The sequence below is a fragment of the Acidobacteriota bacterium genome (genome assembly GCA_018268895.1).
GTDB lineage: Bacteria > Acidobacteriota > Terriglobia > Terriglobales > Acidobacteriaceae > Edaphobacter.
This window is the reverse complement of record JAFDVP010000007.1, coordinates 403207-633892: the sequence shown is the minus strand read 5'-3', so window position 1 is coordinate 633892 and position 230686 is coordinate 403207. Positions and strand designations below refer to the sequence as shown.

Genomic DNA, 230686 nt, shown 5'->3' with positions numbered 1-230686 from the left:
CCGGCGCTCCCGACCAGAACCAGCAGCAGCCTGATCAGGCGCAGCAGCCCGCAGATCAGCCGGGCTACGCCGACGACCAGGTAAGCCCGCAGGACAACGCCGCCTACGACGAGCTCGAGGCCGACCAGCCTCCCCCGCAGCTTCCCACCTACGACCAGCCCCCCGCCCCCGAGCCGAACTACATGTGGACGCCCGGCTACTGGGCCTACGCGCCCATCGGCTACTATTGGGTTCCCGGCGTCTGGGTCGCAGCCCCCTGGCCCGGTGCCCTCTGGACACCTGGATACTGGGCCTTCTACGGCGGACGCTATCGCTTCCATCGCGGATACTGGGGCCGTTACATCGGCTTCTACGGCGGCATTCCCTACGGCTTCGGCTATACCGGCTTCGGCTTCTACGGCGGATACTGGCGCGGCAACAACTTCTACTACAACCGCTCCGTCACCCGCATCAATAACGTGCGCATCACCAACGTCTACAACCGCACGGTGGTTGTGAACAACTACAACAACACCCGCATCTCCTACAACGGAGGCCCGCGCGGCATCCAGGCGCAGCCGCGTCCTGCCGAGATCGCCGCCCGCCGTGAGCCGCGCCTCCCGGCCATGAACACGCAGCTTCAGGTTCGCCAGCAGGCCCAGCAGAACCGCGCCCAGTTCTACAACACCAACCGCGGACGCCCCGCCATGGTCGCGGCCCCACGCCCGATCCAGGCCGACGCAGGTGTGCAGCGCCCCATCGCCCGCCCGATGCCCCCCAGCCCGGGACAGTACCGCCCCGGGCAGCCTAACTCCGGCCAGCCCAATCCAGGCGTGCGGCCCGGACAAGGCTACGTCCGCCCCAACCAGCCGCAGGTGCAACCCGGCGTCCAGCAGCCCCGGCCAGGAGAAAACCAGGCCCACCCCAACCAGCCGCAGGTCCAGCCGTCACGTCCGGAGATCCGCCCCGGACAGCCCGTGCAACCAGGCCAGCCGCAGCAACCGCAGGTTCGCCCCACGCCACCGCAGCAGGTGCGCCCCGAGGTAAGGCCCGAGCAGCCCAACGTCCGCCCGGATGTGCGGCCTGCCCAGCCCAACCCGCGTCCACAACCGCAGCAGCAGTATCGTCCGTCTCCCGAACAGCAGGTGCGGCCTGCCCCACAGCAACAGGCTCGGCCGGAATCGCAGGCCGTGCCGCAGCCACAGCCGCAGCCACAGTACCGCCCCGCTCCGCAGCAGCAGTACCGTCCGCAACCACAACAGCAACCTAGACCTGTTCCCCAGCAGCAACCCAGGCCGCAGCCGCAGTTCCGCCAGCCGGAACAGCGCATGCAGCCTCCTCCCCGCAGCAGTGGAGGAGAACACCAGGGCGGCGGCGAACACCCCCACGGCCGCTAACCAGCATCGCCCATACAACCGCAACAACCAATCGGGTGCCCCATATCTGGCAGCTTCATCGCCAGATGTGGGAGATTCGAGTGAAGCGAAACGGCTCTCGCTTCTGGGTACCCCAAGGCTTTAGCCTTGGGTCTCTAAAAACCCATTCGGCAGACAAAAGCGCTTCAGCCCCTGGGGTATCCAGAAGCGAAGAACATCGCTGTCAACCCCCTCCAAATCCACAGCCCTACCATAACCACCACTCCCACAATCACTTACATCCAAAAAACAATCTTTACAAAAGCGCCGATTTACCCCTCTCACTTTGTTAATCTGGAAATGGCACCAAAAAGCAAACGGGGGCACTTCTTCAAACCCGAGCTAACCCGTTTCATATCAAGATTTTGACACTTAACCCCTTTGTTTGGAAGATTTTACGATGTCAGTACAGCCGTAAGTCTTTTGCAATGAAGATTTTGCAAAAAATGCCTAGGGGGGAGATGGAGCACGACACATGAAGGTTCTGGTCATCGGCGGAGGCGGCCGCGAGCACGCCCTCATCTGGGCTTTGCGCAAATCCGAACAGGTCACCGAGATCGTCGCCGCACCCGGCAACGGCGGCATCGCCGCCATCGCAAAGTGCGTCCCGGTCGACGTCAACAGCATGGAAGCGATGGCCAACCTCGTAGCGGTGGAGCAGCCCGCGCTCACCGTCGTCGGCCCCGAGGTGCCTCTCGCGCTCGGCCTCGTCGACGAGCTCCAGAAACTCAAGCTCCGCGTCTTCGGCCCCACAAAGGCCGCCGCGCAGCTTGAATCCTCGAAGGCCTTCGCGAAAGCCTTCATGCAGCGTCACAACATCCCGACCGCCGCGCACTCTCTCTGCACCACGCTCGACGAGGTGCGCGAGCAGCTCCTCAGCTTCACCCTGCCCGTCGTGGTCAAAGCTTCAGGTCTCGCCGCCGGAAAAGGCGTCGTCATCTGCAACACCCGCCTCGACGCCGAGCGCACCGCCGCAGAGATGTTCTCGGGCACTCTGCTCGGAACGGCCGAGACCGAGGTCGTCCTCGAAGAGTTCCTCACCGGCGAAGAGGTCAGCTTCTTCGCCCTCTGCGATGGCAAGCGCGCCGTGCCAATCGCCGCCGCGCAGGACCACAAGCGCGTCGGAGAAGGCGACACCGGCCCAAACACCGGCGGCATGGGTGCCTACTCCACCGACGGCCTCGTCACCCCGGCCATGCGTCAGTGGATCATGCACAACATCGCGCAGAAGACCGTCGACAACATGGCCTCAGAGGGTAATCCCTTCAAGGGCATCCTCTTCATCGGCCTCATGATGACGCCGCGCGGCCCCATGGTGCTCGAGTTCAACACCCGCTGGGGCGACCCTGAGACAGAGGCCATCATGCTCCGCCTCGAGACCGACATCCTCGACCTCTTCAACGCCTCCATCGACCAGACCGCCGACTCACTCACCATTCGCATGAAGCCCGGCGCCTCGGCCACAGTCATCGCCGCCAGCGGAGGCTACCCCGGCAAGTACGCCTCCGGCAAGATCATCCATGGGCTCGATACAACAGAAGAGGACAGCGAGAATGACAGGGCACCCCATCCTTCACGAGGTGAAGGGTGGGATGAACAAGTCGTCGTCTTCCACGCCGGAACCGCCATCAAGGACGGCAACCTCGTCACCGCAGGAGGCCGCGTCCTCGCCGTCACCGCTGCCGCGCCCGACCTCAAAGACGCGCTCGACAAGACCTACGCACGCATGAAAGAGATCTCCTTCGAGGGCATGCAGTACCGCCGCGACATCGGCTGGCGTGCACTGGAGCCGTAGGACCGCACACAACAAAGAAGTATGACAAGCGAAAATGCAGCACTCCCGCTATGCTCTGTCATCCTGAGCGAAGCCCGAAGGGCGCAGTCGAAGGACCTGCATTTTTTGCCTTGTAAGATGATGAGTTCACATCACTTCCAGACCATCCCCATAAACAGGTAGTCGCCCGGACCCTCGATCGCATGTCCGTGCTTCCGGACCAACGTTCCGAGCTGCGCATAATGACGCTGGCTGTGCAGCAGCGCATGAAACAGGATCGTCTTCATCGACGCCTTAAAAAGACCCCGGCTGCGCGTCTTGAACTCAATCACCTCGTCCCAGTTGAGCCCTGCGCCAAGCGCCTGGCGAAAGAGCACGACCGCACGGTCATGCGTCGCATAGATCGCGTCGACCGAATCGTAGGGCACCTGCTCGTACTCCGTTTGCGGAAGTCCCGTAAGACGCTCCGCGTACCGCAGCTCGGCGGCAACGATGTGTTGCAAAAGCTGCGCCACCGTCGATGTCTGCGCAATATCGCACGACGCCGCAAGCAGCTCAGAATGCTCTGTAAAAAACTTACGCCACGAGGCGCTGGTCGACTCGTTCCAGCGCAGGACCTCTTCCGCAGTAAGAACTGGTTGGCTCATGCGTCTACAGATGCCTTCTGTGCATAGAAGTTGCGGGTTTATCAATTCCATTGTGCCGGGTACCCCATATCTGGCAGTCTCATCGCCAGATGTGGGTTCATTCGAGCGAGGCTCGAACCGGCCGCGATTGACTCCTGCTCCGGGCGACCATTAAAGTGACGCGCAATGAGAAAACTCCTTGCGCTCATGCTTCTCTCCGGTGCGGTCTCGTTCACATGGGCGCAGCAGCGGCCCGCGATCACCGGCATCGCCTTCGTCCGCGTCTACTCCAGCGACGCCGCGGCGACCGCGAACTTCTACGGCAAGACGCTCGGTTACACCGCAAACAACGACGGCAGCTTCACGCGCTATCCCGTCAATGATCTGCAATGGATCGAGACCACGCCGCTCCCCTCGCCCGCTCCCAGAGCGCGTCAGGCAGCAGTCGGCTTTATGACGCTCGATGCGCGTGCGCTCGAACAATACCTCAAGGCGCACTCGGTCGAGATCGCCGACCCGCTGAAGAACGGCAGCTTCAGCGTGCATGACCCTGAAGGCAACCTTATCGTCTTCGTCGACCAGAAGAGCGCCGCCGCAAAACAGGCAGCACACACAAAGATTCCTGCAAACGCAGCCTCGCGTCGCATAATCCATACCGGCTTCGTCGTCAAGAGTGAAGAGGCCGAGAACCGTTTCTACCGCGAGATCCTCGGCTTCCGTCCTTACTGGCGCGGCGGCCGCACCGACACCAGCATCGACTACGTCAGCCAGCAGGTTCCTGAAGGCTCCGACTGGCTCGAATACATGCTGAACGTCCCTGCCGACGCTTCACCGAAGCAGCTTGGCTCGAGCAATCACTTCTCGCTCGGCGTCGAGCACATGCCCGACGCGATCGCCGCGCTTGCGCGCAACGGCTGCGAGGGACCAACCTGCACCGCTTCAAAAACGGGCCGCGACGGCAAGGTGCAGCTCAATCTCTTCGACCCCGACCTGACCCGCGTCGAGTACATGGAGTTCAAGCCTTCAGGCACGACCTGCTGCTCGAAGTTCACCGCTCCTCACCCCACAGCGACAGAGAGCAGGTAGCATGGTGTGCATGACCACACGCCGCGATTTCCTTCGCCTCTCCGCTGCCGCTGCGGCAGCCGGTTGTTTTCTTCGCGTTCCGAACGCCTTCGCCGCGCGCACCAGCATCGAATATGGCGTTCAGCTCTACATGGTGCGCAAGGAGGCCCCCGCCGACCTGGCCGGTGTGCTCAAGAAGATTCGCGCAACGGGCTTCACGCAGGTAGAGCTTTATCCGATCGCTTACACGCACCCTGCAACCGAACTGCGCAAGATGGTCGAGGACGCGGGCCTCGGCCACGACTCCGCGCACTTCGACTTCGACTCGATCCCGAGCAGGATCGGTTACGCGAAGGAGCTTGGCCTCAAGTACATGGTGTGCAGCATCCTGCCGGAGAAGAACTGGGGCACACCAGGAGGGTTCAAGACCGCTGCCTACAGCCTGAACCAGTGGGGCAGGCTGGTGCGCAACGCCGACATGCAGCTCGTCTTTCACAATCACAACTACGAGTTCAAGCCGCTGCCCGACGGCGGGACGGGCTTCGATGTACTGATGAAAAACACGGACTCCGACCTGGTGAAACTGGAGTTCGACCTCTACTGGCTGACGCAGGCCGGGCAGGACCCCGCCGCCATGATGAAGAAGTACAAGGACCGCCTGGTGATGATCCACCTGAAGGACCGCGTCGCGGGTTCGCCGGTCAACTATGCACCCAGCGACGAGCAGCACATCATCGAGCTCGGCAAAGGAAGCATCGACTGGAAGCCTCTGATCGCGCAGGCAAAATCGCAGGGCGTGAAGCTGGCGCTGCTGGACCAGGACGAGACAAAGCTGCCCGTCTTCGAGGCGATGAAGATCGACTTCGATTACCTGAATGGGCTGAAGCTGAAATAACGCGCGATCAAAAACTCAGGCCCACCCTCGATCGAGAAGGTGGGCCTGTTTCTATTGCGCCGGATGTTCTGTCTTTACTTCGGTGTCACACGGTAGAGTCCGCCGGTTCTGGAGTCCTCGAGCAGCCACAGCGCGCCGTCGGGGCCGACCTCGATATCGCGGATGCGATGGCCGACCTCCCAGCGCTCCGCCGGGGTCGCTCCGCCCTTGCCATCGAAGGTGATGCGGCTGATCGACATGGTGGCAAGGCCGCTGATGAGCGCCGAGCCCTTCCACTGCGGGAACATGTTGCCGTTGTAGAAGACCAGGTTGCCCGGCGCGATGACCGGAGTCCAGTAGATGACGGGCTTCGTAAGATCGGGCCGTGTGTCGGGGCTGGGGATCGGCACGCCGTTGTAGTTGGTGGCGTAGGAGACCAGCGGCCAGCCGTAGTTCTTGCCCGGCTCGATCAGGTTCAGCTCGTCGCCGCCCTTCGGCCCATGCTCCAGCTCCCACAGGCGGCCGTCGGGTGCGAAGGCGAGACCGTAAGGTGTGCGGTGGCCGCTCGACCACGTCTCGGACGGCGTCAGGTTCTTGCTGCCGGGGAAGGTGTAGGTGCGCAGCACAGGCGCGGTCTTGGCGGCCTCGGTGTCAGATGGCGGATCGATGACGGGTACAGTGGGCGTGCCCTTCTTGCCGTACATCGGGTTGCCCTTGGCAGGCTTGCCGTCGAGCGTGAGGCGAAGAATCTTGCCGAGCGGCTGGTTGGGATCCTGCGCGGGCGTCATGCGCTGACGGTCGCCGACGGTGAGGAAGAGATACTTGCCGTCGGGCGAGAACGCGATCTGCGCGCCGAACTGTCCGCCCTGGCCGCGCTCGCCGTCGCGCCAGATGACCTTGAGGTCTTCGAGGCTGGCCGAGCCGGCGGTGAGCGCGAGCTTCGCCTTGGCCAGCGCGAGGCTCGACCCGCCAGGCTCGCCAGGCTCCGAGTAGGTGAGGTAGACGCTATGGTCCTTCGCATAGTGCGGCGAGAGGAAGACGCCGAGCTGCCCGCCCTGTCCGCGATAGAGGACAGGTGGGACATTCTTGACGGGCGTCTGCTCGCCCGTCGGAGTGACGAGCTGCATGCCGCCAACCTTCTCGGTGATCAGCATGCGGCCGTCGGGCAGAAAGGCGATGCGCCAGGGCAGCTTGAGCTCAGTGACCTTGACCATGTTGAAGGGCAGGCTGGCCTCGGGCTTCTGCTCACCTGCGTTGATCTGCGCATTTGCCCCGGTCGCCGCAAGAGCCACGAATAGCCCCGCGATGGCTAACTGTTTCATTTCGTTCCCTCTTCACAATTCGGTTGGTTCGGCGTTAGAACTGCACCTTCACGATGTTCGCTTCAGCTACAAAAATCCTTGCGCTAAACAGCCGTTGTGGCGGGCAGAATGTCGCTGACATCGACCCAGGCTGTCGGATAGTCGCCCGTGTAACACGCAGTACAGAAGTCGCCCGGCGAGAGGCCGTCCACCGGCTCACCCATGGTGCAGGAGTGCGTGAGGCCGACGAGCGAGAGGTACGCCAGCGAGTCGGCTTCGACGAACTGGCGAATCTCTTCGATGGATTTGTTCGCCGCGATCAGGTCCTTCTTCGAGGGCGTATCGACGCCGTAGAAACAGGGCGAGATGGTCGGCGGGCAGGAGATGCGCATGTGCACCTCTTTCGCTCCCGCTGCGCGCACCATGCGGACGATCTTGCGCGACGTGGTGCCGCGGATGATCGAGTCGTCGATCAGGATGACGCGCTTGCCTTCGAGCAGCGCCCGCACAGGATTCAGCTTCATGCGCACGCCGAAGTCGCGCACGCGCTGCTCCGGCTGAATAAATGTGCGGCCTACGTAGTGGTTGCGGATGAGGCCGAAGTTGAACGGGATGCCGGATTCGGCGGCGTAGCCGAGCGCGGCGGTGACGCCAGAGTCGGGCACGGGGACGACGAGGTCGGCGGGAACACCGGACTCGCGCGCGAGCTGGCGGCCCATCTCCTCGCGGCTCTTCTGCACCCAGCGGCCGAAGATGCGCGAGTCGGGACGCGCGAAGTAGACGTGCTCGAAGATGCAGCTTGCCTTGGGCACGGCGGTCTTTGCAAAGTGGCGCGAGGTCACGCCGTCCTCGGAGACCATGACGAGTTCGCCGGGCTCGACATCGCGCTCGTACTTGGCATGCAGCAGGTCGAAGGCGCAGGTCTCCGAGGCGAAGACGAAGGTGTCGGGCGCTCCGTTCTCACCCTTGATGCGGCCCATCGAGAGCGGACGCAGGCCGTGCGGATCGCGCGCGGCGAAGATGCGGTTGCGCGTCATCATCACGATGGAGAAGGCTCCCTCGACCTGCGAGAGCGAGTCGGCGATGCAGTCCACCAGCGTCGATGCCTTCGAGTGCGCGATGAGCTGGATGATGATCTCGGAGTCGGAGGTGGTTTGGAAGACGGCGCCGTCGCGCTCCAGTCGCTCGCGCGAGTTGCCGAGGTTGACCAGGTTTCCGTTGTGCGCGATCGCGATGAGGCCCTTGGTGCTCTCGACCGAGATGGGCTGCGCGTTCAAGAGCGCGGAATCGCCCGTCGTCGAGTAGCGCGTGTGGCCGATGGCGATGTGGCCAGGCAGCCTGGCCAGCACGTCGTCGGTAAAGATCTCCGAGACCAGCCCCATGCCCTTCATGTCGCACACCTGCTCGCCGTCGGCGGTGGCGATGCCGGCGGACTCCTGCCCGCGATGCTGCAGCGAGTAGAGGCCCCAGTAGGTCATACGCGCAGCATCGGGATGGTTGTAGATCGCCATGACGCCGCACTCTTCGCGCAGCTTGTCGAAGGGGGTGGCGTCGTCGTCTTCGTGAGCTTCGATAGCCATAGTGGTGTCATTCCGACCGAAGCGAAGCGAAGTGGAGGAATCTGCTTCTCCAACTGCACCCAACGCCACAAGCTTGTCCTGGGTCATAAGGTCGCTCATGCCGTCACCACCTCTGCCGCGAGTTGTGATTCAAGCGCACCCGAGAATATGCCACGTGCATCGTGAAGCGTTATTTCAATAACTGGTTGTTGATTGATACTCAGGCTGATCCTATCGCCACCCGTCGTGCCTATTACTTCACAGTAAAGAGAATCAGTATTCTCGACCAGCGAATCTATGATTGCTACATCCTCTCCATCACAAGTGAGCACAGCCATACTCGGATATTCCCCGAAATACATACCCAAAACATCATGTTTTGGACTGCGGCGATCTGTTTGGACTCCAATACCTTTGCCAAAGGTGGCTTTAGCAAGAGCCACAGCGAGTCCCCCATCGGAGACATCCGAAGCCGAATGAACCAAACCTCTAGAAGAGAGTTCCTGAAGTAATTTTTGCAATTCCGCTTCGACCTCTAAGTGCAAAACTGGTGGAGTTCCCCAGAATTGCCAATAGGTTGACTTCACCAACTCGGACGAACCGAAAGCCCGCCATTCTTCCGGCCACTCAACTCCTTCAGATTTGATCGATGAATAAAGAATCAATACCTTGTGTCCACCTGCTTGAAAACCACTCGGCACAGCCTTGGTCACATCGTCGATGATGCCTACGATTCCAATCACCGGAGTCGGATAGATCCCCACGCCCTTGGTCTCGTTGTAGAGCGAGACGTTGCCGCCCGTGATGGGCGTTCCCAGAGCGGTGCAGGCCTCGGCGATGCCGTCGATGGCGGCTGAGAGCTGCGCCATGATCTCCGGCTTTTCGGGGTTGCCGAAGTTCAGGCAGTTGGTGGCGGAGACGGGCGTTGCGCCGGTACAGGCGACCTTGCGGGCGGCCTCGGCTACGGCATGCATCGCGCCGAGCTTGGGGTCGAGGTAGGTCCAGCGGCCGTTGCCTGCGAGCGCCATCGCGAGTCCGCGCTCGTGGCCCTTGGTGCCGGTGCCCTTGATGCGCATGACACCGGCTTCACCGCCAGGGCCCTGCACGGTGTTGGTTTGCACCATGGAGTCGTACTGCTCGTAGACCCAGCGCTTGTCGCAGATGTTGGCCGAGGCCAGCAGCTTCTTGAGGTCCGCGGTGTAGTCGCGCGGCTTCTTGAGTTCTTCGAGAACATGCGCAGGTGGGTCGAGCGGCACCGGTGCCTTCCACGTGCCGACGGGGCGGTGATAGACCGGGGCATCGTCGGTGAGGAACTGGTTGGGGATGTCGGCCACCAGGACGCCGCCCTGCGTGATGTGCATGTTCGGCTTCTCGGTGACGTGGCCGACGATGGAGGCGTCGAGGCCCCACTTCGAGAAGACGTCGAGAACTTCGGTGGCGCGCGCCTTGTCTGCAACCAGCAGCATGCGCTCCTGCGATTCGGAGAGCATGATCTCGTAGCTGGTCATGCCGGTCTCGCGCTGTGGCACGAGGTCGAGCTCGACCGTAAGGCCGAGGCCGCCGCGCGCTCCCATCTCGCAGGTGGAGCAGGTGAGGCCAGCCGCGCCCATGTCCTGAATGCCGAGGACGGCGCCAGTGGCCATCGCCTCGATGCAGGCCTCGAGCAGCAACTTCTCCAGGAAGGGGTCGCCCATCTGCACGTTGGGGCGCTTCTGTTCGCTGCCTTCGGTGAACTCTTCTGACGCCATGGTCGCGCCGTGAATACCGTCGCGGCCGGTCTTCGCGCCGACGTAGATGACGGGGTTGCCGACGCCGACTGCCTTGGCATAGAAGATCTCGTCCTTCCTGACGAGGCCGAGCGCGAAGGCGTTCAGCAGCGGGTTGCCGGAGTAGCAGGGCTCGAAGCGGGTCTCGCCGCCGAGGTTGGGCACGCCGAAGCAGTTGCCGTAGCCCGCGACGCCGTGGACAACGCCGGTAGCGACCTGGTGGTTCCTGGCGCGAAGGACCGGGTCGGGCTCGGACTCGTCGAGCGGGCCGAAGCGGAGCGAGTCCATGACGGCCAGCGGGCGGGCGTTCATGGTGAAGATGTCGCGGAGGATGCCCCCCACTCCCGTAGCTGCACCTTGATAGGGCTCGATGTAGCTGGGGTGGTTATGCGACTCGATCTTGAAGGCGCAGGCCCAGCCGTCGCCGACGTCGATGATGCCGGCGTTCTCGCCGGGCCCCTGCACGACGGAGCCGGGTCCGGAGGTGCGGTCACCGCGCGTGGGAAGTCTTTTGAGATGAACGCGGGAGGACTTGTAGGAGCAGTGCTCAGACCACATGACCGAAAAAATCCCCAGCTCGGTCAAGCTGGGGGTGCGGCCCAGGGCCGCTTCGATGCGCTTGTACTCCTCGGGAGTGATGCTGTGGGTCTTCAGCAGCTCCGGAGTGATGGTTACAGGGGCCGGAATCGCAGAAATATGGGTCGCAACGGGCTGTTCGGCTGGCAATTTGGGCATGGCTCGCTTCTTAATTGTCGCATGAAAACTATGGCCTGCCAGCCGGGCCGCCTGCGCGGCGCGCGCCCACTTCGTGGGGTGTATATCCCCTTCGGGTTGCAGCTCCCGCTGGTCGCGGGAAAGAGTTCTCGCGGTCCTATGTTTAGCTGCGCTCCAGCGCGGCGCGGTTCCACTTCGCGGAGTCAGCCGCGGCCTGGTACGCGGTCTGGTAAAACTCCAGCAGCGCCTCCTCGGGGTAAGGCATCTGCCACAGGTCGTCATACTTCAAGATGAACTCTCCCAAGGCCTTATCCCACTTTGCGGCAACGGGCGAGACGGTCTTTTCGGCGAGTCCCTCCGGCACGGGAGCAGCGTAGCAATAGAACGCCGCGGCGCCGTAGCCTCCGTTGCCCGGCCAGAACCCGGCGGAGATGACCTCATGCGAGTACGCCTCGCGTTGGATGCTGTCGGCACCGGGGCGAGGTGGGGCGGGGCGGCCGGAGAACCGCGTCATCGCCAAATCGAAGGAGCCCCAGAAGAAGTTGATCGGGCTCACCTTGCCCAGGAAGTCCGTGGTCCATGCGCGCAATACATTCTGTGTGCCGGAGAGCACCTGCCAGAAGCGATGCGCATACTCCGCATCGTAGGATGTGTGTACCGTGTCCTGATCGAAGCGGATGGGGTTCGCTATCTCCACAGGCATCGGCCATATCTTTACCCTGACACCGAGCGCGTCCAGACGCCGCAGATATTCACGATAGAAGTCGGCTACGGAGCGCGGCTTCAGCTCGATGGATTCATGCTTGCCTGACTCCAGGCGCATGTGCAGCTCGTGGGCGACAAAGTCGAACTCGATGTCGAGCACATCGTCGCCGCAAGCCATGGCCGGCGTGCCGATGCCGTGGGCCGTCACGTAGAGGGCTACGTTCCACCAGTGGTTCTGCAGCGGGGTGAGCGCGAGCCGCGTCTTGCCAACGATCTGCGTCCACATGTGCAGGGTGGCCGCAGTCGACTCCCACGCATTCCACGGCAGCTCAGGCCAGGCATTGTTGCTCATTGCGCCCTCCTATCAATTACGCGAAAGGATACACTGCTGCGCTGAGGCCTGGGTAAACGGTCTGGGTGTCAACGAACCACAGATCCTTCGACTGCGCGGCTACGCCGCTTCGCTCAGGATGACGCTGGATGGTAGCTTATGTTCCTCAGCCGAAGGTCAGCTTCCTGTGCTGCCGAAACCTCCTGCACCGCGTGCGGCCTCGCCCAGTTCGGCGACCTCGACGAACTCGGCCTCGATGCGGCGCACGATGCGCAGTTGAGCGATGCGGTCGCCCTGCTTAACTTCGATGCTGTTGGTACTGAGGTTGGTGACCACGATGCGTAGCTCGCCGCGATAGCCGGGGTCGATGACACCGGCCAGAGTCGTGATTCCCTTCACCGCCAGGCCGGAGCGATCCTCGACCAGAGCGCCGTGGGTTGAGGGGAACTCCATCGCTACGCCGGTGGGCACGGGCACGGTTGCTCCCGGGGCAATCACCATGCCTTCGGAGGCATACAGGTCGGCCGCCAGGTCGCCGTACTCGCCCACATGCGCGTACCGCGGCATCTGCGCCTGCGGGACCAGCTTCTTCACACCAATTCTTACGTCGCTCAAAACGTCTCCAGTGCTTTTTCGGAAAATAGACCGCTTCTTCGATGATGACAGATTGCAGCCTTCCACTCGCCGTTAGAATCGACATCACGATGCTCAAGCGCCTGTCGACGTGGATGAAAGCCGAAGCGGTCCAGGGCCACGATCTGCCGTGGCGCATCTTCTGGGTGGCGCTTGCTGTCCGCGTGCTTTACATGACGCTGGCACACACCTGGCGCATACGGCCTTACGACGATCACTTTTCGTTTGCATGGGAGGCTGGACGCATCGCGCGTTCGCTGGTTGAAGGCCACGGATTCGCTAATCCGTTTCGCGGATTGACCGGCCCTACGGCGTGGCTTCCTCCGGTTTACCCATTTCTGCTTGCGGGAGTCTTCAAGGTCTTCGGCGTCTACACTCCGTTGTCGGCGTGGGTCATCCTGGCTATCAACTGCGTCTTCTCCGCAGCAACCGTTCTGGCTATATGGGAGATCGGGCTTCGCTGCTTCTCGCGCGCGAACGCGGTTTATGCGGCATGGATATGGGCGCTGTATCCCGCGGCGATGCAGTATTCGGTGCGCTGGATGTGGGAGATGTCGATCACCACGTGCCTCTTCGCGTGGATCATCGTTCTTGCGCTGCGCATGCGAGGCATCAATGCTGTCGGCTGTGGAAAGGCTATAAATCCGACCTCGAGCTGGATCGCGTTCGGGATCTTGTGGGGGATCGTCGGGCTCTCGAACTCCAGCCTGCTGATCTTTCTTCCCGCATGCGGAATCTGGATTCTCGCCGGGACGTGGAGGAGGCCGCACGCGATACGCGACGCTGCTCTTTCGGCTCTGCTCTTTATCGCGTGTCTCGCACCGTGGGAGGCGCGCAACTATGCCGTCTTCCATCGCTTCATTCCTATCCGCGGCAATCTTGGCGCTGAGGCAGCGCTGGGTAACGGCCCTGGCGCGCGTGGGCTCCTGATGGAATACAACCACCCGGAGCAGGCGACGGATCAGCTACGGCTCTACACCGAGATGGGCGAGGTCCGTTATGTGGAGATGCGCGGAAGGCTGGCAAGTGACACGATACGCGCCAACCCTGCGCACTATCTGGACAACGTGGTGAAGCGCATCTACTTTTTCTGGGTCAGTGTGCCGTCGGACAACAAACTCTCGCTCGAGCTTCCTCGCACGCTTAACTTCAGCTTCATCAGCCTTGCCGGACTGCTCGGCCTGTGGCTCGCGCTCTATCGCCACATTCCCGGAGCGTGGCTGTTTGCGTGGGCCTTTCTGCTGCTTCCCGTTCCGTACTACCTGGTCACGGTTCATGCACGTTTTCGGCATCCGCTGGAGCCACTGATTGCAGTCCTGGGCGTCTTTCTGTTTCAGTCGGCGGAACAGCGTCGGCGGGTATAGCTTCCCTATTCGATTCGCCGGATTGTTCCTACTTCCATGATCTTTCCCGAGGCGAGGGGTTGATACACCATCCCTTGTGGAACTCTGCTCACGAGGCTCTTATCGAGCAGGATGACCCTCCGCTCAGTTGTCACCATCTGATCGAGCGATACGGGGTCGAAGTAGTACCGGTCACGCGCGACGGTTGCGGGTGACGGATTCAGCTCGACCTGCTGTACCGGTCTCTGCGTGTAGAAGATGACGGTCGCAATCGAGCGTGTATCGGTTTCGCGCCACACCAGCACTGGCCCGGCGGGTTGCGGAGAGCGGAAGAGTTGACGCAGCAATGCGATCGACTCCCTCTCCTCATGGATAATCCGTCCATTCACCTGCTCGGAATGTAGCTGCTTCCGCGGCGCGGTGGTGACCAGCGCGCACAGCCCCCAGGCGGCGACGGCAACAACGCTTAGGCGTAGCCAGAATCCCGTAGAAGACCACTGCTGCCTGTTCCTGAATGCTTGCAGCCAGGCGGACACATAGACGGCGACGAGCACGGCCAGCACCGGATAGATGGGCGCGACGTAGTGCGGCAGGCGCGTCTGCACAGCGGAGAAGAAGATCAGGACAACGAGCGCGAACACGGCCCACGGGCGAAGCTCCGCGCGCTTGAGTGCCTTGTTAATCGCGACCGGAGCGATCAGAACGTAAGGCGCTGCCGACACCAGCAGAACCCACAGGTAAAACCACCAGTGCGTCGTGTGTCCTTCAATCTGCTGCGTGGCTCTCATCAACGTATGGAAACCCAGGTACTCCGCGAGGAAGGCGCTGCCAAAGCGGTGCCACATCATCGCGTGCCAAGGCACAACCGCAAGCAGAAACCCGGCAAGCCCGAGCCAGAACTGTTTACCCAGATAACGGCTCGACCATCGACCCAGCACCGCAACAATGACAACCGTCAGCACCAGCACGACGCTGGCCGCGCCTTTGGTCATCAGCGCGATGGCGAAGCCGCCCCAGAACCAGTACCATCCGCGCGGATTGTCCGCAGCGATCTCCGACAGCCCGCAGACGGCGATCGCGCAGCCCAGTGAGAGCATGACGTCCATCTCTCCCATGCAGCAGACGTGCAGAAAGCCGAAGGTTGTGAGCAGGATGAAGGAACTGAGGCCAGCGGCCATGCAATCGACGCGACGCGACAGCCATGCGTGCAGCACGCCGACGATGGCCACACCTGAGAGCGCCGAACCGACGCGCGCCCAGAACTCATGCACGCCGAAGACTTTAAAGAAGAAGGCTGTCGTCCACAGCATGAGCGGAGGCTTTTCGAACCACGGATGGAAGTTCCAGGTCGGCACCAGCCAGCTTCGTCCAAGCATCTCGCGCGCGGCTTCGGCGTAAATGCCTTCGTCCCAGTCGGCCAGCGGCTTGTGGCCGAGCAGAGGCAACAGCACAGCGCAGGCGAAGAGAATGACGAGGCCGGTGGAGACAAAATTGGCGCGACGGGGCCTTGCCTTGTCGGGTTGCGGAATCGGAGTGCGGCCGCCCATTGCATCTCGATTCTAAAGCGATACCTGTCGCTTCTTAGGGAAGCGCGAACGCGAAGAGGTCGTTGCCCGCTGCGATGGCGAAGTACTGTTTTCCGTTGACGGCGTAGCTCATGGGCGAAGAGTGCATTGCCTGCCCGGTGTTGAAGTGCCAGAGCGGCTTGCCGGTGCGGGCGTCGACGACCTCGAACATCTGCGCGTCGTCACCAAAGGCAACCAGCCCCGAAGCCGTGCTCATCACACCGGCGAAGGAGTGCGAGTCGCCCACCTGGGGCTGTCTCCAGACGAACTCGCCCTCGCGCAGGTCGTAGGCGAGCAGGTACTTCTTCGCGTTCTCCTCGGGCTGGTGCCTTGCTCCCGTGGAGTAGTACGCCTTGCCCTCCTGAAACTCCTGCGTTTTCGTGGAGAAGACGCTGCAATCCTCGAGCGTCATGAAGTAGAACAGGTGCGTCAGTTCGCTGTAGGTTGGCGAGTACCAGTTGGTGGCGCCGGCGTAGCTGGGGCAGATGCGCGTGCCTTCGGCCGTGGGAACGATGCCGGTGCGGATAGGGCGCCCTTTCTCATCGATGCCCTTGGCCCAGTTCAGCTTCTGTGCGAACGGCTTCGCTTCGAGAAACTCGCCCGTCGCGCGGTCGAGCACGTAGAGGAAACCGTTGCGGTTGGCCTGGATGAGCAGCTTGCGCGGCTTCCCCTTGTAGACAGCATCGACCAGAACGGGAGTCTCGGTGGAGTCGTAGTCGCTGAGGTCGTGCGGCGTGAACTGGAAGTGCCACTTCAGTTTGCCGGTGTCGGGGTCGAGCGCGAGCACGCAGTCGGTGTAGAGATCGTCGCCGGGACGGACGCTGCCGTCGAAGTCAGGCGAAGGATTGCTGGTGCCCCAGTAGATTGTGTTCAGCTCGGGGTCGTAGGTTCCGGGCATCCAGGTGGTTCCGCCGCCGTGGAGGTAGGCATCCCCAGGCCAGCTTTCGCTGCCAGGCTCGCCGGGCGCGGGGATGGTCCAGAAGCGCCACGCCTCTTTGCCGGTCTGGGCGTCGAAGGCGGCGACGAAGCCGCGAACGCCGTCGTCTCCACCGGAGGTACCGACGATGACCTTGTCCTTGACGATGAGCGGAGCGCTGGTGGCGCCGTAGTTCTTGTTGTCGAAGGCGTAGGGGACGTCCCAGATCAGATTGCCGGAGCGCGCATCGAGGCAGAGCAGGTGCGCGTTGTCCGTCTCCATATAAATGCGATTGCCGAGGACGGCGACGCCGCGGTTGATGTGACCGGAGGCATCATCGATCAGGCCCTGCGTCACGGGGCGCACGTGGTGCCAGAGGGTCTTGCCGGTGGCGGCGTCGAGCGCGTAGGCGTCGTTGGAGCCAGTGACGAACATCACTCCCGCGACGACGACGGGCGTGGCCTGGAGGATGCCGGCGTTGCGGCTGTGAAAGACCCACTGCGCACGCAACTGGTGCGCGTTCTGGGGCGTTATCTCGGCCAGGCTGGAGTAGCGGCGGCCCGTATAGTCGCCGTTATACGAAGGCCAGTTGTCGCGGACCGGCTTGGACAGCAGATCGCGCTGGGTAACGTTGATCTGGCCCAGCGGCTGGGCAGGCGGGGCAGAGTGCTGCGCGGTCAGGGCCGGAGCGCCTGAGAGCAGCGCTACGGCAAGCGAGAGAGACAAGGCGGAAGAGCGGCAAATCACTGGACAGAGCTCCTGAGATGTATCGGCGAGTCCGTAGCGGCCTTCCTTCCCTTTGTCATTCCGGCCGGAGCGCAGCGAAGTGAAGGAATTTGCCGTTTTGCTTGCGGCGTGACATGAGATTGCGGTAGAGAAGCAGGTTTCTCCACTCCGAATCTCACGATGCAGCCGTGAGATTCTCCGGTCGAAATGACATGGGTTGGAACACCTTTCGCTGCCAACGGAGTTTTCCGGTACACGTTAGTTGTGACCATTGTTTCCTTTTCTTGCACCGGCCTGGGGAGATGCCGAACCGTTCGCAATCAGGAAGCTGACGAGGTCGTCGATCTCCTTGCCCGCGAGCTTCGATCCATAGTCGGCGGGCATGATGGGGCGCGATGTGTGCTTCACACCGGCCAGCTTCGACTTCGAGTACATGTGAAACCGGCCGTCTTCGGTCTGGACGGCGATGTTGAAGTTGTCTTCAGCGCGCAGGTGACCGGAGATGCGCTGGCCTGCGCGCGTCTCGATCTCGACAACCTTCGATGCACGGTCGGGATTGGCCGCGGGGTCGACGATGGCGCTGCGCACAGCGTCGGTCGTCAGATTGCCGCCATACGTCGTGAGGTCCGCGCCGTAGAACCCGCCTTCGCCACGAACCATATGGCACTTCGCGCAGGCGGCCTTGCCGTAGAAGAGCTCGCGGCCATCCGCGGGCGAGCCTGTGAGTTTGACGGACACGCCCTTGCCCTGCAGGACTCGGAGATACGCCACGATGCCGGCGATCTTCTGGTCGCCGAGGAAGCCGAAGGCAGGCATACCGACGCCGGAGAGGCCGTTCTTGACCGTGGCCTCAAGCTCTGCGTCCGACCGCGCGATCACGCTGCGCACGGTGGCGATGCTGGGCGCGCGCTCTCCGCCGCGACCGTCGGAGCCGTGGCAGGCGGCGCAGTTGGCGGCAAAGAGCGCCTGACCGAAGGCCGTGTCCCTTTGCTGCGCACCAAGCGGCGCGCTGAGTAGACCTGCCGCAAGGGCAGCGAGCACTGCGAAGAAGAAGGGCTTCATAGGTGTGAGCGAGCCTTGTCCGGGCAATCGCCTAAAAACAAAGGCTTGCCGAAGACCTGACAAGTTTAGCCGGGTTTCGCATGAAACGGGAATGAGGCATATAGCCTATATTGATGGGTTTAGCGCTAAATCCCCCATTCAGGCCATCCGGAAGGGATTCGGCTGGCTGTACAATAGAGAAGATCGTTCGAATACGATTGGTTCTTGCAAGTTCCCGGCTCTACCGCGCTACTCGCAAACAACACCACATTGCGTTCAGCGGTACACCAAAATTGCAGTAAAAGGAAAAATAGTCATGGAACAGGGAACAGTTAAGTGGTTCAACGATGCAAAGGGTTTTGGCTTTCTGAGCCGTGAGGGTGGCGAGGACGTCTTCGTCCACTTCTCCGCGATCCAGTCGAACGGCTTCCGTTCGCTCCAGGAAGGCCAGGCCGTCCAGTTCAACGTGGTCAAGGGCCCCAAGGGCTGGCAGGCTGAGAACGTTCAGGTTCTCTAAGCTTCAAATCAGTGTTGTAAAAGGGCGGCTGCTATAGCCGCCCTTTTATTTTCAGGGGCTCATTTCATTTCCAGGCGCCATGCGATCCCGCATCTAACCAGCAAAGGAACAAATCATGCCCATCATCCCCTCAGGCAAGTACCAACTCAAATCCCTTCACGAAGAGATTGCTCTGTTTGACCGCAAGCTCGCCCATACGCAGAGCTTTGAAAGTTTCTCGAACGATGAGGAACGCAGCGCAGCCGTGGCCAAGCTGACCTCAAAGCGCAGCCTGCTCGTCCGCAAGGCGCAGCAGATGGTCGATGAAGGCATCGAGTTCAACAAGAGCGAACGCCCGAAGTCCCTGCGTCCTGAGGACAAGATCGTTGCCGCCAAGAAAGCAGCACTTGTCACGACTGTCGCCGATGCCGCCACCGAGGAGCTTCCAGCCGCCGAGCCAGAGGACGTTCCTTCTCCCTTTGACGGAACCTCGCTGGACTACAGGACCGACCTGGATGCCTACAGGCTGCGCTCGAAGAGCAAGGCCAGCCACGCCTAAACTGCGATCCGCCGCAGCGCTTCGATCACATCCCGATGGCTGTGCCTGCTAGCATCCATGCCCATGTGAGCGGCACATGCAACAAGATATTGGTTTATCTCTTCATCGCTGGCCTTCGACGTCAGCAGCTCAAATATGCGTCCGATGTAGGTGTCGTATTCATCTCGAGGCCACGTTGGATCATCCATTACGCGGATAGGGTCCCAAATCTCAACGAAGACTCGGCGTATCTCGCATCGCACGCGGCGCGACTCTTCCTTCGGCATGATGGGGTAGTAAATCTGCTCGCCAGATCTTTCTTACGCCAGCCCGGTCGACTCCGCCTGCTCCTGCGCGTGGTAGCTGGAGCGTACCAGCGGGCCAGACTCCACGTGCTTGAAGCCCATCGCTAATGCTTCATGTTTGAGGAAGGCAAACTCCTCCGGCGTGTAGTAGCGGGCCATCGGCAGGTGGTCGCGCGAGGGGCGCAGGTACTGGCCGATGGTGAGGATGTCGACCTTGCGGTCGGCGAGGTCGCGGAAGACGGCGAGCAGCTCGTGCATCTCCTCGCCCAGACCGACGATGATGCCGGTCTTGGTGACGATCTGGTCGCCCTCGCGGTCGTGGAACATCTCCGCCGCGATCTCCTTCGCGTGCTTCAGGAAGTGCAGTGACTTCTCGTAGCGGCCGCCGGACTTGGCCACGCGGTAGAGGCGCGGCACGGTCTCGATGTTGTGGTTCAGGATCTCGGGCCGCACGGCGACGACCAAGCGCAGCGACTGCTCGTTACCCTGAAAGTCCGGCGTGAGGATCTCGACACGGCAGCCGGGAGCCTGCTGGCGAATCTCTTCGACCACGTTGACGAATGCCTGCGCGGCGCCGATGTTGTCGTCGTCGCGGTTCACGCTGGTGATGACGGCGTGGTTCAAGCCAAGCTGCGCGACGGCGTAGGCCACGCGACGGGGCTCGTCGAGATCGATGGGCTCAGGCTTGCCCTTGGGCACAGCGCAGAAGCCGCAGCGGCGCGTGCACAGGTTGCCGAGCATCATGAAGGTCGCGGCCTTCTGGTTCCAGCACTCGCCGATGTTAGGGCAGTGGGCGGACTCGCAGACGGTGTGCAGGTTCAGGTCCCGCGCCATCTTCTTGAGATTGTGGAAGGTCTCGCCCATGGGAGCCTTCGCCTTCAGCCACGCCGGCTTGGGCGCGGGCTTCTTCGGCGAAAGGTTGATCTGTACCAGCTCGGCGGACGGCATCATCTCGTCTTTTATTGTATCTGGATGGCCTACAGGGCGGTTATCGCGCTCCGCACCGCTTTCTCTGTCACGTCATTTCGACCGGAGCACACAGCGCGGAGTGGAGATCTGCTTCTCTGCCGGGAACCTCCGTGGTTCTACACGCAAAAGCAGATCCCTCCACTACGCTTCGCTCCGGTCGGGATGACACTGAGGTAGGGCCAGGATCTGGTCGACGATTACCAACGCCGACGACTACCCCAGCTCCCGCTCCGCATAGAGCCGCGCCTTGCGCAGAGCCTCCACCGGCTCGCCCTCAGGGTAGAACTCCATCGCTACCATTCCCTTGTAGTTCAGCGCCTTCAGCTTGCGGTAGATGTTGGCGTAGTTCATCTCGCCTGTTCCGGGGTCGCTGCGCCTGGGCACGTCGGCAATGTGTACCAAATCTATCTGGTCAAAAGCTTTCTCGAGCTTCTCGATCACGTTTCCGCGCGTTCGTTGCTCGTGGTAGAAGTCGTAGAGCACGCGGATGTGCGGGCTTCCTACGGCGCGCGTGATCGTTGCTGCTTCTTCTACGCCATCCATCCAGTAAGTCGGGTTCTCCAGCCGGTCGATCGGTTCCAGCAGAGCAGTCATGCCTTCGGCCTCTAGCACCTCGGCCGCGCGCTTGAGCGTTGCGATAGAGGCCGCGCGCTGGCCTTCGTCTCCAACCGCGGGCAGCACCTTGCCCGACATCAGAATCAGCCGGGTGCACTTCACCTGCTTCGCGGCGACGATCAGCTTCTTCAGCTCGGTGATGTACGCGTCGCCCGTCGCCGGGTCGGCGAAGCCCAGCTTCATCCCCGTGGTCGCGTCGATGGTGATGCCGAGGGAGGCCATCTTCGCCATGTAGCGCTCGCGGTCGGCATCCGTCCACTGCCAGAACTCGCCGATCATCTCGATATGGCGGAAGCCGGCCTTCGCCACAGTCTCAAGGTTCTGCTCGAAGTTGCCGCGCTTGCGCAGCACCCAGATCATGACAGAGAGACGGTCGCTCATATCCTGCGCGAACGCCACACGCGGCAAGGTCTGTACCAGTGCCGCTGAGGCCAGCATTCCCCCGAAACTTCTTCGACTTAGCATGCAAACACTTTAGTCCAAAGCCCTAGTCGAAGATGACCGTCTTGTTTCCGTAACGCAGAATTCTTCGGTCCAGGTGCCACGCGACTGCCCGCGACAGCACGACGCGCTCGAGGTCGCGGCCCTTGGCGATCAGGTCCTGCACCTGATCGCGGTGCGAGACGCGCGCCACGTCCTGCTCGATGATCGGGCCGTCGTCGAGCTCCTCCGTCACGTAGTGGCTGGTCGCGCCGATCAGCTTCACGCCGCGCTTGTGCGCCGCGTGGTACGGCCTGGCGCCAATGAACGCAGGCAGAAACGAGTGATGCACATTGATGATGCTGAACGGATAGCGCCGCACGAATTCCGGCGAGAGAATCTGCATGTAACGCGCGAGGACGATAAGCTCGACGCCCGCGGCATCGAGCAGCGCGAACTGCTTTGCCTCGCCTTCCGCCTTGTTCGCCGCCGTCAGCGGCACGTGGTGGAACGGGATACCGTAGAACTGCGCCAGCGCCTTGCCGTCGGTGTGGTTGCTGATCACCAGCGCGATCTCGCACTCGAGCTCGCCCATCTGGTGGCGTTGCAGCAGGTCGGCGTAGCAGTGCAGGTGCTGCGAGACGAAGATGGCCACGCGCGGCCGTATGGCGCTCACGTGCAACTGCGAGTCCATGTTGAAGCGCTTCGCGATGGGCGCGAAGGCCTCGGAGAACGCCTGAATGTCGAACGGGTGTTCGCCTTCGCTGCCCAGCGTCCACTCGACGCGCATAAAGAAGAGGCCGGCGTCGTGGTCCTGGTGCTGGTCGGCGTGGATGATGTTCGCGCCGAAGCGGTAGAGCTCGCCCGAGACGGTCGCAACCAGGCCCTTCTGGTCCGGGCATGTAATCAACAGCACAGCAGAGTCGTTCATTCGCGCTTCACTCCTTACCCGCGATCTCCCTGCCGAAGTACAGGAAGCCGAGGGCCACGACGAGTACCACCCACCCGCGCGCGACAAGCTCCTGCGCGTAGCGGAACTGATCGAAGCACTCCACCTTGCCGAAGTGGCGGAACAGGAAGATGTCCTCAACAAAGAGCCACGCGGGGGGAACCAGCAGCCACACGCCGAGGAGCCAAGCCTTCGCGGTGTGCCGGTCCGGCGGCTGCGCGCCAGCGCGTCGCGCTACGATCGGCTCGCGCATCCAGGCGAACCCCTTCGCCAGCGAGTAGGCTGCACCCGCCAGACCGGCGATGGTGACGAGCAGCGCGATCCATCCGTGGGAATGGAAGGTGCCTGCCATGCACGTCTCTGGAACACCCTGCGTCTCGAAGACCATCATCGTCATCTCACCGCATCCTGTCACGCACAGAGCCGCGGACGAGGTACAGGAAGAAGACCAGCACCAGTAGCGCGCGAATCAGGAAGAAGCCCGCCTTTGTCCTCTCGAAGAAGTAGAAGTCACCGGAGCTGAGCAGCAGCGTTCCCGCCGTGACGATGGCCCATCCCCACTTCTTCAGCCGCAGGAGCCCGAAGACGCCTACGGCCAGCAGCGTACAGATCGCCAGCACGCTGTACTTCGCGCCCGCCAGCCCAAAGGTCCCGCGCAGTGCGGCGAAGGCGTTCAGGATGGTCATGAAGATCATGAACATGGAGATGCCCGCGATGCCGGGCAACATGCCGCCGGCGCGCGCCTCCAGCCGCCTGATCTCTCGCTCTTCCGCGCCGTCGATACGGTTGTCGTCGTTCATAGTGTGTGCAGGTATGCCAGCAGGTCGTCGAGGTCCGCCTGGTCAATCTGACCGGCCATCGGCGGCATCATGTTTCTTCCGCGCAGAACGGTGGCCGAGACGCGCTCGTCGGTGGCCGCCGCCCCGCTGGCAAGATACTCCTTCTTGAAGATGCCGCGCAGCGCGGGGCCGCTCAACGGGGTGTCGGTGCGGTCGCTGTGGCAGCGCGCGCAGTTGGCCTGAAAGACCGCGTGCCCGTGCATCTGTTGCGCGTTCAACTGCGCGAGCGGAGTCGGCGGCGGGAGCGACTTGCAACCAGCAAGCGCCAGGACCAGCATCGATAAAACACAGGCTCGAATCATCTCTCCGTATTCTCTCATCTAGCTGCGTACCGCCTGCACCAGCAGCGTGATCGCGATCCCCATCAGGCCCAGGTACACGTAGCGAAGAAAGCTGTCGCCGTGCATGCGGTGATTGACTAGCCTTCCCAGCCAGATCGCGGGCAACAAGACCGGAAGGCACAGCAGGTAATAGCGCGTCACGGCCGGGACCCACAGGCCCGCGACCCAGTATCCGGCCATGCCGACGATGCTTGCAGGTAGAAAGTACCCCTGCAACGTCGCGCGGAAGTGCTGCGGCGACCAACGGCGCATCGCACCGTAGATGACCAGCGGAGGCCCATTCATGCCATACGCTCCGCCCAACACACCGGCGCAGAAGCCGCAGCCGATAAGCCATCCGCGGCTGTCCGTCGTCAGCTCCGGCGGCCGCCGCCCAATCACCGAGTAGAACGAGAAGGCAAGGATCACCGCCGCGAGCGCAATCTTCACCGCCATCTGATGCGTGCTGGCCAACAACCACAATCCGATGGGAATACCTGCCAGAGTCGAGCCGAAGAGCCAGCCCGTGCTGCGCATGTGGATCCTGCGCCAGTCCTGTACCACAACGACCGCAGCGATGGTAATCGAGACCAGCACCGCCAGCGGAGCCGCTACCTTCAAGGGAAGGTAGAGCGCGAGCAAGGGAACGGCGACAAGCGCCTCGCCGAAGCCGAAGGCGGAGCGGATGAAGGTCGCGAGAAAGATCACTCCCAGAATCCCGGCCGTCGTTGCGCTCATCTTCCAACCTGGCGCGGCGACTCCGGCAGCTCCCGCATTTGTTTCTTCATCGATCTATTTTAAATCCTTCACCAGGCCTAGTTCGCCGCCGCGATCAGCCCGACGATCTTGTCCATCGCCTCGCGGTCGGCGCTGGAGCGCGGCGTGTGCGCCGAGTCCATGATGGAGAAGATCACCGTCTTTCCGCTGGCACAGTCGAGATAACCGCTCAAGGCACGCGCCTCGCCCAGCGTTCCCGTCTTCGCGAAGACGTGGTCTTTGAGCGGGGCCTTGCCGAAGCGCTCGACCAGCGAGCCGTCCTCGCCGCCGATGGGCAGCGTGCGCTTCCAATCGGCGAACCACGGCTGTGTGCTCGCAAACAGCAAGAGCCGCGCCGTCGCTCGCGGCGCGACGAGGTCGTGCCCGCTCAGTCCCGAGCCGTCGAAGAAGACGAAGTCGTCCTTGTCGACACCGGCGTGTTCGAGAAACGCCCTCACGACGCGCGCGCCGTTCACCGTCGAGCCGTCGCCCGTGACCGCGGCGCCCGCGTTGTGCAGGAACATCTCGGCGTGCAGGTTCTGGCTGATCTTGTTGGTCACGGTCATGTCTTCGATCAGCGTGGGCGAGGTGTGACGCGCGAGCACCGTCTCAGGCTGAGCGGCAGAACAGTTGCCCGTGCAGGCCGCGGGAGCGCCGTTTGCCGGGGCGAAGGTCTTCGTAAAGTCGAGGCCGGGCACCGGCTCGTGCGATGCCTGCATGAACCCGCGCGAATCGGTGGCTACGCGGTGCTTCGCGCGCGCGACGCCGGTCACCAGAATCCCGCGCGCCTCCAGCATCGACTTCAACGCTGCTGCGGCAAACTCGGCGGGATCGTGGATCGCCAGCTCCTCTTCATCGGGATGCGCGTTGACAGCGATGGATCCATAGATACGCAACACCTTCGATCCCGGCGCGCGGTCGATCTGTACATGGCTTCCGCTCTTCGCCTCGCCGGTCGTAAGCGCCGTTGCGTCGACGATGTAGTACGGAAAGATCGGGTCGACGGTGACAACGGCTGGTTGTCCCGGCGCTGCTCCGGGCGAGACCTTCACCGCAAGCTGATTGTCGGTAATCGTCAGCGCGGAGATGGGTGCGCCGTAGCCCCAGACGGCGTCGTCGATCGACCAGTCCTCCGGGTAGGGCTCCCACGGATACAGCGTGTCGTCGCCCACCACATCGCCGTTGACGACCTTTAGCCCCGTCTTCGCCACCTGGTCCGCCATCTCTTCGAGATAGCGCAGCGCGGGCGGGCCGGGAGGAGGAGGCTGTCCCGGCGCGAGCTTCGGCCTCTGCGCGGGAGGCACATACGGAATCGCGCGGCCCGAGAGGTTCGCGTCGCCGCCGCCGACCAGCACAACGTCGCCCGCGAGATTCGCCGCTCCGTTGAACGTGCCGCGCGCGACGACCTTCGTCTCGAATGTCGCATTCGCACCGAGCACAGCCAGCGCCGTCGCCGTGGTGAACATCTTGGTGTTGCTGGCGGGCTGAAAGAGCTGGCCCTCGTTCAGCGAGTAGATGGGCGAGCCATCCATCGCCGTCACCTTGATTCCCCAGTGCGCTCGCGCGACTGCCGGATCGGCCAGTACGTCAGCGATCTGCTTTGCCAACTCGCTACAAGCGCCGCTACTGCCGTCCGTCACCGAACGGCCATCGCACGCAATGTTCGCGGACTGCGCCCGCGCCGCTCCCGCACACATCACCGCCGCCAACGCCACTGCCAGCACTTTGTTCATATGGGCGAAAGTCTAGCACCGGTAAAGCGGTTTTCAGATCTCCGTTTTGAGTTCAGCCGAGGAGGCTTGGGAGAACTAGAATCTCCTCATGGCTTTCGCTCCGCGCCCACGCTACGACTGGCGGCTCCGCACGCGCTCGCTCGCGCTGGGGCAGCGAACGCTGATCATGGGCATCCTCAATGTGACGCCGGACTCCTTCTCCGACGGCGGACACTTCTACGACGCGGCCTCGGCACCCGAGCGCGCTGTCGCGCACGCCATCGAGATGCTCGACCACGGCGCGGACCTCATCGACCTGGGCGGCGAATCGACGCGGCCCAACGCCACGCCACTCTCCCCCGAAGAGGAGCAGGAGCGCGTACTGCCGGTTATCGCGGCCATCCTGCGCGAACGCCCGCGGACGGTCATCTCCATCGACACCTTCCACGCAGCGACGGCGCGGCTCGCAGTAGAGGCTGGCGCGGAGATCGTCAACGACGTAAGCGGCCATCTCTGGGATGGGCGAATGTCCGCGACCTGCGCGGAGCTTCGCTGCGGAGCCATCCTGATGCACGCGCGCGGCACTCCAAAGGAGTGGAAGGCGCTGCCTGCTCTCGCACACAAAGACGTTATGCCCATGATCATCGACGAATTGGACAGCCGCATCTCATCTGCAACAGACGCAGGCATCTTACGCGAGCGAATTATCGTCGATCCCGGCATCGGCTTCGGCAAGCGCATGGACGAGAACTACCCGATCCTCGCGTATCTGCCGGAGCTGCACCAGCTCAACCTGCCTGTCCTCATCGGCGCTTCGCGCAAGGGCTTTCTGGCACATACTTTGGCCGAGACGCCATCGCTCGCCGCTGTGCACCGCGGACTGCCTCCGCCGGCAAATGCCCGGCTTCACGCAACCACCACCGCCAACATCGCAGCTCTTCTCGCCGGAACGCACATCCTGCGGGTTCACGATGTACAGGCTGCGGCAGAGGCAGCAGCCATCGCCGACCGCATTCTGAACGAGGAAGACGAGGCGCGGTAGGGCCTGCGTCTGAACTTGCACCATCCCGGCAGATGCAAACCGCAGATCCTTCGACTGCGCCCCGCTCAGGATGACAACCTGATGGCGTGCGTTTCAGAAGCAGGCGCACTGGAACTCCTTCGCCCCGATCGACTAAAGTGGCTGCCATGCCCCTCTCTCGCAGGCGACTGCTCGCTAACTCTGCCCTCGCTGCCGGTTCGGCGCTCCTGCCTCGCACGCTGCACGCCTTTCAGAACGGAGCACCCGCCGGGGCGCCCGATGCCTACGCGACGCCGAAGCCCGACCTCGACGGGCCGGTGAAGCCTACGTGGGAGTCGCTGCGCGAGACTTACAGCGTACCTGCGTGGTTCAACCAGGCGAAGTTCGGCATCTTCATCCACTGGGGTCTGTACTCCATCCCCGCCACCAACAACGAGTGGTACGAGCGCCACATGTACAAGGACGCCGACGGCATCCGGTGGCACCAGAAGAAATTTGGCCCGCAGGACAAGTTCGGCTACAAGGACCTGATCCCGCTCTTCAAGCCCGACAAGTACCACGCCGAGGAGTGGATCGCGCTGTTCAAGCGGGCCGGCGCGAACTACGTTGTGCCCGTGGCGGAGCACCACGACGGCTTTCCGATGTACACCTCCGAGCTGACGCCCTGGTGCGCCGGACGCATGGGCCCGAAGCGTGACCTGACCGGCGAGCTGGCCGCTGCCGCGCGCAAGCAGAACTTCATCTTCGGCCTCTCCTCACACCGAATGGAGCACGCCTACTTCGCCTATCCGGCGAAGGACCTGAAGACCGACGAGTTCGACCCGAAGTACGCCGGTTTCTACGGCCCGCCGATCGACCAGCCGTTCAACTCGGGCAACAACTCGAAGGCGTTTCAGCTCGACTGGCTGGCGCGCATCCAGGAGCTGGTCGACAAGTTCTCGCCGCAACTGCTCTATATGGACAATGGCGTAAACGCACGTGCATACGACGAGGTGAAGCTGCGCGCGGCGGCGTATCTCTACAACCGCGCCCGCGAGCGCGGATACGAGACGACGCTCGCCACCAAGGACGACGCCTATCTCTACGCCACCGTACAGGACTTCGAGGGCTCGCACCACGCGCCGAAGTTGCCCTTCGCCGGAGCATGGCAGTGCGACACGCCGATCGGCAACTCGTGGGGTTACATCGACGGTCTCAGGGTCGCGAGCGGCCTGACGCTGATTCATCAGTTCATGGCCGTTGCAAGCTGCGGCGGCAACCTGCTGCTGAACGTCTCGCCGATGGCCGACGGATCGATTCCCGAGAACCAGCAGGCGTCGCTGCGCACGCTGGGCGACTGGCTCGCGGAGAACGGCGAGGCCATCTACGGCTCGCGCGCGTGGATCAGGCCAGGCGAGGGGCCGGGAGTTCCCACCACTCCCAACGGCGACTGGAAGGGACGCTCGACCGCGATCCTCGACTGGCCCAGCGTGAAGAGCGAGCCACAGCCGGCGTACACCGAGGCCGACTTCCGCTTCACCACGAAGAACGGCAAGCTCTACGCCATCGCCTACGTGTATCCGGCAAAGGGTGAGGCAACGATCCGCTCGCTCTCTGCAGCGAGGGCAACGGTCGAGCGTGTCACGTTCGTCGGCGGCCAATCGCAGACGGTGAACTTCCGGCAGACCGCAGAGGGACTGGTATGCACACTGCCCGCGCGATCTACTCCGGCAGAACAGCCGTACACACTGCGGATCGAAGGCACGATGCCGCTCGGGGTCTAGCTGCGGCCAGGCTCACCGCATGAGGTCGGGTGTCCCATCTTCGCGATGGTCTCATCGTCGCGAAGGTGGGCTTGAGGATCACGGATGAAGGATCCGTAATCAGCCAGTTCGCGCTTTGCGCGAATGCTCACCTTAGCCGCTGCGCGGCGAAGATGGGGCACCCGAGTCGTTTCCACAAAAATGGACTCGTCCGTGGTGCTATTCTTTGGCGAAGGAAAGACGAAATGTTGACCATCCTGATTGCCTGCGAGATCGTGACCCTGATTGTCGTTGTGGTTCTGCTGCTGAGAAAGCAGCAGGCGACAGACCCCCGCCTAGTGCAGCTTCCCGACCACCTCACGCGACTGGACGCGCGCAACCAGGCGTCCGACGAGCACATGCGGCAATCGCTCTCGCAGATGCGCAACGACATCGCCACCGAGGCGCAGCGGTCGCGCGAGGCGGGCGACACAGCGTTTCGCGAGCTGCGCGGCGAGATCACGAAGAACATCGCGGAGCTGAGCAGCCTCCTCCAGACCGGCCTCGGCGGCTTTCGCTCGGACAACAAAAGCTCCGACGAGCTGCTGCGCACGGCCGTGCAGAAGCAGATGGACGCCATCTCCCAGCGAGTTTCGTCGTTCACATCGGAGACCAACCAACAGCATACGAGTCTTCGCGAGGCCATCAACACCAAACTCAACGAGCTGATGGTCAGCAACACGGCGCTGCAAAACCAGCTTCGTCAGGCGGTCGAAGAGCGGCTGACGAAGCTGAACGACGACAACTCGAAAGAGCTTGAGAAGATGCGGCAGACCGTCGACGAGAAACTGAACGATACGCTGCAGACGCGGCTGACGGAGAGCTTCGGCCAAGTGACCGACCAGCTCAACAAGGTGCACACGGGACTGGGAGAGATGACCAAGTTGTCGGACGGCGTCAACGATCTGAGCCGCATCTTCACCAACGTGAAGTCGCGCGGCGGATTCGCCGAGGTGCAGCTCGGCATGTTGCTCGAACAGATGCTGGCGCCGAACCAGTTCCTCCGCAACGCGCGGGTCAAGGACGGCTCGCTCGAAGCGGTTGAGTTCGCCGTGCGCTTCCCCGGACACGCGGGCGAGACGCTGCTGCCGATCGACGCCAAGTTTCCGCGCGAGGACTGGGAGCGGCTTGAGTCGGCCTACGAGAGCGGCAACGCCGAGCAGATCGCCGCCGCCGGCAAGGCGTTCGAGGCAGCCATCCGCACCGAGGGCGACCGCATCTCGTCGAAGTACATCAATCCGCCGAAGACGACGCCGCACGCCATCATGTTTCTTCCCACCGAGGGTCTCTACGCCGAGGTGATGCGCCGCGACGCACTCCAGGCCGAGGTGCAGTCGAAGTGCCGCGTCACCATCGCTGGGCCGAGCACGCTCTCCGCGATTCTGACGAGCTTCCAGATGGGCTTCCACATGCTCGCCATCCAGGAGAAGGGCGACGAGGTGTGGCGCGTACTCGAGGGAACGAAGAAGGAGTTCGGCAACTTCGAGGTGCTGATGACGAAGATGGAGGGGCAGGTGGGCACCGTGCAAAACACGATCCAGAAGCTGGGGGTCCGCACCCGGGCCATCAACCGGACCTTGCGCGAGGTAGGCGAGACGGACAAGGCTATTCCGGGCTCGATCCCCATCGACTTCGACCAGGCCGCCGGGATCACGACCTTCGGCCTCGCGGCCTCGGGCGAGGACGATTGACGCCCCTCGATTCCCCTGCTTTTCATGCCGTCTCGCTTGCTTTACACTCGGCGGAGCCGTGGGTATGCTTTAGATTGGCTCAAACGGTGTATCCGGGTTCAGAAGACAGCGGCTTTGACCCGATTTTTGACTCAAAAGGTATATAGGAGAACGACATGGCAGCAGTTGATGAAAAGGTAAAACAGATTATTGTCGAGCAGCTTCAGGTAGATGAGGCCGAAGTAACTCCCGGCGCGAGCTTTCAGGAAGACCTCGGGGCCGACTCTCTCGACGTAGTCGAGCTCGTCATGCAGTTCGAAGAAGCCTTCGACATCCAGATTCCCGATGAAGATGCCGAGAAGATCAAGACCGTCAAGGACGCCGTCGATTACATCGAGAAGAACCAGAAAGCGGCAAAGTAGCAATGATTGAGCGTCGCGTCGTCGTAACCGGCCTCGGACTGATCTGCGGGGTCGGCAACACCACGTCTGAGGTCTGGGAAGGCCTGATGGCCGGCAAGAGCGGTATGGCCGAGATCACAGCCTTCGATCTCACCGGGCACCCCGTTCGCTTCGCGGCCGAGGTCAAGAACTTCGACGCGCTCAAGTTCGTCGAAAAGAAAGAGTCCCGCAAGATGGGGCGCTTCATCCACTTCGCTCTGGCTGCGGCCGACGAGGCGATGAAGCACTCCGGGCTCGATGTCACGCCCGAGGTCGCCGACCGCTTCGGCGTACACATCGGCTCCGGCATCGGCGGGTTCGACGTGATCGAACGCGAGCACTCGGCCATGCTGGCCGGCGGACCGCGCAAGATCTCGCCGTTCTTTATCCCGGGCTCGATCGTCAACCTCGCCGCCGGGCACGTCAGCATCCGCTACAACGCCAAGGGGCCGAACGAGGCGACGGCGACGGCCTGCACCTCGAGCGCGCACTCCATCGGCGACGCCTTCCGCATCATCCAGCGCGGCGACGCCGACGCCATGATTGCCGGAGGCACCGAGGCCGCCATCACACCGATGGGTGTCGGCGGGTTCGCGGCGATGAAGGCGCTCTCCACGCGCAACGACGACCCCACGCACGCCTGCCGCCCCTTCGACAAGGACCGCGACGGCTTCGTGGTCGGAGAAGGCGCGGGCATCCTGATCCTCGAAGAGCTGGAGTTCGCCAAAGCCCGTGGCGCGAAGATCCTTGGCGAGATCATCGGCTACGGCATGTCGGCGGATGCATTCCACATGACGGGCATGGCCCCCGAGGGCGAGGGCTGCTTCCGCGCGATGAACGCCGCGCTCAAAGTCGCCGGGATCTCGCCCGACAAGATCGATTACGTGAACGCGCACGCCACCTCGACGCCGCTCGGCGACGCGCTGGAGTCGCAGGCGATCGAGAACGTCTTCGGCGAACGCGCGAAGAACGGCACGCTGCTGGTCAGCTCCACCAAGTCGATGACGGGCCACCTTCTGGGCGGCGCGGGTGGACTGGAAGCGGGCATCACGATCATGGCGATGCTCAACCAGACCGCGCCCCCGACGATGAACATCGTCGAGCTCGATCCGCAGTGCCGCCTGAACTACGTGCCGAACAAGCCCCAGGCCGCGAAGATCGACTACGCCCTGTCGAACTCCTTCGGCTTCGGAGGAACGAACGGCTCGCTGATCTTCAAGCGCTGGACGGAATAAGCAACTCTCATCGCAAGAACACTCAAGAGGCACGGGGCTCCGTGCCTCTTGCTCTTTAAGAGCTTTTCACCCATTGCTGCAATCAAAGAACGACGTCATTCTGCGCCGTAAGAATAACGGGATTTGCGATGGCTGGAGTTCAGGGTATAAAGGTTGCGCCGGAGAAACCTTGCCCATGACGCTTCGTTCCACACTCGTCCTTCTCGCCGCGACCTGCTCGTTTACTGCTGTGCGCGCCGAAGTCGCCCTGCCGAAGATCCTTTCGAGCCACATGGTGATCCAGCGCAATATGCCGATCCACATCTGGGGAACGGCCGCGCCGCAGGAGAGTGTCACCGTGAAGTTCCACGCGAGCACCGGTACGGCGACTGCCGGCACAGACGGCCGATGGAGTGTCTACCTTCCCGCCGAGCCCGCGGGCGGGCCGTTCACGTTGACCGTGCAGGGCGCCAATACCGTCACGCTCGACGACATCCTGCTCGGCGACATCTGGGTAGCGTCCGGCCAGTCGAACATGGAGATGCCGCTGGCAGGCTTCAATGCGGCCACCCCAATCAAGGACAGCGAGAAGGTGATCGCGGCAGCGAACCATCCGCAGATCCGCCTGCTCTTCGTGGAGAAGGACTCGGCCGAGTACCCGCAGGACGATGCCAAGGCTGTGCGTGGCTGGTCGCTGTGCACGCCGGAAACGGCACGAAGTTTTTCGGCGGCAGCATACTTCTTCGGCGTCGATATCCAGCAGCACGAGAAGGTGCCGATCGGGCTGATCGACACGTCGTGGGGAGGCACTCCCGCAGAAGCGTGGACAAGCCTTGGCGGACTTGCGGCAGACGCATCGCTGATGCCGGTCTTCGCGGGCCGCGCCTCGCACATGGACCGCGAGGCCACGGAGCGCCGCTACATGCAGCTTGAGAACGAGGCGAAGGCAGCAGGCAAGCCCGCGCCTCCTCCGCGCGCCTGGCATCCTGATCCGGCATCGTGGGAGCCTGCGGGACTCTACAACGCGATGATCGCACCCTTCACGCGCATGCCCATTCGAGGCGCGATCTGGTATCAGGGCGAGGCAAACACCGGCGCCGGCTACGCCGAGCTGTACAGCCGCCTCTTCCCCGCGATGATCCAGGACTGGCGCCGCCAATGGCACCAGGGCAACTTCCCGTTCCTCTTCGTGCAGCTCTCGGCCTATGGCGCGGGCCCTGCGTCGAACTGGGGTCTGCTCCGCGATTCGCAGCGTCGCACGCTGGGGCTGACCGATACAGGCATGGCCGTAACCATTGATGTTGGCAACGAGAAGAACATTCACCCGGCCGACAAGGAGACCGTCGGCCTGCGGCTTGCGCTTCAGGGCCGCAGCATCGCATACGGCGAACAGATCACCGCCAACGGCCCGCTCTTCCGCCTTGCCTATCCCGAGGGCGGCTCGATGCACGTATGGTTCGACTACGCGAAGGGCTTGAACGCCAAAGGCGGCGCGTTGACCGGCTTCGAGATCGCAGGCGGTGACGGCGAGTTCGTTCCGGCAACGGGCAAGATCGAGGGCAACACCGTCATCGTCAGCAGCCCGCAGGTTGCCGAGCCGCGATTCGTGCGCTATGCCTGGGCAAACTTTCCTGCTGCCAATCTGTACAACAGTGCAGGGCTTCCGGCGTCCACCTTCACGTCGTTCCCCGTACCGTAGTTGACGATCAGCTCGTCGCGAGAGCGATTCCCACGCTGACCACCAATCCGAAGACCCACCAGCCGACCACGACGGCAGCAGCCTTGCCGCGCGAAACCTTCGCCACAATCGCCGTACCGATGATCAGCAGGATCAGCGACCAGATGCCAACGACGTCGAAGAAGCTGAGCAGCGCTTTGATCGCCGGGCTCGAGTCCGGCATGAAGTACGCGAGGTTCGTACCCACAGGGTTCTTCATGTCGTAGGCGTCGACGTTCGCGCCAAGCAGCAGCGTGACGATCGTCAGCAGACCGATGAACAGCTTCGGCAGACCCGCATACATCCACACGGCAAACATCTGGCCATAGGTGGTACGCGCGCCCAGGCCAAAGTTGAAGCTGGCCCAGTAAAGCAGCGCAGCAATAGCCACGAAGATCAGGATGAAGATGAACGAGCAGTAGGTGGTATAGCGATAACCGATGCTCATGCCGCGCACGCGCGCCGCACGCTGTTCAGGCGTGAGATTGCTGAGCTGGTCTTCCTGCTTCGGATTCTGGTGAATCTGGTTCTCGACAACGCGATCAAAGCCCACCTGCCTCTCGACCACGAAGGCCGAGGCCGCAGTCACGATCACCATCAGCACAAAGGGCAACCACCATGAGCTGCTGCGCAGGATATCCGTGAATGTCTTCGACGGCGCCACAAAGACGTCGACGACGCGCTCCACTTCACTCAACCCAGCTCCAGCTTCAAGCTCTTCGTTCACTTCGCCTCCTTACAAATCCGCTCAATCACCTGCAAAACATAAAATTTTTCGTTGCAGGATTGTAACTATGAGTGGCGCGATCATCAACAGCCATTGATACAAGCCGCCTGCATAAACTCCTGCGGGTCGATGTGGGTGAGGAGGCGCAGACTGCTCAGAGTGGCGCTCGGTGGGATAGCCCGGGATGACGACCTGGGAGCGGCCCCAATCCCTCACTCTTTCTCGTCCTTGTGCTTCCGCCTCCACCACCAGACGACGAGTCCCGCGATGAAGGTGAAGCCCGCGCCGCCGGGGATCATGTAGCTGAAGAACTTCATCGGGTCGTGCTGGTAGTCGTCGACGACAGTCGACCACAGCGATGCCACATCGACCTCGACAGTCGTGTGGTAGTCCTCCAGCGGAATCTCGCTCTTGTCGGCGTTGGGATACATCAGCGAAACCAGTATCTTCAGCCGCTGCTTTGTTCCGGACTTATTCGGCGTGACCTTCCATATCCACGTCGTCGCGCCATTGCTGAGGACGTCCTTGACCGCATCGCCATTCTCAAGAGCGATGGTGAAGGTGTCAGGGTCGTCCTCCGCAAGTAACTCCACCTTCATACGCGGCGATTGCTTGAGCGATGCTGTGCCCGTCGGCTGCGTTATCGCTGTCTCATTCGCATCCTGGTAGCCGTGGATCACCACCGTGACCGTCGCTGCCTGTAACAGCAGCATCTTCGGCGGGACCTTGTATTCGATCTTGCCCTGCTTCAGTTCCCTGATCCAGGCCTCCATCTCGGTGGATGACTTGTAGACATCGGGGACCGCAGTCTGCGTCGGGGCAGGCGTAACGTCTGTCGGAACAGGTGTTGGAGTCACTCCTGGCGCCGGAGTACCCGGCGTAGGAGTGGCAGGCTTGGGGGTCTCCTGAACCGGAGCTGCTCCCGGCACTCCCTTGTGATCAATTGGCTGTGGTCCAGGATGAGGCGGCGGTGGCGGCGGTGGGGTTGCCGTTTCAATCGGCGCAGGTTTCGACGCCGTTGGCGGAATAATGACGGGCGGCTTCGCGCCGTTACCGGCTCCTGTGCCGGTGGGCACGTGCAGATCCTCGGTGCGCGGCGGACCCATGACGACAACCTCGACGGCCTGCGAGGCGCTTCTGCCTGCGCTGTCTGTGACCGTGCAGGTGACGTGTACCGTTCTCGCGGCGAGGCTGGCGGTGTTCAGCCGCGCCGCCGAGCCGCTGGTCGAAAGCTGCCCGGAGTCTGCCGCGAAGCCAAAGTGCAGCGGCAGGTTCTGCACACTGTGTCCCTGCGCCTGAATGGTGACCACGCCGCCGGTAAAGACCCGCGCCGGAGTCGCCGAACAACCTAGGCTGACCAGCGCGATCTCATGGGCCTGGATAGGGACGCGACCTTCTATCCGCGTCTGCGCCGCAGCACCGGCTTGCGCACGGCAAGCTGGCACAAGAACGCATATATACGCTACACCAAACAAAATCGGCAGACAGGATGGCAGTCGCGAGACCAAAGCAGTCTTCCTTGGAGAACAGGAACTTCGACCGGGGCCCTTGCCCCGCAGCTTACACCTTTTGACAGTCGTTGCGTACAACTTACTCGATAATGACGAGTGCGTCTCCTGAACCAACCGTGCCATCCACCGCGACCGCAATCTTCACCACACGGCCGGCCTTCGGGGACTTGAGCTCGTTCTGCATCTTCATCGCCTCGATCACGATGACGCCCTGGGTCTCGGCGACCTCATCGCCCACGGCGACCAGCACGCGCACCACGCGCCCTGGCATGGGGGCCTTGACGGTACGCGGGCCTGTGGCTCCGTCGCCCGCTCCTCGCCCTCCCCGCAGCGAGCGCGGGTCTTCGATGGAGAACTCATGCCTCTGCCCCGCGATGATGACCGCGTCTCCGTCGAGCACGGCGCGGTACTGTCGCCCTTCAACGATCAGCGAAAGGACGCCGCGTTCGGGAAACCGCGCATCGGCTGTAAGAGCCTTGCCGTCGACGAGGCAGCTAAGCATGCCGCCCGCCGCAGGCTCCGCTGGAAGCTCGACTCGTCGCTGCCTGCCATCGATCTCGAGCCAGACGGTCAAGCGCCTGCTCCTTCTCTGCGTCCTGCTGCGGTCCAGCGGCTCTCGGTTACTGCAATGGCATCCGACGACCGCGTCTTGATCGAGCCCGAAAGAAGAGCAGCCGCAACAGCGACGATCTCCCCGGGAACCTGCTTCACCGGCGTCGCATTCGCTTCCGCCAGCAGTCGCTCCAGATACCCAGTATGAATGTTGGCTGTGCGGAAGTCCTTGTCTGAAAGAATGCGGCGGAAGAGCGAGATGTTGGTCTTGATGCCTCCCACAACATACTCATCGAGTGCACGCAGCATTTTATCGATGGCCAGCTCGCGCGTCTCCGCATAAGCCACCAGCTTCGACAGCATCGGGTCGTACTCCAACGGAACGGTCCATCCGGCGTAGACGCCGCAGTCCTCGCGGATGCCCGGGCCTCCCGGCTGAATCAGCCGCGTGATCAGGCCGGGCGAGGGGAAGAAGTTGTTGTCGGGATCCTCAGCGTAGATGCGGCACTCCAGTGCGTGACCACGCAGATGAATGTCCTGCTGCCGGATGCCCAGAGGCTCGCCCATAGCCACGCGCAGCTGCATATGCACGAGATCGAGTCCGGTGATCATCTCCGTCACCGGATGCTCGACCTGCAAGCGGGTGTTCATCTCGAGGAAGTAAAAATCCTGCTCGCCTGTAACTTGGTCACGGCTGACAAGAAACTCCACCGTGCCCGCGTTCACGTAGCCGCATGAGAGCGCGAGCCGCACCGCCGCCTCGCCCATTCTGCGTCGCAGGCTGTCGCCGACAACGGCGGACGGCGCCTCCTCAATCACCTTCTGGTGCCGCCGCTGCACGCTGCACTCGCGCTCGCCGAGATAGACACAGTTGCCGTGCGTGTCGGCGATCACCTGTATCTCAATGTGGCGCGGCTCGACAATCAGCTTTTCAAGATAGACTTCGCCCGACCCGAAGCTGCGCTCCGCCTCGCTGCTTGCGGCGGTGAACGCTGACGGAAGTTCTGCGGCCAACGCGACCGCCCGCATCCCCTTGCCTCCTCCTCCCGCCGCCGCCTTGAGCATGACGGGATAGCCAATCTCCGAGGCAACGCGCAGAGCCTCCTCCACCGACGAAAGCCCGGTCACCGAGCCGGGAACACGCGGCATCTCGGCGGCATCCGCGGCCTGACGCGCCTTCGTCTTCGAACCAAGCGCGCGCATCGCGCTGGCAGGCGGCCCGACAAACGTGATTCCGGCGGCGGCGCACGCATCGGCGAAGCCGGCGTTCTCCGACAGGAATCCGTAACCCGGATGAATCGCATCGGCTCCGCTGCGCCGCGCAACATCGAGGATGAGATCGCCGCGCAGATAACTCTCCGTCGCAGGCCCGGGGCCAAGGCGATAAGCCTCATCGGCATAGGAGACATGCAGCGCCGCGCGATCGACATCGGAGTAGACCGCAACCGTCGCCAGCCCCATCTCGCGGCACGCGCGAATCACACGCAGCGCAATCTCACCCCGGTTTGCGATCAGAACTTTCTTCATGGCCGGCAAGCCGCAATTCTACCGGAGCTTCACAGGAATCACTTTGCAAAATGAAAGAGCCTCCCAATTGGGAGGCTCTTCTCAGGTACTACAGTCTCAGGTAGAGAACTGCGGCTAGTTCATGGTTACGCCGCCAGAATTCTTCTCTTCCTTCTTCTTCTCGTTCTCCTTGCGGGCGCCCATCGACTTCTGGCTCCAATCGTCGGCCTTGGCAAGGTCGGCCTTGCGGGCGTTGTCGTCGCCGCACTCCATGTCAGCCTTGCGGCGCCAGGTGAGGTTCAGGTACGACATGGCATCGTCATAGCTTGGATTGATCTCGACGGCCTTGTTCAGGTATTCCAGACCCTCAGTCACAAGAGCATTGTTGGCCTCCTGCATCTTCTGGCAGGCGCCCTTGCTCTTCTTCACGTTGCCGTTGCCGTCGTCAGTGAGGCCATCGGCCGCGAGAATCGTACGCGCGTTCTGGTACGACTGCATCCAGTCGACGACACCCACGGTGTAGTAGGCTTCAGCGGCCTTGGGGTCGAGCGCGATGACCTTCTTTTGATACTCTTTCGCCTCGGGCAGCTTCTTGGTATTGAAGTAAATGGAAGCGATCTGCTTCAGAGCACCGACGTCGTTCGGATCTTTGGCAAGAATCTCCTGGAAGCCGTCCATCGCCTTCTTGGCAATCGCCAGGTTCTCGGGAGTATCAAGGTTCGGCACAACCTGGTAGGAGTACGAGGTTGCAAGATACAACTTCGCCGTATCGTAGCTCGGGTCCAGCTCTATCGCGTTCTGGAAGTGGTTGACCGCTTCTTCGTAGCGTGCATTCTTAAAGGCCTGCACACCCTTTGTCAGCTGGTCACGCGCCTTCAGGCGGTTGCACCCGGTTACAGAACCTAGCATCAGCGCCAGTAGTGCGGCCGTAACCGGAATCCGTGCGGTCAATTTCATGGGACGTGATATCTCCTTCAAATAGGGCGCGTATCGTCAGACGGGATGACAAAAAACCACAAATGCAGTTTTGCGCTTGCGGGATGATTGTAATGGTATACCGCCCCCATGACCAGAGGCGACTAACTTATTCAGGTCGATAATTTTCAAATTTCAAAAAAAATCTTTACCTGTTTCGATGCGATGAATAGCTTGGGAGCAGTCCACCCGGGAGCTGCCTTTAGACCGGCAAAGCCATCATGAGTCTAACTAAAATCTTCGGCAAATGAATCGGGCGGCCATGTTCGCGACCGCCCGACGATGAAACCGTCCGAACACCGCCCTACTGGCCAGCCATGACGCGAGGCGTAATCAGACCGATATTGTCGACGCCGGCCTGATGACCATAGTCGATGACCTCGGCAATCTTGCTGAAGTCGAGGTCCTTATCGCCCTTGACAAACATGACCTTCTCCGAGCGGGCAGCAAAGATCTCAGCCAGCTTGGGCTCGAGATCCTGCTTGTTGAAGGCGTCTTCGTTGATCTTGTACGAAGGCGCACCTGCGCCGTTCGACTGCACCTGCACGACGATGGTGCGGTCGTTGACCTGGTCCTTGGTCTTGTCCTTCGGGGGCTGAGGCACGAGCGTATCCAGACCCTTCGGGGTAACCGGCACGATGACCATGAAGATGATCAGCAGTACCAGCAGCACGTCGATCAAAGGTGTCACGTTGATCTCTGAGACCGCTCCACCGTGACTTCCACCACTCATTCCCATAGCAAATTCTCCTGAATACTTCTAGCACCCTTCTCTACACCGGTAGAAAGGGTCTTACTTCTTCGGATTCTCTGGCGCTTCACGCTTCTCGGTCAATAGACCCAGCTGGCTGACGCCTGCTGCGCGGATGCCGTCGACTGCGTCCATCACCTTGCCATAGTTGGCGCGGGCATCGGCGCGCATGAAGACCTGCTTGTCGGTCTTGTTCTCCAGCTTCGATGAGATCTTGGGTCCAAGATCGTCGATCGAGACCTTGTCTCCGCCAAGGAAGATATCGCCGCTGCGTGTGACTGCGACCGTCACCGCGTCTTCCTTATTCGCATTCTCCATCACCGTCGCCGAATCGGTCTTCGGAAGATCGACGTTGACCTTGTTGTTCAGCATGGGAGTGATGACCATGAAGATGATCAGCAGTACCAGCATGACGTCCACCATCGGCGTCACGTTGATATTGGAATTGACCTTCGAGCCTTCATCCCTCTTTGAAATACCCATAACCTACGCTCCGTCCGGTTAGCCGTTCCGCTTCTCCGCGCCTCGCATCGGGCCCTATCCCTTCTGGTGCCAACCGCCTGGTCGACACCAGAAGGATGAATCAAGCCCCTGGATTCTCGCGGAATACCTGCTGCCGTTTTCTATTACCGGTGGCTCTGCTTGATGAAGTAGTCCACCAGCTCGGACGAGCTGTTGTCCATCTCCACGTCGAAGGCCTCAACCTTGTTGGTGAAGTAGTTGAAGGTCATAACGGCCGGGATGGCGACCAGAAGACCGAACGCCGTCGTGACCAGAGCCTCAGAGATACCGCCGGCGACTGCGCCGATACCAGAGGTCTTCTGCGTTGCGATCTGTTGGAAGGCGTTCAAGATACCAACCACGGTGCCGAACAGGCCGATAAACGGCGCCGTCGAACCGATGGTGGCCAGACCGCCCAGGCCGCGCTTCAGCTTGGCGTGAACGATGGCCTCGGAGCGCTCAAGAGCGCGCTTGGAGCTCTCGATCTGAGCGTCGGTGATCGCACCGCCCGAACCGAAGCTGCGGAACTCCTGCAGACCGGCGGTGACAACCTCGGCGAGGTGCGACTTCTTGGAGCGGTCGGCGACCTTGATCGCCTCGTCCAGACGGCCGTCCTTGAGAGCACCGGCGACCTTGGGAGCGAACTCACGCGATTGCTTACGCGCTGCCGAGAAGTACAGTGCGCGATCGATGATCACGGCCAGCGACCAGATCGACATGATGAAGAGAATGATAACGACCGCACGGGCCAAGTTGCCCATGTTGCCCCAGAGCTGGAGAGGGCTGAATCCTACCTGCGCCTCCTGAAAGAAAAGGGCCAGCGAAGTGGGTACATGAACGGTGGATGCGAGATGAGCGAGAATCACAGAATTTCCTCCTGATTGGAACTCTAACCTTCGTATTTCTAAGCCGTAACTCCCCAAAAGGGTGATGCGACGATGGGAAGATTCAGGCGCGAGATCGTTGTTTGTTGCCGGAAGCAGCCGCCCGGAGAAGGCGCGGCAGCCGGGTAGAATTTAGCCGCCGAAGTTGAAGTTGACTGTGACCGTCGTCTCCACCTCGGTGGGTTCGCCGTTCAGAATGTAAGGCTTGTACCTCCAGTTGCGCACAGCCTCCATGGCCGAGTTCCGCAACATCTCCGGGCCGCTGAGAACCTGAAGATCCTTGATCGTGCCTTCCTTGGAGATGATGGCGTGAAGAACCACTGCACCGGAGACGTGGGCCGCGCGGGCGATCGGGGGATAAATCGGCTTCGGCTGCGAGATAAGGTTACCGGCAACTACACCGCTCGATACGCGAACCGGACCCTTTGGCTTCTCAATCTGAACCTTAGGCGCGGGAGCGCTGCCCATGGCACCCATTACACCGCCAGGGACGCCCGAGCCGGAGCCCATGCCGCCCATACCGGCAACGCCAGCCATCTGCGGCGGAGGAGCGGCCTCCTCCTTCAGCATCTTGATGTCCTTGGGGATCTTCGTGGGAGCATGAAGGCCCTGGTCGATCTCGGAAACCATCTTGATCGGCTTGACGATCTGCGCCGGCGGCGGCGGCGGTGGTGGTGGCGGCGGCGGCGGCGGCGCCGTCAACATGGCCGTCATGGCCGTCTTCGGCAGCGCCTCGGGGTACAGCAAGGGGATCAGGATCAAGGTGCCAAGAATTGCAGCGTTGAAAGCGAACGTGCCGATCATCCAGTACTTGGATTTCGTCTTGATCTTGCCGCCAGACTCCATCAATGAATCTTCAAACATATCCAGCCTCGTAAAGATGAGCTATTGGAGTATAGACACCACGACTTTTTTCTTTGTTCCCGTATTAAGCATCTTTCCGAAGAAAAATTTCCACATCCTGTGGATTACGTGCGCGCATTTCTTCCCGCGGGAAGTGTCGCGACCTTTCCGTGCTTCGTCCGCCACTCCTGGTAGGCCACCAGCATGGGCGATGCGACCGCAATCGATGAGTAGGTGCCGATCAGGATGCCTATGACCAGGGCGAAGGAGAAGCCGTGAAGCACTTCGCCACCAAAGAGATACAGCGACAGCACGGTCAGGAAGGTGAGTCCCGAGGTCAGCACGGTCCGGCTCAGCGTCTGGTTGATGGAGCGGTTGACCACATCGCCCAGAGTGTCGCGGCGGCTCGAGGCCAGGTTCTCGCGGATACGGTCGAAGATCACGATCGTATCGTTCATCGAGTAACCGATCAGCGTCAGGATGGCGGCGATCACCGTCAGCGTGATCTCCTTATTTGTCAGCGAGAAGGCTCCGATGGTAATCAGCGTATCGTGGAAGACCGCCACGACAGCCGCCACGCCGTAGATCAGCTCGAACCGGAACCAGAGGTAGATCAGCATCCCGATCAGGGAGTAGAGGGTCGCCAGCATGGCCTGCTTCTGGAGCTGCTTGCCAGCCGTGGGGCCGACGATCTCCACCTGCTCCACCGTCGCCTTGGAGTCCTTGTAGTTGTTCGCCAGCGCCGTCTCCACCGCCATGCGGCCGGCGTCGTGCGCCTGGTCGGTCGCCGACGAGATGGGCAGCGAGATGATGACCTTGTTCGCCGCGTGGCCGCTGGGGTCGCTGACGCGCTGGATCGTGGCATTATGCACGCCGCCCTGGGCCATTGCGGCGCGAATGTGGTTCTCGTCCGGCGCGCTCTCAAAGGACACGCGAATCTGCGTTCCGCCGGTAAAGTCGACGCCCTTGGGGATGCCGTGCCAGAACAACATGCTTAGGACCCCGGCGACGGAGAAGATCAGTGAGAAGCCGAGGAAATACCACTTCTTGCCCAACCAGTCGATATTAGTGCTACGAAAAAGTTCCACGTTTGCAATCCTTTATTCCAAAACTTGTCATTCCGACCGGAGCGCAGCGAAGTGGAGGAATCTGCTTCTCTACCACTGACAGCACCCGGCCCATCAAATCGACAGCGCCGCGCCGCGCTCCTTGCCCTTCAGGTGCGAATCGAAGATCACGCGCGAGACAAAGACGGCGGTAAACAGGTTCGCCAGGAGGCCGAAGGCCAGCGTCACCGCAAATCCTCGTACCGGACCGGTGCCGAAGAGGAACAGGATCAGCGCCGAGACGATGGTCGTCACGTGCGTATCGATGATCGTGATCCACGCGTGGGCGAAGCCCTGCTGTACGGCGATCGCCGACGACTTGCCCGCGCGCAGCTCTTCACGAATGCGCTCGAAGATCAGCACGTTGGAGTCGACGCCCATACCGATGGTCAGGATGACGCCCGCGATTCCAGGCAGCGTCAGCGTTGAGCCGGTGAAGCCCATGAAGCCGAGCAGAATCACCAGGTTCAGGACCAGCGCCAGGTCGGCGTTGATGCCCGCGCCGCGGTAGTAGATCAGCATGAAGATCATGACCGCGGCCATACCCGCAATCGCCGCGAAGACGCCCTGGCGGATCGACGCTGCGCCCAGACTCGGCCCGACGGTGCGCGTCTCGAGGAACGAGATCGACGCCGGAAGCGCGCCGGTGCGGAGCATCAGGCTCAGATCGGCCGCCTGCTGCTTGGTGAAGCCGCCGGTGATCTCGCCGCGGTCGCGGATGGCCGACTGGATTCCGGCAACCTCGCGAACCTTGTTGTCGAGCACGATGGCCATTGAGCCGGGGCTCGCCGAGGTGGCCGAGTGCTCGCTGGTGTACTTGTAGAAGCGGTCGCCCGCCTCGGTGGTCAGCGTAAAGGTGATGTTCGGACGGCCATTCTGGTCGGTCGAAGGCTGAGCGTCACGGAAGTCCGTTCCTTCGACCTCACTGACGCGCTTCAGCAGCCATACCTGATCCGGAGAACCGGCCGTCGCCGCGCCCTTCAGCAGGATCGAGTCCGCCGGAATGATGCCGTTGTTGGCCTGCATCGCGTCCTGGTCGCTGGCATAGGGACCACCGGTCACGGCATGAATTTCGAGCTTGGCCGTGGACTGGATGATGTCCTCGACGCGCGCCGGATCGTCAAGGCCGGGAAGCTCCACCAGAATCTGGTTCTCGCCCAGGCCGTACTTCTGGATCACAGGCTCGGCCACGCCCAGCTTGTCGATACGCTCGCGGATGGTCTCAATGGAGGTGTCGACGGTGCGGGTGGCGAGGTCGGTCGCGGCAGACTGCTTCATCGTCAGCGTCTGCGTACCGTCACCGCCGGATGCCACGTCGTAGGCGCTGTAGTTCACGCCGTTGAAGACGCTGCGCGCATCACTGATTTTGTCAGCCGGGATGCCGGAGACGATGATCGTCTGCTGACGCGAGGCATCGGAGCGGGCCGCCGTGGCGCCGGAGATCCCCGCCGTCTGCAGGTCCGTCGACAACCTGGCCGCGTCGCGGTCCACCGCCGAAGCCACAGCCTCGTTCACGTGAACCTCGAGCACGAGGTGGGTGCCGCCCTTGAGGTCGAGACCGAGGTTGATGCGCCGCGTGATCGACTCCTTCAGCCCGCCCTTCGGTATGCCCACAATGCCATAGCAGAAGATCAGCAACACGCCAACAATGAATGCCGTTTTACCGGTCAGATTCTTTCCCATGCGTCTCTCTTTACAGGGGCATCAAACTCCAGCCATGCCCCGAATCCCATCTTGTTAAGGGCACGGTCAAAGCCGTGCCGCAAACTGCCTTGAACTCCATACGGCTTTAGCCGCTGAGGTAGGTTTTACGAAGCCGTGTCTTCGGTCGTCACCGCGGCAATCGCGCTTTTGACAAACTCCAGCTTGACGCCGTCAGGCTGTACACGCAGAACGACGGCATCGTCCTTGACCGTCAGGACGGTGCCCTTAATGCCGCCATTGGTGGTGACGCGGTCACCCGACTTGATCTGCCCCAGCATCTGCTGCCACTTTTTCTGCTTCCGCTGGTTGGGGACGATCATCAAAAAATACAGCACGACGAAGAACAGTACCGGCAGAGCAAGTCCGCCCAGACTTCCCAGGCCACCAGACGCACTCTGCAACCAGATTGCAAACATCCGTTATCCCATCCCCTCGGGTGACAGCACCGGCCGCCGAAAGAGGCGCAAAAAGGCGCGACTTTGCGAACAGGCCAAAATATGTGCCTAGCCTCTTAGCATCGCGGTTCCGCGCCCCTGTGTCAAGAATGCCGGGTATTTGGCAGGGCCTCGGCTTGACGAATGGGGCACCTGTTCGAAGGTTGCGTCCCGAGCAAAAGAACCTGTCACCCCGAGCGAAGCCCGAGCCCCTACAATGTGTCATTCCGAGCGAGCGAAGCGAGTCGAGGAATCTGCTTTCCTGCCGATGCACCTTACTGCGCTGGGACTACTGAAGTTGTGGCTGGCTGAGCCTTGGCTGTAGAGAAGCGGACCTCTCCACTGCGGCCCTTCTGGCCTCCGGTCGAGATGACACGGATGTGGCTGGTTCCCGTAACAATTTGCACCGATCTGGCCTGCATGACACTCCTATACCCAGAGGAATCAGGCAGATGAATCCAGACGCCTTCGCCGCACGGCGGGCCACCTTTCGCAAGCTGCATGAATCCGGCTTCTTCGTCATCCCGAACCCGTGGGACGCTGGCACGGCGCGGTATCTGCGCTCGCTGGGTTTCAAGGCGCTGGCGACGACCAGCTCCGGGCTGGCTTTTTCGCGGGGGCTTCCCGATGCCGACTGGGCCGTACCGCGCGACGTTGCGCTGGAGCATATTCGCTCCATCGTGGCTGCGGTCGATGGCCCAGGCGAGGCCCTGCCCATCAACGCCGACTTTGAATCCGGCTACGCGCACTCCCCCATTGAGGTCGCCGAGAACGTCCGGCTGTGCGTGGCCACTGGAGTTGCGGGTCTCTCTATAGAAGACGCCACCGGCGACCCGCGCAAGCCGCTCTACGATCTCCCGCTCGCCGTCGAACGCATCCGCGCCGCCCGCGAGGCCATCGGCCACTCAGGCGTCCTGCTCACTGCGCGCGCCGAGTGCTTCCTGGTCAACTGCCCCGATACACTCAACGAATCCATCCGCCGCCTGACCGCCTACGCCGAGGCAGGCGCCGACGTGCTCTATGCTCCCGGTGCGGCCACCCGCGCGGAGGTCGAGGCCATCGTCGCCGCCGTTCGTCCGAAGCCGGTGAACGTGCTGCTCGCCTCAAGCCGCGGTCTTTCGCTTAATGACCTTGCCGGGATCGGCGTTCGCCGCGTCAGCGTAGGCTCCGCCCTCGCGCGCGCGGCATGGGGCGGCTTCATCCGCGCCGCAACGATGATGGCGCGCGACAGCTCCATGGAGGGACTCGACAGCGCAGCGCCCTTCGCCGAGCTGAATAACTTCTTTCGCAAAGACCTTGCGGAACGCGCCATCAGGGAGAGCGATTAAGCGTACCTGGGCCTATCGGCCTGGGCTGTTATGTGACGGGCCTCCGGCGATGAAGACTACACCTGCGAGGAAAAGGCTCTAGCCAAGGGATGTGGAGGAGGGGCGATCCAGCAGCCGCTGCCAAAGCTCTTCCATCGCATCTCCCGGGCCTTGTTCGCACAGACCCGTATGCACGGGCGAAACCTGAATGATCGTGCTGCGCGGCGAGACCAGCCAGTGGAAGCGCTCGCGCAGTGCAAGCCTCGCGATCGGCCCTGCGGAGATATCTCCCGCCGCGATCTTCGGAACCGCCTCAAGATGCCGCCGCACCAGTTCGACATCGACCTCGGGCCACAGCGCCTTCAGACGCCGTTCGTCGACGACGACTCGCGCTTCGAGGAACTTGTGTTCGAGGCAGAAGACGATCACGCCCGCATTGATGTACTCCCCGCGCTCGACGCGAGGCACAACGCGCACCACCGCATAATCAAACGAGCTGGGTACGGGCACGGATCGCCTCCTCGGTAAAGATAGCGGAAGCGGCAAGCCGCCGCGAGAAGAAGTCCAGGTAGACGACACGCTTCTCTGCTGCGTTGATACCGTCGTCGTCACGCATGAGCCATTTGTCGGGCACGGCTTCGAGTATCTCGGCGACGCGATCCGGGCGCAGCGTGGTGCGGGCCTGCTCGTCCGCCTCTTTCAGCTTCGTGGCCCACGGCAGAAGCACGTGATGCTTCACCTCGCGGAACGAAGATTCCGCACGCTCGATCATCGTGGCCCAATCATGATGGACATACATCGCTGCACCATGATCGATGAAGTAAAGCTCCTTGTGCCAGCAGAGCAGGTTCGCATTGCGTGGCGTGCGGTCGACGTTCATCACGAAGGCATCGAACCACACCGCCATCGACGCCGTCTTCGCGTCGGCAGCATCGCCCGCCGCAGGATCGAACATCGTCGATCCCGGCAGATAATCGAGCGCAAGGTTCAGCCCCACGCTCGCCTTGAGCAGGTCGCGGATCTCCTGATCGGGCTCGTTGCGTCCCAGCGCAGCATCGACTTCAACGAAGACAAGCTCAGGAACATTCAGCCCCAGATCGCGGCCGATCTCTCCGGCAACAAGCTCCGCCACAAGCGCAAGCGGCCCCTGCCCCGCGCCTCGAAACTTAAGCACGTACAGGCCGAGGTCGTCTGCCGCGACGATGGCGGGCAGACTCCCTCCCTCGCGGAGAGCAGTGACGTACTGCGTGGCTCTTACTGTCCTGAGCTGCATCCTCTCAAGTGTAGCGGTATGAGAGGAGAAGTTCTGGTCGGGGTCGGGTGCCCCATCTTCGCGACGGCTTTATCGTCGCTAAGGTGGGCAATTTTCGCGGCAGCGAAAATCCCGACACTCTCCACACTCTGAAACGACGGATCGTGCTTCGCACGATACCCACCTTAGCCCGCCTTCGGCGGTCGAAGATGGGGCACCCGGGTTTGTGGCTACACAGAAGACTCTACTTGCCGACGGCCTTCTTCGCGCCTTTCGCCTCGAACTCCTCGTTCATCCACGACTTCAGAGCATCGAGACTCTGTTCTCTCCCGAGGAAGTCCTTGACGAGTTGCGTCGCAGGCTTCGCCGCTCCCGGCTCCAGCACCGACCTGCGATAGCGCATCGCCGCCGGGCCCCCTAGGAGGTTGTTCTTGTCGAACTGCGCGAAGAAGTCGACGGCGATCACCTTGTCGAGCATGTACGTGTAGTAGTTCGACGAGTAGCCGGTCAGGTGCGTGAAGTTCGCATAGAACCGGTTGCCGTCGACAAACGTCAGTGGCGAGAAGCGCTCGAAGTCCTCCTTCCACAGCTTGTCGAAGTCGATCCCGTCTGGCGGCTGGTTGTGCACCTGTAGCGCATACGTGGAGTAGAGCAGTTGCGCCTGCACCCAGCGTCCGCGCCCATAGGCGCCAGCGGCGTTCATCTTTTCCACGAGCGCTGCGGGAATTACCGCGCCGGTTTTATAGTCCTTGGCGAATGCGGAGAGGATGCCGCGGTCGCGGAACATCTCCTCGAGCATCTGCGAGGGAGCTTCGACGAAGTCGCCCTCAACATTGAAGCCGCCGGCGTTCGACCACTGCCCCTGGCTACCGAGGATGTGGTGCATCAGGTGGCCGAACTCGTGGAAGAAGATCACCACCTCGGAGTACTCCATCAGTCCGGGATCGCCTCCCGCAATTCCCCCGGAGAAGTTGCAGATCAGCGCGCCCTCAGGTAGCTGCCTGCCCTTGATACCGGGAACGATCGGCGCGGACGAGAACCACTTGTCCTTGCCCTCGCGCGGGTGCATGTCGAGGTAGATGCGCCCTAGCTTTCTGTGATCGGCAGACGCGGCATCGAAGACGTCATAAGTGGAGACAGACGCGTCCCACGTCTTCGCATCGGGAACGGCCTTGAACTCCACATGGAAGAGATGCGCCGCCGTCGTCAGGATTCCCTCCTGCACCTGCGTATAGGGGAAGTAGGGGCGCACGCTCTGCGCGTCGAAGTCGTACTTCGCGCGGCGATACTGCTCAGCCCAGTAGTTTCCGTCCGCGGCGGAGATGTTCTTCAGACCCGGCTGCTGTGTCTGCGCATAGGCGAGCATCATCTGATACTCCTTGTCGCCGATGCCGCGCGAAGTGTCGTCCACCTGCTTCAGGAATGTCTTCAGGTTGCTCGCCGAGCCCATCATCTGGTCGGCCATCGCGAAGTCGGCGAAGGTCTTGTAGCCGAGCGTCGTCGCCAGCTCCTGCCGCGCTTCAAGAATGCTCTTCAGCACAGCTACGTTCTTCGGATAGGCGCGCTGGTTGTACGCCAGGTACATGCGCTTGCGAAGCTCCGCACTCTTAGCAAAGCTGAAGACCGGCGTCGAGTCGGGCGAGTCAGTATTCAGCGTATAGCTGCCGTCGGCGTTGGGTTTGTGGCGGGCGATATAGTCCGCGGGCAGGCCATCCAGCTCGGCCTTCGTCGCCTTGACCTCGAGCTTGCCATCGGCAACGTTGCGACCGAAAACCAGCGACTGCTCCGTGATCTTGTCCTGCAACTTGCGCAGTTTCGCACGCGTGGCATCGTCCTTGTCGACGCCGGCCAACCTGTACTCCAGCAGCGCGCGCTCGACGTAGTGCTTCGTTGCCGCATCGTTTACAGGCAGCGGGACAGCCAACAGCGCCTTGTACACCTTCTGGTTCAAACTCAGGTCCGTCGATACCGACGAGATCTTCGCCACCAGCGCCTGCCCCTTGTCGCGCAGCGGAGCGGCATCGCCCACGGCGTACATCAGGTACGCTTCGTTGCCAGCCAGCGACAACTGGTTCAACGCTTCGTCATACGGACGCACCGTGTTTGCGACCGTGTGCGCTTCCGTCACCGCCGTCACCTTGTCGATGTCGGCCTGCGCCGCGGCAAGACGCGCGTTGACCCACGTCTCAAGGCCCGCCGGATTTGCTCCCTCGGCCCATGCATGCAAGGGGTCCTGCGCCAGCGCCGAAGCGGAGAGTGCGACCAGGCACCCCGCGATCAAAATCGTTTGAGAGAAGTTGCGATTCATGGCCAAGGGAAAGTCCTCCAGAAGTGTTCGCAGATAATTCTATGAATAGTTGCCGCGCAGACGAAGTTGTTCCGTCACATCGTATAGGCTTTTTTAGGAAGAGAGGAACCATCACCCCATGACCGCAACCGCCCACGACGATCTCTCCCGCGTCATCCACCAGGAGGCCGAGCTGCGCCTGCCGCACTTCGACAACAACGGCGCCTGGAAGCTCGGCAACCTCGTGCGCGAGCTCGCCGTCCAGCGCAATCAGTCCATCGTGATCGACATCCGCCGCTTCGGCCAGCCGAACCAGCAGCTCTTCTACTGCGCGCTGGCCGGCACCACGCCCGACAACGCCCGCTGGGTTGAACGCAAGGCGAACGTCGTCGCGCGCTTCCATCGCAGCTCCTATCAGCTCGGCCTCTTCCTCGCGAAGAACAACATCACCTTCGCCGAAAAGTACTCGCTACACGACGCCGACTACGCCTGCCACGGCGGCAGCTTTCCTATCCACGTTGCGGGCACAGGCATCGTCGGCGCGCTCACCGTCTCCGGCCTGCCGCAACGGCAAGACCACAACCTCGTCGTCGAAGCGCTGTCGATTACGCTGGGGCGCGACCCGGAAGAGTTGAAGCTGCCCTGACGGTCTACCGGCGAATAACTCTTTCCCCTAACTGGTGACACTTTATTCTGGAACGATAGATATCGGTTGGTTGCCCGCGCGAGCAACTCGCTAGCCAACCAACTCCGCCCGCACCCGGTCCATCGTCGCCAGATAAAAGTGCAGGTTGTGGATCGAGTTCAGCGTGAGCCCCAACGGCTCGCCCGCAACAAACAAGTGCCGCAGATAAGCCCGCGTGTACCGCGCACAAACCATGCAGCCGCACGTCGCATCGATGGGACCCTGGTCTTCGGCGTACTCCTTGCGCTTGATGTTCATGCGCACCACGCTGCCGTCTTCCGCGCGCGTGAAGAGAAGACCGTGGCGACCCGCGCGTGTGGGCAGCACGCAGTCCATCATATCGACGCCCATCTTCGCGTACTCCTCGATCTCATCCGGGTAGCCCACACCCATCACGTAGCGCGGCTTGTCCTTCGGCAACCACTCGAGCGTGCGCGCGATCATCTCGCGCGTCACCTCGCGCGGCTCACCCACAGCAAGCCCGCCGATGGCATATCCCGGAAGGTCCATCGCAACCAGATGCTCTGCAGATTCCTTGCGCAGGTCCACATACATGCCTCCCTGCACGATGCCAAAGAGATTCTGCGTCTTCTCTTCAAGCTCTGAGAACCACGGCACCTTATGCTTGTTCGCTTCGAAGTGGTCTTTCGAGCGCTGCGCCCACGCATGAGTCAGTCCCATCGACTCCTTCGTGCGCTCCCAACTCGCAGGCGTCTCCACGCACTCGTCGAAGACCATCGCGACGTCCGCTCCGAGCGCGATCTGCACGTCGATCGAGTGCTCCGGCGAGAAGAAGTGCCTCGATCCATCGAGATGCGAACGGAACTCCACGCCGTCCTCAGTCACCTTGCGCAGACTGCTCAGGCTGAAGACCTGGAAGCCGCCCGAGTCCGTCAGCATGGGCCGCTCCCAGCTCATGAACTTGTGCACACCGCCGAGCCGCGCAATCAGCTCGTGTCCGGGCCGCAGGTACAGGTGATACGTGTTCGCAAGAATGATCTCCGCACCGCGCGGAGTACCGTCAGCCTTTGGCGGCCCTATCTTCTCCAGGACGCCCTGCTCCACCGTCTTCACGCTCGCCGCAGTCCCCACCGGCATGAAGACCGGCGTCTGCACGACACCATGCGGCAACGTCAGAGCTGCTCTGCGGCCACCGCCCCCGGCCGTCGCGTGTATCTCAAATGTCAAAGCCATTCTTTTGATTGTAGTTGTCTTAAAGAGAAGAACGCCGATGGCACGAAGCCACCGGCGCGCTCCCGATGCAATTTGTCTTTAGAAGAGCACCTTCGCGCCGAACTGAACGATGCGCGGATCGAACGTGCTGGTGATCGTACCGCCGGTCAGGTTGGCGCCGGAGATTCCGATGCCGCTGCCGGGCTGCGTAAAGTTGGTGTGGTTCAAGGCGTTATACAACTCGCCGCGGAACTCCACCTTCAGACTCTCGACCGGAGTATCGAAGCGCTTGTTGAACGCCAGGTTCAGCGTCGTGAAGATGGGGCTGCGGCCAGGGTCGCGTGCCATGTTGCCGAACGGGCTTACTGGGACGCCGTTGACAGTACTGATTGGATTTGTCGGCAGCGAGATGGCCGCGAGATTGGTGTACTGCAATGCAGTACCCGTCGATTTCGACTTGTCCAGCGAGTTCATTGGCTGACCGGCCACGCGGTTCGGACGATACAGGTTCTGCCCGCGATAGCTCGCCGAGATGCCCGACACCTGGTTGGCCGTCGGGGGCGTATACGTGACCTGGTACGGGAAGCCGCTCATCGCCTGGTTCACCGCCGAGACCTGCCACTGTCCCAGCACCTGGTTCACGATCCCGCCCGTGTTCAGAAAGTGCCGTCCACGGCCGAACGGAAGCTCGTACACCAGCGACGTCGTATTCACGATCGGCTGGTTGTACTCCGACTGTCCGTAGTCCCCCGCAGGGTTGCGATAGTCCTGCATCGAAGGCGTGTTCGCCTCGAGCGAAGCACCCGCGTTGTCCAGCGCGTGCGACCACGAGAACGAGTTCAGCAGCGTTAGACCCGCAACCATGCGCTGCTCGTAGCGCACCTGCAACGCGTTGTAGTTCGAGTACGCCTCGTGCAACGCGATCGTGATGTCGCCGTAGGTCGAAATCGGCCGCGTGAACTTGTTGTTCGTAATCACCTTCGGGTCGGCCTGGTTGTAGTTGCCGAACTGCAACAGCTTCAAGCCATGATTGCCGACGTAGGCCACGTCGAACAGGATGTTCTTCGCGAAGCTGCGCTGGATGTCGAGGTAATAGTTGTGCACGTAGCTGTCGCGATAGCGGCTGCCGTCGATGTACGCTACGTTCGCCGTGATCGGATTGAACCCGAGCGTGTTGCCGGGAAAGCCATTGTCGATCGGGTTGTAGGTCGCCGCGCTTCCGCCCGCGTTCGGAGCGGCCTGCGTCACCGTCACGAAGAGCGCGCTGGGAGGATTGATCGCAAGCACATTGCCCGAGCCCGCGCGATCATAGTGCGAGAAGCTGATGCCGTAACCGCCGCGGAGCGCCGTCTTATCGTCGACCGCGTAGGCAAATCCGATGCGGGGAGCGAAGTCGTTGCGGTCCGGCTCATAGCCGTACCTGTTGTTCGTCGAGGTCACCGGTACCATCGCGCCCAAAGGATTCGATGCCGCGAGCGCGGGGTTGAAGTTCGACTGCCGGTTCTTCTCCTCCCAGTAAGGCGTCGTGTACTCGTAGCGCACGCCGATGTTCACGGTCAGCTTGGGCGAGACTTTCCAGTCGTCCTGCAGATAGGCAAAGTTCGAACGATTGCGAAGCTGCGCCACAAAGTAGCTCGACAACGAGTACGCGCTTGAAGCCCCCCAAAGAAAGTCCGCAAAGGTGTTGTCGCTCGTCGAGGTCTCAAGCGGCGCAACCTTGTAGTTGCGGCTGTAACCTCCAGCGAAGGTGAAGCTGCCGTACAGGGGGTTTGTGTCCTGCACGTCCATCCACATCTGCTGATACTCGTAGCCCGCCTTCAGCGAGTGGTTCCTGATCACCCACGAGTAGTTCACCTTGGGGTTGAACAGCGACGGGTTCTGGAACTGCGGATTCGTCGTCTGCCGTCCCAGCGCCGAGAAGCCCGTGATGCTGATTCCGGGGATGCCGCCCGCGACCGTCGGGTCGGTCGGCAGTCCCGGATACGTAAAGCCGGGGTTGGTGCCGATCGAGAGCGAATACTTGCCGGCGCGCGTGCGCGAGAAGCTGACACGCGCATCCAGAAGCTGATTGGAGCTGATCACGCGCGTATAACCGCCTGCAAGCTGCTGGTCGAGAATGCGCTGCTTGCCGTTCGAGCTGCCGTCCAGCGGAAGCCCGAAGATCGGGAAGTCCGTCGCGTTCGTCTTCAACTGCGAAGCGCGCACGAAGACCGTGTTCTTCGAGTTGATTGTGTAGTCCAGCCGCAGATCGCCCTTGTCCGTATAGTTGTTCGAGCGCTGGAACGTCGTGAAGTTGCTCGTCGATGCGGTGCCGGGATTAAGCTGCGTAATCAGACCGGCGATGGTCCGCGCCGAAGGCGAGATGTGAGGCGCGTTCAGGATCGATGTTCCCGCCGCGTATGCCGTGCCGTCATACGGATCGTAGACTGTCTTCGAGAACTTGCCCGCGAGCTGGTTCGGCGTCGGCAGCGTCGCCGTCGAGATCTGCTTGCGAACCTGGCGGAAGCCCTCGTAGTCGAGGAAGTAGAAGAGGTGGTCCTTGATGATCGGACCGTTGATGTTGCCGCCAAACTGGTTGCGGTTGTAGCTGGGCTTCTTGCCTCCCGGCGGACGGAAGAAGCCCGTCGCGTTCAGGTCGGTATTGCGGATGAACTCGTACACGCGCCCATGCAACTTGTTGCCGCCCTGCGCGAACGCCACGTTGATCACGGCGCCCGACGCGCGGCCGTACTCCGCGGTCTCGTTGTTCGTCACCACCTGGAACTGCGCGATCGAGTCCGGCGCCGGCTGAATGATCTGGTTCGAGAAGCCCTGGTTCGACTCGCCGTAGGCGTTGTTGTCCATGCCGTCCAGCAGGAAGTTGTTGAAGATCGAGCGCTGGCCGTTCACGTTGAACGATCCCTCGCGCGTCAGGCCCGTGTTCGACGTGCTCGAGTAGGACTGCGTCGTCTGCCGCACGCCCGTCGTCAGGCCGATCAGGTCGGAGTAGTTGCGGCTTACCAGCGGCAGCGCCGCCGTCTGGTACTGCGTCACGATCTGGCCGCGCTGGCTGGTGTCCGTCTCCACCTGCAACGACACGCCCGTCACCTCAACCGTCGTGCTTGTCTCACCGACCTGTAGCGTCAGGTCGATTCTCTGCCGCGCCCCTACCGAAACGGAGATATCGTGCGCTCGCGCCAGTGCAAAGCCTGTCTTGCTGATCTCGATGTTGTACTGGCCCACGCGTAGCGCCGGAACCTCGTAGTCGCCACTGTCGTTCGACTGGCGCGTGCTGACCACGCCCGTCGCGATATTGGTAACCTTGATCGTTGCGCCCGGAACGACCGCGCCCGAGGCGTCGTGCACCGAGCCGACAATGCTGCCGTTCTCGTACTGCCCCAGGGCGCGCCCAGGCAACAGAACGAGGCACGCCAGCGCGAGTGCCAGCAAAGAGAAAGTTTTACGCATGGAAGCAAGGCTAATCCCGCCCTGTGTACATGCGATGACGAAGTTGTGACTTGACGATGAATCGACCCGTTGCATTATACAAACCTCCAGGAGATCAAGGGCAGCGTTCGCCCTTAATGGCTGATGACCCGCAACGACTCGGGAACCATGGGGCTCGAGAGCAGTTTGGGACTGGACGTCAGGTAGTACGTTGGAATCTTCGGGAACTGCTCCTCGACCAGAACCAGCGTCCTGTAGTCGAAACTCTGCACCTCTGCGCGCTGCGTCATTCCGTTCTTCACAATAGCTCCGCATAGCGCATCGACGAACGCCTGCGGCCCAACCGTGTGATTGCGGTGCTCCTCATCGGTCGCGATCCCCTCAGGCATGAGCTTCGTCTCGATGTTGAACCGCGCGCGCGCCGCATTGCCGGCCCGCTCCTTCGCGTGCGCGTCGCCCTTACCCGCGCCCGTGCGGTAGTACTCCACGTAGAAGTTCACGAAGCGAAATAACTGCGCCGCATACGTCGGCACATACGGGCTGATCAGCCCTTCCTTCTTCGCAAACGCCACAGCAACCGGCGACAGCGCAAGGTCGTTCTTCTGAGCATCGCCGAAGTGCACCTTGTCGCAGATCAACGTCTTCTGCGCCTCCGTGCTCGAGATGTCCTTGATAAAGATGCGGTTCTCCAGCGTGTACGGCTTGCCGTCGGCGCGGCGGCAACTCTCCGGGTTCAGAAACTGGTCGTGCCAGATCAGCGAAACACCGTCGGTCGTCACGCCCGTGTCCGTCTCCAGCGTCGTCGTCAACTGATCGAGCCCGCTCTCGAATGAAGGGAGCGTGTTCTCCGGCCGCAGACCGCGTCCGCCGCGATGCGCCGTCACATCGAACCGCGCGAGGTATTTCTTCTGCGCCTCTGTCGTCGCCGCCGCGCGCTCCTCCTTCAGCACCTGTTGCAGCAGATCAGGCCTGTCCGTAATTAATCCGTCGACACCCAGGCGGATCTGCGCGCGCATCTTCTCCCGCTCATTCGTCGTCCACGGAACGATCTTGAAGCCCTTGGCCTGCAACTCTTTCACCGGGACCGCGCCGTTCAGCACCGTCGAATCCACCGGCGACAGCACAGGCTGCACCGCCCCATACGCCTTCGCATGGGCACCTGCCTTCTCCATCAGTTGTATGTAGGGATTCACCGAAGCATCCTGTGCTTTCATCGTCACAGCCGCACACGCGCAGAAGATTACGCCGCCTAAAATTCGCTTGTCCATAAGCAGCAAGCATCCTACATGAAAGTTACGTAAGCGTTACGGTGGGAGGCACCAGACCCGGCAACGGGCACCGGGGATCAGTGGAGATGCGCGGCGAGGTTGCTTTTTTTCGTCACAGCCTTTCCGTGGCTTTTCCTCCACGTCACCAGCGTCTCCCAGTCCGCCTCCGTCTGGTCGGCGTAGGCCGTGGCAAAGGCAGCCACCGCGTCGTCGAACCGAGTCGAGCGCCCAAGATAACCCGCGATCTCCATGCAGCCCCCCGACCGCGCGTGTCCGCGCGCCAGCAGCTCTCCGCACACCTCGGCATACTCCATAAGCCCATCCGGCGTCAGATCGTCCAGATTGATCGAAGCCTTGTGGTCGTTCAACTGCCGCACCAGGTACTCGCGGCCATCAAGCGTCGTCCATCCCAGCATCGGGTCGGACTGCAACTGCATCGCGCGCTCCCCATCCACCACGCGCCTACCTTGATGTTCCCCCTTCGGCACGGCACGCAGGCCCGTTACCTTCCCCGCATACGACGCATACCCCGATTCCGCCTCTTCCTTGATCTGCAGAAACAGAGGGTCCTTCGCTCCATTACCTTCCATGTAAACACAGTAGTCGCGCAGCCCCACCGAGCCCGTCCCCACCACCTTGAATGCCACATCCAGCGGCCTGTACTGCGCCAGAAACACTCTCCTCTCCGGTTGCAGCGTCTTCGCATATTGTTCCAGCGAGGCGATCACCTTCTTCGCCATCGCTCCCGTCACCCGCGTCAACACCGGAGGCAGCGCCTTGAAGACTCTCTGCTCATGCTGCGATCGCTTCGCTTTACCCGGCCCCGCTTTGCCGGACTTCGCTTTGCTGGCCACTCCCTGTCTAACCTCGGTCAACTGTTCCAGCGTATGCGCCGGTGTAGCCCGCTGCGCCAATCGCAGAATTCCGTCGACCGTTGTCACCGAACGCAACCGATGCACCTGGTAGCGCGCCATCTCCAGCACCGGCAGTCTCGACAGCGCCAGCATCGTCACCCGGTACTGCCGAAGAAACACCTGCGATGCCTCGCGACAGTCCATCTCCCGCATATGCGAGCCACGCGCGGCCACGATCAGACTCGCCGCCATCCGCTTCACGTCCCACTCAAACGGCCCCGCGATCGTCTCGTCGAAGTCGTTGATGTCGAAGACCAGCCTGCCGTCCGGCCCAGCGTACGCTCCCAGGTTGCGCACATGCGCGTCGCCGCAGAGCTGTGCCGCGATCCCCGGAGTTTTCATCAGCGACAGGTCGTAGGCCATCACCGGCACCGCGCCGCGAAAAAACCCGAACGGCGAGGCCGCCATCCGCTCATACTTCAGCGCCACCAGCTTCGACACACGCCCACGCATCGACGCCTGCATCAGCCGAATCGGATCTTCGCGCCGCAGCGTCGCGTTCCAGGCCGCATGGTCCACACGCGGCATCACTTTGCGCCGCTGCTGCCCCTGCTCCCGCCGTTCCGCCGGAGTATGCGCCATCGCTCTCTCCCTCGCTCGCGCAACAGGATACTCTACGCCCTCTTCCTTGCGTCCACGCGCTCTACTGACCGCTCGCCGCCTGGCCTTCGATCCAGGCACGGGCCGTCTGCACCTGCGGCAGGTCGGCATCCGCATTGGCCCACACCGCAAGCAGGCGCGCATACTCCGCCGTGGCCAACTGACGATGCTTCGCAGCCGCGTCCGCCTGCGCCATCCCGAACAGCGGATACCCTGAGTTCGGACGCTCCTTCAACGCAGACTCGTACGCCGCCTTCGCCTCGTCGTATCGGCTCGCCCGCAGCAGCGCGTCGCCGCGCGTCTCGCCCACGGGACGTATGTACATCGGCGGCTCGCGATAGCCCAGCGCGCGCTCGGCATCCGCCGCCCTGGTAAACATCGCATCCGCTTCGACGCCGCGCCCCTCGGCCAGCAACACACTCGCCGTCAGCTCCATCGACGCGACATCGAGAAAGCTGTGGAGCGGCTTCGCCATCGCGTCCTTCGCCGTGTACGACATCGGCATCCCGGGCATCGCATCCGCGTCGGCCGCGGGCTGCGCCTTCACGTAAGCCTCCAGCGCGTCGGCCGACTGGCGCGCCGCCTTCACGCCGCCATGCTCCAGCGCCAGCATCCCTCGCGTGTAGCCGAGCATCGCCTGCCGCAGACCGGCCAGGTTCTTCAGCCCGGCGTCAGGCGCACTCTGCTCAAGCGCCGCCGTCGCGGCCTTCCATTCGCCCGCGCGCAACAGCACCGGCAGCTCCACGTTGAGCCGCGTCAGCCCGTCGCGCGGCGTCTGCCGGTACAGCGTCCCTCCCGCCGTTCCTCGCGCATTCGTCAGCTTCGCAGAGATCGCTGTCGCCTCCGCGATCCGTCCCGCCTCCATCAAATTCGCGATCAGGTACATCAGGTTGTGCACGTAGTTCCAGTCGTTGGCCACGGTCACCTGCTGTGCCTTCATGTACGCCTCGTCCACATGCATCGAGTCCTCGAACGACACGCGCGCCGTCTCGTAGTCTCCCGTGCGGTAGAAGATGTGCCCCGGCATATGCACCATGTGCCCCGAGGCCGGCGACAGCGCTCCCAGCTTCTTCGCGCTCTCGAGCGCAAGCTCCGGATGGTTCCCCGGCTCCACCGCATGAATCCAGTAGTGGTTCGCCGCCGAGTCGTCGGGATGCTCCTTCAGTATCTCCACCAGCAGTGCCTGCCCCTGCGCCGTACCCGCCTTCGGCCCGCCCTTTTTGTCGAAGCCGTTCATCATCGACTCGGCCAGGTAGATCTTCGCCTGCACATCGTTCGGGTAGTTCCGCACCAGCTCCCGCAGGACCTTCGTCTCCTCCGAGTCCTTATAGGGCTCGTCGCCGCCACCGCCCGTATTCGGGCCATGCTTCGACCGCGCCGCCTTCTCCTTGCTGTCCGCAACAGTGGCCTTGATGTAGAGCCGCTCCGCTTTGCTTGCGTGCCCCGAAAGCGCCTTCGCCTTCTTCAGCGCATCGTCTCCCCAGGCCACGCCGCCGCCGCGAAAACTCGCGGCCTGGTAAAGCCCCCAATAGCACATCGCGCACTTCGGGTCCGACCGCACCGCCTGCTCAAACGCTCGCGCCGCCTCGTAGTCCCAGAAGTCGTGCAGCAGGTTCAGTCCCTGCGTGAACCACATCTTCGCCTCATCGTTGGCCGCCGTGATCGCAAGCGAGCTGTTGCCCAGCCCCTCCATCTTTACCGGCGCGGGAAGAGTCTCGGCTGATTTGATCTCGCCCGTCATCTCTCCGCCGTGACACATCATCGCCGGCTGTTGAGCGAAGGCCGCTCCGCCAGACAACACACAACAAAACAAAACAGCCAGCTTGCGACGACAATCCATCAGACTCGCTCCTTGCAACAGACATTCAGCATATTTGGCCCATCACCTATCGCGCCAAGTTCACCGGGGAGACCTGTCCAACACCCGACCTCAAGTTCGCTAGCTGCGCCAGTGCAACGTCACCGGGGCCGTCAGGGGATGTTCACCCGTTCCTTTGAGCCGCGCCTGCTTCAGAGCGAAGTACCACTTCGCCGGCTTGTCCGCATCGTCGATCAGCATCAGCCCTGGGTGATACCTCAGCCCCTGGGCCTGCTCGACCATCGTCTGCTGGTCCTGCCCGACGAACCTCCCGCCAAAGTATGTAGCGATTGAAGTTACAAATGGAACATGGTAGAAGACGTTCCACGCGGCAAGCACATCGATCCTGCACGTGGAGGCCGTTACCGGCGTGACAGTAGTCAGGCTGGAGAACCACTTTGCGCCCGCGCGAATCGTCTCATAGCGGCGGTTGGGCAGTACGAAGTCGATCGTCGTCGTAATCAGCTCGCCATAAACTCCCAGCAACTTATAAGGAGCCGAGTTCGCGCTGGGAGCATGCGAAGACATCCTGAAGCCCTGGGCAATCGGCTCGAAGTGCTTCGTCTTCTTGTGAATGCTCGAGCGGCTGCGCCACCACCACGCCTGGTGCACAAACGGACCGTGCGCCGGGTCCATCAGGCCGATGATGCCGTGGTCGACGTTGCAGGGCAGGTCGGCCACAAGATGCGCCGAACGATACTTCGCCGAAAACTTCGGCAGCTCCGGCACCGGAGGCAGTTCGCCGAGTGACCTTCCTGTACCTGCTTCCGGCATATACACCCACGCATAACCGTCGCGCTCCTCGCACGGATACGCGCCGGCATAGATCTTTCCCGGCTCGAGCCCGTCGTGCGACGTCAGCGAAGGGATCTCCTGGCACTGCCCTGAGCACGGCTCGAACTTCCAGCCGTGGTACTTGCACTGCACATTCGCTCCGTCGAACCACCCCGCCGACAACGGAATGCCGCGATGCGGACAGAGATCGCGCATCGCGAACAGCCGCCCGTCGCGCTTCCGCCCCAACACCAGCGGAACGCCGAGCAGAAGCGCTGTCGTCATCTTCCCCGCGCGCAGCTCACGCGAGCGCAGCGCCGGGTACCAGTCGCCGAAGATCAGCTCCGCCGGCGGCCCCGGAGCCTGTGAGTTGAGTTGAACGAGATCGCGCATCGGCAGTAAGCCTGAGTCTACACAAACTGGACCGCGGTTTGGCGCAGAGGCCCGCGGGCAAAGTCCTAAGTCCGCATGGTTACCTCGACTGGGGTCGCTCGAAGGCGACGGAGCTACAGCTTTTTATCCGCGAATCTCCGTACATATCCGCTGCCGCCCATACACTTGTGATGTGCCTCTCGAGTACACGCCAACACGACGCAATCGCCTGATTGTCGTCGCACTGTGGTTCTTCCTGTATTCCACATTCGCCCTGCTGGCGCCGCCGCTGCTCGACGACGCCGACTCCGTCCATGCCGAGGTCTCGCGCGAGATGCTGCTGCGCCACGACTGGGTCACGCTCTACGCTAATGGCATCCGCTACCTCGAAAAGGCGCCTCTGCTCTACTGGTCGATGGCCGCCAGCATGAAGGCCTTTGGCGTGAATACCTCTGCCGCGCGCTTCCCGCTGGCCCTTACCGTGCTCGCACTGGCGCTGGCGCTGGAATGCTTCGCTCGCCGCGCCTTCCAGTCCACACGCGCGGGCTTCTACGCTGCGATCATCCTGCTCTCGAGCTTCGGTATCTTCATCTTCACCCGCATCACCATCCCCGACGCGATGGTCTGCCTCTGGCTCGCGCTGGCGATCCTCTGCTTCTGGATCACCGAGCAACAGCAACAACCCGATCGCCTGCCCTGCTTCGGATTCGCCGCCTGCTGCGCTCTCGGCGTTCTCACCAAGGGCCTCATCGGTGTCGTCTTCCCTGTCGGGATTGTCGCCGTACACCTCGTCGTCACACGCGGATGGCGCGGGGCCTTCGCCCGCATCCTGCGCTGCCACCCATTCACCAGCGCGGCGATCTTCCTGCTGATCGCGGCGCCGTGGCACATCCTGATCGGCCTTGCGAACCCGTCGCAGGGAGACCCCGGCAGCATCACCTTCACGCATGGACACTGGATCGTGCCGCAACCAGGCGATGGCAACGTCCACGGCTGGACGTGGTTCTACTTCGTCAACGAACACCTTCTCCGCTACCTCAACCTGCGAGTGCCGCGCGACTACGACACCGTTCCGCTGGCACTCTTCTGGGGGCTCCTCCTCATCTGGCTGATGCCGTGGAGCGCCTTCCTCTTCCACGCCGTCTCGCAGATTGAAGTACGCGCGGCGGTTGCTGCTTCACCTTTATTCGCGCGATGGAGATGGTTGCAGACAAGGATCAATCCTGAGCGCCACGTGGTGTCACTCACGCCGGAAGAAAACACCGTGTTGCTGCTTGGCATCTGGGCTGCGGTACCGCTGCTCTTCTTTTCGCTCTCCACGCGGCAGGAGTATTACGTGCTCCCCTCGCTGCCTGCGCTGATATTGCTGATTGCCGCGTGGCTGATGCGCGAGGCGAACGAGGCTGAGTCCTTCAGCATTCCCGACACTCTCGTCGTATCCGGCCAGCGCATCGCCACCGTACTGCTGGCCTTTGGATCGCTCGCCGCACTGGCGGCGCTCTTCTTCGTCTTCCACGCGCAACCACCGGGGCCGAACATCGATCTTGCAACGCTGCTACAGCAGAACCCCGGCGAGTACGCTCTCTCCTTCGGCCACTTCCTCGACCTCAACGCGCAGGCGATGGGAGCCTTCCGCAAGCCGCTCATTATTGCAGCAGTCGCTCTCTTCGGCGGAACACTGATCGCATGGCTGCTGCGAAAGAGCTACAGGCCGCACCTTGCGAACTTGTGGCTGGCTGCGGGGGCGTTCGGCTTTCTGATAGCTGCGCATCTCGGTCTGCAGATCTTTTCCCCTGTACTGACATCGAAGCAGTTGGCCGATGCCATCGCAGCCGGCCTCAAGCCGGACGACATCATCGTTATCCACGGCGAGTACGAAGCCGGCAGCTCGCTCGGCTTTTATTTGAACCGAAGCGACATTCACATCTTTGAGGGACGCAGCTCGAACCTCTGGTACGGCAGCTTCTTCTCCGATGCTCCGCCAATCTTCGATGACTCAAACACGCTGCGACTGAAGTGGAGCGACATTCACCGCGTCTTCCTCTGGCAGGATGTGAGCGAGCCGCTGCCTAAGCTCCCCGGGAAGACCTACCTGCTGATGCAAAGCGGCGGCAAGGAGATCCTCAGCAACCAGCCCAACCCTTATTAAGCCAGAGTACGCCCTGCTCGTGCGGCGGCCACTTCGTGACTTCTATACCGGCTTTGCCCTGGGCCTCTCGCTGGCGTGAGAATTCTTCCAGCGACCAACGGGAGCAGCAACCCGAAGAGGATATACACGTCACAAAGCGACCAAAAAAGATGCGGCCCGAGGGCCGCATTATCGTTTGAAACAAAAACTCTCTTACCAGAGTCCCCATGCGCGCGTGATGTAGTCGCTCAGCGTCATGGTGATCAGGATCAGGAAGGTCAGGAAGCCCGATGCGACGGTGAGCTTGATGAGCTTCGACTGATAATAGACGTGCATGAAGAACAGGATGACGATCACTGCCTTGGTGCATGCAATGGCCAGCGCCACGATCGGGTTGAAGATCCCCAGTTCGATCTTGGCTGCAACCACCGTAAGGATGGTCCCCACCAGAAGCGCGACAAACACATAGGTGTACTGGAGCGGCGAGACGATGTGATGGTCCGCGTGCTCCGGGTTGGTGATGTTTGCGGGATCGTGAATATGTTCAGACACTTGTTCTCTTCTCCTCCGCAGCCGTCGAGCGGCTGCGCGCTTCTCTGGCTAAACGGGATGGCGGTTGATGAGATATAGCAGCGGGAACAGGAACAGCCACACAATATCGACAAAGTGCCAGTACAACCCGAAGTTTTCTATCGGCGCCACATACCCCGAGCTGAAGTCTCCTCGCTGCGCCCTGGCCAGAAGCCAGAACAGCAGCCCGATACCGATGATCATGTGCAGCGCGTGCATGCCGGTCATCGCGAAGTAGAGCGAGAAGAAGATCTGCGTCTTCTGCGCCATATCCGGAGGCAGCGGCTTCTCATTCAGACCATACGCATGGGGATTGACGAACTCTTTGATGTCGAAGCTCGCGCCGGGGACGTGATGCTTCTCCCACTTCTCGTGGTACTCGACATATTTAATGCCAAGGAAGACCGCGCCGAAGGCGATCGTGAGAACCAGGAAGAGCACCAGCAGGCCCTTCTTGCGCACCTCGGCCGCCCACACGCCGAGCGCCATGAAGAAGCCCGACGTAATCAGCACCGCGGTATTGGTGCCTCCCAGCGGAATGCTGAGCTGGTTCGAGGCCACGACGAAGGCATCGTAGTACCAGTTGCGGTACAGCAGATAGGCGAAAAACATTCCGCCGAAGAACATGATTTCCGTCAGCAGGAACAGCCACATGCCGAACGTCCCGGCCTCGCGCTGCTGCTCCTCCGTCTCGAAGTGGTGACGGAGTTGCGGCAGAGCGGCGTGGTGATGCTCCTCTGCGTGAGTATCGGATGCTACTGCGATCGCGTTATCCAACGGTCGTCACCTCTTGTTCCGTCTTGTGGGCAAGCCACTCGTAGTCGTAAGCCTCGTAGTCGATCACGGGCGTTTCAACAAAGTTCTCGGTCAGCGGCGGCGACTGAATCTGCCACTCGAGGCCCGTCGCCTGCCAGGGATTGTTGCCCGCGATCGCGCCATACTTCAGCGACCAGGCCAGGTAGATCATCGGGAGCATGTAGCCAATGCCAAGCACCGTCGCTCCTGCGGTCGAGAGTACGTTCAGCACCTGGAACTCCGGCGGATACGAGTGATACCGGCGCGGCATGCCGAGGTAGCCCAGGATGAACTGCGGCAGGAAGGTCAGGTTGAAGCCGATGAAGGTCGTCACCGCAGCCAGCTTCGACAGCGACTCCGGATACATGCGGCCCGTCATCTTCGGCCACCAGAAGTGGACGCCTGCGAGGAACGCCATCAGCATGCCTCCCACCATCACGAAGTGGAAGTGCGCCACGATGAAGTAGGTCTCGGTCAGATGGATGTCCATGCCCAGAGCGCCGAGGAAGACGCCCGTCATGCCGCCGATGGTGAACAGGCCGAGGAAGCCGAAGGCATACATCATCGGGGTCTCGAAGGTGATCGAGCCCTTCTGCATGGTGAACGACCAGTTGAAGACCTTGATCGCAGAAGGAACCGCAACGAGCATGGTCAGCAGCGAGAAGACCAGCGCCGAGTAGTTCGACACGCCCATGATGAACATGTGGTGCGCCCAGACGAAGAAGCCGAAGATCGCAATCGCCACCGAGGAGAACGCAACCGCCGAGTAGCCGAAGACGCGCTTGCGGCTGAAGGTCGAGATGATCTCCGAGATGACGCCCATGCCGGGAAGAATCATGATGTACACGGCAGGGTGCGAGTAGAACCAGAAGAGATGCTGGAAGAGTAGAGGGTCGCCGCCCAGCGTCGGGTCGAAGACGCCGATGTGGATCGTGCGCTCAAGCACCACGAGCACCAGCGTGATCGCCAGAACCGGGGTTCCCAGCACCATCAGGATCGAGGCCGCATAGTTCGACCAGACGAACAGCGGCAAGCGGAACCAGGTCATGCCCGGAGCGCGCATGCGGTGGATCGTGACGATGAAGTTCAGGCCGGTAAAGATCGACGAGAACCCGATGATGAAGACTCCCAGACCCGCCGTGACCACATGCGTGTTCAGGTAGTGGGTCGAGAGCGGCGTGGTGAAGGTCCATCCGGTATCGACTCCGCCAAGCACCAGCGCAGCCATCGTGAACAGGCCGCCGATCATGTACAGGTACCAGCTCAGCAAATTGACCTTCGGGAACGCAAGGTCCTTGGCGCCGATCATGATCGGGATCACGAAGTTTCCGATGGTCGCCGGCACCGAGGGCACCAGGAACAGGAAGACCATGATGATGCCGTGCATGGAGAAGAGCTTGTTGTACGTGTCCGAAGCCACCAGATCGGGCTGCGGCGTCAGCAACTCCAGTCGGATCAGGCCGGCGAACGCGCCGCCGATAAAGAAGAAGAACGTGATCGAGACCAGGTACAGCATCGCGATACGCTTGTGATCGCCCGTGAGCAGCCAGCTCAGCAGACCGTCTTCCGCATTGATATAGTTCTTCTTCGGAAGCGTGGCCGTCTTCTGGTCAGGGAGATTGACGATGGTTGAACTGGTTGCGCTCATGGTTTCACCACCTCTGGTGTTGCGGGAGCCGCCTGGTTATTCGACTCCGACGTGGTCAGCGTCTGCTGGACACGATAGTTGGTTTTCAGGGACTTCAGATACTCCACCAGATCGATCAGACCCTCTTCGCTGATCTGCCCCTGGTAGGTGGGCATGATGGGGGCATAGCCCGCCGTAACGTGCTGCGAAGGATTCAGAATCGCATCGCGGAGATAGGCCTCGTTGACGAGAACCTCAGACCCGTTCGCCAGCTTCAGCTTCGATCCATAGACGCCAGCAAGACTCGGTCCGCGAGCAGCCGCGTTGCCGGAGTGGCAGGCATTGCAGCCCATGCTGGCAAAGAGTCGTTCGCCGTTCTGAGCCAGCGACATGCCGCTGGTCGAGCCCTCCGTCCACTTCTTGTAGTCCTCGGGCGTCAGCACCGTGACCTCGCCGATCATCGCCGAGTGGTTCGTGCCGCAGTACTGCGTGCAGAAGATGTGGTACGTTCCCGGCGTCGTCGCCTCAAACCACACCGTTGAGTAGCGGCCCGGGATGACCTCGCGCTTCACGCGGAAGTCCGGGATCGAGAAGCTGTGGAAGACGTCCTGCGAGATCATCGTCAACTGAACGGGCTGCCCCGTAGGAACGTGCAGCGCGTTGATCTCATGCTGTCCGCCTGGATGCTCGGCCTTCCACATCCACTGCTTGCCGACGACATAGATGTTCATCGCATTGGGCGGCGGGTTGTAGATGCGGAAGTACAGCAGAGCGCCCCACACGAAGACGATGAGGAACAGTGCCAACGGAATGATCGTCCACGTCGCCTCAAGCAGGGTCGAGCCTTCCACCTGCGTTGCAACGGGGTTGCGGTCCTTGCGATACCGCAGTGCAAAGCCGAAGACAAGCGTACCCACCAGCGCGAGGCCGACAACCGTAATCAACAGGAGAAAGAAGTAGAGCGCGTCGGCATACGGCGCGATCGTAGACGCCTCGCGCGGAAACAGCGCGGAGTTCGTCAGCCACTTCATCAGGAATTGCCACAGTACGGGACTGATATGCATCGTTACCCTTTATCCATTCTCTTTCTTCGTCAAATCGTGGTCTCGTCCGAGCTTCGCGTCCTTGCGGAACATCAGGAAGATAAAGCCTCCCAGACCCGCCATCGTGACCATACCGCCCAGTTGCACAACGCGGGCGATCCGCAGCGAGTGTTTATTGGCGTGCGGGTCGTAGTGATAGCAATAGGTCAGGATGTTCGCTACCGGAGATCCAATCTTGTTGTCCGAGGCCTCAATCAGCCCCAGCAGAATGTCCTTCGGCGAGTACTCCACGCCGAGGTAGTACTGCGCCAGCTTGCCGTCGGTCGTCGCAATCTCAATCGAGCTGGCGTGGGCGAACTGCGTCAGCTTGCCGTCCGGCCCCGGAACGCGCACATAGCCAAAGCCAACCGCTTCCGTTACCTGGTCGATCGAAGGACGCTGCCCGGTCAGGTAGTGCCACCCGGCCGCCGTCTCCGGCCGCCCATAGCGCTTCAGGTAGAACTCCTTCTTCTTAGCGGCGGCCTCGGGCGTATCACTCGGGTCGATCGAGACGACGATGACGTCGAAGTCCTTGCCCGGCGTCAGCTTCACCATCTCCAGTGCGCTGGCAAGACCGTCCATCTCCTCCGAGCACAGCATCGGACAGTTGAAGTAGACCAGCGTCACGATCGCGGGACGCTTTCCAAAGTAGTCTCCCAGCCTGACCGTCTTGCCCGTCTCATCCAGAAACTCGGCATCAAGAGGAAGCGGCTGATTCAGCTTCTGCGTTACGCCGACGCGCTGCAGCACCTGCGGTAGCTGGTCGCCGGAGTTCTCGCCCGTCTGCTTGTCACCGTAACCTGCGACCTGCGCAAACAGAGGAGCACACAAGACAGCGCAGGCCAGGGCAGCTTTCGCCGCTCTTCCTGCCATTCTCCGAATTGTGATCGAATCGCTCATCTTCAACCCTTGCCGCATTTATTTCTTACTTCACAGGAACCAATGCAGCGTGTTCCGATTCCTGGGCCTTGCCGAAGTCCATCTTCTGCTTGCGGGCTTCGATCACCTGCTGCTCGTATCCCGTTCTTGCGAATCCGTCGGTCAGAGGGGCCTGCACCACAGGCTCTTCTTCTCCCGCCATCAGCGTGCCGCTGCCGGCAGGCTCGGCGTGAACCGGAAGGCCGCGCTGGGCAATCAGCTCCATCGCGCGGCTGATCGGGATGCGGATCGCGTCCTGGCCCGGTGTCGACGAGTAGTAATCGAGCATCAGGTCTTCGCGGGAGTGGAGGTCGGCCGTCGCCTGATTGCCGTCGTCCATGTCGAGACGGGGCTCCGGGAAGGTCTTCGACACCTGCTGCAGGACCCTCTGCTCCATATCGGGATTGGTGGTCAGATTCTCGCGCTCGCGCGTCGTCTTCACGCCTGCAAGCTGGTGCCACTTGTCCACCGGGCCGTCGGACTTGATCAGCGTTCCGTTGATCAGCTTGCCCAGCACAAAGCAGACGACGAAGAAGACCGCCAGAAAGCCGAATAGACCGGTGACAAAGACGATGACCCCGTTGACGTTGACGTCCGATACCTCGTAGCCAGGTTCTTCCGGCGTATGGGCGTGGGGGTCGTGTTTCAGATCGTGATCGTTAGTGGGCATGTTCGGGCTCCAGCATCTCTTCCAGGTGCGGGTCGTTCACGTTCATCAGCGGACGCTTCATCAACTCGGTCAGGTAGAAAGCACCCCATACCGAAAGGACAGCCACAGGAACGGTAATGTAGGCAAGGATTCCAATGTTGTTCGTAATGTGCAGATTGCCAGCCGCATCCGAGAAGTTCGGCTCGATCAGCCAGAACATGTCCAGGCAGCGGGCGAAGATCATCCAGCAGGTCAGCCAGATCATCTTGGTCTTGTTCCGCTTCAGGTCGCGCGACAGCAGCAGCACAAACGGAATCAGCCAATGGCAGATGAAGTCCAGCGAGCAGATGACCCACCATCCGCCCTGAATGCGCGCCATGTACCAGGGAATCTCGTCCGGCACGTTGCCCGACCAGATGATCAGGAACTCCGCGAAGCAGAGATAGATGTTCAGCATGACGAAGGCAAAGAGGAACTTGCCCAGGTCGTGCTGCTCGGTCACGCGCAAGAGCGTCTTCATCGGCTGGAAGCGCGAGAGCAGGACGACCGACAGGATGCCAAGCGCCAGCACCTGGTAGCCCTGACCGACCAGGAACTGAAGGCCGTAGATGGACGAGTACCAGGTGACGTCCAGCGACTTGATCCAGAGGATCGCGCCGTCGGTCAGCAGAATCACGTAGATCAGAATGCCGATGCCCGAGAGGTTCTCAAACTTGATGCGCCAGCGATCGAAGCTCTCCTGCGTGCCCGCCAGGGGGTCCGCATCGCGTTGCAGCGACCACTTGTTGAGCAGGTACGCCATGAAACCGAGTACGCCGAAGATCACGATCGTCTGCCCGATCGCGGAGGCCGGGCTGAGCATCGCGTGCTTGGCGTTTGCCGTCAGCATCTGCTCCAGGGTCATCAGGCCCTTGGCGTGCGCCTCGGCCGTTGCTGCCGCGTTCGGGAAAGCAGCCCACTGGTAGAGATGCTTCATCAGTACCAGCACAGGAATCACCAGCACCGCGACCAGCTTGAGCGTGCGCGACATCGCCTCCAGCGGGCGACGCAGCAGAAGGCCCCACTTGCCGCCAGAGACGTATTGCAGCATCAGCATTGCCAGACCGCCGCCGGCAAAGCCGAAGGAGATCATGAACCCCAGGAGGTAGCCGCGCAGCAGATGGTTGCGGCCCTCGTGGGTCCACGAGAACGCTAGCAAAGAGACGATGGCGGCGAGCGCACCGACGATCAGCAGGCGCATCCGCCAGGCCTTGATGGCCTCCTCGGGCGCGGCGAGCGATGCAGGAAGAACCTTCGGCCCGTGGCCGTGTTCCTCTCCGTGATGTTCGTGTCCGTGTGACATTCGTTTCAGGCCTTCATTCGGAAGCTTCCGAGACTACTGCTTTGTTGCTCCGGTGGTGGTTGGCTTGGCCGGCGGCTTCGTTGCTGCCGGTGCTGCTTGTGTCGAGGTCGATGATGCGCCGGGCAACGGAAGAACGAACGGCTGGCCGTCCGGTGTTCCCGAATCTACCGTTCCCGGCAGATTCCACGCTTCGGCGAACGAGGCGGGCATGCCCGCGCTCTCGGCGATACTCTTGAGCGGCTCAACGTGCGCGCCTGCGGGAACATCCGCCTGCTGCGCGTTCTGGCTCAGTTGCAGTGCGCGGATGTAGGCGACGATCGCCCAGCGGTCGGCCGGGGTCACCTGGGAGGCGTAGTCCGGCATCGCGCCGTAGCCGTTCGTAATCACATGAAAGAAGTGCCCCAGCGGGGCCGTGCGCAGACGCGCCGTATGAAAGTCTCCGGCCTTGGCGTAGCCGCGCTGCACAATCATGCCCTCGCCGTTGCCTACGCGCGAGTGGCAGGGCGTGCAATAAACATTGAACCGCTCCTGGCCGCGTTCAAGCACCTGCGCGGTCACCGCGAAGGGGAGTCCATCGCCTTCCTTGCCGTCGACCAGACCGGTCGCGAAGTAGGAGTCGGGATGCGCCTGACTGCGCGCAACCGTATTGGCCACCTGCGGACGGACGGAGCGGCCGTCGGTATAGAACGTCGTCCCTCGCTGCGGGAAGAACTTCGGCTGGTCGTGCATGTCCTGCCGGCAGCCGGCCAGAACCAATGTAGCCGCCGTAGCACCGAATGCCGCGATTTGTTTGAACTTCTGCATGCCTGGTCCCTGCATTAGTGGTCCACCTCGACTACGGAGACCGCGTGAAACTGCTCAAGAAACGCCCTCGTGCCGGTAGGCGAAAACTGCGGATCGGCCGCTTCGAGACACAGGAAAAACTTGTCCGTTGTCGCTCCGTTGCGGAAGTTCGGAGCGTTGAACAGCGGATGATAGAGCTGTGGAAGGCCATTCAACGCGATCATGCCGAACCCCGCGGCGAGACCGGAGAACAGAATCGTCCACTCATATGCCGGGATGATGAACGCCGGCCACGAGAACAGGGGACGCCCCGCGATGTTCAGCGGATAGGCCCAGACCGCGATCCAGGTTTGCATCAGGAAGGCGGTCGTCACGCCCATCAGTCCGCCGAGCAGGCAGACCAGCGGGACACGGTTCTTGTGGAAGTGGAGCGCCGTGGCAGCCTCTTCCACCGGGTACGGCGTATAGCACTCCATACGGCGATACCCTGCGGCGCGCGCCTCTTCGGTCGCATACACCAACTCGCTCGGAGTGTTGAACTCCGCCAGCAGGCCGTAGATTCCTTCTTTGCGCGGCATTAGGTGGTCTCCTCAATGACCGTCTCGGCGTCGGGTCCGCGGCGGGTGATCTTGGTCTGCGGCAACATCATCCTGATCTCCGACATCGGGATCATCGGGAGGAAGCGCACAAACAGCAGGAACAGGGTGGTAAACAGGCCCCACGTTCCGATGAAGAGCATGTAGTCCCACTTCGTCGCAACATACGTTCCCCAGCTTGAGGGGAGATAGTCGCGGTAGAGCGAGGTCACGACGATGACGAAGCGCTCAAACCACATACCGATATTGACGATGAAGCTCAGCACGAACAGGTAGCCGACGTTGACGCGCAGCTTGCGGCTCCACAGTGTCGTCAGCGGGATCGCGATGTTCGTCAGGATCAGCATCCAGTAGCCCCACCACATTGGGCCGAACATGCGGTTCCACATCATGAAGAACTCCCAATGGCTGGCCGAGTACCAGCTCATGAAGACCTCCATGCCGTAGCCGTACGCCACGATCGAACCGGTCGCGAGCATGACCTTCGCCATGTTGTCCAGGTGACGCAGCGTCACCAGGTCTTCCATGTGGTAGAACTTCCGGATCGGAATCGCCAGCGTGAGCACCATGGCAAAGCCGGAGTAGACGGCGCCGGCGACGAAGTACGGCGGGAAGATGGTCGTATGCCATCCCGCCAGGGCCGCCACGGCGAAGTCGAAGCTGATGACCGTGTGTACCGAGAGCACCAGCGGCGTCGAGAGACCAGCCAGAAGCAGCGAGGCCGTCTCATAGCGGATCCAGTGCCGCGTCGAACCACGCCAGCCCAGTGAGAGGATGCCGTAAAAGTACTTGGCCAGCGGAAGCTGTGCGCGGTCGCGCAGCGTGCCGAAGTCCGGGATCATGCCGATGTACCAGAAGACCACCGAGATCGTCGCGTAGGTCGAGACCGCGAAGACGTCCCAGGCCAGAGGCGAACGCCACTGCGGCCAGACGTTCATCGTGTTCGGGTACGGGAAGAGCCAGTATCCCAGCCACGGACGGCCGACGTGGATCAGCGGGAACATGCCGGCGCAGACCACGGCGAAGATCGTCATCGCCTCGGCGAAACGGTTGATCGAGTTACGCCACGTCTGCTTGAAGAGCAGCAGAATCGCCGAGATCAGCGTACCGGCGTGGCCGATACCGATCCACCAGACGAAGTTGATAATGGCGAAGCCCCAGGCCCCGGGCATGGTGACGCCCCAGATGCCGACGCCCTTCAGGAAGAGCCAGGTCACCGCGATGACCACCAGCGTCGCTACGCCGCCCGCCACCATGAGGCCGAAGAACCAGCCCAGCGGGGTGTTCGACGTCAGCACCAGTCCCGCGATCTTCTGCGTGACCGACTTGAAGTTGTGGCCCGGCGCGATGACCGCGTACTCGCCGGTCCGCGGGTCGATCATGGGGTCGTTGATGGGTACTTTCGTCGCCATTTATGCCAGCTCCGGATTCGGGTTGATAACGCCAGCCGTATAGGTGGTGCGTGGACGGTAGTTCAGGTCGCCCAGCACCTGGTAGTCGCGCTCCTCGGCCTTGGCCTTCGCAACCTTGCTCGCCTTGTCGTTGATATTGCCGAAGACGATGGCGTCGGTCGGGCAGGCCTGCTGGCAGGCCGTCACGATCTCGCCGTCGCGGATCTCGCGGTTTTCCTTGTCTGCCTTGATCTTGACCGCCTCGATGCGCTGCACGCAGTAGGTGCACTTCTCCATCACGCCGCGCGAACGTACCGAGACGTCCGGGTTGCGCATGAACTTCAGGCTCTCCGTCTCGTAGTCCGAGTACAGAAGGAAGTTGAACCGGCGAACCTTGTACGGGCAGTTGTTCGAGCAGTACCTCGTGCCCACACAACGGTTGTAGACCATCACGTTCAGACCCTCCGGCGTGTGCACCGTCGCTCCCACCGGGCAGACCTGTTCGCAGCCCGCGTTCTCGCAGTGCTGGCAGGCCATCGGCTGGAAGTGCGCCTTCGGTGCGTGCAGGTCGCCCTCGAAGTAGGTATCGATGCGCAGCCACTGCATGTTGCGGCCCACCTTGACCTGCTCGCGGCCCACGACGGGGATGTTGTTCTCCGCGTAGCAGCTTACGATGCAGGCGTTGCAGCCGATGCAGGAGTTCAGGTCGATCGCCATGCCCCAGGCGTTCTGGATCTTCAGCGTCGAGGGGTCGGTCTTCTTGTAGTTCCACTCGCCGGGGAACATACTGAGGTCGACTTCCTTCTGCGACTTCCAGCCGGGATCGCCATGCGCCGGGTTCTCGCCCTGCGGGCCGTAGCCAACCTTGTTGACCACCGTGCCGCTGGCGCCCTCTTCGGCGAACTTCGGGTTCTTCTCCGCCTCTTCCACCGTGGCGTAGCGAATGATCGACCGCTCCATCGCCTCGTGACCGGCCAGCGAGAAGGTTCCCTCGGTGTCGTACTTTGGACGCTCGAGATCGTGCTGCGCGAAGCTGCCGCGGTGCTCGACGTTGTGCACCTTGGTGACGCAGAGATCGTAGAAGCTGCCGTCGATCTTCTTCGCCGTAGCTCCCACGCCGGTCAACGGAGCATCCGACGTGCGCAGCTTATAAGCATTGAAGCCGACACCCGCACCCACGCGGCCCGCCTCGGCGCTACGTCCCAGGCCGAGGTGCACCGTGATCACACCGTCGGGGTGGCCCGGGGTCATCAGGACCGGAGCCGTCACCTTGCGGCCGTTGAGTTCGAGCTCGATCAGCTCGGTCTCCTCGACCTTCAGCGCGTCCATGGTCGCCATACTGATCAGCGCGGCGTTGTCCCAGCTCAGGTTCGTCACCTGCTTGGGCAGCTCCTGCATCCAGCCGACGTTGCCATAGCGGCCGTCATAGAGCGAAGGATCGGGGCGGAACGCAAGCTCGTAGCCCGACGACGATCCCTTCGGCGCCGCAAAGCTCGTCACCCGTGCCGGTACACCAGCCTTGGGAGTGAATGCGGTATCCGCGACCCAGCCGTCGTGCAGCGCCTTGCGCCAGCCCGTGGCGAAGTCGCCCTTGATGTACGTCTTTGCGTTGGCGATAACCGCGTCGTAGGCGGAAGCCTGCGGATCGGCGAGCAATGTCTGGAAGATGTCGTGCGCACTCTTGCCGCCGTACATCGGGTCGATCATCGGCTGGATGATCGAAATCGTGCCATCATACGCGCGCGCATCCGACCAGCTCTCGAGGTAGTGCGCTTTGTTAATGTGCCAGGTCGAGATCGAGCCCGTCTCATCGAGATGCGTCCCCAGATGGACCGTGTTCGGCACCTTGCCGAACGCATCCGCGAAGTCCAGGTCGGCAGGGGCGGAGTAGATGGGGTTGACACCAAGCATCACCAGCCACTGCACCTTGCCTGCGTTCATGTCGGCGACCAGCGCCTTGAAGTCGGCGACCTGTTCACTCGGAAGCGGATTCACCGTCTCGGTGTAGACCACCGTCTTGCCCACAGCGCCGATCAGCGTATTGATCGCATACGCGGCAGCGTGAACCGAGGCCGGGGCCTGTTCGCCGGGGATAACGACCGCCTTGCCGCTCGACTTCTTCAGGTCGGCCAGCAGGACGTTGAAGAACTTCGCCTGCTCGGCGTTCAGTCCCGCAGGCGCAGTGCCGAAGACCAGCGCATCGGCAAAGGCCGCAACCTGGCTGGGCTTGAGGCCCAGGCGATGCTCCGCCTTGAAGCCGGTCACCGTGGGCATCGACTCGACGACGTACAGACGGTTCGTCTTCTTGCCCTCTTCCCAGCGATGGCGCTCGGCATAGGCAGCCGCCAGCGGAAGGAAGCCGGGGTGCGCGATGCCACCGAGAAAGTCGGCGTCGAGCGAGAGGATGGCGTCGGCGTCTTCCAGCTTGTACTGCGCATCGGCATAGCTGCCGAAGGCGGCCTTCGAGGCCGCGCGCGAGGAGTCCTGGTTCACCGGCTCCCACTGCACTAATTTTGCGGAGGGATACGCCGCCTGTACCGACTTCCACTGCGCTGCAAGGGTCGGCGAGGTGATCGTCTCGCTCAGGAAGTAGAAGCCCTGTCCACCGGAGGTCTTCTTCGCTGCGTCGATAAACGCCTTCTGAAAGTCTCCGTAGCCGGCGATCTGACCGCGCAGACGCACATGCTGCGAGCGGTCGGGATCGTACATGTCCAGCAGTGTTCCCTGGGTCATGGCGTCCGACTTGCCCTTCGACATCGGATGCTCAGGGTTGCCGTCTACTTTAATAGGGCGGAACGAGTCCGACTTGATCAGCACCGGGATCGCGCCCGTCGGGAACGGATGCGCCGTCGCGAAGTACATCGGCTTGCCCAGGACGAGGTCCTCGGGTTGCTTCACGTAGGGGAAGATCGGCTCATCGGGCTGCTTGGTGCAACCGGCCAGTCCAGCCAGCGCAAACGATGCCCCCATGACCTTCATAAAGCCGCGCCGCGAAACCGCGTCGACCCACTCGCCTGCTCCAGCCTGACGAGGGAACTCCTCCTGCATCAGCTGCTGGAACGCCGGGCTGTCGGAAAGCTCGTCGAGGTTCTTCCAGAAACGCTTGCCAGTCTTCCCGTCGAGCTTTGCCCGAACCTCGGCCAGCGTCATCTTCGCAGGGGCTATCTGCGTTACGACCCGGGCCTTCTCTTCCGTTAGTGACTTTGTGTCAGCCATCGTCTCTTCTGTTCCTATCCCAATCGTTGTGGTCCGAGCCGTCTTCATCGGTGGCACGTCTCGCAGCTCGAGAGTTCATCCGGGGTACGAATGTGGTACTGCGCCGTGAGGTACTTGCCCAGCTCCATCTGGCTGGTGAACTTCGTGTATCCGGAGGGGACCGCAGCCTCTTCCGTCGTCACCTCGCAGCTCACGTTCTGCGCCGTGGGAACTCCCTCCGCTCCCTTGTTCGTGCTGCCGCAGACAACCGGCTTCGAGGTCGAGGGGCCTTCCCAGGCCATGTTGTAGATCTCCGCCGTCGGGCGCAGGTTCACGGCAGGATTGCGGTGGCAGTTCAGGCACCACTCCATCTGCAGCGTGTTCTGCTGGTACATCAGCGGCATCTCGTCCACGCGGCCATGGCAGCTTGCGCAGCCGATGCCCTTGTTCACGTGAATTTCATGGTTGAAGTAGACGAAGTCCGGAAGGTCATGAACGCGGATCCACTGGATCGACGCGCCCGTCGCCCAGCTCTGGCGGACCGGCTCGAGATACTCGGCGTTGGTCCAGATCTGCGCGTGGCAGTTGATGCAGGTCTTGGTCGGAGGAATCCCCGCATAAGCAGCCTTCTCCACCTGAACGTGACAGTACTGGCATTGCAGGCCCAGGCCTTCGACGTGGTGCTTGTGGCTGAAGGGGATCGGCTGGTCGGGCCGTTGACCCTGCCTGGTGACCCACGGGGATCGCTGCAGTGAATTCAAGGCAACGCCCAGCGCGACAACAATCAAGCCGGTAATAACCAGACTCGCGCGAGCCAGAGCGTTCGAACTGCGGTCAAAAACTTGCGCCATGAGTGCTTTCCTGCTTCCTCTCTGGTTCGCCTGGCGTCTGACTGATCAGGGCGAGAAGGGTTCAAGGTTTGTGGTGGTCCTGCCTGTCCATCACCGGCCACAAATGAACACGACCGGCGCTCAGGCGTCCGGTTTCACTCGTCTGCCTGAAAATGTTTCCTCTGGAACTCCGAGTATAGCAGTGCAAAAAGGCATTATTTAAGCACTGGGCGATACTCGCAACTGATTTTTCACCTGCAACATCCGATTATCGAAGCACTGGGAGACACCCGAAAAAACCGCCTGCACAACATCTCGTGCATCGATGCGCTTCGGGCTAAACGCACCACAACATCTACCCTGCCCGAAAGGTATCGCCCTTGTAAATCCACACCAAAACAGTCCGTATTCCTGCCTGCCATTCTTACCGCCGCTTACAACATCACAAGAACCTAAACGACAAATCGAACCCTCACCTATGACTTCCGTCACAGACTGAGCCCGGCATTTTGTGCTTTCCGCCTTTCATCGTTGCGGTGGTGGCGGCCTTAAGGTGTAGCCCAGGGTATCTCGAAGAGAAGCGGGTCAGGTTCTGTCGTCTGGATACTCGTCAGCTTGTTGTCGCTTCGCATCTGATGGCTCTCATCGAAGCTCGCGGTCTCAGCGTTAAGCGACTCTCCCAAAATGGACCATGTCTCCCAGACCTTTCCTTCAACCCGCTTGAACACAGACAGGGCCAATCGAAACCAGGGACATACCAAGCAAAAACACTTGTGGCTTCATAGCGGCAAAAATTCTAAGCCTCAACTGCCTCCCCTGCATCTTAGGAATGCGATACCGTCAAACTTATGCCTCGTCCCAGTGCCACTACTCGCGCCCCGCGCTACGACTCTGCCGCCGCTATCGCACAGCTCTCCGCAGCCGACCCAAAACTCGGCAAGCTGATCGAGCGCGCCGGGCCGTTTGCGCTGCGCGTGTCGAGCGGCCTCTCGCCCTTTGAGGCGCTGGTCGAGTCGATCATCTATCAGCAGCTCCACGGCAAAGCCGCGGCCACGATCCACAGGCGCATGTTGGAGAGCTTTCACGATGTCTCGGGCATCGGCGTGCATCCCTCGGCGCAGCATCTACTCGACTGCCCCAACGAGCAGCTTCGCGCAGCAGGCCTGTCGCACAACAAGATGCTCGCGCTGCGCGACCTCGCCGCCAAGACCATCGACGGCACCGTTCCCACGCTCGCAGTGATCCGCAAGATGTCCGACGACGAGATCATCGACCACCTGACGCAGGTACGCGGCATCGGCCGCTGGACCGTCGAGATGCTGCTGATCTTCCGTCTCGGCCGCCCCGACGTCTTCCCTGTCTCCGACTACGGCGTGCGCAAAGGCTTCGCGCTCACCTTCCAGGGGCTCAAGCCCACGAAGAAAGTCGAGCCCTCCGACCTGCCGAACGCCGAGACCATGCACAGGCGCAGCAAGAAGTGGGAGCCGTGGCGCTCCATCGCAAGCTGGTATATGTGGCGCGCCTGCGACCTGGCGAACGGCAAGGCGATGGCTCTCCCCGACACGAAGTGAAAACCTTAACCCGTCATTCTGAGGCGTAGTCGAAGAATCCCCGTATTTTTGGGGGATGTCGCACAACTTTATAGAGATTTCATATGGGCGTAGTGAATCTCGAACACAAAGATCGGAGCAGGCGCGAGCAAACTACAGGGATTCTTCGGCTACGCCTCAGAATGACGACGTTTTTACGAATCGCCACAATGGGGGAAGTAGCTTCAGGAAGTACGATCTCGCCGGTTTTCCCTGATCTCCCCCCGAACCGGTGACTCCACCAACCTCTCCGTCCGCGATACCCTCTAAGGGAGAACATGGCCAAGTCAAAACAAGCCACCAAGCCCGTCTCCTCCACTCCCCCCACCGCCGAGCCTGAGCGCTACGTCTGCATTCACGGCCACTTTTATCAGCCGCCGCGTGAGAACCCGTGGCTCGAGACGGTCGAGCTGCAGGACTCCGCCGCGCCCTATCACGACTGGAACGACCGCATCACCGCCGAGTGCTACGCGCCCAACGGCGCCTCGCGCATCACCGACCGCGAGAACAAGATCATCCGCATCATGAACAACTACTCGCGGATGAGCTTCAACTTCGGCCCTACACTGCTGAGCTGGCTTTGCGACTTCGCGCCGCGCTGCTATCGCATGATCCTCGACGCCGACCGCGCCAGCGCCGAGCGCCACGGCGGACACGGCTCAGCCATCGCACAGGTCTACAACCACATCATCATGCCGCTGGCGAACGAGCGCGACGCGCGCACGCAGATCCGCTGGGGCATCGCAGACTTCGCGCGCCGCTTCGGCCGCAGGCCCGAGGGCATGTGGCTGGCCGAGACCGCCGTCAGCCACAAAGTGCTCGACCTGATGGCCCAGGAAGGCATCCGTTTCACGATCCTCGCGCCGCACCAGTGCGCCCGCGTGCGGCGCATCGCCAATGACGGCAACCCAGCCGAGTGGACCGCGACTGCAAATGCGACAGTGGATACACGGCATCCTTATCGTATTCAGCTCGACGAGGGCAGGAGCATCGTCGTCTTCTTCTACGACGGCCCTACCTCGCGCGCCATCGCCTTTGAAGGTCTTTTGAACAGCGGCGAAGACTTCGGCAAGCGTCTGCTGGCATCCTTCGATGCCACGGACTGCGACCACACCGACGAAGCCTCGCTCTCGCACGTCGCCACCGACGGTGAAAGCTACGGCCATCACCACAGGCATGGCGAGATGGCTCTCTCCTACGCCATGCACTGGCTTGAAGACAACGAGCACGCGAAGCTCACCAACTACAGCGAGTTCCTGGCGAAGTTTCCCCCGCACTGGGAGGCAGAAGTAGCCGACGATACCTCCTGGAGCTGCGCGCATGGGGTGGAGCGCTGGCGCTCCAACTGCGGCTGCAACAGCGGAAGAGCAGGCTGGAACCAGAAGTGGCGCGCCCCGCTGCGCCAGGCGCTCGACTTCCTCCGCGATGCCGCCGCTCCGCTCTCGGAGAAGCTCTCCGCGTCGCTCTTCAAGGACCTGTGGGCCGCACGTGACGCCTACATCGAGGTCATCCTCGACCGGCACGGCAAGACCGGCGCCTTCTTCGCCGCGCAACAGTCGCACCCGCTCACACAGGAGGAGCGGGTGATGGCACTGGAACTGATGGAACTCCAGCGCCACACGCAGTTGATGTATACCTCCTGCGGCTGGTTCTTCGATGAGATCTCGGGCATCGAAACCGTTCAGGTGATTGCCTACGCCGGACGAGTTCTGCAACTGGCGGCCAAACTCTTCGGCGAACCGGGAGTTGCGCTGGAGAAGCAGTTCCTCTCCATCCTTGCCGGTGCGGCCAGCAATATCCCCGAGGTTGGCACCGGGGCCGAGGTCTACCGCCGCTACGTCACCAGCATGAAGATCGGTCTCGAGCAGGTGGGCGCCCACTACGCCATCAGCTCCATCTTCAGGCCCTACCCCGAGGACGGCGAGATCTTCTGCTACGACGTGCACCGCTCCAGCCATGAGGTTTACACCTCTGGCCGAGGCCGCGTGGCGCTGGGCGGAGCGCAGATCCACTCGCGCATCACCGAGGACACTGAAGAGATCTGCTTTGCCGTGCTGCACCTCGGCGACCAGAACATCTCCGCCGCCGTGCGCCGCTACGACCCCGACAACCCTGAGCAGGCGCAGGCGTTCAAGGCATTCTCCAAAAATGTCGGGCTGGCGATGCGCCGCGCCAATCTCCCCGAGGTCATCCGGCTGATCGACCAGAACTTTCGCGAGACCAACGGCGCGCACGATTCGGAGTCGGCCCCTGCACCGGCAGCCTACTCGCTGCTCTCGCTCTTTGCCGACGAGCAGCACCGCATCCTGCAGACCATCCTGACGCAGACGCTGAATGAGATGGAGGATTCGCTGCGCAAGATCTACGACGACCACGCCTCGCTGCTCGACTTCCTGACCGACACCGGAATCTCGCCGCCGCCGGCCCTCGAAGTCGCCGCCAACTACGCGATCAACGCCTCGCTCAAGAAGGCCCTCGAAGCCGAGCCGTTCGACCCCGAATACGTCCTCTCGCTGGTGGAGAAGGCCACGGCGGAGCACATTACGCTGAACCACCAGCAACTGACCTTTATCGCGGGCCAGAGGATGAAACGGGCGATGGTGCGGCTTGAGGCCGCGGCCGCCGGTGATCCCACCGCCAACGGTGCGCTGACGCATGCCCTGGCCATGGCGGAGACCTTCCGCAAGGTGCCGTTCGAGGTCAACTTGTGGGGCGCGCAGAACATCTGGAACGACCTGCTGCGACGCAGCGACAAGACCTACTGGACCGAGGAGTGGCGCGAGGACTACCGCAAACTCGGCGAGGCGATGAATATCAAGGTCGATCAATTGGTCACCGAAGAGGGCGTCAGCGCTTTCTGAAGGGATAAGCCGCAATACAATGGCCCCCATGAACAAGGCGCTATGGATCGTCGCTTTCACTGCCGCTGCATTCTGCGGGGCAGGCGCACAAGCACCATTGCAGGTGACAACGGGGTTGGCAGATATGACCGATGCCTACCTCACGACCCTTGCGCAGCAGGACCTGGCAAAGCGGCACGACGAAATCGCTGCCATCCGCGACAAAGCTGCAATCGCTGATCGACAGACCTACATACGAAAGACGTGGCTGCGCGAGCTGGGCGGCGCATGGCCTGAAAAGACCCCGCTCCATGCCCAGATTACCGGCGTCGTGCGGCACGACGACTACATGGTCCAGAAGCTGGTCTATCAGAGCCTCCCGCACTTTTACGTCACCGCCGATGTCTATGTCCCTCTGCATGCACCCAAACCGTATCCCGCGGTTTTAGGGACGGCGGGGCACGACACCGGAGGCAAGTCCTATTCGAACTACCAGACCGTATGGGTGTCGCTGGCAAAGCGCGGGTTCCTCGTCATCGCCATCGATCCCGCCGGTCAGGGCGAGCGGCTGCAGCACCTCGATCCGGTCACGCACAAATCGCTGCTGTCTGCGAGCGGTACCGCCGAACACATGGCGGACGGGTTGCAGACCCTGCTCACCGGCAACGCGATCGCCCGCTACTTCATCTGGGACGGCATTCGCGCGATCGACTACCTCGAATCCCGTGACGACGTCGACAAGTCTCGCATCGGTGTTGCCGGCAACTCCGGCGGAGGCACACAGTCCGCCTATATCGCCAACTTCGATCCCCGCATCGCGGCCGCCGTCATCTCCTGCTACATAACTTCGTGGAACGCCATGTGGCTCAACCCCGGCCCGCAGGATTCAGAGCAGGTGATGGATCATTTTCTTGCGGATCACCTCGATTTTCCCGACTTCCTCATCGGCTTCGCCCCGAAGCCAGTCGAGATGGAAGTGGCCACGCGCGACTTCTTCCCCATCGCCGGTGCCCATGCGACTTTCGCTGAGGCAAAGGGCATCTTTCATCTGCTGGGGGCCGACGACAAGGTTTCCTTGTTCGAAGCAGACGATACACATGGATGGTCGAAACCAAGACGCCTCGCAACCTATAGATGGTTCATGCAATCGCTCCAGAAGCGGACGGACGACGGCGTAGAAGCGGAGTTCAAGCTGGACACGCCCGCCGAGTTGAGCGCCACAGCCTCCGGGCAGGTGGTCACCAGTTATCTTGACGCTGAAACCATACAGTCGTTGAACGCAAAGCTGGCGCGGAGCCTCAGGGAACATCCAGCGTCAAGAAACATCCAGCAGCTCGCACCGTTGCTCAGAAGCCGCCTTGCCATACCCGGTACGCCACTCCATCCCTCTGTCGAAGAGGCAGGTTCCTCTTCGCAGAATGGCATCCGCATCGAAAAGATTAAAATCCAGCCGGAACCCGGCATTACCGTGCCTGGACTTGTCTTTCAGCCCTCCAAAGGCCCGGCCCGCAAACGTGCCGTGCTCTATCTCAACCCTGCTGGAATGGCGGCCGATGCCGGCGCGAATGGCCCCATCGAAAAGCTCGTGGATGAGGGCAATCTCGTTCTTGCCATCGACCCGCGCGGCTGGGGAGAGAGCGCTCCGCCGAAGAAGACGACCGCCGGCTATCGCAGCGACTATCAGATGGCCATGCGCGCCATCCTCGTGGGCAAATCGATGCCCGGGATGCAGACCTATGACGTTCTCAACGCGCTCCACTATCTGGCGTCGCGGCCCGATGTCGATCCGCGTGAGATTTCAGTGCAAACCGTAGGCACAGCCGGAAACATCGGCATATTTGCCGCCACGCTCGAGCCTAAGGTCAAAAGGATTCAATGCGATAGGTCGCCCACCTCGTTCCTGGCCATCACGGAGCTGAAGTTGAACGATGTCTCTCCCAGCGTGATCGTTCCCGGTATTCTGCGAGACCTCGATCTCCCGGATCTGACGCGGGCGCTGGGGCAACGCTTTCAGGTCAAGGGTGAATCCGCGCCGAGATAGTTCTTATGCCCTACCCCGGGCCTTTCGCGTCCGGCATAAAATATAGATATGTCCATTAATCCGAACGCCACGCTCGCCGCCGCAGACCCTGAGGTCTACGCCCAGGTTGAAAACGAGATCCTTCGCCAGCACGAAGGTCTTGAGATGATTGCGTCTGAGAACTTCGTCTCCCGCGCCGTGCTCGAGGCCGCCGGAACCGTCTTCACGAACAAGTACGCCGAGGGCTACCCCGGCAAGCGGTACTACGGCGGCTGCGAGTTCGCCGATGTAGTGGAAAACCTCGCCCGCGACCGCGCCAAAAAGCTCTTCAACGCCGAGCACGTCAACGTGCAACCGTCTTCGGGCTCGCAGGCCAACGCCGCCGCCTACATGGCCATCATCAATCCCGGCGACACCCTCCTCGGCCTCGACCTCGCGCACGGTGGACACCTGACCCACGGCCACAAGCTCAACTTCTCCGGCAAGCTCTACCGCATCGTCGGCTACCAGGTGCGCAAGGACACCGAGACCATCGACTACGACGAACTCGAGGCCAAGGCCATCGCCGAGAAGCCGAAGGTCATCGTGGGCGGAGGCTCCGCCTATCCGCGCTTCTGGGACTTCGCCCGCATGAGGGCCATCGCCGATAAGGTCGGCGCCTACCTCTTTATTGATATGGCGCACTTCGCCGGACTGGTCGCAGGAGGAGCGCACCCCTCGCCGGTGCCGCACGCGCACATCACCTCGACCACCACGCACAAGACGCTGCGCGGCCCCCGCGCCGGACTCCTGCTCTGCACACAGGACCTCGCCGCAGCCGTCGACCGCGCCGTCTTCCCCGGCCACCAGGGAGGCCCGCTGATGCACATCGTCGCGGCCAAGGCCGTCGCCTTCAAGGAAGCGCTCGATCCTGCCTTCTCCACCTACGCGCACCAGGTCGTCGCCAACGCAAAGGTGCTCGCCGAGGCGCTCGCCGCCGAGGGCTTCCGCATCGTCTCCGGCGGAACCGACAACCATCTGATGCTGGTCGACGTCTTCCAGAAGGGCATGTTCGGCTCCGAGGCCGAGAACGCGCTGGGCGAGGCCGGGATCACCGTCAACAAGAACGCTATCCCCTATGACACCAACCCGCCCATGAAGCCTTCGGGAATCCGCGTCGGAACTCCGGCGCTGACCACGCGCGGTATGAAGGAGGGCGAGATGAAGCAGGTCGCCGTCTGGATCGCCCGCGCGCTGGAGAACCGCAACGACCCCGCCGCCCTGCGCAGGATTCGCGGCGAGGTCACGGAGCTGGCAGACCGCTTCCCGCTCTACGACTTCCTCCGTCACCCGGAGCCGGTCGCGTAAGGCCTCCTACCCTTTCCAGAAGAGTTGTCATCCTGAGCGGAGGCGAAGCCGTAGTCGGAGGACCTGCATTTTGCTTCCTGTGGATTGTTGCTGAAGGAAAAGAATGCAGGTCCTTCGACTGCGCTCCCGCAGGCCGCTCCGCCTAAAATGACAACTTCCCTCTGAACATTGCCAACACGCATAGCTCGGCCAACTCAACTATCCCGCGAAAGAAGCGCCCTGTTCCACCCTGCTTTGGGAACAGGGAGAGTGGAACTTCCCCCTGGCCTGCACGTCCATCTCTGTGGAGCCACCTTACCGCTTCGCGCTTGCACGCAGGAGGTGTAAGGTGTTCCACGGAGGGGAGACTCCCCGATGACCCTTGAGGTGCTGACCTGGCTCATTGCGATTCCGCTGCTGGGGTTTATCACCGGCATGAGGACCATGACGCCCATGGCCGCGCTCTGCTGGTTCGCGTACCTCGGCTACCTTCCCGTGCAGGACTCATGGGCGTGGTGGTGCGCGACGCTGCCGGTCGCCATCGTGCTGACGCTGCTCGCTCTCCTCGAGTATGCGGCCGACAAGCTCTCGCTGAGCCCACGGCCGACGCGCCCCGCCGTGCTGATGATCCGCTTCTTTGTCGGTGGACTGGTGGGGGCGATTCTCGCCTCGGGTCTCAATGCCTCGGGAGCTGAGGGGGTCATCCTCAGCGTGCTGGGCGCGCTGGTGGGGGCCTTCGCCGCCTATCAACTGCGGCACCAGCTCACGCACCGCATCGGCTGCAAGATGTGGCAGGTCACGCTTACCGAAGACCTCTTCGCCATCGCCTGCACCATCATCTGCCTGGGGATCGTCACAGGTTGAAGCAGGCACTTGTTTTGTTAAGGGCACGGCTTCAGGACTTCCTCTATTACCAGCACCCCTCCCCACCCCGCTTCTACCCAGCTACAATAGTCGAGGCACTTTGGAAGGGCACACCGGGAATGAGCTGGTTCAAACGCGAAGACAACGAGATCGTCAACGACGCAGAGCGCACGGTGCGGACCGAAGGTCTCTGGGTTCGCTGCCCCGGCTGCAACCAGGTCATCTTCAAGGCCGACCTTGAGGCGAACCTGAACGTCTGCCCCAAGTGTGAACATCACTTCCGCATCGGGGCGCGCGAGCGCATCGAAAGCCTGCTGGAACCCGGCTACGAACTGGTCGACCTCGACCTCCGCTCCACCGATCCGCTGGAGTTCACCGACCTGAAGCCTTATAAGAAGCGGTTGCGCGATGCCCAGAAGAAGACCGGCCTGAACGACGCCATCGTCAACGCCATCGGCCACATTCAGGCACAGCCCATTGTGCTCTCCGTGATGGAGTACAGCTTTATCGGCGGATCGATGGGTTCGGTGGTCGGCGAGACGATCGCCCGCGCCGTGGACCGCTCGCTCGAAACCAGGAACCCGCTCATCATCATCTCGGCCTCGGGCGGAGCGCGCATGATGGAGGGCATCGCCTCGCTGATGCAGTTGGCCAAAGTCTCCACGGGCCTGGCGCGCCTGGACAGCGAGGGCATCCCCTACATCTCGGTGATGACCGACCCCACCACGGGAGGCGTCACCGCCAGCTTCGCCATGCTGGGCGACCTGAACATCGCCGAACCCGGCGCCCTGATCGGCTTCGCCGGCCCGCGCGTGATCGAACAGACCATCCGCCAGAAGCTGCCCGAAGGCTTCCAGCGCTCGGAGTTCCTGCTCGAACACGGCTTCCTCGACGCCATCGTCAGCCGCAAGGACATGAAGCAGTACCTGCACCAGTCGCTGGCCTGGATGACGGGGCTGAAGGAACAGCAGTCGGCTTAGGTCTGTTCCCCTTTATGGCTGTTTCCCTGCCAATGTGACCGGCAAAAAATGTCGTCATTCTGAGCCGAAGAGCCTGCCCTGAGCGAGGTCGAATGGGCGAAGAATCCCTGTATTTTGCTCGTGGTCGCACGGGGCTTGGTTGTCAAGAAGCACTACACCAAATACGAAACCGCTAGGTGCCATCGCCTTCAGGGAGTCGCCGTTTCAGGGCCGAAGGCCCGTTCCATATCAGCCCAGGCCGAAGGCCTGGGTTCCGGCGAGGCACCCTCTAAGGGCTGAAAGCCCGCTCCAACGGAAACAGCTATCCCATGAAGAAAGCCCGCACAACGCTTTCCTGGGAGCCAAGCGCATTTTTTCTCCGGCTTGTCCAAACAAGCACTCTCCGCACGTCATCCCAGTAGCAGGAGATAATTTCCTGACTACGGACTGAGGAGTTCCTTCATGGACTATTTACTGTTGCTCTACTCGAACGAAGACGGCTGGAGAAACATGACCCCGGAACAGCAGCAGCAGGGCTTCGCTGCCTACATGGCCTACACCGAGGCGCTGAAGAAGGCCGGGGCCTACAAGGCGAGCCAGCGGCTGCAACCCGTGGCTGCCACGACCACCGTCCGCGTTACCGACGGCAAGTCACAGGTGCTCGACGGGCCATACATCGAAACCAAAGAGCAGTTGGGAGGCTTCTTCCTGATTGAGGCCCCCGATCTGGACTCCGCCCTGGCGTGGGCGGCCCGCTGCCCCGGCGCGAGCCACGGCACCATCGAGGTCCGCCCCATCTGGTCGATGGATCCGAATACGGACCAGACCTACCGCGCCCTCCAGGCCAAATAGGAGAAGAACCGATGCGACGACTTCTCGCATTCCTCCACGTCTCCGCCGACGGCTACTTTGCCGGTCCCGGCGGAGACCTGAGCTGGGCGAAACATGAACAGGACCCCGAGTACAAAGAGTTCGCCGATGGCAACGCGCGGCGCGAGGGCGTGATGCTCTTCGGCCGTGTGACGTACCAGATGATGGCCGGCTTCTGGCCTTCGCCGATGGCGCTCGAACGTGAACCGGTAATGGCGCCGCGCATGAACGAGAGGCCGAAGATCGTATTCTCGCGCTCACTCAGCGACGCATCGTGGAACAACACGACGCTGCTGAAGGGCGACGTCGTCGTCGAGGTGCGGGCGTTGAAACAGCAGAGCGGCGCCGATCTCGTCATCCTCGGCAGCGGCACCATCGTCAAAACTCTGGCGCAGGCGGGGTTGGTGGACGAGTTCCAGCTCCTGATTACGCCCGTGGTCCTCGGCTCCGGCAGAACGTTGTTTGAGGGCATTCCTCAACAACTCGCCCTGGACCTGGTTGCAACGCGTGCGTTCAAAAACGGAAAGGTGCTGCTTACTTACGCTCCAAAGCCATGACCGAGACACCCACCATCGAGCAGGCACTGCTGACGGCCGAGGAGGTCGCGCGGCGGAGCTACGGCAAGCTCGTGGCCTTTCTCGCCGCGCGTACCCGCGATGTCGCCGCCGCCGAAGACGCGCTCTCGGACGCCTTCGCCGCGGCGCTCGCCGACTGGCCCCGCAACGGCTGTCCGGAGAACCCCGAAGCGTGGCTGATGACCGCCGCGCGCCGCAAGCTGATCGACACCTCACGCCGTCGGCAGACCAGCGATGCGGCTGTCCCTCAACTGCAACTGATCGCCGAAGAGGTGGAAGCTGCATCCACGCAAAGCGAGCTGCCCGACCGCCGCCTCGGGCTGATGTTTGCCTGCGCCCATCCCGCAATCGACGCCGAGGTGCGCGCCCCGCTGATGCTGCAGACGGTCGTAGGACTCGATGCGAAGACGATTGCGTCGGCCTTCCTCGTCTCGCCCGCCGCGATGAGCAAGCGGCTGGTCCGCGCGAAGACGAAGATTCAGCAGGCGGGAATTCCTTTCCGCATTCCAGAGCGCGAGGAGCTTCCCACGCGTCTCGATGCCGTGCTCGACGCCATATACGCCGCGTTCGCCGAAGGATGGACGGACCCCGGCGGTGCCGATGTTGCCCGGCGCAATCTCACCGACGAGGCGTTCTTCCTCTCCCGGCTCATCGTCGAGCTCCTGCCGGATGAGGCTGAGCCTCTCGGCCTGCTTGCATTGATGCTCTACGCCGAGGCAAGGCGCAATGCGCGCCGTAATCGAGGCGGCGAATATATTCCGCTCGCCGAGCAGGACGTCGCGCTCTGGAACGCCGAGATGATCGAAGAGGCGGAATCGCTTCTCGCGCATGCAGGAACTCTTGGAGCGATCGGCCGCTATCAGCTTGAGGCCGCGCTGCAGTCCGCGCACACCACACGTCATCAAACCGGCGTCGATAACTGGACGGCGGTGGTAGCGCTCTACGATGCGCTGGCCACACTGGCTCCATCGCCGGTGATCGACATCAATCGTGCGCTGGCCATCGCAGAGATCGAAGGGCCGCGGGCCGCGCTCGATGTTATGCCGAAGCCCGCGTGCGATGCGCGCCTGAACCAGTACCAGCCTTACTGGGCCGCGCGCGCCGAGCTGCTGGCACGTACCGGCGCAAGAAAACTCGCCGCCGAGGCCTACGAGATGGCTATCGGCCTTGAACGCGATCCGGCAGTGCGCGGCTTTCTGCAACGACGGCAGACGCTGCTCACCGCTTGATTTCTCACGCAAAATCTGGCCTTGTCATTCCGTAGCTTTGTCTTTGTCATTCCGAACGAAGTGCGGAATCTGTTGTTTTCCGCGAAGCCGCAACTCTTTCCTGCGAACGGCAACGCAACGTTAAACTGAATCATGCACGAAGCCCGTCCATCACGCACCGCTTTGCGAGTCGCCATGCGGCGCGCAGCGCACCAGATTTACGACGCAAAGCCCCTCGTCCTCGATGACCCGATAGCTCTACCGCTGCTCGGCCCCACATATCTCCCTGAAGTGGAAAAGACGCAGACTAAGCTTCACAAGCCGTTCTCCATCGCGCTGCGGGCCTTTCTCGTCGCGCGCAGCCGCTACGCCGAAGACCTGCTGGCGCAAGCCGTCGCCCGCGGCGTCACGCAGTACGTCCTGCTTGGCGCGGGACTCGACACCTTTGCCTATCGCAACCCTTACCCTCAGGTCAGGGTCTTTGAAGTCGATCATCCGGCAACGCAGCAGTGGAAGCATGAGTTGATCGACGCCAGCAACATCGCGCGGCCTTCGACGCTCACCTACGTTCCGGTGGACTTCGAGCATCAGCAACTCAGCGCTCAGCTTGCAGAGACAGGACACGATTCTTCGCTGCCCACGTTCTTCGCCTGGCTCGGCGTCGTTCCTTATCTCACCGAAGGAGCGTTTCGTTCCACTCTCTCGCTCATCGCCGCATCTCCCGCAGGCAGCGGCGTGGTGATGGACTACGGGCAGCCGCGCTCGGCCCTGCCGTTTCTTGAAAAACTTGCGCACGACTCACTCGCCTCGCGTGTGCAACTGGCAGGCGAACCCTTCCAGCTCTTCTTCACGCCGCAGGAGATGGCAACCGAGCTGCGCGCATTCCGCATGATCGAAGATGTCGGAACGGCCGAACTGAACGCACGCTACTTCTCAGGACGCGAAGATATCCTGAAGCTGCACGGAAGCGCAGCACGCATCGTCTGCGCGTGGGCATAACAACCACCCGGCATTGCCGTCACTGCTCGGACCTCAACCCTTAATCAGTGAGAGAATCCTGTCCCGCGTCGTGGTGTCGTCGTCGAAGCCGCCATGCGTCGTGCTCTTCGACGCGGGCCCCGGCGATTTGTACACCGTCGCATTCTTCAGGCCCAGCGGCGCAATCTCACTATTGAAGTACCGCTCCATACCGAGGATCGGCGTCACCTCGCCCTTTTCAAACGACTGCGACACCAGGTAGAGCAGCGAGCGGCTGTAGCCGAGAATGGGCTTGCACGTCGGGTCCTTCTGCTCCATCTCGTCGGTCAGCTCAAACTGGTTATACTGCTTCACCTTTCCGCTGTTGATCGCCGGAACCACGTTGGCCTTGAAGACGTCCGCACGCACGGCGGGGGCCATGAAGTTCACCGTCTCGAAGTTCCACTTCAGCCGGTTCACGATGTAGCTGTGCACGATGGCTCCCGCAGAATGTCCAATCAAATGCAGCCTCACCTTCGACTGATCCTTGAAGTAGGGCGACTGTCTGCTGGCCTCGTAAAGTTTGAGGCCGCCGCAGTCGGGCGCGCTTGAGATCGCATCCGCATTCTGCTTCATCTCGCCCCACACGCCTGAGCCAGGAACAGTCAACAGCTTCTCGAGCCTCTCGTTCCACCAGTTCTTGATCGCGTCCAGCGGGCCGCCGGTGGTGCGCGGCTGCTTGCTTTGAATGTCCGCCCATATGTCCTTCAGCGTCGACCACAGGTCCGTCTCCCACATCAGGAAGATGGGAAAGATCTGCTTGTCGTACATCGCTGGAATCCAGTTCGCCGCCGTCGTTGCTGCATCGTTCTCCGACGTCAGGCCGCCGTGCGCGTAGATGGCGACGTCCACGGGTTGCGAATCGCGCAGACCCCACTTCGCCCGCGCCTCGCCAAGCTGGCCGTTCAACAGCGCGGCTACGTCTGAGTCCTGCGTGCGGAAGTCTCCCGTGTTGCTGAGCTTCCCGTTGTTCTCCATGTCGATGATGAACGGCGCGATCTCGCGATTGCGCAGCGTGTTATCGCTGGCCAACTGCACGCGGCCCGCCTTTACGCGCAGACTGGTCGAGCTTGCAATCTCCATGTGCAGGTCGGTGGTGACGCCCAACTGCGCAACCCAGCAGTCCATCGCATTCTGCGTCCAGTCCTGGTAGGTGAGCACAGCGCGGCCGCCTGTTCCCCATCTCGCCCCCCACGAATTGTGAACGATGAAGCCCTCCGGCGTGTAGCCGACAATCGCAAACGCATGCGCGCCATCGCTGGGCGTGGGCTTCTTCTGCGGAATGATCCGGTAGCCGGTCTTCGTGCGAAGATCTTCTCCCGAGACCCACCCGGAGTGGCACACCGCGCTCGCATACAGCACGCCGATCTCGTTCAGCGCCACCTGCATGTCCGTCACGCTGCGCGGGTCCACGCGGTAGTACGCGCCCAGAGGACGACGCACCGCATCGAGCCACCAGTCGTCGGCGGGGTTCGCCGCAGGCGCAGGCATCTTCTCCGACTTCCACAGCTTCGCCGAGCACGCGCCGTACTTGTACCAGCCCTTCATCGCGCCGCGCAGGCTCGAGCCCGTGTCCTTCGAGGCATCGCCGGGAAACTCGTCGTAGCGCCGCGCCATGGAGTACAGCATGTAGGGCGACACCGGGAGCTGCACTTTCTCGCGCTTCGCCTTGTGCTGCAAATGGAAGATCACACTGGCGAGCGCAAAGCCCGTGCAGGCGCTCGTCTGTCCCTGGTCGAGCACAGGAATATCAATTGCCGGCGCCAGCACCTCGGCAGGTATCAGCATCACCGACGGCATGTAGGGACGGTCGCGCAGGTCGATGCCATCGGGGACCACGTTCATCTTCGGAAGAAACGCGCGCGGCTTCGTTGCCTTCGTAGCCTTCTTCGGAGCGGACTTCTTCACCGCCGCCTGCTTCTTTGCAGCCTTCTTCGTAGCCATAAACCACTCCTCGGAAAAAAAGTGAAACAGCGGACCCGTGCTTTCAAAACTTCGCTCTACGATAACCCAGTACGCGGGTCGGCGCCCCGCAAAAAGCAGAGGGGATATGAAAGGATCAAGGACTGAGCACAAGCAACACACATCCAAAACGGCGACAGCGCCAACGCCACCGCAGCACACACGACTGCCGTCAACTGCTCCCTCATCGTCAGGTTCTCCTCGTCGTTTCCAAACGCGCGCCTACATCCGGGCGCAGATAAACAAGCCACCCGAGATCGCCAGCAGGTCTTCGACGACTGCCACCACAAAGTCCGGCAGCTTCGTCTGCGTCACCAGCCCGTGGCGGATGTGGTAGCCCGTGAAAGCGCCTGCCACGCCTCCTGTCGCTCCCAGCACTGCGCCAATGGCCAGGCCCTTGCCTCCGCTTAGAGACAACGCCGCACCTGAGAGCGCGCCTGTAACGATGCGCGCGATCAGTCCCACGGGGGCCGTTCTCGCCGGCGTCTGCGGCAGCTTGTCCGCAACCAGCTCGCCGATGGCAAACAGAGTGAATAGGCAGAGCGCAACCATCGTATTCATCCAGCTGAGCGGCGTGCCGTCGAGATGAATCCAGTGCAGGTACGCCGCCGCGCAGACAATCGCCGGGGCCATCATCGAACGCAAACCCGCCACACAGCCAATCAGGAAACAGAGCAGAAGCACGGTAAAGACCATCTCGCACATCCTTTCCTGCAAACAGCCAACGCAGGCATTGTGCTCTCGCAGCCGATTAAACGCAAAAGGCGATCGCGGATTTACAGGTAATCGCGGATCGAGTGCACCTGGTCTCTGTGTTCTCAACCCGCGGCAATCAGTGCAATCCCGCGGTCGCTCCTACTGATCGAGCCTGCCGGGCCGGGTGCCCCATCCTTCGCGGCAGCGAAGGGTGGGATGAAGGAGTGCTAGGCTGAAGGCAGACGTTCCAATGCCTGCCTCGCTCCAAACTTCTGCACGGTCCCGCATCATCGCAGCCGCAGCCGTGCTCGTGCCCCTGCTTACCTCGTGTGCCAGTCCCGGCCCTCCGCGCCCGCCTTCGCTCCATCTGCCCGGCGTTGTTACCGATCTCACCGCACAGCGCACGGGCAACCAGGTCGTGCTGCATTGGACGACGCCCGCCCGCACCACCGACAACCTCAAAGTTCCTGAGCCGCTCACGGCCGAGATATGCCGCGACCCCGGCCTTGCACCGGCATCGGCCACCGGCAATCCGCCATGCACCGTCGTCCTGCACATCGCCGTGAAACCCGGGCCTTCCGTGGCCGCCGACACACTGCCTGCGACGCTCACCGCCGACCCTGTCTTCCCCCTCGCGTACCGCGTGCGCATCCTCAATCCCGAAGGCCGCTTCGCCGATGCCTCGATGCCTGCCGTAGCTGCTGCCGGATCCGCACCGCCGCCGCTCGCCGCACTTCGTGTCACCGGCACCCGCAACGGCGCGCTGATCGAGTGGACCGCGCTGGCGTCCCCATCCGTGGTCGAGCTTCAGCGCAGCCTCACCATCACGGGCACACCAAAGCCTCGCCCAAAGAAGTCAGATCTTCAGCTCTCGCCTGAAGAACCCGCAAACGTCCTGCTCCGCTCCTCCGACGGCGCCAGCTCCGCCGTGGACGCCGGGGGCTCACTCGACCGCACGGCCAAGCGCGGCCAGCTCTACACCTACCGTGCACAACGCATCCGCACAGCGACCGTCAACGGCAAGACGCTCGAGCTGCGCGGCGAACTCTCGCCACCCGTGGCGCTCAACTTCGTCGACACCTTCCCTCCCGCAACCCCCACCGGACTCGCCAGCGTTCCTTCAGGCAGCAATGGCAAGGCAGCCATTGATCTCTCGTGGCAGCCTGTTGCCGAGAGCGACCTCGCGGGCTACAACGTCTATCGCCGCGCTGCGCCAGGCAACAGCGCGGCATCGGGGGCCTTCGAGCGCCTCAACACCGCGCTCATCCTCGGCCCGGCCTTTTCCGACTCGGCCGTTACCCCGGGCATCGGCTATACCTATCGCGTGACCGCTGTGACCGCCGCGGGCAACGAAAGCTCGCCCTCCGCCGTGGTCACAGAGACCGCGCAGACACCGAACCCCTGAACGCTTCCTTCCTCATAAGGAGACCGTCACGATGAAATACTGCAAGTTTCTCTCATCCTCCGGCACCCCGCGCTACGCCAACCTCGAAGACCGCAACGGCGAGCTCTGGGCCGCGGCCCTGATGGAGCCTCCGGTCGAAGACCTGGCCACGCAGCTCGCCATCCTCGACTCGCCCGAGCCCTTCACCGCCGCGCCGCTCTCCTCGCTCAAACTGCTCCCGCCCGTCACTCCGTCCAAGATCGTCTGCGTCGGCCGCAACTATAAAGAGCACGCCGCCGAGTTAGGCAACGAGGTCCCGAAGGAACCTCTGCTCTTCCTCAAGCCGCCATCGTCGCTGCTCGCGCCGGGCGGCACCGTGAAGATGCCCGCGCTCTCCAAACGCATCGACTACGAGGGAGAGCTGGCCATCGTCATCGGCCAGCGCTGCTCGCGCCTCTCCCCCGCTGAAGACCCGCTTGCCTATATTCGCGGCTACACCATCGTCAACGACGTCACCGCGCGCGACATCCAGAAGTCCGACGGTCAGTGGACGCGCGGCAAGGGCTGGGACACCTTCTGCCCCGTCGGCCCTATCGTCTCCGACGAGATCGACCCGCTCGACGGCGACCCCGTCACTGTCACCACCCGTCTCAACGGCCAGGTGAAGCAGCAGGGCTCGACCGCCGACCTCATCTTCCCGCTCGACTTCCTGCTGCGCTACATCTCCGCCTCCATCACGCTCGAACCCGGCGACCTCATCCCCACGGGAACGCCCGCGGGAGTCGGCCCCGTCAACACAGGCGATGTCGTCGAGGTTGAAGTGGCCGGGCTGGGCATTCTGAGAAACACCTTCGCGACAGAGTAGACCTTTACCGCGCCTCGACGTATCGAACCGTTTAATCGCGCAGACGTGTCATTTCGACCGTAGCGATGGATGGCTTCTTCGTCCATCGCGGAGTGGAGAAATCCGCTTCTCCACCGAGGCGCCGGCTCTATCTGTTGCAGCCGGGTGCCCCGTCTTCGCCGCAAAGCGGCTAAGGTGGGCTCCTCTCTGCCGAAGGCAAATCCATCACCAACCCCGCCGCAAATCCCAACTCGCGCCGCGCCACACACCCCCAAGACCGTCATTCTGTCCCTGAACGAAGTCGAAGAGGAAGAATCCCACAGTTCTCCCGAGCCGCCGCCCAGTGAACATTAGTCGAAATTGGCCGTATGGAACTCCAACACATCCTCACGTACTTCGGAGAGCCCATGCGACAACATCTCCTCAAGGCAGTCCTTCTCCTCCTCGCAGTGACTCCGCTCCACGCCCAAAGCAACAACACCACGACGCATGGCGACAAGGGCGCTCTCTATCAGACCGTGCTCGCCCTCGATCGCCAACTCTTCGACGCAGCTAACCACTGCGACTATGCCAAGCTGACGGAGATGGTCGACGAGAACCTCGAGTTCTACCACGACAAGGCCGGCCTTATGGTCGGCCGCAAGACCTTCCTCGAATCCATCAGGAACAACACCTGCGGCAAGATGGTCCGCGAGCTGGTTCCGGGCTCGATGGAGGTCTACCCCATCAAGGACTACGGCGCCATGCAGTTCGCCACGCATCGCTTCCACCATCCCGGCCACGAGAAGGAGTTCCCCGGTGCACGCGAGCTTGGCATGACCCGCTTCCTCGACCCCGGCGCAGCGGAGTGGCCCGTCGGCGAGGCCCGCTTCCTCCACATCTGGCAGCTCAAAGACGGCTCCTGGAAGCTGACCCGAGTCGTCAGCTACGACCACTAGCCGCGAACGCATTTCCCCACGCTTTATCGAGGCGCTGGCTCTATCTGTTGCAGCACGGCAACCTGCACCCTTCGCAAAAATAGTACTTGCAAAGCGGTGAAATCGGCATAGACTTCCCCCCGGTTCCTTTTCCTCTTTGCATTACGGCGCCACCGATCGAGTGCCTCCCCACGCCTCGCGCGGGCTCGGCCGTGCCGTCGAAGTTCCCTGGATTGAACCCGCTTCACCCAAGGAGGCTCCACTTATGAAGAACCAGAAGACACTCGCGTTCGCAGCCAGTCTCATGCTTGCGGCCGCGTTCACTCCGCTCCTCGCGCAGCAGACCACGCCGCCGCCCAAGGTCCTCGTCATCTCGCGCGAGTTCCTCAAACCCGGCAAGTCCCCCAGCCAGCACCAGCGCACCGAGAGCGCCTACGTCTCCGCAATGACGGCGGCCAAGTGGCCCACCCACTACTTCGCCATGGACGCCATGACCGGCGCTCCGCGGACCCTCTTCTTCACCCCCTACGACTCCTTCGAGGCCTGGGACAAGGACGCCGGCGCCACCGACAGGAACCACACCCTGACCGCCGCCCTCGACCGCGCCTACTCGGCCGACGGAGAACTCCTCAGCGGCTACGATTCCGCTGCCTTCACCTTCCGCGACGACCTCAGCCTCCGCGCCCCCGTCGACATCCCCCACATGCGCTACTTCGAGATCTCCCACTTCGTCGTCCGCCCCGGACACGTCAAGGACTTCATGGACCTCGCGAAGATCTACATCGCCACCTACGAGAAGGTCTCCACCGAGGCCCACTGGGCCGTCTTCGAAAGCCAGTACGGCGCCAACAACGGAGGCGTCTTTCTCGTCATGATCCCCATGAAGTCGCTGGCCGAGACCGACCGCGGCCTCACCCAATCGAAGGATTTCGTCAGCGCGCTCGGCGAGGACGGCATGAAGAAGCTCTCAGAGCTCACCGCCGCCTCCGTCGAATCCGTGCAGACCAACCTCTTCCGCATCAACCCGCACATCAGCTACCCGCCTGAGCCGTGGGTCCAGGCCGACCCATCGTTCTGGAAGCCAAAGCCCTCCGCCGCTCCAAAACCAGCCACCAAACCCGCGGACTAACCAGGACCACCCCAAATCCGGGTGCCGAATGCCCCATACATGACGCAGCTTCATCGCGGCATGTAGGGGGCATTCGAGCGTAGCTCGAACCCGTTTCCTTCGAGTTCAATGTAAGCGGCGTTGGCGCTCCGCATCTCTACGCAGGAAAGCTCTCTGACGACGGAGACACGATATCCACCGCTTCATTCCCCGTTGTCTGGACGAGATTGGGGGACTCCTGCATTGACTCTGCTAAGGCGAGCTCCAGTGCCAGTCACTGAAGTTGGTGCAGCATCTCCCGCACCGTCTTCCCCAGCACGGGATGCACCCACTCCCCCGCGATCTCGGCCAACGGCTCCAGCACGAACCGCCGCTCCTGCATCTCCGGATGCGGCAAGGTCAGCTCTGCCGTATTCATCACCCTGCTCCCAAACAGCAGCAGATCGAGGTCGATCACCCGCGGCCCCTTCGCAATCACACGTTCGCGCCCCATCGCGCGCTCGATCTCCAGCAGCCCGCGCATCAGCCCCAGCGGATCGAGCGCCGTCTCCAGCACCACCGCGCCGTTGAGAAACCTCGGCTGGTCGCGATACCCCACCGGCTCGGTGTCGTGAAACGACGAGACCGCCCTCACCTCTCCCAGCGCACCCAGCCGCGCGACCGCCTCGTGCAGGTTCGCCTCGCGGCCGCCATACTGCGACTCAAGGTTCGATCCCAACGCAATCGCCGCCAGCCCTTTCACCTGTCCCTATCCCTCGTGGAGATGTGCCCTGAAGAAATGCACTTCCGGCAGCCACCACTGTCATCGCGGTAACAAAAGAGGCGCCATCTGCCTCATCCGGCAATTTTATTATTGTCATCCCTGTATCTCTTTGTAGCGACAGCGAGGCAGCGAAATGGAGCTTTTCGCCTCCGCCCGGTTGACACATACTTCGAGACGCGGACGTAAGATGGATGCACCTCACTTTGTATCGATGACGGAGGTGGAGAATGGTGGGAGCTGAAGCGGTGAAACCGGGGTCCCCGGCGAACTCGCCCGCAGGGGTGGTGCGGCGTGGGCTGGGATTGAGCGCGCTGGCTCCACGGGCGGTGCAGTCGGAGATTCGCGCGATGTCGGTCGAGAGCGACCGCGTGGGTGGCGTGAACCTGGCGCAGGGCGTGTGCGACACCGAGGTTCCCGCCGTGGTGGCCGAGGCCGCGATTGCGGCGATCCATGAGGGCCACAACATCTACACGCGGCAGGATGGCATTGCGCGGCTGCGTCGCGCGATCGCCGAGAAGACGGAGCGGATGCAGGGGCTGGTGGTCGATCCCGAGCGCGAGGTGCTGGTGACGAGCGGCGCGACGGGGGCGTTTCACGCGGTGGCGATGGCGCTGTTCGATCCCGGCGATGAGGTACTGTTGTTCGAGCCGTTCTACGGCTATCACGTGGGGACGCTGCGCTCGATGCGCGTGGTTCCCGTGGCGGTGGAGCTGGAGATGGGAACGTGGGCGCTCGACCTCGGGCGCGTGCGTGCGGCGATCACGCCGAAGACGCGGGCGATTGTGGTGAATACGCCGTCGAACCCGGCGGGCAAGGTGTTTACGCGCGCCGAGCTTGAGGGGCTGGCCGCGATTGCGAAGGAGCACGACCTCTTCATCCTGACCGATGAGATCTACGAGCACTTCATCTATGGCGATGCGAAGCACATCTCGCCGGCGGCGCTCGAGGGGATGCGCGAGCGGACGATCATCATGTCCGGCTACTCGAAGACGTTCTCGGTGACGGGGTGGCGCATCGGCTACGTGATCGCCGATGCGAAGTGGACGGGCGCGATCGGCTACTTCAGCGACCTGCTGTATGTATGCGCTCCGGCGCCGTTTCAGCATGGCGTTGCGGCGGGGATCGAGACGCTGGGCAAGACGTTCTATGCTGGCCTCGCGATGGACCACGAGGTGAAGCGCGAGATGCTGGTGAGCGCTCTGCGCGATGCGGGATTCGTTCCGCATGTGCCGGATGGGGCGTACTACATTCTTGCTTCGATGGTCGGGTTGGGCGATGTGCTGCAAGGCGAGAACGCGGCGCAAAAGGCGCGTTCGCTGCTGAAGAAGACAGGCGTGGCGGCCGTGGCGGGATCGGCGTTTTTCCGTGCGGGCAAAGGCGAGGACCTGCTGCGGTTCTGCTTTGCGAAGAAGGACGAAGACCTGGAGGACGCCTGCCGCAGGCTGCGCGGGCTGAGGTAAGCCCCTGCTGGAGATGCAGTCGTCGTCAGCAGCAGAGGCAGCCTCAATGTTGTCAGCCGGCGATAAAGGGTCGCAGATACTTTGAGCACAGCGCCAGGGCCTGCTTGCGGTGTGCCTCGTCTTCTTCATAACGGCGGTCTTCCGCTTCGACGGTGGCATAGCCGTCATAGCCCGTCTCACGGAGGCCATTGAAGAACAGGGTCCAGTCGATCTGGCCCATGCCCGGCAGCACCGGCGTGTGGTACTCGTGAGGATAGGCGAGGATACCGACACGGTTGAGCCTCGCCTTGTCGACGACGACGTCCTTCACATGGATGCGGAATATCTTCTCGGCGTAATCCTTCAGGGGCGACATGTAGTCCATGCCCATCCACACCGGGTGCGAAGGATCGTAGTTGAGTCCGAAGCTGCGGCTGGGGATCGCATCGAACATCCTGTCCCAGATGGCCGGGCAGTAGGCGAGGTTCTTGCCGCCGGGCCACTCATCGGCGCCGAACAGCATCGCGCAGTTCTCAATCGCGATCCTGATTCCGTGGTCCTCGGCAAATTTGATCAGGTCGGGCCAGATGGAGAGGAATACAGGCCAGTTCTCATCGACGGTGAGCTTCCAGTTGCGGCCGATGAAAGTGCTCACGGTGTCGAGGCCGATCATGCTGGCCGCGACGATCACCTTCTTCAGGTGGCCTGCCGAGACCTCGCGCTCTTCCGCCGACGGGGCCAGTATGTTGGGGTAGTAGCCCAGGCCGCTGATGGCGACCTTCTTCTCCCGCATCAGGGACCTGATCTGCTCCGCGCGCTCTTCGGTAAACTCGCGCACGTCGATATGGGTGACTCCGGCGTAGCGGCGCTCCGCCTTGCCCGGAGGCCAGCACATCACCTCCACGCTGTCGTAGCCGTTGTCACGCGCCGTGTCGAAGACCTGCTCCAAGGACAGGTCCGGCAGAATCGCACTCACAAATCCAAGCTGCACAACGATGTCTCCTTTTGTAGAACTGCACCAGATCCAAGATAGATGACTCGCACGCAATGCACGCGACAAATCCTCACGTGGCCCGTCTGGTTATTGGGCCGTCATTCCGAGCTGCGACTGAGATCTGAAAAATTTCCCCCTGATCCGTTACCGGCAAATCTCTTATAGTGAAGATGCCTATCGGATCAGCGAGGACATGCACATGTCGCAGGAAAGCCGCTTCTTCAACATCGCCGCGCTCGCTGCCACGTTGCCCGACGTCAGCGAGACGATGGTCACCGACATCCGCCTTACGGAAGAACCGGCTGCAAGCTGCCGCGTCCTTCGCGTTCATCGTCCCGCGCCGGCGCACTATCACACCAGTTGCGACGAGTATCTCTACGTCCTCACCGGCCGCGCCGAGATCCACATCGACGGCCAGCCGCCGCGCGAGATCGGCCCCGGCGAGCTTGTCTTCTTCAGGAAGAACACCATCCACGCCATGCCGCGCATCCTCGAAGAGCCCTACACCGTGCTTGCGGTCGACACCCCGCGCCGCCCTCCCGAGGACGTCCACTTTGTGAACCCCGCCGACGGCACCCCGGCCAGCTTCATCAAAACGCAGTACTGAAACGCGCACCCTCATGCCAACGGTCAAGTAACGGTAAAGACTCGTCCCGCGCAATCTTTACCCTCTCGCCGAACTCATTCTGCGATGATGGGAGAAGAGGACTCGGACACCGTACATGCAAACTCAGCCGGAGACTTCCCCACTCCAAAGCTGGCTGCGCCGCCTTTGGCCCGCTTACTGCCTGCTCGTTGCGCTGGCAGTCTTCGGTTATGCGCGGTACGACGCTTACCAGATCGACGGCGACGCGGTTGCCTACATGGACATCGGCGACCTCATCCGCTCGCACCAGTGGGCCGGCATTGTCAACGGCTACTGGCATCCTCTTTACCCGGCGGCGCTCGCTTTGGGGCATAGCATCTTTCACTCCACGCGCTTCAACGAACTGCACGCCTATTACATGGTGAACTTCGGCATCTTCCTGCTGGAGATGCTTGCCGTCATCGCCTTCACCGATGCTGTGATACGCCTGCGCGACACGCGCGCCGCCATGACGGAAGGCGGCCGGAAGAGGACGTTCCTGCTCACGCGCTATCCTCTGCGCTATATCGGGCTGGCGCTGCTGGTCATCTCCTCGCAGCGAGAGCTTTCGCTTGGCAAGGTGCGGCCCGATGCTTTGTTGCAGGCACTGCTGCTCTTCGGCTTCAGCGCTCTCATGACCTGCCTGGCGACCGATCGCGTTCGTTACGCCGCGCTGGCGGGAGTCTCGTTTGGCCTGGCCTTTCTCACCAAGTCGTTCGCGTTTCCCGTCACCCTGCTCTCCATCGGCCTGCTGGCTGGCTTCGCGTGGTTGTGGCAACGCCGCAGCCCCGCGCGGATCGCCCTCACAGCGGCAACCGTAGCGGTCTGCTTCGGCGCCGTCGCCGGGCCCTACATCGCTGCGCTCTCCAAACAAAAAGGCCGTCTGGACTTCGGAGACTCCGGCAACCTGAACTACGCCTGGTTCGTCGGCGGCACAGAGAAGATGCACCTGCAGAACGGCACGCCCGCGATCTACGGCACCTCCGAAGTACACCTGCTGCACCCGGAGAAGATCCTGCTTGCCTCTCCGGTCGTCGCCAGCTACAAGGAGTTTCCCTACGGCACCTATCCGCCGTGGTTCGATGCGACGTACTGGAACGAGCGCATCAAAACACACTTCAATCCGCGCGGCGAGGTCCACACGCTCCTGCGCGATACCGTGTTGGTCGTGCGCTACCTGCTCAATCATCCGGAAGGATGGCTGCTGCTGGTTGTTCTCATCCTGGCGGGAGCGCGGCCCGACCTCTGCCGCCGACTGGCGGGCAACGGGTTCTGGATCGTTCCGCTCCTGCTGGGTATCGCGATCTTTGCAATCTACGGCCTGGTGAACATCGAGGAGCGCTACATCACCGTCGGCTGGATGGCCATTGTGCTCACCCTCTTCGCCTCGTTGCGGCCTCCACGCGAGACACGGCACAGCGCAGGTGTCGATGCCATATCTTCGGCACTGATCCTTCTGCTGGCGCTGCTGGCAGCCGGAGAGTCAGTCCGTCGCGTCGCCGAGATGCGACGCAACCTGCTTGTCATGCAGCACTCCGCCGGATGGCAGAACACTGAGGTCTTCAACGCGGCCCGTGCCATCAACCAGCTTGGCGTAGGCCATGGCGACTCCATCGCCTGCATCGGGACCAACGCCTGCCTGTATGACATCTACTGGGCGCGTGTGGCCGACGTGCGCATCCTAACCGAGATCTACGTGCCGAAGCCGTTTCCCTACACCTCGCTTGCCTCGACGCCAAACCTTGCTACCGCGCTCGAAACCGCGCGCAACAATGGAGCGCGGCTGATCGTCGGTTACTTCGACCCTACGGTCATGCGGGGCAACGATCCTACAACCGCTGGCTGGGTCTCGCTCGGGAATACGAACTACTACGCGCTTGCGCTCAATCCTTCTCCCGAAAACGCCCCGGCGGCATTACCCTGAGAGCTATCACCTTCAGCACCCCTCCTGGAGCAGCCTGCGCATGAGCGAGTTGACCGTCACCATCCTGATGCCCTGCCTGAACGAGGCCGAGACGCTGGCCTTCTGCGTCCGGCAGGCCGTCGCCGCACTGCGCGACAACAACGTCGCGGGCGAGGTGCTGATCGCCGATAACGGCAGCACGGATGGCTCGCAAAAGATCGCCGTCGACGAGGGAGCGCGCGTCGTCGACGTTCCCGTTCGCGGCTACGGCGCCGCGCTGATGCACGGCATCGAGTCCGCGCACGGTAAGTATGTGCTGATGGCCGACGCCGACGCCAGCTACGACTTCGGCCACCTGCCGCGCTTTCTCGCCAAGCTGAACGAGGGCTACGACCTGGTGATGGGCAACCGCTTCAAGGGCGAGATCAAACCGGGGGCCATGCCCCCGCTGCACAAGTACCTCGGCAATCCCGTGCTCAGCTTCATCGGGCAGCTCTTCTTCAACATCCCCGTCAGCGACTTCCATTGCGGCATTCGCGCGATGCGCCGCGACGCGGTCCTCGGACTCAACCTGCAGACCACCGGCATGGAATATGCCAGCGAGATGGTCGTGCGCTCCTCGCTCGCAGGTCTCAGGATCGCCGAGGTGCCGACAACGCTCTCGCCCGACGGCCGCACGCGCGCGCCCCATCTGCGCACATGGCGCGATGGCTGGCGCCACCTGCGCTTCCTTCTGCTCTACAGCCCGCGCTGGCTGTTTCTGTATCCCGGCATCGCCGCCTTCGTCGTGGGCCTCGTCCTCTCGCTCTGGCTCATTCGCGGGCCGCAGACGGTTGGCCAGTGGACCTTCGATGTGGATACGCTCACCTACGCGCTCTTCCTCGTCATCATCGGAGCGCACATCTCCGTCTTCGCCGTCAGCGCCAGGGTCTTCGGCAGCATGGAAGGCTTCCTGCCGATCTCGGAGCGCTATGAGCGCGCCTTTCAATACATCACGCTGGAGACGGGGCTGATCTTTGGCTGCTCGCTGTTTGCAGTCGGCGCGGGGCTGCTCGGATATGCCATCCACCTGTGGCACGCAACCGGGTTCGGCGATCTGTCGGCGCAACGGATGCTGCGACTCACGCTGCCCTCGGCGACCTGCCTGATGCTTGGGGTCGAAGCCGTCTTCGGCAGCTTCTTCCTCAGCCTGCTGGGAATGAAGCGACGCTGATGCCGGCTGAGACTATCAACAAACCTGCAAACCTGTCCTTTCGACCGGAGCATCTCACAGCTTTATCGTGAGGTGCGGAGTGGAGAAACCTGCTGCTCTACAGCGATCTTCTCTCCGTCGCAGACAATAAAAGAAAGCACCGCTGTTTAAGCCTGTGCCGCCGGAGTAAATCCGTCGCAGCCGCTGATCGGCGTCACCTTCAGGTGAAGCGCCGCATGTTTCGGATGACCGCACTCATCCAGAACATTCAGCTCGGCCTTTTTCGTCGTCATGATCGAAACCAGCACCTTGTTGTTGTGATGGCTCTCGCCGAAGTGAGTACAGAGTCCGCACTGTCCTGCATGGATCGCCTGCATGGGAAACCTCCTGAACTTCTTCAGAGTCGCCGGCGCGTTCTGCGCGTTGCCTCGAACGCGCGGAGTGGTAGAGGGAACTCTACGCAGAGGGAAGGCAACCTGTAAATGGCGACTGAAACCGTCGCCGTCGCCTGAGGAGCAGCGCGGCGGACGCCTCGTTCTCCGCAATTGGCTAAAGCACAGATGCCAGCGGAGTTGCGACAATGGAACTCTTCTTCGCCCCCTCGCGTATCTGCTTCCGGCTGCTCAAAGATCACTTTGACGGCGCCGGCCAGAGGAGCCAGAAAGTCCATGACCTTTACCGACTCTATCTACACCACAGGCATGACCCCACATCAACGCGACTGGTTCTTCGCCGAGCTCGAGCAGGCCCGGCGCGACGAGGTCGTCGGCGTTCTGCTGGCGCTGTTTCTCGGCACGTTTGGTCTCCACCAGTTTTACCTTCGCCGCAACGGACTGGGGATACTCTATCTCCTTCTGTTCTGGACCGGCATCCCCGCTATCCTCGGCTTCGTCGAAGCCTTCCTGATGCCGGGTCGCGTACGCCGCTACAACGCGCAACAGGCAGCCTATATTGCCACCCAGATACTTGCCGGCCCGACGCCGCTCTACACCGCGGCCATGCCCGGTATTCCCTGCCCGGCCTGCGGAGGCCTCTTTACACCTGGCGCAGTCTTCTGCCCGCACTGCGGCGCCGCGTTGGCCGCCAGGACCTAGGTTGTAGCGACATATTGCCAAATCGTATTGGTGCCGCACCTCCATCTGCGATGGGAAGATGTCAACACGACCTGGCGCGGTCGCGTTTAAACGCTGCTACTGCCACGCCACCGTACTCTCCTTCGCATAGTCGAACTCGATGAACGATTCGCCATCCTCACTCGTCGACAGCTTCGCCGGCGCTCCGTTGACAGTAGCGTTGTGCGGATGCGTGGACCGCCAGCGCACGATCGCGCGCGCTGGTTCGCCGCCTTCGATCTTCAGCGATCCCGCGCCGCGCTCAAGCCTCCTGCCCTCGAAATCCGTCAGCGACGACGCTCCTCCGCCGTCGATCAACTCATACACGCGGCGGTCGTCCATCGACTTCACCGCCGTATTGCCGCTCTCTGACGGTGGAACCAGCGTCATCACATCCTCGGGAATCTTCGGGATCACCGCACCAGCGCGCGCATACACAGGAATCTGCCCGATTGCTGCATCCACTTCGATCGTCCTGCCGCCCGTGATGTGCGTCCCCGTCCAGTAATCGACCCACTCGCCCTGCGGCAGGTACACTACGCGATGCGTGCCCTCATTCACCACAGGCGCGACCAGAAGATCGGGACCGAAGAGATACTCATCCTTCACGCGGCGCGCGCGCTCATCGTTCTGATAGACCAGCGCCAGCGCGCGCATGATCGGCATCCCGGTCTTCGCCGCCTCCTGCACCACGGCGTAGCGATACGGAAAAAGGCTCATGTTCAGCACGGCGTACTTCTTAAATGTCGCCAGCGCCTGATCGCCGTAACTCCACGGGCCGACATTCTTCGACGAGATGACCTCCATCGTCGGCGAGAACGCCGCGTACTCCGTCCAGCGTTGAAACAGCACCGGGTCGGGGGTCGACGGCGTCGCCTCGTAACCGCCAAGGTCGGCGGTCCACAGCGGCATACCGCTCATGCCCGCGCCGAGGCCCGCCGTCACAACAGTCGGCAGGCCATTCTCGGTCGAGAAGCTTGCCTCGTTGTCGCCTCCCCACAACAGACCCAGACCGTTCGCGCCCTGCGTCACGCTGCGGCAGAAGAGCACGCCATTGCCCTTCAGATCCTTCTGCACCAACTCCTCCATCGCGTTGTTGTAGAGCACCGCATACTTGTTGCGCATCGTGCGCGGGTCGCTGCCGTCTGCGAACTTCACCGGGCCTGCCACGAAGCTGCCCTCGGCGTCGTCGTCCTTGAAGCCGTCCGCGCCAGCTGCAATCGCCTGCCGCACCTGGTCCTGCCACCAGCGCTTCGCCGAAGGATTGGTGAAGTCGATCAGCGATCCTTCGCCCTTCCACCAACGCCCGACGTAGGGGCTGCCGTCGAGGTTCTTCACGAAGAAGCCGTTGCCCGCAGCCTCGTCGTAGTTCTCCGACTTCGCGGCGATCTTGCCCTCGAACCCCTTCTCATGCGGAGGATCGGACTTCGAGTTGATCCACGGCGTGTGCCACAGCACCAGTTTGTAGCCGTTCGAGTGGATGTACTTCACCAGCCCCGGGGCATCCGCAAACTGCTTCGGGTTGAATTTGTAACTGTTATAGGCTGTCGCCCACGGCGAGTCGATCATGATGACGCTCGCCGGAATCCCCTCGGCGCGCGTCCTGTCCACGTCTTCCTTCACCTGCGCGTCGTTCTGGTGGTAGTCGCGGCTGATCCACGGAGCGAACGCCCAGTACGGCGGAAGCACCGGCCGCCCCGCAAGCGTGGTAAAACGGTCGAGGATCTTCGGAAACTCCGGCCCGGTGAACAGCACGATGCGCAGCTTCTCCGCCGGCTCGTCGACGATCACCTCACGCTCATCCGACGCATTCATGTCGAAGGTCGCATCCGAAGTCGTATCCACCCACAGCCCGTAGCCTGTCGTGCTCATGTAGAAGGGCATCGCCTTGTACGTCGAGCCGCCCTTCGCGCCTCCGTTGTCGGTGGAGACGTTGCGCACGATCGTGTGCGAGTGGTTCAGCTCGTTGAAGCGCTCGCCCAAGCCGTAGTAGCTTGCGTTATCGCGAACACGAAAACGCCAGTAGCCCACCGTGTAGGCAACACTCGTCACCTCGAAGACGCCGGGCGAGAGCTGCTTGAGGTGCACCTTGCCGGTAGGCACCGAGGCGCCCTCGAACTCGAAGTCGCCAAGCTCCAGCGTCCCGCCGCCGGGCAATGTAAGCGCGAGCGTGTTCACATCCCTGCGAACCAGCCCCTCCACCGCGGCCTCGGACGCTCGGCCTGCCGGCGCCGGAACCGCCGCGCCCGGTGCGACATCCTGCGCCATCGCCATCACCGAAGCTGCCGCCACCAGCAGCGCGCCCATTGCCCTGTGCCACCCAAACGTCATTCCCGCGACTCCCCGATCCTTGCCAGAAGCAAAGAAAAAGGTCCCTTATCAAGGGACCCTCTTCTATCTCATCCTTTGTATCAGAACGGCTCCACCCGATGACTCTTCCAGGCCGAGGCTGAGCGTTGTTCCATTACATATTCGTGTGGCCGGCGCGCATCTCTTCGTTGAACGAGGGCTTAATGAACTTGAGCGCCGCGTCCAGCTCCTGGAGATACCCGTCGCGATGGCCCATCAGCGCCTCCGTCGGCGTAGCAAACTCCGTATCCTGGGCCAGGCGGATGATGCCCTCGTGCGCGACCGTCGCCGCAACCTTCTTCAAATCCTCAACCGTCGTATTCAGGTACTGCGCGTCGCGCGGATCGGCCAGCCATACCGGCTCGCCGCCGCCCAGCACACCCGACAGCCAGAAGGCCTTGGCCGCAAGGAACTGCTGCCGCTGCGCGTCCGTCGTGTCGTTGAAGATGAAGCGCTTCTGCTTGGAGCTGTAGTAGCGCGTCGTCACCGGCACCGGCTGGCGGTTGCCGCTCTTCACCAGCTCCAACTGCCCCTGGTCCGTCGTCTTGCGCACGGCGTTGTAGATGAAGCTCTCGGCAAACGGCTGCTCCAGCGCGGCCACGACCTCGGCGAACGTAACCGTCATCGAAGCCGCGACCTTGGCGTGCAGCACACTCTCGTTGCCGTCCTCAAGACGCGCCTCGCCGTGGACGATGTAGGTGTCCGCGCCCGAGGTGGAGGCGTGGAACGGCCACTCATACTTTCCGAAGCTCAGCGGCAGGCCGTGCAGCGTGATGTAACAGTCCGGACGCGGGTTCTTCAGGCGGGTGGCCGACTCCTTCAGGTAGCTCTCAACCACGCCCTTCAGCGGCCCCTGCGAGAAGTCGAAGGACGCGCTCAGCTCCAGCGTCTGCTTCCGGGCAGGGTTCGAGGCCAGCCCCAGCGTAAACCGCGTCGTCGGCCCGCCCGAAAAGTCCTTGCCCTCCTCCACCGCAACCACTACCAGCCCGGCCGCCTTCGCCGCCGCTTCAACCTGTCCCGCCAATACCGTCTGCGCACCTGTGCTCATCTGCCCTGCCGTCCTGAATCAAATTTTCCGCAACCCTGTTATTTTACCGTCAAACTCAGACTTTCCCTGCCAGGGCCGTCGAATGAAAGGGGACAGAGGGCAGCATCGAAGGCCAAAGACCCGTACATACCAGCCTAGGCAACCCCAGGCTTGAGTCCAACACCACGATTTGAGGGCTGAGGCGGGTGCCGAAAAAGCTCGGCTTTTCTTAAGGGCACGGCTTCAGCCGTGCCGTAACTGCCGCACGATCAGTGGGCTTTAACCCTGAGGTGCAGCTTTCGCTCCTTGAGGCACTTTTTAGCACCCTCTGAAGGCCCGCTCTACGGCTTTTGCGGAACTGCTTAAGTTCGCAGGCACAGTTACTTTTTCACCGGAATCGCCGCCACCAGCGCATCCACCGCCGAACTCTGCGTTCCCGCATCCGGAGCAGTCACTGGCCCGGACCACACCGTCCCAAACGTATTCTGCGGCGTGCGGTTCCTCGTCCAGATCGAATCCGCATTGACCGCAAAGGATTTGCTATAGCGGGCCTCGGGCGAAACCGCATTCAACGCACTGAGATTCCTCATAAAAATGCCTTTGAACTGGATGCCGTCGGCGCCGCACTTCGGCTCGCAGACGTCGTGCAGGACGCCGTCCCCGTCCGTGAGGTGAGTCAGCGCGGCGTCCGCGATCTTCTTCGCGTCGTCCACGACTGCGGCGTGACCCGGCGACTTCGACCACTCCGCCAGCCCTCCCAGCACAACGCCCTGGTTGTACGTCCACACCGTCTTTTTGTTGTTGCTGCAGACACCCGCCGCGGCATCGATGGTGAGCCCATCGTTGATCAGGTGATCGCCGTTGATCATCCCCGAGCCGCGAAACCACTGCCACTCCCTCCCGGCCCATGTGGCATACTTCTCCCGCTCGGCTGGCCGCCCGCGCATGGCAAGGTGTGCGGCCACCGAAAGAAACAGCTCATTGGCGATGGCGTTCTTGTACTTGCGGTCCTTGCTCCACCAGATGCCGCCGCCGCAGGTCTCGTCCCAGCCACCGGCCATATCGTCGAAGATCGACTGCGCCATCGCCAGATACCGCGCGTCGCGGGTCAGGTCGTAGGCATCGATCCACGCCAGCGCCCACCAGCCCTCATCGTCGTAATACTTGTTGAGGAAGCCGGGAAAGCCGGTCATCTCCCTCTTCGCGTCGGTGCGCCGCTCTTTCGGAACATCAACCTGCGCCTGCTTGTACGTATTCGCAAGCATGCTGACGTACCTCTTCGATCCGCTCACCCGCATGGAGTCGGTAATCGCAGTAATCGCGTTCGCCGAGTTCCACCAGCCCGTCGTGTTGTAGAGCCCGGTCGCCTGGTTGTACCACTGCTGCAACGCACTGACGCCAAGCTCCGCCCGATGGCGAGCTTCTTTCGGCGAGGTCTGCGCTATGCAGGCAGCGGTTGTCGCAAACCAGATGACGACAGCTGTTCTCACAAAGGTGTAGACGAGAGCCCTTGAGGGCCGAAGGCCCATCCAATACCGGCCTGGGGCGCGGCCCCAGGTTTCAGTCCAGCATGGTCGAACAGGGCTGAAGGCCCGCTCTATCGTGTTTCGAATACAGCGTAACGAGTTCAGGCGGCGCAGAATCATCCATCCGTTTTACCAATAAGTTCGTGCGGCCGTAACTCGCAGTCCGTCAATCGCTCAAAAACCTGCGGCGTTGCTTATAGCTCTCCGCGCAATCCACACTGCTTCCACAACGGCGCGCGCATAAAATCGCTCTCATCGTGATGCTCACCCGCCGTTCCGCCATCGCCTCTATCGCCGCCGCCGCTGTCAATGCCCGCGCGCTCCTCGCCGAGGAGTCCATCGAACTCGCGGCTCTCGAACAGAAGAGCAGGGGCCGCCTCGGCGTGGCCATTCTGCTGCCGTCAGGCCGCTACATCACGCAGCGCGCCAACGAGCGCTTCCCCATGTGCAGCACCTTCAAGTTTCTCGCGGCCGCCATCGTCCTCCGACGCGTCGACCAGGGCAGGGAGCACCTCGACCGCGCGATCAGCTATGCCAAGAGCGATCTCGTAGCGTACTCGCCCGAGACGGAGAAACACGCCGGCGGCAGCATGACCGTAGCCGAGTTGACCGCCGCCATGCTCACCCTCAGCGACAACACCGCCGCCAACCTGCTGCTCGCCAGCTTCGGAGGCCCGCCCGCCGTCACTGCCTTCGCCCGCTCCATCGGCGACACCATGACGCGGCTCGACCGCAACGAGACCTCGCTCAACGAGAGCACCCCCGGCGACCCGCGCGACACGACCACGCCTCTTGCCATGCTCGGCAACCTCCAGAAGGTCCTCTTCGGCAACGTCCTCAAACCGGCGTCGCGCCAGCAACTCACCGGCTGGATGCTCGCCAACACCACCGGCAAGGCGAAGTTCGTTGCCGGACTCCCCGCGGGCTGGAAGGTCGCCGACAAGACCGGCGCAGGCGACCACGGCTCGAACAACGACATCGGCGTGCTCTATCCGCCGAACAACGCCAGACCCATCCTCATCGCCTCGTACCTCACTGAAACCCCGCTTACCACGGATGAGCGCAACGCCATCCACGCGGGAGTTGCGCGCCTCGCCGCCGTCGCCAATTAGCAGAGCCATGGATTAAGTGATGCTAAAATGAATCACATGAAGACAGCCTCCATTCGCGAGCTTCGTTACGACTTCGGCAAGATTGAGCGACTGCTCCAGCAAGGTCAGGAGATCGAGATCACGAAGCGGCGTCGCGTTATTGCACGCCTGTCGCCTGAGACGACCGGCACGGCTGCGATGCCGGACTTCCTGAAGCGGCTCCGCGCCAACTATGGCGGCAAAAAACTGCCTCTCAGCGGCGCCGAACTCGTTGCTGAAGACCGGGGACGCTATTGAAGCTGAATATCTATGTGGATACCAGTCTCCTGGTTTCGCTCTACAGCCTCGATGGAAACTCCGCGAAAGCTGCGCAGGCAATGTCCACCAAAAACGCCGGGTTTTATCTTTCGACCCTGTGCGAGCTGGAGCTGTTCAATGCGCTTGAGCTCCGCGTTTTTCGCAAAGAGATTACGGCGGCGCAGGCGCGCTCTTCGCGCAATGACTTCGAAGGCGACCTGCGAGACGGTATCTTTCGCCTGTCCCCTCTTGCAGACACTGCGTTTGCACGTGCGCGGCAGCTCTCTCTGCAGACAACCGCCCGCCTTGGGACGAGAACAGCCGACTTGCTCCATATCGCCGCAGCGCTCGAATTTGGAGCCGGCTCTTTCTACAGCTTCGACCGCCAGCAAAGAAAGCTGGCGCAAACCGTCGGCCTGAAGATCAACCCTGACTAAGCATTTGCGTTCACTGCGAATGAGGGAGCACATCGATGAAAGCCGCCGTCCTCCGCGCCTCCGCCATCGCACTCGCCATCGAAGACGTCCCTCGTCCCGCCGTTCTTCCCGGGCACACCCTGCTCCGCGTGCTCGCTTGCGGAGTCTGCCGCACCGACCTGCACATCTTCGAGCACGATCTATCGACGCTGCGCGACCCGCTCATCCCCGGCCACCAGATCGTCGGCGAGGTCGTAGACGGCGCGACGGAAGGACTGCCTATCGGCTCACGCGCCGGAGTCTCCTGGATCGGCGGCGCCGACGGCACCTGCCCCTTCTGCAAACGCGGCGAAGAGAACCTCTGCGACAACATCGCCTTCACCGGCTACTCGGTCGACGGTGGCTATGCCGAATACGCGCTCGTCCGCAGCGACTTCGCCTTCCCGCTGCCAGAAGACGCTGAACCGAAGCATCTCGCCCCGCTGCTCTGCGCCGGAATCATCGGCTTCCGCAGCCTTCGTGTCGCGGGCACACAGCCCGGCGAGCGCGTCGGCCTCTTCGGCTTTGGAGCATCGGCCTCGCTTGCGATCGAAGTTCTTCAACACTGGAGGTGCGAGGTCTACGTCTCCACGCGCGGCGAGCAGCACCGCGCACAGGCCGCTGCGCTCGGCGCAACCTGGGTCGGCGCAGAGAACGACCGCCCGCCCGTCGCGCTCGACCGCGCCATCACCTTCGCGCCGTCCGGCGCCGTCGTCGTCGCCGCGCTGTCGAGCCTGCGCAAGGGGGGCGTCGTCGCCATCAACGCCATCCACCTCGACCAGATGCCCGCCTTCGACTACGACAACTTGCTCTGGGGCGAGCGGCAGATACGCTCCATCGCCAACATGACCCGCGCCGACGCACGAGACTTCCTTGCTCTCGCGCACCAGATCGGCATTCGCCCCCGCGTGCGCACCTTCGCGCTCGACCAGGCAAACGAGGCATTGCAAGCGGTCAAGCACGAGACCGCCGACGGCCCATGCGTCATCCTTCCCTGACCGGGTCATCGAGAGGGCAGGCAGCGTTGCTCAGCCAACTTATTGCTTCGGGTGCAGGACGAGCTTCTGTACGCGCCAGTTCAGCAACTCCGCAACAAAGAGCACGTTCTCCGACGGACATGCCATCTCGTGAATCCAGCCAAACTGCTTGAGCTGCTTGCCCGACTCTCCGAGCACTCCCAGCACCTTGCCATCCAGACTCAGCTTGTAGATACGGCCCGGAAATGCGTCCGCGGCATACAACACCTGATTCGGGCCCGGCGTAATGCACACCGCCCACGGAGAGCCCGCCGCCATCGTACCCTTTGCATCGCGGGGCGGCTTGTTGCCGATCGCCGGTGTCGCGCTGGCATAGTCGAACGGCACGTCGATCGCGATCTGCCGCAGGAACCGGCCATCGCCGTCAAACACCTGGATGCGCCGGTTGCCGCGGTCCGCCACGTAGATATGTCCCTCGGCGTCGGCAGCGATGCTGTGCGGCACACTGAACTGCCCCGGCTGGTCGCCCGGCTCGCCGAACGACTTCAACCACCGGCCATTCTTGTCTACCTTGGCCACCCGCGAGTTGATATAGCCATCGCTGATGTACGCATTGCCCGCCGGGTCCCACGCGATGTCCGTCACCTGGCGAAACTCTCCATCCACGGGCGGCAGCGGAGGCCGCACATGCTTCAGCGGCCCCGTCCCCTCGTCGGAGGCCTCCTGCTTCCGCCCGAAGACCATCGCCACACGGCCCTCGGGGTTGAACTTGATCACCATGTCCGACCCCTTGTCCGCGACCCAGATGTTGTCTTCCTTGTCCACGCGCACCGCATGAGCGTAGGACCACGCATACAGGTTGTGCCCAATCTCGCGCAGATACCGGCCGGCCGCATCAAACTCCAGAAGCTGCGCCGCGCTCGCTCCATAAGCCGGGCCGGTCGAGTTGCCGCGCGTGAACACAAACACATGCCCCTTCGAGTTCACGGCCACGCCCGCCGTCTCGCCCAGGTACATGTCCGGAGGAAGCTTCAGAAAATCGGGGACCGAATCGAAGGGAATCTCCGGCACATCCTGTCCCTGCGCCACAAGGGTAGCCGGCGCCGAGAGCAACAGGGCCGGAAAGAACAATGCTAAGGCAAGCGCAATTTGTCGCAAAACAGCCTCCTTCAAGGGACCAGTGCGATGACAGAATAGTAACTCTCTGTGCCATCTGGACATTTACAATCTGGCTCGGCACGACCCACCCCGGACAAGTTCCTCATATCGTCGAAACTTGCTCCACGGACTGGGGTTTCAACAAAGGCCCGAGGAAACCATGAAACCTGCCAGCATCGCCGCGCTCCTCCTTGCTGTCTTTTCTGTTGCCGTCTATGCGCAACAGCCTGCCTCTGTCACGCCGCCATCGAACGACCAGCCTGCGTCCAACGGCGATGGAACCTATACCATCACGCGCAATGCGCGGCTTGTCATCCTCGACATGGTCGTAACCGATAAGAAAGGCAACGTCGTCACCGACCTCACGAAGGACGACTTTCACGTCACCGAGATGAACGAGCCGCAGCGGGTGCTCAACTTCACGCCCGCCGGCACCCACGTCGCTCCGCCCAATGCCACCATCGGCTCCACGGCAGAGCTTGACGCTGTCGCGCCGCAGGCCCCGGTCGACATCATCCTGCTCGACGAGTTCAACACGCGCTTTGAGGACATGGCCTTTGCCCGCTACTCGCTCAAGAAGTTCCTCAACCGGCAGCCGGGCAAGCTGGAGACGCCGACGATGCTCATCGCCGTCAGCTTGCAGAAGTTCGAGGTCCTGCACGACTATACGCAGAACAAAGCCGAACTGATCTCCTCGCTCAACCACCACTTCGCGGCCTATCCGTGGCAGGCGCACCAGGGCGGTTGGGTCGCCGAGCGCTACGCCACGGCCTTCATCACGCTGCGGCGCGTGGCCCAGGCCGTCATCGGACATCCCGGCCACAAGAACATGATCTGGATCGGCCGCGGCTTTCCCAATCTCAATATGGCGAACATGCCTATCGATGTCGAGGACCAGGTCGACAGCGCCGTGCAGGATTGCGTGAATACGCTTCGCGACGCGCGCATCACCCTTTACACCATCGACCCCGCCGGCCTTCAGATCGACCAGCAGAAGTACGGCGCCGACGCCGAGTTCACCGACCCTTTCGGCGGCAACTACCAGTTCGCCAAGCTGGCCACCGCCACCGGCGGCGGCGCCATGTACGGCCGCAACGACGTCGACGCGCAGATCGGCACCGCCATCCGCGACGGCGCCAGCTTCTACACCCTCACCTATCGCCCCTCCAGCGACTCCGAGGACATGCAGAAGTTTCGCAGGATCAAGGTCACCGTCTCGCGCCCCGGGTTGACCGTCACCACCCGCGAGGGCTACTACCTGCAACGCGCCCCGGTCGAGGTCGATCCGAAAAGGCCCGCGCAGCTGCTGATTGCCGACCTGGTCTCGGCGAGCACCAGCACCATGGTCTACGACGGCGTGCCCCTCACCCTGCTCCGCACGCCAGGCGACCCCAACACCTTCACCATCCACGTGGGTGCGCGCAGCCTCTCGTGGACGAACGCCACCGGCACCGAGGCGCGGCACGCCGAGGTCGTCATTATGTCGGCCACCTTCGACAAGAAGAACAAGGAGCTGAAGCGCGATGCCAAGGCGATCACGGTCAACGCCACCGGCGACAACGTTCCGCCAAGCGGCCATCTCGAGCGCGGCATCGAATTCAAGTACAAGCTGGCTCCCGATCCCAAAGCGGCCCGCGTCCGCTTCGTGATTCGGGTAACGACAACCGGGCGCATCGGCACGGCCGACGTCGACCTCACCAAGCCGCCACCGCCTGTCACAGCCTCGACGGCCGTAAACCCGGCAACAGAGACTGCGCACTGACACAACCGCCGCCGCACGCAGTAAGATGTCACCACGTTTCTTCGGGCTACCATCTCCCATCTGAACGAGGTCATCCGCTTGCGACCGACTACATGGCTGCGCGCCGCGTCCCTCCTTACGCTGCTTCACGCCATCCTGCACACCATCGGCGGAGTCTACGGCAAGACCGATCCCGGCCCAATGCAGATCGCAGTTGACGCCATGCGCTCCAATACCTTTCCCGCCATGGGATACACGCGCAGCATGTGGGACTTCTACCATGGCATGGGACTCTGCGTGACCATCCTGCTCACCGTCGAGGCCATCGCCTTCTGGCTGTTCGGCAATATCATCCGCGACTCTGACGCCGACCTGCGTGACGTCCTTGTCGTCTTTCTCCTCGGCTACCTTGCGCTGGCCGTCAACTCGCTGCGCTACTTCTTCACGCCACCGGTCATCGTCGAGCTTCTGATTGCTGGGTGCCTGGGCATGGCCATCGTCTCCATCAAACGGCGCGTCTGACTATGATGGTGTAGTGATGAACGACCTCAACCTAGCCACCCTCACCACCGAAGCTCGCAATCCGCGCACCACGAACATCGACCAGATCTCCACGCTCGAGATGGTCACTGTGATCAACCAGGAAGACCAGTCCGTCTCCCTCGCCGTTGAAAAAGAGCTACCGCAGATAGCCCACGCCATCGACGAGATCGCCGCGCGCTTCGAGAAGGGTGGCCGCCTCTTCTACATCGGAGCCGGGACCAGCGGCCGCCTGGGCGTGCTCGACGCCTCGGAGTGCCCGCCGACCTTCTCAGTGCCGCCGACGCTGGTGCAGGGACTCATCGCGGGCGGCGACTCCGCGCTGCGCAAGTCCAGCGAAAAGTCCGAGGACTCCCGCGAGCAGGGCGCAGCCGACCTGATGGCCGCGGGCTTCGGGCAGGGCGGAGCCCCCGACACACTGGTCGGCATCGCCGCCTCTGGCCGCACGCCGTACGTCATCGGAGCAATGGAGCAGGCAAAGAAGCTCGGCCTGCTCGTCGTCTCGCTCACCTGCGTCGCAGGCTCCGAGATGGCGCGCGTCGCCGACATCGCCATCGCGCCGGTCACCGGCCCCGAGGTCGTCACCGGCTCCACGCGGCTCAAGGCAGGCACCGCGACCAAGCTGGTGCTGAACATGCTCTCCACCGGGGTGATGATCCGCACCGGGGCCGTCTACGGCAACCTCATGGTCAACGTGCAGGCAAGCAACGAAAAGCTCGTCGACCGCGCCCACCGCATCATCGCCGAGGCGACCGGAGTCGACCGCGCTGCTGCCGCAAAACTTCTCGCCGAAGCTGGCAGCGTGAAGGTGGCGATTGCGATGCAGAAGCTCGGGCTGGATCGCGCATCAGCGAAAGCTAAACTTGACGAAGCCAATGGCAAGCTAAGCGCTGTTATCAGATGAGATTCGCGATTGCGACGGCACTAATTTGCTTTTGCTGCATGACCTCATTCGGTCAGACCAAATCTGCCGAGCAAACTCATTTCAGTATGGAGGACGAGACTGTTGCTTCCCCAGCGCAAATCCCGCCCGATGCTTGGAAGATTCTGCAACAGGATTCTTCGATCAAGAATGTACTCGACTCCGAGGGTATGACCGCTGAACAACTTCCTCGGAATTGGTTTCAGGCATCGACAGTCCATCTCAATAGCCCGTCTGAGAAGGATCTCCTTGTCATAGCCAGTGGAAAGCTCCTGGGAGCTAACGTCACGACCTTCTGGCTATTTATGCAAACACCGCAAGGCACGAGGCTTGTCTTGAATGCACCGGCGCATGATCTTTTTATCCGGTCATCACGAACAAATGGTCATCGCGATGTAGAACTGGTTGCACTAACGGCAATCCGCATCATGACCAGCAAATATCGCTTTGACGGAACTCAATATCGGCTGGTCAAATCGACAGACGAGCCAATCAAGTGAGCTAAAACAAACTCAGCTTGCGCGGCATCTCGATCCCAAGATGCTCATACGCCAGCCGCGTAGCTACGCGCCCGCGCGGGGTCCGGTCGAGGAAGCCGATCTGGATCAGGAACGGCTCGTAGACCTCTTCGAGTGCATCCTGCTCCTCAGCCAGCGCCGCTGCCAGCGTATTCAGGCCCACCGGGCCGCCGTCATACTTCTCGATGATGGTGCGCAGCAGCCGCCGATCGAGCTCGTCGAAGCCGTGCGCGTCCACTTCGAGAAGCTCCAAGGCCTTGCACGCCGTCGGGCGGTCGATCTTTCCCGCCGCACGCACCTGCGCGTAGTCGCGCACGCGCCGCAGCAGGCGGTTCGCGATACGCGGCGTCCCGCGCGAACGCATCGCAATCTCGGCCGCGCCGTCACGGTCGATGGGCACGCCAAGCACATCGGCCGAGCGCTCCACGACGAACCGCAGCTCGTCGTCGGTGTAGAACTCCAGCCGCAGCAGAATCCCGAAGCGCGACCGCAGCGGCGAGCTCAGCAGCCCCGGTCGCGTCGTCGCCGCCACGAACGTGAACGGCTTGATGTCCATCACGTGCGTGCGCGCCGCTGGGCCCTGTCCGATCATGATGTCCAGCTTGTAGTCCTCGAGGGCCGTGTACAGCTTCTCCTCGAGCACGGGCTGCAGGCGGTGAATCTCATCGAGGAACAGCACCTGCCTGTCGCGGATGTTGGTCAGGATCGCCGTCAGGTCGCCCTGGATCTGCAACGCCGGCCCCGACGTCTGCTGAAACCCCACGCTCAGCTCGTTCGCGATGATGGTCGCGAGCGTCGTCTTGCCCAGCCCGGGAGGCCCGAAGAGCAGCACATGGTCCAACGCCTCGCCACGCGACTTCGCCGCTTCGAGCGCAATCGCAAGCTGCTCCTTCGCCTTCGTCTGGCCGATGAACTCGCTGAGCTTCGTAGGCCGCAGCTTCAGCTCAAACGCCGCATCGTCATCCACGCGGCCCGCCGAAACAAGGCGCTCGGCCTCCGCGCCCTTCGGGCCGTTGAGGTTAATCTTCTTCGCTGGCGGCTTGTTCGGTGAGTAGTCCACTAGGGCGATAGTAAGGCGAAGGCGCGGACGAAGCAACCGGCATTGCTTGAATTTAGAGATAGCTCCTCAAAGAAAACTCAACACGGCTAATATCGAGGCGTGAGAACATTTGCCACGATTCGTGAAGCCAAAGAATTCGTTATCAGCAGGATCGTAATGCAATCGCAGATGGAGGGAGCTAGCCTTTCCGATATTGAGAGAAAGATGCTGTACTTCTCCGAAACCGGCTGGACTCTTCCAGACATGAATGAGGTTAGCAACGCCTTTGATCGTGACTACGACGAAGCGTCATACGAGCAGAAAATCGGAACGCTTGCGCACAACTTTCTCGCTAATTCTCACAGGGACAATCGTGATGAATTCGAGGCATGGAAGGAAGCAATCCGTACAATCCGACAAGAGGATCACTACCTTCTTGTACTGATTGATCCTCGACTATCCATACAACCCGACACACAGTCCCCATATCGCTTCCTGAAGCTATTGGCATTAGGGTTCTTGATGGCTTGTGTATTACTTGTGATCGGCTACTTTTACCTCAAAAGATGACTGACGTTCGCTCTTCGTCATTCATCCGCTAATCATGTACCGTATCCAAATGGATCGACGTCAGCTCATCACAGGTGCCGCAGCAATGTCAGCTCTTCTCTCCACCTCGGCCAGCGCCGCCGCAGACTCGCCGCGCAGCTTCCTCGAGATCGCCACTTGGCGCTTGCATAACAGCGATGAGGAGCAGTCTAAACGTGTCGCCGAATTTCTCCGGAGCGGACTCTTCCCGGCGGTCACACGCGCAGGTGCAAAGCCCGGCGCCGCGCTCTCGAACCTGATCGGTCCCGACGGCCCCAGCCTCTTCTCGATCGTCGAGTACCCCTCGCTCACCGCGATGCAGAACACGCTCGCCGCACTCGCCGCCGACCAGGAGTACGACAAGGCCTCGCAGGCGCTGGCCTCCGGCGCGGGCATGCCCTTCGTCACCATGGAGTCGAGCCTGCTCCAGTGCCTCAGCGTCCTTCCGCAGGCGGCCATCCCCACCGACGCCGCCACGCGCAAGCCACGCATCTTCGAGCTGCGAACGTATCAGTCGCAGTCGATGGCAGCGCGCGTGAAGAAGATCGGCATGTTCAACAACGGCGAGATCGCCACCTTCCAACGATTGGGAATGCGCCCTGCCTTCATCGGCGAATCCATCGTCGGCCCGCGCCAGCCCAACATCACCTACATGCTTTCGTTCGACTCGCTCGCCGAGCGCGAGAAGCTGTGGAGCGCCTTCGGCTCCGACCCCGAGTGGAAGAAGCTCAGCGCGCCGCCTGAGCTCAAGGACGCGCAGATCGTCGCCAACATCTCGAACATCATGCTGCGCCCGCTGCCCTTCTCGCCGCTCAAGTAAAAGCGCGCGCTTTTCAGCGGCAGGCAGCGGCGAGAGCACCAGCCCTCGCCGCTTCTTTCACTCGCCCATAAACGCTACTTCTCAGCGTTGGGATAGATCCCCTCGATCGGCGCCGACTTCTGCCTGTCCAGCTCCGGATGCGGGAACGGCTTGCGCGGCATCATCTGCTCGCGCTCACTCGTGTTGTAGAGGAAGATCGCCTCGATCACCGCCGCCTGTTGCAGATCAGCCGCGTGCAGCCGATCGAACGTGTCCATGTCCGAGTGATGCGTCCGCGTCTCGTAGTCCATCGGGTCCTGAATGTACTGGAATCCCGGCAGCCCAACAGCGTCGAACGAAAGATGGTCCGTTCCGCCCGTGTTGCGATAGCTGATCGTCGTCGCACCCAGGTCGGCCAGCGGAGCCAGCCACTGCCGGAAGATCGGAGCGATCGCATAGTTCTCCTGCGTATACACGCCGCGAATCTTGCCCGTGCCGTTGTCGAGGTTGTAGTAGGCGTCCAGCGTCTCCCACTCCTTCGTCGTCGTCAGCTTGCCGCGCTGCCGCATGAAGCCCGGCACACTCGCCGGATCAGCATGCTCCGGCTCCGCAAATGTCCCGAAGTGTTGCTTCACATAACCCTGCGAGCCATACAACCCCTGCTCCTCGCCTGACCACAGCGCGATCCTGATCGTGCGCTTCGGCTTGATGCCCAGCGCCTTCAGAATGCGCACCGCCTCCATCGCAACGACTGAGCCCGCGGCGTTGTCGGTCGCGCCCGTGCCCGAGATCCAGCTATCGAGATGCCCACCGACCATCACCACCTGGTCCTTCAGCTTCGGGTCGGTGCCGGGAATCTCGGCAACCGTATCGAAGCCGTGCTCGTGGTCGCCGGTAAACTTCGTCTCGATGTTTACCTCAAGCGTCACTGGCACCTTGTGGTCCAGCAGTCGCGCGATGCGGTTGTAGTGCTCGATCATCATCACGGCGTTCGGAATCGCGACCGCAGCCTCCTTCACCTGAGCGCCGCGGACCAGGTTCGCCCCGTTGTCGTCGAAGATGATTCCCGTTCCGCCGCCCTTCGAGCCGTCGCGCGTAGGAGTGATGATCGCAGCCACGCCCTCCTCCGTCATCATCTTCAACGCCGCCGTGCGCACAGCAGTCAACCGCGCGCGCTCCGCCAGAAGCTGCTGAATATTCGGAGTGGCAGCGCGTCCTTCACCAGTCGGATAGCTCTCCATCTCCTTCAACTCTTCATCCGTGTAGCGATGAAACAGAGGGTCAGTCAGATCGGGCGTCGAGCGGATCGCGCCAAACAGAACGATCTTGCCCTTCAGCTTGCCCTTGTACTTGTCCAGGTCTTTTACGTCGCTGATCGCGATATGCACCGCCTCGCCCGTCACCGGCCCGCTCGTCGCAGGAGACCACGGCGCCGCCTGCAACCAGACAGGCTCCGCATCCGGCGAGATGATCCTCCCCCACGTATTCACCTGCTGCCATCCCATGCCGAACTCGCCCCAGTCCTCCAGGTGCGCGTTCTCGAGACCAATCTTCGTCAACGTATCGCGCGTCCACTCATTCGCCTTCTTCATGTTGGGCGAACCCGTCAGCCGCGGCCCGATGCCGTTCGTCAGAGCGTCGGCGAACTCCATCACGTGCGAGTGCTTGAACCCCTCATCGCGAATCCGCGCATACATCGTCAGGTCAATGTTCTCTTTCGCAGGCTGAGCGCCGTAGTAGGAAGGCGTCTCCGCGACAGACTCTTTTGCGGACTTTTTGTCAGCGGCGACAGAGGGAATGGCAAGCGTCGCCGCCGCAGCCGTAAAACAGCTCCAGCGCACGACCGTGCGTACAAATGACATAGATGAACCTCCGCAAGCGGTAATGGTGTTTCGGATAACGAAGAATAGCAGAACGGCTGGAAGACGAGCGGAAAGGCCAAAAAATTGAGGGTAGCGCATAAAAGTCACATCGGAATCCATCTCAACCGACTGACTGTGAACGCTATCGAATCTTCATCTCTTCGGCATCGCGAGTAGTTCAGGATGCCGCCGAAGACTTGGCGAGATGAGTTGTCGATCAAGCTCTGCAAAAACGCTTCCGATCGCTAATCGGATCTTATGAAGTTCATCTAGTGCCGGGTGCCCCATCCATGACGCAACTTCATCGCGACATGATTGGGTCATTCGCGCGAAGGCGCGAACCGCTCCTGCCCATTTCTCAAGCCCACACTGAACCCGATTAGCCCTCATCACCGGGTGCCCCATCTTCGACCGCGAAGCGGGCTAAGGTGGGATCATTCGAGCTTTAGCTCGAACCGCCTCGATTAACGGCATGGCTGGCAGCCCAAGGCCTTAACCTTGGGTCTCTCCATGCCTAAGAACTTGCTTCTAGGTAGCCCGAGGCTTCAGCCTCGGGTCTCTCATCCAACCGCCGCACCAGCGGCCTTCCGCTCTGCCGAAGGCATGAGCGTAGCCCGAAGGGGCGAAGCGAACACTGCCCGCTGAGCCATTCAAGCTCAGGCTCTAAACCCGCGTCCGCACCACAATCTCATTGCCCTCAGACAACTGGCTGCTGATGACATCAATCTTCTGGTCAGGCACCCCAAGCCGCTTCAACACCCGCTTCGCCCGGGGCCAGCTCTCGCAGATCACCGGCTCCTTCTCGCCCTCAGACGTCAACTCGAACCCCCGCTCCGTCAGCCTCAGCACAACCGAGCTGTGACGCTGAAGCATCGAATTTGCCGCTACGCTGCGTATCCGTGTCTGTTCCCCGCTCTGCATAAACATGGTCCAAAATTCCCCTTTGCGAGGTTCAACAATAACGCCGAACGCGCCGCCAGCCCATCCCCCAATCGAGCCAGATCGCACACGGCCTCCCAACCAACCAGGTCGAATGTATAAGTCGCCCGTCCAAGGCAAAAAAAGATACCCGGCTGCGTGCCGGGTATCTTGCTGAAGCGCTGTTGCTAAATCGGTTGCTACGCCTTCTTCGCTGAGGAGAAGATCTCCGCCAGACGGTCGGCGATGTACTTGTCCTCGCCGTCCTTAAGCTGCCACATGGCGAACCCGAACACCGTCGGATCCTGCTGGAAGCGGCGCTGCCGCGGTGGGCGCGCCGGTGCATCCGGGTTGCGTCCGCGCATGCCCATCGAGTCGGCGTTCATGCTGCCGATGCCCACGGGCTTCGTCTCCGCGAGCGCCTTCATCACATCCTGCGCCGTGAGGCTCGTCTTCGTCTGGTCGATCTTCCAGCTATAGTGCGGCGTTACGTTGCCCAGCGCGTTCGGGTTGAACTGACGCGGCTGCGCCGTCACGCCGAACTTCTCCACCGCCTTGGAGATCACGGCGGCGCGATCGTCGTAGCTCTTCACCACGGCGTCGTAGTCCTGGTCGACGAACATCTCCAGCGCCTTCAGCAGAGCGAAGATCTGTTCCTTGCCCACCTTGCAGGCGCGGCCGATGCGGTCTTCCTGCGGGCTCATGTTCATCTGTGCCCAGCGGATCAGCTGCTCCTTGCCGATCAGCACGCCCGTCGACTGCGGGCCGCAGATGTCCTTGCCGCCCGAGAACGCGACAAAGTCCCAGCCCTGCGCCGGGTACTCCCACAGCCGCTCCTTCGGCGGAACGTCGGCCGAAGCGTCGTTGAAGGTGTAGATGCCCGCCTTCTTCGCAATCTCGATCATCTCGGGCCCGCTCACCTTGCCCATGTTCGACTGGATGTTGATGTAGTGCATCGCCAGCGTCTTCGGGTTGATGGCGTTGATCATCTGGTCCTTTGTCTCCACCTCGACCAGAGACACGCCCGTCTGGCGGACCTGATGGTCGAAGGGATTCCGGTGCGCCTTCTGGATGATGACCTCGTTTTTGGGGAAGCCCGTCAGGTCGGGGACCTTGCTCAGCCTCGGCTCCAGGTCTTCCGTCAACATTCCGGCGTAGGCCACGACGATGGCGGCAGCTACGCCGCCCGTCACCAGGCCCGTGTAGCCCGCAGGGGTCTTACACAGCTTCTCGATGTAACGCCCCGCAGCGACCTCGAGGTCGTTGATCATCACAAAGTGCTGGTTGCCCTGGCGCATCAGCTCCATCACTTCGGGCTTCATGACCGAGCCGCCGATGACGGTCACGGTGCCAACAATGTTGACCAGCGGTTTGACGCCCAGCTCGGCGTAAACATCGCCCGTCGAGCCAAGGCCCTTGGTGATCGGCACAATCGCGTGGCCGTCCACGCCGTGCTTCTCGTCCTTCTGCTTCTTCTCGGCCTGCGCCCCCTTGGGCGCAAAGATGCTGCCCGTAGCAGCTCCCATGGTGCCCAGAAACGACCGGCGGTTCCAACGTGATTTCAGACTCATACCAATAACCCTTTCCTTCTCTCTTAGACGAAGTTCTAAAAAAATTAGAGGCCAGCGGGCGGCTTAGGCGCAGCCGCAGGAGCAGCAGGCACAGCCGACGGATCGACCAACAGCGCGCTGCCCACCAGCTCGACCAGCGAGTCGCCGGGAATCCACTCCACCGCCATGAAGGCGCGTGAAGGCGCCTTGCCCGGCGAAAAGTACGTCCCGTAAATCTTGTTCAGGGCCTCGTAGTGCTCCTTGTACGACGCAAACTTGGCGCTGCCCGTCGGCATCGGCGCAGAGTCTGCGTGCGGCAGGCAGATAAAGACCTGCATATTAAGGATCGAGTCCATGTTCGACCCTGCACGCTCTAGCGACTTCTTGAGCGCATCCATCGAGCGCGTCACATGCTTCTCAAACGGGTCGGTCACCGTGATGTGGTCTTCCTTGCCGAACCCGTCGTTCGAGCCGGTGCCGGAGAAGTAGTAGACGCCGTTATGAATACGGTTTCCGAACCGCCGCGGCCTCTCACCTGCGGGCGCGCCCGGCTGTGCCGGCGCTGCTGCCGGGGCCTGCTGTGCAAACAGCTTTGTGCCCGCCACTGCCGCCGCCACCATCGAAGCGGCCTTTCCAAAAAATCTACGCCGGGAGTTGCTCTCCATGACTCCTCCAATTCGCAAGATCGAAATTTTGTCCTGCCGAAGCAGGCTCAGGCCGCCCGCAGCCTCGTTCCTCCGCAACCGCAGGCAAACCCGCACAGCTCAAAGCAAGTGTGCGGGAATCATACGAGTCCACACCATCGATTGACTACGGACAATTGACGTAGCCGACATGGCCCTGCCAGCCAATTCCGCCCTGGAGCAGGTTTTCGGCCACCCTATTTTTGTCATCCTGAGCGAAGCGCAGCGGAGTCGAAGGACCTGTATTTCTTGCCTCCGCAGGCATTGCTGCTGAAGGAGCTTCGGCTTCGCCCTTCGGGGCTGCGCTCAGGATGACAAAGCGATGTGCAAGACCCACAAATGTATGCAGGCAAAGCTAAAGCCGCTACCGCCCGCCCCAGACGCGCTTGACCCAAAGCCGTCCCAGGTAGACCCAGGCCGCGATCAGCGTCACCGACCCCGCCACCAGCCCGCCCCGCAGGTAGCTCAGGGCGTAGTTCACGGTGCCGTGAAAGGCGGTGTTGTAGAACATGATGCCGACGATCCCCAGAAACGTCGCCAGAAAGAACGCCGCAAACCCTACCGCCGCGCCCATCAGCAGGCTGGCAAACCAGCCCAGTTCGCCTACCGGCGCGCCAAAAAACGTCGCTCTCGTCTCCACCGGGCGGCCACCCCCATCTTCTGTCCGCGATTCCTGCGTCATACAAGTAGAATACTGCCTTATGGCAGATGGTGTTCAGAGCGAAACAGTCAACAGCCTGGTGAAGGCCGCGCAGGTCGCGCGCGAGACCCCCGTGCGCCGCGCCCCCAACGGCGTCGCCTACGCGGCGTTCGGCGATAACTCGCTTGCCGACAACGACCTGGAGCGCATGGTGCAGGCCGTCCCCGTCACCATCGCCGCCGCGCTCTCGCGCAAGGCCTACTACTTTGTGCCGCTGGCCATCTCTGAGCGCCGGTCGGGCGAATCGGCCGACGCCACGCTCATCGCCCCCGCCTACACCACCGAGCTGGGCGACCAGGCCATCTGCCACCGCAACGTCTCGCTCGACGGCGCCGACGGCGTCTTTATCTCCACCCGCCTGCTCTCGGACCGCTTCGCGCTCGCCTTCGAGTTCTTCATCAATGTCGGCCACGCCTTCGTCGATGTCGCCGGCGTCCCCGACAGCTTCCAGCAGCTCGCCTGGTCGCAGGCCCTCTCCGACGTGCGCGGCGAGACCTCGCACGACGCCTGGGAGAACCGCCATCTCTCCCTCGCCGGCGACCGCAGCGCGGGCAAGGCCGAAGGCAAACCCATCGTCGACGAACGCGCCAAGAACATCTTCATCGAGAGCGCCTTCTCCGACGCCGTCGCCATCTACCTGCTTTCACTCTCCATCGACTTCGATTACACCGAGCTCCGCGAGCGCGAGTACCCCCTGCTCGCCCCGCAACCCCTCGCCGACCGCCTGCGCCTCGCCGCCAAGCTCTTCCCGCCCAACCCGGGCTACGAGTTCGCCATCAAGTACCGGCGCAGGGCGTAGCTTCTCCTCACCTCCAGCAAAAGCCCTTGCAACCTCGGCGGCGCAGGGCCGAGGGCCCGTCACATAACAGCCTGGGCCGACAGGCGTAGGTACTTTAGCCATCTCGCCCAGGGAACTTTTCCGCAAAAACACTCGTAGCTGATCTACGTGACCCAATAAGCGTCACGGACACGCGCAATGACTGCGCGGCCCGGTCGCTGCGCGTTTCCCAATCGTCATTTGAGGTGGCTTATGAAGCTTCCCGCTGCCGCAGCCTTCGCTGCGCTTGCGCTCCCCTATGCTCTGGCGCAGGCCCCCTGCCCGCGAAACGCAACCGCGCTTGCAGGGATCGTTCACGATGCAACGCACGCCATCGTTCCCGGAGCTTCGCTCACGCTCGATGGCGGCACACCCGAGATGAGCAGCGGCGATGGACGCTTCCGCTTCAACTGCGTCGCCGAAGGCCCGCATCAACTCTCTGTCTCCGCCGAGGGCTTCGCCACGCAGACGCTCGCGCTCAAGGCGCCGCACACGGCAACGATCGATCTCACCCTGAAGCTTCAGGAGGTCGAGACCAGCCTCGACGTCGACGGCGACGACAGCACTCCGGCGAACAGCGCCGCAGCCAGCGGCCCCACACAGTCCATCTCCGGCAACCGTCTGCAATCGCTCGCCGACGACCCCGACGACCTGCTGCGTCAGTTGCAGCAGCTTGCCGCAGCCGCGGGAGGCAATCCCTCGAACGCCACCATCGCCGTCGACGGCTTTCAGGACTCCAGCAAGCTGCCGCCCAAGAGCTCCATCGCCTACATCAAGGTCAACCCCGACCAGTTCTCCGCCGAGTACCGCGAGCCTCCCTTCGGCGGCGGCCGCGTCGAGGTCTACACCAAACCCGGCCAGCCCACCTTTCACGGCGCACTGTTCATGACCAACGGCAGCCCATGGATGAACGCGCGTGACCCGTTCTCCACCAGCAAGGCCGCGCTGGGCAAACAGCGCTATGGCTTTGAGCTGACGGGCCCCATCCGCAAGAAGGGTTCAGACTTCACGATGACGCTGGAGCATCGCAGCATCGACAACTTCGCCGTCGTCAACGCCATCACGCTCGACGCCAACGGCAACCAGACCAGGACCGTCGCCAACGTCGCGACGCCGCAGCGTCTCTGGATCGGCACGGCGAAGGTCGACTGGCAGCTCGGCGCGAAGAACACCTTCATCGCCAGCTACAGCCCCAACGTCAACCACCTGCGGAACGTCGGCGTTGGAGGAACGTCGCTGCCCGAAGCAGGTTACGACAGCCAGCAGTACGAACACGTCCTCCGCTTCAGCGACGTCACCACAATCTCCGCGCACCTGATGCACGAGGCCCGCCTGAGCCTGAAGTGGGACGGCGAGACCGACAACCCCACCGCCACAGCTCCGGCATTGCAGGTCGCAGGAGCCTTCACCGGCGGCGGTGCAACGCTCGGCCCGCAGCGCCTGCGCGAGCTCGCCACCGAGTACGACGACGACGCCATCCTCACCACCAAAAACCACACGATCAAGGCCGGCATGCAGCTCTGGATCTACCGCGAGCGCCAGCAGCTCACCAACAACTTCAACGGCACATATAACTTTGGCGGAGGCATCGCGCCCGTGCTCGACGCCAACGGCAATCCCACTGGCCAGACACAAACCATCTCTGGCATCGAACAGTACCGCCGCGCTCTCGCTCACCTTCCCGGCGGAACGCCCACCGCCTACAGCAACGTCGCGGGATCGCCGGAGGTCAACTTCACCATCGTGCAGAACGCCTTCTTCGTTCAGGATGACTGGAACGTCGGCCACGGCGTTCACATCGCCTCAGGCCTGCGCTATTTCTGGCAGACGGACCCCACCGTGCTCGGCTCCATCACTCCGCGCATGGGCATCCTCTGGTCTCCCGACAAGAAAAATCGCTGGACCCTGCACGCGCACGGCGGCACGTTCGCTGGACGCTTCAACAGAAACGCGCAATCTGAAGTGCAGCGCCTGAACGGAGTCGACCGCATTGCGAGCACGGTCTACAGCCCCGTCTTCGGCAGTCCGCTCGCAGGCTCGACAGCGATTCACACTGTCCGGCAGTACTCGCCGCATCTCTCGAACCTCACCTGGGGAGCGTGGAACATCGGCGGTACGCGCGTGCTGCCCTTCGGCTTCAACCTCTCGGCCGACTACTACCAGGGCCGTATCTGGAACTACACGCGCTCCAACAACATCAACTCGCCCCTCAACAACAATCCCTACGGCCCGCGTCCCGGAGCCGCGAACCTCAACATCCTCCAGATGCAGCCCAGCGGCCAGGGTCGTGTGAACGCCACCTTCGTTGGCATCGAACAGCACACCATGAAGCGCGTGCAGTTCTTCTTTGGCGGAGTCCGCGTCAACCTGATCGACGATACTGACGACAACGAGTTCTCCACGCCGCAAAGCTCCACCTCCAACGCAGGGGAGTTCGCCCATCGCACCGGCCAGCCCATGTGGAACCTCTTCGGCAACGGCTCCCTCAAGCTGCCCCAGCAGCTTCAGCTCAGCGCGAATTTCAACGCCGGAGGCGATGCGCACTACAACATCACAACCGGCTTCGACAACAACGGCGACGGCAACTTCAATGACCGCCCACGCTATGCCACACCGGGACAAACCGGTGCAATCCAGACGCCTTACGGCCTACTGATCGCCAGCGGAGGCACCGGCGTCTTCCCACGCAACCAGGGCGTCATGCCCTGGACCTTCTATCTCGACACCAACCTGCAGCGCGCCTTCAAGCTCACGCGCAACACCAAGGCCGAGCACCCGCAGACCCTCACCGTCAACCTCCGCTCCGCGAACGTACTCAACCACATGAATGTGAAGTCCGTCGGCGGCGTTCTCGGCTCGCCTCTCTTCGGCACGCCCTACACCGCCGACAACGGCCGCCGCATCGAGGCGGGCCTGCGCTACAGCTTCTGAGATTCACCTTGCTTCAAGATGCTTTTCCCAGGCTTCCTGCTCGGCCTTGCCCCAGTGGCCAATCTCGATGTGGTAGCCATCTGGATCATTCAGATTGATCGTGCCGCTCGGCATATAAGCTGGCCGCTTGATCTCCGACACCGCAACATCACTTGCAGCAAGATGCTCGCGCAATCCGGCGAGATCGGGCGTGTACAGGTAGAAGAGAAATCCCTGCACTCGCGCGTCGATCGACTTCTCTGCGCGCAAAAACATGATGTCGCCGCTTTCGCAGTGCAGCCGTGCCCAACCAATCGGCTTGCAGCCATCGTCGTCAATCAATCGGAAGCCAAGCTGCTCGTAAAACGCAATCGAGCGCTCGATCTCGGCAACATGGAGCATCGGTGTGGAGTGAGCCACTCGTGCAGACATTCAACCCCCTCGTACCTGCACTCACACTATACGACCACCGGGCACATCCGCATCAGAGATGCACAACAGCCATTGCAAGCATCAATGGCGGGTGGCCCATCCTTCAGGCGAGAAACCGTAAACCGCTCGCGCCGAAAGTTACAAGGACACTCTCCGCGGCCTGACAGTCTGCGTCAGCACAAGAACCAGCAGAGCAATCGCCACCCACGCGAACCAGTCGCCCAGCACCTGATACACCGTCCAGTGATGCTCTGCCGGAGCATCGACCAGAAGCGTCGCAAAGGGGGCCGCGCTGCTGCTGGTCTCTCCGAGGATGCGTCCTCTCCAGTCGCTCACGGTCAGGTAACCGCCCTTGGCAGCCCGCGCCATGCTGAAGCCGTCCTCGACGCCGCGCATGACGGACATGTGCCCGTGCCAGGTGCGATCGACCGTGAAGTCCCACGCTGGAACCAACATCAGGCCCACGCCCTCGCGCGCATAACGCCGCGCCGGGTTGGCGAAGTCCATGTCCTTGCAGATGGCCAGGCCCCACAGCTGCTTGTCGCGCGACAGTGTCAACAGCTTCGTTCCCGGCGTCGTCTTCGACTCAAACGGCGGCAGCAGGTGCTCCTTGTAGTAGCCTTCCACCGCGCTGGAGGGCGTATAGACGCGGGCCTCATTGTGCCGCACCCCTCCGTCCGCGGCGATCACACCCGCAACCACCGTGGCGCGCGATCCGTCCGCCAGCGATTGCAGAATCGTGTCGGTCGCGGCCGACTTTCCCGCCACCGTCACGCCCAGCATCTCTGGAATCACCACCGCCTGTGCTCCCCTGACCGTCAGGTCCTCGGCCGCGCGCACATAGTCCCCCATCAGCCGTTCCGTTGGAGCTCCCGGATCGACGATGGCTTCGTGCTGGTCCGAGGCGACCAGACCTACCCGCGTCGTCGCGCCCTCCGGCAGGGCCAGCCTTATCGCGCCCAATGCCACCACTGCAACCGCAACGCAAACGCCAGTCGCTGCCACCCGTTGCGCTGTGTGTCTGTCGCTTGGCCACAGGTGCCATGCAACCGCAACCGCCGACGAGAACAGCAGCAGCACAAACGTCATTCCCCACGGACCTGTGATGGAGGCGAGTTGGAGAAACGGAAGAAACCCGAGCTGCGTGTAAGCGAGACTGAAGGCCGTTCCGTGCGGCGTGGTGAAGTTACGGCTGTACTCAGCCACCACCCACAACGACGGCAGCGCCAACAGGCCGCTCCACACCGCGCCGCGCAGCACCAGCGAGCGGAACAGCAGCACTCCCACGGCAAAGATGATCGCCGCAAACAGATAGATACCCCACCACGTCGACACAGGCATTCGCAGCGTCCCCGTGAAGTAGCTCCACATGCTCACGCTGCCCAGCAGCACTGCGAGCGCTGTCGCGACCGCCGAAGCCCACCACGGACTGCGCAACGCAAACCAGAGCAGCGGCACAAACGCCACCCACATCAGCGGCCACACCGGCTCAAGCCCGTTGCCGAAGTAAAGCATCGCCGACGACGCTGCAATCGCCAGCGCACCCTCGACCAGAAGACGACTCCTAACTGCGGATGCCATTCATGTACCTCCCAAACGACCTGTGACAAAACGCGCGGAACTGCGAGGGCGTCATCGACACACGACCGCCGAGGTAGAGCATCACCAAACCCTGTACCAGCGCGCCGGTCTCGAAGACAATCTCCCACACGTCGTCCTTGGCGAAGTGCGCCGTCTCCATGCCTCGCGCCAGCACCTCGGCGGAGGCGTTCGCCGTCGGCGATCTGCCCGCCTTGAAGTCCTCCGGAAACCGCCGCGCACCTTCACGCTTGGTCAGAAACATCAGCTCGAACAAGCGCGGCTTCTCGAACGCATGGTCCAGGAAGACGTCGAGGATCCTGATCAACTGCCGCTCCGGCTCACCCGTCAGCCGCAGCCTGTTGAGCTTCTCCGACAAACCGGCGAACCCCTCGTCCGCCAACGCATTCAACAGTCCGTCGCGATTGGGGAAGTGCCGGTAGAGCGCCATCGGCGTGATGCCGACCTCCGCCGCCACGCGCCGCATCGTCACGCCTTCGATGCCATCCACGCTCAACAGTTCGCGGGCGGCCGCGATGATCCGTTCTGCCGTCGTTGCCGCTGCTGTCGTCTCAACCATGGTTGCTGTTGTCGTCATGTTTACACTGTATACCACGAAAGTATACGGTGTAGACAAAAATTTTAACCCCGAAACTCCCCCTGCCTCCCAGCCCCGCTGGACTACACTTGTCTCCGCCTCTCCGTGGTGAGAGCTCTCAAACAGGAGCCCGTTATGCTCGCCAACCGTTCCATGCCCAGCAGCACCGTCATCCCTGAACTGGCCTACCCCGATCTCACCCAGGCCATCGACTGGCTCACGAGCGCATTCGGCTTTACGCTGCGCCTCCGCATCGCCGACCACCGCGCCCAGCTCACCATCGGCGACGGAGCCATCGTCATCGTGCAGCACCCGCGCGCCGGCGAGATCACTCCCATCGCGCACTCGCTGATGGTTCGCGTCCCCGACGTCGACGCGCACTACGCCAACGCCGTCGCCCAAGGCGCGCGCATCATCCGCACACCAGAGACCTACCCCTACGGCGAACGTCAGTACACCGCCGCCGACCACATCGGGCGAAGCTGGACGTTCTCCCAGTCCATCGCCGACGTCGACCCACACGACTGGGGAGGGACCCTCGGCACTCTTTAGCCAGACGTCAAAAGGCTCGCTCCAATCCTTCACGCCGGGTGCCCCTGCATGCGGCTCCATCGCATGTGTGGGATATTCGAGCGAAGCTCGAACCGCCTTCACCCAACCCGCATCCAATCACTGGGAGAGAACATCATGCCTCTGATCCGCAACTGTCCGCACTGTGGACAGAAGAACCGCATCCCGGCAGCACACCTTGCCGATACCGGCCGCTGCGGCAGATGCAAGAACGAGCTCGCCCCTATCAACGAGCCCATCGCCGCCGATGTCGCTCTCTTCGATGAGGTCGTCAAAAACGCGCGCGTGCCCGTCCTCGTCGACTTCTGGGCCGAATGGTGCGGCCCCTGTCGCATGGCCGCGCCCGAGGTCTCCCGCACTGCCGCCAACACCGCGGGACGCGCCATCGTGCTCAAGGTGGACACGGAGAAGAACCACGAGCTCTCGGCCCGCTACAACGTGCGCGGCATCCCCAACTTCGCCGTCTTCAACGCGGGCAAGCTGGTCTCGCAGCAGGCGGGGCTCGTAGGCCACCAGCAGATGGAAGCCTGGCTCAACATCTGAAACGTTATCCCGCGCGGTCGAAGTGGCAAATGCGGCCACGAGGGTCAGCGGCCGCATTCGCCTTTCAGGACTGGCTTAATGTCCAGGACCGGGGTGCTCTCAATAGCCTCGATCGCGTCGACGTACACGAGAGCTCCTTCGAGCTTCACAATCGTCGCGCGGTGCAGGCCGATGGGGTTTGGTCGATCGGGTGAGCGCGTAGCGAAGACGCCCGTAAGCGGATTTCGCGGATCGGAGCGCGGATGGACCTTGAGGGTGTCGCGGTCCGCCTCATGCAGCCAGGTCAATATCCATATCTCGTCGCCTGGCCGGAGTCCTTCGATGGCATGACTGAACGCGGGAAGGACCTCAATCGCGGCAGCAGGCGCCTGCTCCGCAGCCTGGCGCGGAGCATTCTTGCGTTCTTTGAGCGAGGAGCGAATGTGGCCAACAGGGGCTAGGTTCATCGTCGCTCCACCTGACGATCCGCCTACTTCAGCGTCTCGACGTTGATGCCTTCCGGGATCTTCAACTCAAACTGGTCGTCGTCGAGGTGGCCGTTCAATGTCAGCTTGGCGATGTTGATCGTCAGCGAGTAGTGGTCGCGCGGCCGCTCGATCACGATGGTCGAAGGAAACGGGGTTGTCCCGTAGAACTGGTAGTTCGAGTAGTAGGCCTTGGTGATGACCTTGCCGTCGGCGTCGTAGATGTCCTGCTGGTAGGGCAGCAGGTCGATGGAGTTGATGTGGATCACACGAATCGTGTTCACCGTGCGGTCCGACCCGTCGGGCTTGCTCAGGATCTGCACCGCATAGGCAGGCTCTTCGATCAGGTCTTTCTTCTTCTTGCCGCTCTCGATCACGCGAATGTCGGTGGTCATCGAGAGGATCTGGTTCTCCCCGGGCCCCTGGATGAACATGGAGTCGAAGATCACCTCGGGGCGCAGGTTCTCCAGCCCGTTCTTCGAGGTCGTGGTCAGCGTGTTCGAGCCGACGATCGCCCGCTTGCGCGGAGGAATGTAGAGCTTGAAGTTGCTGCCATCGGAGACCATGTCCAGTGCCTGGGTTCGGACGACAGGCAGCAGCAGCAGGACGCGCAGGAACTCCGGCTTGCGCATGAGGATGTAACCGGAGAAGGCGAGGGACTGCGTCTCCTTGCCCTGAAGGCCACCCCCCGTCGTCGCGGAGATCTCAACCGAGGCGTTGAACGTATTGATGGAGTTGTAACGGGTGTTAATCTGACTCGCCATCGAATCGAGCGACGTGCTCATAATCACGTCGGCCACGCGCGTCTTGGGAACGATGCGAGTGTGACTGAGACATCCGGTCAGCGCAGGCAGAACAGCCACGGTCGCCAACGCTAAGGCTTGTCGTATCTTCATTTCCACGAAGTTTTAGTATATCCGTCCCGGGAATTCTGCTATGCCTGCCACGGTATATAGATGAGAGACAGGGGTTTAGGGTTCTTCAAAAAATTTCTTTGATCGCTTGCGCTTCCACATAGGCCCCTCCCCCTCGACAGGTCAGCGTTGCTGCGCCTTGCGGTAAGCGGTCACATTCTGGTTGTGCTCCTTCAGGTTTGCGGCGAAGCGGCTGTGGCCCTGGGCATCCGATACGAAGAACAGGTAGTCGGTCTGCGCCGGATGAATCGCCGCGCGGAAGGCGGCCATCCCGGCGTTGGCAATCGGGCCGGGGGGCAGGCCTGCGTGGACGTAGGTGTTGTACGGCGACGGGTTCTTCAGGTCCGAGGCGTAGATGGTTCCGCGCCAGCGATTGTCGAGCAACGCGGCGTAGATGACGGTGGGGTCGGTGGCGAGGGGGATGTTTTTAGCCAGCCGGTTGACGAAGACCCCGGCCACCAGCGGCCGCTCGGCGTCCTGCGAGACCTCTTTTTCGATCAGCGAGGCCATAATGACGGTGCGGTTGGCCTCTGGTCCGGCGAGGTTCAGCTCATGGGCCGCCTGGCGGAACCTGCGCACCATCGCCGCAAGAATGGTCGCGGCCGGGGTATGCCGCGCGAAGTGATAGGTGTCGGGGAAGAGGTAGCCCTCTAACGAGACGGGAGGGTGGGACGGGTCGGCCCACTCGGCGATCAGCTCCGTGTGTCTGCGTTCGGCGGCCAGAAAGTCGTCGCGCTGTCCGAGGCCAGCGTCCTGAATGGCCTGCGCGATGTCGAAGATGTTGTACCCCTCGGGGATGGTGATGCCAATGGTGTAGATGTCACCCTTGACGATGCGGCGATAGACCTCGGTCATCGGCACAGCATGGTCGAAGCGGTACTCACCGGCCTTCAGAGTGCCCTTCTCATAGAGCCGCAACGCCTGGAAGACGTACTTGTTGCGAATGACCCCTGCCCTCTCAAGCTGCTCGGCCATGGCGGCGGTCGGGGTGTGTGGCGCGATCTCGATAAAGGTCTCGGCGGAGGGGCCGAAGGGCGTGGTCGCGAGATAGTACGCACCGCCAGCAGCAATGAGGAGAAGGAGGAGCAGGACGGCGAGGAACTTCAAAGGGGGAGAGCCTCCGTTGAGGGTTATTGTAGAGCGGCTGTCCCTGCCGTTCTGACTGAAATGAAGGCATGAACAAGTTGAAAGACCTCACCATGAGGCAGACCGGTTGATCGACCCGCGGTCAGAACTCGTAGTCGAGCGAGAACTGGACTCTGCGGGCGGTCGATGTGGCGATGGGGCTGGCAAAGCTCTGTGACGGTTGGACTTCTGAGCCAAAAGCCGTGTTCAGCAGCGACACATTGCGATGGTTGAGGAGGTTGAAGGACTCGGCAACGACGTCAAAGTGACCGCCGGCTATGGGAAACATCTTCAAGACACGCAGGTCGACATCGACTCGGATAGGGCTGGAGAGCGAGTTTCTTGCATATCCGCCGGGTCGCGTGACGAAGGGAAGGATGTGCTCGCGACTACTGTCGAGTCCCGTAAGCGGGCTGGCACGAAATCCGCTTGAGATGCTGATGATGGGAGCGAACTCTAGTCCGGTAAGAGCTTTCATGAGGGGGCCGGGGTTGGCATTTTTTTCTGCGTCCAGAGGATCGCCAAGATCGGGGCCGATGAGCCATAGGCCGCTCAAGGTAAACCGGTGACGCTGGTCCTGGAGGGAGAGGGCTCGCTCATCGCGGAGGACATAAGGATTTTGCGGCTGCTCGGTGTCGGATGAGGCGTCGTCGATGGTCTTTGAGAAGGTGTAACCGGCGAGAACCTGAAGATCGTCCTGAAACTGTCGGTTGAGTGTGATGGTGGCTCCGTTGTAGGAAGAGTGAGCAGAGGTCGCGAACTGATTGATGGCGTCGAAGGCAGGATTGATGCGGGCTGGCGTAAATGCTGGCCGCCCGAGTTGCTGCGGAGTTGGGGAGGAGATGCCGGCTGAAGCGGCGTTCGCGGTGGTCAACAGGACAGGTGGGGCAAGGTTGATGTTGGTGGTGCGGCCCAGCCTGATGCCGTGGACGGACTGATATTCGCCGGTCAGCGTGGTTTGCAGGGGAAGAGCCTGCTCGATGCTGAAGGAGGCGACTTCGCTGTAGGGGGTTCGCAGGCCGGGTTGTGCGCGCCAGATGCTGGGAGCGACGCCGGGCAAGGCGTCGGAGGAGATGGTGCCGCTGCGGAAGATGGACGCGGCAGCCTTGTCCTCGACGATCTGGCTGAAGCTGCGGTTGCCATCGAATTCGAGCAGGCGATTGATGATTGCAAGCTGGAAGCGGTCGTAGAAGATGCCAAAGCCGGTACGCACGACCATCGACTTCCACGGTGTCCAAGCCAGACCGAGGCGAGGACTGAAGTTCAGGGCGTCCTGCGGCAAGGACGATGGCAGACGGTTGTATTCGTAACGGATGCCGTAGTCGAGGGTCAGCGAAGAGGAGTTGGTCCAGTGGTCCTGTGCGAAGCCGGCGAATCGCACCTCGCTTAGATTGGTGTTGAAGTTGCCGAAGCTCTGCGAAAAGAAGTCTGCATTGCCCGCCTGAAGCGCGGCCAGGCCGGCGAAGGCGAAGAAGCCCTGAGATCCGTCGGTGACGCGGGTTCGCAGGGCGACGCGATCGGCGCGTCCTCCAAACTGAAACAGGTGGTTGCGCCGTTGCAGCGAGATGGAGTCTGCGAACTCCAGATGCGTCTCAAAGCGGCGGTCATTGCCGGAGTATGGCGTTCCCAGGAGGGCGACGCCAGGGATGAGGATTCCGGGGCCGGAGGCCTGGTTGGTTTTTTGTACGGCGCGGCGTTGCGCGAGCTCAAAGCTCAGCTTGTTGAGAAGCGTGCTGCTGAGGGTTGAGGTCAATGTTCCGTTGAGGCTGTTGTCGGAGAAGAACGAGGAGCCTCGTGCTGTCCAGTCGGTGAGCTCGTCGGTGTGAAAGGCGTCGTTGACGTTACGGGTATTGGTGAAGGCGTAGCGCAGCATGACGGCTTGGCGTGTTGTCAGAGTCCGGTCGATGCGGCCGGAGAGCTCGGTCTCCTGATCGGTTGTCGGAAAGAAGCCGCTGCGGAGAGTGAGATTCGGCAAAGAGCCGTATTGTTTCAGCGCCGCATTGATGGCGTTGAGCGTGGAGGGTTTGAGATCGTTGGTATCCTCTCCGCGGGAGAGCTCGTGTTCGGCGGCGACGTAATAGAACATCCTGTCGCGCTGGATGGGGCCTCCGAGTGCGGCGCCGGCGCGGACCCGGCTCTCGTCCGGCTTATAAGGATTGAGGCCGAGCGGAGGTGTTCCATTCAGGGCGCCATTCTGTACGAAGGCGAACGCATCTCCGTGAATGCGATTCAGTCCGGAGCGCGTCTGGACGTCGATGGAGCCACCGGCGCCTCCGCCTGACTGCGCCGAGAAACCGTGATTGACGATCTGGAAGTCGCTGATGGCTTCCGGCGAAAGCTGCGTGCGACTTCCGCCACTGTACTCATCGTTGTCATTCACCTCGTCAAGGTAGACAGCGTTGCTACCCGGACGGAGCCCACTGAAACTGAAGCTCCCGGTGCTTTGAACCAGGCCTTGCTGTAGCAGAGCAGGATTGGCAGCAGCGACCTGTGGAGAGAGGAGAACGAAGTTGAGGTAGTTTCGGCTGGGTATGGGAAGTTCTTCGACGCGGTCGCGGTCGATGTTGACGACGGAGGAGGTTTGCGAGGTATCGAAGCTGAGAGGAGCGGCACTGACGGTCACGGTCTGTTGCGTGCCGGCGATGGTGAGCTGAATGGAAAGATGGGTCGTCCGCCCCACCGCAACGATGACCGGAGACTCTTCGTGCGCTGCGAATCCGGCGGAGACTGCGCGGAGGGTATAGCTTCCGCTGGGAAGCTCCTTGATGAGGAACGATCCATCTGCGGAGGACGAGGCCGTATGCGCTGGGCCGTCCATGCTGGCCAGCGTTACGGTCGCTCCAGAGACAGGATTGCCGTCCAGCGCAGACACTGTCCCGTTGACGGTGCCGGTACTGCTTGCCTGTGCCGCGCAAACGATGGAGGAAGCTGCCCATACTATGGGCAGAACCCAATGACGAAGGGCCTTTGAAGCTGACATTCATCAATCTCCGGAAAATGATCGCGGTCTGCGCGTCGATGCGCAGGTACAAGCGATGCGGATGTGCCAGCGGCACATCCGATGAGGGCGCGTTAACCGCAGATCAGATTCGGAGTGGAGTTAGATTGGGGGGAAGAAAGACGCTGACTGCCGACTGTGACCCAGAAAACATCTTCTCATCGTCCAGAGACGGAACGATCGGCCCCAAAACGAGCCTTATGCGTAATGATCGTGCTGCCATGAGCATGCACACCACCAGAATGAGACACAGGACGACTGCGAGCGCAAAGACTCCAAACTCTGTGTCGTTCGCGAGTCCCTGGACGTCCCAACTGTCAAAGAACTCTGCAAGAGGCGCAAGAAACATCACCAGCAGGAAAAGCAACGTTCCGGACTGGAGGAGACGCCTCATGCGGCAATGATACTTGACGCTGGAGCTTGTGTCGCAGCAGCCACTTTCCGTAGTCGCCTTCAATCACCGTACTAGCATCAGCGTGCCGTTGTGGTCTTCCATTCAAGAGAAGTGTCTTCGAAGAACTCGTTGATGGGGTTTTCCTTCGGCACGTAGCGCTTGAAGAGTGCGGGGACCTGGCGGGCGACGAGGTTGTCGCGCATGACGAAGAGGTCGGTGCACTTTTCCTGCACGAAGGAGTGGCTCATCGAGTGCGAGGTGCCTCCCTCGAAATACAGGCGGCGCGTCCCGCATTTCAGCTCGTGCTCGACCAGGAAGCAGCGCATGACGGTGCCCAGCGAGTAGGGCTTCATGTCGTTGCGGTTGATCTGCCAGAACATCTCCATGTTGCGATCGGCGTGCAGACCGCCGACGAGCGAGAGCCAGCGGCCGTCACGATCGCGCAGGCCCGACAGAACCGGCTGCTTCAGCTCTCGGAAGGAGTCGTACTTCCATCCCGCGATCTCGCCGGTTGAAGGGTAGGAGGAGATGCGGTTCAGCGCAAGGAAGTCCTCGCGGGAGATCTCAACCTCGGGTACAAACTCGCAGCCAAGGTCCTTTTCGGCGCGGCGGCGATAGTAGCGGAGATGATTTCTCGTCCGCGAACCCATCGTCGCCAGCGTCTCCTCGAAGGTGCTTTTGAGCTGGAGGTATCCGGCGATCACACGCTCGCGGGTGGCCCATCGCAAACCGTAACCGGAGCCTTTGAGCAGTTCAGTCAGGGCCTGGCCGTCGTGGCGGAAGGTCAGCAGGATCGACTGCGCGCCGTGGTCGAGCAATGAGCGGCAGACGAGCTGGGCGAACTGCGAGCTGTCGATTGCCGCCGGAACCAGCGTGCGACGGCCTGTGTTGTCGAACGAGGTGAAGATGCGCATGCCGAGGCCGGCGATGCGGTGCTCGTAGAGCAGCATTCCGGCCTGCGCCTTGATGACGGACGGCTCGGTACCGAGGCCTCCGGCGAGCATGACCATGCAGGGAGACTTCCGGCGAATGTCCAGCCAGGAAAGAAAATATCCAAGGTCATCCAGCGCGCCAGGCATGCCGCAGTAGCGGCCGAGATCGGTCAAGGCCGGCTGCATACGGAGGATCGAAGCCGAGTCACGCAGGATGTGAGTCGATGCAGGGCTCCCGGAAGACAGAGAGAACCTGTTGGACAGATTGAGTACAGCAGAAGACATGCAGAGAGTCCCTGAACATTTTTTTATTTTTTCGCAAGCGTCAAGGGGTTGCTCTGCTTTTAGCCTTTGGCAACTAGACCTATGTTCGACCCAAACCGCTGCAAACGGTATACATCGTTAGGGTTATGAGGCCGCTTTCGGTACCGCCGGGTACAGGTACAATTTTAGACTTTTTAGCGAGCGCAAGACGAAGTGCTGAGATTCATCGCTACGCTCAGACAAACGGCTCAGCCACCCCACTGACCCACTTTCCCATTACTGCTTGCGCCATCTCCATAGCGGGTAGGGTAGACCGGCGAGGTGGTTCAGCACCCATGCCTGCACAGTGAGCAGCACGACGGCGATCTCGATGACGACGAGGTAGCGCGGCTCCGACAAAATGCCGAGGGCGACGATCAGCGTGGTCGCCCCCGCCGGGGGATGGTTGATGGAGAAGCCCGCCATGAACGCTCCGGTGAGCGAGAGCGCAAGCGCAGCGGCAAAGATTCGCGGCCAGTAGATGCCATGGACCGTCGCCTGCGAGAAGGTGTGCATCCCTGTGATCCAGAAGGCGCCAAAGCCCGCAAGCAGGCCGATGGCGTGGCCGAGTACGGCGTTGCGCGGGCAGGAGGCTTCTGCGAGCGGAGAGAAGAAGAAGAGGAACGCCGTCGGACCCAGCGAGGGAAAGACGAACGGGCTGTGGGTCAGCTCGCCCAGCAGCGCCAGCAGGGCGATGGTGATGAAGCCGTTGATGAAGACGTAGGCCGACCACACCGCCTTCTCCGGAAAGTGCTTCAGCAGGAAGGGCAGCCGCAGCCGTTCCAGTAGAACGGCGACGTGGCCGAAGTCGTTGCTGTTTGTTCCTTTGCCGTTCGCCATGTTCACAGGTTGGGCAGCAGGTCGAAGTACTCGTCGTCTTCATTCTTGCCGCCTTCACCCTTGCCGACAACCTTTTCCGACTCGACGAACTCGATGCGCTCGATCCACTTGACCATCTTGTAACCGAGCTGGTCGTCGACGCGGAGGCGGAGGGGCGCGCCATACTCGTCGGCGAGCCGCGCGCCGTTCATCTCGTAGGCGAGCATGGCTCCCGGCTTCAAAATGCTGGCGATGGCCTGGGTGTCGTAGTAGCCGCCGCCAAAGAGCGCGGGGCCAAAGGAGTAAAAGGCGATGGTCTTCGCCGAGGGCAGCGGCCGCGCCAGCTCGACGATCTTGCTGAGCGGAATGCCTCCCCACCCGGCGATGCCCGACCATCCCTGAATGCAGTGGTGCATGGTAACCGTCTCGCTGCGGCCGATCTCTTCCATCTGTTCGAGCGACAGCTCCAACGGATTTTCCACCAGGCCGCCGACCTTCAGGCGGAAGTCGCGAAAGCCGCCGGCCTTGAGCGCGAGCCAGTCTTCGCGCACCGGCAACATGCCGTTGGGCCACATGTGCGGGGAGACCTGCTCGCGCGTGTAGGTCTGCACCGGGTCGAGGCGGTTGAGCGTCGCCAGCCAGAGCGGCAGCGAGATGGCCTTGTTGAGGTGCTGGACGCGACGCGGATGTCTCCACGCAACCTGATGCGCAGCCACCCACACCAGCACGACGACCGCAATGCCGGTGAGGCCAAGCCACATGCCGAGCGTGGTGGGCTCGTCCTTGCCCAGGACGATGTGGTTCATATTGCGGACGAAGCCGGTGAGCACGATGAGCGTAACGTGGACGACGAGGAAGCACGCGAAGCCCACCATCATGAGGAAGTGGATCGAACGCGCCGACTGGCGTCCGCCGAAGAGCTTTGCGAACCACGGAGCGCGGTTGACCAGCGCCGGCGACATGCACATCCCGGTCATGATGGAGATGGGCGCCATGATGAAGACGGTCGCAAAGTACGCAAGCTGCTGGAGCGCGTTGTAGCCGTAGAAGCCGTTCGGCTCCGGCGGCAGGGTGAAGGTGGCGTAGTGGACGAAGGTCGCCCAAGCCTCGGCGAAGATAGCCGGTGAGGTGGGGACGAGGCGCAGCCACTGGTCAGTCGTCAGCAGCCCGATGACGAAGACGATGCCGGTGAGGATGAAGCCGTAGACGTTGAGGAAGTGCCACGACCGCGCCATGCCGATGGTGTGCTTGTAGCCGGGAAGTCCAAGCAGGGGCGAGATGTAGCGCGCATCGTCCTTGGCGGTCCAGCGCTTGCCGACAGGAACCCTGAGGGGCGTGAAGCGGATCCACTCCGTGTTGGGGGTGCAGTCGTCGTTGAAGTAGAGCCGGGGGTGGTCGGCCAGGATGGAGAGGCCGCTGCGGATGAGCATGGTGAGGAAGAGGAAGTTGAAGAAGTGCGTCCAGCGGATCCAGCCGGGGAAGCCGTGCGGGCCGCTGATCTTGCCCTGGTCGAGCGCCGCGTTGATGGCGATGTGCGGCATCCCGAAGGCCAGCCGCTGGATCCATGCGGCGACGACCAGTGCCACCACGATCGCCACCAGTCCATAGATAAAGCCCGGCTTGATCCACAGGCGGTGGCGGCGATCGTCCGGGTAGTAAACCTTGCGGTGCACCTCATCGGCAAACTGAATCATGCTCGTCCTCCCAGACTGGTGCCGGCATACGGTTGATTTTTCGCAGTAAGAGTAACAAGCCTCCGGAGTTGTGCGGGATGACTTAAGGCATAAACTTGAGAACCATGCAGGAAGAATCGACCCATGAAGACGCTGGAGCGGTGCCGGGTCCGCTGCCGGGGGGAGGGGGACCTCCCCGGGTCCTCGGCTTCGATGTGGGGGACCGCCGGATCGGCATTGCCATCTCAGACCCGCTGGGGTACACGGCCCAGCCTCTGCTGACGCTGCACCGGACGAACCGCCGGGCGGACATGAAGTCCGTGGGCAGGCTGTTGCGGCGGCATGGGGTGGGCGAGGCTGTGGTCGGCAACCCTCTCTATATGTCGGGGGACGTCAGTCCGCAGGCGTTGAAGGCGCAGGCGTTCGCGGACGAGCTGCGGGCGGAGTTCGGGGTGATGGTGCATCTTTGGGACGAGCGGCTGACGACGACCCAGGCCCACCGGCATCTGGACGAGGCCGGGCATGGCGGCCGCCAGGAGCGGAAGGGGATCATCGACCAGGTGGCTGCCGTGTTGATTCTTCAGAGCTTCTTGGATGCCCGGAGAATGGCCGGCCGCTGAACCGGGCCTCATCGTGTGCGAAAAACGCCCGTCAGCATCGTATAATAGTATTTTCACCCCCATGCACGGATGCGAGCACGGGTGTAACAGACCCGGGGCGGAATCCGTGGTCAATTTAAATGGGAAGGCGGTAAAGCTCAATGCCAGAACAGATCATGAAACGGCTCCAGGAGGAGATCAAGCAGCTTGAGTATGAGCTGACGACCGAGCTGCCTGCCGAGATTAAAAAGGCCGTCGCCCTGGGTGACCTGAGCGAGAACGCCGAGTACCACATGGCCAAGCAGCGCCAGGTCTTCGTGAACGCGCGCCTGGGCCAGCTCAAAAAGCGCATGGGCGAGCTGGCGCTGGTGAACCTGACCAACATCCCCCACGATAAAGTCGGCTTCGGCGCGACAGTAACCGTCTTCGATACCTCGAAGGACGAGGAGCTGGTCTACAAGCTGGTGACCAGCGAGGAGTCGGATGTGGCCAAGGGACTGATCTCCACGACGTCGCCGATCGGCCGCGCCATACTGGGCAAGCAGGTGGGGGACACAACCACCGTGGTCACCCCGAACGGCAAGCGCGAGCTGGAGATTCTGAAGCTGGTGACGATTCACGACGCTACGGAGTAGTAACCTCAGGGGCTGAAGCCCCTTCCCCTCTGCCGGGTGCGGCACGGCTAAAGCCGTGCCCTTAACAATACTGAGTTGCGGTGGAGAGCTAAACTGGTAGACAGCAAGAAATGACCTGGACAAGTGCATTCGGAAAGGGCAGCGGCTGGCTGCTGCAGAAGATCGTCAACGGGCTTGCGTTGTCCCGCATCTCGCCGAACACGCTTACCTTCATCGGCCTGATCATCAACATCATCGCGGCGCTGTTCTTCGGCTTTGCGCGTGGGCCGCACTCGAACCGCATGTTCTTCTATGCCGGGCTGATCATCATCGGCGCCGGTATCTTCGACATGGTGGACGGGCGCGTGGCTCGCGCGACCAACCAGGTCTCGGTCTTCGGCGCGTTCTTCGACTCGGTGATCGACCGCTACTCCGATGTGGCGATCTTCTTCGGCCTGCTGGTCTACTACGCTCGCGGCAACCGCCTGTTCTACGTGGGGCTGGTGGCGTTTGTGATGACGGCGTGCCTGATGGTGAGCTATACCCGCGCCCGCGCCGAAGCCCTGATCGGCACCTGCAAGGTCGGGTTTATGGAGCGGCCGGAGCGCATCGTCTGCGTCATTCTTGGAGCCCTAGGCAACAAGTGGGGAGTGATGGCGGCAGCGCTGTGGGTGCTGGCCGTCTTCTCGACCATCACGGTCATCCATCGCATTCGCTACACCTACCTGGAGACGGAGCGCCGGAAGCTGACCGCGGCGCAGTAGGGGTAACCGCAAAATATCTTGAAGTATCGACACAGGGTTCGCGCTCTCCGCGCGAATTGCTGCGAAGATGGTGCATTCCTCTCCAGGAAGATGAATGGAAACAATAACTTCGGAGTGGGCGGCTGAGTTCAGCCGTGCTTGATGGCAATTCGTTATCTCTCGTTCACATTGTCTGCGCACGAATCGCGTGTAGTATGTCTCCAGCGTTCGCTGTACGCACGCGGGCCCCTCTCACGACATTTTGTTCCACGTTGCAGCAAATTTTCTGCCTGAACTAATTCGTCCGAGAGTTGAGTATGCATTCCGCCGTGTTTGAGAGATCACGCGATCTTGTCTACCCAGAGACGAAACCCTATGCCCCGCATATTGTGCGCGGAGCCGATTCCATTCTGCGCATGTCGACGCGACTGATGGAGCTTTGTGCGAAGAGCGGTCAGCCCGGTGCTATGGACGATCTGAATTACTTCCTGTCCCGGCCGCAGATTCGAAAAAAGACTCCGTGTGTGATCGCAATGTCTGCGGGTGCGCAGGAGATGATGGGCGACCTGGATGCCGCAGTTCTTTTGTACGAGCACCAGATGAGCGGCCGCGGCCTTCGTATCTTCGCGACGGATGACACGACGGGGCGCAGAACGCTGGTATCCGCCCCTTTGCTGCGATCGCGCTTTGCACTTGCAGCGTGCCACACGTTGCTGGCGCAGGGAGCGCAGTGCGTTCTGCTCTCATTTCGTCACGATGAGACTTGTATCGACGCGGCGCTGGCGGAGATTCTGGCGGACTCAGGGTATGGATGCCGCTGGGCAAGTCGCGAGCGCGAGATCGCCGGGCATCTTCCATTCGAATCGACCCTGGATGCAACGCTGGCACAGATGGGAGCACGGACTCGCAATCACCTTCGCTACTACCGCAAGAAAGCAGAGCAGCAGATGGGATGCGTCTTCGTGCCTGTGGCGAAGATCTCGCGCGAAGACCTTATTGCGCTTAACCGCATCTGCGCTTACCCGGTGCCGGACGATGTTGCGGCGTGGCGCTACGACTCGCTAAGCATTTTGAAATCGCCGCTGCTGTATGGACTTCGCGACTGCGACGGGCGCTGGCTGAGCCTGATCGGCGGCAGGCACTCGAACGGCAACATGGAGATGTACTGGCAGATGAATCGCGACGATATACCGTCGCAGTCGATCAGTACGGCGATGCGCGCGTTTCTGATCGAACACGAGGCTAAGCAGGGAACACGGCGGCTCTATGTGGAGGGAGGGACAACGCACTCGATGAGTCATGCCTTTGTTCGCGAGAAGGTAACCGACCTTATCGTGCTGCGGCAGTCTCCAATTGCGCGCATCATTCCCGCGCTGGTCAAACGCTTCCTGCCGCCGGAGAATATGCTGCTCCAGGTTCTGGAGGACAATGCGCTGACATGGAACCGGATTTGATGCTTCACCCCTGAGTATTTCCTCATAGGTGTAGTTCCTGCTTTCAGGGCCAAAGGCCCGCCAACATACCAGCCTAGGCCGAAGGCCTAGGCTTACAGGCCGTAGATCATCCAGAGCGCTGAAGGCGCGACTCACATTCTCGGAGAGGAACAACCCTCAAAGGAACATGCGCTGAGCGTGCGTCATGGGACCAGCAGCGGATGCGCCTGCATGCCGCACAGAATCTCGTAGGGGATCGTTCCTGCGAGCTGCGCATGATCTTCGGCACTCGTGCCTGCACCAAGCACAGTGACTTCATCACCCACAGCAACGCCGGGAATCTGCGATACATCGACGACGGTCAGATTCATCGAAACGCGGCCTACAATCGGCGCCCTGCGATCGCCGAACATCACCCACCCTGCAGACTCACTGGACGAAGACAGCTCCCGCCGCAGGCCGTCGGCATAGCCCACCGGCAACAGAGCGAGGCGCATCGGATGCGTCGCGGTAAACGTGCCGCCATAACCAACGTGCGCCCCTGCCGCAATCTCGCGGACACCGATGACGCGGGCCTTCCACGTCATCACCGGCAGCAGTTTTGAACGGACCGACGATTCTGCAACTCCGCTGTATCCGTACTCACGGTCAACTGGCAGGCAGAAACCGTAGAGCGCAAGGCCGGTTCGCGCCATGGCGCGCGCGCCAATGGTCGAAGCAAGCTGCTTCAGCCACGCGAGCGAGGTCTGTGCATCGCCGCTCATGTGAAGGTTGTCGATCGCCGAAGAGTTGGCCGCATGCACCCATCGCGCCTTCACCCCCGCCGCCTGTACCTGCGCGATGGCCTGTTCGAAGGCACGCTGCTGCGCCGCGCTTTGATAGCAACCGGTAATCTCGGCCGAAGCAAAGTGTGTCATCACGCCTTCGAGCGAGAGCGCGCGCTGCGCCTCGAACCACTTGAGCGCCGCATCGAGCTCCGCGCCCACTGCGCAGCCCTGGCGCGACATGCCGGTATCCACCTCGATGTGAACGGAGAGCCTTGTATCGCGCGCGACTGCCGCCATGCTGAGCCCCTCAAGCTCCGCGATCGACCACACGACGGGAGTAAGCGCGTGTTCGACGATCACCGCGGCCTCATCGGCGAGCGAGCCTGACATAACGAGCATGCGAGGCTGCCGCGGGCGTGGGATGCCTGCATTCGCAAGCTCCGTCTGAACCTGAACGCCCTCGCGAGGATCGGTAACACCGAGCCACTGCGCGCCTGCTCGCACCAGCACAGGGGCGCACAGCGCTGCGCTGTGTCCGTAGGCATCGGCCTTGATGACGGCGAGGACTTCAACCTCTGGTCCTGCGCTGCCGGCGAGGGTCTTGTAGTTGGCAGTCAGCCGCGATTCGGAGATCTCAATCCAGTTCTTCACATCTTCCATGGTAGCCGGGCCGTGGACGTCTACCATTTGCATTGTCGTTCTGACGCAAATCCATCCCCATCAACTTGCCTTCCTGAGCGGAGGTGCAATCTCGCGTATTGTCATCCTGAGCGAAGCGCAGCGGAGTCGAAGGACCTGCATTTTTGCTTTCCTTTGGATTGTTGCCGTGGAAAAGAAATAAATGCAGGTCCTTCGACTACGGCGCTTCGCGCCTTTGCTCAGAATGACAAGTTATTTTGGGGAGGGGGTACGCGCCTTCGCTCAACATGTTTGGAAAAGCGTCTTGCTCACGATGACTTAGCAAGTCGCCGCCGGCGCAAGCCACTCGCGGCGGTCTTCGATCGTGGCGACCTTGCGCAGGTGGTCTTCGAGGCGCTGGCCCTTCTTCGGCGTAAAAGTGCGCTCGAGGATGGCGACCTCGTCCATGCGGTCGAGGCGGAAGTCGCGGAAGTCCTTGCGCAGCTCGCACCACGAGGTGAGCGTCCAGACGCCGCTCCAGAAGACCAGCGCCAGCGGCCAGACGTGGCGTTCGCTGCGTTCGCCATCTTCGCGCACATACTTGAAGCTGGCGACGCGCTGCGTCTTGCAGGCCATGTGCAGCGTGTCGAGCCGCGTGCGCAGGTGCGGCTTCATGCGATAGCCCGGCGCGTAGAGCAGGATGGAGTCGAATTCGGTGCGAAGGTCGGGAGGCAGCACGGCCTCGATGCGCTGCAAGGCCTGCGTGGCCCCGTGCACGTTCTCCTCGCCGCCCCAGGCGCGGACGAGCCGCGCGCCCAGCACCAGCGCCGTCAGCTCCCCGCGCGTGAACATCAGCGGAGGAAGATCCATGTCGCGGCGCAGCGTGTAGCCAACGCCCGCCTCGCCCTCGATCGGTGTTCCCGAAAGCTGAAGGTCCTGAATGTCGCGATAGATGGTGCGCTGCGAGACCTCGAGCTTCGAGGCCAATGTCTGCGCCGTCAGCAGACGTCCCTGACGAAGAAACTGCACGATACGAAAGAGCCGGTCTGCACGTCGCATGGAGAGTTCTCAGCCGTCCGTTCTCAGTTGGCGCGTTGCCGGACAACTGACATCATCTTAGAAGGTTCTCCGCTGTCTGCGAGGTCCCCAACTGCCAACGGAGAACTGACATCGGACAACTGTTTCAGTGAGAGTGCAGGCCGATGTGGTTGCCCTCGCTGTCGCGCAGGCAGGCGAAGTGGCCGTGGCCGCCGGGAACGGGAGTCTTCGGCATCAGCACCAGCCCTCCCGCGCGAGGGACGCGGGCGAGGACGGTGTCGAGTTCGCCGTCGCAGTTGAGGTAGACCATTGTGCCTCCGCGGCCGGGCTTCTGGAAGCTGCGTTTGACCAGTGTGCCGCCCGTCCCGGTGATCTCCGAAGAAAAGAAGGACATCGGCGTTTCGTCGTTGATGCGCTGCATCGGCGCGCCCAGCACCGTCTCGTAAAAGGTCGTGGCGCGATCCAAATCCTCGCAGGGAATCTCGAACCAGTTGATCGCGTGCTGCCGCAGGGTCGTCTGTCCGCTCATCACTTGCTCCTGAAATACAACACAAAAAGCGACTACAACAGGGAGCATAACGAACCTCTACTGACAGCATCATGTCAGTAGGGTTGGCGGGGGATGGGGTCCCGGAATTTGTTCGGAACCCCAAGTAATTAAGGGCCATCCTGAGCCGCGATGCACCGCCGATTCACATACGGCCAAAGCGTAGAGATACAACTGCCGCCCAAACGGTTAGAGTGTTCAGCAACGGAAGAGCGCAGGGGGAGGCAGCATTGAAGCGAAGAGACATGATTCGGGGCGCCCTGCTGGGCGCGGCGGTTGCGGGACTGGATGTTTCAGCAAATGCACAGGCTGCGACAGGCGGCACGGCTTCCGCTGCCCCGGTGCAAGACGGCGGCGAGGCGAGGTGGACGCGCATGGGCGAGCTCGTCGTGGAGCGCGCCGCCGAGGGCAAGCCCCACGCGGGCAAGGTGCTCGCCGCCATCCAGCCGCACGCCGACGACGTGCCGCTCTTCGCCGGAGGCACCGTCGCCAAGCTGATCCGCGAGGGGTACACCGGCTACCTGATCCGCGTGACCAACGACGAGATGACCGGCGGCGGCACGCGCGGCGAGGGCGTGCTGCACAACGAGCAGGACAACGACGCCGTGGCCCGCGCCCTCGGCCTCAGGAAAAGCTACAACCTCGCTTACCGCAACCACCGCATGGACGAGATGTCGCCGCAGGACCTGCGCGGCAACCTCATCCTGCTCTTCCGCATGTTGCGGGTCGACACCGTCGTGAGCTACGACCACTGGGGACTGTACGAAGAGAACCCCGACCACTACGTGACCGCCGCCGCCGTGGAGTCGGCCTGCTGGATGGCGGGCATGGCAAAGGACTACCCCGAGCAGTTGGAGGCGGGCCTGAAGCCGCACAGCGTGATGGAGAAGTACTACTACGCGCGCGGGCCGCAGATCGCCAACCGCGTGGTCGACATCAGCGGCGACGTCAAGCAGAAGATTGCATCGATTCAGGCGATAGGAACACAAGGCCCCGGCGGCAGCAATGGCGCGCGGCTGCGGCAGCGGCTGGCCGAGCGCAAGCTGCGTCTGCCCGTGCTCGGCGACGACGACGCCACGGCAAATCTCAACTACGTCGAGCACTTCGTTCTGGACGAGGACTCCATGCACACGCGCGGCGTTCCGTCGGACAAGGAGATCGGCGCGCCCTACGGCTTCGCCTGGGCGGAGCGGTTCCGCTACGTCGGCCCCAATCCGTCGCGGATGGAGGAGTACATCGCGAAGAACGCGGTTACGCTTTAGTAGCCGCCGCCGTAGTCGCCCGTGCTCAGGTTTTCGAAGCGCGTATAGTCCGACAGGTACGCAAGGTGCACCGAGCCGGTGGGGCCGTTGCGCTGTTTGGCGATGATGATCTCGGCCTTGCCCTTGGACTCCGGGTCTTCATCGCCGTTCTCATCCTTGTTGTAGTAGCTGTCGCGGTGGATGAAGCAGACGACGTCGGCGTCCTGCTCGATCGAACCCGACTCGCGCAGGTCGCTCAGCATAGGCTTCTTGTCGCCGCCGCGCTGCTCGCTGGCACGCGAGAGCTGCGACAGCGCGATGACGGGAACCTTCATCTCCTTGGCCAGCGCCTTCAGCCCGCGCGAGACGGCCGCGACCTCCTGATTGCGGTTCTCGAAGCCCTTCTTGCCCGGGCCAGCGGAGCCCGTCATCAGTTGAAGATAGTCGATCATGATCAGGTCGAGACTGCCCTCCTGCTGCTTCAGCCTTCGCGCCTTGGCGCGCATCTCGGCCAGCGTGATGCCGGGTGTGTCGTCGATGAACATCTTCGACTCCACCAGCCGTTCGAGCGCGGCCATCAGCTTGCCCTTGTCTTCCTTAGGCAGAAAGCCTGTCTGAATCTTGCGCGAGTTGACCATCGCCTCCGACGCGAGCATACGGCGCAGGAGCGACTCCTTCGACATTTCGAGCGAGAAGACGGCCACCACCTTGCCGTCGCGCACGGCGGAGTTCTGCGCGATGTTGATCGCCCAAGCCGTCTTGCCCATCGAAGGACGCGCCGCGATGATGATCAGCTCCGAGTCCTGCAGGCCGCTGGTCATGCGGTCGAAGTCGGTGTAGTGCGTGGCCAGACCCGTGACCTCGCGTCCCTGCTCGTACAGCTTGTCGATGGAGCCGAACGACGACTTGACGATCTCGCCGATGTCGGAGAAGCCGCCCGTGATGGCGTGGTCGGAGATCTCCATCAGGCGGTTCGAAACGCTGTTAAGAACGTCGAGCGCCTCCTGACTCTGGTCGGCTGCATCGGCCATGCCAACGTCGCAGGCGGTCATGAGCTGGCGCATCAGGCTCTTGTCGCGCACGATGCGGACGTAGCTTTCGATGCTCAGCTTGCGCGGCAAACCTTCGCTGAGCGACGCAAGGTAAGGCACGCCGCCGATGGAGTCGAGCTCCTTCTGTTTGCGAAGGTCTTCGGCGACGGTGACGATATCGACGGCGTGACCTGCCTCTGAGAGGCGCAGCATTGCGGCGTAGATGCGGCGATGCGAGTCGAGCGCGAAGTCGTCGGCAACCAGAAGCATCGTGGCATCGGTGATCGCCAGCGGCTCGACAAGCATCGCGCCGAGGATGGTCATCTCGGCGTGGACTGAGGCGGGTCGCTCGTCGCCGCCACTGACTAGATGTGGAATGGCTGCCATGAACCTACTACCTTAGTGGAGGGCGGGTTGAGGATACCTCCCGGCACCTGTGGATGGCGTGGAAAAGCCGTCCAACTACAAGTTTATGCGTGGGCTCGTTGTTAGAGAGAAGACGGAATCAAGCTGGGAACACGTACTTCACAGCAATGGTTTTGCTAAGCGTACCCGTTCGACTGCGCTCAGGGCAGGCTCTTTAGCCGTGCCGACCGTCTATGTGAAAGGGGGGCTTTGGCCGGGTGCCCCATCTTCGCCGCAGTTTCATCGCGGCTAAGGTGGGCATTCGAGCGTCAGCTCGAACCGTCTCATCGACAGCGCTCTTTGTTGTCATCCGGCAGTGCAGTACCCTACCTCCGCCGGTACTCCTCAAACAACTCCGGGAACTGCTCCTTCAGCGCGGCGATCTTCGGCACGTCGCACACCTGGATGTACGGGTTATCGGGGTTCTTGTCGGCGTAGTCCTGATGGTAGTCCTCGCCGTCATAGAAGGCTTGCAACGGAACAAGCTGGGTGACAATCTTCTTCGGGAAGACGTGCGCGGCGTCAAGCTGTGCGATGTAGGCGGCGGCCACCTTCTGCTGTTCGGGCGTGGTGAAGAAGATCGCCGAGCGATAGCTGGTTCCTACGTCCGGTCCCTGCCGGTTCAACTGCGTGGGGTCGTGCACGACCGAGAAGAAGATGCGCAGCAGCATTCCGTAGCTGACCTTCGCGGGGTCGAAGACAACCTTAACCGCCTCGGCATGCGTGGTGCGTTCGGATGAGACGTCGCGGTAGTTGGCCGTCTCCTTCGTTCCACCGGAATAGCCTGCCGTGGTTGCAGTAACACCCTTGACGCGCTGGAAGACGCTCTGCACACCCCAAAAGCACCCGCCGGCGAAGACTGCTGTCTCGCTGCGCGGCGCGCTGACATGCTCATCGACTGCCGGGGCCGGGATCGGCGCCTTTCTCGTATCGGCGAGAGTCGTCATCTTCTGTCCTCCTATCCACATAACGCCAGCCAGAACTGCCAGAAACAAAAGGCCCAGACCGATCCAATACGTTCCACTTCGCATATGAATGCTCCTTATCTGCTGGACATTAGATGTTGACAGGTGTTCAGCAGTAACGGGGCAGTCGTGCACGGGCTGCTCAAGAAGACTGGACTCGCTATTTTGCAAGACGATTTAGTGCAAAGATAGACCCATGATCTTGAAAAATAGCTGTAAAGGTATTTTATTGTTCTTGGTGTTTGCCTGTTCTCTGTGGGCTCAATCCAAACCATCCGTCACTGCACGTGTCAACAATCCGACTGGACCCGCGATTGTTAGCCCAACTTATCCGAAGGATTCCCGCGGAGAAGTCGTGTATGAAACGCAGGGGGAAAATCAAAAAGACGTTCCTATCGTCGATGGCATCCTTGCCCCACCTTCCTCGATAAAGCTGCCTCAACCCAAATTCCCGAAGTCGTTTAAACATTGGGCAGATTTCACACTAACAGTCAACGGAGTGATCGCACAAAACGGGGACTTCATAGACGCAACGATCCTTGAAGCCACCGAGCCGGATATCGCGAAGTGCGCTCTCGATGCCGTAACACATTGGAAGTTTCATCCTGGCACTCTCGATGGAAAGCCAGTAGCTCAGCTCGCAAGAATCGTCATACAGTTTAGGATTTGAAGCGTCAATGCATCACTGGAACTTGTTCGATAGCGCTCAGGCCACGCTCTTCTGCCGCGCCTGAATCTCGATGAAGACATGGATGAGGCTGACGGCCGCAGGTGTCACACCGGCGATGCGTGAGGCCTGGCCTAGCGTCTGCGGGCGGACGCGGCCGAGCTTTTCGCGCATTTCGCGGGAGAGTCCCGAGACAGCCTCGTAGTCGAACCCCTCGGGGATGGCTTTCTGTTCGGAGCTGCGCAGCTTCTCCATCGACTTGCGCTGCTGGTTCAGGTAGCCCTCGTACTTGATGCCGGTCTCGACAGTCTTGATCTCGTTGCGCACCCAGACGTGGAGCTTGCCGCCGCCAGCGGATGCGAGCCATGCGGTGAGTTCGGGCTTCGCAGCGACGAGCGGCACAAGCGCGGGCCAGATGGCCTCGATGGTAATCGCCGGGCGCTTCAGCAACTGAGCGAAGGTGATGCCCTCGACGCTGGGGCCGGTGAGGTCGGCCTGAAGCTCTTCGGGAAGCGCCTTGATATCGGCCTTCGTTGTACGCAGCATCTGCGAGAGGACCTGAGCGCGCGCCTGCTTGGCCTCATATTCCGCCCATGCGCCGTCATCGATGAGGCCCAGACGGCGGCCGTGCGGCGTCAGGCGCTTGTCCGCGTTGTCGATGCGCAGGTGCAGGCGGAACTCCGCGCGCGAGGTGAACATGCGGTAGGGCTCGTTCGTCCCCTTCGAGATGAGGTCGTCGATCAGGATGCCGGTGTAGGCCTCGGTGCGATCGAGCGTGAAGGTCGGTGGCTGGCCCACCTTAGCCGCCTGCGGCGGCGAAGATGGGGCACCCGGTTCGTTCGCTGGGGCACCCAGGTCTTTCACGTACTGCGCGTAGAGCGCGGCGTTGATGCCGGCCATCAGGCCCTGGCAGGCGGCCTCCTCGTAGCCGCTTGTTCCGTTGATCTGCCCGGCGAGGTAAAGCCCGTCGTAGCTCTTCACCTTCAGCGACCGGTCGAGCTCGGTGGGGTCGATGGCGTCGTACTCGATGGCGTAGCCCGGGCGCAGCATCTCGGCGTTCTCAAGCCCCGGAATGGAGCGCACCATCGCGGCCTGCACCTCCATCGGTAGCGAGGTGCTCATGCCGTTGATGTAGACCTCGTGCGTGTTGAGGCCCTCGGGTTCGAGGAAGAACTGGTGCTGCGTCTTCTCCGGGAAGCGCACGATCTTGTCTTCGATCGATGGGCAGTAGCGCGGCCCGATGGCGGCGATCTGCCCGGTGTACATCGGCGAGCGATGCACGTTGTCGCGGATAAGCTGAAGCGTCTCGGGCGTAGTAGTCGCGATGTGGCAGGAGATCTGCCGCAGCGGCGGCTGGCCGGTGCGCGTAAAAGGCGAGCGGAAGCTGAAGGGCGTAGGCTCGGCATCGCCGGGCTGTTCTTCAAAGCGCGCCCAGTCGATCGTGCGCCCGTCGAGACGCGGCGGCGTGCCCGTCTTCAGGCGGCACTCGCGCAGGCCGAGCTTCTTGAGCGACTCACCCAGCAGCACGCTCGCAGGCTCACCGCTGCGGCCAGCCGTGTACTGCTGCTCGCCGCAGTGGATCAGCCCATTGAGGAAAGTTCCCGTGGTGATGACCGTGGCCTTCGCGCGAACCTCGCGTCCGTCGCGCAGCTTGAGGCCCGTGATGTGGCGCTTCGCGCCGTCCTCAACGATCACGTCCACCACCTCGGCCTGCTTGATGAAGAGGTCCTTCTGCCCTTCGAGCACCTCGCGCATCTTCACGCGGTAGAGCGCCTTGTCGCACTGCGCGCGCGGCGACCACACGGCGGGGCCGCGCGATGTGTTCAGCAGGCGGAACTGGATGCCGCAGGCGTCGGCGACCTCGCCCATGACGCCGCCCAGAGCGTCGACCTCGCGCACGAGGTGGCCCTTGGCGATGCCGCCGATGGCCGGGTTGCAGCTCATCTGCGCGATCAGGTCGAGGTTCAGCGTGAACAGTGCCGTGCGCAGTCCCATGCGCGCGGCGGCCATCGCGGCCTCGCAGCCTGCGTGCCCCGCGCCCACCACCACGACGTCGTACTGTTCCGTAAAGGCCATCACCCTCTATTTTACGAGCGAATGAGCACATTTGGCCTGCAAGAATGATTCAGGAACCGACGGTCGCCTGCGGAGCGCTGCGTAAAGCAGGCTTGTGCGCCGCGCGGAGAAATCTCTTCTCAACCAGGTGCCAGCTAAGGATGGCAAAGAGAAGCGTAGGCGGCGTCGCCAGCGCAAAGAGATGGAAGGGCGCAACCGGGTGGCCGATCCAGCGCACAATCAGCTGCTCAATTGGAAACGCATAAAGGTACGTGCCGTAGGAGAAGTCACCGAAGCGGCTCCAGCCGTGAAAGCGGACCGCCGGGTGATAGGCCAGCGCCAGAACCAGGTAAGCGCCGGCTATGGGAAACAACAGCGTCCAGCCCAGGGGCAGTACCGCCGCAAGCACAAGCCCAACACAGGCAAGCACAATCCAGCGGCCCTTCAGGGTCAGCCGGTCCCGCAGGCGATAGAAGACAATGCCCGACATATACATGGGCAACAACCGCGCCCACAAAGGCGGATACCCCATGAGGCGGCCCAGGATCCTGCCCCCTGGCGTCCATTGAAAGTGCGCGAACAGAAGACTCACGACGATGGAGAAGAGAAAGATGCCGATCACAGCGCGCCGCGAGCGCAGCAACCCGGTAAGCCCCAGCAGCAGCACACCGATGTAGCACCAGAACTCGTAAGGAATCGACCACATGGATCCATTGACCACACCTGGCATGGGATTGCCGGCAAACGCGCCGGCGGAATGAAACTCCCGCAACTGGACGGTCTGGGCGACGAAGTCCTTTAACCTGACTGCAAGCGTCGCTCCTTCGAGCCTGCCACCGGAGAGCGGAACGACCACCAGCGCGCACAACAGCATGGTCACGATGAACCCCGGATAGATGCGGGCGATGCGCTTCTTCATGTAGCTCCAGCCGCTCTTCGATCGCTCATAGCTGGCCGTGATCAAGAAACCGCTGATGATAAAGAAGAGATCGACTGCCATATGACCGGCCGTCACCTGTCCGTGCGTCATCATCACAATCGGTTCCCTGAGCTCTGAACCGGTGCCAAGCGGATAACTATGCGAGAAGATGACCAGCACGGAGAGCGCAAGGCGAATGATGTCGAAGTTGTTGCTGCGCTGGTCGAAGGTAGCCTGCATGATGGAATCGTCTCGCTGAACGAGGAAGTATCTCATCCCCAGCCTAAATCCTGACCGTTGATGAGTGATTTCACCAGACCGCTTTTGTGGGACTCGAGCGCCAAACCAGGAATCCTGCACCGCTGCCAGGCACCCAGCTACACTTATCTTCGACATGGATATCAAACAGCTTACCGACCACTTCGCCATTCCCGGCGTGCTCAGCTTCGACGAACACAACGGCCTCATTCGCGCAAACATCACCACGCCAGCGGCCTCTGCCACAATCTACCTGCAAGGCGCGCACCTCGCGCACTGGCAACCCGCGGGCCAGCAGGATGTGCTCTACATGAGCAAAAAGAGCGCCTTTGAAGAGGGCAAGCCGATCCGCGGCGGTGTGCCGCTGGCGTTCCCCTGGTTCGCCGCCGACTCGAAGGACCGTTGGCACGGCAAGCCCGGCCCCATGCACGGCTTTGCCCGCATCCAAAACTGGACGCTGACCTTCGCCGCGCAGTCGGGCGACGATCTTCACCTGACCTTCACGCTTGGCCCCACCGCGCTCAGCCGCGAGATGGGATTCGACCACTTCCGCGTTGCGCTTGAACTGACCATCGGCCGCTCGCTGACCATGAAGCTCGCCGTCGCCAACGACACCGGCAAGCCGTTCGTCTTCGAGGAGGCGATGCACACCTACTTCCACGTCGCCGACGTGCGCCAGGTCTCGATTACGGGGCTTGAACCCACCGGCTACCTCGACAAGACGGACAATTTCAACGCAAAGCCCGCCGCGCACGCAGCCCTCGTGCCAACGCAGTTCACCGACCGGGTTTACAACGACACGACCGCCACCTGCGCGATCCACGACCCCGGATTCAAGCGCACCATCACCATCGCCAAAGAGCACTCAGACACGACGGTGGTCTTCAACCCCTGGAAGGCGATGCCCGATCTCGGCGAAGACGAGTGGCCCAGCTTCATCTGCGTCGAGACGGTGAACGCAGGCAAAAACGCGGTCACTCTCGACGCGGGAAAGACGCATGTGATGACGGCGCACATCACTATTACCGATCAGCGGTAGCTTGCGGCCTCCGCCTCAGTGAGAAGTCGCAGGCGTGTTCAGCGTCACCTCGCCGCTGACCGTCTTCGGGTCGACGGTGAGCACCTTCAGCCTCTCCGCCACGTCCGCCGGAACCTCCTTCTGGTAGCGGCCGCCGAGATACTTCGCGAAGAACTCCTCCATCTTCGTCACCATCGCCAGGTTATTGATGGGCCGCGCAAACCCGTGGCCTTCGTCGGGCGCAACGAGGTACTCCACCGGCTTGCCGTTGTCGCGCACCGCTGCGACGATCTGGTTGCTCTCGCGGATATTCACGCGTGGATCGTTCTTGCCCTGCACCACGACCAGCGGCGTCACAATCGACTTCGCCTTCGTCAGCGGCGACTCATCGATCAGAAGCTGCCTTCCCTCGATCGTCAGCGGATCGGCCATGCGCGTGTACATCTGCTTACGGCCAGCCTCCCAGTACGGGGGAATCGCGTCGAGCAGCGTGATCAGGTTCGACGGCGCAACGATGGCGAACGCCGCTGCATAAACGTCAGGCGTGAAGGCCACACCGGCGAGCGTCGCATAGCCGCCGTAGGAGCCTCCCGCGATGCCGATGCGCTTCGGGTCGGCGGTGCCATCGGCGACCAGCGCCTTCACTCCCCACGTCAGATCGTCCTGCATCTTGCGCCCCCACTCGCCGTTACCGGCGTTGAGAAATTTTTTGCCGTAGCCGGTCGAGGCGCGGAAGTTCGGCTGCAGCACGGCGCAGCCGCGATTGCTGAGGAACTGCGCGAACGTGTCGTAGCCAAACGAGTCGCGCCCCCATGGTCCGCCGTGCGGCAGAACGATCAGCGGAAGGTTCTTCGCGGGCAGGCCCTTGGGCAGCGTGAGGTAGCCGGGAATGTCGAGCCCGTCGGACGACTTGTAGTGATACGGCTTGCGCTCCGACAGCGACGCGCGCGGCAGCTCCTCGCGAATGCGGAACTGCAACGCGAGCGTCTTCGCCTTGCGGTCCCACAGATACGTCTCGCCCGGCTCGGTGGCGCTGTAGGCGTTCAGTATCCACAGCGCCTCATCCTGCGAGGGCGACCCCAGGCTGATCTCCTTGCCGGGAAGCTGCGATTCCAGCCACTGGAAGTCCTTCTCGAATGCCTTGTCGTGGAAGTAGCGACGGTAGCGATCGTCCTGGTAGGTGGTGTACAGAATGCGGTGGTCCACCTGCGAGGTGGAAAGACCTTGCAGGTCCACACGGCCCTCGGGATCGCTCTCGATCTTCGCCGTCGTTCCCGTTATAGGGTCGATGGTTTGCAGCTCGATGAAGTTCAGCGCGCCCTTGTTCGTAATCAGGTATCCGTGCCTGTTGTCGGGGGAGAAGCCAACGACGCCGCACTGCTCCAGCACCGAACAGGTATAAATCACCTTGAAGCCCTTCGGCGTGATGCCAAGTATCTCCGTGTCTCCGGCGACGGAGGTGCGCGCCGCCAGCTTCAGGTTGCCGTCGTTGTCGAAGTCCCAGCCGGCGATGCGCTCCGTGTTCTCGCGCACCAGCTTCTTTTCACCCGTCGAGATGTGCAGCTCGTACAGATCGTGCCAACGCGGATCGCGGTCGTTGAGGCCGATGTAAAGAATGTCAGGCTTGGCCTTGGGCGCGGCAAAGATCATCGTCCGCACGCCCTTGAGGTTGGTGAGCGCGCGCGTCACCGGCACGCCGGTCTTCTCGTCCGCTGGGGCCGCGGGATCGATCGCATAGACGTTGAAGTTCTCATCGCCCGCATTGTCCTGCGCGTAGAGAACGTACTTCGAGTTGCGCGACCAGAAGTAGCCGCCGACCGGGCGCGTTGTCTCTGCACTGAGCGGCCGCGCCTTGTCGAAGGGCTCGCCCGCCTTCTTCACCCAGATATTGCGAACGCCCTTGTAGGGCTTGAGGAACGAGATCCACTGGCCATCGGGTGAGATCTGCGCGGCTGCAATTTGGACCTCGCCAAAGAAGAGCTGGCGGTCGATGATAGGCGGCTGTTGTGCCCGGGCGACAGTAGACATAAGAACCATGGTAGCGGCTGCGGCGTAGATCAGCTTCTTCAAGGCGCACCTCGTGCAGGTTTGATAGCGTCGGGCCCGGTACAACAACTGGCGGCCCATTATCGGCGTCGTTCGCGTGTTTGTCATTCCTGAGTGCATCCTCCATGTTGTCATCCTGAGCGGAAGCGCACTCTCGCGTATTGTCATCCTGAGCGAAGGTGCGTACCCCTCCCGAAAAACCTGTCATCCTGAGCGGAGCGCAGCGGAGTCGAAGGACCTGCATTTTTGCTTTCCTTTGGATTGTTCTCGTGGAAAAGAAATAAATGCAGGTCCTTCGACGACGGCGCTTCGCGCCTTAGCCCAGGTTGACAAGTCTTTAGTGAGACACGGCTAGAGCAGCGGCGCGACAGGCCGCACCATAAAGAAGATGCCGTCGTCGCTCCCGCGCTCCCAAAGAATGCCCAGCCTTCCCCCCTTCATCATCACCATGTCGGAGTACGCCGCGGGCCCTTCCGACAGCAACGTGCGCCTTGGCCATGTGTGGCCGCCGTCGCGGCTCACGCTCACGGTAAGGTCGCTGCGCGTCTTCTTATTGCCTGCATTGCTGAAGAGCAGCGCCTGCCCCTTCCTGTCCTTGTACGAGATCATGCTGCCCTCGCACACCGGGTCGGGCAGATCCGCTGCGATAAAGACGGAATTCCACTTTGCTCCACCGTCTTTGCTGATGCCGATGATGCGCGCGCGCGAAACCCCGCTCTGGTCGCGGCTGTTCATCACCACCGTGCCATCGGCTGCCTCCGCCGCTGTGCTCTCGTTGCTGCCGGGCCAGGCGAGCGAGTCGCCAAGATGCCAGCTTGCTCCGTGGTCATCGCTATAGAACGCGTGCGCGTCATAAGCCCGGCCCGCAGGCTGAGGGTCGCCTTCGGAGTGATTGGCGGCGACGACGATTCTTCCCGCGTGCGGCCCGTGCGTTAGCTGCAAAGCGTGACCAGGCGTGGTTGCATAGCCGCGCCATGTGGGCAGCTTTACGCTGGCTGTAATCTCCACGGGCTGCGACCATGTGACGCCATCATCCGTACTCGTGCGATACCAGACGTGCTTCGAGCCTTTGCCGCGCATGACATCGCCCTCCGGCGCATCGCCCGTGCAATACACCAGCAAGATGCGTCCATGCCGAAAGCGTTTGTCCATCGTGTCCACAACCGGCGCGGCGTTGCCTGCCTGCAACGACCCGTTCTCCGCAACAACCGCAAGCGGCCCCCAGCTTCTCCCCTCGTCGATGCTCTTGCGCATCACGATGCGAACATCGCCAAAGTCGTTACAGCTGTTGCGGCGAGCTTCGGCAAAGGCCAGCAGCGTTCCCGCTGGTGTGCGCACAATCGCCGGAATGCGAAAACAGGCGTACCCCTCGTTGCCCTTCACAAACATCGGCGTCAACGCCGCCTGAGGTTCTTCGGCGCGTATCCGGCTGCCCACAAGCAACAGCACGCAGACCGCGCCCAGGACGGCGTATACGGCATGGCTCCGGCGGCGCAGGCGCTCCGTCTTGTCTCCACGCAACTGAGCTATCATCGTCTTCATCGCTCGAAGATAATCCACAACCGGGCGAACTGTCTCGTCATTCAACCGACGACGGACTCACGACGACCATGCTCATCCTTGCCTCATCTTCGCCACGCCGCCACGAGTTGCTCAAGCAGGCCGGGTTCGACTTCACCGTCGAGGCCGCCGACATCGACGAACGCATCCAGCCCGGGGAGACTCCGGCAAAGTATGTGCAGAGGCTGGCGGTTGAAAAGGCGCAGGCCGTCTACGATCGCGCCCGCCACGAGGAGGACAGCGGCGAACCCCTGCTGGTGCTCGGCGCCGACACCACCGTCGTCAGCGACGGCGAGATTCTCGGCAAGCCCGCCGACCAGGTCGATGCGCGCCGCATGCTCCAGAGGCTCGCCGGGCGCACCCACCAGGTGCTTACCGGAATCGCCGTTGTCTCCAGCCGCGGCGTCGTCAGCGAGGTGGAGATCACACAGGTCTTCTTCGACCTGATCGACGAGCAGGAGCTGCTGCGCTATCTCGCCAGCGGCGAGCCCATGGATAAGGCAGGCGCTTACGGCATACAGGGCTACGCCGCGCGCTGGATCCCCCGCATCGAAGGCTGCTACTTCAACGTCATGGGGCTGCCGCTGGCGCGGACCATCGCCTTGATCGCGAAGGCCGGCGAAGGACACAACGAAGCCATCCGTCCGGCGTGAGATTCACCCCTCGCGCACCGCGCGATTGTGATAGCGTAGCCGCCATGAGCGTCGCTTTCTTCGGAGGCACCTTCGACCCGCCGCACCGTGGACACATCGGCGTGGCCCGTGCCGCGGCCAAGGCCTTCGATCTCAGCGCGATCTTCTTTGCGCCGGTGGGAAACCAGCCGCTGAAACCCGGCCTCACGGCGACCCCGTTTGAAGACCGGCTGGCCATGGTCACGCTCGCCTGCGAGGAGTGCCAGCCCGAAACCGCTGCCGGAAAACAGACCGCGCGCTTTATCCCCTCGGCCATTGACGCTCCCCAGCCCGATCACCGTCCCAACTACACCGTCGATACGCTGGAGAAGTTTCGCCGCGAGATGCCTGCGGAAAAGCTCTACTGCCTTGTCGGAGCCGATAGCTTCCTCAGCCTTCGCCAGTGGCGCGAGCCCGATCGCCTGCTCGAACTGGCCGAATGGATCGTCGTCAGCCGCCCCGGCCACTCGCTGGCCGACCTCAGCTCGCTGACGCTCACACCACAGCAGCGCGAGCGCGTCCACCTCATCGAGACCGCGCACTTCGACATCTCGTCCACCTGGCTGCGCGAGCGGCTCTCCGCAGGAGACAGCGCCCGCGACCTTCTCCCCGAATCCGTCGCGCGCTACATCCGCGACCACCACCTGTACCGCCTGCCCTCAAACGCCGGAGGATAGACCTCTCGATGAAGAAACCGATGCAGCCCTTCCGCAGCAGCGCTCTTTTTCTGGCGATGTTTGCTCTCACTCAGCTTGCAGCACTTGCACAGGCAAAAGACAGCAGACTCGAAGCCGCGCAGCGCGCCGACGAGACCTGGCTGGCGCTCGTCGATAGCTCAAAGTACGCAGAGGGCTGGAAATCCGCCTCCGCGCCATTCCAGGCCGCCGTCTCGCAGGACAAGTGGGTCGAGGCCATGACGGCCGCTCGCACGCCGCTGGGAAAGCTCGTCTCCCGCAAGCTGGTGAGCGCAACTTACTCCAACGCGCTGCCCGGGGCGCCCGAAGGCGAGTACGAGGTGCTGATCTACGAGACCATCTTCGAGCACAAACCGCTCGCCCACGAAACCATCATCGCCATGCTCGAAAAGGACGCCGCCTGGCGCGTGGCCGGCTACTACATCAAATGAACGCGGGGCCCATTCACATGTCTTCATCGCCGGGTGCCCCATACATGCCGCAGGCTCTATCGCGACATGTGTGGGTTCATTCGAGCGAGGCTCGAACCGCTTTAAAATTCACCACCCACACAGATATCGCCTCGTGTAGCATTGCCCGCGACGACCCGATACCATAGAGACAAGGAGCCTCATGCCGTCCACTGAAAGCAACCAGCTACTGCTCGCCGCCGCCGCCGCGGCCGAAGACAAGAAGGCTGAAGACATCCGCATCCTCGCGCTCGACCCCTCCGAGAGCGGCCTGACGGACTACTTCCTGATCTGCAACGGGACCAACGACCGCCAGAACCTCGCCATCTCCGACGAGATCGAGCTGAAGCTCAAGCGCGACTTCGGCGTCTACCCGAACTCCGTCGAAGGCCGCCGCCAGGCCGAGTGGATCCTGATGGACTACGTCGACTTCATCGTGCACGTCTTCTCACCGGAGAAACGAGCCTTCTACGGCCTCGAACGCCTGCGCAAGTCGGCCACAACGCTAAGCGTCGACGAAATCAACGCCGAGCTCAAGGCCAAGGTCAGCGCCGCACGAAAAACGTCAAAGAAGACGGCCGCCAAAAAAGCCGCCGCGAAGAAGGCTACAAAGAAATCCGCCGCGAAAAGTGCAGCGCCAAAGAGAACGGCGAAGAAGACCAGTCAAAAGAAAGCACCAGTAAAGGCAGCGCCTAAAAAAGCACCAAAGCGATAGCCTCCAACATGTTTAAAGCCGGAAAAAGGAGCCTCGCGGCTCCTTTTTCCAGTTGATGGGTTTTTCCTAGAAGACAAACTTCGCCCACAGGTACATCTGACGACCCTGCGACTGTGCATCTCCCGAACCCTGACGTGCATTCGTCTTATCCAGGAATACTGCGGTCCCGATGTTTGGAATGCTCGTATTCATAGGTCCCACGTTGTTGTGATTGCCGATGTTGTTGACCTCGGCACGGAGGATGAGGCGTCCGCGATCGAAGTGGAAGTAGGACATACCGATGCCCTTTTCTACTGCGATATTGTGGAACTGCAAACCGGGGTTGGCGTAGCTGTTGCGGCCAATCTCCTGGTGCAGGAACTGGTTCTGCGGACCATATGGAATCAGCCAGTGGACGTCGTTGGGAGTAACCACGTTCATGTCGCCGTTCGGGTCATTCAGAGCCGCTATGTCGTAGTACACGCCATCGGTGCCTCCCACAAAGTGCCCGTCAATAGCTCCCGTATCCAGCGGCTTTGACTTATTGCCGAGGACAGCACGGTCGTTCGTCGTGCTGCCGTCGCCATTGATATCGTAACCTGCTGTATCAAACGTGAGATACGGACCGCTCTGGAACTGTTCCGTTCCGGAGATCGTCCAGTGGCGGGTCAATGCTCCAAGCGCCGCATTGGCAAACGTGTTGTTTGCATGGAGGCCTACCGGCGACCAGACATAGCTGATCGTCAGATAATGACGGTGATCGTACGATGACGGTCCCCAGTCCTGGCCTCGTCCGCCGGGAGCGAGGTTCGCCGAATAGGACGTTGGCGAATTCGCAAGCGAGAAGACCTCGGAGCCATCATCCAGCGACTTGCTATAGGTATACGATCCGCGAATCTGCAGACCGTGCGAGAAGCCGTGAGATGCGGAGACCTCAAGACCGTTGTAGCTGGAGCCGGCAAAGTTGCCGCGGGCATTGATGACTCCACGCGTTGTGTTCAAACGCGCACCGTTCGAGAAGTAGTTGTACTGCTGGTTCGCATACAGCTTTCTTCCCAGGGTGCCGACGTAGCGGACCGAGGTGAGGATCTGCGCCGGGAGCTCGCGTTCCACGCCAAGGTTGAACTGGTAAGTCAGCGGGTTGACGATATTGTCCACAACGCTGGTCACAGACGACTTCGGGTTCAACGTGGGCGTAATCGTCGGAATCAACGAGGTAGCATTCGGCAGGCCGCCCGGTGCGGTTGAAGTGAGAGTTCCTCCAACGGCATTCGGTGAGCTCTGTGCCGAGTTCACGAGAATGTTGCTGAAGGTGCTGTCGTAGAACACGCCAAAGCCGCCGCGGATTGAGGTCTTGCCATCGCCGAAGTAACCGCCAAAGTGGGGCGAGTAGGCAAAGCCAACGCGAGGAGCAATGTTGTTGGTGTCGTTCTTGACCTTGTACACGGTGTTGATCGCCGCATACGGATTGCTGGGATCGATGCCAGGATACTGCAGCGAGTTCAGCGGGTTTGTCAGGTAGTCGTAACGAACTCCCAGGTTGATGGTAAGGTCGGCGTTCAGCTTGATGTCATCCTGCGCGAAGACACCGCTGCGCCATCCGTGCGGGTCGACGCGAGTTGCGCCGAACGTCTTGGTCGCCGTACCCGACGCTCCAAGCTGGTTCTGCAGGAAGTTGCCAAGGGAGCTGATGTAGGTTCCCCCTTTGACGAAGCTAAGCGTACCCTTTGCATTTTGAGAAACAATGTCCGTCTCGAGAATGCGGCCGATATCGAAGCCAATGCGCCACGACTGGCGTCCCTTGGTCCAACCCACGGTGTCCTGCAACTGGTACAGATCTTCATGACGGCCCTGAGGAAAGTTCTGGTCCGGTCCCAGCGCAGGGAAGTTGGCGATATTGACCGACGACAGCGCGTACAGAGGGTTCTTGAGTGTATCCGCCGTCGGCGCAAACAGGAACCCGAGCCGGGCTTCCGATACGCGGAGTTCGTTCAACAGGTTCGGCGTGAATACGTGGGTCCAGCCTCCCGCGCCCAGTTCGACCGGCCCGCCCTGCTCCGTATCGAAACCAACCAGCGCCGAACCATTGTTCTGGAAGTCGGGGCTGAAGGACTGGCGGTCGTGCATATAGCGGAAGTAGAAGTTGTCCGCACTCCGTGGATTGAAGTCGATGCGGTACATCCACTGGGTGTCGGGATTGCTCAGGCTGGCGTTCTGCCGCTGGAAGTGGCCGGTGGTCACGATGCAACCTGTCGTCGGGCAGCCGTTCTGCGGACCAACATTGATATTTGTAATAACACCGTCGTTGAACGCAACGTAGTCCTTGAGATACGACCCATTGCTCAAATACTGGTTCAGCAACTGAACCTGCGGTCCACCGATCTTTTGCAAGGTGGCGTAGCCGTTGGCATCCGGGAGCTCCAGACGGTTCGGCGTCTCCTTGCCATACTTCCGTTGCAGTTGCAGACCGCCAAAGGCAAACAGCTTGTCCTTGAAGATCGGACCGCCCAGCGTGAACCCGTAGGTGTGCTGGTCGTAGCGAGCCTTTGGATTGGGCGTTCCAGGCGCCAGCGGCTTCAGTTGCCGCGTCACGCCATCCAGCGCGTCGAGACCCGATCCGGAGTAGCGCTCAAACACCGTGCCGTGAAATTCGTTCGTGCCGGCCTTGGTGATCATGTTGACGACTGCGCCACCGGCGCGGCCATACTCCGCCGAAGCTGCGCTCGTAATCACGGCAAGCGAGCTGTACATGTCGGGGATCTGAGGCTGGAAGGCCTGGCCGCCAATACCAACGTCGTTGATCTCCTGTCCGTCGAGCAGGAAGTTGTTGGCCCTCGGACGAGCTCCGTTGACCTGGATGTTCATACCGTTGCTAAGGCCATTCTGATTGACCAGTTGAACGCCAGGAACGGTCGTCGCCAACTCGATTGGGTTGAGCGAAAAGGTCGGCAGGGCGCGCAGATCGGTCGAATCGATGGTGCCCGTCAACTGTCCGTTCTCCGTATTCAGGGCCACTGTATTGGCTTCTACGGTTACTGTGCTCCCCGTATCACCAACCGTCATCACCACATCGTGGCTCGTTACAACCGAAGCGCTCACTATAATGTTCGATACACTGAAGGGATTAAAGCCCTGTTGGCTGACGGAGATGGTATAGCGGCCCGGAGAAAGGGCCTCTATACGGAAGGCGCCTTCGTTCTGCGTCTTGGACGCACGGTTTTCGCCAGTGTCCTGGTTTTTCACAGAAACACTCGCGTTCGGAATCACCGCGCCAGTTGTATCACGGACGATTCCGGTCAAGATTCCCTTACTTGTCTGAGCGGTTATAGTTCCTGTGGTAACCAATAAGGCAACCAAAGCAAGATAAAGACTTCTAAGACGCATTCTTTCACTCCCGTTTCAACTGGCTTCAAGCATTACCCCAAGTACCAACGTACCAACATAAAAAGCCAGGATGAAACCATCTAACTATTGAGGTGCTGAGATTTACCTAGATAGCTATAGCACGTATCGTGCCAAACTTTATTTTTCCAAAAATCATCTATTTCTCCAGAATTAATGGGTATTTCAGTACCTACCCTCCCAAAATTTGTTATGGAAAATCGTATTTCTGTGACAATTTATAGAAATTACAGGAGGAGATGACATTTTCTTGTGACAACCGTAACTCAGATTGCTCTCATGTCGGAGCGCTCAAGTGGGGGTTCTGCATCGGGCGCCCTGGTCTCCGATTACACCGCTCGAACGTCGCGTTATACACCTTGTGAGAACCGGGTCTTCGACTCTGAGTCTTCCTTCTTCACCTGGCTCGACCGCCAGGCCGCCCGCACTCCCGCCTACCTGGTCCTGCTCGACTCGTGCGGCAAGCAGCTCTCCTCCGAGGAGCTCGCCCAGGCCATCGGCAAGCTCCGCGACTCCGGGACACAGCGGCTGGTCTTCGCCATCGGTCCGGCCGACGGCTGGTCCGAGAGCGCGAGGTCGCGGGCGAACCTCCTGCTCTCCTTCGGCCGCATCACCCTGCCCCACCAGCTTGCCCGCGTCGTGCTCGCCGAGCAGGTCTACCGCGCCTTCACAATCCTCGCCGGACACCCCTACCACTCCGGCCATTAAGAGCGCCTCCTGGAACCCTGCCCCGAACCGACCAGCTCCGGACATTCTTCAGTACCTCGCGCAGCCGGTCCGCTTTCCCCCATCGAGCAGCGCCTCCCCGTAACCGGACAGCCTCTCTCCGGATATCCTCTATCTATATAGATATGACTGAAACCTCGCGTCGCGGACTCGTCGTCATCAACACCGGCCCCGGCAAGGGCAAGACCACGGCCGCGCTCGGCACCGCACTGCGCGCCGCGGGCAACGGCATGCGCGTGCTCATCCTGCAGTTCCTCAAGGGCTCGTGGCACTACGGCGAGCTAGACGCCATCGCCGCGCTCGACCGGGCGCTCGCCCAGGCCGGGAACCAACCGGTTGGCGAAAACATCGTCATCCGCCAGATGGGCCGCGGCTTCGTCAAGGTCGGCGGCGCCGAGACCGACCCCGAGGACCTGCGCATGGTCGAGCAGGCCTGGCACAACGCCGCCGAGGCGATCCTCTCCGGCGACTGGGACCTCGTCGTGCTCGACGAGATCAACTACGCCATCGGCTACAAGATGCTCGACCCGGAAAAAGTCGCTGAGGTGCTCCGTCAGCGGCCCGAGATGGTCCACGTCATCCTCACCGGCCGCAACGCCCACCCCACCCTGGTCGAACTCGCCGACACCGTCACCGAGATGCGCGAGGTCAAACACGCCTACCAGAAGGGCATCCTCGCCCAACGCGGCATCGAGTTCTGATTACGCGACGCTGAAACTCAAAGACCGCTCATTTAGAATGAGCTTCCAAAACCTACGGAGACCTCTGTTGAGCAATTTGGCACTGTTTGAAGAGCGCCAGGTCCGGCGCCTTTTCCGCGACGGCGAATGGTGGTTCGTTCTCGCCGATATCGTCTCTGCCCTCACCGACTCGGCCAACCCTTCCGACTATCTCAAGAAGCTGCGCCGGCGCGATCCTTCGCTGGCAGATGCATTCGAAGGGGGGGGACAATTTGTCCCCCCCCTTGCTCTCCCCTTTGAAACGGCAGGGGGCAAGCAGCGTCTTCAGTGCTGGAACATTCCCGGAGTTCTCCGGTTGATTCAGTCAATTCCATCGCCGCGTGCCGAACCATTCAAACAGTGGCTGGCCAAGATAGGCCACGAGCGTTTGCAGGAGATCTCCAACCCGGCGATGGCGCTTGAGCGCGCTCGCGAAAACTGGCGCAAGCTGGGCCGCAGCGAAAAATGGATCACTCAGCGCATGACGGGCCAGGAGACCCGCAACAAACTCACGGACTATTGGGCTGCCAACGATGTCAAACCAGGAGACGAATTTGCTGTCCTGACCAATCTCATTCACCAGGAGTGGTCCGGCATCTCCATCAAGGCCCATAAAAATCTCAAGAAGCTTCAAGCACAGAATCTTCGCGATCACATGACTGAAGCCGAGCTAATCTTTACAGCGCTTGCCGAACTTTCCACCCGCCAGGTAGCGGAGACCAGCTCTGCCAAGGGGATGCCTGCCAATGCAAAGGCTGCTCGCACCGGCGGAGGCATTGCAAAGCGGGCGCGCCTCGAACTGGAGAAGACAACCGGGAAGAAAGTAATCTCGCGCGAGAATTACCTTCCTCCGCCAAAGAAGCGTGAAAAAATTGAGAAGAAATGAGGCAAAGGTGTCGGCCCTTGCCCCTTTCACGATCCCTGCTCGTTTTCGCAGAACAGATTACTTCCCGATATAGAAGTTCACCGTAATCGTCGTCTCGACCTCGGTTGGCTGGCCGTTCAACAGAAACGGCTTGTAGCGCCATTCCTTGACAGCATCCAGTGCGCTCTGGTCATAGTCTGCCCTGAGGCTCTGTTTGACGCTAAGATCTTCGACCAACCCTTCCTTGTTGATCATCGCGCGAAGAATTACCGGACCATCGACCGTATCGTGATTCGCCCTGGCTTCTGCCGGATACATAGGGTGCTTCTGATAGATGACGTTGCCCGCAATCACTCCGGAAGGGAGCTTTACAGCCGGCGGCTTCTCCTTCTGATCTGCCGATGGCGATCCCGACGCTGCAATCACCGTATGCAGCGCCAGTGCAGAAGCGCATGTCGCCGCACCCAGCGTCACGCACGCCGCAGCCGTTGCCAGACGCAGGCTTCGGCCCATCTCGATACCTCTTCCTGTCAGTCGCATAACTCTCCTCTCGAACGTGTTGGCATCGAAGATTCCGATGGCGTGGAGTGTTCTGGCCGGCGACGCTGCTGTGATCGTCGCCGCCAACCGCAAAAGTGAACGTGCATAGCTCTGCCTTCCCTCAACTGCGCTCGCCGCCATCGCATCGCAGATCATCTCGCGGCTCTCGGCGATACGGGCCAGCGTCATCCAAAGCGCCGGATGGTACGACACAGGTAACGAAACAATGCGGTACAGCAGGTTCTTCATGAAGTCGTGGCGCTGCATATGCGCGCATTCGTGCGCTTCGACAGCGTTGAGATCCTCCTCGTCCACACGCTCCAGGAACGACGGCGGCAGTAGAAGCACCGGCCTTCCAAGCCCCACCGTGACCGGCCCGCCGATCTCTTCCGATACCGCGACTCGCGCATCGGCCAACCCGAAGCGATTGCAGCAGCGTTGCCATGCCCTTTGCTCTCGATCGGCGAATGAGATCTCCTGCGCCCTGCGCTCTATCCGATGGGTGCTCCACACTCCCCACAGCAGACGCGCGGCGAAGTACAGCATCACACCTCCGTAGATAGTGGCAAGCGCCTGCATCCAGTGCTCGGGCATCTTCAGCGATCCATTGACGATCCCTGCGCCCACCGATACCGTGACATCTCCCCGGCCTGTCTTCGCCGGCCCTGCAAAGGGCCACCGCAACAGACCCTGCAATGCCTGCCACACCACAACACGCTGCATACGGACCGCCGGAAGAACAGCTTCCAGCAGAAGCGCGCCGACCCATACTCTGTGCTCAACCTCCGCGCCCGCGCGACGCGCAAGACGCGCAGTCAGCCATGCCGCCGCAAACACAAGCGGAGTCATCCAGAGCGAATTCACCACGTACTCCAGCAATCGCAGCATCATTGCTCCTCTCCCTTTTCCAGCCTGTGCGTCAGACGCGCAAGCTGTTCGGCGTTGATCTGTTTGTTTTTCACCAGGCTCATCACCAGCTCTTCGCTCGACCCGCCGAACATGCGGTCCACCAGATCGCGCAACGCGTGGTGGGTTGCCTTCGCCTCGCTCACCACCGCGCTGTACTCGAAAGCACGCCCCTTGAGCCTGCGCTTCAGCTTGCCTTTGCGATGCAGAATGTTCAGCATCGTCTGTACCGTGGTGTAGGCCAGCTGCTGCTCAAGCCCTTCCTGCACGGCGCCGACGTTGCTCGCGCCATGCCGCCAGATCACCTGCATAATCTCCAGCTCCAGCTTCGTCAACGCTTCTTTTTCGCCTCGTCCCATAGGGGTCATCTCCTAATTCATTAGGACATTACCCCTCACACGAAAGCTTGTCAACTAAAACTTTAGGAGATGGTCCCCTCCTTTCCCCCGCCTGCGTCATTCGATTTCCCCGCTTGCGCGTCGGGAGATGAGGTCTGCCGCGTGTCGGGTGCCCCAGGTCTCGATTCTGAGACCTGGGTTCGTTCGAGCGAAGCTCGAACCACCTTCCGGGTGCTGCATCTTCTTTCACCGAACAGCGAACCGCCATCTCGCCCCGGGCTATCATTTCACTCGATGAACTTTTTCAAACAAACCTGCGCCATGCTCCCGTTCCTGGTCGCGACCATCGCGTATTGCCAGACTCCCTACGCGCTCATCGATCCGCACATCGGCACCGCCAACGAGGGCCAGACGACTCCCGCCGTCGGCGAGCCCTTCGCCATGACCAACTGGATCCCCGAGGCGCACTCCACCGAGAAGAAGTGCATCGCGCCTTATCTTTATTCCGACACAAAGCTCACCGGCTTTCGCGCCAGCCACTGGATGAGCGGAAGCTGCACGCAGGACTACGGCTCCGTCACGCTGATGCCCACCTTCGGCGACCTGAAGACGCAACCCGACGGCCGCGCCGCGGCCTTCAGTCACGCCGATGAAGTCGCGCAGCCCGCCTTCTACTCCGTGCGTCTTCCCGGCGACAGCGAGACCGTCGAGATGACCGGCGGCGTTCGCGCCGGGATGCTTCGCGTCACCTACTCGAAGGCAGGCAGGGCGAACCTCATCGTCGAACCCAACGCGCGCATGAAAGACGGCTGGGTGAAGGTCGACCTCGCGCACAACGAGATCACCGGCTTCAACCCCGTCTACCGCATCTACCAGGGCAACGGAAAGCCCACCGGCTTCAGCGGCTACTTCGTCATCCAGTTCCGTGACAAGGTCGAGAGCAGCGGCACATGGTGCGATGCAAAGGTAACACCCAACGCCGAGCTGAAAGGCGACGGCAAGTGCGAGCACATGGGCGCGTATCTGCGCTTCAAGCTCGACGCGCCGCGAGCCATCCTCATCAAAGCGGGAACCTCGTTCACCTCGATCGATGCCGCGCGCGCAAACCTTCGCGCGGAGATCCCTGCATGGGACTTCGCCGCGCTTCGCGCAAAGACGACGCGCGTATGGGCCAACGCGCTCGACGCTATCGCCATCGCCGGCGGAACCGCAGCCGAGCGCCACAGCTTCTACACCGCGCTCTATCACGCCATGATGCTCCCGCGCATTGCGAGCGACGCCGACGGCTCCTACCCGCGCTTCGCCGGGAACGGAAAGGTCGAGAAGAAGACCACGCCCGGCCCCTACTATGACGACTTCTCCATGTGGGACATCTACCGCGCGCAACTTCCGCTCATGACGATCCTTCAGCCAACGCGCACCGAGGCGATGATGCAGTCGCTCATCCTCAAGGGCGAGCAGGGCAGCTATCTCCCCATCTTCCCCGCGTGGAGCAGCTACACCTCGGAGATGATCGGCGACCACACCGGTGTCGCCATGACCGACGCCTACATGAAGGGCCTCCGCAACTTCGACCTCGCCAGCGCATGGACGCTGATTCGACGCAACGCCTTCGATACACCACCCTACGACGAGTACAAAGATGGCCTCGGCCGCCGCGCGCTGAAGTCGTACATCAAGTACGGCTACATCCCGCTCGAGGACCCCGTCGCCGAGGCCTTCCATCACGGCGAACAGGTCTCGCGCACGCTCGAGTACGCCTTCGACGACGCTATCATCGCACAACTCGGAGAAGCGCTCGGCCACAAGAACGACGCTGCCACGCTCGCCAAACGCTCCGGCAACTGGAAGAACGTCATCGACCCCGAGACAAAACTTGCGCGCGGACGCCACGAAGACGGCTCATGGATCACTCCCTTCGTCGACGACAAGCACGTCAGCTACATCACAGAATCCAGCGCCTACCAGTACACCTTCTACGTTCCGCAGAATGTGCCCGGACTGATCGCCGCGCTCGGCGGACGCGACAGCTTCATCGCGAAGCTCGACGGACTCTTCGCCAACAACCTCTACGACCCCGGCAACGAGCCCGGCCACCACATCGCTTACCTCTACGACGATGCGGGCGCGGCATGGAAGACGCAGCAGCACATCGCCGAACTCGTCGACGTCTACAACGACACGCCCGCAGGCCTTCCGGGCAACGACGACGCCGGACAGATGTCCGCCTGGTGGATCTTCTCCACGCTAGGTTTCTACCCCGTCACGCCAGGCATTCCTGAGTACTGGATCGGCACGCCGCGCTTCCCTTCAGCAACACTCAACCTTCCCGGAGGAAAGAAGTTCAACATCATCGCAAAGAACGCGAGCGCGAAGAACATCTATATTCAGTCCGCAAAACTAAACGGAGCGCCACTCACCGCGCCGCGCGTGACGCACAAGGCCATCATGCAAGGCGGCACGCTCGAGTTCACCATGGGGCCCAAGCCGAATCGCAGCCTCTTCAGCCAGCACTGAGTTGTTCCTGTGCGTGAAAAAAAATGCCCGCCGCAAACCCCATGAGCGCGGTTGCGGCGAGCGTTGGAGACTACTGCGTCTTTGAAAAGCACCTCGCCTTCCAAAATCGCTATAAAGCCTCCTCTTACGGATCAATCATTTACAAGCAGCTTCACGACTGACGACTGTCCATTTATCGATGTCGCTGTTCATGCGTGGACAAGCCGAGGCGGAACTCGAGCCTTCTACAAACCCAGAAACTTGAAAGCCTTCGCCGGTTGAAAGTCCTTCGCGACATTCCCGGCAAAGGTATTCTTCTGATCTTTCCCGAGGTCCAGCTTCATCACCTTGCCCGACGGTGAAAAGTCGATATCGTTCAGGTTTACCCAGAAGGTATTCGGCGTCAGCGCCGACTCGAAGAAGTAGATCTTCCGCTTCTGGTCTGCCACCGTGCGCCAGCGCGTCGAAGAGATGTTCGGCTCCTCCGGCGTGTTGATCCCATACGGCACCGACACATTGCGAATCACGCTGAAGACGCTGGCCACGGCAGTATCCGGCGTCTCGTCCTTCGGAATCGCGTTGATGTAAAACATGGCGCGAGCGAAGCGGTCTGCCGCGCGGTTCGTTCCCGGCAGAAACACCGTGCCTCCGATGTTCCTCCAGTACTGCTCCAGCGCCAACTGCTCATCAAAGGTCGGCGAGTTCGTCATCACCTGGTACTTGCGGTCATGATGAATCACCTGCTTGCCTTTGACGTACTCCACGATGGCGCTGTCGCCCGTAGCGTCTGATATGGACAGATGCAGCGTTGCCAGTCGCGGCTCTCCCGGAACATTCGCTGTCACTACCGTGAACGGCTCCGCGCCAAGAACATCGACCGCTTCCTGCACCGTGGCGAAATTGTCCAGCACATACTGCGCCCACAGCGAGATCGCCAGCGGAGGCTTGCGTGCAACGTGCGGATCGGGATACTCCGACTCCACCAGCCACAGCAGGTTGGCGACAAGGCCCTTCTCATTCATCCCGTCTGTCGTTGAAATGTCATAGCCGGTGGCAACCACGCTTCCGTACTTCGATGTCCACTTCACCGACTGTGGGCCTGCCTCCCCTGTGCGCTCCATACCTCGCGGAAGCACCCACAGGTTCGTGCCGACATCAACCTTCCAATCCATCGAACGCGCCGTGATCACCGTCCCGTCCGAACCCAGATAAACGGCACGGGTACACGCATCGATCGGTTGTATCAGTGAGAGTACGACACACAAAGCTGCGGCAAGCGAACACTTGGAACCAAGCATAGTCATTCTCCTCGAAAGCTATGGCCCACGGCGCGATTATGACGAAGAAAGCATACTCTCTTTTCTGAGTCACCTCGTCACACCATGAACGCAGGCGCGACACGGCCCCATCCACCACCGCTCGGCATCCATCCGCCACAGCCATTCTGAGCCACAGGCGAAGAATCTCTGTAGTTCCAGTCTCAGCCCCATGTATAACGTTATTATTTTTCGTGGGAGAATAAATTCCAATGACGCCGTCGCGCCGCACCTTCCTCAAGTCTTCCTCTCTTGCCGCCGCAGCCGTTGCGCTCGAAGGCTCGTCGTCGCTCGCGCAATCAGCGCAGGTCGACGCCTACATCGACGTCATGCCCAGCGAGCCCATCGGCACCATCTCGCCCGAGATCTACGGCCACTTCATCGAGCACCTCGGCGGAGTGATCTACGACGGCGTATGGGTCGGCGAAGGCTCGAAGATCGCGAACGTCAACGGCGTCCGCAAAGATTTCATCGACACCATGAAGGCCGCCGAAGCCCCTGTCCTGCGCTGGCCCGGCGGCTGTTTCGCGGATTCTTACGACTGGCGCGACGGCATCGGCCCACGCACGAAGCGTCCCGCACGCACAGGCTTCTGGTCGCAGCAGGACTCGAACGCCTACGGCCTGCACGAGTTCATGCACACCTGCCGCGCCATCGGCGCGAAGCCCTACGTCGCCGCCAATCTTCGCACGCAGCCCGCGCGCGACTTCTACCAGGAGATCGAGTACTGCAACGCTCCCACGGGCGACGTGCCGTCGAACTCCGCCGCACCAGCGTGTCCCAACACACTCGCAGCCGAACGTGCGGACAACGGAGATGCAGCCCCCTTCAACGTCGATCTCTGGGGAGTCGGCAACGAGAGCTGGGGCTGCGGCGGCAACATGACGCCCGAAGAGTACGCCGCGGAGTTCCGCCGCTACACCGCATGGACGCCGAGCTACGGCAAGCAGCCCCTGCGCTTCGTCGCCGTCGGCCCCAATGGCGACGATATCGACTGGACCACGCGCCTCTTCAAGGCGCTCTACGGCAACCCCGAGCGCCGTCATCTCTGGGGGCTGTCGATCCACTACTACACCTCCGGCAGCGCGAAGAAGTTCGCCGCCGGCGACGCCCTCTCCTTCAACGACGACGAGTTCTACGATCTGCTTACGCGTGGCACGCTGATGGACAAGATCATCACCGACCACTGGACCGCGATTGCCACCGCCACACCGAACGCGCTCTCCAACGAGCGATCCTCGGGCTTCAGCGTCAAGCTCGTCGTCGACGAGTGGGGCGCGTGGTACGGCAAGGGCACCGAGCTCGCGCCCGGGTACAACCTCTCACAGCAGTCCACCATGCGCGACGCTCTGCTCACTGGCATCACGCTCGACATCTTCCAGCGCCACGCCGATAAAGTCGGGGCTGCCGCCGTCGCGCAGTCCATCAACTGCCTCCATTCGCTCATGCTGGCGCAAGGCGACAAGTTCTGCGTCACGCCGACCTTCCACGTCTTCAGGATGTACCTGCCGCACAAGGGAGCGCAGTCCGTGCGCGCCGCATTCACCGCGCCTGGCATCGCGAACTCGACTGGCAACACTCCCGCGCAGGTAGGAGGCAACAGCTACATCGGCCAGCTCGCTCCCATGAAGTCGCTCGCCGGACTCTCGGGGTCCGCCTCCATCAAAGGCAAAACGCTCACGCTCACCGTCATCAACCCGCACCTGACGCAGCCGATGACAACCGAGATCGCCGTGCGCGGGGCCTCCGTCACATCGGCGAAGGGAACCGTCCTCGCAGAGAAGGACGTTCACGCGCACAACGATTTCTCCCACCCCGACGCAGTAAAGCCCTCGCCCGTGAACGGACTCAAACCCTCAGGCGGAAAGCTCACGCACAGCTTCCCGCCCGCAAGCGTTACATCGCTCGAGATCACGCTCGCATAAGCGAATGCGGCCGATCTGGATGACCACCCCACTGCGCTTCCCTCTTGCGTTGTCATTCCGACCGGAGCGTAGCGAAGAATCTCAGCATTTTGTTTTGCGCGCCAGAAGAGGAACTACTGAGATTCTTCGCCTGCGGCTCAGAATGACGGCTACATTGGTGGCTGAGAGACAAATTGCCCCGCATCTCGCGAGATATACGTTTCGCAGCGTCCCTGCTGACACAACCTGTCAGCAGGCGCAATTACCATAGCCTCATGGCGACCTCCGCTCCGCACTACACCGCCGAAGCACTCAAGTTCCTCCGCGGCCTCAAACGTAACAACGACCGCGAGTGGTTCAACGCGCGCAAGGCCATCTACGAGCGCGAGGTCAAAGCGCCCACGCAGGCCATCGTCGCCGCCATCAACGAAGCCATGCTCCGCTTCGCGCCTGAGAACGTGCAGCCTCCGCAGAAGGCCACCTTCCGCATCTACCGCGACATCCGCTTCTCCTCTGACAAGCGCCCCTACAAGACCCACCAGGGAGCATGGTGGGCACGCTCCGGCCTCGAAAAAACCTCCGGCGGAGGCTTCTACTTCCACGTCGGCCCCGACGAGGTCGTCGTCGCCGCCGGCGTCTACATGCCCGAGCGCGAACAGCTCCTCGCCATCCGCCGCCACATCGAGGCCAACCACGCCGAGATGCGCACGCTGCTCAAATCCAAAAAACTTACATCCTTATTAAGCGAGTGGAGCGACCACAAACTCACCCGCCTACCCAAGGGCTTCGCCCCCGACTCCCCCGCCGCCGACCTCATCCTCAACCGCCAGTGGGGCTTCTCCGCCAAACTCCCCGCCGACCTCGCCACCAAACCGACACTCATCAAAGAGATCGCCCAACGCTTCGAAGCCGCCGCACCATTAGTAGCCTTCCTCAACCAGCCGTTAGCACCCAAGCCCCGCAAGCCGCTGTTTTGAACAGATGTACAAGCTGTAATAGCTTAAAATTGCTTATTTATTGCAAGCTAATGGGAGGGCATTGTGGGACTTAATTACGAAGGCCTTGATGATGATGTACGGATATTAATGCTTGACGAAATCGAAATGGACATAGCTGCAGATCGACTTTACAAAAGCGATAATCTATCTCCACAGGGAAAAGCGGACTATGCAGGCATTTTGAAGAGCGTATGCGCTGTAAGCACCGATATTGAATTGGCGAATGAGATTAAGCCCCGACTAAATTCACATGAGAAACCTAGAAAACTTCAGAACGGAACCTTCAGTAAACCTCCGATAATGAGGTCTAATGCGCACGAAATGTTGGCGGAAGGTGAATTTAACCGTTTTTATATTCGTGCTATTTGTAGGCATGCGCTTAACAAAGGGCTTACAAAACTTGAGGTTTATAGAGGGAAGCATGTATCTAACCCTCGGCAAGAATCTGAAGCAATGATTGGGAAATTTCTCGATGCTCAGCAATTACTCGATGATCTAAGAGCTAATCCAGGAGTGGATACGGCATTGGGGTTACCTCCTGGGCCAAATTCTGGATTATCAGTGCGAATTCCATAGCCGGGTGCCCCATTCATGGCGTACCGCGACATGATTGGCTCATTCGAGCACAGCGCGAATCGAAAAATTTTGAGCCTGCAATAAAGCATGTGTATCCTGTGCACGTGTCCAAACCAACTGAAAATCTGCCCTCTCTGAAGACCTCTGAGACCGTTGAACCCTCGCGTGTCGACCGCCGTGAATTTATCAAGACCAGCTCTCTCGCTACGGGCGCCCTCGCCTTCGGCGCGCCTGCCTTTTTGCGCGGACAGAATCTCAACAGCAAGCTGAACATCGCCTGCATCGGAATCGGCGGGAAGGGCCGCAGCGACACCGACTCCTGCGCCGGCGAGAACATCGTCGCCTTGTGCGATGTGGATACAGGCTCCGAGGCGTATCAGACGCAGACCAAGAAATATCCCGGCGCGAAGTTCTACAAAGACTACCGCCAGATGCTGGACCAGATGGGCGACCGGATCGACGCGGTGACGGTTTCGACGCCCGACCATATGCACGCCATCATCGCGTCTGCGGCGATGAAGAGGAACAAGGCTGTCTTCTGCCAGAAGCCCCTGACGCAGACGATCTACGAGGCACGCTATCTGCGGGAGATGGCCCACAAGAGAAAGATCGTCACGCAGATGGGCAACCAGGGCAGCGCCTCCGACGGCTTGCGCCGCGCGGTGGAGACGATCCAGGACGGACTCATCGGGCAGGTGCACGAGGTCCACGTCTGGACGAACCGCCCGGTCTGGCCGCAGGCCATGCAGCGTCCCGCAGGAGAAGACCCGGTTCCCGCGACGTTGGATTGGGACATCTGGCTTGGGCCTGCTCCGATGCGGCCTTACAAGAGCGGCAGCAATCCGAAGGCTGGAGTCTACGAGCCGTTCAACTGGCGCGGCTGGCAGGACTTCGGCACCGGCGCGCTGGGCGACATGGCCTGCCACACCGTCAACATGCCGTTTCGCGCGTTGGATCTCGACTACCCAACAGAGATTGAAGCGATGCCCTTCGGCCAGATGAACAAGGAGTCGTATCCCGTCGGCTCGAAGATCCGCTTCGCGTTCCCCAAACGTCAGGGCCGCATTCCTTACGAGCATCCGCATCTCTTCCACCGTTACAAAAAGATCGAGCACGATGCCGTAACCCTGTGGTGGTACGACGGCGGCCAGCCTGCCCCGGCCCTCCGCGGCGGCCATGACCTGACCAACAAGCCGCCGGTCGAACTGACCGCCGACATCGTCGCGATGCTGGGCAAGGTTCCCGATAGCGGTTGTCTGCTGATCGGCGAAGGAGGCACAGTCTTTACCCCGGACGACTACGGAACGAACTTCTTCATCAAGCTCAAGGGCGAAGAAAAATTCATCAACTACCTCACGCACCCGGCCATGGCGCAATATCCGGAGCGCATTCCGCGCAACCGTCATGCCGGGACGGGTGTTGTTGCCCATGCGCAGGAATGGCTCGCTGCCATCAAAGAGAACAAGCCCGAGATGTGCTACTCGCGTTTCGACATCGCTGCGCGCCTCACGGAGATCATGCTGCTCGGTTGCGTCTCCTTGCGTGTCGGCCAGAAGATCGAATGGGACGGGCCAAAGATGGTCGCAAAGAACTGCCCTCAGGCAGCGCCATTCATCCGGCGGCAGAACCGCTCCGGCTGGTCTCTCTCCTGATGATCTATCCCCAACAACCTCTCTCGCACGAAAGAGATCGACATGCCATCGACATCACAGTCTGAAGTCATCATCCGAACCGCCACGCCAGAGGACATCGCCGCCTGCGGGCAGATCTGCTACGACGCCTTCTCTACGATTAACGCCGCCCACAACTTCCCCTGCGATCTTCCCGGAGTAGAGGCGGCCACCGGGCTGCTCTCGATGATGTTCTCCACTCCGGGCTTCTATGGCGTGGTGGCCGAACGCGACGGCCGCATCGTGGGCAGCAACGTCCTCGCCGAGCAGGCGATCATACAGGGTGTCGGCCCCATCACCATCGACCCCAGGCAACAGAACACCGGCGTCGGCCGCAAGCTCATGCAGGCCGTAATGGAGCGCGCACACAGCAACGGTGCCGCAGGCGTGCGCCTCGTCCAGGCCGCGTTTCACAATCGCTCTCTCTCGCTCTACACCTCGCTCGGCTTCGACATCCGCGAGCCGCTCTCCTGCCTGCAAGGGCAGACGCGCGAGCGCAGCATCCACGGATGCGCCGTTCGCAGCGCCACTCCCGCAGACGAGGCAGCGTGTAATGCGCTCTCGCGGCGCGTTCACGGATTCGATCGCGCCCTCGAGCTGTCGCACGCCATCCAGCAGGGCACTGCCCGCGTCGTCGAACGCGGAGGCCAGGTGACCGGCTACACCACGATTCTCGGCTTCTTTGGCCACTCCACCACCGAGACAAACATCGACATGCAGGCCCTCATCACCTCGGTCGACTCCTTCGCCGGCCCCGGCATCCTTGTGCCGTCGCGCAACAGCGCTCTGCTGCGCTGGTGCCTCGCCAACGGCCTCCGCGTCGTTCAGCCGATGACGCTGATGAGCACGGGACTCTACAACGATCCCGCCGGAGCGTGGTTGCCGTCCATTCTCTTCTGAAGCCGGGGCGGATGACCCATTCATGCTGCTTCACCGCGATGGGGGTCCCCAGTCGGCTTGCTGGTTCGGGCAGATGAGAAAGCAGTCGCGCGGAATCCCGGGTCTCCTGGCGAGCTCGCTCGGGGTGAACGTGCAGACCCTTCCTTTCACCCACTGTCATCACTCCCATGGCTCACGATCCAGCGCGTGCGAATCCTGCTCCAGATTTTTCTGTGCCTTATCGAATAGCTTCATGGTGAGCAGCCCATGTCCCACTGCTCCACCGGCACGGAGCGCCGCTGCCATGAACACCGTCTCCGCGATCTCTTCGCGCGTCGCTCCGGCCTTGGCCGCATTCCGTGTATGCGAATCCAGGCAGTACGCGCACTGCGTCGTCAACGCAACCGCCAGGGCAATAAGCTCACGATACTTCGCCGGGATCGCACCGTCGGCGCGCTCCGTAACCGACTTCAGCTTGAAGAACGCCTCCGCCTCCGCAGGCGCGGAAGCAATCAACTCCTTGGCAAAACGCATGTCATCGGGACTCTGGTACTCAGCCATTGCAGGGGGACCTCGCTCACAGACTAAAGAGCAACTGCATAAGCAGCAAGTACACACACAACCCTTGGACAACCCGGTCTAAACTACCGGTGACTGCCGCTCCCTGGACTAAACTGGCAATGACGACCGACCCGGGACCTCTCCGGGACAGTTGAGGACCATCCATGCAGCAGCCCCTGCCTACCGGAGTCCCCCCTCTCACCGCGCCCCGCTTCTATGTCACCGGACGCCAGCCGCTCAACCCGGGAGCCATCCTGCTAGCGATCGTTGCCGCCAGCATCGCGCTCTCCGCCGTCCTTTACGCGCTGCGCCAAAACGGACATACGCATCTCGCCTCTGCGAATCCCAGCGCCGACCGCTCCCCCAACGCCACCTCCGCATCCACGCCGGACGACGACAACGACCCCAACCAGATCGACACCATCGTCCTCGGCGACCCCGCCGACGCCCCTGTCCCCGCCAAGCGCGGCGACCACGTCAGCCCTGTCCACCCCTTCGTCATCGTTCACCTGTCCCGCTTCGGCGAGCAGGTGGGCCTCATCCCCGACTCGCCCGCCGGCCACCTGCTCTACAACTGGCTCGCGGCCTTCAACCACGCAAGCTACCCTGAGCTCGCCAACGCTCTGCCCAACGAAGAGCTAAGCGAAGCCGCCGCCGCGCAGATGGAGCTACGCCGCGAGACCGGCGGCTTCAACCTGCTCTCCGCCAAAGAAGTCTCCCCCGACATCCTCGTCTTCCGCCTCCGCGACCAGACCCCCGAGGCGAACGAAGTCCTCGGCACGCTACAAGTGCGCGCGAACTCGAACCCTGCCGCGATCGCCACCTTCAGCCTCCGCGCTGTCCCCCAAGCCCGCAAGGCAGCCGCCAAAACCGACACAACCGCTCCCACAGTGCGCCCTCCACAATGACCGCAATTCCTCTATGCTTATCTGACCTTCCTTTGGAGATCACGACCCCATGATGAACCGCAGGACCTTCCTTCAAACCGGCACGGCTGCCCTTGCCGCAGCTCGCTCGCGCAGCCTCTTCGCCGACCCTCTCGGCCTGCCCATCGGCTGCCAGACCTATCCCGTGCGCAAGCAGATCGCCACTGACTTTCCCGGAACCATGAAGTCGCTCAGCGCCGCCGGCTTCACCAACATCGAGCTCTGTTCGCCCTACGGCTACAAGGACTTCAACGGCCTCCAGCAGTACAAGCCGCAGGAGCTGCGCAACATGCTCCACGACTGGGGCATCACCTGCATCTCCGCCCACTGGGCGCCGAAGGAGCTCTTCGAAAAAGCCGACGAGAGCATCGCCTACGCCCACGACTTCGGCATGACGCAGATGGCCGTCGCCGCACTCGGCCCCTTCAACTACAAGGGCACCGAGACTGCCGACGACGTCAAACGCTACGTCGAGCCCTTCAACGTCTTCGCAGAGAAGGCCCACGCCGCAGGCATCACCGCGCTGCTGCACAACGAGGGCTTTGTCTCCGCACGCATCGACGGCAAGCCGGTGTACGACATGATGATCGCCGAGCTGAATCCCGCAACCACGAAGCTCCAGTTCCAGGTCTCCAGCCTACAGGTGGGCTACGACCCGGTCGCTTACTTCCACAAGTACGCCGGCCGCTTCCTCTCCATGCACTGCCAGGACTGGGTGAAGGACGCCTCCACCAAATCCGGCTTCCGCCAGGTCCCGCTGGGCAAGGGCGTCGTCGACTGGAAGGCCGTCTTCGCCGCCGCCAAAGTCGGCGGCATCCAGAACTACTTCGTCGAGTTAGAGGAAGATCCCACACTGATGCCGCCCAGCGTGCCCTACCTCAAGAGCCTCAAAGTCTAGACACACCAGGGCAGACACAACACCGGGTGCCCCATTCATGCGGCTTCATCGCATGAGTGGGCATTCGCGCAGAGCATCATCTGGACCTGCACGCACCGCAAGTCGCGGTACACCAGAACTAAACACCTGCTCCCTCCGTTTTTGTCACAAAACGTTCGCACCGCCAGCCGCAACGCGGTAAAGTAGAGCCGTCGCTCCGCTGCTCCCCAAGGCCCCTATGTACCGTCTCCCCGTTTTTACCGCTCTGTCGCTGGCTGCCCTCTCCCTCACCGCTCTGGCCTCCGGTCCCGGCGCGAAGACAAAGAAGCACCGCCCGCAGCGCGCCACCTACTCCGCCGTAAATCCCTTCGCCACGCCGGACCCTTTCACCAGCGCACTCAAGGCATCTACCTCCACGACCGCCAATAAGCCCGCGCAGGCCGACCCGCTGGCGCCCAGCACCTCAAATCCGTACCTGAACCTCGACCCCAAGCCCGCCTCCAGCACACACAGCTCTCGCAGCCAGTCCAAAAACTAGACCGCCCGGCGCCACATTGCAGCAGTAGCGCCGCCCTTCTCCCTGAAGGTATAACCTTCGATATGCTTTCTCAGCGACTTCGCCTCTGCGCCGGTTTCGTCCTGCTCTGCTCGCCATGTGCTCTTGTTGCCCAGCAGACCTCGCTGCCTGCCGAGACCCAGGCCCAGCTTGCCGGCGCGATCAAAGGCGTGCTGGCCGAGACGGGGACGCCCAGCGCCGAGGTCGGCATCGTCCAGGAGGGCAAGGTCGTCTACACGGCCGCCTTCGGCGATGCCCGAATCGCCTCCGCCGGAAAGCACGCTGTCGCAGCCACGCCCGAGATGCCCTACGGCATCGGCTCGATCTCGAAGCAGTTCACCGCGGTCGCCGTCATGCTCCTGGTCGAGCGCGGCAAGCTCAAGCTCGACGACCCCGTCAGTACCTGGTTTCCGGAGCTGGCGCACTCCAGCGAGATCACCCTGCGCAATCTGCTCAACCAGGTCAGCGGCTACGAAGACTACTACACCGAGGACTACCTTCTCCCCGAGCTGGCTCAGCCCACCGACAGCTACGCCCTCGTCAAGCGCTGGACCAGCCATCCCCTGAACTTCGCTCCCGGAACCCAGTGGCAGTACAGCAACACCAACTACGTGCTGGCTGGACTGATCGTACAAAAGGCATCCGGCGAGCCCTTCTTCCATTTCCTCGAAGAGAACGTTCTGCGGCCGGCAGGGCTGACCGGCGTCGTGAATCTCGACGCCGAGCGGCCGTCGTTGCCCGCGGGATACCAGCGCTTCGGCTTCGGACCGCCCCGGCAGGTGCAGGGCGAGGCCCAGGGAACGCTCTCCGGCGCGGGCCAGTTGGCAATGCCCATCGCCCAGCTGATGAAGTGGGACACCGCCGTGATGCACCGGCAGCTCATCCTGAAGCCGTCAAGCTGGCAGGTGCTCCAGTCGGAGGTGGCGCTACCCGATGGCTCAGGCTCGGGGTACGGCATGGGATTTTTTCTTGAGTCGAAGAACGGCCGCCGCGTCATCGAGCACTCGGGCGGGCTGAGCGGCTTTACCTCCCTCAACCAGCTCTATCCGGATTCCGGCAGCGCGATCGCGGTCCTCACCAACTGCGACACCGCCTATGCGGCGCTGGTCGCAGCGATCGAAAAAATTATCTTCGCCCCCCGGCCAGGCGCCGCGGTGGCCCACGACTCCGCCCTCGAAGACCTCCTCAAAAAAACCGTCTCCCAGATCGAGGCTGGCAAGCTGGACCCCGCGCTTATCGCGCCCAACCTCCTCTACATGTTCACCCCGCAGGTGCTCGCGGACTACCGCGACAGCCTCAAACCATTCGGCGAGATCACCGCGCTCGAACCCCTGCACCGCCACGAGCGCGGAGGCATGTACGGCTTCGCCTACAAGGCAACCGGAAACTCCGGGCAGGTGCTGCGCATGAGCGGCTACGTCACAAAGGACGGAAAGCTGGACCAACTGATGCTTGCCAGAATGAAGTGATGGTCCATAAGCCCTTTGTTTCAAATTCCTTGCGTGGTGACAACGCGCGGTCCCCCTGCACGGATTAGATAGCCACGCCCTCTAGCCCGGAAAAGCGTTATATATAGATGGGGGCAGGAGCATGAGCGCCGAGAAGGTCAAAGTCGCCGTCGCCGTCACCGGAGGCATCGCCGCCTATAAGGCGGTCGAAGTCGTGCGCCAGCTTCAGGATGCGGGCTTCGACCCGCACGTCGTCATGACGCGCGCCGCCGAGGAGTTCGTCCGCCCGCTCACCTTCTCCGCCATTACGGGCCACAAGGTCATTACTTCGCTCTGGGGAGAGGACGCCGGAGCATCCGGCGGAGACCTTTCAGGAATCGAACACATCAACGAAGCGCAGACCACCGCCGCGCTCATCGTCGTTCCCGCCACAGCCGACATCCTCGCGAAGTTCGCCAACGGCATCGCCGACGACTTTCTCTCGACGATGTACCTCGCCACCAACGCGCCGGTCATCGTCGCTCCGGCGATGAACGTGGTGATGTGGCAGCATCCGGCGGTGCAGTTCAACCTCGCCACGCTTCGCGCGCGCGGGGTCCGCATCGTCGAGCCCGGCTCGGGTTATCTTGCCTGCGGCATGGTGGGCGGCGGACGTCTCGCCGAAGAGTCCATCATCGTCGCCGCTGTCGCTGAAGCGCTCTCGAACGCGCCGTCGCACACCGCTGCAAACGATCTCGCGGGAGAGACCGTCCTCGTCACCGCGGGCGGAACCCGCGAGCCAATCGACCCAGTACGCTTCATCGGCAACCGCTCCAGCGGAAAGATGGGCTTCGCCCTCGCCGCCGACGCCGCGCGGCGTGGGGCGCGCGTCATCGTCGTCAGCGCTCCGACATCGCTCGCGGCGCCAGAGGCCTGTAAGGTCGTCTCCGTCACCACCGCCGAAGAGATGCGCGCCGCCACCTTGCAGCACCTGCCCGAGGCGAGCATCGTCATCATGGCCGCCGCAGTCAGCGACTATCGCGTGGCCGAGGTCGCTCCGCAGAAGCTGAAGCGCAACGGCGCACGCACGCTGAAGCTCGAGCCCACCGCCGACATCCTCCACGAGCTGGTCGAGCGGCGCAAGCCCGGCGCGCTCGTCATCGGCTTCGCCGCCGAGACAGAAGACGTGCTGGCCAACGGCCGCGCGAAGCTGGCCCGCAAGGGAGTCGACGCACTGGTGGTCAACGATGTCTCCGGCACTACGACCGGCTTCGACTCCGACCGCAACGCCGGGGCCTTCCTCACACCGGAGGCAGCGGTCGAGCTACCGGAGAGCACGAAGGCGCAGATGGCCGCGCGGATTCTGGACGAGGTCACACATCTCCGCCTCGCAAGCCGCCAGCACCTCTCCACTCGCTAGCGGTTTTGTCGTTCCGCAACAAAATTGGGTACCCCATTCATGCGGTCTTCATCGGATGAGTGGAATGCTCGAACCGCCTCGCTTAAGGGCTTCAGTCGTGCCCTTAACAAGGCATCTGCTTCAACGTGATGCAATCTTCAATACCTCAAACCTCCGCCACCACCAGACAAACCCGCCCGACCACATAGTCCGCGGGACTCTCCCCCTCCCTCAGCCCGATCAACTGCACCGGAAACTCCCTGAGAAACGGCCGCAGGATCAGGTGCCGCTCGTCGAAGTCCACATACCGTAGCAGCAGCATCGACCCCGACCGCACCGCATAGATATTCGGCTGGTTGGCGCGGTAAGGCGCAAGCGAGTTCCAGTGCCGGTCGATAACGGCTAAGGCACCGGTGGCAAGCACGGGAGCCATCGCCGCGGCCTGCTGCGCATCCACCCGCACCGCGACGAACCTCTCCCACTGCGTTCGCCGGAGAGCGGGCTTCACGCGATTCTCCCTGAGCCGCGCCGCGATTACCGGCACCGTCTCAATCACCTCGCTGGAGGCAATCTGCGAGTCGTCGATCGCCGCCGACGGCGAGACGATCGGAACATCCTCCACCAGATCTTCCGCGGCCACCTCCTCCGGCGCCCCCGCCGCAGCCAGGTCCAGCGGAAGGATCTGCTCGATCGTCAGGTTCTGCGCCTCCATCACCTTGTCGAGACCGTCGAGCGAGAGCGCGCGCTTGCGATTTAAGAAGTTCGAGACATGCGCCTGCTGAAACCCGGCCTTCTGCGCCAGGCGGCTTTGCGTCACCACGCCGCGCTCGATACGCCGCACCAGTTCCGATCGAAGAAGCTCGTGAAGGTCCTGAAAGTTCATTGTTTTAAGCTCCTTGCTTGTCCGTATATGCTTTATGCAAGACGAATATTAGGCGAATAATTATCTATTTGCAATAAATATGATGCGAAAACTCCTGAAAAAGCTGGATATACCTCACAAATTTGACTGAGGAAATCTTCCTGTTGACAGGATATTTGTTGAAAGCTATAACCGTGACACTTCCTTCCAACGTTTCTCTGCGGAGACACCCCGTTCTGCGGCGCAAAGGACTTCCCGGCGCCGCGGAACGGCTCCCGGTCTCCGGCAGAGGTGTGGAGGGGTGCAGTTGACTTTATCCCAAAGGGTCTCGCCAGACACGCAGAAAACCACAACCGGGCACTGACCGCCGTGCGAACGTTTCCCCATTCAGGAGCGCGCAGGCGGAAGCGCTCCCTCACCACCCGGCACGAGTCGTTCCGACCGCTGACCATCGAGACTCGCCGGGAGAAACTGGGCCTCCCAATGACGGACATGAACTATTTTCGATTGGACCTGAAGGTATGTGAAGGCTGCGGCACATTATGGCTCCGCAGACAAACCGCCGTCGGCTTGACCACCGAAGGCGTCTACTGCCGGCAGTGCATCGCCCGGCTGGTCGACTTTCCCGCTCCCCGCGGCAGGCATGCGGGCGGACGCAGGCCACGGCTTGCGCGCGCCGCACACTGCCGTCAGACCGCAGCACCTGCAGGAGGTGCGCGATGAGTGCAGCTCTTGCCATCCTCCCCGTCGTCTGGGCCACTGCCGCTCCCAGTCGTAAACCGAAGAAGAAGTTGAAACCGAAGAAGGTCAAGCCCGTCGTCCCCGAGTTTGCCTTCTACCGCAAGTACACCGAGGCGCTTCTCCGGCGTTACCTCAAGCTCTCGATGGAGTCGGGCCGCGCGCCTTCGCTCCTCGGACGCGAGATGTTTCGCGGCCACGTCACCCACTACAAGGTCGAGTGCTTCGACGACGCCGTCAACTTCGTTCTCGACGTCTCGCGCTGTCTCGATCTGCTCGACCGCACCGAGGTCTTCCTCATCAACCGCATCGCCATTCAGCAGTACACGCAGCTTGAAGTCGCGTTGATGATCGACCTCCCCATCCGCAGCGTCGTGCGCCGCTACGAAAGGACGCTCGACGTTCTTACCCAACTGTTTCTCGATCGCAGACTGATGGAACCGCTGAAGCCCCTGAAATGCTGTCAAGATGTGGAAAACCGGAAATGGCCTGTATCGTCTTGCAATGCTTGAAGTTATTTCTGTCTTGAAAAGTGCCGATTAGTTTCGCGCCGCTTGCTATTCTGGAAAGGTAATCGAGAAATGAGACGGGAGAGCGCCAATGGGCTGCTCTCCCGTTCTGCTTTAAGCCCGCAAACGCTCGCATCATCACAAAATCGGGTGCCCCATATCTGGCGCAGCTTCATCGCGTCAGATGTGGGTTTGCAGGATGTCTGCGCGCCATTCACCAACACCATAATTTGTCATCCTGAGCGAAGCGCAGCGTAGTCGAAGAGCCTGCCCTGAGCTTGTCGGAAGGGACCTGCATTTTCGCTCTCCCTTCGGAAAGAATCCATGGGCACAAAAAAATGCAGGTCCTTCGACTTCGCGGCCAGGCCGCTCCGCTCAGGATGACAAAAAGTGGGAATGGGAGCGTCTTCAGCCGCCGAGATCAAGACACACACAACCAAACCACCGACCGGAGGAAACCCATGCACCAGACACCGCGCCATCGCTGCACCACAACCGCCGCCCCTATGGAGCTTCACGCGATGGCCGTCGAGTTCCCCGTCGTCCACGGCCACCCCAACCGCCTGCCCTTTGAAGGTGTCCTCACCCTCGTCGACACTCCCAGCGACAAGGCCCCCAACGGCTCACGCGGCCACCGCGTCATCCTCACCCGCGCCGCTGCCGAAGCTGCGCTGCCATCGCTGCTCGGCATGGCGGTCGACTACAAGGCCGGGTGGGACGGCCACGACGCGCGCCAGAAGTGCGGCATCATCACCTCCGCTGAGATCGTCGACAACCGCATCGAGGTCGCAGGCTATCTCTACGCCCGCGACTTCCCCGAGATGGAAGACAAGATTCAGTCCTCCACGACACGCATGGGAATGAGCTACGAGCTCGCCGACGCGCACGTCGCCGATATGCGAGCGTCCATCTGGACGCTCACCCAGGCCACCTTCACCGGGGCTGCCATCCTGCTGCGCGACAAGGCCGCCTACCGCCGCACCAGCTTCACGCTCACCCGCAGCCACGCAGGTCGTCGCAAAGGCAGCCCTGCGCAACGATCAGCGCTGCATCAGCCAAATGTTCGTTTGTGAGTCAGGAACCCCCTGAACCCAATGAAGCTCATGCGGTCTGGAACGTCCAGTAACCTCCAGAGACCCGAACCGGCCCGATGAGCATGAACCTGTTGTTCCGTCGGAAGTAACGATGAGATCGATAGCCCAGTCTTCATCGGGGCCGCTCCAGCTTCCGGTTCCGGAAAGAGTGCATGTGCCCGTCGTTGAGTGGACGGGCAGATCGCCAACGCGCATCGACCCATCGCTCTTCAGCTCAAGTACGGCATTGGCGGCGTCTTTGACGACATGGCCATGCCGCTCCGACACGACGTACCTGCCGGCCATATTCTTCTGCGACGGTGGATCGTATGAGCGGTTCCTCGCGAAGAACCAAAGCAGCAGCAAGACCGGAACCCACAGAAGCAGCCACCAGTTGGATACGCACCTGCCGAATAAGCGCATGACCTGGAGTTTAGTTCGCTTCTCTACCGCTTCAACATGAAAAGCAGAAATCTGTCAGAAAGGAAACAACAAATGTCTTTCATCAGCATCCTCGAAGCCATCGGCAAGGGCTTCGAGAAGGGCCTCAAGTGGGCCGTCACCTACGCCGTGCCTGTCGAACGTCTCGCCGCGCTGCTCTTTCCCTCAACCGCGCCCGTCGCCAACGAGATCGCCGACGCCACCACGCTTATCCAGAACGCGGTGCTGCTCGTCGAGCAGAAGTACGCCGCCAGCGGAGCGCAGTCGGGCACCGGAGCACAAAAGCTGGCCGAGGTCCTCGTCCTCACCGAGCAGGCCGTCACCGCGCTGCTGGCCAAGGCGAACATAACCGCCGACACCGGCTACATCGCGAACATCGTCTCCGCCGTCGTGGCCATTCTGAACGTGCAGGCCGCCGCAAAGGCTTAACGGGAAGTCGCAAGATCGGGTGCCCCATGTCTCGATTCTGAGACATGGGTTCATTCGAGCGTCAGCTCGAACCGCTTTTCAAACGAAAGGAACAACATGGAAATCCAGATGGAGATCAACGCGGCTGAGACCACCTTTGAAGTACGTCTCGCCGCAGTGGAAGCCACACTCGCAGAGTTGCAGTCCGCAATGGCAACAAACGTATCCGCATCGGTTACAAATACACGCAAGACGCTGCCAGCAAGCATGGCAACGCTGCTGAGCAAGCAGGGCGTGGCAGTCGAATCGCTTGAGGCGGGTTCGCTCGACAACGCGCTGGCAAGTCTGTCGATCGAGCAGCGCATCGCCGTGAAGGCCCAGCTTCTGCGCAACGGCCTCCTCAGCTAAGACAGAGGGCGACCTTGAGGAATTGTCATCCTGAGCGGAGGCGCGCAGCGCCATAGTCGAAGGACCCGCATTTCGCCCATACCCCACGTAGATCGAACCGTTTTCACACACAAAGGCGCGGCCAAAAGCTGCGCCTTCTCCATTGAAAGGAACACCATGAACGCGAACTTCACCGAGATCCACGCCGCAGCCGACTTCCTCGGGCCCGGAGCCATCGAGGTCCCCGCCTATCAGTCTGAGATCACCGATCTCGTGCAGCGGCGCGGCATCTTCGGCCGCCGCATCAAGCAGGTGCCCGCCACCGGCCACCCCTCGCGCTTTTTTGAAGAGACGGCGATCCCCTCGCCCTCTGCCTCCTCTGGCTTCGTCGACCCGCGCAACATCGTCGCTCCTCTCGTCGCGCCGACCCGCGTCGAGCGCAGCGTTCCGTTGAAGGCGCTGGTTGCGCAGATCAACTACAACCTCTTCGACATGGAGCTGGGCCAGCAGCAGTCGCAGTTCGCCTACCTGCAAGCGAAGGACTTGACCGACACCGTCGACGGCGTTCTGCGCACACACGACATCGCGCTGTGGAACGGCACTGACACCTCGCTGAGTTCGCCGACGACGGCGCAGTACTATGGCGCGGGCCAGCAGATCGCAGCCGGCGGCAACACCACCACCATCGGCACCACGGGGTCTATCGTCGACGGCCTCAAGTCCACCGTCGCGCAGATGCTGGCGAACACCTCCTACGGCGTGCGCCCCACCGCGATCTACGCCAATCCCGTGCTGCTCGACCTGATCGACCGCGAGATGAAGAACGAGTTCAACGTCGTGCTCGGAACTAGGGAGATCACCTCAGGCTTCACCGTCAAGATGCTCTCCACGCAGGCTGGCGATCTCCCGCTCATCCCCGAGTGGACGCTGCCCTACACCGGCACGCCCGGCTCCGGCTCGGCCGTGCTGCCCGCCTACATCGTCACCGAAGACATGATCGAGTACCACTGGCTCTCCGACCCGAACCCGCGCATCTTCCAGCTCGGCGTCCCCGGCTCGCTCGCCTCGCAGTACGTCGTGGTGAAGTTCGGCGGGCTCGTCGTGAAGGGCGCCAGCTATGCGCACTACCAGGTGCTGGTCAACCGGTAAAAGCAGGGAATAGGAGACAGGAGCGGGTAGAAGCCCTCCCACCTACCTCAAAAATTGTCATCCTGAGCGAGCCGAAGGCGAGTCGAAGGACCTGCATTCTTTCTGCCTTACCGAATTCGTTACCGGGAAAGCAAAATACGGATCCTTCGACTCCGCTGCGCTCCGCTCAGGATGACAAAGTGGAAATCCCGGGTGCCCCACATCTCGATTTTGAGATGTGGGTTTATTCGAGCTTCAGATCGAACCATGCGGGCCAAACCAGCCTGTATCCCCAAAACGGAGCAGCCACAAATATGTGCCTGCCTCCATTGCTTTTACGAAAGAGGAGGCGATCGCCAGTGCCCTATCTATCCCCAACCGAATACGTCCAGTACGGTCTCAGCGCCGAGACCGCCGATAGCTGGATCGCCGCGGCCTCGGCGCTGATCGACGCGCACTGCCGCCGCACTTCGCTCGCCGTCACGCAGTATGTCGAGAACGTGCGTCTCACGGCAGGATCGCAGAGCATCCGCCTGAGCAACCGCCCGCTTGCTGCCGCCGCTGGCTCCGACTCTCCTCTCGTCCAGGTCCGCGTCCGTTACGGCCGTCCGCGACGCGGCGAGCTCAACGATCCCTTCTTCGCGCACGTTGCCTGGGCCTTCAGCCTGCCCGGCAGTTGGAGCATCCTCGACATCACCGCCGTCGACGTCAACCTCTCTGCCGGCGAGATCACGCTGCCCGTAAACATCTTCGGCATGTGCGCCAACGAAGTCGAGATCATCTACACCGCGGGCTGCACCGAGATTCCCGCTGCGATCAAGATCGCCTGCGCACAGATCGTGAAGAACGCGCAGGCCACGCCCGCGCTCAACGTCAAGAGCAATCGCGTCGACACGCTGCAGGTGGACTACTTCGCCGGCGTGCTCGTCGATGCCGAGGTGCAGACGCTGCTTCGCCCCTATGTGTCAGAGAGGCTGGGCTGACATGATCGACTCGCAACGCAACGCCGAAGCCGCGCGCCGCGCGCTCGATACCCTGCTGCGCAACGCGCGCCCGCGCAGTGTGATGCTGCGCACACCCGCGCCAGCCATCGCAGGCGACAACACGGAGCAACTCGGCCTCGCCACGCCGCAGTTTCAGGACATCGAGCTGACGCCCGCCGTCTTCCGTACCGCATCAGACAGACCCGCAAAGAACGGCGCGCGGCAGCGCGAGCTGCTGCTTTCGGCAACCACCATTGAAGCGCTCACCGGCTCCGGCAGCTTCGCCGCCGCCGATGCGCTGTTTGCGACGGCCTTCGGCATCCTGGTCGACGATACGCTGCTCGCAATTCTCTCCGTTGAGGAGATCGAGGCAGGAGGAACCGTCTGCGGCTACCGGCTCACGCTCAGCGAAGCAACAAAGAACATCTGAGCCGGATGCCCCATCCTTCGAGCACGGGCCTCGGGCAGCTTATTGGCTAAGGCAGTAAGCGAGGGGCGGGATGAACCACCACGAAACTTTGTCATCCTGAGCGAGCCGAAGGCGAGTCGAAGGACCTGTATTTTTGCTTCCCCTGATTGTTCGGCCGAATGCAGGTCCTTCAACTGCGCGGCTACGCCGCTCCGCTCAGGATGACAAGAGTCGAGACGCAGTGAAGGGTGCGGGAACACCCCCTCGCTTTCATGGCACAAAAAAACTACTGAGATTGTTCGCTTCGCTCAGTATGGCGAGCGAACCGTAGCTCCGCACACGCAACCGAAAGGGTTACAAATCGATGCAGAACGCTAAAGACACTTTCTACATCACGCTCCGCGACCGCATCGCTGCGGTCAATCCCGCGCGAACCGTGGCCGTGCGGGGGCAGTCGCGGCCGGCAGTGCTGGTTGAAGAGAATGAGTTTTCCTCCAGCTTCGACCACGACGACACCTTCGTCCTGCGCTGGACGAACACCGGAATCGACGCGCAGCAAAGCCCGCTGCCGCTGGCCGCCCTGCGCTGTGAGATCCGCTACGCCACCGGGGGCAACTCCGGCAACGGCGGCATGGACCGCGGCCGCCTGCTCTCCGCCATGGACTCCGAGCTTACAGCCGCGCTCAACGCAGCGCCGCAGCACGCAGCAAAGATGAACTACGCGAACCAGGCGCCCATGCAGACAAACATCTTCTGGAGCGATGTGACCTTCGCGCCGTCACAGACCAGCGGCGCGCGCCTGGGCCGCATCGCCACGGTCGATGTCTTCAGCTACCAGGAAGCAGGAGAGCGATGAGCGCAAATACGACTCCCACCACCCGCCGCGTTCGCGCCTACTTCGCCCCGGTTGACCGCGCATCCGGCACTCCGGCTGCGTTCGATAGCGCGCAGAACGGACGCTTCGCGCTCGACACTCCGCCCGCGCCGTGGATCGATCTCGGCTGGTGCGCCAACTTCCGCCGCAGCAACGCAGAAGGCGCAAAGACCGGCATCGTTCCGCTGCGGACAGGCGCGCCCGCGCTGGCCTCCACGCAGGTACGGGCGGAGGCCGACGCGACGGTCGAGCTTCAGTTCTCCACCTGGGGCAAGGTCCAGCTTGCGCTTAGCTGCGGAACGCAACAGCTCAACCTGCTCGCCTCGACCACGGCAACAGCGCTGCAACCCGGCTCGACCGCCGGCTCCATCAATATGGGCAGCGCGGCCTCGCAGTTCAGCTCCGGCGATTTTATTGTTGTCGATGCCGACTACACCGGCCAGACCGGCTTCATCGGCAGCGGCATCAGCGGGGCCTATGTGCGCGATGCAGCAGACGCGGGAGGCGACATTAACTTTGTCCGTCGCATCTCATTGAACGTTGCCCGCATCGCCTCGGTCGATACGGCCGGAGGAACGTTGCAGCTTGAAGCGCCGCTGCCCGCGGGCGTTCCCGCAACTGGCATGAAGCTCAGCCGCGTGGCGGGCTTCGTCGACCGCGAGGGCTCCAGCTTCTTCCAGGAGTGGTCGGCCCTCTTCGTCATGGAAGGCGAGCAGGGCGACCGCATCCTCTTTTACTACCCGCGCCTGCAGGCCATGCACGGGGCCGCGGAGACCGCCGGGACGCTCGCCGGGACGCTCGAGCAGATACGCCTCGCAGGGGCCTTTCGCGCCCTGGTTACACGCGACGCCACCGACGGCGAGAGCGTGCTCTGCTATCGCAGCTATCTGCCCGCTTAGCGCAATCACTGAAATTTTCGACCTCTCAAACAGAAAGAAGGACCGCCCATGCACTGGATACGACGACGTGGGACCGCTGTGAGCATACTGCTCGCCGCTCCCGTCACGCTTCTAGCGTTCGCCATCTGCGCGCTCGCACAGGTTGTAACTACACCGGTTACAGATACGATCTACCGGGCCGACGGAACGCCGGCAGGCGGGACCGTGATCGTGAGCTGGCCAGCCTTTACCACGCCGAGCGGCCAGTCGATCGGCGCGGGCAGCACCTCTGCCGTGATCGGCGCGGGCGGCCTGCTAAGCGTGCCGTTGACGCCCAACGCGGGCGCGATGCCGCTGGGCACCTACTACACCGTCGTCTATCACCTCGACGACGGCAGCGTGAACCGCGAGTACTGGGTGGTCCCGGCAAGTTCTTCGCCGGTGCATATCAGCGCCATCCGCTCGACGGTACTGCCCACGTCGGTTGCCATGCAGGCCGTCAGCAAGAGCTATGTCGATACGGCGATCGCCGCCGCTGTCGCCGGGCATCCGCTCGACACCTCGAACCCCTACGTGCTGAAGGCCGGCGACACCATGACCGGCCCGCTCGTGCTCGCAGGCGATCCCACGGCAGCGCCGCAGGCTGCGACGAAGAGCTACGTCGATACGGCCATCACCGCCGTCGCGTCGGGTATCTCGCAGAAGGTCTCCACGCTGCCATTTACAACGCAGACCGTGGCCCAGCCTCCCGCGACCGAGCTCCAGGTGAACCGCATGAACGGCACCAGGTACGCCAGCCAGTTCCAGAGCGGACGCGGCGACAACGGCATCGCCAACGCAGCCTCCAATGGCGAGTGCGCCTCCGGCTGCGACATCGTCGCCGAGCAAAGCTACGGCTCCACCGAGACTTATACGCCATCGCAATGGAACGACCAGACCCACGTCGAAGACCGCCGTCTTGGCGGCCGTCGCGACAGCTACCTGAACCCCGAGAATGCACTGACCCCGGGCACCGAGACGGGGCAGGTCATCAACGTGACCTCCACGCGCGGTGGAGCGGCCGTTCACCAGCTCAGCGGCAACCAGGTCCCTGCCTCCATCGGCCTTGCCATCGACCACGTCGCCCTTACCGGCGGCCAGAACCAGTTTCCCGAGAAGATTGGCGCCGTCCCGTACTTCAAGACGAACTATAGCGCGCTGACCGTCAACGGCACATATAACACGCAGGGGCAACATGTGCTCGCGCCCATGGCGACCAACTGCTTTGGCGTTGGAGACTGCCTTATCGGCAGCCAGTTCATCCTGGCTTCGGGCGGCGTGCGCGACTCCGCCGACGAAGGCGCGCACCCCTTCGACCTCCAGATCCGCGAGGACTCCCGCGTCTTTGCGGGCACCTGCGCCCTCTCCTGCACCACCGGAGCGTCGTCGGTGACGGTGAACGCAACCGTCGACGCAGGCACGCAGGGCGACGGGCGCTTTCTCATCGATACCAATCCCGCCAAGGTGCTCACCGCGGGCTCGCTCGTCGGCCCCGGCATCAGCGCACCCAACGCCTCGGTATCTTTCACCGGAACAAGTTTTCCCGTCAGCACCTTCTTCAGCATCGCCGCGGCGGTGCCATCGCAGTCCAACAACCTTGCCCCCGGCACGGTCACGGTGGCGATTGCCACGACGGGACTGCCCTCCGGCTTTGCCTCCAACACAGCAGCAGCGCCCGCATCGAGCGGGGTCGCCTGCATCTCCGATCCCTCGGTCGCCTCGGGAGGAATCGAAGACTTCGAGACGGCCAACTACACCGTGGTTGATGGAACGCATCTTCAGTTCACGCTCAACAAGGCGCACTTCGCCAACGCAACGGTCGCCATCGGCGGCCTGTGCGGCTATGGACTGGAGCAGACGGTCGATACCGCGAGCCGCATCCGTCAGGTCTTTCCCGTCATCGGCTCCTACTCGGCCACCGGCCTTTACTACTCCGGCGGAGCGACGGAGGTCGCGGGTTTGATGGACAAGACCACGGGCTATGCCAACATCTTGCTTACCGTCGCCTCGGCCGTGCGCAACGGCAACGTCGTTACGCTGACGACGGCGGGCAACATGAACTACGACCTGAACGGGCTTACGGTCAACGTGACGGGCATGACCGACTCAAGCTACAACGGCAGCTTCGCCGTCACCACGACTGGCCCCAACACACTGACCTACGCGCAGACGGGAGCCAACAGCACCAGCAGCGGAGGCAGCGTTTCGCTGCTCACCGGCGGCTATGCGCTCTATCCCATGGCCGAGGTGCTCAGCGTGATGAACCCGGCAACCAAACTGGTGGATGGGACTATGCAGCTTGCCCCGAACACGGTTGCGTGGGCCGCGGGCGACACCGTGGAGCAGCCGCACTACCACCAGCAGAAGGTGGCCGCCGACCTGGAGTACGTCTCCCAGATCGCGCCGCGCCCCGACAACTACCAGCAGGCAGGCATTCAGTACGAAGGCAACAACGGCCCCGGCCTGCACGGCTGGGTTATCCGCAACGCGACACCTGCCACGAGCTACTTCGGCAACGGAGGCACTCACGCCGCTCCCGACATGGCCTACTTCGCCGACGGTATCTGGAAGCGGACGATGGTGGCGCAGGCCGGGGAACAGAGCGTCTTCAGCATCCACTGCAACTCGCACGGCTGCGGCAGGTGGAACTCCGGCTACAACCTGTTTGAGCTGGACTCCAACGCAGGCGTGGACACGTTCAGCTTCCAGCCGCAGACCAGCGCATTCAACATGAGCCTGCGCGGCACCGGCTACAGCTTTACGCCGCAGGCATTCACCGCCGGAACCATCAACGCCGGAACGCTGAACGCAACGACCATCAATGGCTCCGTCGCGGCATCGCAGCTTCCCGTCTTCCACGCATCGGGCGCCTCTCATGCGCCGGGCGCAGTGCCTGACCCTGGAGCGACGGCGGGCACAACGCGCTACCTGCGCGAAGACGGCACATGGGCCACTCCGGTTGGCGGAGGCACCACGGGCTCCAGCGTCAGCGTGCCGCAGGGCGCAACTGCCGACTACGACTTCATGCAGGGCTCGGGCTCCGTGCTCACCGACAAGAGCGGCAACGGCAACAACGGCGCGCTGGGTACGGGAGCGGCCGCGCCGAACTGGGTCAGCACCGGCCTGCACTTCCCCGCAGGCTCCAACGTCGCCCTGCCGGCGGCGTTGAACGGCACCCGGACCGTCGTCGCTGCGGTATACCTCGATCCGCTGGTCAACGCTCCGGCAAATACAAACTGGCCGGCGATCATGACCAGCAGCATGGGATCGAACGGGCTGAATCTCATGCTCTTCTACTCGATCGGCGGAGACAACTACTCGCTGGTCTTCAGCCCATCGGTGTGGAGCAACGGCGGTTCGACGACGGTCGGCGATGCCAGGTTCTCGGGCTTCCACATCGTCGCATATGTCACGGGCAGCACGGCCGACTCGACGGTCGACCAGCTCTACATCGACGGCAACGAAGTAGGCGGCTACCGAACGCAGGGCCGCTCCGCCGGCGCGCAGAGCAGCGGAAACCTCTTCCTCGGCGCCAGCGGCGCGGGCTACTGGACCGGAGGCGCGAGCGAGACCATGTACCGCGTGCTGACCTACGCAAGCGCGCTGACCCCCGAGCAGGTACGCTCGGCGACCGCCGCAGTTCGCTCTGACATCGTCACGCGAGGCGTCGCGGTGGCACCGCCGGTCACGCGCCCCATTGCGCCACAGCTGCATGCCATCGGCGATTCGATCACCTACGGCGCAGGCGTCTCTTCGCCGTGGCCGTCGTTGCTGTCGCTCACCGGCCAGCCCGCATACACCATCAGGAACTGGGGCATCAGCGGAATCAAAGCCATCGAGGTGAACGGCACGGAGTCCAACCGCGCGGCGCTAAGCTGCAGGACATCGACGGGCGCAAGCTCGGTCGCGGTCCTCCTGCTCGGCACCAACGACTTCGGCTACGGCACGCGCACCGCCGAAGAGGTCTTCCGCGAGATCGCCGGCGAGATCGGCACACTCAAGGACGCAGGCTGCACTGTCTTCGTTGGCACGATGCTCTCGCGACCAGGCACCGACCCGAACGGCAACACGGGCGATGTGAACAAGGACAACCTCGACAACATGATTCTGCAACGCGCAAAGCTGGCGGGGGCGGCCGGCGTCGTCGACTTCGCGGCAAACCCGCTGCTGGGCGCCGATGGCGCGAACCTTGGAGCATCGTTCCAGGGCGACCATCTGCACCCCACGCAGACCGGACAGCAGATGATGGCGACCGCGGCCAGCAATACGCTGAACTACTACTTCGGCTACACGCTGACCAACGCGAACGCTGTCACCGCCTCCACCTACACGCTGGCCAGTGGAGATGGCGCCGTGACCGCGGCCATCACCGCCAACGCCGCATGGACCATGCCCGACTGCACCGGACCGAGCGGGGCGGAGTACACCATCACCAACCCGCAGTCGGCCTACACACTGACCATCACGGGACAGCCCAACCAGCCGATCAACGGACTCGCGACACCAGTCACGGTTCCCGCGAACGCAACCGTGACGCTGCATGACGTGCCCAACCCGAAGAACGTGTCGGGGTGCCACTGGGCGATGTAAACGCACGATGCCGGTGTTCGGCGACAAATCGGGTGCCCCACATCTGGCAGCTTCATCGCCAGATGTGGGCCATCCGCGCGAAGCGCGAACCGCATTGCTTGAGTGCATTCATTCACGGCATACCAATCGCAACGCAACAAACATTCGGTGAACCAATGAAAGATGTAGAAGCCCTCCTCTGCCTGGGCCGCGAGATCGCGCATGACCCGGAGGCGATGATTCACGCAATCGATCGGTACATCAAAGTCCGCAGCCGCACTGGAGAGATCGTTGCTCTTACTGCCAACCCCGCACAGTGCGCCTTCGAGGCCGCGCGCGGACAAAAAAATATTGTGCTGAAGGCCCGGCAGATGGGAATCACCACCTGGATCGCCGCGCGCTTCTTTATGAAGACCATCACCGCGCGCGGCGTGCTGACCGTGCAGGTGGCGCACACGCGCGAGGCCGCGGAGGGGATCTTCCGCATGGTGCAGCGCTTCTGGGAGCACCTGCCCGACGAGTGGCGCGAGGGTCCATTGCGCCGCAGCCGCGCCAACGTTGGACAGATGTGTTTTCCGGAGCTGGACAGCGAGTTCCGCATCGTCAGCGCGGGCGACCCCGGCGCGGGGCGCGGGCTCTCCATCCAGAACCTGCACCTGAGCGAGGTGAGCCGCTGGCCGGGCGACGCGGCGGAGGCGCTCGCGGGTCTGCGCGCGGCGCTGGCGCCGGCTGGAGAGTTGGTGATCGAGTCCACGCCCAACGGCGCGGGCGGCTGCTTCTACGACGAGTGGAGCCGCGCCAGTATGAACGATACCGCCCAGCACTTTTTTCCCTGGTGGCTGGAACCGGAATATGTATCCACATCGGTTACAGAATCCGGGTACACCCGGGAAGAGCAGGCGCTGGTTGCCACGCACGGCCTGTCGCCGCGGCAGATCGGCTTTCGCCGCTCGCTGGAATCGAGCTTCCACGGCCTGCGCGCGCAGGAGTACGCCGAGGACGCCGTCTCCTGCTTCAGGGCCAGCGGCAACTGCTGCTTCGCGGTTGAGACGATCTTCAAGCGGCTCGACGAGCTTCCAACGCCGGTCGCGCAACAGGACGCGACGCTCTACTGGCTGCCTGCGATTGCGGGCAAGCAGTACATCGTCGCCGTCGACTCGGCGGGTGGCGGCGCGGACGGCGACTATGCAGCCGTGCAGGTGATCGAGCGCGAGAAGGGATTGCAGTGCGCGGAGCTGAGGGAGAGGCTCAATCCGCTGCAACTCGCACAGGCCTCCGCGCAGCTTGCTCGCGAGTTTAACAACGCGCTGATCGCAGTCGAACGCAACAATCACGGGGCGGCCGTGCTGGCGTATCTCGAAAGCGGGGAGAGATACACAAACCTCTACGCGCAGAATGCGCTCGCAGGCTGGCTGACCAGCGCGGCAAGCAAGCCCACGATGATTGCGCGGCTGGGAGCGCTGCTGGTGGAGTCGCCGGAGATCTTCTACTCGCGCCGCCTGCTGGAGGAGTGCCGCACCTACAACAACATGCCCAATGGAGCCACAGGCGCGGCTTCGGGCTCGCACGACGACTGCGTGATGGCAATGGCCGTGGCGCAGGCGGTGAGAGCGGAGATGCTGACGAAGGCGGGGACTTAGTTGTCCGTTCTCAGTCCTTCTCACCCGCCCAAAAATTGTCATCCTGAGCGCAGTGGCGTAGCCACGAAGAGCTTGCCCTGAGCGAAGCCGAATGGGAAGGACCTGCATTTTCGCCTTCCCTCCGGCTACTATGCACCGGAAAGCAAAATGCAGGTCCTTCGACTCCGCTACGCTCCGCTCAGGATGACAAAGTTGTTGGGTTGCCTGGGTGTCTCTGACAACTAAGAACGGAGAACGGACAGCTTTCCCCATGTATCCTGCTCTAACAAACGCAGAGGAGTTCACCGGCTTGGCAGTGCTTGCAGTACAGGCGATTCGAAGGATGCGCGGCGGGGCGCAGAGCCAGTTGATGCTGGGCGCGGACGGCAAGCTGTGGGTCGTGAAGTTCCAGAACAATCCGCAGCACCTGCGCGTGCTGGCCAACGAGCTGATCGCCACGCGCCTTGCCGCAGCAATTGGACTGAGCGTACCGAACAGCGATGTCGTCGAGGTGACCCAGTGGCTGATCGCCAACACGCCGGCGATGCGCCTGGAAGGCCTTAGCGAACAGCGACGGCCGTACACCGCGGGGCTTCAGTTTGGCTCGCAGTTCGTCGGCGGGCTGATGCCGGGACAGGTCCTTGACTACCTGCCGGAGCCGCAGCTTGAGGAGGTGCGCAACCTGCGCGAGTTCGCGGGCATCCTGTGCATCGACAAGTGGACCGGCAACTCGAACGGCCGCCAGGCGGTCTTCGAGCGCAGGCCACGCGAACGCCGGTATCGCGCCAGCTTTATCGACCAGGGGTTCTGCTTCAACGCAGGCGAGTGGAATTTTCTCGACTCGCCGTTGCGCGGCGTCTACCAACGCAACCTGGTCTACGCCGGGGCGACCGGCTGGAAGAGCTTCGAGCCGTGGCTGACGCGCGTGGAGGAGATGCGCCCCGACGCGCTGTGGCGCATCGCGGAGGTCGTCCCGCCGGAGTGGTACGCGAACGACGCGCCTGCGCTGGAGCGTTTGATGGAGCAGTTGCTCGCGCGGCGCGAGCGAGTGCGCGAGATGATCGCGGCCTTCCGCGACTCCACGCGCAACCCGTTCCCATTGTGGAACACCAGCGCATCGGTCACGGTGCCACGACAGTTTGCAGCGATAAACAGCAGCGAAGGATTAGTAATGTAGTTAGAAGGAGTTCGATTGGCAGAGCGAATCCCATGCGAGTTCTTCCTCATCCGCTATGTGCCGGATGTGGTGAAGGGCGAGTTCGTCAACATCGGCGTTGTCTTACGGGAAGCCGTGCGCGAGGCAGGCGCGGCATCGGCGGAGACGGTCGTGCGCTTCACTCGCGACTGGGCACGCGTGCGCTGCATGGACGCCGAGGCCGACACGGCGCTGTTCGAGGCGCTGGAGGGCGAGATCGCCGACCGTCTACGGCTTGGCGCAGCGGACACCAAGCCGGTGATGCAGTTGCTCGAAGACACGCTCTCGAACTCGCTGCAAATCTCGGCGCCGCGCGCGTCGCTGGCGGAGAGCATTCCCGCCGAACTTGCGCAGTTGATGCGCATGTACGTCGAGCCGTTGAAGGTGAAGCAGGAACGCAGGCGTACGGGCCGCGCTGCGATTCAGGCTGCAATGCGTTCGGAGTTCGAGCGCGCGGGCGTGTGGGCCATGATGCGCAAACGCATCGCTGCGTCGCTCTACACGCGGCCGGGTGACCCGATGAAGCTCGACTGCGGCTATCGCGCGGAAGTGAATGCGAGCGGGATCATTCGCATGTTTCAGGCAGTCTCGCTGGAAGGCGACGTGGACGGAGCGAAGGGCCTGGCATGGGCAGCGCCGCAACTGCGCGACGGCGTGCACCGCGTGGAGGGAACGGATCTCGAGCTGACAGCGATCGTCGAACCGTTGCGTGCTGTCTCTTCAGACGACGAGAACGAAGCCATCGACCGATACCGCTTCGGCGTAGAAACAATGGAGCACGAGGCTATTCGCGTGGTGACGCTGAGCGATCTAGCCCGCATGGCAGAGACGGCACGGCTGGAACTGCGGGCCTAGCGGCAGGGAATAGGGGATAGAACATCGGGTGCCCCATCCTTGGCGGTTTCATCGCCAAGGGTGGGAGTGTATAAGCTCCGCACCGCCATTCTTCATCCCACCCTTCGCGTTGCGAAGGATGGGGCACCCAGGCTTCCAGTGGTTTGTAAGAATGGCGTGGCATGGCTTTCGAGCCATGCCTTTTCTTTTTGGCAACGACATATATGCAAGCGAGGTGAGAGACATGGGAGTTCAGACAGTGATGAAAAATATCTGGCGGCATTTTTCCGGCGAAGTGGATGTAGCGGCGTCCGACGCGGCCAAAGGCGAGCGCAAGACGGCGATGCTTCCCGCGGTCCTTACGCCGTATCGCGGAGCAACATCGACGCACGCCGCTCTGCCCAAACCGACACCAGCGAACCTGCGGCGCTTCGCCGAGACGCCGGTCGTTCGCCGCGCCATCAACGTGGTGAAGGACAAGGTGGCCAGCATGGACTGGCAGGTGCGCGTGCGACGCGGCTACGACATCGCCGACATCGACAACGCGCAGGAGAAGATGCGCGTGCTGCGCCGCTGTCTCGAAGAGCCGAACGCGGCAGACAGCTTCCGCGTGCTGTGGGAGCAGGTGATCGAAGACCTGCTCGTCGGCGGCTTCGGCGCCGCCGAGATGGAGGCGACCGGCGATCCTCTGCGACCGTTTCATCTGTGGGCGGTCGACGGCGCGACGATCCAGATCGACAGCCGCTGGGACGGCTCGCCCGACAAGGCACGCTATGCACAGGCGACAGGGCGCATGGGGACCGATGCCCTCATTCCGCTGCTTGATGCCGAGCTGATGTATGTGCGGCTCAACCCGCGCACGCACACTCCGTTTGGGCTCGGGCGGCTTGAGGTCGCGTTCGAGACGGTCAACCAGTTCCTGAGCGCGAACCGTTACGCGGGCAAGCTCGCGGCGAACTCCGTCGTGCAGTATGCGCTGTGGCTCGACGAGGCGACGCCGGAGCAGCACGACCGCATGATCCGCTGGTGGCAGGACGAGATCGAAGGCACCGGCCGCGTGCCTGTGCTGAGCACCCCAACCAAGCCCGAGGTGCTGCGCTTCGCCGGAGGCACGGACGCCGACCTGCGTTTGCAGTGGCAGGAGATGCTGATTCGCCTGATCGCGAACGCCTTCGAGCTGCCGCCCATGCTGCTCGGCGTACACGGCGACGTCAACCGCTCCACCGCGGGCGAGTTTGCCGACGAAGCGTTTCAGAGCGCGGTCGTTCCCGTCGCGAAGCTGATCGCCGAGCACATCACGCGCGACCTCTTTGCCAAGAAACTGGGCTGGCGCGAGTTCGAGTTCTGCTTCAACGATCTTGAAACGCGCGACGAGACGCGCGAGGTGGAGATGCAGAAGACGCTGATCGAGTGCGGTGTGCTCACGGTCGATGAGGTGCGCGAGATGCGCGGTCTGCCTCCGCTGGCCGCGAAGAACTCACAATCCTGAAGGCCGGGTGCCCCATCCTTCGCAGTTTCATCGCGAAGGGCGGGAGAAACAGATCTCTCCCACTCTAAAGACTTGTCATCCTGAGCGGAGTCATTGCAACGCAATGACGCAGTCGAAGGACCTGCATTCGCTTTGTTCCCTTTTTTACATCGCTTCACAGAGAGAACAAATGCAGGTCCTTCGACTCCGCTGCGCTTCGCTCAGGATGACAAACGCGAGACACGCCTCAACCCACCCTTCGCGGTGAGACTGCGAAGGATGGGGCACCCGGAGATTGTCGTCCGCACAACACACACACACGAGGTAAACGTGAAGATAACCATCGACAACATGGATGGCGGAGGCGCGCGCGATTTCACCGCTGCGCTCTCCGCCGATGCGCCGCTCACCATCACGCGCTCGCGGAACGAACCCGCACGATGTGCGGGAACGCTCGACATGAATGCGACGGCGTTGCCTGTGCCTGCGCGCCGTGCGCGCGTTGCCGTAACCAGCGACAGCGGAGCTACGCTCTTCAACGGCCTGATCGTCACCGAACCTGAGCGCGTGTATGCAGGCGTTGCGACGATCGGCGCAATCTACCGGCTCGTCTTCCACGCCATCGCCGATGCGGCGGATGCAGCCAGCCTCGCGCCGGGCGCTACGCACGCGCTTAGCGATGGAGACGCCGCGCTGCACATCGCCGCGCTCGTGCCTGCGATGGCACGCGAGCTCGCCACCGACATCACGCTCTCGGGCGAGACCGAGGCAGCCGCTTACATCACCGAGTACTTCATGGGCGATGGAACGACGAGCGCCTTTCAACTGACACAGCCGCCGTTCCGCACCGCCGGTTCTGCGACAGTACTCGACGAGCGCTTCGACCAGGCGGCGATCAATCCGCGACTGTGGAGCGTCGCCGACAATGGCTCGTTCCTCTCGCTCACGCATGCGGGGCTGACGATAACAGGCGGCAACGGGCTCGATGGACAAACGACGCTCTCCTCCGTAGCGCCGGTTGAGATCGGCGGAACGCTGGCGATTGAGATGAACGCCGTGACGCTGGGAGCGGGAAGCGATGGCGTGGTGTGCGGCCTGTACAACGGCGCAGTCTTGCGCAGCAACTGCTTTGCCGGGTTCAACGTGCGGCAGAGCAGTGGCGCGACCATCGTCACGCCCTTCGTCAACGGCGTTGAAGCAGGGTCGTCGCTGACGATGCTGAGCGGGCATCGCTACACGCTGCGCCTGCGGCTGCACTGCCCGGAGACCGTGCGCGCAACGCAGACGTACAGCGCGTTGTGCGATGGTGTGCTGCGCAGCTTCGGCGGAGACTCGATCGCATCCCCCGCGACGCTCGTCTTCGAGACGCGCGATGAAGGCGACGCAACGAACACGCCAGTGACGGTGCTGTACACGGCAACGCTGGCATCGTCACCCGCGAGCTGCACCTTCACTCCCGTGAACAGCGTGCAACTGATCGGCTCTATCGGCTCGTGCAACGTCGCGCATGCAGGCCCGGCGTGGGTTGCAACGACGACGCCCGGCGGCCCCACGACGATTCGCGTCAGCGGCCCGCAGGTGGACGGCATCGACTGCATGGTCTCGCCATCTGGCAGAATCACCTTCTACGCCGGGCGCATTCCCGTTGCCAACGAGACGATCACCGTGAGCTATCGCGGACGACGACGCGCAGCCGCGCACCTGCGCGATGCTGCGAACCCGGGTACGGCGACGGCGACGTGGCAGGGCAAGGTGACGCATCCGCCAGCGCGAACCACAGTCGACTGCGAAAACGCCGCGCTGGCCGCGCTGAGCTTTGCCACATCGCGCGCGGCGGCAGTGCGAGGAAGCTGCGCGATGGTCAACCCCGCAGCAGACGTTCAGCCGGGCGACATGCTCAGCGTTACTTCGGGCAGCGGAGTTTCGACTGACACGCTGAAGCTGATCGTCCGCAGCGTCGCAGTGACGGACAGCCATGCGCGGCCCGAGCTTGTGTCGTATCACGTCGATTTCGCCAACGACTGGGCCACGGCTCTCAACGCGAAGTTTGCCGACGGCATCGCCGGCGATGCTCTGCCGCTGCCTGCAAGGACAACACCCGCCGCTGTGCTGGCGAACCTGCCGGGTTTGCAGGTGGTCAGCGCAACGGGCACAGCATTGCAGATCGATGCCGGCGTCGATCCTCCAACGGGAGGAGGCTTCGAGGTGCGCCGCCGCGACTGGGTCTTCGGCTCCGGCGTCGATGGCGACTTCGTGTTGCGCTCGCCGGTGCGCAGCTTCACTATTCCACGCTCGGCGCAGGTGGAACGCTACTTCGTGCGCATGTACGACGGTTCAGGCACGCCCGTCTACTCGCGTCTTTCCAGCGCAGTATTTACCAACCTGCCGGTCAGCCTGTGATCGCGCGGGAGATGAAGGGAAGTGCACCATGACGGAGTTTGAAGGACAGGTTTTAGGCGACCTGCGCGTGCTCAAGAGTCAGATGGACCAGCTGATGGGAATCGGACAGCCGGGACGGCTAACGCAGATCGAAGAGCGCGTGGAGCGCCACGAACGCAGCGTGCAGCGGCTGCGCGGATTTACCGCGGCCGTCGGCGCGCTGGTGACGATCGCGCACCTGGCGATCGATTTTCTGCGGCGATGACCTGTACAACCGGCCACAAATCTCCGGGTGCCCCATCCTTCAGGCAGTGAAGGGTGGGAATGAAGACCGCTCGGCCATCGTTCATCCCACCCTTCGCTTAAGGCTGCGAAGGATGGGGCACCCAGGCGGCTTCATCGCGAGAGGCGTAGTCGAAGGACCTGCATTTTTCACTCTCCCCAGCAGCAATCGACGGGTTGGAAAGAATGCAGGTCCTTCGACTACGCGGCTATGCCGCTTCGCTCAGGATGACAATTCGGTTTGGGCAAGGCGTAGGGCACCTGTCCGATTGACTCCAGATACATCGTTACCATCACAGATTGTCTCGGATACGAACCCCGTATAATCGCTGCATGGACGCCTCACCGCTGGTTGGAGTGATCATGGGAAGCCGCAATGACTATGCGGTGATGCAGGGCGCGGTCGAGATGCTCCGCGAGTTCGGCGTGCCGTACGAGGTGCGCGTCGTCTCCGCCCACCGCACGCCCGACCTTCTCTTTGAATATGCCGGAACTGCCGCTGCGCGTGGCCTGCGCGTCATCATCGCAGGCGCTGGCGGCGCGGCGCATCTGCCCGGCATGGTTGCGGCGAAGACTGTCGTTCCTGTGCTCGGCGTGCCGATACCCGCGACTGCGCTGCAAGGCATGGACGCTCTGCTGAGCATCGTGCAGATGCCAAAGGGCGTTCCCGTGGGCACGCTTGCGATTGGCGCTCCCGGAGCGGCGAACGCTGGGCTGATGGCTGCGCAGATCATCGCCACAACAGATACCGCACTGCAGAAGAAGCTGACGGCGTGGCGTGAGGCGCGGCGCGATGAGGTGCTGGCGCACAGCCACGGGGTCGAGACTCACGGATGAGCGCGGCGAGCACAAAGACTGTTGCAGCGAAGCCGATCCTTCCCGGCGCGACCATCGGCATCTTCGGCGGAGGCCAGCTAGGCCGCATGACGGCGATGGCTGCGCGCGCGATGGGCTATCGCATCCAGGTGCTTGATCCCGACCCGGCGTGTCCGGCGCGGTTTGTCGTCGACGGCTGCATTGAGGCGGCCTGGAACAATATGCACGAGGCCGCGCACCTTGCCGGCGGTTCCGACGTGGTGACGCTGGAGATCGAACAGATTGCGCTGACGAGCATGGAGGCCGCGGAAAAGCTCGCTCCCGTGCGGCCCGGCCGCGCTGTGCTTGAGGTGATTCAGGACCGCATCGCGCAGAAGCAGTGGCTTGCCGCGCACAACTTCCCCATCGGCGACTGGCGCGCCGTGCACTCGCTCGATGAGCTGCGCGAGGCGATCAAAGCGCTGGGCGGCAAGGTCTTCTGCAAGAGCGCAACCGGCGGCTACGACGGACGCGGGCAGGGCAAGGTTGGCTTTCGCGCTGGCGCGGATGCTGAAGAAGAGTTGCGCGGCGCGTGGCATGCTTTGGGTGAGCATGCAGGCGTCGCCGAGAAGGCCGTCGAGCTGGAGCGCGAGATCTCCGTGCTTGTCGCGAGGTCGCCTTCGGGTGAGGTGAAGGTCTATCCCGCGGCGTGGAACCATCACGAGAACCAGATTCTGGCGTGGAGCGTGATGCCCGCTCCGCTCACCGATGCGATGGCCGCAGAGGCGCACGCTCTTGCGGAGAGGATCGCCAACAGTTTTACCCTCGAAGGCATTCTCGCGGTGGAGATGTTTGTCACCACCACCGGCCAGTTACTGGTCAACGAGCTTGCGCCGCGCCCGCACAACAGCTATCACGCCAGCGAACGCGCCTCGGTCACAAGCCAGTTCGAGCAGCTTGTGCGCGCGGTGTGCGACCTTCCGCTGGGCGATGTCTCGGTGGTGCAGCCGTGCGCGATTGCGAACCTGCTGGGCGACGTATGGCTCAACGAAGACGGCACACCCAGGACGCCGCGATTCGATCGCGCACTCGCCGTGCCCGGAGTGCGGCTGCATCTGTATGAGAAACATCGCCCGCGCAAGGGACGGAAGATGGGGCACCTCTCTGCCGTCGGCGCTACTGCGGATGAGGCTGTGACTGCGGTGCTGCGGGCTCAGGAGCTGCTGTGAAGACCAGAGACGATCTCACAGTCGCTCTCATACTTACTCCATCTTTTGACACGCTTACTAATTTGATTGGGAATATGCCGGTCTGGGCAGTTGATGTTCCAGAACATCGAACATCCATCCCTATGCCCGAGAAAAGGGCCTATCAAGATTGGCTCACCCTTTACAAAACGTATTCTCCTTCTCTCGAAGACGAGTGCATAAACCAGCTAGGCTCCATTGAAGAGCACTTTCCTGATGTTTCTCATATTCTCTTGATTGGATTGAATCGATCTCAAAAGCTGGAAGACGATTTGCGCAACCTCGGCTACGATCTTGAACAAGATGGAGTTCAGTTAAGTGCGCGTAGACGGCTTGACTGATCAGTTGCTTTGCGAAGGAAGAATGGAGCCGGTGCCCCATCCTTCGGCGTCTTGTGCCGAAGGGTGGGAATGCAAGACTGGTCGCGGCGGGAAAAAGGATACATCCCACCCTTAGCTTCGCTAAGGATGGGGCACCCGGGCGGTTGTGGCACTTCCGGCAGAAAGTAGATTCCTCCCATTCGACTTCGCTCAGGGCAGGCTCTTCGCTCGGAATGACAACTAGAATGTTTCGCTCAGAATGACTACCAAATAAGGTTGGGCTAATAAACTTACGCGCGTCCGGCGAAGTCCCTATTCTCTGTCGACACCTTCACCTTTTCGCCTTCCTTGATAAACAGCGGCACGCGGATCTCGAGGCCGGTTTCGAGTGTGGCCGTCTTGGTGACGCTGCCGGACTGCGAGGCTCCGCTCAGGCCCGGTTCGGTCTCCTTCACGGTGAGGTCGACGAAGATCGGCAGTTGCAGGCCGATGGGGTTGCCGTTGTACTTCGTCAGTTGCACTTCGAGGTTCTCGGTAAGAAAGTCCGTGGCGTCGCCGACCATGGACTCGGTGAGCGGGAAGGTCTCGAAGCTCTGCTGGTCGAGGAAGTGGAAGCCGTCGCCATCGGCGTAGAGGAAGGTGGCGGGGACGAGTTCGACGTCCGGCTCCTTGAACTTGTCGCCGGCCTTGAAGCTCTTCTCGAAGACGGCGTTGGTGATCATGTTGCGCATCTTCAGGCGCACCAGCGTCTGTCCTCCGCGCGCCGTGGGCGTGCTGATGTCGGAGTCCATGCAGTAGTAAGGTGCGTTCTCGTGCTCGAACAGCATCTTGCGTTTTACGTTAATTGCTTCAATCAGTGCGGCCATCGAACTCCTCTTCCATCTTCAAGTATAGGTGCGGCGATGCGCTTGGAACAAAGGCCGGGTTCACGGGTACGTTGTCTCGCCCACGTCAAACTTGCGTAACAAGGCTGTCTCTCCTCCACAGATTCAACTCCCTGCGTGTACCCTTAGTGCTATCGCGGCACCCAGCGGGTTCACCGGCCCTCCCTCTGCAATTCGTGAATCGGGCGCCACCGCACTCACACAGGAGAGACACGCATGTATGACATGAAGAACCTCGTCCAGCTGAAGAAGCTGGACGCCAACGCGCCCGAGTCGATGAAAGCCTTCTGGGCATTCGACAAGGCGGCCTTCGAGCCCGGCGCGATCGACGCGCTGCACAAGCAGTTGATGGCGCTTGCCGTCGCGCTGACGACGCAGTGCCCTTACTGCCTGGAGATCCATCGCAGGGCCGCCGTCGCGGCAGGTGCAACCGAGGCGATGATCGCGGAGACGGCCGTGGTCGCAGCCGCCATGCGAGCGGGCGCCGCCGTCACGCACGCAACGCATCTGTTCAAGTAAGCGCCACAGCGCACTCAATCACGGGCTCACGCTACCCCTCTCGCATCGGTTGACATATTCTTGTCCCAACCTGCATGAGGGGAGCTGCCCTGTGAATCGTATCCGCGCGACGTTCCTGTTGCTCACTGCCAATATCTTCTGCGTCGCGTTATGCCCAGCGCAGAGTACTGCTTCCGATACTTGGCACGATCCATCTCCTCACCATCGAGAGATGGTTTCTGTTGAGCCAGGAGTTCAGCTTGAGGTATTGGACTGGGGAGGCAACGGACGTCCCCTGATCTTTCTCGCTGGACTCGGCAACACCGCGCATATCTGGGACAACTTCGCTACAAAGTTCACGGACAAGCATCACGTCTACGCCATCACGCGGCGCGGGTTCGGCAGGTCGACGCATGCCACAACGGGGTATACACCAGAGAGGCTTTCCGACGACATTCTTGCAGTGATGGAAAAGCTGAAGATCGAGAGGCCGGTCTTGATTGCCCACTCGATTGGCGGAGAGGAGCTCAGCGCCATCGGCACGCGGCATCCAGAGCGCGTCAGCGCGCTTGTGTATCTCGACGCAGCTTATAACTATGCCTTTTACGACGCTGTAGGAGACTATGAGGCAAGCCTCGCTCGTCTCAGGAAGCAATTGAATGCACTTGCCGACAAGCCCAATGACACGGCGCTCATGGATCAGGTGAGAGCATCGCTGCCGCAATTTGCGGACAATCTGAACCGCAAGGCAAACAGCACTGAGAATCCGCTTCCTCCTCTGCCATATGGTTCTCCTACCACAGCAGACAAAGCGAGCTTTGCGGCGATGCTGAAGCGATTGAAGGGCGCTGTGGGAGGTGTTCCACCGGAAGCTGAGATTCATGAGAGCTTCCTGCCTGGGCCGGATGGCAGCGTCGGTGATCGCAATGCCGCAGCCGAAGCACCGTCTGCGGTGTCGAAGAACTATGAGCGCTTCACAACGCCTATTCACCTGCCGATGCTTGCCGTCATGAGCTATCCACAGGTCAAACCTCCCGATGCCAACTGGCCGAGATATCTCGCAGCGGTGGCAGCGGCCGACGCCAATCAGGCTCGCCAGATCGGCGCATTCGAGAGAGGTCAGCCAACAGCGCGCGTGGTTCGCATTGCAAATGCGAATCACTACATCTTTATCTCGAACGAAACCCAGGTGCTGGACGCAATGAAAAGATTTCTGGGCGATCTTTCCTAAAATTGGATGACACAATCCCAAATTCTTCTTTACGTCAGATATGTCGATTTTGACCAAGGCATAGATCGGTGACTTGTCTACGCAGATGCCGACACAGTCCTGCTCCTCCATGATTCAGGTTGTGCGAGTATGAAATCCATGATCGTAAAGCTGTGCAATGTGCAGGACCTGCCCGCGCCCGGAGAGATGCGCGCGTTTCAAGGCCGTGGGCTGGAGCTATGCGTGGCGCGTCCGCGCAAAGACCATTCGCGTGTTTTCGTCTTCGACAATCGCTGTCCGCACCAGAACGCCATGCTGAACCAGGGAGCGCTGGAGGGCAACGTCGTGGTGTGTCCGCTTCACGGCTGGCGATACGACATCGGCACCGGATACTCCGATGTTGCGGGCGACCCTCCACTGAAGACCTACGAGGCCCGGCAGCACGATGGTGCGCTCTTTGTGCAGATCCCATAGGCGCGCGGATTCCGCCCATTGGTCATCCCGTGCGCGCCCGCTCCCTGATTTTGCTCTACCGCCGGTAGACACCAGGACCGGCCGTGGTTCGGACGTTACGGCTTCGTCTTCAGGAACGCGATCAGGTCCGTGATGTCCTTGTCCGTCAGGTCGGGGTGCGGCGGCATCGGCGGCTTGGCATCGGCGATGCCTTCCTTGGCTACCGTGCGAACGCGCTTTTCGCCAACGCGCTCCACCACGCCGATCAGCGACGGGAAGACAGGAGGCATACCGGCGCGCGTGGGCTGGTGGCAGACCGAGCAGTTGTTGGCGTACAGCGTCTTGCCGTGCGCAACGTCGCCGGCGGCCGGCTTCTCGGCCGCGGGTGCTGGAGCGGCGGCTTCCTGTCCCGCTGGCTTTGCCGCGCTGGCGACCAGCGTGTTCTTCGCAGCAGCCTTCGCTCCGGCTGCAACCGGGGTTGCGGGAGTTGCAGCGGTACCGGCAGCAGGAACCGTGGCGGGCTTTGTCGCGGGAGCCGTCGTTGAAGCGGCAGGCGCAGCAGCCTCGACCGTTGGGTGCACGTGTTCCAGCACTGAACCCAGCCACGGGCTGAGGAAGTCGCTGGAGAAGCCGCTGCGCTCCTCGACCGCAGCGATCGGCACGACTCTGCCTCCGCTTGGAACGTCGGTCTCGGCTGCGTTCTGGCTAAGCTGCAACGCGCGAATGTAAGCGACGATCGCCCAGCGGTCCACGGGAGTGATCTGCGAGGCGTAGTCCGGCATGGCGCCGTAGCCGTTGGTGATCACCGAGAAGAAATGGCCCAGCGGGGCCGACCGCAGGCGATAGCTGTGGAAGCTGGTCGCCGGATAATAGCCCCGCTGCACAATCATGCCCTTGCCGTTGCCTACGCGCGAGTGGCATGGCGTGCAGTAGACGTTGAAGCGCTCCTGTCCGCGCTCGAGCACGGCGGGCGTGACCTTGAATGGAAGTCCGTCGGCCTCGGCGCCGTCGACCATGCCCGTCGCAAAGTAGCTCACCGTCTGCGCCTGCGAACGCGCCACGGTCCCGGCCACCTGCGGCCGCACCGAGCGGCCGTCCTGATAGAAGGTGGTCCCGCGCTGGGGAAAGAACTTCGGCTGGTCGTGCATGTCCTGGCGGCAGCCGGTGAGCGAAACGCAGCACAGCAGGGCAGCGCCAGCGATGGATACGGCTTGACCGAGGGGGAGGCGGAGACTCCGAGGCATAGTTCTGGTTCCTGACGATGGAAGGATATGGAGAGGAGAACGCGCTTTCTCCTCCCAAAAAGGCTACACAGACGGCAAGGTGTTTTGCAACCCGCAGCAGGTTTCACAGCCGCTCGGGGTAGGAAGGAACACCTTCGTCCCCACACAAACTCTGTGAGAGATGCTCAACCCAGCAGTTGACGGCTCTACGTTCTGCTCCGCTCAGAGGCACCGGTCTGTTTAGCCTATGACAACGCGGCCAGCTTGCTGGATCGTCCGGCGGCGCGGCATGGAGAACCCGGCGGCGACGATCCAGATAAAGCCGGGGAAGCGTGTGAGAGGAATCAGCGGCAGCAGTTTGATGTTGACGATCTCAAACCAGCTCAGCTCGCCGATAATGGCGACTGCGATGCCCATGACGACCACCCAGCGCGGCAGCAGGCGATAGAAGCCCGCTGTGACCGATACTCCCGCAATGAGGATGCCGAACGGGACGGAGAAGCCCGGGCCTCCCAACCCGAACGAGATCCGGTAGAGGGCCTGGGTGAGCGCAGCGTCGTGGGCGACCTCGGTATAGGTTGTCGCCCACAGAATGCAGGCGCTTGCCATGATATTGGCCGCGGTCAGAAATCCTCCAAAGAGCGCGATCTGCGTTCCTGCCGCGCGCACCCGCTGAAAGCGGAGCTGACTGACGGCTGTGGCCGCGAAGATGCCAAGCGCGATCGCCGCCCCGAACTGGAAGAAGGCGCAGAGCAACACTCCCGGCTGGCGCGTGGAGAAGAACGCCGTCATCTCCGCAACGGTGGCCGTGGGTGGCGGAAAGTAGGGCGTTCCGCCGAAGGCGGTCACGGGGAAGAGCGAGGCGAGGAAGAGGACGACGAAGACTGTTGCAACAATTCCAATATGAGGACCGCGGAACTTCACGGTCGTTACGGGTTGTTCGAGTGTGGTCATGGGGCGTCTCCTTTGGCACCCAATGTTCCGAGTGTCTGAATGAAATTGATTATTATTTGTAATGATTATTTTTGTCAATGATATGTGCTGAGAAGAATTTCATGCAAGAATCGAAACCATGGATCGGCCCAGCCTTCCCCCCGCTCTTCCGGCAGGATTTCTGATCGCCCAGGTAGGGGGCCATGCTGCGGCTGGTTTTGCCGAGGCATTGAAACCACAGGGGTTCGCCCCGCACGATGCCGGAATTCTGCGCTTGCTGGCGATGAGCCCTGGCATCTCGCAGCAGGAGATCGCCCGCCGTCTGGGTATGCATGCCAGCCGGCTGGTGGGTGTGCTGGACGAACTTGGACGTCGCGGCCTGATCGAGCGGCGCCCCTCGGCGAAGGACCGCAGGTTCTATGAGCTGCACCTGACCGGGCAGGGCGGGCAGGCGCTGGCGGCGATCGGCAGAGTAGCCCGTGAGCATCAGGAGCGGCTGCTCGCAAGCCTGAACGCCGAGGAGCGCGCATTGCTGACCGAGATGCTAGCGCGCATTGCGCGGCAGCAGGGGCTTAGCCCGGGCGTCCATCCCGGCTATAAGAAGCTGGGGAACGAAGACGAGTAATTACAGAGTTTTCTTGCTGTCCGCCGTTGCGGTCTGTTAGAACGCGGGCAGCGGGGGACGTAACCGGTGAACGTTTTTGCGCTGCTCCTGATCAATCTTGTGGCATGGCTCGGCTGGGCCCCCGGCAACGTCGCCGGTCACTATGTGCTTGAGGATGCGCACGAGATGGGCTCGGAGCTGGTGCTGAAGCCCGATGGCCGGTTCGAATACATGCTCGCCTACGGCGCAGCAGACTATACGGCCACAGGCAAATGGCGCGTGGCCGGCGACACAGTCGTGCTGGACAGCAAACTTCCCACGGCCCCGGCATTCAAGCTGCTGCGCAGCAACGATCTGCGCTCGCCGGATGTCCGCGTGTGGGTGAAGGGGACGAACGGCTCTCCCGTAGCCAACCTGGATGTGGCCCTGACGACCGCATCGGGAGAGGTCAACGCAAGAACGGACCGCGATGGCATGGCGCTCTTTCCGGGGGCCAGTCAGCCGAAGTCCGTGGTCATACGCGTGGCCGTCTATAACAAGGACTCGGGCCCCGTGGCGCTCAACCCGGCGCATACCGATTTCACCTTCGTGATCGACGGCGATGCCATCGCCACAGTGCCGTTTCGCGGCGAAGCGCTCAAAATCGGGGCCGGTACGCTCGAGATGCTGTACTGGGACAAGACCAGGCCGATGGTCTACCGAAAACAGCGATAACTAAACTTATATCAATAGTTAGCGTTGTATATCCTTTTGCTTGTCAAGTGCCGGTAATCGGATACTATGTATGGACTACCCCTCGCTTTCCGATTGAGGACACCCCCGGTATGAATCTTCCCCTGCGCCCCCCGATCCTGTCGCTGATCCTTGTTCTTCTCGTTCCGGTTCTCCTCGTTCCGGCCGTTGCGTTTTGCTCTGCCGCGCAATCCAAAGCGCCTGACTACACCCCTGCCGAAAAGGCGATTGTCGCCGAGATCAAGACGCTCCGCGCAACCCCCGACGCGCAGCGCGGCGTGAAGACGACGACCATCGCGCTGGAGATCAACACTCTCACCGCAGGCGCAAACAAGCTGCGGCTTGCCGTTGCACTGGCGCACCTCTCCACCGAAGGCGATTTTGGACACCAGACATTGCAGACGGTCGCCGACACGCTGGCGCAGGCGCTGGCTGAGACTCCTGCGCCTGCGGCGAAGGACGGCACACCGGCTTCAGCGTACACCGACCTCGCCAAGCTCGTGCGTTATGAGCACGTAACCACCACGCTCGATACCCCGCAGTACACCCAGGCCACCGCTGCGCTGGTGACCAACGAGGCGGCGATTGAGAAGGCCGACTTTACGCTGAAGGATCTTCAAGGGAAGGAGTGGACGCTCTCCGCGCTGCGCGGCAAGGTGGTGCTGGTCAACTTCTGGGCAACGTGGTGCCCGCCCTGCCGCAAGGAGATGCCCGACCTCGACGCGCTGGCGCACAGGTTCGCCGACCAGGGCCTCGTGGTGCTCTCGATCAGCGACGAGGACGCGGCGAAGGTGACCTCCTACGAGCTCTCGCACAACCTCAACTACCCGATCCTGCTCGACCCCGGCCGCAAGACGAACGATGCCTTCCACATCGAAGGCATCCCGCAGAGCTTCGTCTTCAACCGCGAAGGCAAGCTGGTGGCGCAGTCGATCGACATGCGCACGCAGGGACAGTTCTTGCAGATGCTGGCGGCGGCGGACCTAAAGTAGCTGTTTCGTTTGGAGCAGTTCTTTTACACGATCCGCAATCTCATCTCTGATTGCACGGACTGTCTCGACATCTTTCCCCTTCGGGTCGGGCAACGGCCAGTCCGCGCGTTCGACACCGGGCACATAGGGGCACTCGTCGCCGCAGCCCATCGTGATCAGCATCTCGGCGCCAGCGACGAGCTCCGCCGTCAGCTTTTGCGGCTTTGCATCAGCAAGATCGATTCCGATCTCGCGCATCACATCGACGACAACCGGGTGCACTGCGCTTCCCGGCTGTGTTCCAGCCGAGATCGCGCGCGCCCGGTTCGCGTCGGCGAACCGATTGAAGAACGCCGCCGACATCTGCGACCGTCCCGCATTATGGACGCATGCAAAGATGAACGTCCGCATCGTCGATTCCGTCATGCGCAGCACTCCGGCCCGCAGCAGGACTTCGCGGCAGGCTTCAGCGCATACACCTTCACGCTGGCCGCGGCCTCGTTCACGTCATAGCTCTTGAGCAGCGCGCCAAGCTCCTCATGCAGCGTTGCGGGAGCCGGCTCATCCGCGCCGCAGCATCCACGCGCCGCGTTCTCCATACCGGGAGAGCAGCATCCCGACTGGTTCTCTACCTTGCTATACGCATTCAGGTCGGAGCCGCTATCGACAATCTGCACCGACTCAAACCCCGCCTGCATCAGACCCGCGCGATAGTCCTCGATCCGTATCGCTCCCGCGATGCAACCGACATAGGCTGCAAGGCTCTTCGCCACCTCCTCCGGCAATTCGCCCTTCAACGCAATGTCACTCACTGCAAGCCGCCCACCCGGCTTCAGGACGCGGAAGATCTCACGAAACACCGCCGGCTTGTCGGGAGCAAGGTTCAGAACGCAGTTGCTGATCACGCAGTCGGCCGAGGCATCGGCCAGCGGGAGCCTGTCGATGGTCGCGTGGTGAAACTCGACGTTCGTATAGCCTCCGGCGGTCGCATTCGCGCGCGCACGCTCGATCATTGCTTCGGTCATATCGATGCCGATGGCCCTTCCCACGGGGCCAACCTTCTTGGCAGCAAGAAAGACATCCAGGCCACCGCCCGATCCCAGGTCCACAACGACCTCGCCCGGCTTGAGGTGCGCCGTCGCGGTCGGGTTGCCGCAGGAGAGGCCCATGTTCGCCTCCGCCGGGATCGACCTGAGCTCCTCGGCGCTGTAGCCGAAGGCCTCCGCCACCGCGTGCACGCCCGCGTCATCGCTCGACAGCGCGCTCGCCGCCACCGCGCCGTACTTCGCCTTCACGGCATTCAGCACCTGTTCAGCCATACATCCTCCTTGCGGCTTCGCCTGGAACATATTCGCAAAAGCAAATATATTCTTGACTAACATATTCGTCAATGCAAATATGTATTCATGCCAGCGAAACGGGCCTTCGACCTCGAACGCTTCTTCCAGTCTCTCGGCGATCGCACGCGGTTGCGCCTGCTGAACCTGATGGGCGACCAGGAGATCTGCGTCTGCTACTTCGTCGAAATACTCGGCCAGCCGCAGCCCAAGATCTCGCGCCACCTCGCCTACCTGCGTTCGGCAGGCATCGTCGCCGCGCGCCGCGAGGGCAAGTGGATGCACTACCGCATCGTGATGCCCCCGCACATCGGCGCGACGCAGATTCTGCGCGAGACGCTCGCCGCGCTCGGCGAAGAGAAGGCCATGCAAACCGACCGGTCGCGCCTGACCCGCGCCTGCTGCTCACCGAAGAAGTTCGCCGCGCTCGAGGGAGCGCCGCTGCCAACTGCGCTTGAACCTTCCTGTTGCGAGGCCTGCTGATGTCCACCACTCCCGCAATACAAGGACATCTCTGCGCCCCTGCCGCGCGGAAGAAGCTCTCGTTCCTCGACCGCTACCTTACGCTCTGGATATTTCTCGCCATGGCGATCGGAGTTGCCATAGGCCACTTCGTTCCGGCGTCCGCCGCGTTCGTGAACAGCTTTCAGATCGGGGCCACGAACATTCCTATCGCCATTGGACTCATCGTCATGATGTACCCCCCACTGGCCAAGGTGCGTTACGAAAAACTTGGCGAGGTCTTCCGCAACCGGCGTGTGCTCGGTCTTTCGCTGGTGCAGAACTGGCTCATCGGACCGGCGCTCATGTTCTTGCTCGCGGTCATCTTTTTACGTCATCAACCTGCATATATGCGGGGGCTGATCCTTATCGGAATCGCGCGCTGTATCGCGATGGTTCTTGTCTGGAACGAGCTTGCAGAGGGCGACACCGACTACGTCGCGGGTCTCGTTGCGCTCAACAGCATCTTCCAGGTTCTCTTCTACAGCCTCTATGCCTGGCTCTTTCTTACAGTGCTGCCCGTGTGGTTTGGGATGCCCGGTACGGTCGTGCACATTTCCATCGCCGATCTGGTAAAGAGCGTTGGACTCTATCTCGGTGTTCCCTTCGCCGCGGGATTCATCACCCGCTTCGTTCTTCTTCGCATCAAGGGCGAAGACTGGTATCGTACGCATTTCATTCCGCGTATCAGCCCGCTTACATTGGCCGCACTGCTCTTCACCATTCTCGTCATGTTTTCGTTGAAGGGCGATCTCATCGTAAGGCTGCCCTTCGATGTTCTTCGCATCGCGTTGCCGCTGGTGATCTACTTCACGGTCATGTTCCTCATCAGCTTTTGGATGGGCAAGCGTCTTGGCGCCAATTACGAACAGTCCGCTACGCTCTCGTTTACGGCTGCGGGAAATAACTTCGAGCTGGCTATTGCTGTCGCTGTCGCTGTGTTCGGGCTTAACTCCGGCGAAGCCTTCGCCGGCGTGGTCGGGCCGCTCGTCGAAGTCCCCGCACTCATCGCACTGGTAAACGTCGCCTTCTGGATACGCGCTCGCTGGTTCAACCGACCAGCGACAGCGTTGGCTCGTTGAACATCTTCTTGCACGGCACCAACGAATATCATCCCACCCTTCATTTCGTGAAGGATGGGGCACCCGTACATCTGTAACTGCTACTCCTCTGTATCAGACATCACCGATGTAAGCCAAAGAACGAGACTCGTCCTTATTTTGCAGGTGGAGCAGGATGCGACGCCGTGCTTCCGTCGGTCATGCCCAGCGACCACTTGATGGCCTCGAAGTACATCGTGCGGATGTCGGGGTCCTTCCATGAATCGGTGGTATGGCCCAGGGTGGAGTAGAAGACGCGGCCTTTGCCATACATCTTCGACCAGGCGACGGCGAAGTCGTGGTCGGCGCGGTGCACGCGCGGGTTGTTGTAGTCGAGCTTTGCGGGGTCGAGGCTCAGCAGCACGTTGACGTTGGCGCGCGACCAGTCCTTGGCCTGGTAGATCTCGTCGTACTTGTGGAACGACGCGGGGAAGTGGCGCGTCGCGGGAAAGTCGCCGCCCTCGTTGCGGATGGGCGCGTTGAAGGTCCCCCACGGATGTTGATCGAACCAGCCGCCGGTCATCTTGCCGTACTCCGGCCACTCGTAGAGCGTGTCGATCGCGGCGTGGATGCCGACGTAGCCCTTGCCGTCGTCGTGGACGAAGGAGAGCAGCGCGGCCTTCTGCTCGTCGTTGAGGTCGAGCTCGCCGGTCGGGCTGGCGAAGACGATGGCATCGAAGTAGTTCAGGTTCTTCGCGTTCTTCGTCAGCTCCTTCTTGGTGATCAGCTCGGTGTCGGTGCGCATGACGGTGTCCCACAGGCCGGACTCCTTGCCCATGTTGTAGACGGCGGCCATGGCATCGGGAACGGAGTCATGCTCGAAGCCGTGCGTCTGCGCGATGACCAGCACATGGCGCGGAACCTTGCCCGGAGGCGGAGCCGGGCGCGCGGCCGAAGCAGGCGCAGTCTGCGCCGCGGACTGCGAGACAGACGCAAAGATAAAGAGGACTGCTGCGGCAACGCTTGAGACAACTCTGCAAGACCGATTCATCAGGATGTGGATCTCCCCGGAAGACGTAAATTCTTACGCCCACTACAGTACGTGACCCGCGATGGATTCGCCAAAGACGGTGCTGAGTGTGTCGCCAATAGCGTGCCGTTTCGCGATGCCCAACCAGGCAGTTGCCGAGAGCATTTCCCTTATAGGTGCAGTTCCTGCTACAGGTGCAGTTCTTCGGAAAACGGGTTGATGCCATAACTGGCGCGCAGCAACTTCATCTGGAGGTCCAAGCGCTCGCGCTCAGACTTCCCCAATTGCGCCTGAAGTTCTTTCTACAGGTGTAGTTCTTGCTACAGGTGCAGTTCTTTCTTTCAGGGCTGAAGGCCCGCCAACATACCAGCCTGGGTCGAAGGCCCAGGCTGACAGGCCGATGATCGAACAGAGCGCTGAAGGCGCGACACATACCTTCTCGGGGACAAACAACACCTCAACGGAAAATGCTCTAGCCTTCACAACGCTCGGGTGCCCCATCCTTCGCGGCTTCATCGCGAAGGGTGGGAGGAACCCGGCACGAACCGGCACGAAAAAAAATACATCCCACCCTTCACTTCGTGAAGGATGGGGCACCCGAAGGATTGTTCCTGAATGACACGGATGATCTGAAGATCAGTCCACCCTTAGCGCCACTATGGGGTCGACGCGCGAGGCGCGCCGCGAAGGTATCCAGCAAGCGATCAGCGATACGGCGACCAACAGCAGGGGAACCAGCGTGAAGGTCACAACATCGCGAGGCTTGATGCCGTAGAGCAGGCTTGTCGTCAGCTTCGCGGCGAACAGCGCCAGCGGCAGGCCAAGCGCAACCGAAACGAGCGCGAGTCGCATGCCTCCGCGCACGATCATGCGCTGCACCTCTGTGGCCTTCGCGCCCAGCGCCATGCGGACGCCGATCTCCTTCGTGCGCTGGCTCACCGAGTAGCTCATCACGCTGTACAGCCCGATCACCGCCAGCAGCAGTCCGCTGACTCCGAAGACGGTGAAGAGCGTGCTGACCAGACGTGGCAACATAAGAGCGTCGCGCATATGCTCTTCCATCGTTTGAACATCAAATATGGCGAGCGCAGGATCCACGCTACGAATCTGGTCCTGCATCGCCTTGATGAGCGTTGCGGGATCGCCGTCATAATGCGCCATGATGTGGTAACCATCCTGCGGATCGCTCGCAATGTTCTGGCTGATCGCTCTGTAGAGCACTGGTCTCTGCTGCTCGCCGAGCGTGCGCGCCTTCATGTCCTTCGCCACGCCGACGATCTGGTAGGAGACCCCGCCTCCATTGACCGTATGGCCGATCGGATTGTCTCCATGGAAGTACCTGCGCACAAACTCTTCATTGACGATAGCGGCCCTTGTAGCCATCGGGTTCTCATCGCCAAGGTCGCGTCCAGCGATGCGTGGAATGCCAAGCGTCTCGAAGTAATGGGGGCCGGCCATGTAAAGCTCGACGCTGTTGAATCCCTGCGGTGGCGGATATCCCGGCACAACAAAACCGTCGCTGCGATGGCCTCCTGAGAGCGGCACGCCATCTGTTGTCGTCGCCGAGATCACCCCCGGCAAATGTGCAATGCGCTCACGCACGTCTTGCAGCATCTGAACAGAACGCTCAGGCGTGTAGCGATTCAGTTGCGGATCAACCGCCATCATCACGACTCCTCGGGAGCGGAAGCCGACATCCATCTTTGCCGCGCTCTCGAGAGAACGAAGAAACAGGCCGGCACCGCACAGCAGCACGAGCGACAACATAACCTGTGTGACGACCAGAATGCTGCGCAGCGACAGGCGACGGCCCGGACGCGAAAGCGAAGTTTCTCCTTTGAGCGCGTTGGACACGATGGGGCGCGAGGCCGTCCACGCCGGAACAAAGCCACAAAGCAAACCCGCCATGACGCTCAAAGCGAAGGTGTAGAGCAGCACGTGCCAGTCGACATGGACGCTGATGTCCGTCGCCACAGGCGCCGCCAGCTTGAAAGATGAGAGGCCATAGGTCGCCCACAGCGAGAGCAGCACGCCAACCACGCCTCCGCCAAGCGCCAGCAGCACGCTCTCAAGAAGCATCTGCCGCAGCAGTTGCGCGTGTGTCGCACCCAGCGCCAGACGGACGGCCATCTCCCGCTGTCGCTGTGCTCCATATGCCAGCAGAAGGTTCGCGACATTCGCGCATGCAATGACCAGCACCAGCAGCGCAACGATGGAGATACCCAGCAGAAACATCTCAATTGATTTCTTGTCTCTCTCCGGTATGGAACCAACGGGGCCCATATGGAAACCGTTGTCTTTGTCAGTCGCCGGATACGCCTGAGCAAAACGTTGTGCGATCACACCGAGTTCCTGCGCGGCCTGCTGCTGCGTTACTTCAGGCTTCAATCTCGCTGCGATGTGCAGCCACTGGTTCTCACGCGAATCAGGAGACGGCGCGTTTGGGGTCAGTTCCGGTAAATCTCCCAGCGGAACCCAGAACTGCGGATCGAGGACCTGTTCCAGTCCACGGAAGCCTGCGCGCGCTACGCCAACCACCGTATAAGGATGCCCCGAGACATCGATCACCTTGCCGACAATTGCAGCGTCGCCTGCAAACTGCCGCTGCCACAGCCTGTAACCCAGCACAATAGCTGGAGCGTGCTCTTCGTTTGCCTGAAAACCGCGGCCCGCAACCATCTGAAGTTGCGTTACATCGAAGTAATTCGCCGTGACCGCCTGTCCCCACTCGCGCTTCGCTTCTCCATTGGCTCCGATCGACGCAGGCAGCACGTCATAGTAAGCTGCCATGTCTGAGAAGGACTGCGATTGCGCGCGGAGGTCCTGGTAGACAGGCTTCGGGAAGTAGTTGCAGCATAGCTCGTGATCGTGCGTGCGCGTAATTGCGATCAACCTTGACGGATCTCCAATCGGAGGAGGCTGAAGCAGAAATGTGCTGATGATCGAAAAGATCGTCCCATTCGCCGCGATGCCTAAACCAATCGACAGAACGACCGTAAAGACAAGCGCAGGAGCACGCGACAGACGTCGCAGCGAATACGTCAGGTCGCCCCACAGGCGATCCAGCCGAGACTCCCACCCCGCGCTCCACACCTTCTCGCGCACGGTAGCTGCTGTGCCTGCCTCAGCATGTGCCGCCTTCACGGCGTCCTTCAGGCTCATGCCGCCGCGCATCTTTTCGCTGACGGATTCGCCGATGAAGGCCTCCAGCTCTTCGTCGATCTCCTCGTTGCGCGCGCTTTTGTCCCGAAGCGCCTTCGATCCTTTACGCAGACTCCGTATCCATCCCATCGCGCACCTCGCCGGTTATGCTTCGAGAATCCTGTTAATCGCAGCCGTCTGCCGTCCCCATGCCGCGGTCTCCGCCTTCAAGGCCTTGCGGCCCTTCTCGGTCACCGAGTAGTACTTCGCGCGGCGGTTGTTCTCGGTCGCGCGCCACTCGCCCTTCACCTGGCCCGCGCGTTCCATGCGGCTCAGCGCGGGCAGCAGCGAGCCGGGATTGACTTTGAACGCGCCGTCGCTGATCTGCTCGATGCGCAACGCGATGCCATAGCCGTGCATCGGCATCAGCGCCAGCGTCTTCAACACCAGCATCTCCAGCGTTCCCTGCACCAGTTCGGAGGCTTTTTCAGGCATGTGGGCTTTCCTCTTGATTATCTAGTGGAACATCCTACACCACTAGGCCGTCAAGAGGAGTACGGGGAAGATGCTCCTCCGGTTCCCTGAAAAATGCGCGTTGTATGGTTTGAAAAGGCATAGTAAGGGTGGGATGAATCTCTATCGTCCAACCCAAAACCTGTCATCCTGAGCGCAGCGCAGCGGAGAGCCTGCCCTGAGCGAAGTCGAATGGGAAGGACCTGCATTTCGCATCTCGCACCGGCAGCAATTTATTGGGGGCAGAAGAACGCAGGTCCTTCGACTGCGGGTTCGCAAAATGCCCGAACCCTTCGCTCAGGATGACAAGGTATAGGGGCAATCTGTCGATACGCCTGCGCCTCAAGCGGTTACGTCGTAGACCAGGCAGGCGCCGCCGGACGACATGGCGTTCACGTAGCAGGCGCGGACCCGGTTATCGCCGCTGTCGAAGGTCTCCTCGAGCCGCCTGTGTTCGAGGATCGTCGCATTTGTCCAGCCATTGGCCTTGAGCCAGCCTTGAATGGCGGCCTCCGCCTGACGGCCGGTGTCGAGCACCATGACCAGCAGCTCGCGGCGCTGCCCCGCGGCATATTGCGGGTCCGAGCCTCCGGCCTCGGCGGTGCAAACTGCTGCAATCACGGTGGGAGACTTCCGCCGCAGCGCTCCCCGAATCTCTTCCCAGTCGATCTCTTTCAACTTCATACTGCGCTCCATATTAATGGAGCCGGAACGCGGCCGTCAGCGCCGGCAGGTTATGAGTAAGGAACATGCTCGCACCCCTGCTCACAAACGGCGATTGTTATTCAGGCATAGCGAGTTCTTATAAACACTGTCGAAGTGCGCGCGCAGTCACTAGACTTGTAGCAGCGCACCACGCAGCACCAGCAGACAAACCTATGAGCGATCCCTCCTCAACTGCCACCATGCCCGCGGTCAACGCCTCAACTCTGCCTTTGGAGGTGACGGCGCCGCGACCGGCCGGCCAGCCGGCGCGCACGCTCTTCCGCGTGCTGGCCGCCATCAGCTTCAGTCATCTGCTCAACGATATGGTGCAGTCGCTGCTGCCTTCGATCTACCCAATCCTCAAGAGCTCGTTTCACCTGGACTTCGTGCACCTCGGCCTGCTCACGCTGACCTACCAGGCGGTGGCCTCGATGCTGCAACCGCTGGTTGGCCAGTTCACCGACAAGCGGCCTATGCCCTACGCGCTGGCCACCGGGATGACGTTCACGCTCTTTGGCCTGTTGCTGCTCGCCATCGCGCCAACGTTCACGTGGCTCATCATCGCATCGTGTCTGGTCGGCGTAGGCTCGGCGGTCTTTCACCCGGAAAGCTCGCGCATCGCGCGCATGGCTTCGGGAGGCAAGCACGGCTTCGCGCAATCCTTCTTCCAGGTGGGAGGAAATTCAGGCTCGGCCATCGGCCCGCTGCTGGCCGCTTTTATCGTGCTGCCGCTGGGGCAGAAGGGCATGGCCTGGTTCGCGCTGCCGGCCATCCTCGGCATCATGGTGCTCTACCGCGTGGGCCGCTGGTACAAGGCGCGGCAGGCGGAGTCCGCCGGAAAGAAATACGTCGAGCACCACGAGCACGCGCACCTGCCGCGCGGGCGTGTCGTCGGAGCGATCGCCGTCCTCGTCGCGCTGATCTTTTCAAAGTATTTCTACCTGGCCAGCCTGTCGAGCTACTACACCTTCTACCTCATTCAGCGCTTCAACGTGTCGGTAAAGACCTCGCAGCTGATGCTCTTCCTCTTCCTCGCCGCCGTTGCAGCGGGAACGCTGATCGGCGGCTCGGCGGGTGACCGCTACGGCCGCAAACTCGTCATCTGGATCTCGATCCTCGGCGTGCTTCCCTTCACGCTCATCCTTCCGTACGCCAGCCTGTGGTGGACGGGCGTGCTCTCGGTGGTGATCGGCTTTGTCATCGCCTCGGCCTTCTCGGCGATCCTCGTCTACGCGCAGGAGCTTCTGCCGGGACGCGTCGGCATGATCTCGGGACTCTTCTTCGGCGTGGCCTTCGGCATGGGAGGCATCGGCGCCGCGGTGCTCGGCAAGCTCGCCGACGCAACCAGCATCATCACGGTCTACCACCTGTGCGCGTACCTCCCGGCGATCGGCCTGCTCACCGGCTTTCTACCGGATGTGGAAGGACCGGGACGGAAGCGCGCCTGAAGATCGGGAGGAGAGCACGCACGAAGCGACGCACAACTTTGAACGCTCCTCCTTCACAAAGCGAAGGTGATGAATTCCTCGCACCACCTCCCAAAAACCGTCACCTGAGCGGAGCGGCGTAGCCGGTGCCCCATATCCAACCCGCCTCATCGCCAGATGTGGGATCATTCGCCCATAGCGCGAACCGCTTCCGGGTACGCCAAGCCTGGTAGCCCAATGCTTTAGCATTGGGTCTGCTTGGCCCTCTCTTCGCTGAAAGAGAGGGGCTTTTCGAGACGGTGTGAGAACCGGCAAAATCTTCAGCGCCAACGGCGCGCGCTACACCAGCATGGGGCGAAGTCCCATGGATAGTACCCCGGGAGCCGAGAGGGCTGAAAGCCCGATCTGTAAACTCCCGTTCTCACACAGACTCTTTAGCCCCTGGGGTAACTCGTCACCGCCCCTTCATCGCCTTGCGCAGCCTCTGCTCCTGCTCCGCACTCAAATACTTGCAGTCCAGTTGCAGAAACACCGACGTGTACGGCATCGCCATCGTCGTCTTCAGCACCAGCACCTTGTACGACTTGCCCGCCTCTCCGATCATCCCCAGAATCTCTTCATGCGGCAGCGACTTCACCACGCGCCCCGCCAGCGTCTTCTTCAGCTCATCGCGATAACCCGCGATCCCCGCGAAGTCCTGCACCGAAAGATAAGGCAGCTCCGCATCGGTATAAACGATCGGCCGCACGTGGATCGACCGGTCGACCGCACCCAGCACCGCGCGCGTCACCGCCAGCTCGTCCGCGCCCGTCTCCACCACCTCGACGCCCGGCGAAACCTGCAACGGATACGCCGAATCCACGATCAGTATCCAATTGCGATGACCCAGCAGCGGAAGCTGCTGCCGCACCTTCGCCTGCCACCCCGCATTGCTACTCGCCGCCTGCGCCTTCGCCTCACCCCCGGCCAACACCGCAGCCAGCATCAGCACCGCAGCCACAACCCTCGCCTTCGTCATAACGAAACCCTCTCGGGCATCCATCCTCGCACAAGCAACGCCAAACTAAAATGTAACAAATATAGTTACAAATAAAATTGGGCTCGAATCCCTCCGCTGACCAACGGAAGGCCCACGGCCGCTCGGTACAAGTCACGAAGTGACCGCCGTCCGCGCAGGACGCCCGCGCGGCAGCGCAAAAATTGTTCCACGTGGAACAATTGCCGTCATCTGGCATACTGACACAGATGTCCGCCCTGCCCGAATCCGAGATCGAGCGCCTGCTCGCCCCCTATACTGCGCAAAATCACCTTCTTGCGGCAAAGATGGGCGAGTACCTCGACCTCCTCCTCCGCTGGAACGCCCGCACCAACCTCACCGCTATCCGCCAGCCCGAGGAGATCGTCCGCCGCCACTTCGGCGAGAGCCTCTTCGCCGCTGCCCATTTAGAGGATCCGCTTCCCGCCACTCTCCTCGACCTCGGCTCCGGCGCAGGGCTCCCCGGACTCCCCATCGCGCTGGCACACCCCGGGATCGCCGTCACACTCGCCGAATCGCAGAACAAGAAGTCTACCTTCCTGCGCGAGGCCGTCCGCACCCTGGGCCTTCGGAACGTCGAAGTCTGGGCCGCCCGCGCCGAGACCTTTCCCTCAGACCACCGCTTTCACACCGTAACCATGCGCGCCGTGGACGATATGGCCGCCGCCCTGAAGGCCGCCGGGCAACTGGCTACGAACCAGATGGTCTTACTGACAACGGGAACCCCAACACTCCCGGAACCTTTCCGGGTCACCGAGACGCTTCCCATCCCCGGGAGCGAAAACGGCATCCTCCTCCGCGCCACCCGCTAACGAAAATGTTCCACGTGGAACAATCCTTCTTGCCGACCATCGGGAGCCCACGCGAAGCTCGCACAAGTCACGAAGTGACCGCCGTCCGCGCCGGACGCCCGCGCGGCAGCGCACAGTGTTCCACGTGGAACAATTACGTGAAGATGCAGGAAGATTTCCACATTCTGTCCCCTTTGCGGCAACCTCCATTCCTGCGTGGTTTGCGGCCTCCGGCGATTCTCCACAAGTTTTCAGAGTTCTGCACAGCCTTTGGGCATTGCCAGTGCTCTCCCTCATCGCTAACCTGCTTTAATCGCAATGATCACTATTCACCCTAAAAATAAACCCCGTCCCGGCACCGAATTGGGTGATCTCCCGGTCGAATCTTCCGGAAATGGAGCACTGCCGAAGGACCCAATCGCCAGTTCCGGCCCGGTCAGCGTCCCTGAGACCAAACCGGCCCAGGCCCAGGCCGCTCCCGAGAAGCCTTCCCCGGCGAAGGTGATTGCCATCGTCAATCAGAAGGGCGGTGTCGGAAAAACGACCACGGCGATCAACCTGGCTGCGGCCCTGGCGCTTGAGGGAGTTCCCACGCTGCTGATCGACTGCGACCCGCAGGCCAACTCCTCCGGAGGGCTCGGCGTGACGCGCCAGGCCGAGGACGAGGATCCCCGGCTG

Annotated in this window: 209 protein-coding genes and 1 pseudogene (2 of these 210 running past the window's edge); 106 read left to right on the top strand and 104 right to left on the bottom strand. The window is 61.9% G+C overall.

From position 1 onward, the window contains the following. Together JSS95_10275 and purD are read left to right on the top strand one after the other, a co-directional pair. Positions 1–602 (top strand): annotated as a pseudogene (locus tag JSS95_10275) (YXWGXW repeat-containing protein) (it extends 160 nt beyond the left edge of the window). Positions 603–1869: 1267 nt separating this feature from the next. Further along, complete coding sequence (purD, locus tag JSS95_10270) at positions 1870–3189, top strand: phosphoribosylamine--glycine ligase (protein MBS1800200.1); 1320 nt, start codon at positions 1870–1872, stop codon at positions 3187–3189. A 131-nt stretch (positions 3190–3320) separates the two neighbouring features. Here purD and JSS95_10265 read toward each other — a convergent pair whose 3' ends face one another. Continuing rightward, positions 3321–3815, bottom strand: coding sequence for a DinB family protein (locus tag JSS95_10265; GenBank protein ID MBS1800199.1), 495 nt, complete (start codon positions 3813–3815; stop codon positions 3321–3323). A gap of 165 nt (positions 3816–3980) precedes the next feature. Between JSS95_10265 and JSS95_10260 the strand changes: the two genes are divergently transcribed. Both JSS95_10260 and JSS95_10255 read left to right on the top strand, forming a co-directional pair. Beyond that, a complete protein-coding gene (locus JSS95_10260) occupies positions 3981–4880 on the top strand; it encodes a VOC family protein (protein ID MBS1800198.1) in 900 nt (299 codons plus the stop codon). Positions 4881–4890: 10 nt separating this feature from the next. Next, positions 4891–5754: a sugar phosphate isomerase/epimerase gene (locus JSS95_10255; protein MBS1800197.1), complete on the top strand. Its 864-nt coding sequence runs from the start codon at positions 4891–4893 to the stop codon at positions 5752–5754. Between the two features lie 74 nt (positions 5755–5828). Here the strand turns inward: JSS95_10255 and JSS95_10250 are convergent, their stop codons facing one another. The 5 genes from JSS95_10250 to dut all read right to left on the bottom strand — a co-directional run bounded on the left by JSS95_10250 (position 5829) and on the right by dut (position 12676). Further along, entirely contained in the window at positions 5829–7055 is a 1227-nt protein-coding gene (locus JSS95_10250) for a PQQ-dependent sugar dehydrogenase (GenBank protein ID MBS1800196.1), read from the bottom strand. 83 nt (positions 7056–7138) lie between these two features. Further along, positions 7139–8614, bottom strand: coding sequence for an amidophosphoribosyltransferase (locus JSS95_10245; GenBank protein ID MBS1800195.1), 1476 nt, complete (start codon positions 8612–8614; stop codon positions 7139–7141). Positions 8615–8709: 95 nt separating this feature from the next. After that, positions 8710–11094, bottom strand: coding sequence for a phosphoribosylformylglycinamidine synthase subunit PurL (gene purL / locus JSS95_10240; GenBank protein MBS1800194.1), 2385 nt, complete (start codon positions 11092–11094; stop codon positions 8710–8712). A 142-nt stretch (positions 11095–11236) separates the two neighbouring features. Further along, on the bottom strand, positions 11237–12130 hold the full coding sequence (locus JSS95_10235) for a hypothetical protein (GenBank protein ID MBS1800193.1): 894 nt from the start codon (positions 12128–12130) through the stop codon (positions 11237–11239). A gap of 156 nt (positions 12131–12286) precedes the next feature. Next, on the bottom strand, positions 12287–12676 hold the full coding sequence (gene dut, locus JSS95_10230; protein ID MBS1800192.1) for a dUTP diphosphatase: 390 nt from the start codon (positions 12674–12676) through the stop codon (positions 12287–12289). Positions 12677–12837: 161 nt separating this feature from the next. On the opposite strand from dut, the gene JSS95_10225 reads away from it, so the two are divergent. Beyond that, positions 12838–14106, top strand: coding sequence for a glycosyltransferase family 39 protein (locus JSS95_10225; protein MBS1800191.1), 1269 nt, complete (start codon positions 12838–12840; stop codon positions 14104–14106). 5 nt (positions 14107–14111) lie between these two features. On the opposite strand, the gene JSS95_10220 is transcribed toward JSS95_10225, so the two are convergent. From JSS95_10220 to JSS95_10210, 3 genes are all read right to left on the bottom strand, one after another. Then, on the bottom strand, positions 14112–15632 hold the full coding sequence (locus JSS95_10220; protein MBS1800190.1) for a glycosyltransferase family 39 protein: 1521 nt from the start codon (positions 15630–15632) through the stop codon (positions 14112–14114). A gap of 34 nt (positions 15633–15666) precedes the next feature. Then, positions 15667–17247, bottom strand: coding sequence for a PQQ-dependent dehydrogenase, methanol/ethanol family (locus JSS95_10215; protein MBS1800189.1), 1581 nt, complete (start codon positions 17245–17247; stop codon positions 15667–15669). A gap of 303 nt (positions 17248–17550) precedes the next feature. After that, positions 17551–18354 (bottom strand): c-type cytochrome, encoded by an 804-nt coding sequence (locus JSS95_10210; protein ID MBS1800188.1) that lies wholly within the window; start codon positions 18352–18354, stop codon positions 17551–17553. 295 nt (positions 18355–18649) lie between these two features. Here JSS95_10210 and JSS95_10205 point away from each other — a divergent pair, with 295 nt between their 5' ends. Both JSS95_10205 and JSS95_10200 read left to right on the top strand, forming a co-directional pair. Continuing rightward, positions 18650–18850, top strand: coding sequence for a cold-shock protein (locus JSS95_10205; GenBank protein ID MBS1800187.1), 201 nt, complete (start codon positions 18650–18652; stop codon positions 18848–18850). A gap of 115 nt (positions 18851–18965) precedes the next feature. Beyond that, positions 18966–19388 carry a hypothetical protein gene (locus tag JSS95_10200; protein ID MBS1800186.1) on the top strand — a complete coding sequence of 141 codons (423 nt, stop codon included), beginning with the start codon at positions 18966–18968 and terminating at the stop codon, positions 19386–19388. Here the strand turns inward: JSS95_10200 and JSS95_10195 are convergent. From JSS95_10195 to dacB, 9 genes are all read right to left on the bottom strand, one after another. Next, positions 19385–19654: a hypothetical protein gene (locus JSS95_10195; protein MBS1800185.1), complete on the bottom strand. Its 270-nt coding sequence runs from the start codon at positions 19652–19654 to the stop codon at positions 19385–19387. The genes JSS95_10200 and JSS95_10195 overlap by 4 nt on opposite strands. Before the next feature lie 33 nt (positions 19655–19687). Continuing rightward, complete coding sequence (gene lipA / locus JSS95_10190; protein ID MBS1800184.1) at positions 19688–20623, bottom strand: lipoyl synthase; 936 nt, start codon at positions 20621–20623, stop codon at positions 19688–19690. Positions 20624–20854: 231 nt separating this feature from the next. Further along, a complete protein-coding gene (locus tag JSS95_10185) occupies positions 20855–21694 on the bottom strand; it encodes a TIM barrel protein (GenBank protein ID MBS1800183.1) in 840 nt (279 codons plus the stop codon). Positions 21695–21743: 49 nt separating this feature from the next. After that, a complete protein-coding gene (gene purU / locus JSS95_10180; protein MBS1800182.1) occupies positions 21744–22607 on the bottom strand; it encodes a formyltetrahydrofolate deformylase in 864 nt (287 codons plus the stop codon). Positions 22608–22614: 7 nt separating this feature from the next. Continuing rightward, complete coding sequence (locus JSS95_10175) at positions 22615–23022, bottom strand: hypothetical protein (GenBank protein ID MBS1800181.1); 408 nt, start codon at positions 23020–23022, stop codon at positions 22615–22617. 1 nt (position 23023) lies between these two features. Further along, positions 23024–23353 carry a hypothetical protein gene (locus tag JSS95_10170; GenBank protein ID MBS1800180.1) on the bottom strand — a complete coding sequence of 110 codons (330 nt, stop codon included), beginning with the start codon at positions 23351–23353 and terminating at the stop codon, positions 23024–23026. Positions 23354–23421: 68 nt separating this feature from the next. Beyond that, a complete protein-coding gene (locus JSS95_10165; GenBank protein ID MBS1800179.1) occupies positions 23422–23784 on the bottom strand; it encodes a cytochrome c in 363 nt (120 codons plus the stop codon). Then, positions 23785–24522 (bottom strand): sulfite exporter TauE/SafE family protein, encoded by a 738-nt coding sequence (locus tag JSS95_10160; protein MBS1800178.1) that lies wholly within the window; start codon positions 24520–24522, stop codon positions 23785–23787. 77 nt (positions 24523–24599) lie between these two features. Continuing rightward, entirely contained in the window at positions 24600–26237 is a 1638-nt protein-coding gene (dacB, locus tag JSS95_10155) for a D-alanyl-D-alanine carboxypeptidase/D-alanyl-D-alanine-endopeptidase (protein ID MBS1800177.1), read from the bottom strand. 124 nt (positions 26238–26361) lie between these two features. Between dacB and folP the strand changes: the two genes are divergently transcribed. Next, positions 26362–27294 (top strand): dihydropteroate synthase, encoded by a 933-nt coding sequence (gene folP, locus JSS95_10150; protein MBS1800176.1) that lies wholly within the window; start codon positions 26362–26364, stop codon positions 27292–27294. A 146-nt stretch (positions 27295–27440) separates the two neighbouring features. Further along, a complete protein-coding gene (locus tag JSS95_10145) occupies positions 27441–29036 on the top strand; it encodes an alpha-L-fucosidase (GenBank protein MBS1800175.1) in 1596 nt (531 codons plus the stop codon). On the opposite strand, the gene JSS95_10140 is transcribed toward JSS95_10145, so the two are convergent. Continuing rightward, the gene (locus JSS95_10140; GenBank protein ID MBS1800174.1) at positions 29033–29212 is read right to left on the bottom strand and encodes a hypothetical protein; all 180 of its coding nucleotides are present in this window, start codon (positions 29210–29212) and stop codon (positions 29033–29035) included. The two genes, JSS95_10145 and JSS95_10140, sit on opposite strands and share 4 nt — an antisense overlap. A 48-nt stretch (positions 29213–29260) precedes the next feature. Here JSS95_10140 and rmuC point away from each other — a divergent pair, with 48 nt between their 5' ends. From rmuC to JSS95_10120, 4 genes are all read left to right on the top strand, one after another. Continuing rightward, the gene (rmuC, locus tag JSS95_10135) at positions 29261–30745 is read left to right on the top strand and encodes a DNA recombination protein RmuC (GenBank protein ID MBS1800173.1); all 1485 of its coding nucleotides are present in this window, start codon (positions 29261–29263) and stop codon (positions 30743–30745) included. Between the two features lie 155 nt (positions 30746–30900). Beyond that, positions 30901–31146 carry an acyl carrier protein gene (locus tag JSS95_10130; GenBank protein ID MBS1800172.1) on the top strand — a complete coding sequence of 82 codons (246 nt, stop codon included), beginning with the start codon at positions 30901–30903 and terminating at the stop codon, positions 31144–31146. A gap of 2 nt (positions 31147–31148) precedes the next feature. Beyond that, entirely contained in the window at positions 31149–32399 is a 1251-nt protein-coding gene (gene fabF, locus JSS95_10125; GenBank protein MBS1800171.1) for a beta-ketoacyl-ACP synthase II, read from the top strand. Between the two features lie 175 nt (positions 32400–32574). Beyond that, positions 32575–34077: a sialate O-acetylesterase gene (locus tag JSS95_10120; GenBank protein ID MBS1800170.1), complete on the top strand. Its 1503-nt coding sequence runs from the start codon at positions 32575–32577 to the stop codon at positions 34075–34077. 7 nt (positions 34078–34084) lie between these two features. Here JSS95_10120 and JSS95_10115 read toward each other — a convergent pair whose 3' ends face one another. From JSS95_10115 to JSS95_10055, 13 genes are all read right to left on the bottom strand, one after another. Continuing rightward, complete coding sequence (locus JSS95_10115) at positions 34085–34822, bottom strand: YIP1 family protein (GenBank protein MBS1800169.1); 738 nt, start codon at positions 34820–34822, stop codon at positions 34085–34087. 212 nt (positions 34823–35034) lie between these two features. After that, positions 35035–36267: a hypothetical protein gene (locus JSS95_10110; protein MBS1800168.1), complete on the bottom strand. Its 1233-nt coding sequence runs from the start codon at positions 36265–36267 to the stop codon at positions 35035–35037. Between the two features lie 145 nt (positions 36268–36412). After that, positions 36413–36835, bottom strand: coding sequence for an acetyl-CoA carboxylase biotin carboxyl carrier protein subunit (locus JSS95_10105; protein MBS1800167.1), 423 nt, complete (start codon positions 36833–36835; stop codon positions 36413–36415). Between the two features lie 68 nt (positions 36836–36903). Beyond that, entirely contained in the window at positions 36904–38412 is a 1509-nt protein-coding gene (locus tag JSS95_10100; protein ID MBS1800166.1) for an acetyl-CoA carboxylase biotin carboxylase subunit, read from the bottom strand. Positions 38413–38526: 114 nt separating this feature from the next. Then, complete coding sequence (locus tag JSS95_10095) at positions 38527–39348, bottom strand: hypothetical protein (GenBank protein MBS1800165.1); 822 nt, start codon at positions 39346–39348, stop codon at positions 38527–38529. Between the two features lie 322 nt (positions 39349–39670). After that, the gene (locus JSS95_10090; protein MBS1800164.1) at positions 39671–40105 is read right to left on the bottom strand and encodes a biopolymer transporter ExbD; all 435 of its coding nucleotides are present in this window, start codon (positions 40103–40105) and stop codon (positions 39671–39673) included. Positions 40106–40159: 54 nt separating this feature from the next. Next, complete coding sequence (locus tag JSS95_10085) at positions 40160–40600, bottom strand: biopolymer transporter ExbD (protein MBS1800163.1); 441 nt, start codon at positions 40598–40600, stop codon at positions 40160–40162. A 143-nt stretch (positions 40601–40743) separates the two neighbouring features. Then, the gene (locus tag JSS95_10080; GenBank protein ID MBS1800162.1) at positions 40744–41484 is read right to left on the bottom strand and encodes a MotA/TolQ/ExbB proton channel family protein; all 741 of its coding nucleotides are present in this window, start codon (positions 41482–41484) and stop codon (positions 40744–40746) included. Positions 41485–41634: 150 nt separating this feature from the next. Further along, positions 41635–42366 (bottom strand): energy transducer TonB, encoded by a 732-nt coding sequence (locus tag JSS95_10075; protein MBS1800161.1) that lies wholly within the window; start codon positions 42364–42366, stop codon positions 41635–41637. Positions 42367–42470: 104 nt separating this feature from the next. Beyond that, complete coding sequence (secF, locus tag JSS95_10070) at positions 42471–43433, bottom strand: protein translocase subunit SecF (protein MBS1800160.1); 963 nt, start codon at positions 43431–43433, stop codon at positions 42471–42473. A gap of 93 nt (positions 43434–43526) precedes the next feature. Further along, positions 43527–45134, bottom strand: a complete 1608-nt coding sequence (gene secD, locus JSS95_10065; GenBank protein MBS1800159.1) for a protein translocase subunit SecD — start codon at positions 45132–45134, stop codon at positions 43527–43529. 125 nt (positions 45135–45259) lie between these two features. Continuing rightward, a complete protein-coding gene (gene yajC / locus JSS95_10060; protein MBS1800158.1) occupies positions 45260–45571 on the bottom strand; it encodes a preprotein translocase subunit YajC in 312 nt (103 codons plus the stop codon). Between the two features lie 293 nt (positions 45572–45864). Beyond that, positions 45865–46011 (bottom strand): hypothetical protein, encoded by a 147-nt coding sequence (locus JSS95_10055; GenBank protein MBS1800157.1) that lies wholly within the window; start codon positions 46009–46011, stop codon positions 45865–45867. A gap of 30 nt (positions 46012–46041) precedes the next feature. Here JSS95_10055 and JSS95_10050 point away from each other — a divergent pair, with 30 nt between their 5' ends. Further along, positions 46042–46917, top strand: coding sequence for an isocitrate lyase/phosphoenolpyruvate mutase family protein (locus JSS95_10050; GenBank protein ID MBS1800156.1), 876 nt, complete (start codon positions 46042–46044; stop codon positions 46915–46917). Positions 46918–46995: 78 nt separating this feature from the next. On the opposite strand, the gene JSS95_10045 is transcribed toward JSS95_10050, so the two are convergent. The 3 genes from JSS95_10045 to JSS95_10035 all read right to left on the bottom strand — a co-directional run bounded on the left by JSS95_10045 (position 46996) and on the right by JSS95_10035 (position 50456). Next, positions 46996–47406 carry a DUF3037 domain-containing protein gene (locus JSS95_10045; protein MBS1800155.1) on the bottom strand — a complete coding sequence of 137 codons (411 nt, stop codon included), beginning with the start codon at positions 47404–47406 and terminating at the stop codon, positions 46996–46998. Continuing rightward, positions 47384–48169 carry an aminotransferase class I and II gene (locus JSS95_10040; protein MBS1800154.1) on the bottom strand — a complete coding sequence of 262 codons (786 nt, stop codon included), beginning with the start codon at positions 48167–48169 and terminating at the stop codon, positions 47384–47386. The genes JSS95_10045 and JSS95_10040 overlap by 23 nt, the downstream gene beginning before the upstream one ends. Before the next feature lie 223 nt (positions 48170–48392). Further along, positions 48393–50456: a Zn-dependent oligopeptidase gene (locus JSS95_10035; protein ID MBS1800153.1), complete on the bottom strand. Its 2064-nt coding sequence runs from the start codon at positions 50454–50456 to the stop codon at positions 48393–48395. A 118-nt stretch (positions 50457–50574) separates the two neighbouring features. Between JSS95_10035 and JSS95_10030 the strand changes: the two genes are divergently transcribed. Further along, positions 50575–51081, top strand: a complete 507-nt coding sequence (locus JSS95_10030) for a heme-degrading domain-containing protein (GenBank protein MBS1800152.1) — start codon at positions 50575–50577, stop codon at positions 51079–51081. A 90-nt stretch (positions 51082–51171) separates the two neighbouring features. Here JSS95_10030 and tgt read toward each other — a convergent pair whose 3' ends face one another. The 6 genes from tgt to JSS95_10000 all read right to left on the bottom strand — a co-directional run bounded on the left by tgt (position 51172) and on the right by JSS95_10000 (position 61526). Further along, positions 51172–52314 (bottom strand): tRNA guanosine(34) transglycosylase Tgt, encoded by a 1143-nt coding sequence (gene tgt, locus JSS95_10025; protein ID MBS1800151.1) that lies wholly within the window; start codon positions 52312–52314, stop codon positions 51172–51174. Positions 52315–52392: 78 nt separating this feature from the next. Then, on the bottom strand, positions 52393–55740 hold the full coding sequence (locus JSS95_10020; GenBank protein ID MBS1800150.1) for a TonB-dependent receptor: 3348 nt from the start codon (positions 55738–55740) through the stop codon (positions 52393–52395). Positions 55741–55853: 113 nt separating this feature from the next. Further along, positions 55854–56987, bottom strand: coding sequence for a glycerophosphodiester phosphodiesterase (locus tag JSS95_10015; GenBank protein ID MBS1800149.1), 1134 nt, complete (start codon positions 56985–56987; stop codon positions 55854–55856). Positions 56988–57064: 77 nt separating this feature from the next. Then, positions 57065–58483 (bottom strand): DUF2252 domain-containing protein, encoded by a 1419-nt coding sequence (locus JSS95_10010; GenBank protein MBS1800148.1) that lies wholly within the window; start codon positions 58481–58483, stop codon positions 57065–57067. A 61-nt stretch (positions 58484–58544) separates the two neighbouring features. Next, positions 58545–60341, bottom strand: coding sequence for a hypothetical protein (locus tag JSS95_10005; protein MBS1800147.1), 1797 nt, complete (start codon positions 60339–60341; stop codon positions 58545–58547). Between the two features lie 99 nt (positions 60342–60440). Next, positions 60441–61526, bottom strand: a complete 1086-nt coding sequence (locus JSS95_10000) for a Rieske 2Fe-2S domain-containing protein (GenBank protein ID MBS1800146.1) — start codon at positions 61524–61526, stop codon at positions 60441–60443. A gap of 172 nt (positions 61527–61698) precedes the next feature. Here JSS95_10000 and JSS95_09995 point away from each other — a divergent pair, with 172 nt between their 5' ends. Further along, positions 61699–63654: a phospholipid carrier-dependent glycosyltransferase gene (locus tag JSS95_09995; GenBank protein MBS1800145.1), complete on the top strand. Its 1956-nt coding sequence runs from the start codon at positions 61699–61701 to the stop codon at positions 63652–63654. A gap of 192 nt (positions 63655–63846) precedes the next feature. On the opposite strand, the gene JSS95_09990 is transcribed toward JSS95_09995, so the two are convergent. Genes JSS95_09990 through JSS95_09935 form a run of 12 tightly spaced genes read right to left on the bottom strand, consistent with a single transcriptional unit; the run spans position 63847 to position 77432 of the window. After that, the gene (locus JSS95_09990) at positions 63847–64185 is read right to left on the bottom strand and encodes a cytochrome C oxidase subunit IV family protein (protein ID MBS1800144.1); all 339 of its coding nucleotides are present in this window, start codon (positions 64183–64185) and stop codon (positions 63847–63849) included. A gap of 48 nt (positions 64186–64233) precedes the next feature. After that, positions 64234–64968 carry a cytochrome c oxidase subunit 3 family protein gene (locus tag JSS95_09985; protein ID MBS1800143.1) on the bottom strand — a complete coding sequence of 245 codons (735 nt, stop codon included), beginning with the start codon at positions 64966–64968 and terminating at the stop codon, positions 64234–64236. A 4-nt stretch (positions 64969–64972) separates the two neighbouring features. Further along, positions 64973–66646 carry a cbb3-type cytochrome c oxidase subunit I gene (locus JSS95_09980; GenBank protein ID MBS1800142.1) on the bottom strand — a complete coding sequence of 558 codons (1674 nt, stop codon included), beginning with the start codon at positions 66644–66646 and terminating at the stop codon, positions 64973–64975. Next, positions 66643–67689, bottom strand: a complete 1047-nt coding sequence (gene coxB, locus JSS95_09975) for a cytochrome c oxidase subunit II (protein MBS1800141.1) — start codon at positions 67687–67689, stop codon at positions 66643–66645. The genes JSS95_09980 and coxB overlap by 4 nt, the downstream gene beginning before the upstream one ends. Positions 67690–67698: 9 nt before the next feature. Further along, on the bottom strand, positions 67699–68580 hold the full coding sequence (locus tag JSS95_09970) for an SCO family protein (GenBank protein ID MBS1800140.1): 882 nt from the start codon (positions 68578–68580) through the stop codon (positions 67699–67701). A gap of 52 nt (positions 68581–68632) precedes the next feature. Beyond that, the gene (locus tag JSS95_09965) at positions 68633–69295 is read right to left on the bottom strand and encodes a hypothetical protein (protein MBS1800139.1); all 663 of its coding nucleotides are present in this window, start codon (positions 69293–69295) and stop codon (positions 68633–68635) included. After that, positions 69285–70616 carry a hypothetical protein gene (locus JSS95_09960; protein ID MBS1800138.1) on the bottom strand — a complete coding sequence of 444 codons (1332 nt, stop codon included), beginning with the start codon at positions 70614–70616 and terminating at the stop codon, positions 69285–69287. Before JSS95_09960 ends, JSS95_09965 begins: the two co-directional genes overlap by 11 nt. 33 nt (positions 70617–70649) lie before the next feature. After that, positions 70650–71420 (bottom strand): cytochrome c, encoded by a 771-nt coding sequence (locus JSS95_09955; GenBank protein MBS1800137.1) that lies wholly within the window; start codon positions 71418–71420, stop codon positions 70650–70652. A 14-nt stretch (positions 71421–71434) separates the two neighbouring features. Beyond that, positions 71435–71977, bottom strand: a complete 543-nt coding sequence (locus JSS95_09950) for a DUF3341 domain-containing protein (protein MBS1800136.1) — start codon at positions 71975–71977, stop codon at positions 71435–71437. Beyond that, positions 71977–73407: a polysulfide reductase NrfD gene (gene nrfD, locus JSS95_09945; GenBank protein MBS1800135.1), complete on the bottom strand. Its 1431-nt coding sequence runs from the start codon at positions 73405–73407 to the stop codon at positions 71977–71979. The genes JSS95_09950 and nrfD overlap by 1 nt, the downstream gene beginning before the upstream one ends. Beyond that, the gene (locus JSS95_09940; protein ID MBS1800134.1) at positions 73408–76650 is read right to left on the bottom strand and encodes a TAT-variant-translocated molybdopterin oxidoreductase; all 3243 of its coding nucleotides are present in this window, start codon (positions 76648–76650) and stop codon (positions 73408–73410) included. Then, the gene (locus JSS95_09935) at positions 76647–77432 is read right to left on the bottom strand and encodes a cytochrome c3 family protein (GenBank protein MBS1800133.1); all 786 of its coding nucleotides are present in this window, start codon (positions 77430–77432) and stop codon (positions 76647–76649) included. The genes JSS95_09940 and JSS95_09935 overlap by 4 nt, the downstream gene beginning before the upstream one ends. An 827-nt stretch (positions 77433–78259) precedes the next feature. Here JSS95_09935 and JSS95_09930 point away from each other — a divergent pair. The 10 genes from JSS95_09930 (at position 78260) to JSS95_09885 (ending at position 90661) form a co-directional block, all read left to right on the top strand. Next, complete coding sequence (locus JSS95_09930) at positions 78260–78982, top strand: DNA-3-methyladenine glycosylase 2 family protein (GenBank protein ID MBS1800132.1); 723 nt, start codon at positions 78260–78262, stop codon at positions 78980–78982. A 296-nt stretch (positions 78983–79278) separates the two neighbouring features. After that, a complete protein-coding gene (locus JSS95_09925; GenBank protein MBS1800131.1) occupies positions 79279–81861 on the top strand; it encodes a DUF3536 domain-containing protein in 2583 nt (860 codons plus the stop codon). A gap of 28 nt (positions 81862–81889) precedes the next feature. Then, positions 81890–83881, top strand: a complete 1992-nt coding sequence (locus JSS95_09920; GenBank protein ID MBS1800130.1) for an acetylxylan esterase — start codon at positions 81890–81892, stop codon at positions 83879–83881. A 48-nt stretch (positions 83882–83929) separates the two neighbouring features. Further along, positions 83930–85207, top strand: coding sequence for a serine hydroxymethyltransferase (locus JSS95_09915; protein MBS1800129.1), 1278 nt, complete (start codon positions 83930–83932; stop codon positions 85205–85207). A gap of 354 nt (positions 85208–85561) precedes the next feature. Beyond that, positions 85562–86050, top strand: a complete 489-nt coding sequence (locus JSS95_09910; protein MBS1800128.1) for a DUF4126 family protein — start codon at positions 85562–85564, stop codon at positions 86048–86050. Between the two features lie 119 nt (positions 86051–86169). Continuing rightward, positions 86170–87030 carry an acetyl-CoA carboxylase carboxyltransferase subunit beta gene (locus JSS95_09905; protein MBS1800127.1) on the top strand — a complete coding sequence of 287 codons (861 nt, stop codon included), beginning with the start codon at positions 86170–86172 and terminating at the stop codon, positions 87028–87030. Between the two features lie 441 nt (positions 87031–87471). After that, positions 87472–87861, top strand: coding sequence for a YciI family protein (locus JSS95_09900; GenBank protein MBS1800126.1), 390 nt, complete (start codon positions 87472–87474; stop codon positions 87859–87861). A gap of 11 nt (positions 87862–87872) precedes the next feature. Further along, the gene (locus tag JSS95_09895; protein MBS1800125.1) at positions 87873–88436 is read left to right on the top strand and encodes a dihydrofolate reductase; all 564 of its coding nucleotides are present in this window, start codon (positions 87873–87875) and stop codon (positions 88434–88436) included. Then, positions 88433–89683, top strand: a complete 1251-nt coding sequence (locus JSS95_09890) for an RNA polymerase subunit sigma-70 (GenBank protein MBS1800124.1) — start codon at positions 88433–88435, stop codon at positions 89681–89683. Before JSS95_09895 ends, JSS95_09890 begins: the two co-directional genes overlap by 4 nt. Positions 89684–89815: 132 nt before the next feature. Next, positions 89816–90661, top strand: coding sequence for a class I SAM-dependent methyltransferase (locus JSS95_09885; GenBank protein ID MBS1800123.1), 846 nt, complete (start codon positions 89816–89818; stop codon positions 90659–90661). 33 nt (positions 90662–90694) lie between these two features. Here JSS95_09885 and JSS95_09880 read toward each other — a convergent pair whose 3' ends face one another. Both JSS95_09880 and JSS95_09875 read right to left on the bottom strand, forming a co-directional pair. Then, positions 90695–92623, bottom strand: coding sequence for a C1 family peptidase (locus JSS95_09880; GenBank protein MBS1800122.1), 1929 nt, complete (start codon positions 92621–92623; stop codon positions 90695–90697). 240 nt (positions 92624–92863) lie between these two features. Beyond that, a complete protein-coding gene (locus tag JSS95_09875; protein ID MBS1800121.1) occupies positions 92864–93337 on the bottom strand; it encodes a DUF4126 family protein in 474 nt (157 codons plus the stop codon). Positions 93338–93587: 250 nt separating this feature from the next. Between JSS95_09875 and JSS95_09870 the strand changes: the two genes are divergently transcribed. The 4 genes from JSS95_09870 to JSS95_09855 all read left to right on the top strand — a co-directional run bounded on the left by JSS95_09870 (position 93588) and on the right by JSS95_09855 (position 97611). Continuing rightward, the gene (locus JSS95_09870) at positions 93588–94742 is read left to right on the top strand and encodes a fibronectin type III domain-containing protein (protein MBS1800120.1); all 1155 of its coding nucleotides are present in this window, start codon (positions 93588–93590) and stop codon (positions 94740–94742) included. Positions 94743–94773: 31 nt separating this feature from the next. Continuing rightward, complete coding sequence (locus tag JSS95_09865; protein ID MBS1800119.1) at positions 94774–95586, top strand: fumarylacetoacetate hydrolase family protein; 813 nt, start codon at positions 94774–94776, stop codon at positions 95584–95586. 386 nt (positions 95587–95972) lie between these two features. Next, entirely contained in the window at positions 95973–96503 is a 531-nt protein-coding gene (locus JSS95_09860) for a nuclear transport factor 2 family protein (protein ID MBS1800118.1), read from the top strand. Between the two features lie 244 nt (positions 96504–96747). After that, entirely contained in the window at positions 96748–97611 is an 864-nt protein-coding gene (locus tag JSS95_09855) for a hypothetical protein (GenBank protein MBS1800117.1), read from the top strand. A 253-nt stretch (positions 97612–97864) separates the two neighbouring features. Here the strand turns inward: JSS95_09855 and folK are convergent, their stop codons facing one another. Beyond that, the gene (gene folK / locus JSS95_09850) at positions 97865–98323 is read right to left on the bottom strand and encodes a 2-amino-4-hydroxy-6-hydroxymethyldihydropteridine diphosphokinase (protein MBS1800116.1); all 459 of its coding nucleotides are present in this window, start codon (positions 98321–98323) and stop codon (positions 97865–97867) included. Between the two features lie 257 nt (positions 98324–98580). Between folK and JSS95_09845 the strand changes: the two genes are divergently transcribed. Next, positions 98581–99813 (top strand): aminotransferase class I/II-fold pyridoxal phosphate-dependent enzyme, encoded by a 1233-nt coding sequence (locus JSS95_09845; GenBank protein MBS1800115.1) that lies wholly within the window; start codon positions 98581–98583, stop codon positions 99811–99813. Positions 99814–99865: 52 nt separating this feature from the next. Here the strand turns inward: JSS95_09845 and JSS95_09840 are convergent, their stop codons facing one another. Continuing rightward, positions 99866–100783, bottom strand: a complete 918-nt coding sequence (locus JSS95_09840; GenBank protein MBS1800114.1) for a sugar phosphate isomerase/epimerase — start codon at positions 100781–100783, stop codon at positions 99866–99868. 202 nt (positions 100784–100985) lie between these two features. Here JSS95_09840 and JSS95_09835 point away from each other — a divergent pair, with 202 nt between their 5' ends. The 3 genes from JSS95_09835 (at position 100986) to JSS95_09825 (ending at position 104527) form a co-directional block, all read left to right on the top strand. Continuing rightward, on the top strand, positions 100986–101393 hold the full coding sequence (locus JSS95_09835) for a cupin domain-containing protein (protein ID MBS1800113.1): 408 nt from the start codon (positions 100986–100988) through the stop codon (positions 101391–101393). Positions 101394–101508: 115 nt separating this feature from the next. Further along, on the top strand, positions 101509–103335 hold the full coding sequence (locus JSS95_09830) for a hypothetical protein (GenBank protein ID MBS1800112.1): 1827 nt from the start codon (positions 101509–101511) through the stop codon (positions 103333–103335). Between the two features lie 40 nt (positions 103336–103375). Continuing rightward, on the top strand, positions 103376–104527 hold the full coding sequence (locus JSS95_09825) for a glycosyltransferase family 2 protein (protein ID MBS1800111.1): 1152 nt from the start codon (positions 103376–103378) through the stop codon (positions 104525–104527). 146 nt (positions 104528–104673) lie between these two features. On the opposite strand, the gene JSS95_09820 is transcribed toward JSS95_09825, so the two are convergent. After that, positions 104674–104883 (bottom strand): hypothetical protein, encoded by a 210-nt coding sequence (locus JSS95_09820; GenBank protein MBS1800110.1) that lies wholly within the window; start codon positions 104881–104883, stop codon positions 104674–104676. 324 nt (positions 104884–105207) lie between these two features. Here JSS95_09820 and JSS95_09815 point away from each other — a divergent pair, with 324 nt between their 5' ends. Then, on the top strand, positions 105208–105600 hold the full coding sequence (locus JSS95_09815) for an NINE protein (GenBank protein MBS1800109.1): 393 nt from the start codon (positions 105208–105210) through the stop codon (positions 105598–105600). Between the two features lie 96 nt (positions 105601–105696). On the opposite strand, the gene JSS95_09810 is transcribed toward JSS95_09815, so the two are convergent. The 3 genes from JSS95_09810 to JSS95_09800 all read right to left on the bottom strand — a co-directional run bounded on the left by JSS95_09810 (position 105697) and on the right by JSS95_09800 (position 110523). Next, complete coding sequence (locus tag JSS95_09810; protein ID MBS1800108.1) at positions 105697–107949, bottom strand: glycoside hydrolase family 31 protein; 2253 nt, start codon at positions 107947–107949, stop codon at positions 105697–105699. A gap of 133 nt (positions 107950–108082) precedes the next feature. Further along, positions 108083–109015: a hypothetical protein gene (locus tag JSS95_09805; GenBank protein ID MBS1800107.1), complete on the bottom strand. Its 933-nt coding sequence runs from the start codon at positions 109013–109015 to the stop codon at positions 108083–108085. A gap of 359 nt (positions 109016–109374) precedes the next feature. Next, positions 109375–110523 carry a glycoside hydrolase family 76 protein gene (locus tag JSS95_09800; protein MBS1800106.1) on the bottom strand — a complete coding sequence of 383 codons (1149 nt, stop codon included), beginning with the start codon at positions 110521–110523 and terminating at the stop codon, positions 109375–109377. A 257-nt stretch (positions 110524–110780) separates the two neighbouring features. On the opposite strand from JSS95_09800, the gene bla reads away from it, so the two are divergent. Genes bla through JSS95_09780 form a run of 4 tightly spaced genes read left to right on the top strand, consistent with a single transcriptional unit; the run spans position 110781 to position 113361 of the window. Continuing rightward, positions 110781–111632 carry a class A beta-lactamase gene (gene bla / locus JSS95_09795; protein ID MBS1800105.1) on the top strand — a complete coding sequence of 284 codons (852 nt, stop codon included), beginning with the start codon at positions 110781–110783 and terminating at the stop codon, positions 111630–111632. Between the two features lie 36 nt (positions 111633–111668). Next, positions 111669–111908: a hypothetical protein gene (locus JSS95_09790; GenBank protein MBS1800104.1), complete on the top strand. Its 240-nt coding sequence runs from the start codon at positions 111669–111671 to the stop codon at positions 111906–111908. Beyond that, a complete protein-coding gene (locus tag JSS95_09785; protein ID MBS1800103.1) occupies positions 111905–112345 on the top strand; it encodes a type II toxin-antitoxin system VapC family toxin in 441 nt (146 codons plus the stop codon). Before JSS95_09790 ends, JSS95_09785 begins: the two co-directional genes overlap by 4 nt. Before the next feature lie 35 nt (positions 112346–112380). Further along, positions 112381–113361 carry a zinc-binding alcohol dehydrogenase family protein gene (locus tag JSS95_09780; GenBank protein ID MBS1800102.1) on the top strand — a complete coding sequence of 327 codons (981 nt, stop codon included), beginning with the start codon at positions 112381–112383 and terminating at the stop codon, positions 113359–113361. 39 nt (positions 113362–113400) lie between these two features. On the opposite strand, the gene JSS95_09775 is transcribed toward JSS95_09780, so the two are convergent. Beyond that, positions 113401–114561: a 6-bladed beta-propeller gene (locus JSS95_09775; GenBank protein ID MBS1800101.1), complete on the bottom strand. Its 1161-nt coding sequence runs from the start codon at positions 114559–114561 to the stop codon at positions 113401–113403. 97 nt (positions 114562–114658) lie between these two features. Here JSS95_09775 and JSS95_09770 point away from each other — a divergent pair, with 97 nt between their 5' ends. The 4 genes from JSS95_09770 to JSS95_09755 all read left to right on the top strand — a co-directional run bounded on the left by JSS95_09770 (position 114659) and on the right by JSS95_09755 (position 118201). Next, positions 114659–116260, top strand: a complete 1602-nt coding sequence (locus JSS95_09770) for a VWA domain-containing protein (GenBank protein ID MBS1800100.1) — start codon at positions 114659–114661, stop codon at positions 116258–116260. Between the two features lie 78 nt (positions 116261–116338). Then, positions 116339–116761 (top strand): hypothetical protein, encoded by a 423-nt coding sequence (locus JSS95_09765; GenBank protein ID MBS1800099.1) that lies wholly within the window; start codon positions 116339–116341, stop codon positions 116759–116761. Between the two features lie 16 nt (positions 116762–116777). Next, positions 116778–117683 (top strand): N-acetylmuramic acid 6-phosphate etherase, encoded by a 906-nt coding sequence (gene murQ, locus JSS95_09760; GenBank protein MBS1800098.1) that lies wholly within the window; start codon positions 116778–116780, stop codon positions 117681–117683. A gap of 86 nt (positions 117684–117769) precedes the next feature. Then, entirely contained in the window at positions 117770–118201 is a 432-nt protein-coding gene (locus tag JSS95_09755; GenBank protein MBS1800097.1) for a hypothetical protein, read from the top strand. A 1-nt stretch (position 118202) separates the two neighbouring features. Here JSS95_09755 and ruvB read toward each other — a convergent pair whose 3' ends face one another. Then, positions 118203–119243: a Holliday junction branch migration DNA helicase RuvB gene (gene ruvB, locus JSS95_09750; GenBank protein ID MBS1800096.1), complete on the bottom strand. Its 1041-nt coding sequence runs from the start codon at positions 119241–119243 to the stop codon at positions 118203–118205. Positions 119244–119378: 135 nt separating this feature from the next. Here ruvB and JSS95_09745 point away from each other — a divergent pair, with 135 nt between their 5' ends. Together JSS95_09745 and JSS95_09740 are read left to right on the top strand one after the other, a co-directional pair. Beyond that, a complete protein-coding gene (locus JSS95_09745) occupies positions 119379–119828 on the top strand; it encodes a hypothetical protein (GenBank protein ID MBS1800095.1) in 450 nt (149 codons plus the stop codon). Positions 119829–119913: 85 nt separating this feature from the next. Further along, on the top strand, positions 119914–120666 hold the full coding sequence (locus JSS95_09740) for an NIPSNAP family protein (protein MBS1800094.1): 753 nt from the start codon (positions 119914–119916) through the stop codon (positions 120664–120666). Positions 120667–120740: 74 nt separating this feature from the next. Here the strand turns inward: JSS95_09740 and JSS95_09735 are convergent, their stop codons facing one another. From JSS95_09735 to JSS95_09710, 6 genes are all read right to left on the bottom strand, one after another. Then, entirely contained in the window at positions 120741–122507 is a 1767-nt protein-coding gene (locus JSS95_09735; GenBank protein MBS1800093.1) for a M20/M25/M40 family metallo-hydrolase, read from the bottom strand. Positions 122508–123170: 663 nt separating this feature from the next. Further along, on the bottom strand, positions 123171–123434 hold the full coding sequence (locus tag JSS95_09730; GenBank protein MBS1800092.1) for a hypothetical protein: 264 nt from the start codon (positions 123432–123434) through the stop codon (positions 123171–123173). Positions 123435–123625: 191 nt separating this feature from the next. Continuing rightward, a complete protein-coding gene (locus JSS95_09725; protein MBS1800091.1) occupies positions 123626–124996 on the bottom strand; it encodes an aminotransferase class V-fold PLP-dependent enzyme in 1371 nt (456 codons plus the stop codon). 44 nt (positions 124997–125040) lie between these two features. Next, on the bottom strand, positions 125041–125640 hold the full coding sequence (locus JSS95_09720) for a RidA family protein (GenBank protein ID MBS1800090.1): 600 nt from the start codon (positions 125638–125640) through the stop codon (positions 125041–125043). 145 nt (positions 125641–125785) lie between these two features. Further along, positions 125786–125995, bottom strand: a complete 210-nt coding sequence (locus JSS95_09715) for a hypothetical protein (GenBank protein ID MBS1800089.1) — start codon at positions 125993–125995, stop codon at positions 125786–125788. Between the two features lie 27 nt (positions 125996–126022). Next, a complete protein-coding gene (locus JSS95_09710) occupies positions 126023–126298 on the bottom strand; it encodes a hypothetical protein (protein MBS1800088.1) in 276 nt (91 codons plus the stop codon). A 61-nt stretch (positions 126299–126359) separates the two neighbouring features. Here JSS95_09710 and JSS95_09705 point away from each other — a divergent pair, with 61 nt between their 5' ends. Then, entirely contained in the window at positions 126360–127157 is a 798-nt protein-coding gene (locus tag JSS95_09705) for a hypothetical protein (protein MBS1800087.1), read from the top strand. Positions 127158–127388: 231 nt separating this feature from the next. After that, on the top strand, positions 127389–130106 hold the full coding sequence (locus tag JSS95_09700; GenBank protein MBS1800086.1) for a TonB-dependent receptor: 2718 nt from the start codon (positions 127389–127391) through the stop codon (positions 130104–130106). 3 nt (positions 130107–130109) lie between these two features. On the opposite strand, the gene JSS95_09695 is transcribed toward JSS95_09700, so the two are convergent. The 3 genes from JSS95_09695 to JSS95_09685 all read right to left on the bottom strand — a co-directional run bounded on the left by JSS95_09695 (position 130110) and on the right by JSS95_09685 (position 132675). Continuing rightward, a complete protein-coding gene (locus JSS95_09695; GenBank protein ID MBS1800085.1) occupies positions 130110–130517 on the bottom strand; it encodes a VOC family protein in 408 nt (135 codons plus the stop codon). Positions 130518–130655: 138 nt separating this feature from the next. Next, positions 130656–132098: a hypothetical protein gene (locus JSS95_09690; GenBank protein ID MBS1800084.1), complete on the bottom strand. Its 1443-nt coding sequence runs from the start codon at positions 132096–132098 to the stop codon at positions 130656–130658. Continuing rightward, positions 132082–132675 carry a TetR/AcrR family transcriptional regulator gene (locus JSS95_09685; protein MBS1800083.1) on the bottom strand — a complete coding sequence of 198 codons (594 nt, stop codon included), beginning with the start codon at positions 132673–132675 and terminating at the stop codon, positions 132082–132084. The genes JSS95_09690 and JSS95_09685 overlap by 17 nt, the downstream gene beginning before the upstream one ends. A gap of 153 nt (positions 132676–132828) precedes the next feature. Here JSS95_09685 and JSS95_09680 point away from each other — a divergent pair, with 153 nt between their 5' ends. Then, complete coding sequence (locus tag JSS95_09680) at positions 132829–133245, top strand: VOC family protein (GenBank protein MBS1800082.1); 417 nt, start codon at positions 132829–132831, stop codon at positions 133243–133245. Between the two features lie 135 nt (positions 133246–133380). Beyond that, complete coding sequence (locus JSS95_09675; protein ID MBS1800081.1) at positions 133381–133806, top strand: thioredoxin fold domain-containing protein; 426 nt, start codon at positions 133381–133383, stop codon at positions 133804–133806. 44 nt (positions 133807–133850) lie between these two features. Here JSS95_09675 and tsaA read toward each other — a convergent pair whose 3' ends face one another. The 7 genes from tsaA to JSS95_09640 all read right to left on the bottom strand — a co-directional run bounded on the left by tsaA (position 133851) and on the right by JSS95_09640 (position 143449). Further along, the gene (tsaA, locus tag JSS95_09670; GenBank protein MBS1800080.1) at positions 133851–134252 is read right to left on the bottom strand and encodes a tRNA (N6-threonylcarbamoyladenosine(37)-N6)-methyltransferase TrmO; all 402 of its coding nucleotides are present in this window, start codon (positions 134250–134252) and stop codon (positions 133851–133853) included. Positions 134253–134275: 23 nt separating this feature from the next. Continuing rightward, positions 134276–135160 (bottom strand): hypothetical protein, encoded by an 885-nt coding sequence (locus JSS95_09665; protein ID MBS1800079.1) that lies wholly within the window; start codon positions 135158–135160, stop codon positions 134276–134278. A 147-nt stretch (positions 135161–135307) separates the two neighbouring features. Then, positions 135308–136291: an endolytic transglycosylase MltG gene (gene mltG / locus JSS95_09660; GenBank protein ID MBS1800078.1), complete on the bottom strand. Its 984-nt coding sequence runs from the start codon at positions 136289–136291 to the stop codon at positions 135308–135310. Positions 136292–136412: 121 nt separating this feature from the next. Next, entirely contained in the window at positions 136413–139289 is a 2877-nt protein-coding gene (locus JSS95_09655) for a TonB-dependent receptor (GenBank protein ID MBS1800077.1), read from the bottom strand. A 489-nt stretch (positions 139290–139778) separates the two neighbouring features. Then, positions 139779–140918: a hypothetical protein gene (locus tag JSS95_09650; protein ID MBS1800076.1), complete on the bottom strand. Its 1140-nt coding sequence runs from the start codon at positions 140916–140918 to the stop codon at positions 139779–139781. Between the two features lie 255 nt (positions 140919–141173). After that, the gene (locus JSS95_09645; GenBank protein ID MBS1800075.1) at positions 141174–141776 is read right to left on the bottom strand and encodes an HPP family protein; all 603 of its coding nucleotides are present in this window, start codon (positions 141774–141776) and stop codon (positions 141174–141176) included. A gap of 2 nt (positions 141777–141778) precedes the next feature. After that, positions 141779–143449, bottom strand: coding sequence for a molybdopterin-dependent oxidoreductase (locus tag JSS95_09640; GenBank protein ID MBS1800074.1), 1671 nt, complete (start codon positions 143447–143449; stop codon positions 141779–141781). A gap of 104 nt (positions 143450–143553) precedes the next feature. Here JSS95_09640 and ruvX point away from each other — a divergent pair, with 104 nt between their 5' ends. The 4 genes from ruvX (at position 143554) to JSS95_09620 (ending at position 146838) form a co-directional block, all read left to right on the top strand. Further along, on the top strand, positions 143554–144048 hold the full coding sequence (ruvX, locus tag JSS95_09635) for a Holliday junction resolvase RuvX (GenBank protein ID MBS1800073.1): 495 nt from the start codon (positions 143554–143556) through the stop codon (positions 144046–144048). Between the two features lie 140 nt (positions 144049–144188). Beyond that, a complete protein-coding gene (locus JSS95_09630) occupies positions 144189–144662 on the top strand; it encodes a transcription elongation factor GreA (GenBank protein ID MBS1800072.1) in 474 nt (157 codons plus the stop codon). Positions 144663–144772: 110 nt separating this feature from the next. Beyond that, positions 144773–145405: a CDP-alcohol phosphatidyltransferase family protein gene (locus JSS95_09625; protein ID MBS1800071.1), complete on the top strand. Its 633-nt coding sequence runs from the start codon at positions 144773–144775 to the stop codon at positions 145403–145405. 308 nt (positions 145406–145713) lie between these two features. After that, complete coding sequence (locus JSS95_09620; GenBank protein ID MBS1800070.1) at positions 145714–146838, top strand: hypothetical protein; 1125 nt, start codon at positions 145714–145716, stop codon at positions 146836–146838. 182 nt (positions 146839–147020) lie between these two features. Here JSS95_09620 and alr read toward each other — a convergent pair whose 3' ends face one another. The 3 genes from alr to JSS95_09605 all read right to left on the bottom strand — a co-directional run bounded on the left by alr (position 147021) and on the right by JSS95_09605 (position 149769). Continuing rightward, complete coding sequence (gene alr, locus JSS95_09615; GenBank protein MBS1800069.1) at positions 147021–148244, bottom strand: alanine racemase; 1224 nt, start codon at positions 148242–148244, stop codon at positions 147021–147023. Positions 148245–148541: 297 nt separating this feature from the next. Beyond that, complete coding sequence (locus JSS95_09610; protein ID MBS1800068.1) at positions 148542–149261, bottom strand: YafY family transcriptional regulator; 720 nt, start codon at positions 149259–149261, stop codon at positions 148542–148544. 124 nt (positions 149262–149385) lie between these two features. Next, on the bottom strand, positions 149386–149769 hold the full coding sequence (locus JSS95_09605; GenBank protein MBS1800067.1) for a VOC family protein: 384 nt from the start codon (positions 149767–149769) through the stop codon (positions 149386–149388). Positions 149770–150032: 263 nt separating this feature from the next. Here JSS95_09605 and JSS95_09600 point away from each other — a divergent pair, with 263 nt between their 5' ends. Continuing rightward, a complete protein-coding gene (locus JSS95_09600) occupies positions 150033–151049 on the top strand; it encodes a PIG-L family deacetylase (protein ID MBS1800066.1) in 1017 nt (338 codons plus the stop codon). Here the strand turns inward: JSS95_09600 and dnaB are convergent. Next, complete coding sequence (dnaB, locus tag JSS95_09595) at positions 151046–152446, bottom strand: replicative DNA helicase (protein MBS1800065.1); 1401 nt, start codon at positions 152444–152446, stop codon at positions 151046–151048. The genes JSS95_09600 and dnaB overlap by 4 nt on opposite strands. Positions 152447–152790: 344 nt before the next feature. Beyond that, positions 152791–153432: a peptide-methionine (S)-S-oxide reductase MsrA gene (msrA, locus tag JSS95_09590; GenBank protein ID MBS1800064.1), complete on the bottom strand. Its 642-nt coding sequence runs from the start codon at positions 153430–153432 to the stop codon at positions 152791–152793. Between the two features lie 193 nt (positions 153433–153625). On the opposite strand from msrA, the gene JSS95_09585 reads away from it, so the two are divergent. Then, positions 153626–154099, top strand: a complete 474-nt coding sequence (locus JSS95_09585) for an energy transducer TonB (GenBank protein MBS1800063.1) — start codon at positions 153626–153628, stop codon at positions 154097–154099. A 36-nt stretch (positions 154100–154135) separates the two neighbouring features. Here the strand turns inward: JSS95_09585 and mnmG are convergent, their stop codons facing one another. Then, on the bottom strand, positions 154136–156172 hold the full coding sequence (gene mnmG / locus JSS95_09580; GenBank protein ID MBS1800062.1) for a tRNA uridine-5-carboxymethylaminomethyl(34) synthesis enzyme MnmG: 2037 nt from the start codon (positions 156170–156172) through the stop codon (positions 154136–154138). A gap of 49 nt (positions 156173–156221) precedes the next feature. Further along, on the bottom strand, positions 156222–157346 hold the full coding sequence (locus JSS95_09575; protein ID MBS1800061.1) for an acyltransferase: 1125 nt from the start codon (positions 157344–157346) through the stop codon (positions 156222–156224). Positions 157347–157464: 118 nt separating this feature from the next. Here JSS95_09575 and JSS95_09570 point away from each other — a divergent pair, with 118 nt between their 5' ends. Continuing rightward, on the top strand, positions 157465–158367 hold the full coding sequence (locus tag JSS95_09570) for a D-hexose-6-phosphate mutarotase (GenBank protein MBS1800060.1): 903 nt from the start codon (positions 157465–157467) through the stop codon (positions 158365–158367). Between the two features lie 15 nt (positions 158368–158382). Here JSS95_09570 and JSS95_09565 read toward each other — a convergent pair whose 3' ends face one another. Together JSS95_09565 and JSS95_09560 are read right to left on the bottom strand one after the other, a co-directional pair. After that, positions 158383–160383, bottom strand: coding sequence for a S9 family peptidase (locus tag JSS95_09565; protein ID MBS1800059.1), 2001 nt, complete (start codon positions 160381–160383; stop codon positions 158383–158385). Between the two features lie 360 nt (positions 160384–160743). Then, positions 160744–161934 (bottom strand): exo-alpha-sialidase, encoded by a 1191-nt coding sequence (locus tag JSS95_09560; protein ID MBS1800058.1) that lies wholly within the window; start codon positions 161932–161934, stop codon positions 160744–160746. Between the two features lie 68 nt (positions 161935–162002). On the opposite strand from JSS95_09560, the gene maf reads away from it, so the two are divergent. The 4 genes from maf to rsfS all read left to right on the top strand — a co-directional run bounded on the left by maf (position 162003) and on the right by rsfS (position 164482). Next, entirely contained in the window at positions 162003–162605 is a 603-nt protein-coding gene (gene maf, locus JSS95_09555; GenBank protein MBS1800057.1) for a septum formation inhibitor Maf, read from the top strand. A gap of 44 nt (positions 162606–162649) precedes the next feature. Continuing rightward, a complete protein-coding gene (nadD, locus tag JSS95_09550; GenBank protein MBS1800056.1) occupies positions 162650–163300 on the top strand; it encodes a nicotinate (nicotinamide) nucleotide adenylyltransferase in 651 nt (216 codons plus the stop codon). Positions 163301–163308: 8 nt separating this feature from the next. Then, positions 163309–163749: a DUF4019 domain-containing protein gene (locus tag JSS95_09545; GenBank protein MBS1800055.1), complete on the top strand. Its 441-nt coding sequence runs from the start codon at positions 163309–163311 to the stop codon at positions 163747–163749. 181 nt (positions 163750–163930) lie between these two features. Continuing rightward, a complete protein-coding gene (rsfS, locus tag JSS95_09540) occupies positions 163931–164482 on the top strand; it encodes a ribosome silencing factor (GenBank protein ID MBS1800054.1) in 552 nt (183 codons plus the stop codon). A 66-nt stretch (positions 164483–164548) separates the two neighbouring features. Here the strand turns inward: rsfS and JSS95_09535 are convergent, their stop codons facing one another. Continuing rightward, positions 164549–167845 (bottom strand): TonB-dependent receptor, encoded by a 3297-nt coding sequence (locus JSS95_09535; protein ID MBS1800053.1) that lies wholly within the window; start codon positions 167843–167845, stop codon positions 164549–164551. 297 nt (positions 167846–168142) lie between these two features. Between JSS95_09535 and JSS95_09530 the strand changes: the two genes are divergently transcribed. The 3 genes from JSS95_09530 to JSS95_09520 all read left to right on the top strand — a co-directional run bounded on the left by JSS95_09530 (position 168143) and on the right by JSS95_09520 (position 170194). Further along, positions 168143–168571: a 23S rRNA (pseudouridine(1915)-N(3))-methyltransferase RlmH gene (locus tag JSS95_09530; GenBank protein MBS1800052.1), complete on the top strand. Its 429-nt coding sequence runs from the start codon at positions 168143–168145 to the stop codon at positions 168569–168571. 143 nt (positions 168572–168714) lie between these two features. Beyond that, positions 168715–169290, top strand: coding sequence for a cob(I)yrinic acid a,c-diamide adenosyltransferase (gene cobO / locus JSS95_09525; protein MBS1800051.1), 576 nt, complete (start codon positions 168715–168717; stop codon positions 169288–169290). Positions 169291–169327: 37 nt separating this feature from the next. Beyond that, positions 169328–170194, top strand: a complete 867-nt coding sequence (locus tag JSS95_09520; protein MBS1800050.1) for a Bro-N domain-containing protein — start codon at positions 169328–169330, stop codon at positions 170192–170194. Between the two features lie 57 nt (positions 170195–170251). On the opposite strand, the gene JSS95_09515 is transcribed toward JSS95_09520, so the two are convergent. Then, complete coding sequence (locus tag JSS95_09515) at positions 170252–171604, bottom strand: M56 family metallopeptidase (GenBank protein ID MBS1800049.1); 1353 nt, start codon at positions 171602–171604, stop codon at positions 170252–170254. Further along, a complete protein-coding gene (locus tag JSS95_09510; GenBank protein ID MBS1800048.1) occupies positions 171601–171978 on the bottom strand; it encodes a BlaI/MecI/CopY family transcriptional regulator in 378 nt (125 codons plus the stop codon). Before JSS95_09510 ends, JSS95_09515 begins: the two co-directional genes overlap by 4 nt. 300 nt (positions 171979–172278) lie before the next feature. Here JSS95_09510 and JSS95_09505 point away from each other — a divergent pair, with 300 nt between their 5' ends. Further along, complete coding sequence (locus JSS95_09505) at positions 172279–174474, top strand: GH92 family glycosyl hydrolase (protein ID MBS1800047.1); 2196 nt, start codon at positions 172279–172281, stop codon at positions 174472–174474. A 224-nt stretch (positions 174475–174698) separates the two neighbouring features. On the opposite strand, the gene JSS95_09500 is transcribed toward JSS95_09505, so the two are convergent. Then, positions 174699–175751 (bottom strand): linear amide C-N hydrolase, encoded by a 1053-nt coding sequence (locus tag JSS95_09500; protein MBS1800046.1) that lies wholly within the window; start codon positions 175749–175751, stop codon positions 174699–174701. Positions 175752–175981: 230 nt separating this feature from the next. Between JSS95_09500 and JSS95_09495 the strand changes: the two genes are divergently transcribed. From JSS95_09495 to JSS95_09475, 5 genes are all read left to right on the top strand, one after another. Beyond that, on the top strand, positions 175982–177694 hold the full coding sequence (locus JSS95_09495; GenBank protein MBS1800045.1) for an alpha-L-arabinofuranosidase: 1713 nt from the start codon (positions 175982–175984) through the stop codon (positions 177692–177694). A 254-nt stretch (positions 177695–177948) separates the two neighbouring features. After that, the gene (locus JSS95_09490) at positions 177949–178650 is read left to right on the top strand and encodes a DUF2461 domain-containing protein (GenBank protein MBS1800044.1); all 702 of its coding nucleotides are present in this window, start codon (positions 177949–177951) and stop codon (positions 178648–178650) included. A gap of 63 nt (positions 178651–178713) precedes the next feature. Beyond that, positions 178714–179247 carry a hypothetical protein gene (locus JSS95_09485; protein MBS1800043.1) on the top strand — a complete coding sequence of 178 codons (534 nt, stop codon included), beginning with the start codon at positions 178714–178716 and terminating at the stop codon, positions 179245–179247. A 98-nt stretch (positions 179248–179345) separates the two neighbouring features. Continuing rightward, positions 179346–180899, top strand: a complete 1554-nt coding sequence (locus JSS95_09480; GenBank protein MBS1800042.1) for a Gfo/Idh/MocA family oxidoreductase — start codon at positions 179346–179348, stop codon at positions 180897–180899. A 42-nt stretch (positions 180900–180941) separates the two neighbouring features. Next, the gene (locus JSS95_09475; GenBank protein ID MBS1800041.1) at positions 180942–181817 is read left to right on the top strand and encodes a GNAT family N-acetyltransferase; all 876 of its coding nucleotides are present in this window, start codon (positions 180942–180944) and stop codon (positions 181815–181817) included. Positions 181818–181976: 159 nt separating this feature from the next. Here JSS95_09475 and JSS95_09470 read toward each other — a convergent pair whose 3' ends face one another. Next, positions 181977–182357, bottom strand: a complete 381-nt coding sequence (locus JSS95_09470) for a carboxymuconolactone decarboxylase family protein (protein MBS1800040.1) — start codon at positions 182355–182357, stop codon at positions 181977–181979. A gap of 164 nt (positions 182358–182521) precedes the next feature. On the opposite strand from JSS95_09470, the gene JSS95_09465 reads away from it, so the two are divergent. The 5 genes from JSS95_09465 to coaBC all read left to right on the top strand — a co-directional run bounded on the left by JSS95_09465 (position 182522) and on the right by coaBC (position 187563). After that, on the top strand, positions 182522–183265 hold the full coding sequence (locus JSS95_09465) for a hypothetical protein (protein MBS1800039.1): 744 nt from the start codon (positions 182522–182524) through the stop codon (positions 183263–183265). 49 nt (positions 183266–183314) lie between these two features. Continuing rightward, entirely contained in the window at positions 183315–184181 is an 867-nt protein-coding gene (locus tag JSS95_09460) for a TIM barrel protein (protein ID MBS1800038.1), read from the top strand. A gap of 217 nt (positions 184182–184398) precedes the next feature. Next, on the top strand, positions 184399–184698 hold the full coding sequence (locus JSS95_09455; GenBank protein ID MBS1800037.1) for a hypothetical protein: 300 nt from the start codon (positions 184399–184401) through the stop codon (positions 184696–184698). A 62-nt stretch (positions 184699–184760) separates the two neighbouring features. Next, positions 184761–186185: a beta-lactamase family protein gene (locus JSS95_09450; protein ID MBS1800036.1), complete on the top strand. Its 1425-nt coding sequence runs from the start codon at positions 184761–184763 to the stop codon at positions 186183–186185. A gap of 121 nt (positions 186186–186306) precedes the next feature. Next, positions 186307–187563: a bifunctional phosphopantothenoylcysteine decarboxylase/phosphopantothenate--cysteine ligase CoaBC gene (gene coaBC / locus JSS95_09445; protein ID MBS1800035.1), complete on the top strand. Its 1257-nt coding sequence runs from the start codon at positions 186307–186309 to the stop codon at positions 187561–187563. 145 nt (positions 187564–187708) lie between these two features. Here the strand turns inward: coaBC and JSS95_09440 are convergent, their stop codons facing one another. Next, positions 187709–188425, bottom strand: a complete 717-nt coding sequence (locus JSS95_09440) for a helix-turn-helix transcriptional regulator (protein MBS1800034.1) — start codon at positions 188423–188425, stop codon at positions 187709–187711. A gap of 462 nt (positions 188426–188887) precedes the next feature. Here JSS95_09440 and JSS95_09435 point away from each other — a divergent pair, with 462 nt between their 5' ends. From JSS95_09435 to JSS95_09335, 21 genes are all read left to right on the top strand, one after another. Then, positions 188888–189127, top strand: coding sequence for a hypothetical protein (locus JSS95_09435; protein MBS1800033.1), 240 nt, complete (start codon positions 188888–188890; stop codon positions 189125–189127). Further along, positions 189124–189654 (top strand): hypothetical protein, encoded by a 531-nt coding sequence (locus JSS95_09430; protein ID MBS1800032.1) that lies wholly within the window; start codon positions 189124–189126, stop codon positions 189652–189654. The genes JSS95_09435 and JSS95_09430 overlap by 4 nt, the downstream gene beginning before the upstream one ends. A 503-nt stretch (positions 189655–190157) precedes the next feature. Next, on the top strand, positions 190158–190724 hold the full coding sequence (locus JSS95_09425) for a hypothetical protein (protein ID MBS1800031.1): 567 nt from the start codon (positions 190158–190160) through the stop codon (positions 190722–190724). Between the two features lie 112 nt (positions 190725–190836). Further along, the gene (locus JSS95_09420; GenBank protein ID MBS1800030.1) at positions 190837–191187 is read left to right on the top strand and encodes a hypothetical protein; all 351 of its coding nucleotides are present in this window, start codon (positions 190837–190839) and stop codon (positions 191185–191187) included. Between the two features lie 32 nt (positions 191188–191219). Then, the gene (locus tag JSS95_09415) at positions 191220–191594 is read left to right on the top strand and encodes a hypothetical protein (GenBank protein ID MBS1800029.1); all 375 of its coding nucleotides are present in this window, start codon (positions 191220–191222) and stop codon (positions 191592–191594) included. Positions 191595–191690: 96 nt separating this feature from the next. Then, positions 191691–191981 (top strand): hypothetical protein, encoded by a 291-nt coding sequence (locus JSS95_09410; GenBank protein ID MBS1800028.1) that lies wholly within the window; start codon positions 191691–191693, stop codon positions 191979–191981. A gap of 156 nt (positions 191982–192137) precedes the next feature. Then, positions 192138–193109: a hypothetical protein gene (locus JSS95_09405; GenBank protein ID MBS1800027.1), complete on the top strand. Its 972-nt coding sequence runs from the start codon at positions 192138–192140 to the stop codon at positions 193107–193109. A 338-nt stretch (positions 193110–193447) separates the two neighbouring features. After that, a complete protein-coding gene (locus JSS95_09400; protein ID MBS1800026.1) occupies positions 193448–194071 on the top strand; it encodes a hypothetical protein in 624 nt (207 codons plus the stop codon). Position 194072: 1 nt separating this feature from the next. Continuing rightward, the gene (locus tag JSS95_09395) at positions 194073–194501 is read left to right on the top strand and encodes a hypothetical protein (GenBank protein ID MBS1800025.1); all 429 of its coding nucleotides are present in this window, start codon (positions 194073–194075) and stop codon (positions 194499–194501) included. A gap of 343 nt (positions 194502–194844) precedes the next feature. Next, positions 194845–195336 (top strand): hypothetical protein, encoded by a 492-nt coding sequence (locus tag JSS95_09390; GenBank protein ID MBS1800024.1) that lies wholly within the window; start codon positions 194845–194847, stop codon positions 195334–195336. Beyond that, the gene (locus JSS95_09385) at positions 195333–196253 is read left to right on the top strand and encodes a hypothetical protein (GenBank protein MBS1800023.1); all 921 of its coding nucleotides are present in this window, start codon (positions 195333–195335) and stop codon (positions 196251–196253) included. The genes JSS95_09390 and JSS95_09385 overlap by 4 nt, the downstream gene beginning before the upstream one ends. Before the next feature lie 48 nt (positions 196254–196301). Then, on the top strand, positions 196302–200861 hold the full coding sequence (locus JSS95_09380) for an SGNH/GDSL hydrolase family protein (protein MBS1800022.1): 4560 nt from the start codon (positions 196302–196304) through the stop codon (positions 200859–200861). A gap of 62 nt (positions 200862–200923) precedes the next feature. Beyond that, the gene (locus JSS95_09375; GenBank protein ID MBS1800021.1) at positions 200924–202480 is read left to right on the top strand and encodes a terminase; all 1557 of its coding nucleotides are present in this window, start codon (positions 200924–200926) and stop codon (positions 202478–202480) included. Between the two features lie 250 nt (positions 202481–202730). Beyond that, on the top strand, positions 202731–203636 hold the full coding sequence (locus JSS95_09370) for a phosphatidylinositol kinase (protein ID MBS1800020.1): 906 nt from the start codon (positions 202731–202733) through the stop codon (positions 203634–203636). A gap of 15 nt (positions 203637–203651) precedes the next feature. After that, complete coding sequence (locus tag JSS95_09365; protein ID MBS1800019.1) at positions 203652–204509, top strand: DUF3037 domain-containing protein; 858 nt, start codon at positions 203652–203654, stop codon at positions 204507–204509. A 223-nt stretch (positions 204510–204732) separates the two neighbouring features. Further along, a complete protein-coding gene (locus JSS95_09360; protein ID MBS1800018.1) occupies positions 204733–205977 on the top strand; it encodes a phage portal protein in 1245 nt (414 codons plus the stop codon). A gap of 309 nt (positions 205978–206286) precedes the next feature. Continuing rightward, positions 206287–208356, top strand: coding sequence for a hypothetical protein (locus JSS95_09355; protein ID MBS1800017.1), 2070 nt, complete (start codon positions 206287–206289; stop codon positions 208354–208356). A 28-nt stretch (positions 208357–208384) separates the two neighbouring features. Further along, a complete protein-coding gene (locus JSS95_09350) occupies positions 208385–208600 on the top strand; it encodes a hypothetical protein (protein MBS1800016.1) in 216 nt (71 codons plus the stop codon). 350 nt (positions 208601–208950) lie between these two features. Then, a complete protein-coding gene (gene purE / locus JSS95_09345) occupies positions 208951–209454 on the top strand; it encodes a 5-(carboxyamino)imidazole ribonucleotide mutase (GenBank protein ID MBS1800015.1) in 504 nt (167 codons plus the stop codon). Continuing rightward, positions 209451–210641, top strand: a complete 1191-nt coding sequence (gene purK / locus JSS95_09340; protein MBS1800014.1) for a 5-(carboxyamino)imidazole ribonucleotide synthase — start codon at positions 209451–209453, stop codon at positions 210639–210641. The genes purE and purK overlap by 4 nt, the downstream gene beginning before the upstream one ends. Further along, on the top strand, positions 210638–211000 hold the full coding sequence (locus tag JSS95_09335) for a hypothetical protein (protein MBS1800013.1): 363 nt from the start codon (positions 210638–210640) through the stop codon (positions 210998–211000). Before purK ends, JSS95_09335 begins: the two co-directional genes overlap by 4 nt. A gap of 269 nt (positions 211001–211269) precedes the next feature. Here JSS95_09335 and JSS95_09330 read toward each other — a convergent pair whose 3' ends face one another. After that, complete coding sequence (locus JSS95_09330) at positions 211270–211845, bottom strand: elongation factor P (GenBank protein MBS1800012.1); 576 nt, start codon at positions 211843–211845, stop codon at positions 211270–211272. 234 nt (positions 211846–212079) lie between these two features. On the opposite strand from JSS95_09330, the gene JSS95_09325 reads away from it, so the two are divergent. From JSS95_09325 to JSS95_09315, 3 genes are all read left to right on the top strand, one after another. Beyond that, positions 212080–212382 (top strand): carboxymuconolactone decarboxylase family protein, encoded by a 303-nt coding sequence (locus tag JSS95_09325; GenBank protein ID MBS1800011.1) that lies wholly within the window; start codon positions 212080–212082, stop codon positions 212380–212382. A 211-nt stretch (positions 212383–212593) separates the two neighbouring features. Beyond that, positions 212594–213592 (top strand): alpha/beta hydrolase, encoded by a 999-nt coding sequence (locus JSS95_09320; protein ID MBS1800010.1) that lies wholly within the window; start codon positions 212594–212596, stop codon positions 213590–213592. 138 nt (positions 213593–213730) lie between these two features. Next, positions 213731–214045 (top strand): Rieske 2Fe-2S domain-containing protein, encoded by a 315-nt coding sequence (locus tag JSS95_09315; protein MBS1800009.1) that lies wholly within the window; start codon positions 213731–213733, stop codon positions 214043–214045. Positions 214046–214140: 95 nt separating this feature from the next. On the opposite strand, the gene JSS95_09310 is transcribed toward JSS95_09315, so the two are convergent. Then, a complete protein-coding gene (locus JSS95_09310) occupies positions 214141–215268 on the bottom strand; it encodes a c-type cytochrome (GenBank protein ID MBS1800008.1) in 1128 nt (375 codons plus the stop codon). Between the two features lie 219 nt (positions 215269–215487). Further along, entirely contained in the window at positions 215488–216201 is a 714-nt protein-coding gene (locus tag JSS95_09305; GenBank protein MBS1800007.1) for a hypothetical protein, read from the bottom strand. Positions 216202–216319: 118 nt separating this feature from the next. Between JSS95_09305 and JSS95_09300 the strand changes: the two genes are divergently transcribed. The 3 genes from JSS95_09300 to JSS95_09290 all read left to right on the top strand — a co-directional run bounded on the left by JSS95_09300 (position 216320) and on the right by JSS95_09290 (position 218508). Next, positions 216320–216805 carry a MarR family transcriptional regulator gene (locus JSS95_09300; GenBank protein ID MBS1800006.1) on the top strand — a complete coding sequence of 162 codons (486 nt, stop codon included), beginning with the start codon at positions 216320–216322 and terminating at the stop codon, positions 216803–216805. Between the two features lie 66 nt (positions 216806–216871). Beyond that, on the top strand, positions 216872–217498 hold the full coding sequence (locus JSS95_09295; protein MBS1800005.1) for a hypothetical protein: 627 nt from the start codon (positions 216872–216874) through the stop codon (positions 217496–217498). A 110-nt stretch (positions 217499–217608) separates the two neighbouring features. Then, complete coding sequence (locus tag JSS95_09290; protein ID MBS1800004.1) at positions 217609–218508, top strand: TlpA family protein disulfide reductase; 900 nt, start codon at positions 217609–217611, stop codon at positions 218506–218508. On the opposite strand, the gene JSS95_09285 is transcribed toward JSS95_09290, so the two are convergent. Beyond that, entirely contained in the window at positions 218500–218898 is a 399-nt protein-coding gene (locus tag JSS95_09285) for an arsenate reductase ArsC (GenBank protein ID MBS1800003.1), read from the bottom strand. The two genes, JSS95_09290 and JSS95_09285, sit on opposite strands and share 9 nt — an antisense overlap. 11 nt (positions 218899–218909) lie before the next feature. Continuing rightward, a complete protein-coding gene (gene arsM, locus JSS95_09280) occupies positions 218910–219806 on the bottom strand; it encodes an arsenite methyltransferase (protein MBS1800002.1) in 897 nt (298 codons plus the stop codon). Positions 219807–219893: 87 nt separating this feature from the next. On the opposite strand from arsM, the gene JSS95_09275 reads away from it, so the two are divergent. Then, complete coding sequence (locus JSS95_09275) at positions 219894–220307, top strand: metalloregulator ArsR/SmtB family transcription factor (GenBank protein MBS1800001.1); 414 nt, start codon at positions 219894–219896, stop codon at positions 220305–220307. Next, positions 220307–221407, top strand: a complete 1101-nt coding sequence (gene arsB, locus JSS95_09270) for an ACR3 family arsenite efflux transporter (GenBank protein ID MBS1800000.1) — start codon at positions 220307–220309, stop codon at positions 221405–221407. Before JSS95_09275 ends, arsB begins: the two co-directional genes overlap by 1 nt. A gap of 133 nt (positions 221408–221540) precedes the next feature. On the opposite strand, the gene JSS95_09265 is transcribed toward arsB, so the two are convergent. The 4 genes from JSS95_09265 to JSS95_09250 all read right to left on the bottom strand — a co-directional run bounded on the left by JSS95_09265 (position 221541) and on the right by JSS95_09250 (position 226733). Next, positions 221541–222416 carry a ThuA domain-containing protein gene (locus JSS95_09265; protein MBS1799999.1) on the bottom strand — a complete coding sequence of 292 codons (876 nt, stop codon included), beginning with the start codon at positions 222414–222416 and terminating at the stop codon, positions 221541–221543. A 615-nt stretch (positions 222417–223031) separates the two neighbouring features. Further along, the gene (locus JSS95_09260) at positions 223032–225686 is read right to left on the bottom strand and encodes an ABC transporter permease (GenBank protein ID MBS1799998.1); all 2655 of its coding nucleotides are present in this window, start codon (positions 225684–225686) and stop codon (positions 223032–223034) included. Positions 225687–225701: 15 nt separating this feature from the next. Further along, on the bottom strand, positions 225702–226031 hold the full coding sequence (locus JSS95_09255; GenBank protein ID MBS1799997.1) for a PadR family transcriptional regulator: 330 nt from the start codon (positions 226029–226031) through the stop codon (positions 225702–225704). A gap of 360 nt (positions 226032–226391) precedes the next feature. After that, positions 226392–226733, bottom strand: coding sequence for a hypothetical protein (locus JSS95_09250; GenBank protein MBS1799996.1), 342 nt, complete (start codon positions 226731–226733; stop codon positions 226392–226394). 221 nt (positions 226734–226954) lie between these two features. Between JSS95_09250 and JSS95_09245 the strand changes: the two genes are divergently transcribed. After that, positions 226955–228202, top strand: coding sequence for an MFS transporter (locus tag JSS95_09245; protein ID MBS1799995.1), 1248 nt, complete (start codon positions 226955–226957; stop codon positions 228200–228202). 433 nt (positions 228203–228635) lie between these two features. Here JSS95_09245 and JSS95_09240 read toward each other — a convergent pair whose 3' ends face one another. After that, the gene (locus JSS95_09240; protein MBS1799994.1) at positions 228636–229199 is read right to left on the bottom strand and encodes a hypothetical protein; all 564 of its coding nucleotides are present in this window, start codon (positions 229197–229199) and stop codon (positions 228636–228638) included. Between the two features lie 227 nt (positions 229200–229426). On the opposite strand from JSS95_09240, the gene rsmG reads away from it, so the two are divergent. Together rsmG and JSS95_09230 are read left to right on the top strand one after the other, a co-directional pair. Next, a complete protein-coding gene (rsmG, locus tag JSS95_09235) occupies positions 229427–230029 on the top strand; it encodes a 16S rRNA (guanine(527)-N(7))-methyltransferase RsmG (GenBank protein MBS1799993.1) in 603 nt (200 codons plus the stop codon). Positions 230030–230326: 297 nt separating this feature from the next. After that, positions 230327–230686, top strand: partial view of a ParA family protein gene (locus JSS95_09230; GenBank protein ID MBS1799992.1) — the 5' portion only. The gene runs 705 nt beyond the window's last position; the window shows 360 of its 1065 coding nt (coding positions 1–360); it begins with the start codon at positions 230327–230329; the stop codon falls past the right edge of the window.

Excerpts from the sequence above, each read along its gene's own strand:
- JSS95_09680 (MBS1800082.1), top strand. The coding sequence starts at position 132,829 with ATGCTCGCCAACCGTTCCATGCCCAGCAGCACCGTCATCCCTGAACTG.
- JSS95_10100 (MBS1800166.1), bottom strand. The coding sequence starts at position 38,412 with ATGAAGAAAGTTCTGATCGCAAACCGGGGTGAGATTGCGCTGCGTGTG.
- JSS95_09245 (MBS1799995.1), top strand. The coding sequence starts at position 226,955 with ATGCCCGCGGTCAACGCCTCAACTCTGCCTTTGGAGGTGACGGCGCCG.
- JSS95_10020 (MBS1800150.1), bottom strand. The coding sequence starts at position 55,740 with ATGCGTAAAACTTTCTCTTTGCTGGCACTCGCGCTGGCGTGCCTCGTT.
- JSS95_09375 (MBS1800021.1), top strand. The coding sequence starts at position 200,924 with ATGTGGGCCATCCGCGCGAAGCGCGAACCGCATTGCTTGAGTGCATTC.
- JSS95_09585 (MBS1800063.1), top strand. The coding sequence starts at position 153,626 with ATGATCTTGAAAAATAGCTGTAAAGGTATTTTATTGTTCTTGGTGTTT.
- JSS95_10255 (MBS1800197.1), top strand. The coding sequence starts at position 4,891 with ATGACCACACGCCGCGATTTCCTTCGCCTCTCCGCTGCCGCTGCGGCA.
- JSS95_09395 (MBS1800025.1), top strand. The coding sequence starts at position 194,073 with ATGATCGACTCGCAACGCAACGCCGAAGCCGCGCGCCGCGCGCTCGAT.
- JSS95_09905 (MBS1800127.1), top strand. The coding sequence starts at position 86,170 with ATGAGCTGGTTCAAACGCGAAGACAACGAGATCGTCAACGACGCAGAG.
- rmuC (MBS1800173.1), top strand. The coding sequence starts at position 29,261 with ATGTTGACCATCCTGATTGCCTGCGAGATCGTGACCCTGATTGTCGTT.
- coaBC (MBS1800035.1), top strand. The coding sequence starts at position 186,307 with ATGAGCGCCGAGAAGGTCAAAGTCGCCGTCGCCGTCACCGGAGGCATC.
- JSS95_09735 (MBS1800093.1), bottom strand. The coding sequence starts at position 122,507 with ATGTCATTTGTACGCACGGTCGTGCGCTGGAGCTGTTTTACGGCTGCG.
- JSS95_09435 (MBS1800033.1), top strand. The coding sequence starts at position 188,888 with ATGACGGACATGAACTATTTTCGATTGGACCTGAAGGTATGTGAAGGC.
- JSS95_09695 (MBS1800085.1), bottom strand. The coding sequence starts at position 130,517 with ATGTCTGCACGAGTGGCTCACTCCACACCGATGCTCCATGTTGCCGAG.
- JSS95_09830 (MBS1800112.1), top strand. The coding sequence starts at position 101,509 with ATGCAAACTCAGCCGGAGACTTCCCCACTCCAAAGCTGGCTGCGCCGC.
- JSS95_09420 (MBS1800030.1), top strand. The coding sequence starts at position 190,837 with ATGAGATCGATAGCCCAGTCTTCATCGGGGCCGCTCCAGCTTCCGGTT.
- JSS95_10000 (MBS1800146.1), bottom strand. The coding sequence starts at position 61,526 with ATGCGCGATCTCGTTCAACTCAACTCACAGGCTCCGGGGCCGCCGGCG.
- JSS95_09825 (MBS1800111.1), top strand. The coding sequence starts at position 103,376 with ATGAGCGAGTTGACCGTCACCATCCTGATGCCCTGCCTGAACGAGGCC.
- JSS95_10145 (MBS1800175.1), top strand. The coding sequence starts at position 27,441 with ATGCCCCTCTCTCGCAGGCGACTGCTCGCTAACTCTGCCCTCGCTGCC.
- JSS95_09675 (MBS1800081.1), top strand. The coding sequence starts at position 133,381 with ATGCCTCTGATCCGCAACTGTCCGCACTGTGGACAGAAGAACCGCATC.
- JSS95_10095 (MBS1800165.1), bottom strand. The coding sequence starts at position 39,348 with ATGAAATTGACCGCACGGATTCCGGTTACGGCCGCACTACTGGCGCTG.
- JSS95_10085 (MBS1800163.1), bottom strand. The coding sequence starts at position 40,600 with ATGGGTATTTCAAAGAGGGATGAAGGCTCGAAGGTCAATTCCAATATC.
- JSS95_10160 (MBS1800178.1), bottom strand. The coding sequence starts at position 24,522 with ATGAGCGCAACGACGGCCGGGATTCTGGGAGTGATCTTTCTCGCGACC.
- JSS95_10170 (MBS1800180.1), bottom strand. The coding sequence starts at position 23,353 with ATGTTGCCCGGCATCGCGGGCATCTCCATGTTCATGATCTTCATGACC.
- secD (MBS1800159.1), bottom strand. The coding sequence starts at position 45,134 with ATGGGAAAGAATCTGACCGGTAAAACGGCATTCATTGTTGGCGTGTTG.
- JSS95_09560 (MBS1800058.1), bottom strand. The coding sequence starts at position 161,934 with ATGAAGACGATGATAGCTCAGTTGCGTGGAGACAAGACGGAGCGCCTG.
- maf (MBS1800057.1), top strand. The coding sequence starts at position 162,003 with ATGCTCATCCTTGCCTCATCTTCGCCACGCCGCCACGAGTTGCTCAAG.
- purU (MBS1800182.1), bottom strand. The coding sequence starts at position 22,607 with ATGAACGACTCTGCTGTGCTGTTGATTACATGCCCGGACCAGAAGGGC.
- purL (MBS1800194.1), bottom strand. The coding sequence starts at position 11,094 with ATGCCCAAATTGCCAGCCGAACAGCCCGTTGCGACCCATATTTCTGCG.
- JSS95_10015 (MBS1800149.1), bottom strand. The coding sequence starts at position 56,987 with ATGGACAAGCGAATTTTAGGCGGCGTAATCTTCTGCGCGTGTGCGGCT.
- JSS95_09885 (MBS1800123.1), top strand. The coding sequence starts at position 89,816 with ATGCACGAAGCCCGTCCATCACGCACCGCTTTGCGAGTCGCCATGCGG.
- JSS95_09390 (MBS1800024.1), top strand. The coding sequence starts at position 194,845 with ATGCAGAACGCTAAAGACACTTTCTACATCACGCTCCGCGACCGCATC.
- JSS95_09820 (MBS1800110.1), bottom strand. The coding sequence starts at position 104,883 with ATGCAGGCGATCCATGCAGGACAGTGCGGACTCTGTACTCACTTCGGC.
- JSS95_09730 (MBS1800092.1), bottom strand. The coding sequence starts at position 123,434 with ATGTTTATGCAGAGCGGGGAACAGACACGGATACGCAGCGTAGCGGCA.
- JSS95_09430 (MBS1800032.1), top strand. The coding sequence starts at position 189,124 with ATGAGTGCAGCTCTTGCCATCCTCCCCGTCGTCTGGGCCACTGCCGCT.
- JSS95_09605 (MBS1800067.1), bottom strand. The coding sequence starts at position 149,769 with ATGAGCGGACAGACGACCCTGCGGCAGCACGCGATCAACTGGTTCGAG.
- JSS95_09870 (MBS1800120.1), top strand. The coding sequence starts at position 93,588 with ATGCCTGCCTCGCTCCAAACTTCTGCACGGTCCCGCATCATCGCAGCC.
- JSS95_09610 (MBS1800068.1), bottom strand. The coding sequence starts at position 149,261 with ATGCGACGTGCAGACCGGCTCTTTCGTATCGTGCAGTTTCTTCGTCAG.
- JSS95_09495 (MBS1800045.1), top strand. The coding sequence starts at position 175,982 with ATGACGCCGTCGCGCCGCACCTTCCTCAAGTCTTCCTCTCTTGCCGCC.
- JSS95_09960 (MBS1800138.1), bottom strand. The coding sequence starts at position 70,616 with ATGTCACACGGACACGAACATCACGGAGAGGAACACGGCCACGGGCCG.
- arsB (MBS1800000.1), top strand. The coding sequence starts at position 220,307 with ATGTCCACCACTCCCGCAATACAAGGACATCTCTGCGCCCCTGCCGCG.
- cobO (MBS1800051.1), top strand. The coding sequence starts at position 168,715 with ATGACTGAAACCTCGCGTCGCGGACTCGTCGTCATCAACACCGGCCCC.
- JSS95_09510 (MBS1800048.1), bottom strand. The coding sequence starts at position 171,978 with ATGGGACGAGGCGAAAAAGAAGCGTTGACGAAGCTGGAGCTGGAGATT.
- JSS95_09880 (MBS1800122.1), bottom strand. The coding sequence starts at position 92,623 with ATGGCTACGAAGAAGGCTGCAAAGAAGCAGGCGGCGGTGAAGAAGTCC.
- JSS95_09325 (MBS1800011.1), top strand. The coding sequence starts at position 212,080 with ATGTATGACATGAAGAACCTCGTCCAGCTGAAGAAGCTGGACGCCAAC.
- lipA (MBS1800184.1), bottom strand. The coding sequence starts at position 20,623 with ATGATGCCGTCCGCCGAGCTGGTACAGATCAACCTTTCGCCGAAGAAG.
- JSS95_09360 (MBS1800018.1), top strand. The coding sequence starts at position 204,733 with ATGGGAGTTCAGACAGTGATGAAAAATATCTGGCGGCATTTTTCCGGC.
- JSS95_09475 (MBS1800041.1), top strand. The coding sequence starts at position 180,942 with ATGCCATCGACATCACAGTCTGAAGTCATCATCCGAACCGCCACGCCA.
- JSS95_09440 (MBS1800034.1), bottom strand. The coding sequence starts at position 188,425 with ATGAACTTTCAGGACCTTCACGAGCTTCTTCGATCGGAACTGGTGCGG.
- JSS95_09685 (MBS1800083.1), bottom strand. The coding sequence starts at position 132,675 with ATGGTTGAGACGACAGCAGCGGCAACGACGGCAGAACGGATCATCGCG.
- JSS95_10165 (MBS1800179.1), bottom strand. The coding sequence starts at position 23,784 with ATGAGAGAATACGGAGAGATGATTCGAGCCTGTGTTTTATCGATGCTG.
- JSS95_09255 (MBS1799997.1), bottom strand. The coding sequence starts at position 226,031 with ATGCCTGAAAAAGCCTCCGAACTGGTGCAGGGAACGCTGGAGATGCTG.
- JSS95_09630 (MBS1800072.1), top strand. The coding sequence starts at position 144,189 with ATGCCAGAACAGATCATGAAACGGCTCCAGGAGGAGATCAAGCAGCTT.
- JSS95_09655 (MBS1800077.1), bottom strand. The coding sequence starts at position 139,289 with ATGTCAGCTTCAAAGGCCCTTCGTCATTGGGTTCTGCCCATAGTATGG.
- JSS95_09790 (MBS1800104.1), top strand. The coding sequence starts at position 111,669 with ATGAAGACAGCCTCCATTCGCGAGCTTCGTTACGACTTCGGCAAGATT.
- JSS95_09290 (MBS1800004.1), top strand. The coding sequence starts at position 217,609 with ATGAATCTTCCCCTGCGCCCCCCGATCCTGTCGCTGATCCTTGTTCTT.
- JSS95_09500 (MBS1800046.1), bottom strand. The coding sequence starts at position 175,751 with ATGCTTGGTTCCAAGTGTTCGCTTGCCGCAGCTTTGTGTGTCGTACTC.
- JSS95_09775 (MBS1800101.1), bottom strand. The coding sequence starts at position 114,561 with ATGTCCAGATGGCACAGAGAGTTACTATTCTGTCATCGCACTGGTCCC.
- JSS95_09895 (MBS1800125.1), top strand. The coding sequence starts at position 87,873 with ATGCGACGACTTCTCGCATTCCTCCACGTCTCCGCCGACGGCTACTTT.
- JSS95_09970 (MBS1800140.1), bottom strand. The coding sequence starts at position 68,580 with ATGGCAGGAAGAGCGGCGAAAGCTGCCCTGGCCTGCGCTGTCTTGTGT.
- JSS95_09625 (MBS1800071.1), top strand. The coding sequence starts at position 144,773 with ATGACCTGGACAAGTGCATTCGGAAAGGGCAGCGGCTGGCTGCTGCAG.
- JSS95_09810 (MBS1800108.1), bottom strand. The coding sequence starts at position 107,949 with ATGACGTTTGGGTGGCACAGGGCAATGGGCGCGCTGCTGGTGGCGGCA.
- JSS95_10035 (MBS1800153.1), bottom strand. The coding sequence starts at position 50,456 with ATGAATCGCAACTTCTCTCAAACGATTTTGATCGCGGGGTGCCTGGTC.
- JSS95_09705 (MBS1800087.1), top strand. The coding sequence starts at position 126,360 with ATGGCAGATGGTGTTCAGAGCGAAACAGTCAACAGCCTGGTGAAGGCC.
- JSS95_09930 (MBS1800132.1), top strand. The coding sequence starts at position 78,260 with ATGCCTCGTCCCAGTGCCACTACTCGCGCCCCGCGCTACGACTCTGCC.
- JSS95_09240 (MBS1799994.1), bottom strand. The coding sequence starts at position 229,199 with ATGACGAAGGCGAGGGTTGTGGCTGCGGTGCTGATGCTGGCTGCGGTG.
- JSS95_09330 (MBS1800012.1), bottom strand. The coding sequence starts at position 211,845 with ATGGCCGCACTGATTGAAGCAATTAACGTAAAACGCAAGATGCTGTTC.
- JSS95_10050 (MBS1800156.1), top strand. The coding sequence starts at position 46,042 with ATGAATCCAGACGCCTTCGCCGCACGGCGGGCCACCTTTCGCAAGCTG.
- JSS95_09250 (MBS1799996.1), bottom strand. The coding sequence starts at position 226,733 with ATGAAGTTGAAAGAGATCGACTGGGAAGAGATTCGGGGAGCGCTGCGG.
- JSS95_09755 (MBS1800097.1), top strand. The coding sequence starts at position 117,770 with ATGGAGGACGAGACTGTTGCTTCCCCAGCGCAAATCCCGCCCGATGCT.
- JSS95_10195 (MBS1800185.1), bottom strand. The coding sequence starts at position 19,654 with ATGCCGAAGGAAGAGTCGCGCCGCGTGCGATGCGAGATACGCCGAGTC.
- JSS95_10090 (MBS1800164.1), bottom strand. The coding sequence starts at position 40,105 with ATGGGAATGAGTGGTGGAAGTCACGGTGGAGCGGTCTCAGAGATCAAC.
- JSS95_09805 (MBS1800107.1), bottom strand. The coding sequence starts at position 109,015 with ATGAGCACAGGTGCGCAGACGGTATTGGCGGGACAGGTTGAAGCGGCG.
- JSS95_10075 (MBS1800161.1), bottom strand. The coding sequence starts at position 42,366 with ATGTTTGAAGATTCATTGATGGAGTCTGGCGGCAAGATCAAGACGAAA.
- murQ (MBS1800098.1), top strand. The coding sequence starts at position 116,778 with ATGAACGACCTCAACCTAGCCACCCTCACCACCGAAGCTCGCAATCCG.
- JSS95_09465 (MBS1800039.1), top strand. The coding sequence starts at position 182,522 with ATGCAGCAGCCCCTGCCTACCGGAGTCCCCCCTCTCACCGCGCCCCGC.
- JSS95_09415 (MBS1800029.1), top strand. The coding sequence starts at position 191,220 with ATGTCTTTCATCAGCATCCTCGAAGCCATCGGCAAGGGCTTCGAGAAG.
- JSS95_09505 (MBS1800047.1), top strand. The coding sequence starts at position 172,279 with ATGCTCCCGTTCCTGGTCGCGACCATCGCGTATTGCCAGACTCCCTAC.
- JSS95_09265 (MBS1799999.1), bottom strand. The coding sequence starts at position 222,416 with ATGAATCGGTCTTGCAGAGTTGTCTCAAGCGTTGCCGCAGCAGTCCTC.
- nadD (MBS1800056.1), top strand. The coding sequence starts at position 162,650 with ATGAGCGTCGCTTTCTTCGGAGGCACCTTCGACCCGCCGCACCGTGGA.
- alr (MBS1800069.1), bottom strand. The coding sequence starts at position 148,244 with ATGGAAGATGTGAAGAACTGGATTGAGATCTCCGAATCGCGGCTGACT.
- JSS95_09770 (MBS1800100.1), top strand. The coding sequence starts at position 114,659 with ATGAAACCTGCCAGCATCGCCGCGCTCCTCCTTGCTGTCTTTTCTGTT.
- rsmG (MBS1799993.1), top strand. The coding sequence starts at position 229,427 with ATGTCCGCCCTGCCCGAATCCGAGATCGAGCGCCTGCTCGCCCCCTAT.
- JSS95_09380 (MBS1800022.1), top strand. The coding sequence starts at position 196,302 with ATGCACTGGATACGACGACGTGGGACCGCTGTGAGCATACTGCTCGCC.
- JSS95_09520 (MBS1800050.1), top strand. The coding sequence starts at position 169,328 with ATGAGCTTCCAAAACCTACGGAGACCTCTGTTGAGCAATTTGGCACTG.
- JSS95_10220 (MBS1800190.1), bottom strand. The coding sequence starts at position 15,632 with ATGGGCGGCCGCACTCCGATTCCGCAACCCGACAAGGCAAGGCCCCGT.
- fabF (MBS1800171.1), top strand. The coding sequence starts at position 31,149 with ATGATTGAGCGTCGCGTCGTCGTAACCGGCCTCGGACTGATCTGCGGG.
- JSS95_09935 (MBS1800133.1), bottom strand. The coding sequence starts at position 77,432 with ATGGCGCAAGTTTTTGACCGCAGTTCGAACGCTCTGGCTCGCGCGAGT.
- JSS95_09305 (MBS1800007.1), bottom strand. The coding sequence starts at position 216,201 with ATGACCACACTCGAACAACCCGTAACGACCGTGAAGTTCCGCGGTCCT.
- JSS95_10235 (MBS1800193.1), bottom strand. The coding sequence starts at position 12,130 with ATGAGCAACAATGCCTGGCCTGAGCTGCCGTGGAATGCGTGGGAGTCG.
- JSS95_09530 (MBS1800052.1), top strand. The coding sequence starts at position 168,143 with ATGTCGGAGCGCTCAAGTGGGGGTTCTGCATCGGGCGCCCTGGTCTCC.
- JSS95_10005 (MBS1800147.1), bottom strand. The coding sequence starts at position 60,341 with ATGGATTGTCGTCGCAAGCTGGCTGTTTTGTTTTGTTGTGTGTTGTCT.
- JSS95_09565 (MBS1800059.1), bottom strand. The coding sequence starts at position 160,383 with ATGGTTCTTATGTCTACTGTCGCCCGGGCACAACAGCCGCCTATCATC.
- rsfS (MBS1800054.1), top strand. The coding sequence starts at position 163,931 with ATGCCGTCCACTGAAAGCAACCAGCTACTGCTCGCCGCCGCCGCCGCG.
- JSS95_09275 (MBS1800001.1), top strand. The coding sequence starts at position 219,894 with ATGCCAGCGAAACGGGCCTTCGACCTCGAACGCTTCTTCCAGTCTCTC.
- JSS95_09515 (MBS1800049.1), bottom strand. The coding sequence starts at position 171,604 with ATGATGCTGCGATTGCTGGAGTACGTGGTGAATTCGCTCTGGATGACT.
- ruvX (MBS1800073.1), top strand. The coding sequence starts at position 143,554 with ATGCAGGAAGAATCGACCCATGAAGACGCTGGAGCGGTGCCGGGTCCG.
- JSS95_09690 (MBS1800084.1), bottom strand. The coding sequence starts at position 132,098 with ATGGCATCCGCAGTTAGGAGTCGTCTTCTGGTCGAGGGTGCGCTGGCG.
- JSS95_09725 (MBS1800091.1), bottom strand. The coding sequence starts at position 124,996 with ATGAGTCTGAAATCACGTTGGAACCGCCGGTCGTTTCTGGGCACCATG.
- JSS95_09285 (MBS1800003.1), bottom strand. The coding sequence starts at position 218,898 with ATGCGGACGTTCATCTTTGCATGCGTCCATAATGCGGGACGGTCGCAG.
- JSS95_09535 (MBS1800053.1), bottom strand. The coding sequence starts at position 167,845 with ATGCGTCTTAGAAGTCTTTATCTTGCTTTGGTTGCCTTATTGGTTACC.
- JSS95_09260 (MBS1799998.1), bottom strand. The coding sequence starts at position 225,686 with ATGGGATGGATACGGAGTCTGCGTAAAGGATCGAAGGCGCTTCGGGAC.
- JSS95_09405 (MBS1800027.1), top strand. The coding sequence starts at position 192,138 with ATGAACGCGAACTTCACCGAGATCCACGCCGCAGCCGACTTCCTCGGG.
- JSS95_09600 (MBS1800066.1), top strand. The coding sequence starts at position 150,033 with ATGATTCGGGGCGCCCTGCTGGGCGCGGCGGTTGCGGGACTGGATGTT.
- JSS95_10175 (MBS1800181.1), bottom strand. The coding sequence starts at position 23,022 with ATGACGATGATGGTCTTCGAGACGCAGGGTGTTCCAGAGACGTGCATG.
- JSS95_09955 (MBS1800137.1), bottom strand. The coding sequence starts at position 71,420 with ATGCAGAAGTTCAAACAAATCGCGGCATTCGGTGCTACGGCGGCTACA.
- JSS95_09925 (MBS1800131.1), top strand. The coding sequence starts at position 79,279 with ATGGCCAAGTCAAAACAAGCCACCAAGCCCGTCTCCTCCACTCCCCCC.
- JSS95_09700 (MBS1800086.1), top strand. The coding sequence starts at position 127,389 with ATGAAGCTTCCCGCTGCCGCAGCCTTCGCTGCGCTTGCGCTCCCCTAT.
- JSS95_10105 (MBS1800167.1), bottom strand. The coding sequence starts at position 36,835 with ATGCTTAGCTGCCTCGTCGACGGCAAGGCTCTTACAGCCGATGCGCGG.
- JSS95_09780 (MBS1800102.1), top strand. The coding sequence starts at position 112,381 with ATGAAAGCCGCCGTCCTCCGCGCCTCCGCCATCGCACTCGCCATCGAA.
- JSS95_10130 (MBS1800172.1), top strand. The coding sequence starts at position 30,901 with ATGGCAGCAGTTGATGAAAAGGTAAAACAGATTATTGTCGAGCAGCTT.
- bla (MBS1800105.1), top strand. The coding sequence starts at position 110,781 with ATGCTCACCCGCCGTTCCGCCATCGCCTCTATCGCCGCCGCCGCTGTC.
- JSS95_10225 (MBS1800191.1), top strand. The coding sequence starts at position 12,838 with ATGAAAGCCGAAGCGGTCCAGGGCCACGATCTGCCGTGGCGCATCTTC.
- dacB (MBS1800177.1), bottom strand. The coding sequence starts at position 26,237 with ATGTGTGCGGGAGCGGCGCGGGCGCAGTCCGCGAACATTGCGTGCGAT.
- JSS95_09385 (MBS1800023.1), top strand. The coding sequence starts at position 195,333 with ATGAGCGCAAATACGACTCCCACCACCCGCCGCGTTCGCGCCTACTTC.
- arsM (MBS1800002.1), bottom strand. The coding sequence starts at position 219,806 with ATGGCTGAACAGGTGCTGAATGCCGTGAAGGCGAAGTACGGCGCGGTG.
- JSS95_09900 (MBS1800126.1), top strand. The coding sequence starts at position 87,472 with ATGGACTATTTACTGTTGCTCTACTCGAACGAAGACGGCTGGAGAAAC.
- JSS95_09490 (MBS1800044.1), top strand. The coding sequence starts at position 177,949 with ATGGCGACCTCCGCTCCGCACTACACCGCCGAAGCACTCAAGTTCCTC.
- JSS95_09920 (MBS1800130.1), top strand. The coding sequence starts at position 81,890 with ATGAACAAGGCGCTATGGATCGTCGCTTTCACTGCCGCTGCATTCTGC.
- JSS95_09835 (MBS1800113.1), top strand. The coding sequence starts at position 100,986 with ATGTCGCAGGAAAGCCGCTTCTTCAACATCGCCGCGCTCGCTGCCACG.
- JSS95_09450 (MBS1800036.1), top strand. The coding sequence starts at position 184,761 with ATGCTTTCTCAGCGACTTCGCCTCTGCGCCGGTTTCGTCCTGCTCTGC.
- JSS95_10200 (MBS1800186.1), top strand. The coding sequence starts at position 18,966 with ATGCCCATCATCCCCTCAGGCAAGTACCAACTCAAATCCCTTCACGAA.
- dnaB (MBS1800065.1), bottom strand. The coding sequence starts at position 152,446 with ATGGCAGCCATTCCACATCTAGTCAGTGGCGGCGACGAGCGACCCGCC.
- JSS95_10260 (MBS1800198.1), top strand. The coding sequence starts at position 3,981 with ATGAGAAAACTCCTTGCGCTCATGCTTCTCTCCGGTGCGGTCTCGTTC.
- JSS95_09940 (MBS1800134.1), bottom strand. The coding sequence starts at position 76,650 with ATGAAGACGGCTCGGACCACAACGATTGGGATAGGAACAGAAGAGACG.
- msrA (MBS1800064.1), bottom strand. The coding sequence starts at position 153,432 with ATGTGGATAGGAGGACAGAAGATGACGACTCTCGCCGATACGAGAAAG.
- JSS95_09575 (MBS1800061.1), bottom strand. The coding sequence starts at position 157,346 with ATGAGATACTTCCTCGTTCAGCGAGACGATTCCATCATGCAGGCTACC.
- yajC (MBS1800158.1), bottom strand. The coding sequence starts at position 45,571 with ATGTTTGCAATCTGGTTGCAGAGTGCGTCTGGTGGCCTGGGAAGTCTG.
- JSS95_09875 (MBS1800121.1), bottom strand. The coding sequence starts at position 93,337 with ATGGTCTTTACCGTGCTTCTGCTCTGTTTCCTGATTGGCTGTGTGGCG.
- JSS95_09310 (MBS1800008.1), bottom strand. The coding sequence starts at position 215,268 with ATGCCTCGGAGTCTCCGCCTCCCCCTCGGTCAAGCCGTATCCATCGCT.
- JSS95_10185 (MBS1800183.1), bottom strand. The coding sequence starts at position 21,694 with ATGCTGGCCTCAGCGGCACTGGTACAGACCTTGCCGCGTGTGGCGTTC.
- purD (MBS1800200.1), top strand. The coding sequence starts at position 1,870 with ATGAAGGTTCTGGTCATCGGCGGAGGCGGCCGCGAGCACGCCCTCATC.
- JSS95_09370 (MBS1800020.1), top strand. The coding sequence starts at position 202,731 with ATGTATCCTGCTCTAACAAACGCAGAGGAGTTCACCGGCTTGGCAGTG.
- mnmG (MBS1800062.1), bottom strand. The coding sequence starts at position 156,172 with ATGGCCTTTACGGAACAGTACGACGTCGTGGTGGTGGGCGCGGGGCAC.
- JSS95_09980 (MBS1800142.1), bottom strand. The coding sequence starts at position 66,646 with ATGAGCGCAACCAGTTCAACCATCGTCAATCTCCCTGACCAGAAGACG.
- JSS95_09965 (MBS1800139.1), bottom strand. The coding sequence starts at position 69,295 with ATGCCCACTAACGATCACGATCTGAAACACGACCCCCACGCCCATACG.
- JSS95_10120 (MBS1800170.1), top strand. The coding sequence starts at position 32,575 with ATGACGCTTCGTTCCACACTCGTCCTTCTCGCCGCGACCTGCTCGTTT.
- JSS95_09570 (MBS1800060.1), top strand. The coding sequence starts at position 157,465 with ATGGATATCAAACAGCTTACCGACCACTTCGCCATTCCCGGCGTGCTC.
- JSS95_09800 (MBS1800106.1), bottom strand. The coding sequence starts at position 110,523 with ATGGGCCTTCGGCCCTCAAGGGCTCTCGTCTACACCTTTGTGAGAACA.
- purE (MBS1800015.1), top strand. The coding sequence starts at position 208,951 with ATGGACGCCTCACCGCTGGTTGGAGTGATCATGGGAAGCCGCAATGAC.
- JSS95_09845 (MBS1800115.1), top strand. The coding sequence starts at position 98,581 with ATGGTGGGAGCTGAAGCGGTGAAACCGGGGTCCCCGGCGAACTCGCCC.
- JSS95_09950 (MBS1800136.1), bottom strand. The coding sequence starts at position 71,977 with ATGCCGCGCAAAGAAGGAATCTACGGCCTGCTGGCGGAGTTCAACACT.
- JSS95_10245 (MBS1800195.1), bottom strand. The coding sequence starts at position 8,614 with ATGGCTATCGAAGCTCACGAAGACGACGACGCCACCCCCTTCGACAAG.
- JSS95_10210 (MBS1800188.1), bottom strand. The coding sequence starts at position 18,354 with ATGAAGCCCTTCTTCTTCGCAGTGCTCGCTGCCCTTGCGGCAGGTCTA.
- JSS95_09350 (MBS1800016.1), top strand. The coding sequence starts at position 208,385 with ATGACGGAGTTTGAAGGACAGGTTTTAGGCGACCTGCGCGTGCTCAAG.
- JSS95_09410 (MBS1800028.1), top strand. The coding sequence starts at position 191,691 with ATGGAAATCCAGATGGAGATCAACGCGGCTGAGACCACCTTTGAAGTA.
- JSS95_09645 (MBS1800075.1), bottom strand. The coding sequence starts at position 141,776 with ATGGCGAACGGCAAAGGAACAAACAGCAACGACTTCGGCCACGTCGCC.
- JSS95_09740 (MBS1800094.1), top strand. The coding sequence starts at position 119,914 with ATGTCAGCTCTTCTCTCCACCTCGGCCAGCGCCGCCGCAGACTCGCCG.
- JSS95_09455 (MBS1800037.1), top strand. The coding sequence starts at position 184,399 with ATGTACCGTCTCCCCGTTTTTACCGCTCTGTCGCTGGCTGCCCTCTCC.
- JSS95_10250 (MBS1800196.1), bottom strand. The coding sequence starts at position 7,055 with ATGAAACAGTTAGCCATCGCGGGGCTATTCGTGGCTCTTGCGGCGACC.
- JSS95_10030 (MBS1800152.1), top strand. The coding sequence starts at position 50,575 with ATGACCGCAACCGCCCACGACGATCTCTCCCGCGTCATCCACCAGGAG.
- JSS95_09720 (MBS1800090.1), bottom strand. The coding sequence starts at position 125,640 with ATGGAGAGCAACTCCCGGCGTAGATTTTTTGGAAAGGCCGCTTCGATG.
- JSS95_09640 (MBS1800074.1), bottom strand. The coding sequence starts at position 143,449 with ATGATTCAGTTTGCCGATGAGGTGCACCGCAAGGTTTACTACCCGGAC.
- JSS95_10205 (MBS1800187.1), top strand. The coding sequence starts at position 18,650 with ATGGAACAGGGAACAGTTAAGTGGTTCAACGATGCAAAGGGTTTTGGC.
- JSS95_09910 (MBS1800128.1), top strand. The coding sequence starts at position 85,562 with ATGACCCTTGAGGTGCTGACCTGGCTCATTGCGATTCCGCTGCTGGGG.
- coxB (MBS1800141.1), bottom strand. The coding sequence starts at position 67,689 with ATGCATATCAGTCCCGTACTGTGGCAATTCCTGATGAAGTGGCTGACG.
- JSS95_09315 (MBS1800009.1), top strand. The coding sequence starts at position 213,731 with ATGATCGTAAAGCTGTGCAATGTGCAGGACCTGCCCGCGCCCGGAGAG.
- JSS95_09650 (MBS1800076.1), bottom strand. The coding sequence starts at position 140,918 with ATGTCTTCTGCTGTACTCAATCTGTCCAACAGGTTCTCTCTGTCTTCC.
- JSS95_09890 (MBS1800124.1), top strand. The coding sequence starts at position 88,433 with ATGACCGAGACACCCACCATCGAGCAGGCACTGCTGACGGCCGAGGAG.
- purK (MBS1800014.1), top strand. The coding sequence starts at position 209,451 with ATGAGCGCGGCGAGCACAAAGACTGTTGCAGCGAAGCCGATCCTTCCC.
- nrfD (MBS1800135.1), bottom strand. The coding sequence starts at position 73,407 with ATGGCGACGAAAGTACCCATCAACGACCCCATGATCGACCCGCGGACC.
- JSS95_09425 (MBS1800031.1), top strand. The coding sequence starts at position 190,158 with ATGGAGCTTCACGCGATGGCCGTCGAGTTCCCCGTCGTCCACGGCCAC.
- JSS95_09460 (MBS1800038.1), top strand. The coding sequence starts at position 183,315 with ATGATGAACCGCAGGACCTTCCTTCAAACCGGCACGGCTGCCCTTGCC.
- JSS95_09300 (MBS1800006.1), top strand. The coding sequence starts at position 216,320 with ATGGATCGGCCCAGCCTTCCCCCCGCTCTTCCGGCAGGATTTCTGATC.
- JSS95_10040 (MBS1800154.1), bottom strand. The coding sequence starts at position 48,169 with ATGCAGCTCAGGACAGTAAGAGCCACGCAGTACGTCACTGCTCTCCGC.
- JSS95_10010 (MBS1800148.1), bottom strand. The coding sequence starts at position 58,483 with ATGGCGCATACTCCGGCGGAACGGCGGGAGCAGGGGCAGCAGCGGCGC.
- JSS95_09915 (MBS1800129.1), top strand. The coding sequence starts at position 83,930 with ATGTCCATTAATCCGAACGCCACGCTCGCCGCCGCAGACCCTGAGGTC.
- JSS95_10265 (MBS1800199.1), bottom strand. The coding sequence starts at position 3,815 with ATGAGCCAACCAGTTCTTACTGCGGAAGAGGTCCTGCGCTGGAACGAG.
- JSS95_10055 (MBS1800157.1), bottom strand. The coding sequence starts at position 46,011 with ATGCAGGCCAGATCGGTGCAAATTGTTACGGGAACCAGCCACATCCGT.
- JSS95_09865 (MBS1800119.1), top strand. The coding sequence starts at position 94,774 with ATGAAATACTGCAAGTTTCTCTCATCCTCCGGCACCCCGCGCTACGCC.
- JSS95_09860 (MBS1800118.1), top strand. The coding sequence starts at position 95,973 with ATGCGACAACATCTCCTCAAGGCAGTCCTTCTCCTCCTCGCAGTGACT.
- JSS95_09545 (MBS1800055.1), top strand. The coding sequence starts at position 163,309 with ATGAAGAAACCGATGCAGCCCTTCCGCAGCAGCGCTCTTTTTCTGGCG.
- JSS95_09470 (MBS1800040.1), bottom strand. The coding sequence starts at position 182,357 with ATGGCTGAGTACCAGAGTCCCGATGACATGCGTTTTGCCAAGGAGTTG.
- JSS95_09855 (MBS1800117.1), top strand. The coding sequence starts at position 96,748 with ATGAAGAACCAGAAGACACTCGCGTTCGCAGCCAGTCTCATGCTTGCG.
- JSS95_09320 (MBS1800010.1), top strand. The coding sequence starts at position 212,594 with ATGGTTTCTGTTGAGCCAGGAGTTCAGCTTGAGGTATTGGACTGGGGA.
- dut (MBS1800192.1), bottom strand. The coding sequence starts at position 12,676 with ATGCCGCGGTACGCGCATGTGGGCGAGTACGGCGACCTGGCGGCCGAC.
- tgt (MBS1800151.1), bottom strand. The coding sequence starts at position 52,314 with ATGGCTTTGACATTTGAGATACACGCGACGGCCGGGGGCGGTGGCCGC.
- tsaA (MBS1800080.1), bottom strand. The coding sequence starts at position 134,252 with ATGAACCTAGCCCCTGTTGGCCACATTCGCTCCTCGCTCAAAGAACGC.
- JSS95_09815 (MBS1800109.1), top strand. The coding sequence starts at position 105,208 with ATGACCCCACATCAACGCGACTGGTTCTTCGCCGAGCTCGAGCAGGCC.
- folP (MBS1800176.1), top strand. The coding sequence starts at position 26,362 with ATGGCTTTCGCTCCGCGCCCACGCTACGACTGGCGGCTCCGCACGCGC.